The 230,686-nt window shown below is 65.2% G+C and carries 215 protein-coding genes, 1 tRNA gene and 5 pseudogenes (2 of these 221 running past the window's edge); 129 read left to right on the top strand and 92 right to left on the bottom strand.

Going from position 1 to position 230,686, the window contains the following annotated elements:
* The 3 genes from J8F10_RS22755 to J8F10_RS22745 form a co-directional block, all read right to left on the bottom strand.
* A protein-coding gene (locus J8F10_RS22755; protein ID WP_210657745.1) for a hypothetical protein crosses the window boundary here: on the bottom strand, positions 1-684 show its 5' end (the start). 762 nt of this gene lie to the left of the window's left edge; 684 of the gene's 1,446 nt are visible here — the first part of the coding sequence; it begins with the start codon at positions 682-684; its stop codon lies beyond the left edge, outside the window.
* A gap of 296 nt (positions 685-980) precedes the next feature.
* A complete protein-coding gene (locus tag J8F10_RS22750) occupies positions 981-2,390 on the bottom strand; it encodes a homoserine dehydrogenase (RefSeq protein WP_210657743.1) in 1,410 nt (469 codons plus the stop codon).
* Positions 2,391-2,558: 168 nt separating this feature from the next.
* Positions 2,559-3,344, bottom strand: a complete 786-nt coding sequence (locus J8F10_RS22745) for a hypothetical protein (protein ID WP_210657741.1) — start codon at positions 3,342-3,344, stop codon at positions 2,559-2,561.
* A gap of 432 nt (positions 3,345-3,776) precedes the next feature.
* Here J8F10_RS22745 and J8F10_RS22740 point away from each other — a divergent pair, with 432 nt between their 5' ends.
* The 8 genes from J8F10_RS22740 (at position 3,777) to J8F10_RS22700 (ending at position 11,231) form a co-directional block, all read left to right on the top strand.
* Entirely contained in the window at positions 3,777-6,545 is a 2,769-nt protein-coding gene (locus tag J8F10_RS22740; protein WP_246523515.1) for a polynucleotide kinase-phosphatase, read from the top strand.
* Positions 6,546-6,710: 165 nt separating this feature from the next.
* Positions 6,711-8,327 carry a serine/threonine-protein kinase gene (locus J8F10_RS22730; protein WP_210657739.1) on the top strand — a complete coding sequence of 539 codons (1,617 nt, stop codon included), beginning with the start codon at positions 6,711-6,713 and terminating at the stop codon, positions 8,325-8,327.
* Between the two features lie 74 nt (positions 8,328-8,401).
* Positions 8,402-9,265: a hypothetical protein gene (locus J8F10_RS22725; protein ID WP_210657737.1), complete on the top strand. Its 864-nt coding sequence runs from the start codon at positions 8,402-8,404 to the stop codon at positions 9,263-9,265.
* A 181-nt stretch (positions 9,266-9,446) separates the two neighbouring features.
* Complete coding sequence (locus tag J8F10_RS22720) at positions 9,447-9,623, top strand: hypothetical protein (protein WP_210657734.1); 177 nt, start codon at positions 9,447-9,449, stop codon at positions 9,621-9,623.
* Entirely contained in the window at positions 9,583-9,885 is a 303-nt protein-coding gene (locus tag J8F10_RS40925; protein ID WP_390891117.1) for an RNA polymerase sigma factor, read from the top strand. The genes J8F10_RS22720 and J8F10_RS40925 overlap by 41 nt, the downstream gene beginning before the upstream one ends.
* Entirely contained in the window at positions 9,867-10,082 is a 216-nt protein-coding gene (locus J8F10_RS40920) for a hypothetical protein (protein ID WP_210657730.1), read from the top strand. The genes J8F10_RS40925 and J8F10_RS40920 overlap by 19 nt, the downstream gene beginning before the upstream one ends.
* Positions 10,083-10,199: 117 nt before the next feature.
* Positions 10,200-10,943: a hypothetical protein gene (locus J8F10_RS22705; protein WP_210657728.1), complete on the top strand. Its 744-nt coding sequence runs from the start codon at positions 10,200-10,202 to the stop codon at positions 10,941-10,943.
* Between the two features lie 66 nt (positions 10,944-11,009).
* Positions 11,010-11,231, top strand: a complete 222-nt coding sequence (locus J8F10_RS22700) for a hypothetical protein (RefSeq protein WP_210657726.1) — start codon at positions 11,010-11,012, stop codon at positions 11,229-11,231.
* 269 nt (positions 11,232-11,500) lie between these two features.
* Here J8F10_RS22700 and J8F10_RS22695 read toward each other — a convergent pair whose 3' ends face one another.
* The 3 genes from J8F10_RS22695 to J8F10_RS22685 all read right to left on the bottom strand — a co-directional run bounded on the left by J8F10_RS22695 (position 11,501) and on the right by J8F10_RS22685 (position 13,613).
* Entirely contained in the window at positions 11,501-12,277 is a 777-nt protein-coding gene (locus J8F10_RS22695; protein WP_210657724.1) for a hypothetical protein, read from the bottom strand.
* 261 nt (positions 12,278-12,538) lie between these two features.
* Positions 12,539-12,778 (bottom strand): putative sugar nucleotidyl transferase, encoded by a 240-nt coding sequence (locus J8F10_RS22690; protein WP_210657722.1) that lies wholly within the window; start codon positions 12,776-12,778, stop codon positions 12,539-12,541.
* 64 nt (positions 12,779-12,842) lie between these two features.
* Positions 12,843-13,613 carry an acyltransferase family protein gene (locus J8F10_RS22685; RefSeq protein WP_210657720.1) on the bottom strand — a complete coding sequence of 257 codons (771 nt, stop codon included), beginning with the start codon at positions 13,611-13,613 and terminating at the stop codon, positions 12,843-12,845.
* Here J8F10_RS22685 and J8F10_RS22680 point away from each other — a divergent pair, their 5' ends adjacent.
* Entirely contained in the window at positions 13,614-13,871 is a 258-nt protein-coding gene (locus J8F10_RS22680; RefSeq protein WP_210657717.1) for a hypothetical protein, read from the top strand. It abuts the gene before it with no gap.
* 530 nt (positions 13,872-14,401) lie between these two features.
* Here the strand turns inward: J8F10_RS22680 and J8F10_RS40915 are convergent.
* The 8 genes and pseudogenes from J8F10_RS40915 to J8F10_RS40390 all read right to left on the bottom strand — a co-directional run bounded on the left by J8F10_RS40915 (position 14,402) and on the right by J8F10_RS40390 (position 18,379).
* Positions 14,402-14,479, bottom strand: a complete 78-nt coding sequence (locus J8F10_RS40915; RefSeq protein WP_390891147.1) for a WD40 repeat domain-containing protein — start codon at positions 14,477-14,479, stop codon at positions 14,402-14,404.
* Between the two features lie 251 nt (positions 14,480-14,730).
* The gene (locus tag J8F10_RS22675) at positions 14,731-15,459 is read right to left on the bottom strand and encodes a WD40 repeat domain-containing protein (RefSeq protein ID WP_210657716.1); all 729 of its coding nucleotides are present in this window, start codon (positions 15,457-15,459) and stop codon (positions 14,731-14,733) included.
* 45 nt (positions 15,460-15,504) lie between these two features.
* A complete protein-coding gene (locus J8F10_RS22670; protein WP_210657714.1) occupies positions 15,505-15,789 on the bottom strand; it encodes a hypothetical protein in 285 nt (94 codons plus the stop codon).
* A 404-nt stretch (positions 15,790-16,193) separates the two neighbouring features.
* Positions 16,194-16,427 (bottom strand): hypothetical protein, encoded by a 234-nt coding sequence (locus J8F10_RS22665; protein WP_210662355.1) that lies wholly within the window; start codon positions 16,425-16,427, stop codon positions 16,194-16,196.
* Between the two features lie 49 nt (positions 16,428-16,476).
* Positions 16,477-16,731 (bottom strand): hypothetical protein, encoded by a 255-nt coding sequence (locus J8F10_RS39195; protein WP_246524626.1) that lies wholly within the window; start codon positions 16,729-16,731, stop codon positions 16,477-16,479.
* 25 nt (positions 16,732-16,756) lie between these two features.
* Positions 16,757-16,825: pseudogene (locus J8F10_RS40910) on the bottom strand (hypothetical protein); the annotation flags it as partial.
* A gap of 35 nt (positions 16,826-16,860) precedes the next feature.
* Positions 16,861-17,415, bottom strand: coding sequence for a protein kinase domain-containing protein (locus J8F10_RS22655; protein WP_210657710.1), 555 nt, complete (start codon positions 17,413-17,415; stop codon positions 16,861-16,863).
* 694 nt (positions 17,416-18,109) lie between these two features.
* Positions 18,110-18,379: an RNA polymerase sigma factor gene (locus J8F10_RS40390; protein WP_210657708.1), complete on the bottom strand. Its 270-nt coding sequence runs from the start codon at positions 18,377-18,379 to the stop codon at positions 18,110-18,112.
* 426 nt (positions 18,380-18,805) lie between these two features.
* On the opposite strand from J8F10_RS40390, the pseudogene tssH reads away from it, so the two are divergent.
* Positions 18,806-21,421, top strand: a pseudogene (gene tssH, locus J8F10_RS40905) (type VI secretion system ATPase TssH).
* A gap of 155 nt (positions 21,422-21,576) precedes the next feature.
* Here the strand turns inward: tssH and J8F10_RS40385 are convergent.
* Positions 21,577-21,869, bottom strand: a pseudogene (locus J8F10_RS40385) (PAAR domain-containing protein).
* 489 nt (positions 21,870-22,358) lie between these two features.
* On the opposite strand from J8F10_RS40385, the gene J8F10_RS22625 reads away from it, so the two are divergent.
* The gene (locus J8F10_RS22625) at positions 22,359-23,369 is read left to right on the top strand and encodes a hypothetical protein (protein WP_210657702.1); all 1,011 of its coding nucleotides are present in this window, start codon (positions 22,359-22,361) and stop codon (positions 23,367-23,369) included.
* Here the strand turns inward: J8F10_RS22625 and J8F10_RS22620 are convergent.
* Positions 23,326-24,480, bottom strand: coding sequence for a hypothetical protein (locus J8F10_RS22620; protein WP_210657699.1), 1,155 nt, complete (start codon positions 24,478-24,480; stop codon positions 23,326-23,328). The genes J8F10_RS22625 and J8F10_RS22620 overlap by 44 nt on opposite strands.
* 746 nt (positions 24,481-25,226) lie before the next feature.
* Between J8F10_RS22620 and J8F10_RS22615 the strand changes: the two genes are divergently transcribed.
* From J8F10_RS22615 to J8F10_RS22605, 3 genes are read left to right on the top strand one after another with little or no spacing between them, the layout of a single operon-like run.
* The gene (locus J8F10_RS22615) at positions 25,227-25,436 is read left to right on the top strand and encodes a hypothetical protein (RefSeq protein ID WP_210657697.1); all 210 of its coding nucleotides are present in this window, start codon (positions 25,227-25,229) and stop codon (positions 25,434-25,436) included.
* Between the two features lie 19 nt (positions 25,437-25,455).
* Positions 25,456-25,734 carry a hypothetical protein gene (locus tag J8F10_RS22610; RefSeq protein WP_210657695.1) on the top strand — a complete coding sequence of 93 codons (279 nt, stop codon included), beginning with the start codon at positions 25,456-25,458 and terminating at the stop codon, positions 25,732-25,734.
* Positions 25,671-26,009: a HEAT repeat domain-containing protein gene (locus tag J8F10_RS22605; protein ID WP_210657693.1), complete on the top strand. Its 339-nt coding sequence runs from the start codon at positions 25,671-25,673 to the stop codon at positions 26,007-26,009. Before J8F10_RS22610 ends, J8F10_RS22605 begins: the two co-directional genes overlap by 64 nt.
* A 1,404-nt stretch (positions 26,010-27,413) precedes the next feature.
* On the opposite strand, the gene J8F10_RS39180 is transcribed toward J8F10_RS22605, so the two are convergent.
* Positions 27,414-27,581: a hypothetical protein gene (locus J8F10_RS39180; protein WP_246523504.1), complete on the bottom strand. Its 168-nt coding sequence runs from the start codon at positions 27,579-27,581 to the stop codon at positions 27,414-27,416.
* A 3-nt stretch (positions 27,582-27,584) separates the two neighbouring features.
* On the opposite strand from J8F10_RS39180, the gene J8F10_RS39175 reads away from it, so the two are divergent.
* The 9 genes from J8F10_RS39175 to J8F10_RS22565 all read left to right on the top strand — a co-directional run bounded on the left by J8F10_RS39175 (position 27,585) and on the right by J8F10_RS22565 (position 31,022).
* On the top strand, positions 27,585-27,947 hold the full coding sequence (locus J8F10_RS39175) for a 4Fe-4S binding protein (protein WP_315854146.1): 363 nt from the start codon (positions 27,585-27,587) through the stop codon (positions 27,945-27,947).
* A gap of 76 nt (positions 27,948-28,023) precedes the next feature.
* Complete coding sequence (locus tag J8F10_RS39965) at positions 28,024-28,338, top strand: NADH-quinone oxidoreductase subunit A (protein ID WP_210657691.1); 315 nt, start codon at positions 28,024-28,026, stop codon at positions 28,336-28,338.
* Positions 28,335-28,562, top strand: a complete 228-nt coding sequence (locus J8F10_RS22590; protein WP_210657689.1) for an NADH-quinone oxidoreductase subunit A — start codon at positions 28,335-28,337, stop codon at positions 28,560-28,562. The genes J8F10_RS39965 and J8F10_RS22590 overlap by 4 nt, the downstream gene beginning before the upstream one ends.
* Positions 28,563-28,636: 74 nt before the next feature.
* Positions 28,637-29,215, top strand: a complete 579-nt coding sequence (locus tag J8F10_RS22585) for an NADH-quinone oxidoreductase subunit B (protein WP_210657687.1) — start codon at positions 28,637-28,639, stop codon at positions 29,213-29,215.
* Between the two features lie 15 nt (positions 29,216-29,230).
* A complete protein-coding gene (locus tag J8F10_RS40380) occupies positions 29,231-29,521 on the top strand; it encodes an NADH-quinone oxidoreductase subunit C (RefSeq protein ID WP_315854145.1) in 291 nt (96 codons plus the stop codon).
* A 58-nt stretch (positions 29,522-29,579) separates the two neighbouring features.
* Positions 29,580-29,759 carry an NADH-quinone oxidoreductase subunit C gene (locus J8F10_RS40375; protein ID WP_315854144.1) on the top strand — a complete coding sequence of 60 codons (180 nt, stop codon included), beginning with the start codon at positions 29,580-29,582 and terminating at the stop codon, positions 29,757-29,759.
* 218 nt (positions 29,760-29,977) lie between these two features.
* Positions 29,978-30,265, top strand: coding sequence for a hypothetical protein (locus J8F10_RS22575; RefSeq protein WP_210657685.1), 288 nt, complete (start codon positions 29,978-29,980; stop codon positions 30,263-30,265).
* 105 nt (positions 30,266-30,370) lie between these two features.
* Positions 30,371-30,649, top strand: coding sequence for a hypothetical protein (locus tag J8F10_RS22570; protein WP_210657683.1), 279 nt, complete (start codon positions 30,371-30,373; stop codon positions 30,647-30,649).
* A gap of 79 nt (positions 30,650-30,728) precedes the next feature.
* The gene (locus J8F10_RS22565; protein WP_210657681.1) at positions 30,729-31,022 is read left to right on the top strand and encodes a hypothetical protein; all 294 of its coding nucleotides are present in this window, start codon (positions 30,729-30,731) and stop codon (positions 31,020-31,022) included.
* A 399-nt stretch (positions 31,023-31,421) separates the two neighbouring features.
* Here the strand turns inward: J8F10_RS22565 and J8F10_RS39165 are convergent, their stop codons facing one another.
* On the bottom strand, positions 31,422-31,604 hold the full coding sequence (locus J8F10_RS39165; RefSeq protein ID WP_246523502.1) for a hypothetical protein: 183 nt from the start codon (positions 31,602-31,604) through the stop codon (positions 31,422-31,424).
* Positions 31,605-31,689: 85 nt separating this feature from the next.
* Complete coding sequence (locus J8F10_RS22555; protein ID WP_210657677.1) at positions 31,690-31,881, bottom strand: hypothetical protein; 192 nt, start codon at positions 31,879-31,881, stop codon at positions 31,690-31,692.
* A 1,358-nt stretch (positions 31,882-33,239) separates the two neighbouring features.
* On the opposite strand from J8F10_RS22555, the gene J8F10_RS22550 reads away from it, so the two are divergent.
* The 5 genes and pseudogenes from J8F10_RS22550 (at position 33,240) to J8F10_RS41135 (ending at position 36,250) form a co-directional block, all read left to right on the top strand.
* Positions 33,240-33,506: a hypothetical protein gene (locus J8F10_RS22550; RefSeq protein ID WP_210657675.1), complete on the top strand. Its 267-nt coding sequence runs from the start codon at positions 33,240-33,242 to the stop codon at positions 33,504-33,506.
* An 8-nt stretch (positions 33,507-33,514) separates the two neighbouring features.
* On the top strand, positions 33,515-33,973 hold the full coding sequence (locus J8F10_RS22545) for a hypothetical protein (RefSeq protein ID WP_210657673.1): 459 nt from the start codon (positions 33,515-33,517) through the stop codon (positions 33,971-33,973).
* Between the two features lie 313 nt (positions 33,974-34,286).
* Positions 34,287-34,592, top strand: a complete 306-nt coding sequence (locus tag J8F10_RS22540; RefSeq protein WP_210657671.1) for a hypothetical protein — start codon at positions 34,287-34,289, stop codon at positions 34,590-34,592.
* A 347-nt stretch (positions 34,593-34,939) separates the two neighbouring features.
* Entirely contained in the window at positions 34,940-35,731 is a 792-nt protein-coding gene (locus J8F10_RS22535; RefSeq protein ID WP_210657669.1) for a sugar phosphate nucleotidyltransferase, read from the top strand.
* 85 nt (positions 35,732-35,816) lie between these two features.
* Positions 35,817-36,250, top strand: a pseudogene (locus J8F10_RS41135) (hypothetical protein).
* 109 nt (positions 36,251-36,359) lie between these two features.
* On the opposite strand, the gene J8F10_RS22525 reads toward J8F10_RS41135, so the two are convergent.
* The 7 genes from J8F10_RS22525 to J8F10_RS22495 form a co-directional block, all read right to left on the bottom strand.
* On the bottom strand, positions 36,360-36,737 hold the full coding sequence (locus J8F10_RS22525; protein WP_210657665.1) for a hypothetical protein: 378 nt from the start codon (positions 36,735-36,737) through the stop codon (positions 36,360-36,362).
* A gap of 131 nt (positions 36,738-36,868) precedes the next feature.
* Positions 36,869-37,957, bottom strand: coding sequence for an ArnT family glycosyltransferase (locus J8F10_RS22520; RefSeq protein ID WP_210657662.1), 1,089 nt, complete (start codon positions 37,955-37,957; stop codon positions 36,869-36,871).
* Positions 37,909-38,100 (bottom strand): hypothetical protein, encoded by a 192-nt coding sequence (locus J8F10_RS22515; RefSeq protein ID WP_210657660.1) that lies wholly within the window; start codon positions 38,098-38,100, stop codon positions 37,909-37,911. Before J8F10_RS22515 ends, J8F10_RS22520 begins: the two co-directional genes overlap by 49 nt.
* A 189-nt stretch (positions 38,101-38,289) precedes the next feature.
* Complete coding sequence (locus tag J8F10_RS22510; protein ID WP_210657658.1) at positions 38,290-38,490, bottom strand: hypothetical protein; 201 nt, start codon at positions 38,488-38,490, stop codon at positions 38,290-38,292.
* A 25-nt stretch (positions 38,491-38,515) separates the two neighbouring features.
* Entirely contained in the window at positions 38,516-38,971 is a 456-nt protein-coding gene (locus J8F10_RS22505) for a hypothetical protein (protein WP_210657656.1), read from the bottom strand.
* Positions 38,972-39,338: 367 nt separating this feature from the next.
* Positions 39,339-39,704, bottom strand: coding sequence for a hypothetical protein (locus tag J8F10_RS22500; RefSeq protein ID WP_210657654.1), 366 nt, complete (start codon positions 39,702-39,704; stop codon positions 39,339-39,341).
* Positions 39,705-40,099: 395 nt separating this feature from the next.
* The gene (locus tag J8F10_RS22495) at positions 40,100-40,273 is read right to left on the bottom strand and encodes a hypothetical protein (RefSeq protein WP_210657652.1); all 174 of its coding nucleotides are present in this window, start codon (positions 40,271-40,273) and stop codon (positions 40,100-40,102) included.
* A 45-nt stretch (positions 40,274-40,318) separates the two neighbouring features.
* Between J8F10_RS22495 and J8F10_RS22490 the strand changes: the two genes are divergently transcribed.
* Positions 40,319-40,657 carry a hypothetical protein gene (locus J8F10_RS22490; protein WP_210657650.1) on the top strand — a complete coding sequence of 113 codons (339 nt, stop codon included), beginning with the start codon at positions 40,319-40,321 and terminating at the stop codon, positions 40,655-40,657.
* Positions 40,658-40,869: 212 nt separating this feature from the next.
* Here J8F10_RS22490 and J8F10_RS22485 read toward each other — a convergent pair whose 3' ends face one another.
* The 6 genes from J8F10_RS22485 to pilM (J8F10_RS22465) all read right to left on the bottom strand — a co-directional run bounded on the left by J8F10_RS22485 (position 40,870) and on the right by pilM (J8F10_RS22465) (position 45,429).
* Complete coding sequence (locus J8F10_RS22485; RefSeq protein WP_210657648.1) at positions 40,870-41,298, bottom strand: hypothetical protein; 429 nt, start codon at positions 41,296-41,298, stop codon at positions 40,870-40,872.
* Positions 41,299-42,033: 735 nt separating this feature from the next.
* A complete protein-coding gene (locus J8F10_RS22480; RefSeq protein WP_210657646.1) occupies positions 42,034-42,261 on the bottom strand; it encodes a hypothetical protein in 228 nt (75 codons plus the stop codon).
* A gap of 28 nt (positions 42,262-42,289) precedes the next feature.
* Positions 42,290-42,424: a hypothetical protein gene (locus J8F10_RS39960; RefSeq protein WP_261363077.1), complete on the bottom strand. Its 135-nt coding sequence runs from the start codon at positions 42,422-42,424 to the stop codon at positions 42,290-42,292.
* A 699-nt stretch (positions 42,425-43,123) separates the two neighbouring features.
* Complete coding sequence (locus J8F10_RS22475; RefSeq protein ID WP_210657644.1) at positions 43,124-43,978, bottom strand: hypothetical protein; 855 nt, start codon at positions 43,976-43,978, stop codon at positions 43,124-43,126.
* Positions 43,979-44,038: 60 nt separating this feature from the next.
* A complete protein-coding gene (gene pilM / locus J8F10_RS22470) occupies positions 44,039-44,674 on the bottom strand; it encodes a pilus assembly protein PilM (RefSeq protein WP_246524416.1) in 636 nt (211 codons plus the stop codon).
* A gap of 26 nt (positions 44,675-44,700) precedes the next feature.
* Positions 44,701-45,429: a type IV pilus biogenesis protein PilM gene (pilM, locus tag J8F10_RS22465; RefSeq protein ID WP_210657639.1), complete on the bottom strand. Its 729-nt coding sequence runs from the start codon at positions 45,427-45,429 to the stop codon at positions 44,701-44,703.
* A 793-nt stretch (positions 45,430-46,222) separates the two neighbouring features.
* On the opposite strand from pilM (J8F10_RS22465), the gene J8F10_RS22460 reads away from it, so the two are divergent.
* The 9 genes from J8F10_RS22460 (at position 46,223) to J8F10_RS22425 (ending at position 50,227) form a co-directional block, all read left to right on the top strand.
* Positions 46,223-46,567, top strand: coding sequence for a LamG domain-containing protein (locus J8F10_RS22460; RefSeq protein WP_210657637.1), 345 nt, complete (start codon positions 46,223-46,225; stop codon positions 46,565-46,567).
* A gap of 4 nt (positions 46,568-46,571) precedes the next feature.
* Complete coding sequence (locus J8F10_RS39160) at positions 46,572-47,000, top strand: fibronectin type III domain-containing protein (protein WP_246523500.1); 429 nt, start codon at positions 46,572-46,574, stop codon at positions 46,998-47,000.
* Positions 46,997-47,287, top strand: a complete 291-nt coding sequence (locus tag J8F10_RS40900; protein WP_390891116.1) for a metallophosphoesterase — start codon at positions 46,997-46,999, stop codon at positions 47,285-47,287. Before J8F10_RS39160 ends, J8F10_RS40900 begins: the two co-directional genes overlap by 4 nt.
* Before the next feature lie 195 nt (positions 47,288-47,482).
* Complete coding sequence (locus J8F10_RS22450) at positions 47,483-47,749, top strand: hypothetical protein (protein ID WP_210657632.1); 267 nt, start codon at positions 47,483-47,485, stop codon at positions 47,747-47,749.
* Between the two features lie 479 nt (positions 47,750-48,228).
* On the top strand, positions 48,229-48,573 hold the full coding sequence (locus J8F10_RS39155; RefSeq protein ID WP_246523497.1) for a hypothetical protein: 345 nt from the start codon (positions 48,229-48,231) through the stop codon (positions 48,571-48,573).
* Complete coding sequence (locus J8F10_RS22440; protein ID WP_210657628.1) at positions 48,473-48,931, top strand: substrate-binding domain-containing protein; 459 nt, start codon at positions 48,473-48,475, stop codon at positions 48,929-48,931. The genes J8F10_RS39155 and J8F10_RS22440 overlap by 101 nt, the downstream gene beginning before the upstream one ends.
* A complete protein-coding gene (locus J8F10_RS40895; protein WP_390891115.1) occupies positions 48,858-49,559 on the top strand; it encodes an FAD-dependent oxidoreductase in 702 nt (233 codons plus the stop codon). Before J8F10_RS22440 ends, J8F10_RS40895 begins: the two co-directional genes overlap by 74 nt.
* Positions 49,560-49,602: 43 nt before the next feature.
* On the top strand, positions 49,603-49,893 hold the full coding sequence (locus J8F10_RS22430) for a hypothetical protein (protein WP_210657626.1): 291 nt from the start codon (positions 49,603-49,605) through the stop codon (positions 49,891-49,893).
* Positions 49,835-50,227 (top strand): hypothetical protein, encoded by a 393-nt coding sequence (locus J8F10_RS22425; protein ID WP_210657625.1) that lies wholly within the window; start codon positions 49,835-49,837, stop codon positions 50,225-50,227. The genes J8F10_RS22430 and J8F10_RS22425 overlap by 59 nt, the downstream gene beginning before the upstream one ends.
* 317 nt (positions 50,228-50,544) lie before the next feature.
* Here J8F10_RS22425 and J8F10_RS22420 read toward each other — a convergent pair whose 3' ends face one another.
* The gene (locus J8F10_RS22420) at positions 50,545-50,757 is read right to left on the bottom strand and encodes a hypothetical protein (RefSeq protein WP_210657623.1); all 213 of its coding nucleotides are present in this window, start codon (positions 50,755-50,757) and stop codon (positions 50,545-50,547) included.
* Positions 50,758-51,057: 300 nt separating this feature from the next.
* On the bottom strand, positions 51,058-51,234 hold the full coding sequence (locus J8F10_RS22415) for a hypothetical protein (protein WP_210657621.1): 177 nt from the start codon (positions 51,232-51,234) through the stop codon (positions 51,058-51,060).
* A 790-nt stretch (positions 51,235-52,024) separates the two neighbouring features.
* Here J8F10_RS22415 and J8F10_RS22410 point away from each other — a divergent pair.
* The 7 genes from J8F10_RS22410 (at position 52,025) to hflX (ending at position 57,828) form a co-directional block, all read left to right on the top strand.
* Positions 52,025-52,222 carry a hypothetical protein gene (locus J8F10_RS22410; protein WP_210657619.1) on the top strand — a complete coding sequence of 66 codons (198 nt, stop codon included), beginning with the start codon at positions 52,025-52,027 and terminating at the stop codon, positions 52,220-52,222.
* Positions 52,223-52,481: 259 nt separating this feature from the next.
* Positions 52,482-53,048: a hypothetical protein gene (locus tag J8F10_RS22405; protein WP_210657617.1), complete on the top strand. Its 567-nt coding sequence runs from the start codon at positions 52,482-52,484 to the stop codon at positions 53,046-53,048.
* 106 nt (positions 53,049-53,154) lie between these two features.
* Complete coding sequence (locus J8F10_RS22400) at positions 53,155-54,258, top strand: hypothetical protein (RefSeq protein WP_210657615.1); 1,104 nt, start codon at positions 53,155-53,157, stop codon at positions 54,256-54,258.
* The gene (locus tag J8F10_RS22395; protein WP_210657613.1) at positions 54,203-54,418 is read left to right on the top strand and encodes a hypothetical protein; all 216 of its coding nucleotides are present in this window, start codon (positions 54,203-54,205) and stop codon (positions 54,416-54,418) included. Before J8F10_RS22400 ends, J8F10_RS22395 begins: the two co-directional genes overlap by 56 nt.
* Positions 54,415-54,729: a hypothetical protein gene (locus J8F10_RS22390; protein ID WP_210657611.1), complete on the top strand. Its 315-nt coding sequence runs from the start codon at positions 54,415-54,417 to the stop codon at positions 54,727-54,729. The genes J8F10_RS22395 and J8F10_RS22390 overlap by 4 nt, the downstream gene beginning before the upstream one ends.
* Before the next feature lie 624 nt (positions 54,730-55,353).
* Positions 55,354-56,208 carry a hypothetical protein gene (locus tag J8F10_RS22385; protein WP_210657609.1) on the top strand — a complete coding sequence of 285 codons (855 nt, stop codon included), beginning with the start codon at positions 55,354-55,356 and terminating at the stop codon, positions 56,206-56,208.
* 261 nt (positions 56,209-56,469) lie between these two features.
* Positions 56,470-57,828, top strand: coding sequence for a GTPase HflX (gene hflX / locus J8F10_RS22380; protein ID WP_210657607.1), 1,359 nt, complete (start codon positions 56,470-56,472; stop codon positions 57,826-57,828).
* Between the two features lie 173 nt (positions 57,829-58,001).
* On the opposite strand, the gene J8F10_RS22375 is transcribed toward hflX, so the two are convergent.
* The 5 genes from J8F10_RS22375 to gyrA all read right to left on the bottom strand — a co-directional run bounded on the left by J8F10_RS22375 (position 58,002) and on the right by gyrA (position 65,758).
* The gene (locus tag J8F10_RS22375) at positions 58,002-59,564 is read right to left on the bottom strand and encodes an isopeptide-forming domain-containing fimbrial protein (protein WP_210657605.1); all 1,563 of its coding nucleotides are present in this window, start codon (positions 59,562-59,564) and stop codon (positions 58,002-58,004) included.
* Positions 59,565-59,712: 148 nt separating this feature from the next.
* On the bottom strand, positions 59,713-60,996 hold the full coding sequence (locus J8F10_RS22370) for a hypothetical protein (RefSeq protein ID WP_210657603.1): 1,284 nt from the start codon (positions 60,994-60,996) through the stop codon (positions 59,713-59,715).
* 301 nt (positions 60,997-61,297) lie between these two features.
* On the bottom strand, positions 61,298-61,483 hold the full coding sequence (locus J8F10_RS22365) for a hypothetical protein (protein ID WP_210657600.1): 186 nt from the start codon (positions 61,481-61,483) through the stop codon (positions 61,298-61,300).
* A 365-nt stretch (positions 61,484-61,848) separates the two neighbouring features.
* Positions 61,849-62,862 carry an NAD-dependent epimerase/dehydratase family protein gene (locus tag J8F10_RS22360; RefSeq protein ID WP_210657598.1) on the bottom strand — a complete coding sequence of 338 codons (1,014 nt, stop codon included), beginning with the start codon at positions 62,860-62,862 and terminating at the stop codon, positions 61,849-61,851.
* Positions 62,863-63,040: 178 nt separating this feature from the next.
* Positions 63,041-65,758: a DNA gyrase subunit A gene (gyrA, locus tag J8F10_RS22355; RefSeq protein WP_246523493.1), complete on the bottom strand. Its 2,718-nt coding sequence runs from the start codon at positions 65,756-65,758 to the stop codon at positions 63,041-63,043.
* Between the two features lie 224 nt (positions 65,759-65,982).
* Here gyrA and J8F10_RS22350 point away from each other — a divergent pair, with 224 nt between their 5' ends.
* Both J8F10_RS22350 and aat read left to right on the top strand, forming a co-directional pair.
* Positions 65,983-66,594, top strand: a complete 612-nt coding sequence (locus J8F10_RS22350; RefSeq protein WP_210657596.1) for a hypothetical protein — start codon at positions 65,983-65,985, stop codon at positions 66,592-66,594.
* Between the two features lie 32 nt (positions 66,595-66,626).
* Positions 66,627-67,355 (top strand): leucyl/phenylalanyl-tRNA--protein transferase, encoded by a 729-nt coding sequence (gene aat, locus J8F10_RS22345; RefSeq protein WP_210657594.1) that lies wholly within the window; start codon positions 66,627-66,629, stop codon positions 67,353-67,355.
* A 14-nt stretch (positions 67,356-67,369) separates the two neighbouring features.
* On the opposite strand, the gene J8F10_RS22340 is transcribed toward aat, so the two are convergent.
* The 4 genes from J8F10_RS22340 to J8F10_RS22325 all read right to left on the bottom strand — a co-directional run bounded on the left by J8F10_RS22340 (position 67,370) and on the right by J8F10_RS22325 (position 73,408).
* On the bottom strand, positions 67,370-68,218 hold the full coding sequence (locus J8F10_RS22340; protein ID WP_210657592.1) for an alpha/beta hydrolase family esterase: 849 nt from the start codon (positions 68,216-68,218) through the stop codon (positions 67,370-67,372).
* A 203-nt stretch (positions 68,219-68,421) separates the two neighbouring features.
* Complete coding sequence (locus J8F10_RS22335) at positions 68,422-68,820, bottom strand: virulence factor (RefSeq protein ID WP_246523492.1); 399 nt, start codon at positions 68,818-68,820, stop codon at positions 68,422-68,424.
* Between the two features lie 32 nt (positions 68,821-68,852).
* Entirely contained in the window at positions 68,853-69,305 is a 453-nt protein-coding gene (locus J8F10_RS22330) for a hypothetical protein (RefSeq protein ID WP_210657590.1), read from the bottom strand.
* A gap of 173 nt (positions 69,306-69,478) precedes the next feature.
* Positions 69,479-73,408: a hypothetical protein gene (locus J8F10_RS22325; RefSeq protein ID WP_210657588.1), complete on the bottom strand. Its 3,930-nt coding sequence runs from the start codon at positions 73,406-73,408 to the stop codon at positions 69,479-69,481.
* Between the two features lie 279 nt (positions 73,409-73,687).
* On the opposite strand from J8F10_RS22325, the gene J8F10_RS22320 reads away from it, so the two are divergent.
* The 8 genes from J8F10_RS22320 (at position 73,688) to J8F10_RS22285 (ending at position 86,489) form a co-directional block, all read left to right on the top strand.
* Positions 73,688-75,049: a sensor histidine kinase gene (locus tag J8F10_RS22320; protein ID WP_210657587.1), complete on the top strand. Its 1,362-nt coding sequence runs from the start codon at positions 73,688-73,690 to the stop codon at positions 75,047-75,049.
* Positions 75,050-75,658: 609 nt separating this feature from the next.
* Positions 75,659-76,825: an ROK family transcriptional regulator gene (locus J8F10_RS22315; RefSeq protein WP_210657585.1), complete on the top strand. Its 1,167-nt coding sequence runs from the start codon at positions 75,659-75,661 to the stop codon at positions 76,823-76,825.
* A 206-nt stretch (positions 76,826-77,031) separates the two neighbouring features.
* Positions 77,032-81,432 carry a PVC-type heme-binding CxxCH protein gene (locus tag J8F10_RS22310; RefSeq protein ID WP_210657583.1) on the top strand — a complete coding sequence of 1,467 codons (4,401 nt, stop codon included), beginning with the start codon at positions 77,032-77,034 and terminating at the stop codon, positions 81,430-81,432.
* Between the two features lie 34 nt (positions 81,433-81,466).
* Positions 81,467-81,757: an antitoxin family protein gene (locus tag J8F10_RS22305; protein ID WP_210657581.1), complete on the top strand. Its 291-nt coding sequence runs from the start codon at positions 81,467-81,469 to the stop codon at positions 81,755-81,757.
* A complete protein-coding gene (locus J8F10_RS22300) occupies positions 81,751-82,221 on the top strand; it encodes a hypothetical protein (RefSeq protein WP_210657579.1) in 471 nt (156 codons plus the stop codon). Before J8F10_RS22305 ends, J8F10_RS22300 begins: the two co-directional genes overlap by 7 nt.
* A complete protein-coding gene (locus J8F10_RS22295) occupies positions 82,218-84,761 on the top strand; it encodes a PSD1 and planctomycete cytochrome C domain-containing protein (RefSeq protein ID WP_210657577.1) in 2,544 nt (847 codons plus the stop codon). The genes J8F10_RS22300 and J8F10_RS22295 overlap by 4 nt, the downstream gene beginning before the upstream one ends.
* Positions 84,762-84,768: 7 nt before the next feature.
* Positions 84,769-85,023, top strand: a complete 255-nt coding sequence (locus J8F10_RS22290) for a hypothetical protein (protein WP_210657575.1) — start codon at positions 84,769-84,771, stop codon at positions 85,021-85,023.
* 11 nt (positions 85,024-85,034) lie between these two features.
* Positions 85,035-86,489 carry a DUF1501 domain-containing protein gene (locus J8F10_RS22285; RefSeq protein ID WP_210657574.1) on the top strand — a complete coding sequence of 485 codons (1,455 nt, stop codon included), beginning with the start codon at positions 85,035-85,037 and terminating at the stop codon, positions 86,487-86,489.
* 132 nt (positions 86,490-86,621) lie between these two features.
* On the opposite strand, the gene J8F10_RS22280 is transcribed toward J8F10_RS22285, so the two are convergent.
* Together J8F10_RS22280 and J8F10_RS22275 are read right to left on the bottom strand one after the other, a co-directional pair.
* On the bottom strand, positions 86,622-86,849 hold the full coding sequence (locus J8F10_RS22280; protein ID WP_210657572.1) for a hypothetical protein: 228 nt from the start codon (positions 86,847-86,849) through the stop codon (positions 86,622-86,624).
* Positions 86,850-87,376: 527 nt separating this feature from the next.
* The gene (locus tag J8F10_RS22275; protein WP_210657570.1) at positions 87,377-88,300 is read right to left on the bottom strand and encodes an HDOD domain-containing protein; all 924 of its coding nucleotides are present in this window, start codon (positions 88,298-88,300) and stop codon (positions 87,377-87,379) included.
* 590 nt (positions 88,301-88,890) lie between these two features.
* Here J8F10_RS22275 and J8F10_RS22270 point away from each other — a divergent pair.
* The gene (locus J8F10_RS22270; RefSeq protein ID WP_210657568.1) at positions 88,891-91,398 is read left to right on the top strand and encodes a S8 family serine peptidase; all 2,508 of its coding nucleotides are present in this window, start codon (positions 88,891-88,893) and stop codon (positions 91,396-91,398) included.
* Between the two features lie 160 nt (positions 91,399-91,558).
* Entirely contained in the window at positions 91,559-91,825 is a 267-nt protein-coding gene (locus tag J8F10_RS22265; RefSeq protein WP_246523491.1) for a hypothetical protein, read from the top strand.
* Positions 91,826-91,976: 151 nt separating this feature from the next.
* Here J8F10_RS22265 and J8F10_RS22260 read toward each other — a convergent pair whose 3' ends face one another.
* The 7 genes from J8F10_RS22260 to J8F10_RS22230 form a co-directional block, all read right to left on the bottom strand.
* Positions 91,977-92,522, bottom strand: coding sequence for a TIGR03067 domain-containing protein (locus tag J8F10_RS22260; protein ID WP_210657566.1), 546 nt, complete (start codon positions 92,520-92,522; stop codon positions 91,977-91,979).
* 119 nt (positions 92,523-92,641) lie between these two features.
* Positions 92,642-93,178: a hypothetical protein gene (locus J8F10_RS22255; RefSeq protein ID WP_210657564.1), complete on the bottom strand. Its 537-nt coding sequence runs from the start codon at positions 93,176-93,178 to the stop codon at positions 92,642-92,644.
* A 1-nt stretch (position 93,179) separates the two neighbouring features.
* Positions 93,180-93,992, bottom strand: a complete 813-nt coding sequence (locus tag J8F10_RS22250; RefSeq protein ID WP_210657561.1) for a hypothetical protein — start codon at positions 93,990-93,992, stop codon at positions 93,180-93,182.
* A 22-nt stretch (positions 93,993-94,014) separates the two neighbouring features.
* Complete coding sequence (locus J8F10_RS22245) at positions 94,015-94,611, bottom strand: RNA polymerase sigma factor (protein ID WP_315854143.1); 597 nt, start codon at positions 94,609-94,611, stop codon at positions 94,015-94,017.
* Between the two features lie 178 nt (positions 94,612-94,789).
* Entirely contained in the window at positions 94,790-95,755 is a 966-nt protein-coding gene (locus J8F10_RS22240; protein ID WP_246523489.1) for a DUF1559 domain-containing protein, read from the bottom strand.
* A 123-nt stretch (positions 95,756-95,878) separates the two neighbouring features.
* Entirely contained in the window at positions 95,879-96,511 is a 633-nt protein-coding gene (locus tag J8F10_RS22235) for a hypothetical protein (RefSeq protein ID WP_210657555.1), read from the bottom strand.
* A gap of 1 nt (position 96,512) precedes the next feature.
* A complete protein-coding gene (locus J8F10_RS22230; RefSeq protein ID WP_210657553.1) occupies positions 96,513-96,776 on the bottom strand; it encodes a hypothetical protein in 264 nt (87 codons plus the stop codon).
* Positions 96,777-97,004: 228 nt separating this feature from the next.
* Between J8F10_RS22230 and J8F10_RS22225 the strand changes: the two genes are divergently transcribed.
* From J8F10_RS22225 to J8F10_RS22170, 12 genes are all read left to right on the top strand, one after another.
* On the top strand, positions 97,005-97,760 hold the full coding sequence (locus J8F10_RS22225) for a class I SAM-dependent methyltransferase (protein WP_210657551.1): 756 nt from the start codon (positions 97,005-97,007) through the stop codon (positions 97,758-97,760).
* A 123-nt stretch (positions 97,761-97,883) separates the two neighbouring features.
* Complete coding sequence (locus tag J8F10_RS22220) at positions 97,884-98,447, top strand: hypothetical protein (protein WP_210657549.1); 564 nt, start codon at positions 97,884-97,886, stop codon at positions 98,445-98,447.
* Complete coding sequence (locus J8F10_RS22215) at positions 98,444-98,941, top strand: hypothetical protein (RefSeq protein ID WP_210657547.1); 498 nt, start codon at positions 98,444-98,446, stop codon at positions 98,939-98,941. The genes J8F10_RS22220 and J8F10_RS22215 overlap by 4 nt, the downstream gene beginning before the upstream one ends.
* 59 nt (positions 98,942-99,000) lie before the next feature.
* Complete coding sequence (locus J8F10_RS22210) at positions 99,001-100,092, top strand: DUF4185 domain-containing protein (RefSeq protein ID WP_210657545.1); 1,092 nt, start codon at positions 99,001-99,003, stop codon at positions 100,090-100,092.
* Between the two features lie 48 nt (positions 100,093-100,140).
* A complete protein-coding gene (locus J8F10_RS22205) occupies positions 100,141-100,698 on the top strand; it encodes a hypothetical protein (RefSeq protein WP_210657543.1) in 558 nt (185 codons plus the stop codon).
* The gene (locus J8F10_RS22200; RefSeq protein ID WP_210657541.1) at positions 100,695-101,186 is read left to right on the top strand and encodes a hypothetical protein; all 492 of its coding nucleotides are present in this window, start codon (positions 100,695-100,697) and stop codon (positions 101,184-101,186) included. The genes J8F10_RS22205 and J8F10_RS22200 overlap by 4 nt, the downstream gene beginning before the upstream one ends.
* Positions 101,187-101,237: 51 nt before the next feature.
* Complete coding sequence (locus J8F10_RS22195) at positions 101,238-101,762, top strand: type 1 glutamine amidotransferase domain-containing protein (RefSeq protein ID WP_210657539.1); 525 nt, start codon at positions 101,238-101,240, stop codon at positions 101,760-101,762.
* A gap of 134 nt (positions 101,763-101,896) precedes the next feature.
* Positions 101,897-102,196 carry a hypothetical protein gene (locus J8F10_RS22190; RefSeq protein WP_210657537.1) on the top strand — a complete coding sequence of 100 codons (300 nt, stop codon included), beginning with the start codon at positions 101,897-101,899 and terminating at the stop codon, positions 102,194-102,196.
* Between the two features lie 40 nt (positions 102,197-102,236).
* On the top strand, positions 102,237-102,686 hold the full coding sequence (locus tag J8F10_RS22185) for a GIY-YIG nuclease family protein (RefSeq protein ID WP_210657535.1): 450 nt from the start codon (positions 102,237-102,239) through the stop codon (positions 102,684-102,686).
* Positions 102,687-103,173: 487 nt separating this feature from the next.
* Positions 103,174-104,508 carry an IS701 family transposase gene (locus J8F10_RS22180; protein WP_210652997.1) on the top strand — a complete coding sequence of 445 codons (1,335 nt, stop codon included), beginning with the start codon at positions 103,174-103,176 and terminating at the stop codon, positions 104,506-104,508.
* 339 nt (positions 104,509-104,847) lie between these two features.
* Positions 104,848-106,161 (top strand): xylose isomerase, encoded by a 1,314-nt coding sequence (gene xylA, locus J8F10_RS22175; protein ID WP_210662074.1) that lies wholly within the window; start codon positions 104,848-104,850, stop codon positions 106,159-106,161.
* Between the two features lie 252 nt (positions 106,162-106,413).
* A complete protein-coding gene (locus tag J8F10_RS22170) occupies positions 106,414-109,932 on the top strand; it encodes a VPS10 domain-containing protein (RefSeq protein WP_210657532.1) in 3,519 nt (1,172 codons plus the stop codon).
* A 213-nt stretch (positions 109,933-110,145) separates the two neighbouring features.
* Here J8F10_RS22170 and J8F10_RS22165 read toward each other — a convergent pair whose 3' ends face one another.
* A complete protein-coding gene (locus J8F10_RS22165; RefSeq protein ID WP_210657530.1) occupies positions 110,146-110,370 on the bottom strand; it encodes a hypothetical protein in 225 nt (74 codons plus the stop codon).
* 230 nt (positions 110,371-110,600) lie between these two features.
* On the opposite strand from J8F10_RS22165, the gene J8F10_RS22160 reads away from it, so the two are divergent.
* The 3 genes from J8F10_RS22160 to J8F10_RS22150 all read left to right on the top strand — a co-directional run bounded on the left by J8F10_RS22160 (position 110,601) and on the right by J8F10_RS22150 (position 113,089).
* Positions 110,601-111,599, top strand: a complete 999-nt coding sequence (locus tag J8F10_RS22160) for an NAD(P)H-dependent glycerol-3-phosphate dehydrogenase (RefSeq protein WP_210657528.1) — start codon at positions 110,601-110,603, stop codon at positions 111,597-111,599.
* 216 nt (positions 111,600-111,815) lie between these two features.
* Positions 111,816-112,328: a DUF1802 family protein gene (locus J8F10_RS22155; protein WP_210657526.1), complete on the top strand. Its 513-nt coding sequence runs from the start codon at positions 111,816-111,818 to the stop codon at positions 112,326-112,328.
* A gap of 2 nt (positions 112,329-112,330) precedes the next feature.
* A complete protein-coding gene (locus tag J8F10_RS22150) occupies positions 112,331-113,089 on the top strand; it encodes an SDR family NAD(P)-dependent oxidoreductase (protein ID WP_210657524.1) in 759 nt (252 codons plus the stop codon).
* An 18-nt stretch (positions 113,090-113,107) separates the two neighbouring features.
* On the opposite strand, the gene J8F10_RS22145 is transcribed toward J8F10_RS22150, so the two are convergent.
* On the bottom strand, positions 113,108-114,307 hold the full coding sequence (locus J8F10_RS22145; protein ID WP_210657522.1) for a lactate racemase domain-containing protein: 1,200 nt from the start codon (positions 114,305-114,307) through the stop codon (positions 113,108-113,110).
* A gap of 351 nt (positions 114,308-114,658) precedes the next feature.
* On the opposite strand from J8F10_RS22145, the gene J8F10_RS22140 reads away from it, so the two are divergent.
* The 7 genes from J8F10_RS22140 to J8F10_RS22110 all read left to right on the top strand — a co-directional run bounded on the left by J8F10_RS22140 (position 114,659) and on the right by J8F10_RS22110 (position 123,749).
* The gene (locus J8F10_RS22140) at positions 114,659-116,161 is read left to right on the top strand and encodes an aldehyde dehydrogenase family protein (RefSeq protein WP_210657520.1); all 1,503 of its coding nucleotides are present in this window, start codon (positions 114,659-114,661) and stop codon (positions 116,159-116,161) included.
* A 221-nt stretch (positions 116,162-116,382) separates the two neighbouring features.
* The gene (locus J8F10_RS22135) at positions 116,383-117,741 is read left to right on the top strand and encodes an acetyl ornithine aminotransferase family protein (RefSeq protein ID WP_210657518.1); all 1,359 of its coding nucleotides are present in this window, start codon (positions 116,383-116,385) and stop codon (positions 117,739-117,741) included.
* A gap of 98 nt (positions 117,742-117,839) precedes the next feature.
* Positions 117,840-119,093 carry a hypothetical protein gene (locus tag J8F10_RS22130; protein WP_210657516.1) on the top strand — a complete coding sequence of 418 codons (1,254 nt, stop codon included), beginning with the start codon at positions 117,840-117,842 and terminating at the stop codon, positions 119,091-119,093.
* 625 nt (positions 119,094-119,718) lie between these two features.
* Complete coding sequence (locus J8F10_RS22125) at positions 119,719-120,750, top strand: methyltransferase (RefSeq protein ID WP_210657514.1); 1,032 nt, start codon at positions 119,719-119,721, stop codon at positions 120,748-120,750.
* A 60-nt stretch (positions 120,751-120,810) separates the two neighbouring features.
* Positions 120,811-121,824 (top strand): dTDP-glucose 4,6-dehydratase, encoded by a 1,014-nt coding sequence (rfbB, locus tag J8F10_RS22120; RefSeq protein WP_210657512.1) that lies wholly within the window; start codon positions 120,811-120,813, stop codon positions 121,822-121,824.
* Positions 121,825-121,922: 98 nt separating this feature from the next.
* On the top strand, positions 121,923-122,648 hold the full coding sequence (locus J8F10_RS22115) for a sugar phosphate nucleotidyltransferase (RefSeq protein WP_210657510.1): 726 nt from the start codon (positions 121,923-121,925) through the stop codon (positions 122,646-122,648).
* 291 nt (positions 122,649-122,939) lie between these two features.
* Positions 122,940-123,749, top strand: coding sequence for a hypothetical protein (locus J8F10_RS22110; RefSeq protein WP_210657508.1), 810 nt, complete (start codon positions 122,940-122,942; stop codon positions 123,747-123,749).
* 318 nt (positions 123,750-124,067) lie between these two features.
* Here J8F10_RS22110 and J8F10_RS22105 read toward each other — a convergent pair whose 3' ends face one another.
* Positions 124,068-125,132 (bottom strand): NAD(P)/FAD-dependent oxidoreductase, encoded by a 1,065-nt coding sequence (locus tag J8F10_RS22105; RefSeq protein ID WP_210657506.1) that lies wholly within the window; start codon positions 125,130-125,132, stop codon positions 124,068-124,070.
* 179 nt (positions 125,133-125,311) lie between these two features.
* On the opposite strand from J8F10_RS22105, the gene argA reads away from it, so the two are divergent.
* Entirely contained in the window at positions 125,312-126,598 is a 1,287-nt protein-coding gene (gene argA / locus J8F10_RS22100; protein ID WP_210657504.1) for an amino-acid N-acetyltransferase, read from the top strand.
* A 118-nt stretch (positions 126,599-126,716) separates the two neighbouring features.
* On the opposite strand, the gene J8F10_RS22095 is transcribed toward argA, so the two are convergent.
* Positions 126,717-127,712, bottom strand: coding sequence for an AAA family ATPase (locus J8F10_RS22095; protein ID WP_210657502.1), 996 nt, complete (start codon positions 127,710-127,712; stop codon positions 126,717-126,719).
* A gap of 400 nt (positions 127,713-128,112) precedes the next feature.
* Here J8F10_RS22095 and J8F10_RS22090 point away from each other — a divergent pair, with 400 nt between their 5' ends.
* Genes J8F10_RS22090 through J8F10_RS22080 form a run of 3 tightly spaced genes read left to right on the top strand, consistent with a single transcriptional unit; the run spans position 128,113 to position 132,454 of the window.
* Positions 128,113-129,855, top strand: coding sequence for an Hsp70 family protein (locus J8F10_RS22090; RefSeq protein ID WP_210657500.1), 1,743 nt, complete (start codon positions 128,113-128,115; stop codon positions 129,853-129,855).
* Positions 129,852-131,024 (top strand): hypothetical protein, encoded by a 1,173-nt coding sequence (locus J8F10_RS22085; RefSeq protein ID WP_210657498.1) that lies wholly within the window; start codon positions 129,852-129,854, stop codon positions 131,022-131,024. Before J8F10_RS22090 ends, J8F10_RS22085 begins: the two co-directional genes overlap by 4 nt.
* Positions 131,024-132,454, top strand: coding sequence for a J domain-containing protein (locus J8F10_RS22080; RefSeq protein ID WP_210657496.1), 1,431 nt, complete (start codon positions 131,024-131,026; stop codon positions 132,452-132,454). The genes J8F10_RS22085 and J8F10_RS22080 overlap by 1 nt, the downstream gene beginning before the upstream one ends.
* A gap of 59 nt (positions 132,455-132,513) precedes the next feature.
* On the opposite strand, the gene J8F10_RS22075 is transcribed toward J8F10_RS22080, so the two are convergent.
* Entirely contained in the window at positions 132,514-133,374 is an 861-nt protein-coding gene (locus J8F10_RS22075; protein WP_210657494.1) for a tetratricopeptide repeat protein, read from the bottom strand.
* A 239-nt stretch (positions 133,375-133,613) separates the two neighbouring features.
* Between J8F10_RS22075 and J8F10_RS22070 the strand changes: the two genes are divergently transcribed.
* The 3 genes from J8F10_RS22070 to J8F10_RS22060 all read left to right on the top strand — a co-directional run bounded on the left by J8F10_RS22070 (position 133,614) and on the right by J8F10_RS22060 (position 137,435).
* Positions 133,614-134,903 (top strand): NADH-quinone oxidoreductase subunit D, encoded by a 1,290-nt coding sequence (locus J8F10_RS22070; protein ID WP_210657492.1) that lies wholly within the window; start codon positions 133,614-133,616, stop codon positions 134,901-134,903.
* Between the two features lie 248 nt (positions 134,904-135,151).
* Positions 135,152-135,802, top strand: coding sequence for a TIGR03067 domain-containing protein (locus tag J8F10_RS22065; protein WP_210657490.1), 651 nt, complete (start codon positions 135,152-135,154; stop codon positions 135,800-135,802).
* Positions 135,803-135,947: 145 nt separating this feature from the next.
* Positions 135,948-137,435, top strand: coding sequence for a DUF4339 domain-containing protein (locus tag J8F10_RS22060; protein WP_210657488.1), 1,488 nt, complete (start codon positions 135,948-135,950; stop codon positions 137,433-137,435).
* An 86-nt stretch (positions 137,436-137,521) separates the two neighbouring features.
* Here the strand turns inward: J8F10_RS22060 and J8F10_RS22055 are convergent, their stop codons facing one another.
* Positions 137,522-138,946, bottom strand: a complete 1,425-nt coding sequence (locus J8F10_RS22055) for a trypsin-like peptidase domain-containing protein (protein WP_210657487.1) — start codon at positions 138,944-138,946, stop codon at positions 137,522-137,524.
* A gap of 322 nt (positions 138,947-139,268) precedes the next feature.
* Here J8F10_RS22055 and J8F10_RS22050 point away from each other — a divergent pair, with 322 nt between their 5' ends.
* A complete protein-coding gene (locus J8F10_RS22050) occupies positions 139,269-139,574 on the top strand; it encodes a hypothetical protein (protein ID WP_246523485.1) in 306 nt (101 codons plus the stop codon).
* Positions 139,575-139,742: 168 nt separating this feature from the next.
* Complete coding sequence (locus tag J8F10_RS22045) at positions 139,743-140,900, top strand: serine hydrolase domain-containing protein (protein ID WP_210657483.1); 1,158 nt, start codon at positions 139,743-139,745, stop codon at positions 140,898-140,900.
* A 25-nt stretch (positions 140,901-140,925) separates the two neighbouring features.
* On the opposite strand, the gene J8F10_RS22040 is transcribed toward J8F10_RS22045, so the two are convergent.
* On the bottom strand, positions 140,926-142,227 hold the full coding sequence (locus tag J8F10_RS22040) for an acyltransferase family protein (protein WP_210657481.1): 1,302 nt from the start codon (positions 142,225-142,227) through the stop codon (positions 140,926-140,928).
* 16 nt (positions 142,228-142,243) lie between these two features.
* The gene (locus J8F10_RS22035; RefSeq protein ID WP_210657479.1) at positions 142,244-142,423 is read right to left on the bottom strand and encodes a hypothetical protein; all 180 of its coding nucleotides are present in this window, start codon (positions 142,421-142,423) and stop codon (positions 142,244-142,246) included.
* An 87-nt stretch (positions 142,424-142,510) separates the two neighbouring features.
* On the opposite strand from J8F10_RS22035, the gene rdgB reads away from it, so the two are divergent.
* Positions 142,511-143,125, top strand: a complete 615-nt coding sequence (gene rdgB / locus J8F10_RS22030) for an RdgB/HAM1 family non-canonical purine NTP pyrophosphatase (protein WP_210657477.1) — start codon at positions 142,511-142,513, stop codon at positions 143,123-143,125.
* Between the two features lie 42 nt (positions 143,126-143,167).
* Here the strand turns inward: rdgB and J8F10_RS22025 are convergent, their stop codons facing one another.
* Entirely contained in the window at positions 143,168-144,061 is an 894-nt protein-coding gene (locus J8F10_RS22025; protein ID WP_210657475.1) for a hypothetical protein, read from the bottom strand.
* A gap of 302 nt (positions 144,062-144,363) precedes the next feature.
* Between J8F10_RS22025 and J8F10_RS22020 the strand changes: the two genes are divergently transcribed.
* The 4 genes from J8F10_RS22020 (at position 144,364) to J8F10_RS22005 (ending at position 150,362) form a co-directional block, all read left to right on the top strand.
* Positions 144,364-144,858 carry a Clp protease N-terminal domain-containing protein gene (locus J8F10_RS22020; protein ID WP_210657473.1) on the top strand — a complete coding sequence of 165 codons (495 nt, stop codon included), beginning with the start codon at positions 144,364-144,366 and terminating at the stop codon, positions 144,856-144,858.
* Positions 144,859-145,483: 625 nt separating this feature from the next.
* Positions 145,484-148,420 carry a pilus assembly protein TadG-related protein gene (locus J8F10_RS22015; protein ID WP_210657471.1) on the top strand — a complete coding sequence of 979 codons (2,937 nt, stop codon included), beginning with the start codon at positions 145,484-145,486 and terminating at the stop codon, positions 148,418-148,420.
* A gap of 206 nt (positions 148,421-148,626) precedes the next feature.
* On the top strand, positions 148,627-149,385 hold the full coding sequence (locus tag J8F10_RS22010; RefSeq protein WP_210657469.1) for an ABC transporter ATP-binding protein: 759 nt from the start codon (positions 148,627-148,629) through the stop codon (positions 149,383-149,385).
* Complete coding sequence (locus J8F10_RS22005) at positions 149,382-150,362, top strand: ABC transporter permease (protein WP_210657466.1); 981 nt, start codon at positions 149,382-149,384, stop codon at positions 150,360-150,362. Before J8F10_RS22010 ends, J8F10_RS22005 begins: the two co-directional genes overlap by 4 nt.
* Before the next feature lie 131 nt (positions 150,363-150,493).
* Here the strand turns inward: J8F10_RS22005 and J8F10_RS22000 are convergent, their stop codons facing one another.
* Both J8F10_RS22000 and J8F10_RS41130 read right to left on the bottom strand, forming a co-directional pair.
* Entirely contained in the window at positions 150,494-153,232 is a 2,739-nt protein-coding gene (locus tag J8F10_RS22000; protein WP_449267462.1) for a phosphopantetheine-binding protein, read from the bottom strand.
* Positions 153,212-154,516: pseudogene (locus tag J8F10_RS41130) on the bottom strand (amino acid adenylation domain-containing protein); the annotation flags it as partial. The gene J8F10_RS22000 and the pseudogene J8F10_RS41130, both read right to left, overlap by 21 nt.
* A 393-nt stretch (positions 154,517-154,909) precedes the next feature.
* On the opposite strand from J8F10_RS41130, the gene nfi reads away from it, so the two are divergent.
* The 3 genes from nfi (at position 154,910) to J8F10_RS21985 (ending at position 157,062) form a co-directional block, all read left to right on the top strand.
* A complete protein-coding gene (nfi, locus tag J8F10_RS21995; RefSeq protein ID WP_210657462.1) occupies positions 154,910-155,590 on the top strand; it encodes a deoxyribonuclease V in 681 nt (226 codons plus the stop codon).
* Between the two features lie 522 nt (positions 155,591-156,112).
* Entirely contained in the window at positions 156,113-156,391 is a 279-nt protein-coding gene (locus J8F10_RS21990; RefSeq protein WP_210657460.1) for a flagellar biosynthesis anti-sigma factor FlgM, read from the top strand.
* A 185-nt stretch (positions 156,392-156,576) separates the two neighbouring features.
* On the top strand, positions 156,577-157,062 hold the full coding sequence (locus J8F10_RS21985; RefSeq protein WP_210657459.1) for a Fur family transcriptional regulator: 486 nt from the start codon (positions 156,577-156,579) through the stop codon (positions 157,060-157,062).
* An 89-nt stretch (positions 157,063-157,151) separates the two neighbouring features.
* Here J8F10_RS21985 and J8F10_RS21980 read toward each other — a convergent pair whose 3' ends face one another.
* The gene (locus tag J8F10_RS21980) at positions 157,152-158,012 is read right to left on the bottom strand and encodes a DUF1559 family PulG-like putative transporter (protein ID WP_210657457.1); all 861 of its coding nucleotides are present in this window, start codon (positions 158,010-158,012) and stop codon (positions 157,152-157,154) included.
* 281 nt (positions 158,013-158,293) lie between these two features.
* Between J8F10_RS21980 and J8F10_RS21975 the strand changes: the two genes are divergently transcribed.
* Positions 158,294-158,509, top strand: coding sequence for a hypothetical protein (locus J8F10_RS21975; protein WP_210657455.1), 216 nt, complete (start codon positions 158,294-158,296; stop codon positions 158,507-158,509).
* A 6-nt stretch (positions 158,510-158,515) separates the two neighbouring features.
* Here J8F10_RS21975 and J8F10_RS21970 read toward each other — a convergent pair whose 3' ends face one another.
* The 4 genes from J8F10_RS21970 to J8F10_RS21960 form a co-directional block, all read right to left on the bottom strand.
* Positions 158,516-159,868, bottom strand: a complete 1,353-nt coding sequence (locus J8F10_RS21970; protein ID WP_210657452.1) for a TIGR02996 domain-containing protein — start codon at positions 159,866-159,868, stop codon at positions 158,516-158,518.
* A gap of 28 nt (positions 159,869-159,896) precedes the next feature.
* Complete coding sequence (locus J8F10_RS39955; RefSeq protein WP_261363076.1) at positions 159,897-160,025, bottom strand: hypothetical protein; 129 nt, start codon at positions 160,023-160,025, stop codon at positions 159,897-159,899.
* Positions 160,026-160,122: 97 nt separating this feature from the next.
* Entirely contained in the window at positions 160,123-161,226 is a 1,104-nt protein-coding gene (locus J8F10_RS21965) for a formylglycine-generating enzyme family protein (protein WP_210657450.1), read from the bottom strand.
* 309 nt (positions 161,227-161,535) lie between these two features.
* Positions 161,536-162,099, bottom strand: a complete 564-nt coding sequence (locus J8F10_RS21960) for a response regulator (protein WP_210657448.1) — start codon at positions 162,097-162,099, stop codon at positions 161,536-161,538.
* A 318-nt stretch (positions 162,100-162,417) separates the two neighbouring features.
* On the opposite strand from J8F10_RS21960, the gene J8F10_RS21955 reads away from it, so the two are divergent.
* Both J8F10_RS21955 and J8F10_RS21950 read left to right on the top strand, forming a co-directional pair.
* On the top strand, positions 162,418-162,624 hold the full coding sequence (locus J8F10_RS21955; RefSeq protein WP_210657446.1) for a hypothetical protein: 207 nt from the start codon (positions 162,418-162,420) through the stop codon (positions 162,622-162,624).
* A gap of 19 nt (positions 162,625-162,643) precedes the next feature.
* Entirely contained in the window at positions 162,644-162,961 is a 318-nt protein-coding gene (locus J8F10_RS21950) for a hypothetical protein (RefSeq protein WP_210657444.1), read from the top strand.
* A gap of 5 nt (positions 162,962-162,966) precedes the next feature.
* On the opposite strand, the gene J8F10_RS21945 is transcribed toward J8F10_RS21950, so the two are convergent.
* Positions 162,967-163,263, bottom strand: coding sequence for a hypothetical protein (locus J8F10_RS21945; RefSeq protein ID WP_210657442.1), 297 nt, complete (start codon positions 163,261-163,263; stop codon positions 162,967-162,969).
* A gap of 413 nt (positions 163,264-163,676) precedes the next feature.
* Between J8F10_RS21945 and J8F10_RS21940 the strand changes: the two genes are divergently transcribed.
* From J8F10_RS21940 to J8F10_RS21925, 4 genes are read left to right on the top strand one after another with little or no spacing between them, the layout of a single operon-like run.
* Entirely contained in the window at positions 163,677-165,008 is a 1,332-nt protein-coding gene (locus J8F10_RS21940) for an MFS transporter (RefSeq protein WP_210657440.1), read from the top strand.
* On the top strand, positions 165,001-166,980 hold the full coding sequence (locus J8F10_RS21935; RefSeq protein ID WP_210657437.1) for an alpha-ketoacid dehydrogenase subunit alpha/beta: 1,980 nt from the start codon (positions 165,001-165,003) through the stop codon (positions 166,978-166,980). Before J8F10_RS21940 ends, J8F10_RS21935 begins: the two co-directional genes overlap by 8 nt.
* 6 nt (positions 166,981-166,986) lie before the next feature.
* Entirely contained in the window at positions 166,987-168,195 is a 1,209-nt protein-coding gene (locus J8F10_RS21930; RefSeq protein ID WP_210657435.1) for a dihydrolipoamide acetyltransferase family protein, read from the top strand.
* Between the two features lie 10 nt (positions 168,196-168,205).
* Positions 168,206-168,988, top strand: a complete 783-nt coding sequence (locus J8F10_RS21925) for an SDR family NAD(P)-dependent oxidoreductase (RefSeq protein ID WP_210657432.1) — start codon at positions 168,206-168,208, stop codon at positions 168,986-168,988.
* 17 nt (positions 168,989-169,005) lie between these two features.
* On the opposite strand, the gene J8F10_RS21920 is transcribed toward J8F10_RS21925, so the two are convergent.
* From J8F10_RS21920 to J8F10_RS21905, 4 genes are all read right to left on the bottom strand, one after another.
* Positions 169,006-171,138, bottom strand: a complete 2,133-nt coding sequence (locus tag J8F10_RS21920) for a PPC domain-containing protein (protein ID WP_210657430.1) — start codon at positions 171,136-171,138, stop codon at positions 169,006-169,008.
* Between the two features lie 491 nt (positions 171,139-171,629).
* Positions 171,630-171,713 (bottom strand) — tRNA-Leu (locus J8F10_RS21915).
* A gap of 68 nt (positions 171,714-171,781) precedes the next feature.
* Positions 171,782-172,642: an alpha/beta fold hydrolase gene (locus tag J8F10_RS21910; protein ID WP_210657428.1), complete on the bottom strand. Its 861-nt coding sequence runs from the start codon at positions 172,640-172,642 to the stop codon at positions 171,782-171,784.
* Positions 172,643-172,689: 47 nt separating this feature from the next.
* Positions 172,690-173,172 (bottom strand): RICIN domain-containing protein, encoded by a 483-nt coding sequence (locus J8F10_RS21905; RefSeq protein WP_210657426.1) that lies wholly within the window; start codon positions 173,170-173,172, stop codon positions 172,690-172,692.
* Between the two features lie 403 nt (positions 173,173-173,575).
* Between J8F10_RS21905 and J8F10_RS39950 the strand changes: the two genes are divergently transcribed.
* On the top strand, positions 173,576-174,274 hold the full coding sequence (locus J8F10_RS39950; RefSeq protein ID WP_210653680.1) for an ISAs1 family transposase: 699 nt from the start codon (positions 173,576-173,578) through the stop codon (positions 174,272-174,274).
* A 1-nt stretch (position 174,275) separates the two neighbouring features.
* A complete protein-coding gene (locus J8F10_RS39945; RefSeq protein WP_210653679.1) occupies positions 174,276-174,722 on the top strand; it encodes an ISAs1 family transposase in 447 nt (148 codons plus the stop codon).
* 115 nt (positions 174,723-174,837) lie between these two features.
* On the opposite strand, the gene J8F10_RS21890 is transcribed toward J8F10_RS39945, so the two are convergent.
* Together J8F10_RS21890 and J8F10_RS21885 are read right to left on the bottom strand one after the other, a co-directional pair.
* Entirely contained in the window at positions 174,838-175,386 is a 549-nt protein-coding gene (locus tag J8F10_RS21890) for a HesB/IscA family protein (protein WP_210657424.1), read from the bottom strand.
* 61 nt (positions 175,387-175,447) lie between these two features.
* Entirely contained in the window at positions 175,448-176,959 is a 1,512-nt protein-coding gene (locus J8F10_RS21885; RefSeq protein WP_210657422.1) for a c-type cytochrome domain-containing protein, read from the bottom strand.
* Between the two features lie 526 nt (positions 176,960-177,485).
* Here J8F10_RS21885 and J8F10_RS21880 point away from each other — a divergent pair.
* Positions 177,486-179,096, top strand: a complete 1,611-nt coding sequence (locus J8F10_RS21880; RefSeq protein ID WP_210657420.1) for an alpha,alpha-trehalose-phosphate synthase (UDP-forming) — start codon at positions 177,486-177,488, stop codon at positions 179,094-179,096.
* Between the two features lie 247 nt (positions 179,097-179,343).
* Here J8F10_RS21880 and J8F10_RS21875 read toward each other — a convergent pair whose 3' ends face one another.
* Positions 179,344-180,399: a hypothetical protein gene (locus J8F10_RS21875; protein WP_210662353.1), complete on the bottom strand. Its 1,056-nt coding sequence runs from the start codon at positions 180,397-180,399 to the stop codon at positions 179,344-179,346.
* Between the two features lie 171 nt (positions 180,400-180,570).
* On the opposite strand from J8F10_RS21875, the gene J8F10_RS21870 reads away from it, so the two are divergent.
* The 4 genes from J8F10_RS21870 (at position 180,571) to J8F10_RS21855 (ending at position 186,590) form a co-directional block, all read left to right on the top strand.
* A complete protein-coding gene (locus J8F10_RS21870; protein WP_210657418.1) occupies positions 180,571-182,205 on the top strand; it encodes a DUF1549 domain-containing protein in 1,635 nt (544 codons plus the stop codon).
* A 161-nt stretch (positions 182,206-182,366) separates the two neighbouring features.
* Complete coding sequence (locus J8F10_RS21865; RefSeq protein ID WP_210657416.1) at positions 182,367-183,656, top strand: DUF1501 domain-containing protein; 1,290 nt, start codon at positions 182,367-182,369, stop codon at positions 183,654-183,656.
* Between the two features lie 395 nt (positions 183,657-184,051).
* Positions 184,052-185,161, top strand: coding sequence for a WD40 repeat domain-containing protein (locus J8F10_RS21860; protein ID WP_210657413.1), 1,110 nt, complete (start codon positions 184,052-184,054; stop codon positions 185,159-185,161).
* A 115-nt stretch (positions 185,162-185,276) separates the two neighbouring features.
* Positions 185,277-186,590 (top strand): 3-keto-disaccharide hydrolase, encoded by a 1,314-nt coding sequence (locus J8F10_RS21855; protein ID WP_210657411.1) that lies wholly within the window; start codon positions 185,277-185,279, stop codon positions 186,588-186,590.
* A 472-nt stretch (positions 186,591-187,062) separates the two neighbouring features.
* On the opposite strand, the gene der is transcribed toward J8F10_RS21855, so the two are convergent.
* Together der and J8F10_RS21845 are read right to left on the bottom strand one after the other, a co-directional pair.
* Positions 187,063-188,550, bottom strand: a complete 1,488-nt coding sequence (der, locus tag J8F10_RS21850) for a ribosome biogenesis GTPase Der (RefSeq protein WP_210657409.1) — start codon at positions 188,548-188,550, stop codon at positions 187,063-187,065.
* A 174-nt stretch (positions 188,551-188,724) separates the two neighbouring features.
* Entirely contained in the window at positions 188,725-189,504 is a 780-nt protein-coding gene (locus J8F10_RS21845; protein ID WP_210657407.1) for an SDR family NAD(P)-dependent oxidoreductase, read from the bottom strand.
* An 81-nt stretch (positions 189,505-189,585) separates the two neighbouring features.
* Here J8F10_RS21845 and J8F10_RS21840 point away from each other — a divergent pair, with 81 nt between their 5' ends.
* From J8F10_RS21840 to J8F10_RS21830, 3 genes are all read left to right on the top strand, one after another.
* Positions 189,586-189,945: a hypothetical protein gene (locus tag J8F10_RS21840; protein WP_210657405.1), complete on the top strand. Its 360-nt coding sequence runs from the start codon at positions 189,586-189,588 to the stop codon at positions 189,943-189,945.
* 104 nt (positions 189,946-190,049) lie between these two features.
* Positions 190,050-190,616, top strand: coding sequence for a hypothetical protein (locus J8F10_RS21835; protein ID WP_210657403.1), 567 nt, complete (start codon positions 190,050-190,052; stop codon positions 190,614-190,616).
* A 151-nt stretch (positions 190,617-190,767) separates the two neighbouring features.
* On the top strand, positions 190,768-191,733 hold the full coding sequence (locus J8F10_RS21830; RefSeq protein WP_210657401.1) for a hypothetical protein: 966 nt from the start codon (positions 190,768-190,770) through the stop codon (positions 191,731-191,733).
* A gap of 177 nt (positions 191,734-191,910) precedes the next feature.
* Here J8F10_RS21830 and J8F10_RS21825 read toward each other — a convergent pair whose 3' ends face one another.
* From J8F10_RS21825 to J8F10_RS21800, 6 genes are all read right to left on the bottom strand, one after another.
* Positions 191,911-192,111, bottom strand: a complete 201-nt coding sequence (locus J8F10_RS21825) for a hypothetical protein (protein ID WP_210657398.1) — start codon at positions 192,109-192,111, stop codon at positions 191,911-191,913.
* Positions 192,112-192,679: 568 nt separating this feature from the next.
* Complete coding sequence (locus J8F10_RS21820) at positions 192,680-193,951, bottom strand: metal-dependent hydrolase family protein (RefSeq protein WP_210657395.1); 1,272 nt, start codon at positions 193,949-193,951, stop codon at positions 192,680-192,682.
* 20 nt (positions 193,952-193,971) lie between these two features.
* The gene (locus tag J8F10_RS21815; RefSeq protein WP_210657393.1) at positions 193,972-194,844 is read right to left on the bottom strand and encodes an alpha/beta fold hydrolase; all 873 of its coding nucleotides are present in this window, start codon (positions 194,842-194,844) and stop codon (positions 193,972-193,974) included.
* A 177-nt stretch (positions 194,845-195,021) separates the two neighbouring features.
* Entirely contained in the window at positions 195,022-196,359 is a 1,338-nt protein-coding gene (locus tag J8F10_RS21810) for a Gfo/Idh/MocA family protein (protein WP_210657391.1), read from the bottom strand.
* Between the two features lie 83 nt (positions 196,360-196,442).
* Positions 196,443-196,829 carry an HNH endonuclease gene (locus J8F10_RS21805; RefSeq protein ID WP_315854238.1) on the bottom strand — a complete coding sequence of 129 codons (387 nt, stop codon included), beginning with the start codon at positions 196,827-196,829 and terminating at the stop codon, positions 196,443-196,445.
* A gap of 29 nt (positions 196,830-196,858) precedes the next feature.
* Positions 196,859-197,083, bottom strand: coding sequence for a hypothetical protein (locus J8F10_RS21800; RefSeq protein ID WP_210657387.1), 225 nt, complete (start codon positions 197,081-197,083; stop codon positions 196,859-196,861).
* A gap of 296 nt (positions 197,084-197,379) precedes the next feature.
* Here J8F10_RS21800 and J8F10_RS21795 point away from each other — a divergent pair, with 296 nt between their 5' ends.
* From J8F10_RS21795 to J8F10_RS21770, 6 genes are all read left to right on the top strand, one after another.
* Complete coding sequence (locus J8F10_RS21795) at positions 197,380-200,067, top strand: DUF1549 and DUF1553 domain-containing protein (protein ID WP_210657385.1); 2,688 nt, start codon at positions 197,380-197,382, stop codon at positions 200,065-200,067.
* A 291-nt stretch (positions 200,068-200,358) separates the two neighbouring features.
* Complete coding sequence (locus J8F10_RS21790) at positions 200,359-202,089, top strand: tetratricopeptide repeat protein (protein WP_246523484.1); 1,731 nt, start codon at positions 200,359-200,361, stop codon at positions 202,087-202,089.
* 212 nt (positions 202,090-202,301) lie between these two features.
* A complete protein-coding gene (locus J8F10_RS21785; RefSeq protein ID WP_210657384.1) occupies positions 202,302-202,892 on the top strand; it encodes a hypothetical protein in 591 nt (196 codons plus the stop codon).
* A gap of 63 nt (positions 202,893-202,955) precedes the next feature.
* Positions 202,956-205,442, top strand: a complete 2,487-nt coding sequence (locus tag J8F10_RS21780; protein WP_210657381.1) for a penicillin acylase family protein — start codon at positions 202,956-202,958, stop codon at positions 205,440-205,442.
* A gap of 208 nt (positions 205,443-205,650) precedes the next feature.
* Positions 205,651-208,044, top strand: a complete 2,394-nt coding sequence (locus tag J8F10_RS21775; RefSeq protein ID WP_210657379.1) for a DUF1549 and DUF1553 domain-containing protein — start codon at positions 205,651-205,653, stop codon at positions 208,042-208,044.
* Positions 208,045-208,130: 86 nt separating this feature from the next.
* Positions 208,131-209,477, top strand: coding sequence for a DUF1501 domain-containing protein (locus J8F10_RS21770; RefSeq protein ID WP_210657378.1), 1,347 nt, complete (start codon positions 208,131-208,133; stop codon positions 209,475-209,477).
* 50 nt (positions 209,478-209,527) lie between these two features.
* On the opposite strand, the gene J8F10_RS21765 is transcribed toward J8F10_RS21770, so the two are convergent.
* Both J8F10_RS21765 and J8F10_RS21760 read right to left on the bottom strand, forming a co-directional pair.
* Positions 209,528-211,141 carry an aldehyde dehydrogenase family protein gene (locus J8F10_RS21765; protein ID WP_210657376.1) on the bottom strand — a complete coding sequence of 538 codons (1,614 nt, stop codon included), beginning with the start codon at positions 211,139-211,141 and terminating at the stop codon, positions 209,528-209,530.
* A gap of 109 nt (positions 211,142-211,250) precedes the next feature.
* Complete coding sequence (locus J8F10_RS21760; protein ID WP_210657374.1) at positions 211,251-213,143, bottom strand: thioredoxin-like domain-containing protein; 1,893 nt, start codon at positions 213,141-213,143, stop codon at positions 211,251-211,253.
* A 389-nt stretch (positions 213,144-213,532) separates the two neighbouring features.
* On the opposite strand from J8F10_RS21760, the gene htpG reads away from it, so the two are divergent.
* Positions 213,533-215,422, top strand: coding sequence for a molecular chaperone HtpG (htpG, locus tag J8F10_RS21755; RefSeq protein WP_210657372.1), 1,890 nt, complete (start codon positions 213,533-213,535; stop codon positions 215,420-215,422).
* Positions 215,423-215,919: 497 nt separating this feature from the next.
* The gene (locus J8F10_RS21750; RefSeq protein ID WP_210657370.1) at positions 215,920-216,228 is read left to right on the top strand and encodes a hypothetical protein; all 309 of its coding nucleotides are present in this window, start codon (positions 215,920-215,922) and stop codon (positions 216,226-216,228) included.
* 221 nt (positions 216,229-216,449) lie between these two features.
* Here the strand turns inward: J8F10_RS21750 and J8F10_RS21745 are convergent, their stop codons facing one another.
* The 4 genes from J8F10_RS21745 to J8F10_RS21730 form a co-directional block, all read right to left on the bottom strand.
* Positions 216,450-219,128, bottom strand: coding sequence for an OPT family oligopeptide transporter (locus tag J8F10_RS21745; protein ID WP_210657368.1), 2,679 nt, complete (start codon positions 219,126-219,128; stop codon positions 216,450-216,452).
* A gap of 154 nt (positions 219,129-219,282) precedes the next feature.
* On the bottom strand, positions 219,283-219,498 hold the full coding sequence (locus J8F10_RS21740; protein ID WP_210657366.1) for a hypothetical protein: 216 nt from the start codon (positions 219,496-219,498) through the stop codon (positions 219,283-219,285).
* Positions 219,499-219,790: 292 nt separating this feature from the next.
* Positions 219,791-220,483 (bottom strand): hypothetical protein, encoded by a 693-nt coding sequence (locus tag J8F10_RS21735; protein ID WP_210657364.1) that lies wholly within the window; start codon positions 220,481-220,483, stop codon positions 219,791-219,793.
* A gap of 120 nt (positions 220,484-220,603) precedes the next feature.
* Entirely contained in the window at positions 220,604-220,762 is a 159-nt protein-coding gene (locus J8F10_RS21730; RefSeq protein ID WP_210662351.1) for a hypothetical protein, read from the bottom strand.
* 88 nt (positions 220,763-220,850) lie between these two features.
* Between J8F10_RS21730 and J8F10_RS21725 the strand changes: the two genes are divergently transcribed.
* The 7 genes from J8F10_RS21725 (at position 220,851) to J8F10_RS21695 (ending at position 227,601) form a co-directional block, all read left to right on the top strand.
* Positions 220,851-221,180 (top strand): FG-GAP repeat domain-containing protein, encoded by a 330-nt coding sequence (locus J8F10_RS21725; protein ID WP_210657362.1) that lies wholly within the window; start codon positions 220,851-220,853, stop codon positions 221,178-221,180.
* A 51-nt stretch (positions 221,181-221,231) separates the two neighbouring features.
* The gene (locus J8F10_RS21720) at positions 221,232-221,879 is read left to right on the top strand and encodes an FG-GAP repeat domain-containing protein (RefSeq protein ID WP_210657359.1); all 648 of its coding nucleotides are present in this window, start codon (positions 221,232-221,234) and stop codon (positions 221,877-221,879) included.
* 122 nt (positions 221,880-222,001) lie between these two features.
* A complete protein-coding gene (locus J8F10_RS21715; protein WP_210657357.1) occupies positions 222,002-223,726 on the top strand; it encodes an ATP-binding protein in 1,725 nt (574 codons plus the stop codon).
* Positions 223,727-224,107: 381 nt separating this feature from the next.
* A complete protein-coding gene (locus J8F10_RS21710; RefSeq protein ID WP_210657355.1) occupies positions 224,108-225,013 on the top strand; it encodes a BON domain-containing protein in 906 nt (301 codons plus the stop codon).
* Positions 225,014-225,323: 310 nt separating this feature from the next.
* On the top strand, positions 225,324-226,103 hold the full coding sequence (locus J8F10_RS21705; RefSeq protein ID WP_210657354.1) for a metallophosphoesterase family protein: 780 nt from the start codon (positions 225,324-225,326) through the stop codon (positions 226,101-226,103).
* 157 nt (positions 226,104-226,260) lie between these two features.
* Positions 226,261-226,488, top strand: a complete 228-nt coding sequence (locus tag J8F10_RS21700; protein ID WP_210657352.1) for a hypothetical protein — start codon at positions 226,261-226,263, stop codon at positions 226,486-226,488.
* Between the two features lie 213 nt (positions 226,489-226,701).
* Positions 226,702-227,601 (top strand): HEAT repeat domain-containing protein, encoded by a 900-nt coding sequence (locus tag J8F10_RS21695; RefSeq protein WP_210657350.1) that lies wholly within the window; start codon positions 226,702-226,704, stop codon positions 227,599-227,601.
* A 64-nt stretch (positions 227,602-227,665) separates the two neighbouring features.
* Here J8F10_RS21695 and J8F10_RS21690 read toward each other — a convergent pair whose 3' ends face one another.
* Both J8F10_RS21690 and J8F10_RS21685 read right to left on the bottom strand, forming a co-directional pair.
* Positions 227,666-228,580: a HEAT repeat domain-containing protein gene (locus J8F10_RS21690; protein WP_210657348.1), complete on the bottom strand. Its 915-nt coding sequence runs from the start codon at positions 228,578-228,580 to the stop codon at positions 227,666-227,668.
* Between the two features lie 180 nt (positions 228,581-228,760).
* Positions 228,761-229,396: a hypothetical protein gene (locus tag J8F10_RS21685; protein ID WP_210657346.1), complete on the bottom strand. Its 636-nt coding sequence runs from the start codon at positions 229,394-229,396 to the stop codon at positions 228,761-228,763.
* Between the two features lie 60 nt (positions 229,397-229,456).
* Between J8F10_RS21685 and pyk the strand changes: the two genes are divergently transcribed.
* Positions 229,457-230,686, top strand: partial view of a pyruvate kinase gene (pyk, locus tag J8F10_RS21680; RefSeq protein ID WP_210657345.1) — the 5' portion only. Its footprint extends 210 nt past the window's final position; only the first 1,230 of its 1,440 coding nucleotides appear in the window; the start codon lies at positions 229,457-229,459; the stop codon falls past the right edge of the window.

Genomic DNA, 230,686 nt, shown 5'->3' with positions numbered 1-230,686 from the left:
CAGGTTGTAAGCGAACCCCGTAATGAACCCCGCGGCCACGAGCGACACCCATGCCGTTCGCACCTCCGCGGCCCGATCCGCAATCCGACACAGCAGCACACAGATTGCCGCCACTGCCCCGAGTTGGGCGATGTGGTTGTTCGCGCTCCGCGTGTATGTGGGCAGCACGGTCGCCAGTGCGAACGCGGCCAGCCACGCGACGCGCCAACCGGGTGAAAGTCCGATCCGGGTGCCGAGGCTCCACATGCACCCCACCGCGACCGCGAAGCCGGCCCCGCTCAGCAGCGCGCACACCACTTGTGCGAACACGTCGGGCCGTTCGCTCGGTGCGGGCAGCCCGAGCTGCATCAGCCCGCGGTACGCGGCCGCGAGGGGAAGACTCACGAGCGGCGGCTTATCGGAGTAGTAACGGCCGTCAATGAGGAGTTTGTCGAGCGTCCCGCGCCGCGTGAGGGCGTCGTCGGGATCGTAGGGCGGGGTGCCGCGCGTGAAGAGTTCTTCGGGCGGTGTGAGAAACACGCTGCCATCAATGCAGAACGTGTTGCGCTCGACGAGTGATTCCACTGATGCGAGTCGGCTGCCATCGTTCCACGATGATGCGAACGGGCGCGCGCTGACGGCCGCGCCCGCGAACGCGATTCCCGCCAGCACCCACGCCACCAGTCCGTGATCGGCCCACTTCATTCCGCTACCTCAATCCCGGCGACGCGGGAAGATAGCGAAGGGCGCAAAGCGACGCAACCGCGACCGGTTCGAGTGTGAAGTCTCAACGAGCGGGTGGAACTTCCCCCGGTTAGTGCTGCGTTGAAATCAAAGGTATTTGCGAACGGCCGATGTGAGCGGTGTGTAAGCACTACCGGCGGGCTTGCGCCGCCCCGTTCGCGAGAACACAGCAACCGGCCGGCTCACACCGGCCGTTCGCCCGGAGGCTTGAGCGAACCGCGAGTGCCAACGAGCGGGTGGTATCTATCGGAGTGACCTCAATCCCCCATGCTGAAGAACACGGCGGGGGCGGCGATCGTGCCGAGTTTGTTGATGCGCTCCAGGGCGCGCCGGAACCGGCCGGTCGCGGCGTAGTGGGTCACGATCACCAGCGGGACCGGGCTGCTCGCGCCGTCCTCTTGAGCTTCGTGCTGCACCAAGCTCGAAATGCTGATTTCTTCGTCCGCCAGGATGCGCGTGATGTCGGCCAGTACGCCGGGTTTGTCCGCGACCTGCAACCGCAGGTAGAACCGGCTCCGCACCCGTTCCGGCGGTTCCACCGTGAACCCGCGCCCCTCGCGGCTCCATAACTTCGCCGCCGCGAACGTCCGCTGCGCCCGGCCCACGCCCAAATCAATCAAATCCGCGACCACCGAACTCGCGGTCGGCATCTGGCCCGCGCCCGGTCCCTGGTACAGCGTCTCGCCCACCACGTCACCGTACACCAGCACCGCGTTGTACGCCCCGCGGACCTGCGCCAACAAATCCGTGTGACGCAGCAGCACGGGAGCGACGTGGAGCGCGACCGCCTTCTCGACCGTCTGCCGGGGGCCGGGGGCCGGGTGGATGCCGGACCCGGATAGGGTCGTGTCGATCCCGCCGCTGTTCCGCGCCCCGCGATCGCCGGTGCGCGTTTCTTCGCTGGTCCATGCTTCCGCGAGGAGTTTGATCGTGTAACCGAGCTCGTTCGCGAACCGGATGTCCATCGCGTCGATGGTGTCGATGCCCTGGCGGGCGATCTCGTGCGGCTTCGCGGCCACCCCGAACGAAATTTGCGCCAGGATCGCGAGCTTGTGCGCCGCGTCGCTGCCGTCCACGTCGAGCGTCGGGTCGGCCTCCGCGTAGCCGAGCCGCTGCGCTTCGGCGAGGGCCGCAGCGTAGCTCATGTTGTGCTCGGTCATGGACGTCAGAATGAAGTTCGACGTGCCGTTCAGAATCGCCTGGATCGCGGTCACCTGATTGGCAGCGAGGCTCTCGGCCAGCGCGCGAATGACCGGCACCCCGCCGGCCACAGCCGCTTCAAAGCACACGGTGCGGTCGGCCCGGCGCGCGGCCTCGAACACTTCCGCGCCCGCGTCGGCCAGGAGCGCCTTGTTCGCGGTGACGACGTGTTTGCCGGCCGCAAGTGAATCGAGAACGACCTTCTTGGCGAGCCCCGTCCCACCGATCAATTCGACGATAATGTGAATATTCGGGTCGTGAATCGCCGCGTCGATATCCGTGGAAATGATCGCGCGCGGGATGAGCGGGTCGCGCGCCTTCGCCAGATCGCGCACGACCACCCGGCGCAGTGCGAGCGGCCGGCCCGCCCGCTGGGTCACGCGGTCCGCGTGCGCGAGCAGCACGCGCGCCACGCCCCCACCGACGGTACCACAGCCGATGAGGGCAATGTTGATCGTGTCGCTCATGAGTGCCGAACTCCCCGGTTCTTTGGGGCTATTATTAGCGCCGGGTGCGCGGACGGCCACGCGAACAGTTGAAGGGCATAAAAACAAGAAGACCCCGCGACACGATCCGTGCGTCGCAGGGTTTCGGGCGCAGGGCGACGGGCGCCGAGTTCTAAATAGCTTCGCGGCTTACGCTTGCGCCGGCTTCCGGCGGAGGCGGCCCAGCATCATGCAGCCGAAGCCCATGCCCGCGAGCACCAGACCCGGAGGGGCCGGCACGCCGTTCGGCGGCGTGGGCGGCGTCGTGACCGAGCCGAACGGCACCTTGTCACCGTCGCCGCCGTAGGGCAGCTTCGGGGTGTTGTACCCGCGGAACCGGACCACGAACGGCGTGTTCTGGCTCCCGCCCGTGCTGAGTTCCGACAGCAGGTTCGCGGCCGTCAGGTTGGTCAGGTTGGTCCCGCTCACCACGAACGTGAACGTACCGGTCTCGCCGACCGACAGGCCGTTCGACGCGGTCCCGCTGGTGTGCAGCGTCGAACCGACCGAGGCCGCGACGTCGAACTTCCCGAAGAGGCCGCCGAGGTCCAGGTTCGAGGACGGCGTTGCGCTGACCAGTTGGAACGACTGGCCCGTGGACGGGTTGTACGAGGCCGCCAGCGAGGTCACGCCGGTGATGTTCCCCTTCGCCGCGGTGCCCGGGTTGTTGAACGCGAACCCGGTGATGAACCCGCTCGCGGCGCTGGAATTGAAGGCGTTCGTGCTGGTGTTCGTGAGCTTCACTTCGATGACGGCCGAGGTGGTCGTCTGGTTCTTGACTTCGATCGAGCCCGAGTAAGAACTGGGGTGCGTGGCGGAGCCCCCGCCGGTGAAGCTGATGAGATCGGCACGGGCGGACCCGGCCGAAGCGAGCAGAACCAGCCCCGCAACCGCTACTGCGAGCGATCGGACGGGGCGAACGGGACGGGACAACATTAGAGTGAAACTCCTGGTGCGTCGGTGGCCGGTGTCGAGGGGACCGGTTGGCACCGATAATTGGGCCTGAGCCGATTCTTTGCGTTGTGATGATTAGCACACGTGATGCCGTCGCCCTTGCGAGCACGGCCTACACACTGGATTGCGACATAACACACTCGGAATAAAGGATTTGCGCGAATGTGAGGTGGGAGTTGAGAGTACCGCTTTATGAACAAACCGTTCTGGCCATTTGCGCGGTGTTTAGTGGCGTTAACGATCGCGGAAGAAATGTATTCATGTGGTCGGAGCGAACTCTCGCTTGCGCTTTTGCGCTACGCCTGAATTGCGTCCGCGAACCCGCGCAACTGGTGCCGGGTCCATCTGTCTTCCCCTCGCCTTGAATTGGGGAGGGCCGCCGGCGCGGGCCGGACCGAGGAGATTTCTTCGCTCATGACGATTCACATCCCGGAGTTCGCGCTCGTGCTAATGGTCGGCCCATCGGGTTCCGGCAAGTCCACGTTCGCGCGCAAGCACTTCAAGCCGACGGAGATCCTCTCCTCCGACTTCTTCCGCGGGTTGCTCAGCGACGACGAGATGAACCAGGCCGCGTCGGACGATGCGTTCGAGGTGCTGCACCTGATCTGCGCGAAGCGGCTCGCGCGCGGCAAGTTCACCGTGATCGATGCGACCAACGTTCGACCGGAAGCGCGCAAGCCGTTCCTCGAAATGGCGCGGAAGTACCACGTTCAGCCGGTCGCGGTGGCGTTCAACTTCACCGCGGACGTGTGCCACGCGCGGAACCAGCAGCGCGCGGCCGAGCGCCCGTTCGGGCCGCACGTCACCCAGCGCCACGCGGAAGACCTCCGGCGCTCGCTGGCGCGGCTCGAAGACGAGGGGTTCCGCCGCGTTCACGTGCTGAACAGCGAAGAAGAGGTCGCCGCGGTCACGTTCGAGCGCTACCGACTGCCCGTGAACAGGCGCGACGAGCGCGGACCGTTCGACATCATCGGCGACGTTCACGGCTGCTTGAACGAGCTGCTCGTGCTGCTCGCCAAACTCGGTTACACGCTCACCCCGAGCGAAGACGGTTGGCGCGTCTCGCCCCCGGAGGGGCGCAAGCTCGTCTTCGTGGGCGATCTGTGTGACCGCGGGCCGGACACGCCGGGGGTGTACCGCCTCGTCATGGACGCGGTCCAGCGCGGGGTCGCGTTCTGCGTGCTCGGGAACCACGAAGACAAGCTGCTCCGGTGGATGAAGACGCCCGACAAGGTGAAGCTGAACCACGGCCTCGCGCAGTCGGTGGAGCAGTTCGAGAAGGAGCTGCCGGAACTGCGCGCCCGCGTGCAGGAGTTCATCGTGAAACTCCCCTCGCACTTGGTGCTCGATGGCGGGCGGCTCGTCGTTGCGCACGCGGGGCTCACCGCGGACATGCACGGGCGCCTCTCGGGGAAGGCGCGGGCGTTCGCGATCTACGGTGACACGACCGGCGAGAGCGATGAATTCGGGCTGCCCGTGCGCCTGAACTGGGCCGCGAACTACCGTGCCCGTGCGAACGTCGTGTACGGCCACACGCCGGTGCTCACACCCGCGTGGGAGAACCGGTGCATTTGCATCGATACGGGGTGCGTGTTCGGCGGCGCGCTGACCGCGTTGCGCTACCCGGAACAAGAGTTAGTGAACGTGCCCGCGGAGAAAGAGTACGCGGAGCCGAAGCGCCCGCTGGCTGGACCTACCCCCCCGGCCCCCCTCCCTGAAGGGAAGGGGGGGAAAGAAAGCTCTGGGGTAGGTAGTGTGTCCTCAAGCACAGCGCGCGCCTGCTCCCCCTTCCCTTCAGGGAGGGGGGATGGGGGGGTAGGTTCCTCCGATCTCGACCTCGCTGACGTGATCGGTCGGCGCACCATCGAAACGCGGTTCGCAGGGAAGGTCACGATCCGCGAGGAGAACGCGGCCGCCGCGCTGGAAGTGATGTCCCGGTTTGCGGCCGATCCGCGCTGGCTGATTTACCTCCCGCCGACGATGTCACCGTGCGAAGCATCAGCGCTGCCCGATTTTCTGGAGCACCCGGCGGAAGCCTTCCGGTACTACAAGCAGGAGGGCGTGGACCGCGTGGTGTGCGAGCAGAAGCACATGGGTTCGCGCGCCGTCGTCATCGTGTGCAAGGACGAAGCCGCGGCCGCCCGGCGCTTTGGTGCGAGCAACGAGAGCGGTATCGTCTATACGCGAACCGGTCGGCGGTTCTTCGACGACCCCGCGACCGAGGGCGCGTTTCTCGCGCTGGTACGCGACGCACTCACGGCCGCCGATTGGTGGACGAAGTTCGGTACGGATTGGGTGGCGCTCGACGGCGAATTGATGCCGTGGTCCGCGAAGGCGCAGGAACTTTTAAAGCGCCAGTACGCGGCCACCGGCAGCGCGGCGACCGCGGCGCTTGCTGAGGTTAACAAGCTCCTGGCAACCTCGACTGCGCGACCAGAACTCGCCGACCTGCGCGCACGTTTCTCGGCGAAGGCGGAAGCCGTGGAGCGGTTCGCCACCGCGTACCAACAGTATTGTTGGCCGGTGAACTCGGTCGCGGACCTGAAATTCGCCCCGTTCTTCCTGCTCGCCACCGAGGGCAAACTCTACTTCGACCGCACCCACGATTGGCACATGCGCACTCTCGCGGAGTTGGGGCAACCGACCCCCCCATCCCCCCTCCCTGAAGGGAAGGGGGAGCCGGCGCGCGAAACCTCTGCACCTGATGCGATGTCTGTCGATTGCGAATTGTCTCCCTCCCCCTTCCCTTCAGCGAGGGGGGCCGGGGGGGGCGGTATCCTCCTGGCGACGCCGTTCCGCGTGGTCGATCTCGCGGACGCGGCCCAAGTCGAATCCGCGACCCAGTGGTGGCTCGATCTCACGAACGCGGGCGGCGAGGGGATGGTGGTAAAGCCGCTCGAAGTGCTTACGCAGGGGCGGCGATTCTTCGTGCAACCGGCGCTGAAAGTCCGTGGGCGCGAGTATTTGCGCATCATCTACGGGCCAGACTACCTCGCCGCGGAACACCTCTCGCGACTGAAGCACCGGGCGGTCGGCGCGAAACGCGGACTCGCCGCGCGCGAATTCGGACTCGGACTCGAAGGCTTGGAGCGCTTCGCCCGCAGCGCGCCTCTGCGCGAAGCTCACGAGTGCGTGTTCGCGGTGCTGGCGCTGGAGAGCGAACCAATCGACCCGCGGCTGTGAAGCCGAGCACGAACCGTGGGGCCGTGAAACGTTACCCCGCCCGCTCGCGAACTCGTTATAATGGCTCTACTTCGGTCGGAGTCGGTTTTTCCCTCAAGATCCGCCCACGCCGGGCGAATCAAACTAGATGAGAGGGGCCGTGCGCCCGATCCGCAGGGGTTCGCGATGGCGATGAAGTTCACATACCGGTCCGGGCAGCGCCCGCTCGACGGGTTCACCCTCAAGCGGGGCGTCGGCCAGGGCGCGTTCGGCGAAGTGTATTTCGCCGTGAGTGACGGCGGTAAAGAGGTCGCGCTCAAGCTCCTCATGCGCGGCCACACCGACGCCGAACTCCGCGGCGTCGCGCACTGCATCAACCTCAAGCACCCCAACCTCGTTCACCTGTTCGACCTCCGGGTCGATGCTCGGGGCGACCAGTGGGTCGTGATGGAGTACGTGTTCGGCGAGTCGCTCGCCCACGTCATCAACAAGCACCCCACCGGGCTGCCCACGCAGGTCATCCGCGAGTGGTTCGCGGCGCTGTGCCGCGGGGTCGGGTACCTGCACAACCAGGGCGTCGTCCACCGCGACCTGAAGCCCGGCAACATCTTCATCGAGCACGGGCACCTGAAGATCGGCGACTACGGGCTGTCCCGGCGCATCAGCGGTAGCGAGGGCAGCGACCTGAGCCGCGGGGTGGGTACGCCGTACTACATGGCGCCGGAAATCAAGAACGGGAACTACACCGCGTCCATCGACATCTATGCGTGCGGCATCATCCTCTACGAGATGATTACCGGCCTCCGGCCGTTCAACGGCGAGACGCCTTACGAAGTGCTCATCAAGCACATCACCGAGACGCCGGACCTCTCCAAACTGCCGGTCCCGTACCGCGAGGTGATCGGGCGGGCGCTCGAAAAAGACCCGGCGAAGCGGTTCGCGACCGCGGCCGAACTCGCGCGGGCGGTCGAAGAGATGTTCGCCGGCGGCCGGCGCGCCCCGGACATGTCCACGGCGGCGTCGATGACTCCCACGCTGCCGCGTGCGCGCCCGGTTCCCCCTCCGCTTCCGGTACCAGCGCCCCCACTGGACGTCCCGTCGGACGCGGTGCGCCCGGTCGCGTTCCCCGCTCCGCGCGACACCCGCACGAAAGAAAAGCCGATCCCCGCGGGGCCGCTCACGCAGACCGCGCGCGACCGGCTCACCGAACTGGCCGGCGGGTTCGCGCTCGCGCCGCTGATTACGGCCGCGTGTACCGCGCCGTGGGCCGTGTTCCAGGGTTCGGTGCCGTGGTCGCTGCTCGGGCGCGTGTTCCTGCTCTCGACCGTGCTCGCGTGGTCGGTCATGGCCATCGGGCGGTTGCCGAAGCGGAGCGAAAACAACCCGTGGGGCCGGCGCGCGATTCAGCTCGTGGTCGGGCTGTGCATCGGGGCACTGGCGTTCTGGCTCGACGGCTGGGCGCTCCCGACCGGTAACGCGAACGCCTCGAGTCGCGACATCGTGGTGTTCAACCACCGGTTGAGTCAGGACACGTTCGGGACCGGGATGAAATATTTGGTCTACTTCGGGGTCACTGTTGCGGTGTCCCGGTGGTGGACCACGACGAACCGCAACCGGCGCGAGCGCGTGCGGTTCATCCCGATCCTGGCCATCGCGTTTTGGGGCGGGATCTTCCTGTTCCTGTGGCCGACGAGCGAGTCCACGCCCGCGATGCTCGGCATCTCCGTGCTGGTGATCGCGACCATTGCGGCCCAGGTCGCGAGCCCGTGGGCCGGTCCCCCGTTGAAGTCGGCGCGCGCGTAGTTTCGGCCCGTGTTTCGTCGGTCCCAGCGAAACACACGGGATCGGTAGCGGGTATCAGAACCGAGGAGAGTGGCATGAAAAGCGCGGCGCGGAACATCCTTCGACTGTCGGTGGTCGGGCTGTGCTTCGCGCTGGGCGCGTGCGCCAGATCCGGTCCGGTCCCCGGCGGTGCGACCGGGAGCAAAGCGGAGAAGGCCCGCAAGGAAGCCGAAGCGCTCGCGCTCAGCGGTGTGAACGGTGGCGCGACTTCGCAAGCGAAAGAGATGCCCGAACTCGCAGCGAAGCGCGACCGATCGATTTTCGGGGGCTGGGTGGCGTTCGAGGATTCCAAGCGCATCGCGGTCGGCCCGCCCAAGCCCGTACCTCCGAAGGGGGGCACTCCCCCGTCGCCGCCGGAACCACCGGTCGTGAAAGGGCCGCCCGCGCCGAAATCGCCGCCGCACCCCGGCGGCCCGCCGCTCGTGATCCGCGAGCGCGTCGTGAGCATCGTGGCGTACTCGACCGAGGCGGAAGCGGAAGAAGACGCACTTACCCAGGCCCGCGAAATAATCGAGAAGAAGCTCAGCGAACTCGACCCGCCCGTGCGCCACAAGGTTTCCGTCAACGAAGTGCGAACCGAGTTCCTCCGCAAGGACAGCCGCACGGCGCGCAAGCCCGACCCGGAGGAAGCCGAGTTGCTCGTTCGAGAGGGCATATCCGGGAACCTCGTGTACGTCGAGTACGACGTCGAAGTCACCGCGGAGCAGGTGCGGGAACTGCGCGCCCAGGAGCGCGTCGGCGCCGGGGTGCGCATCATCGGCGCGCTAATGGCGGTCGCGCTCGCGGGCTTCATGTTCCTCCGCGCGGACGAGTGGACCCGCGGGTACCTCACGAGCTGGCTGGCACTGGGCGCCGCGATCCTCGCTGGCGGCGCGGCCGCGGCGCTGATCTTCGTCTAGTCCGGTTTCAGGCTCGCAGTCGCGAGCCGCGACCGCAAGGGAGCGGGAGGCCGTTCCGTTTGTGGTCACGGTTCAACACACGGGAAGCCCTGCTCCCTTGCGGTCGCGGCTCGTTCGGTCGCTACACGGATCTCGAAACGAGACTAACGCGCCCACACACCACCTTACCCGTCCGGACACCATGACCACCGAATCCGATCGGCTGCTCATCAACCGCGTGCGGAAGAACGACCAGTCCGCGTGGGCGGAACTGGACAAGCGGTACCGCGGCCGGCTCACGGCTTACGTGCGCCGCCGGCTCCAAGGACCACGCCTCCGTGGAGGACGTGGTGCAGGAGACGTTCATCGGGTTCAGTAACAGTCTCGTGAACTACGACGACAAGCGCGACCTCCAGACGTGGCTGTTCACCATCGCGGCACAAGGTCACGGACCAGTTGCGGAAGATGGGCCGGCTCCGCTACCAGAGCGGCACCGACACCGAAGACGAGGCGATGGGCCAGGCGCCCGACGACCGGCAGCGCGCGCGCGTCCACCCTCGCCCGCAGCGCCGAACAGCGCGAGCGCGAGGAGGACGCACTCGGACAGGCGCTCTGCGACCTCGTGCGCGACTTCCAACTGAAGGGCGAGTGGGCGAAGGTGATGGCGCTCGAACTCTTGTACGTGAAAGGGTGGGGCAACGCCGAAGTCGCTGCCCGGCTCAAGCGGACCGAACAAGACATTGCGAACCTCAAGTTCCAGGCGAAAAAGCGCCTGCACGATCACCTCGTCGCCGCCAAACTCTCCCCCGCGGTCTTCCCGGAATTGCAAGCAGAGTGAAGAGCAGGGTGGCAGGACGGGAACACGTTCGTGCTTCTGTCTTATCGTCCCTTCACCCGCTCACACTCTCCCCCTGCTCTCGGATTTGACCCACCCCCCGCGTGCTACCGATTACGGGTGGGGATCATTCGCGATCCCGTTCGTACACCCGGTTCCCCGCTCCATGCGCGCTGCGAACGCGATCACGCTCGACACGACCCTCCCGGGCTCCTCGCGCGCCGCGTGTGGGTCCACCCGGAAGTGAAGTCGCACTCGCTGGTCGTCCTCACGTTCGATCGGCTCCACGTGGCCCCGCTCGCCGGGGGGGCCGAAGGCGGAACTGCTCGCCGCGGTCGGGGCCGGGGCGACCTCGAAGACCTGCTCGGCCCGCTCGCGGTGGTCGTGGAACTGATCTCGGTCCAGCACTTGAAGCTCGACCTGCTCTCGAACGCGCTCGTCGTCGAGTACGCGAACGGCCTGGGCACGAGCCGGCTCACGGTCGTGTTCGCCGGCCCCGAGGCCGCGGACCTGTGCTTCACGAAGCTCTGGCGCCGGCTCGGCGACGGGTACAAGCTCCGGCCGTACCAGCGCGACCCCTGGACCCTGGCCCGCGGCCCGCTCGTGATGCTGGTCGGCGTGCTCGTCGCCACGGCCGCCCTCGCGCTCACGCTGAGCGCGTTCGAGGACATGGCCTCGGCCCGCGCCGTTGCGCGCCTGGCCGCGGACGGTAAGGCGCTCCCGAAGACCCCGCTCGAGTACCTGCTCGGCTGGATGAGCTGGCGCGTGTGCGCCGCCGGTGGCGTCGCCGCCGGCGCGTCCCAGGTGTGGCTCTACCGCAAGCTCACGCGCCCGCCGGTGAGCCTCGAAGTCACGAAAAACTGATCCGTTCCGGCCGGTGCCCACCGGCCGGTCGCCCGAACCCGAGAGCGCAAATGCGTCGCGAAGATTGTGGGAGCTGTTCAAGCGAATCCCGGAACAATCGCACCCCAGATCAACCTCGTCCTCCGCAACCAGTTCGTGCTGTCGGTGGACTCGGTCGTCCGGTTCGAGCCGACGTACATCGTGTTCCGCGGGCGCGGGGCGGCACCACGGACGAGGGGCGCGTTCTTCGTGCCCTACGACGAGATCGGCTACGTCCGGCTCGAGCGCGTCGTGGGATCGGCGAGCTGAAGCAGATGTACGGTGAGACCGGCCACGTGGACGCCGAGGACCGGCTCTCGAAGGGCGAGACCCAAGAGGACAAGGCGGAAGCGGCGAAACTCGCGCTGGACGCGCAAACGCCCCAGCCCGCGAGCGGCGTCCCGCCTCGATCCGGCCAGCATCGCCAAGCAGAACCTCCTCGACCGCATCCGCGCCACCCGCGCCTCGGTCGCGGGCATGACCAAGGCGGACAAGAAGTAGGTCCGTCTCGGGTCGAATTACCGCTACCCGCACGGGCGTTACGCGCTCTTGCGGAGCGTGAGCGTGACCGGCGCGGGCAGGGGCGTTTCGGTCACCGCTTCCGGCGCCCCGCGAGCGCGGTACAGAGCCGCAAGTTGTGGCCCCGGTTCGTCCCCGCCGCGCACCACCGCGTCGGCCGCCGCGAGCACCCGGGCCGCGTCGAGCGGTTGCACCCCGCCCGGACCCGCCCGGTGGAACGCCGGCACCGCCCGCGGTGCGAGGGCTCCGGTCGCCGTCACGTGGGCGAACGCGCCGATCGACGAGCCGCAGTCGAGTAACGCGCCCGCGCCGATCTTCGCGTGGTCGCCGATGACGCTCCCCACCTTCGTGCGACCCGTGGGCACGTCCGCCCCGTTCACCAGCACGCCAATCGGACCACAGTCACACCGCTGATCGACGGCACTCGTACCGGCCGCGAGGGTCACCCACTCCCCAACGACACTGTGCCCCAAAAAGCCCTCGTGCGGCTTGTCCGTGTATCCCAACACGATACTCGCCTCGACCTCGCCCCCGATGCGGCAGTGCGGGCCGATGCTCGTCCCGCGCGGGATTTGCGCGTTGCGCAGGTGCGCGTGCGGGCCGATCCCGCACGGCCCCTCGAGGCGCGTGAACGCGGTTACCACGGCCCCTTCGCCGATCACGACCGGCCCGCCGGTGGTGTCCGCAACGACGTGCGGGTCGATGCGCGCGGTGGGGTGAATGAACAACCGGTCGCTGGGGCCGACGAGCGCCACACCGGTGGGGTGGAACCCGGCCGCGGCCGGGTCGCACGTCACTTCAAAGTCGTGCGAGTTCCGCGCCGTTGTGATCGATCAGTTCCCAGGGCCGGGAGATCAGTGCCCCGCCGACTTCGCGGCGCGGGAGCGCCTGTGCCCAGTCCCGCAAGCAGTCGTCCACAGTGGCGGGCGAAACCGCTTGTAACCGGCGCGCGTCGAGAACCGCGAACGCGACCGCGCGTTCACAGTCCCGAGAAAAGGCCCTTCGGCGAGCAGATTTTGGCGCGCGTTGAGTGCCGCGTGCGCGCGAGCCAGCGCCCGTTAACGAGGACGGTGGGCGCGGCCCGGAGCCAGGCCGGATCGTTGACCGGCGCGCGATCGCGTGCGGAGCCATTCGGTGAGCACGGGCCGGCACAGGTGCCCGACGACGTTCGCGCCAAAATAGCGGGCCTGTTTCGCGCCGAGGGTCGTTAATCCACAGAGCAAATGGGCCGCGGGCCGCGTCAACGTGAGTGGGTGCAGGTCCGCGGCGCGGCGATCCTCGAAGAGGCAGATGCGCATTTGGGCGTCCTGTAGCGGACCGACAGCGTAAGATGCGTAGTTTCGGCTGCCGGGCCGAGCCGTGTCAAGGCCGACCGCGCCGCGCCTCCGGAATGCTACGACGAGTGCTGACCATAAACGGCCGCTCGATATATCGGTAAAACGGGTAGACCAGAACGCACACGGTCGTCACCGTTGCGGCCAAGAAGCCAGAACTTCCTGGCAGAAAGGCGATCGCCACCGCGTGCCCGGCGAGTAGCATCAGCGGGATGTGCAGGAGGTACACGCTGTATGACACAGCGCCGAGGTAGACTAATACAGCGGCCCCCCAGGCCAACTGGAGCGCCCCTTCGGTCGAACGCCAGATACCCCACAGTACGGTCGTCAATCCGACCGCGAACGCGAACTCGCTCGCGATCATCTCTTGGCTCCCGTCTGGCATCAGTGGGGCTGTGGCCAACCGACGAACAGCAACCCGGCTCTGGTGAGCCAAGAACAGCACGGATGGATGCGGAACGGATAGCGCCCCGCACTCCAGTGCCGCGTATAGCCCGATCCCCAGCGCGAAGAATGGCCAGAAGGGAAGAAACCACCCGCTCGAAAACGCGGTTTCGCTCGCCGCGAACGGCAGCGATGCGACCGTGACCGCGCCGAGCAGTGGATAGAACCACCGACCGGCCCGAACTGCGACCCACACCACCGCGTAGAACTGAACCTCTATCGCCAGCGTCCAGAAGGCGAGATTCACCGCGCGGAACTTGTCCCACGGCAACTCCCCTGTGGGGCGAAAGCCGGCGGTGAGAGTGAGCACCCCCGCGCACTCGCCCGATGCGACTGGCCGCCACGCAGACCGCATGTGTTCCTCGAACGCGGTGAGCGGTGGGCCGACCAGTGGGAGGGCGGCGTACACGGCCACCGCGACCCCGACCGCGGCCCAGAACGGCGGGTAGATTCGGCTCGCTCGCCGGAGCAGGAACCATTCGGGCGCGGTCCGTTCCTGACCGCGCGCCTCCCGGCCGCGGTCAGGCAGTACCCGGAGATGACGAAGAACATTGGTACGCCGAAGTACCCGATTCGCAAGAGAGGCAACGTGGCCGAATCGTCGAACGTGTAGACGAGGTGGTGCAAAACACCCAGACTGCGGCCACCCCGCGAAGAGGATCGAGAAGTGGATATCGCATCATTCCTCTCGTGGGAACTTCGGGCTGCCGAACACGGGCTGTCCGCAAATCTAGAACACAGAACGTCCTCAAGGTTGACAGCAACACGGTGCGCGGTTCGTTGCGTTCGCGGACGCATCGCACGGCCTGCCGATTCAGCACGCGGACCGCGTGAACGCGATGCTGGCGGAGCACTTCGACCGCGCCTGAACCTCGAACCGGTACGTTCCGCTGCCCACTGCGATTCGATCGGACCAGGGCGTCGCGACCGGTTGCGAAGAGGTGCGAGCCGGGGCCATTTCGTTTGCGTTATTCTTTCTTGCCGAATCGCGCGCAGTTCTTCGAGCGTCCCCTTGAGTGGGCGGGGGGCGTCCCAGAGCGTGACGTGACCGGTGCCGGTCCCGGTCGCGATGTGCTCGCCGTTGGGGGCGAACGCGACGTGCGTGACCGGCCCCCGTGGCGCAACGGCGTGCCCAGCGGGAGATTAGTCCCCGTCCCAGAACCGCGCGGTCCCGTCGCGGCTGGCGGTCACCAGGACCGCACCGTTCGGACTGACCGCCACCCCGCGACCGCCCGCGCGTGGGGCATTTGTGGCCCCACGCGCGCCCGGTCTTCGCGTCGCGCAGTTCGGCCACGCTCGCCCTCATTCCGATCAAAATTCGTTCCCCGTTCGGGGTGTATCGCGCATCAAGGATTTCGTCGCCAATCGCCCACTCGCGCAGCGGTTCCAGTGTGTCGCCCGCCATCACAACGGCGCGCTGTCGCCGAACGCCACGAACACCTCGCCGCCGTCCGGCCGAACGGCGATCGTGCTCAGGTCCACGCCCGCGGGGAGGTTCGGGGGGGCGGCTGATAATGGGGCGCTGAGTAGAGAACTGGAATCGTAGCGCGCGACGACCGTGGACCCCATGACCACGACCCCGTGCCGTCGCGCAGCGGTTCCAGTCGGTGGACCCGGCCCAAACCGAGCGACGCAGTGGGCTCGGTCTTTGTCCCGTCGGGCACGGTGAACCAGTCGAACCCGTTGCGGGTGCCGCGGAGCACGCGCGAGCGGGCCGCGTTCGTATCGAACCGGATCGTGAGCGCGTCGCTACCGTGGTTGAGCGCGAGCGGACGCTTGCTGGTGCGCGTCGAACAGGTCGAGGGTCCGGTCGTCGGCAACCGCGAGCCGGTCGCCCGCGGGCGAGAGTCCAGCCCGCGGACGCGCACGCCGCGGCCCGCGGAGATCAGGTCGGCGGGCGGGTCCGGCGCGGTACACAGGTAAACGGAGTCGCCCGCGGGGACCGCGAACTCGTCCGAACCCGGGCGGAACCGCATCCGCGTCACTTCGCCGTGGAACCGGAGCGGGATGCCGATCGGTTGCCCGGTGTCGCGGTGCCAGAACCGCACGTTCCCGTCGCCGTCGGACGCGACCAGGAACGGCTGCTTCAGGGCGAACGCGACCCCGTTCCCGTAGGCCCCCATGAGGCTGAGTTCGAGGACTTCTCTATTGGTCACGAGGTCGATGACGCGCACGAACCCCTCGGGGCCGGTCGCGGCCACGCGCTTACCGTCGGGCGCGCCAGGGCGATGTCCGTGATCCACCCTTTAATGGGCCAACTGCGCAGCTCGACACCCGTGGTGGCGTCCCACCGCGCACCCGCCCGGCGCGGTCCCCGGTGTACAACCGCCGGCCGTCGGGGACGCGGTCATGATTTGCAGCGTCGCTTCGGACGGCCCCGTTTTCGGAACGATCCGCTTGGTCACGGGCTTCCGCGGGTCGGTCAGGTCCCAGCGCCGCAACCCGTTCGCGCCGTCGCCGGTCCAGAGCACCTGGTCGGTGGAGAACGCCATCGTCCACAGGCTGACGTTGTTGTCCTGCAGTTTGCGCACGTCCGCGTCGTCCGCGGCAAACGTGTCAATCGGGGCACCTCTTCGACCGGGCGGTCCAGGCTCGTTTCCCAGAGCGTGAGGGCCGCGTCGGTCCCGCCGGCCGCGATCGTGCGCCCGTCGGGGCTGATGGCCACGGTCCAGTACGTGATGAGCCGGGGCGCGATGCCGAACAAATTCCGCCCGAGCAGGAACGCCGGCTTGTAGGGTGCACCCGCTTCCGCGTGGCGATGTCCCAGAGGTACAACTCGCGCCCGCGCCCGGCGGTCACGATGTGCTTGCCGTCCGGGTGGTACGCGGCCAGCGCGGTTGCTCGGTGTGCTTGAGGCGCGCGGGCAGCGGGAGGTCCCGCGCCCATGCCGCCAGGTTAATCCGAACGACCCGTTCGAGGTTTTCGTCCCCGAGTTCTACTGCCAGTTCCGCGGCCTGCACGAACAGTTCCAGCCCTTCGTCCAGCGCCCCTCCTCGCACCAGTCCACGGCCCGCCGGAAGACGAGTTGGGCTTCCCGCCGTTGGGTCTCCACCATCGCGTCCTTCGCGCGCTTGGTCGCGCCCTCGGCCAACTGCTTCAGCCCTTTCTCGTCGTCGGCCTTTTTTCCGCCCGCACCCACATCACGCCGAACGTGACGAACGCGGTACACAGCACGAGCGCGAGCACGGCCAACAGCCCCGCGACGGACGGGTTCCGCTTCACGGAGAGCCAGAGGCGCTCGAAATTGGTGACCGGGCGCGCCTTGGTGGGCCGGTCGTCGAGGAACGGCGCAGGTCGTCCGCCAACGCCTCGGCACTCACGTACCGCCGGGCCGGGTCTTTCCCCAAACATTTCATCGTGACCGCGGCGAGGTCGCGGGGCACCTCGGGGCGGAACGAGCGCACGTCGGGCGGGAGCTCGTTCACCACTTTCAGCATCACGCTCATCGGCTCGGTGCCGATGAACGGGGGCATGCCCGGCGAGGCACTCGAACAGGATCGCCCCCAGCGCGTACACGTCCACCGCGGGGCCGATTTGCCGCGCCCCGGCCGCCTGCTCCGGGGCCATGTAGTGCGGGGTGCCGACGATTTGTCCGGTCTGCGTCAGGTCCGCCCCGAGTCCTGGGTGAACTTCGCGAGGCCGAAGTCGGTGACCTTGGGCAGCGCGAAGTTCGGGGTGCAGCGTGGGGCGCGGGCGCCGGAGGCGGCGACGGTGTGCTTGTCCCCGGTCCCCGTTTTCAGGTCCGGGTTCGGCGTCCCGAAATCCGCGCTCGCGAAGAGAATGTTGCCCGGCTTGAGGTCGCGGTGGACGACGCCCTGGATGTGCGCGGCGTGAACGGCCCGCGCGATGCCCTCGAGCAGTTCGGCGGCTTCCCGCGGCGTGAGGCGCGGGCGGTCCCCTCGTTCGCCGCCCGGAGCTTGCGGCTGAGCGACCCGCCCTCCAGCAGTTCCATCGCGAGGTACGGGATCGGTACGCGGTTCGGCCCCTCGTAGGTGTCCACCTCGAACACCTGAACGACTTGCGGGTGCTGGACCCGCGCGAGCACCTCGCCCTCGAACAGGAAGCGGCTGAACGACGCGCGGGTCGGCCGACGCCCCGGCCAGGATCATTTTGAGCGCGACGAGCCGGTTCAGCCGGCGGTGCCGCGCCTTGTACACGACCCCATTCCGCCCGGCCGATCTCCCCGGCCACCTCGAACCCGGGCACCCGCGGTACCCCGATGAACCCCGAGGGGCCGGCTTCCCCCACGATCAGCGTGGCGTCCTCCGGGGCCGAGGCGACGCCGCCCGAGCGCGCGTCCGGGAGCACACCGGACGAGAGCTCCTTGTACCGGGCCACGGCCCCGCTCGCCTGTTCGGTCAGGCGGTCGAGCCGGGCCTGGCACAGCGGGCACCCGTCCACGTGCCCGGAGACGAGCGCGAGGCGGTCGGCCCCGAGCGAGTCGTTCAGGAACCCGGCCAGGTCGGTGTCTTCTGGGCAATCAGGCATCGTGACGGTGGGCAAGGGGAGGGCACTGCGAGGAGAGTAGTCGAACCGCGGGCGGAACTCGAGGGGCGGCGCGGCCGTGAGGCGGCAAGGGGAACGGTTCGACCGACTTGCGCTCGCCCGGTCCGTGCCCCTGCGCCGGAGTTCTCACCCCCGTCGCCTGCTCCCGGGTCTCAATCGCCTTGATCTCTTCTTGCACGAGCTTCTGGACGCGGTGCTTGGCGAGGTACACCTGCGACACGCACCCCGAGCTGGTCGGCTATCGTTTGCGCGCCACGCCGTCGAGCGCCGCGAGCTTGAACGCCATCCAGGTACTATCCGCGACCCGCTCCCGCGCGCAGCAGGGCCATTTCGAGCAGTTCCTTGTCAAATGTCGCTTCGACGCGGGCCGCGAGATCCTCGCGCTTCGATCGACTGGAGCTGGTCGAACACGCTGGTGTCGCCGCTCCCGCGGACGCGGTTCCCGGCCTCGGTCACGAAATCGTGCCAGGCGTGGTGCGTGAGCGTCTTCAGCCACCCGCGGAAGCTCCGGCTCGGGTCGTACTTGAACTGCGGCAGCTTCTGCGTGAGCCGCATGAGTACGTTCTGCGCCACGTCCTGGGCGTCCGCCTCTTGCAGCCCCAGTGCATGAGCCACCCGCGGATCGCCGGGCTGTAGAGGCGGAAGAACTCGCCCCAGGAAATCTGGTCGGCCGGGTCCTGGTTGAGCCGGTGGAGAAGCGTCACGCGCGTGGTGTCGGCGGAGTCGGCACCCATCCCTACGCTCCGGGGCGAAAGTTTCACGGTGACCAGCGGTTCGGTTAGCAGCGTTAAGCAACTGACCGACCGCGGAACAGAAAGGGGCCGCGTGCCACGAACTCGTGTCGTTCCGAAACGACCCGCGACCCAATAATTACCGCCTTCACGATTGAATTAGCGGAGCGGGTGGGCCATCAGTGGGCCGGGGCCACGACTCCGCCGCCGAGTCATTCGTTGTTCCGCGCCAGAAAGATTCGGCCACTCGTTCCGTAACCCTCATACTCCCACCCGTATCCGGAGCCGCTGATGGCCGTTTCCCCGCGCGCTGATCGAGAAACTGAGCCCGACGTGTCGCACCACGCTCGTGGACGAAGCCATTCGGCTGTGCATGACGCGCACGCACTTCTACGTCGAACTGGAGCACTGGCTCACGGCGCCCTATCGAACCCGAACAATGATGTGGGCTTCCTGCTCCGCCAGTACGCGATCGACGCGAACAAAGTCAAGCGCGAGCTCGACGCCGCCCTCAACCGGCTCAAAACGGGTAACACCAGCGCGCCGGGCCTTTCCACCAACATTCTCAGCGCCGTCCGCGAAGCCTGGGTGTTCGGCTCGCTCGAGCTCGGCGCCTCACAGGTCCGCTCGGCCCATTTGCTGTACGCGATGCTCGCCGACGACAACATGGGCGAGCAACTGAAACGCGTCGGCGGAATTCGGCCGCATCTCGAAGGAGAAACTCGCCTCCGACATCCGCGACCTGCTCCCGAGTATGCAGAGCGAGGAGGCCGCACAGGAAGCCAGCGCCACCGCAGTGGCCTCGGCCGCTGGGGGCGGTATGAGTAGTGGCGGCGCTCCCCGCACCGGCGGGAAGACGCCCGCCCTCGATCAGTTTACGGTAAATCTCACGGCGAAGGCCAAGTCGGGTATGGACCCGGTGATCGGGCGCGACGCCGAGATCCGGCAAGTGATCGATATTTTGACGCGGCGCCGGCAAAATAACCCGATCCTCACGGGCGAAGCCGGGGTCGGTAAAACGGCCGTCGTCGAAGGGCTCGCGCATGCATCGCGGCGGATGATGTGCCGGAACCGCTCCGCAACGTGCAACTCCACACGCTCGACCTCGGCTTGCTGCAAGCCGGTGCGGGGGTCAAAGGCGAGTTCGAGAACCGGCTGAAGTCGGTCATCGACGAAGTGAAGCGCTCGCCCGTTCCGATCATCCTGTTCATTGATGAAGCCCACACGCTCATCGGTGCCGGCGGGCAGGCCGGGCAAAATGACGCGGCGAATCTGCTCAAACCGGCGCGCGCGCGGGGGAGCTCCGCGATCGCGGCCACCACGTTCGCGGAGTACAAGAAGTATTTCGAGACCGATGCGGCCCTCAAGCGCCGGTTCCAGCAGGTGAAGGTGGACGAGCCCGACGAGCAGAAGGCGATTCGGATGCTCCGGGGCTGGTGCCGATGCTCGAAAAGCACCACAAGGTCCGCATTCTCGACGAAGCCATTGTTGACGCCGTGCGGCTCGGTGCGGTACATGCCGGACCGCCAGCTTCCCGACAAAGCGGTCAGCCTGATCGACACCGTGTGCGCCCGCGTCGCGCTGAGCCAGTCCGCGACCCCGCCCGCACTCGACGACACCAACCGCGAGCTCCAGCACCTCAAGACGGAAATCGACTTCCTCGAACGCGAGGGCCGCGTATCGACCGGGAACCCGGAGCGCGTCGCGGACCTCACGAGCCGCAAGGAAGTGGCCGAAAGCCGCAAGGCGGTACTCGAAGAGCAGTTGAAGAAAGAGAAGGAACTGGTTACGCAGATCCGCGACAAGCGCCGCCATCGAGAAGACCGGGGCTGATGCGCCCGAATCGGAGAAACTCGCGCTCGCGGAACTCAATGCGGCTCTGACAAAGGTGCAGGGCGAGAACCCGCTCGTGTACCCGGTGGTTCACGGCGGCGCGGTGGCCCAGGTCGTCTCCGGGCTGACCGGCATCCCGATGGGCAAAATGGTCCTCGACGCGGTCCAGACCGTTCTCAAACTGGCCGACAAACTCGAAGAGCGCGTCGTCGGTCAGAAGCACGCGCTCGAAGCGATCGCCCAGCGCATTCACCGCCCGCGCCGACCTCGCGGACCCGCGGCGCCCGCAGGGGTGTTCCTGCTCGCCGGTCCGAGCGGCGTCGGCAAAACCGAGACCGCGATGGCGCTCGCTGACCTGCTCTACGGCGGCGACCGGAACATGGTCGTCGTGAACATGAGCGAGTACAAGGAATCGCACAAGGTCTCGCGGCTGGTCGGTACGTCCAAGGGTTATGTCGGCTACGGCGAGGGCGGCGTGCTCACGAACGCGGTCAAGAACCGGCCGTACAGCGTGGTGCTTCTCGACGAAGTGGAGAAGGCCCACGAGAGCGTGCAGGAAATCTTCTACCAGGTGTTCGATAAGGGCGTACTGCAGAACGACGACGGCGAGGACGTGAACTTCAAGAACACGATCATCCTGCTCACGTCCAACGCCGGTACCGACACGATCATGAAGGCGTGTGCCGACCCCGACACCGCGCCTTCACCCGAAGGGCTCGCCGAAATGCTGAAGCCCGATCTCCTGAAGGCGTTCAAGCCGGCGCTGCTCGGCCGCATGACGGTGGTGCCGTACTACCCGCTCGGCGACTCGGTGCTGAAGAAGATCATCGAGCTGAAACTGAAGCAGATCGGGGACCGCCTCAAAACGAACTACAAGGCCGCGTTCAACTGCACGCCGGCGGTGGTGGACACGATCGCGGCGCGGTGCAAGGACGTGGACAGCGGCGCCCGCAACGCGGACCACATCATCACCGGTACCGTGCTCACGATGATCTCGGCCGAAGTGCTCACCCGCATCGCCGAAGGCAAACCCGTCACAAAGGTGAGTGTCGATGTGGACGCCAAGTCGCAGTTCACGGTGACAGTGGAGTGAATCGGGCGAACTGCCGGTGTGAGCCGGCCGGTGGAAGCAGACACCCGCTCGTTAACACTCGCGGTTCGCCAAGCGTCCGGGCGAACCGCGAGTGTTAACGAGCGGCGGGTGTGTTGTGTGAGGCAATTACCGGCCGGCTCACACCGGCCGTTCGCCTATCCCCCGATCAACACGGTCGGACACCCCAGTATCACGACGCCCCCGTGCGCGGTGCTGTCACCGAGGCGCACGGCCGGGGTGCCGCCGATTAGCACCGTAGCGGAGCCTTTCACCAGACTGTCCGGCGGGCCGACGCACACGGCCATGTCACCGACGTGTGCGGCCGGTAACGAGGCGATGAGGACCGTGGGCGCCCCGGCCCGCTGATCGGCCCGCCGACGTGCGGGACGATGCCCGTAACCATCGGGCAGGTGTGCATGTCCGTGAGGCGTGCGGCCGGCATTCCCATGACGAAACTCCCGTGAGCAGTTCCGAGATGATACTCCAGAACCGCCAGCGAAGTTGCACCGTTCCCCAATACCCCAGCCATACGGCCCGCGACGCTCGCGCGCGGCAGTGCTACACTGAGGGCATCCCACCCCAGAGCATTTGCCGGAGCACCTCCGATGTACGATCCCGCTGAACCGCAGACGCCCGCGATCAGCGATGCCGCGTTCGACCGGTTGAAGGGGGCGCTCGCGGAGCGCGGACCGGCGGCCGCCGTGGACGAACTCATTGCCGAATTGCGCCGGACCGAGGACTTTCAGGGGCTGTTCTACGCGCTCCTCATGAAGAAGCGGATCGAACTCGGTGTTTCCCCTTCCCCACGGGGCCGGCCAACGAACTGCCGGCGCACACGCACGAGCCCTACGAAGAGGCGATCCGCACCGCCGGTCGGCACGTCGGTGAACTGCTCCTCGCACGCGGCGAGTACGCGAAGGCGTGGGCCTTCTACCGGATGCTTGGTGAACCCGAGCCGGTCCGTGAGGCGCTCGAAAAGTTCACGCCCGGTCCCGACGACGACGTGTACCCGATCATCGAAATCGCGTGGCAGAGCGGCGTGCTGCCGAAAAAGGGCTTCGATCTCGTACTCGACCGGCACGGCATCTGTTCGGCCATCACGATGGTTAGCGGTTCGGACCTCGGGTCCAACCCGGAGTTGCGCGAGTATTGTGTCGGCCGACTCGCGGCCGCGCTCCACGCGCAGCAGCTCACCGAACGGCTGAAGGGCGATCTCGCCGGGCGCGATCTCCCGGTGCCCGACAGCGCGAGCGTTTCGCAACTCGTAAACGCGCACCCGGAACTGTTCGCGGACGATGCGTACCACATAGACACGTCGCACCTGTCGAGCGTGGTGCAGATGAGCACCTATTTACCCGCCGGCCCCGCACTCAATCATGCCCGCGAGCTTTGCGTCTACGGGCGCAAGCTCGCGCCGAACCTTCAGGGCAACAATGATGCGCCCTTTGAAGAGAACTACGACGACTATTTGGCCTATTTGAACGTGCTCGGGGAGAAGGTCGAAGAGGGACTGGCGCGGTTCGCGGCGAAGGCCGAGCGCGAGGCGGCCGAAGGCGCGACCTACGCGGCACAAGTGTACGTGAACCTGCTCCTGCGTGCGAACCGGGTCGATGAGGCGCTCCAGGGCCGCCAAGAAGTTCCTGCTCGCGGAAGACGACCGCAACTTGATCTGCCCCGGTGTGAGCGAACTGGCGCGGCGCCGGCGACTTCACCGCACTGGCCGAAGCCGCCAAAGCCCGTAATGACGCCGTCGGCTTCCTCGCGGGGCTCATCGCCGCCAAGGGTAGTTACCCCGGTCCCGGGCCTCACGATCAGTCGGGCTCGACCGGGCGCGGGGCCAGCGCCACCGGGGCGCCTTTCGCCCGGCCAGTCTCGCGACTTCGCGCCGGGCATCACGCGGGCGATCACCAAGCACTCGTCCACGGCCCCGCGGACGTGCCCCACGTAAGGTTTGGCGGGCTTGCCATCAACGCCCGGCGGACCGGGCCAGTCGGGGTCGGCGTAGCGCAGCCAACCGCAGGTAATGCCGACGGAGGCGGGGGCGGTGGGGCCTGTGTCGCTGGACGCAACGGGGCGCCGTCGAAGTACAGTTGTGCCCCGGTCTGACTCCGGGTCAGTGCAACGTGGTGCCACTTCTCGTCGTGAACCCAGGCGTGTTTGAACTCGACCGTCCCGTTCGAGCCAGCAATTCGAGCCGTAACGTGGGTGCGGTTTACGGTGACCTCGGCGAGCGGCGCTGCGCCCCATACGCCTCGTGAACCGAGATGGGTGTGACCGGGACGTACCGCACGCGAGCCCAACCGGCGACGGAGAACCCGTTCGGATTGACCGAGACCGTCCAGGGGTTCCCGTTCCAGCGATCGGGGTTCGACACCCCAGAGGCGGGAACCCGGGGTCCGTTCCGTCCGTCGGATACCAGGCTGGCCCGCGCACACCGGGGCCGGCAAAGGGCGTCCCGTGACGGAATTCGATCCCACCGTTCCGGTCGAGCCACTCGAACCCCTGCTCGGCCCGTTCGTCCGCGATGCCGATCGGGCGCCCTGGCTCCGGCCCGTCGTGCTCGTAGTGCAGGAACGCGGCGTCCGCGTCCCGCTGCTTTTGCACGTGTACCCGCTCCCGCTCCGCGCCGCTCCTCCTCTTCCCGTTTGGCCCGCTCCGCGGCCAGTTTGCGCTCCTCCTCTTCCCGTTTCTGCGCGACGGTCTTCAACTTCGGGTCGGTGATCTCGAACGAGTCGAGGAACCGCCCGCGCGTTCTCGTTCCCGCTCCGGGCGAACCGCCCGCCCGCGACGAGCACGTACACGCGCCCGTCGGCGATGATGACCCGGGCCACGAACCACCCGCCGCTCTTGGCGCTGAACTCGACTTCGCGGGCCGGGAACCCGCCCACGATGATGTCCTTCTGGCCGAGCACCGCCCGCACCTCGCCGTCGGTCTTCATCGCGTTCACCGCTTCGTCCATCCGCGCCTTGTCGTTACCGAACTGCTGATCGGCGACCGGGATGTCGCCGTAAACGACCGCGAACTCCTCGGCGCGGCTGATCAGGATCGTGCCCTCCATGTGCATGTCGGGGTCGGGCGTCCCCCGCGAGTTTCGACAGGTCGTTCCGCGGCGGGGCCGGCAGGTCCACCTTGAAGCCGCCCTTCGCGGACTCGTGCGTCTGCCACTTGGGGCCGGGAATCAGCAGGTACAACCCGCCACAACAGCCGAACACCAGGAGCACCATGAGCCCGCCGATCACCGTCACCCAGAAGAGTGCGCGCGGCCCGGGGGCGGGGCGGTGGTCGCGCCGCCGGCGCGGGCGGTTCTCGTCGCGGTCCCGGTCGCGGGGCGATCGTAAGGGTCGTCCTGATCGCGCTCCCGCGCGGGCCGCCAGGTTCCGGGTCGCGGAACCGGCCCGCGGGCCGGGCGGAGTCAAGTCGTGTAACAGGTAGTCGTTCGGATTGGGGGTTTCGTCGCGCGGGTCCGGCTCGGAAGTGTTTGCGGGCGGAGCGACCGGCACGACGCGCCTCGGGGGCGGGTGGGGCGGGCGCCGCGTCCGGAACCCGCAGGGTGGTCAGGCACGAGCCGCACCGGATCACCCGCCCCGCGGACCCGTCGTCCACGCGGAGCGTACCGTTGCACGTGGGGCAGACGAACTCGATGGCCATTTCCGGTTCCCTGGGCGCGCGAATGGTTGATATGTTACCGGACCGCGGGCGCCCCGGGCCACCGAAATGGATCGGTCATGTGGCGTTGCCGCCGCGCCAACGCAGCGGGTATGCTTAACGTTAGCTCGTATCGGGAAGAGTCACCGAGGTACCGACATGCAACCCGCCTCGCCGTCCGTCACCCCTCCCAGCCGCGGGGCCGGGAGCGCTGCGCTCCGCGGCACGTTCGCGCTCCTGCTCGCTTTCTTGGTCGCGGCCGTGGTGGGCGCGCAACCGGCCGTGCCGGGCCGCACAGCCGGAGAAGAAGGAACCGGAGAAGAAGGAACCGACCAAACCGCCGGAACCGAAGTGGCCGACCGACATTAACGGCAAGGACATCAAGGCCGTGATGAAGGACATGGAGGACCCGGACCCGACCATCCGCGAGTTCGCGGCCCGCACGCTGTCGAGCTTCGGCCCGCCCGCCCAGAAGGGCGACGTGAGCAAACTGCTGCTCCGGCGCATGGCCGCCGAGCGCGACCCCAGTGTGAGGTTCGCCGTGTTCGGCGCGGTCGGGGCGATCGCGTTCGACGCCGAGGCCGACAACAAGGAAGCGCCCGCATGTTGGCCGAGGTCGTGGACACGGGCATCACCGGCGGCAGTTCCCGGTACCAGGCCGTTCTGACGATCACCATGTTCGGGCCGAAGGCCTACGACACGATCACCAAACTCACCGGCGTCGCGATGTCGGACGTCTCTTACGAGACGCGCCGGGCCATCGCGAGCGCGCTGGGCCGGGTCGGGTTCAGCGAGACGACCGGCCCGAATATGAAGGCTCTGACCGCCCTGGCCGACGTGCTGGCGAAGGACGTGAGCGCCTCCGTTCGCATGGAGGCACTCCAGTCGCTTACGCTCCTCGGTCCGCCGTGGGACGGGGTGAGGAAAGCGGGGCCAAAGTGAACCCGCCCATTGATGTGAAGTCGGCCGCGATCATCATCACGCGCATGAAGCACCGGGTCGGCGATCTGAAAGCCAAGATCCCCGCCCTGGAGAAAGACAAGCAGGTCGAAATTTGGGCGCGCCTCGTTCTGATGCAGTTCGACCCGCGGGAAATCAACGAAGAAAACCCTGGACGCCTTCGCCCGCCACCTGACCGGGGTCGAAGTGGGCGTGAAGGCCCAGGCACTTCAGGCGATCAGCGTCATGGGCGAAATGGGGCGAAGAAACTGGACGCCGTCGTCCGGTTGCTCGGCGAGAGGACCAACCGCTCCAACTCACCGTCACCACGGTCAACACCATCGCCGCGATGGGCGCGGGGGCGAAGCCCGCGATCCCGGACCTGAAAAAGCTCGCGACGGAGATGGGGAAGCTCGTTAACACGCTGAAGGACCAGGAGCGGAAGGCCGCGGAGGGATGCTCAAACTGAAGGACAGGGAATTGAGGGTCGCCGAGGAGATGCAGAAGGACGGGAGCACGAGAGAAAGACCGTCGAGGAGGTCGTCAGGCTGATCGAGGCCGCGATCAAACACATTGACAGCGCGAAGCCCGTCAGCCCCGCGGTCGCTCAGCCGGACCCGAAAGACCCGAAGAAACCGTAGAAACTGCGATCCTGCCCGTTCGCGGGCACAGCACAGCACGAACGTGGTCACAACGAGCAACGGCCCGGGGTAAAACCCCTCGGGCCGTTGCTCGTTGAGGAGGGGAGCTATTTAAGCAGCGAATTCCTCCAACGCGGCGGGCTCGGAATCGAAAAGGACACCTCCGTCGGCGCCGACTGTGATATAATGTACGAATGGTCAATGTCTGGCTTCCGGCTCAGGGCGCTGAGAGTGTGAAGCCGTGCATTGGATGGTGCTATCTACTGCTTGGCGAGCCGCGCAGGTGCAAGAAGCTGAAGCCGGTTGAGGACCACTGTCGGGGGCCGATTTTTGTTAGCCAATGTTACCATTTGGCGCGGGTGCCTCGAGAGGCGAAATGACGCTGAATATCTTGAAATATCAGCGATTGGTGTAGTGACGCCAGTGTTCGCAGGGCGCCCAACCCGAAAATGTTAGCAAATGTTAGTCGAGCATCTGGAGTGAGGGAGATTGGGCGTTTCTGAGACTAATTCCGAGGGTTCCAAAGATCCAAAATCGTCGTCCCAACAGCTCTACCGCCAGTACAGGCGGTTCAACGCTTGAAACTCCGCACCCCACATTGACCGCGGTCGTTCGCACGGCGGCACCAGCGATCCGATTCGGTGCCCGACGCCCGGAGCGGCTCGCGAAGTCCGCGCCTTGCGATTTCTGGTCCACCTTCCTTACAATCACCTCCTCGAACCCCTCCCCCGCACGGTCATCCCATGCGTGCCTGGTTCCGCAACGTTTACCTCGCGACGACCACGCTCGCCTCGGGCATGTACGTCACGCTCTGGTACTTCGTGCAGTCGTTCCGGCGCGGCACGTTCACGAGCCACTTCGCGTACCCGGAGCAGCCGGTGCCCATCCGCCCGCGGTACCGCGGGTTCCACCGGTTCGACCTGACGACGTGCATCGGGTGCGACAAGTGCCCGCGTGCCCGGTCGATTGCATCTACATCGACAAGGAGAAGGCCGCGCCGCCCGCGAAGGGGTTCGTCGTCACCGGGTTCAAGATCGACTACACGAAGTGCATGTTCTGTGCGCTGTGCGTGGACCCGTGCCCGGTCGATTGCATCTTCATGGGCTCGAATCACGACATCAGCACGTACACCCGCGACGGCTGCGTGGTCGATTACGCAAAACTGCCGCTGGACGTCGCGTGGGGGCAAGCGACGCTGAACCCGACCGCCGTGCAGGAATCGAAGCGGGTCAGTTTGCCGGTGTGGACGAAGACCGCGGACCTGCCGAAACCCGCGGTTGATGGGAAGCAAACGACGTGATGGCGAACCCGGCCTCACAGCCGGGATTGATGGCAACACCCGCTGGCCTTGCGGCCAGGGTTCGCCCGGAGCTTCCATGACAACGCTCGTTCTCTTCATCCTGATCTTCCTCGCGGCGGGTTTAACCCTGCTCGCGGCGAATCTCGTTTTGGGTCGGCTGATTCGGCCCGATCTCCCGAGCGCGGAGAAAGCGGAAGTCTACGAGTGCGGCGAGCAGCCGGTCGGCGATGCGTGGATTCAGTTCGACTTGCGGTTCTACGTCGTCGCGCTCCTGTTCGTGATCTTCGACGTGGAACTCGCGTTCTTCTTCCCGTGGGCCGTCGTGTTCGGCAGTGCGGTGCGTGCGGGGATGAATCGCGCCCGGCGGAAGTGCGTGTTGAATCGGCGATGAACTTGCAACCGCGTGGTGCCGCGTCGGACGCGGGCGCGCCGGAACCGGCCGCCGCGAAGTCGCTCGCGTGGATCGCGTTCGCGGACATCCTCGTGTTCTTCGGTGTGCTGCTGGTCGGGTTCGCGTACTTGTGGCGCCGCGGGGGACTTGGAATGGGTACGGAGTGTTGCGGCCCAGGAACCGGTCGGCGGAACCGGCCCTCCGCTCGAAGCCGTTGCGTCTAATCAACCGGCTCACGTGGGCCACTCGTCCGGAGGGGTGTGATGGGTCTGCTCGAAGGGCGCTCGAAGACGGGTTCATGGTCACGAGCCTGGAGCACGCGATCAACTGGGCGCGCGAGTCGTCGCTGTGGCCGATGACGTTCGGCCTGGCGTGCTGCGCCATCGAGATGATGGCCACCGGCGCGCGCGCGTACGACATCGACCGGTTCGGGGCCGGAGCGTTTCGCGCGACCCCGCGTCAGGCGGATCTCATGATCGTCGCCGGCACGGTGAACCTGAAAATGGCCGACCGCGTGCGCCGGCTCTACAACCAGATGCCCGACCCGAAGTTCGTGATCGCGATGGGCGCCTGTACGTGCGGCGGCGGGCCGTATTACAAGTACGGCTACAACGTCGCGAAGGGCGTCGATCTGGTGGTACCCGTCGATGTGTACGTGCCCGGCTGCCCGCCGCGCCCCGAAGCGCTGCTGGAAGGCTTGATGCGGGTGCAGGACAAGATCCACAAGATGCGCGAACTCACGAAGGGGAAGCCGGCGGAACTGCCCGTGCCCGCACGCACCGGGCGCGTGCAGTTGCCCGAAGAACTGGCCGATCCCGCGAAGGCGGTCGCGTTCCTGGCGGAGAACAAGGAACGCGCCAAGCCCGTCAAAGCGTGACGTTTAGGAACCATCATGACAGCCACCGAAATCGCCGCGCTCGAAGAACGGTTCGGCCCCGCGATCACGGGCAAGAAGCTCGACGCGCTCGATCCGTTCGTGACCGTCGAGCCGGCGCAGTTGGTCGAGGTGTGTCGGTTCCTGCGCGACGAACCCCGACTGAAGTTCGCGCTCCTGAACGACATCACCGGCGTCGATTACCTCGAAATTGACGCGAAGAAGGTCGCGAAGGCCGGGTTCGAGCCGCACCTCGAAGTGCTCTACCACCTGTCGAGCTTCGCGTTCCCCGGTCGCGCTTCACGCTGAAACTGGTGCTCCCGCTGGAAGGCGACGCGGTCGGCGCGCGCTCCCCGAGGTGCCGAGTGTGTCCGGCGTGTGGAGAACGGCCGACTGGCACGAGCGCGAGGTGTACGACCTCGTGGGCGTGTTCTTCACCGGGCACCCGAACCTCGTCCGCATCCTGCTCAACGACGACTGGGTGGGGCACCCGCTTCGCAAGGACTACGAGTTCCCGCTCGAGTACCACGGCATCCGCTGCCGCTGAATCGCGAATATCCGGGGCGGGCAACGAAGAAACTGGCATCCCGTTCCCGGTGAAGGTCACCCGATGTCAGACGCGCCGACACAAACCGTGCGTATTGCGATCAGGCGGAGCGACGTTGCCCCCAGCTTCGTGGAAGAGGAGCGCGAAGTCACCGTCTCTCGAGCACGACGCTCAGGCAACTTCTCCAGGTGATGGCGCTTCACGACCGTTACCCGCACGTGTGGAATTGGACTTTCACAGCCAACGGTCAACCGGTCGGACCGGCCGAGCGGATCGGCGACCTGTGCGAAACGCTCCGTGCGACCAACTACCGCGACGGCATCCTGTGGCTCGATCTGCTCTACGTCGCGGCTCCCGAGTCGCCAGCGGACGAGGGGACGGTAGCGCGATCCGCGGCCCCGGGCTCGGTCGCACCCCGGCTCCCTTTCCGGCCCCTGCTCCAGCGGTGGCACCCCGGACCGTGGTGCTTTTCGCTCCACCCGTCCGCTGGGGAAGACAGTAATTGAGGTCAAAAAGGGTTTGAAAGGCATTGAGGACGAGCGCGTTACCGGCACGCGAAAGCAAAACGCAGCTCCGAGACAGCAAAACGCAGTTCCGAGCGCCGGGCCACCGTGCGCTACTACACGCGGATGAACCCCGACCGCATGTTTCCGCTGCTCGTCATCCTCTCCGAAGAGGAGATCGCGGAAATCGTGAAGGAGAAAGTAAAACAGGCGGTGAGCGAGACGTTCAGCGTGGAAGAGGGGTCGGTGGTCGAGGTGGAACCCGTGCTGCCGGGGTGTGACTGCTACCCCCGCGACACGCGATCACCGTTGACGCCGCGGGCACACCCAGCGCGACCATCTGGGTCGTCCCTCGGGTACTGGGTCGCATCCAGGCGCGTGTGGTGATCCGGCAGGGCACGAAGGTGCTGGCCGAGGTCCCGCTGGACATCAAAGGGCGAAGCAGACGCTCGCGGTCGCGTGCGGGTTGCTGAGCCTCGCGGCCCCGTACATGACGATGGGGCTGAAGTCGCTCAAGCTCGACTACGAATCGCAGAAGGCCGACGGCTTCCCGCTGTACCAGCAGGCGGGAAGTTGGGTCGCGGAGAACCTCCGCCCGGAGTGGCTCGGGCTGGGGTTCCTCGGGCTCGCGTTCGTGCTCTACCTGTGGATGCGCCCGCGCGCCGCGACGTGTTCTGGGACATTCATTCGGCGAAGTCGTAAGGTCCGAACGTCCCAAGTCGTAAAGTCGAAGCTCCTTGTATTTCACTGCATCTCATAGGCGAGCGGCGGGTCCACGGCCCGCGCCGCAAGTCCGGGGCGGGCACGGTCACTTCGTCGCCACGTTGTAACACCAGAGTGTGTCGAGTTCGCGGACGTAGAACTTGCCGCCGACCACGACCGGTGCGCCCACGTGTTGTTCTTCCCATTGGGCACCTTGAACGCGCTGATCTCGGTGTACTTGTCCGCGGTCGCGTCCACGAGCGCGACCCAGCCGTCGGAGTAGCGGATGTAGAGCTTCCGTCGGCGTAGGTCAGCGACGCGGACCCTCGCCCCTCGCCGCCCTTGCGGGTCCAGAGCACCTTGCCCGTTTTGAAGTCCGCACAGAACGGGTTGCCGCTGTCGTCGCGGTCGCCGAACAACTTGTCCCCGACCAGGATCACGCCGCCGTGTTTGTTGGTCAGCGCGCCTTGTTCCAGTACACCTCTTCCACCGCGAACTGGGCGCCGTCTTTGGTGACCTTCAGGAGCGCGGCCCCGCGCCCGTACCCGGCCGCCGCGAACACGAATTCGCCGCTAATGATCGGGGTCGGATGTTCGCGGTGTTCCCGCCGAACCGGTCGTTCTTCGTGCCGTACCGCCACAGCATTTTGCCCGTCTTCGCATCAAACGATACGAGACCGTTGGCCATGAGTTGGACGTACTGCTTCACCCCGCCCAGGTTCGCGATCACCACGGACGAGTACCCGGCCGTGTCGCCCCGTCGATCGTGCCGGCCCACACCTCTTTGCCGGTCTTCTTGTCCAGCGCGACCATTGTGGCCGTCGAACCGCCGGGCGTAACGATGAGATTGTCGCCATCGAGCAGCGGCGATTCGGTGAAGTTCCAGATGCCGGACTGCCCGCCGAAGTCCTTCGACAAGCTCTTGCGCCACTTCTTTGCCGCCCTTCGCGGCGGCGCACGAGGTCGCCGTGCTGTCCGAGCGCGAAGACCCGTTCGCCGTCGGTCGAGGGGGTGCAGCGCGGCCCCTGGTAGTTCCCGCCGGTCTTGCCCACCTTCAGTTCCCACAACTTCTTGCCGGTCTTGCGGTCGATCCCGAACAGGAAGCAGTCCTTGTCCGCGTCGCCCATCGTGAACACCTTGTCGCCGCTCACGGACACGCTGGAGTACCCGACGCCGAGCCCGGTCGCCTTCCACGCGAGCGGCGGACCGTCCGCGGGCCACTCCTTGAGCAGCCCCTTGTCCTTGGAAACGCCGGTGCGGTCGGCCCCGCGGAAGATGGGCCAATCGTCGGCACCAGTCGCGGGCGCGGCGAGCGCGAGGCCACCGAGGAACAACAACGCAACGAGAACGCGGGGCATAGTCGAACTCCCAGAACGGGGATCGGGGCGGGGAAACCGGGCGGGTCGAACTTCGCGTGTGCGATTCGCGCCATCATTCTACGTCACACACTCGGGCAACAGAATGCCCTTCTTGACCGGAGCCGCGCTCGCGCCCGGCTCCGTTGCGTCGGCTCTTTCGGTGCAACGGGAAACGTGTGTTCTATGGTAGAGTGCGTATCGTGCCGCAGCGGGTCGGGTTACGCCCGCGTCGCGGTTTTTCAGATCCAACACGAACGAATCTAGCGCCGGTTGCCATGTCCGCTTCCCTCGTCGCGAATTCCGTGGACGCCGCGGCCCTCGCCGACGAGTTGGCCCGCCACGGATCGTTGACGCGGGGCGGCTGGGAGAACTGCTATCAGAATTCCCGGGCGGCTCCGCGGGGGCGATGGCGGACTTCCTCGTCCGGCACGGGGCACTAAGTACATTCCAGGCCCAACGCGCTGGCGGGTGAGGCGTCTCAGCTCGTACTCGGTCCGTACCGGCTCACCGGGATCGCGGGGCGCGGGACGTTTGGTCCGCTGTTCTCCGCGATACACGTAACCAAGTCCGGCGCGTTCGCGGTCCGGGTGATGCCGCTCCGAAGTTTGTGGCAGGCGCGGCAAGCGAAGCAACTCGCGCGTGCGCTCGCGGCCGGGGACACGCATCCCTCGGTCGCTCCGCTCATCGAGGTCGATACGGCGGGCGGGTTCCATTACCTCGTGTGGCCGCAGAGCGAGGGCGAGACTGGCGGACCGCGTGGACGCCAGCGGCCCGCTAGCGCCGAGCGAAGCAATCGCGCTGTTGGGCCATTTGGCCAACGCGCTCGCGCGCACCACGCACGCGGCGTGGCACACGGCGCGCTGACGCCGAGTTGCGTGAGCGTCGGGGCGGACGGGCTTCCTCGCGTGCTCGAACTCGGTGCGGGCGCTGCTCGCGCAGAACCTGGACGCGGACGAGTCACTGTTCGATTCCATGTCCGCAGCGTTCGCTTCGGCCAGTGTGTTGACCTTCGCGGCCCCGGAACTGGCGGTCTCGCCGCTCGATCCGACGCCCGCGGGCGACCAGTACGCCCTCGGCGCGGTCTGCTACTTCGCGCTCACCGGGCTGCCCCGTACCCGCACCCGGCACTCGCGGAGCAACTCCGCGCGAAGCGGAACGGCCCGCCGCCATCGGTCGCGATCGTGAGCCCCGATGTGCCGCGCGAACTCGCGGCCGTCCTGGATCAAATGATGGCTCCGGCTCCGGCCGACCGGTTCCCATCGCTATATGAATTAGAAGACGCGCTCGCGGCGCTGGCGGTTGCCGGCCCGCAATCACAGGTGGAACGGCCCCCGCTGGAGTCGCTGCTCCTGTCGCGCCTTCAGAAATGGGGCGGCCGGAGCGGAGCGGTTTCACGGCACACAACCGAGTTCGGCGATTCGCGCCCCGTTGCGCGCGACGACTCGGACGGGTCGGTCACGTTCGATTTGCCGGAAGTGTCCGAGACCGTGCCCGATGCGACCCCGGGGCCGCACTGTGCCCTCGAACAGACGGAGACGCGGCCCAACGTCCCGACCCGTTCCGACCACGCGCCCTCGCCCGCTTTCGCTCCGTCACCACCGCCCGCTCATTCGGGGAACAGGACATGGCGAATCGGCTACTCGGAGCGCTGAACGGCCCCGTGGACCGCCCGGCCCCGCCGCCCGATCCGAGCGTTTCAGCACCAAATCCAGATCAGTGGCACGCGGCCAACGTGCCGCAGGATCAACCGTCCGGTATTCGGAAGGACTGGCCCCTGTACCGAGGAGCAGCACCCACCCGAGAACTCGTTCGTCTGGAAAAAGTTGCGCCGGAACCTGCTGTTCTGGCAGGCCCCGCGCGACGCCGTCCAGGTGAGTGTGTTCGGCCCGGCCGCTGCGCCCCCGGCCAAACGGTACGGCTCACCACGTTCCTGCACCCAACGGACGCGGTCGCGAACGTGCACTTTTGTCGCGCGTGTTTCAGCACGACGCGGAACTCATCGCGACCGGGTACTTGTCGCGCGAGGTCGCGGGGGCGGCGGAACTAGCGGTCCACGTTTCGGTCGCCAACGCCGGGGTCTCGAAGACACTGGTGACGTTCCAGTGGCGTGGCCAACCGCACCGGCTCGGGTTCGATCTGCACATTCCCTGGGAAAGTGCTGAAGGCTGGTTGCCGGGACTGGTGTCCATCGGGCTTGACGACGTTCGCGTGGGGAAGGTCGAATTCTGGCTGAATATTCCCCACGCAAAGCGTGACAAAGATAGTGAATAAGCCGAAAACAAAGGGCAGTGAGTCCGGTGGGCGCCCGCCTCTGCCGGACTCGTCCTGTTTCTGGAGCCGCGCCGGGGGGCGCTCGCGTTGCCCATTTCACCTCCGGCTCCCACCGAATGCCCCGTCCGAGCAGAAACAAGAACGCTTCTCTTACCGTGCCCTGAACTCTTATCCCCGTTCTCTGTTCTCTAAGTTGTTCGGGTTGTGTTGGTGCTGCTTTCACTTCATCCGTGTTTCTTCTGCCTGTGCGCTTTCCCATGCTGGCACCCTGTTAGCATCCTGACATGCGGCCGGCTCTCCAGTTCGCCCCGGCCCGTCTCGTTTTAGGCCCGTTTCGAGGCTCTTCCATGCGTTCCGTCCTGGCGCTCATTCTGGGCGGGGGCCGCGGCACCCGGCTGTTCCCGCTCACAAAAGCCCGTTCCAAACCCGCGGTCCCGGTCGCGGGCAAGTACCGGCTCATTGACATCCCAATTTCCAACTGCATTAACAGCGAACTGCACAGTATTTACGTCCTCACGCAGTTCCTCAGCGTCAGCTTGCACCGGCACATCGCCAACACGTACAAGTTCGACATGTTCAGCAAGGGGTTCGTCGAGGTGCTGGCCGCCCAGCAGACGAACGAGAGCCGCCGACTGGTATCAGGGCACGGCCGACGCGGTGCGACAGAACATCTCGTACATCGAGCGCGAGGCCCCGACGAGGTGCTCATCCTCTCCGGCGACCAACTCTACCGCATGGACTTCCGCCACCTGTTCGAGACGCACCGCGCGACCCGCGCCGACATCACCATCGCAGCGATTCCTGTACCGGAGAAGGACACGGCCGGGTTCGGCCTCCTGAGCATGGACGCGCAGAGCCGCGTAACGGGGTTCGTGGAGAAGCCCAAAACACCGGAGGAGCGGGAGCCGTATTACACCTCCGCCGATTGGATCGAGCGCCGCGGGATCGCGTGCAACGGTCGCCACTACCTCGCGAACATGGGTATCTACCTGTTCAAAACGAACGTGCTCCTAGACCTGCTGACCGCCAAACCGCTCGCGACCGACTTCGGCAAAGAAGTGTTCCCGCGGAACTATAAAAGCAAGCATCATCAGCGCCCACCTGTTCGACGGGTACTGGGAAGACCTGGGCACCATTAAGAGCTACCACGAAGCGAGCCTGGTGCTCGCCGGGCCGAACCCGCCGTTCGACTTCTTCGCCCCCGATGGTGTGATCTACACCCGGATGCGGAACCTGCCGGCCAGCCGGATCAACGGGGCCGCGCTGGAGGAGAGCGTGGTGGCCGACGGGTGCGTGATCGGCTCGGACACGCGCATCGAGCGGAGCCTGATTGGGGTTCGGGCCGCATCGGGGTGAGCTGCACCATCCGGGATACGATCATCATCGGGTCGGACAAGTTCGAGACGGACGCGCGCGCCCGCCAATCGCAAGGTCGGGCGCCCGGACCTGAACATCGGCGACGGGGCGTGATCGAGCGCGCGATCCTCGACAAGGACTGCCGCGTCGGGCGCGGCGCGCGCGGCTCTGCAACCGGGACAACAAAATGGAAGCGGACGGGCCGAACGGGTCGTACCACATTCGCGACGGATCATCTGCGTGCCGCGCGCGGCGGTCATCCCCGAAGGCGCAGTGGTATAGGCGGAGTCACAAAGTCGTAAGGTCGCAAGTCGCAATGTCGAAGACCTCAATCATAGGGGTCTTCGACATTGCGACTTGCGACCTTACGACTTTGTGACCCATGCGTTTCTCACCGCTCGGCGGTCGCGGTCACTTCATTGGTAACAACGATGATCTCGCTGTTCCGGTAAAGTCGTAGTGTCGGGCGACAATTCGCGTGGGGACCGCGACCTTCGGTTCCACGAACTGCTCCCACGTCTTTGCAGGCACGAACAGAAAACCGGGCGTGGGTACCGCGAGGAACTCCGCCGCCTGTTCGACCGACTTCAGATCCGTCACTTCGCGGTGCGCGTAGAACACAACACTCGGTTGGAACCAGTCGAGGTGCGCGAGTCGCATCTCGCGCGCCGGGTCATCGACCCCGCGCGCACCAGCTCTCGTGGCGCCCTTATACACATCGACCTTAAGTGCCGGGAACGCGGCGGTCAACCCCGTGAACGCGATCGCGCCGAGCACCATCGCACGCACGAACCGCTGCCGATCGTTCGCTCAGAGTGCCCATGCCATCGCACCCGCCGCAACCAGCGGCACGAGGCCGACCACCGCCCACGGCCCCAAACCGGGAAACGCGCGCCCCGTTCGGGAGGGCTTTCACCGCATCACCTGCAACGAGCAATCCGCCGCCAACCACAAGCGCCGTGAGCACCAGCGCCCCGACCGCCAGCGGCATCAGCCACTTGGGGAGCACGAGTTCGCCGCTCTGCCAGCGCACCAAGAACCGGGCCGTGAGGATCGCCAGCGCCGGGTACACCGGAAGCACGTAGTTCGGCAACTTGGTCGCCGCCGCCGAGAAGAACACGAGGTACGCGGCGAACCAACAGATCAGAAACCGGAACGCGCGGGTGGAGGAAGAACCTACCCCCCGTCCGCCCTGCCTGAAGGGAAGGGGGGCAGGCGCGAACCCTGAGGCTGAAGCAGCGCCCGCAGACCGCGAAGGAGCAAACTCCCCTTCCCAGGCAGGGCGGACGGAGGGTAGCTCTGGCTGCGCGGACGCTGTACCAGAGCGCGCCGAGTAGGAACACGCTCCACGGGGTGAAGAGCACCAGGAGCGCGGCCGCGTGGTAGAAGAACGGCCCGCGGTGGTTCTCCATCGGCGTCGAGAGCGGCTGAAGGTTCTCACGCCCGAAGAACGCTTGCCCACGCGCCGCGCGCGTTCGGCCGTGACGAGCCCGTACCACGGTCCGGCGACCAACAGAAACACCCAGCGCGGCCCAAAAGAACTTGCGGTCGAGTAGCCGGCCGAGTTCGCGGTTCCAGGCGAAATAGAGCAGGATCACCAGTCCCGGCAGCGCGACCCCGACCGGCCCCTTCGTGAGCACCGCCAACCCGCACGCGGCGGCCGTTGCGGTCCACCACCTGCGCGAGTTCCCTTCGTGCCGCGTCCAGAACAGGTAGTAGGTGAGGACGGTGAACAGGAGCAGCGTCGCGTCGGGCGTGGCGGCGTGTGCGAGAACGCAGACTTCCAGTGCGGAAACCAACACGATCCCCGCGAGCAAACCCGTGGACCGGTCGAACATGCGGCGCGCCAGTTCGTACACGAGCAGCGCGGTGAGCCACATTGCTAGCACCGACGGGAGCCGCGCGGACCACTCACTTACCCCGAGGACGGAGAAGCTGGCGCGCTGGAGCCAGTACAGCATCACCGGCTTGGCAGTGCGCACTGGTAGTTGAACGTCGGGATCACCCACGTGTCGTTCTCGCGCATCTCGCGGGCGGCTTCGGCGTTCACTCCCTCGTCCACGTCCCACAGGCTCGTGGCGCCGAGGTTCGGCAGTGTCAGCGCCGCGGCCACGGCCACGAGGACGGCGTAATCTCGGTATCGCCCGGACATCGATTCTCCTCCCAGGGGCGGGATAGTAGCCCGACCGGGTGAATCGCGGAGGCCAATCCGGGGTGGCAACGTGTTCCTCTATGAGGACGTCATTTTGGGCACGAACGCACGACAGCGTGGCAAAGAACACCGCCGGGAATCACCCGGCGGCGTGCGTTTTAAAGAAACGCTTACTTCTTGTCGAACGGTTCAGCTCCCCGGTGCCCCGGTGCCGCCCGGCCCCTTGTGGGACTCGACGATCTTCAGCCACTCGGACCACTTCGAGGCCACGTCCTTGCGTCGCTCGTCCCCTTCGTCCACCTGACTGCTACGGACCACGAGCTTACCGTCCGGGCGGACGATGAGCATTTCGGTCGCGACCTCTTCCTCGAAGGTCCGCGTCCTCGGCACCACGTTCCCCTTTTTTCGTCGAAGCTCACCGCGGACCGCCCCTTGATCTTGCCGCCCTCAAAGTCCACCAGGATCGACTTGGTGGAGAAATCCACGAGCCACCCCTTCGGTTGCGGTTGCTCCTTCCCGCCCTTCGGGGCACGACCTTGTCGGCCACTTCTCGGAACTGGTACAGGTTGGTCTCCGAGGACCACAGCGGGAGCTTGACGTACTGCTTGCGGCCGACGTATTCGCCGCGCCCGACGGGGATCTCGGTAACCACCCACGACCCGACCGGTTCGTGTTTGGTGCCGGAATCAGTGCGCACCTGTTCCATCCAACTGGCCATCTGCACCACCGCTTGGTTGTCCTTGATCTGGAGCCGGTTCAGCAGTTCCTTTTGACCCTCGTGGGCCGCGGTGGTTTGCTCGCGGTACGCCTTCGTGTCGTAGGCGTAGAGGTACGATTCGGCCGGCACGGAGATCGACGTCGGCAGGTACATCCACTTGCTGTAAAGAATTTTGTATTTTCTTTAGCGAACTCCGGGTTGCTCACGAGCTTGTCCTGGCCGTAGTTCGGGTTCAGCATGCAGCCGGATACGGTACTCGTAAGTGTGACCGGGCTTCACGTCGCAGTCCACGAACCGGAGCAGGTAGTTGTCGACCTCGTCCGACGTTGCGCTTGCCCGTGGGGCTCATAACCGTCGGGCAGCCGCGGTTGCCCGGCACCGGGGCGCCCGGTTTCGGACCAATTGGTCCGACACCGGGGATCGCGCCGGGGCCGATCGATCCCGGCTTACCGCCGCCAGGGATCTGGAGTTTCGGCCCGCCGCCGAAACTCGCGTTCGTAGCCGAAGCCGGCCCCTGTGTTCACTTTCGGCGTGTAGATACCCTTCGCATCCTTTCGGCCGGCGAGTTTTGGGCCAGATCCGACGCACTGACCGGCTGGTTGTTCCTCTCTTCGAGCTTCTTGATGTTGTCGAGAATCGGCTTGAGCGTGATCTTCGGGTACTCGACGTTAAGATCCTTGGCCAGCAGCGGCAGCGGCATCGAGAGCATCATCTCCGGCTTGAGGAAGTACGGGAAGTACCCCTCGTCGATGTGGTCATCGAGCTTGCGGGTGTCGATCACTTCGATGTACTTTTGCTCGAAATCGTAGTTGCCTTCGGTGCTCGTCACGTCCTTCGGCAGCTCGACCCACTCCTGGATCACGTCTTCCTTGCCGCTCGCGAGCATCCGCGATTCGCGGCGCTGGATCTCGAACCCGTGGTAGTTCGGGCCCCACGTTCTGGCCTCCGCGTCGGTCGTGAGGCGCGCGCCCGCTTGATCTCCTCGAGCTGTGCCTTGTAAGGTACGACAGCGTGGACGGTGACCATGCGGATCGGGACGACGGTGAGGGCGGGCTGGTTGCCCTTGGCGACGGCGTCGTCGATGTCCTTCAGCGACACGTACTTGATGACCTTGCCCTCGTCCAGGCGCGCCGGGCGTTGAGGTTGTACCCGGACCCGTACCCGGCCATTCCGCGGGCCGCTCATGTTGCCGCCGCCCTTTCCGCCCATGCCCGGCGGTAGCATCAGGGCGCCCGGACCACCTGGGGCCGCCCGGCGGTCCGGCACCCGGTTGCGGGGGCTTCAGCTGCGCCCCTTGTTCTTGTTCAAGTTGTCCTGGCCCACCTTGCCCTGTCTCTTGAGCGACGCGACGGCTAACTTCAACTTGTCTTTATCGAGGTCACTCTTGACCGTTGTCGTGAGGACCGCGATTTGCGGATCGCCCTCGTTATCGAGAATGATGTCGTAGGCGGGCATCGCGCGCGCAGGAGGTCGATCTGGTAGTCCCGGACGTTGAGCACGATGGGGTTCTCGCGCTTCGTGTTCGGTTGCGCGACCGGGTCGAAGACCGGTCCCGAACTGGGGAAGTCACTGGTCCGGGCCGGCGTATTGATCTGGGGCTTGATGACGAATTCGGCCGGCTTGATCGCCTCCAGGTCGGCTTCACTTGCCTTACCGGTAGCGATGTTCGTTTTGACCTGGTTTGATTTGGTCGCCAGCTCGCTCGCGATCTTGCTCGGGTCTTCGGCGCTGGCCCACTTGGTCACACCCCAGAAGAGCAACACGACCAAACAGAACCCGGCCGCGCCCATCACCAGGATTTCCCCTTACGGAGCAGGAAATCTTTCGCGTCGAATTTGATCTTGGCTTTTTTGCCACAGCACGTCCCTCGATTCGAGTGCCTGTCGGGGTCGCCACGCTACTTGTAAAACGGCGCGCGGCCCGCGATGTTGGTGTTCGGTCTCCGGCCCAGCGCGGCCGTTACAGTTACCGCCGCTACCGCGGCGCGGCTCCTCTATCATTGGAGCCGCGCTGTAAGGAACAACATCGGATCATCTCGGTCGGAACCCGGCTCAGGCCCGAAGGCGCCGGGCGCATCTTCGGGGCGCCGGGTTCGTCGGTGGTGCCGGGTCCATCGGCACCGGCGTGGTCGGAACGTTCGGTGCCGATGGGGGTGTTGATGGTGCCCCGGCCGCGTCGGTCGGCTTCGGCGCTTCGTACTTCTCGTAGAGCGAAACAATGCCGTACACGCTCAGTTCGACCAGGCCCGAGGTGATCTGCGACTCGGATACGACCGACGACCCTCCGCCCGGGTAGCCGCTACCTGGGTAGCCACCGCTACTGCTACCCGGGAAGCTACCGGAACCAGGGAAGCCCGGCGGCAACCCCGTTCCGCCCGTGCCGGGCAGTCGCGGTGGGCCGCCGCTGGAACCCATGTTAACTGGCGGGCGCGGGCCGCGCTCGTCGGGATCTCCGCCGCCGAAGTTAAGCTTGCCTGCCATGCCGGGCTCGATGTCGTTGCCGGAGCCACCGGCCGAACTGCCGCCCCGATGCCGTCGAGCGGCTTGCGGAACCGGGTCCACGTGACCTGGGTGATTTGGAACCGCAGGGGCGAGTTCGAGAGCGCGAGTAGCACGTCCTGCATATACGATTGGTCGACGACGACCACGAGTCCGACTGGCATCCGGCGAACCTGCTCGGTCGCCGCGATGTACCGCTTCTTGTTCCCGTCGATCACCGTGACGAGTGTGCCCCGCCTGCCTTCTGCCCGGCCGCGCCCCTCCCCCCGGAAATCCGGGGTGCCCGGAATCCCCTGGTCCTTCGATGCCGATGGCGCCCCCCGGAGGGCCACTACCCGGTCCTGGTCTATCTCCGCCCAGAGAGCCCTTCGATCCCGATCCCAATCCCGATCCGTCGGCCGGAGTTTCGGCTGAAGGATCACCCACGTACTCCTTAGTAAACGGGGGCGTTCGTGGTGGGAGCAGGGTCGGCGTTACAGCGTTGCGGCTGTCGAGTTGGCCGAGAACGAGGGCGTCGATCCGCTTGATCGGTACGGTGCGGACGTCGAACACCTGCTCGGCGCGCAGTTCCAGTTTCTCCAGGTCGGTGCCCGGCGGCAATGCGTGATCCGCGAGCGGCTCGATGGGCAGCACGTTCGCGGGAACTACTTGTATTGCCGTCCTTGTCTTTGAGGGTTTTCGTCGCGCCCCCTCCCGGGTAGGTATACGCCGCCGATTTTAAACAGCATCGGCTGGGCGCGGGGCCGACGAGAGCCACACGTTGAGCGTCATCATGTTACCGATGCCCATGATCTGCAGGCGATCGGAAATGTTCGTGAGCGTGCCGGTGAGTTTGTAACTAGTGCCCTCGGGTACAATCTCCAGCGCCAGTTCCCAATTGCGGCTTCGGAACAAACGCTTCGTTTTGTTCTGCACCGCGGCCCCCTTCGCGGGGTCGTCGATCACTTTGCCGTTCTGTTCGTATTTAACCCGCTCAAAGTTGCGAGGTCCGTGTTGACCGAGCGGAGCCCTCCAGCAGCGACCGCTGGATCCACATGTCTTCGAGGATCAGCCAGATTTGGTCCTTGCTCGCGGCCATCTGACCGAAATCGTTGACGTAGCGGAGCACGCGCTGCCATCCCCGGCGAATTGGGTCGGGGCCAGTAGGTCGGCCATCCCGGTGCCGGGGCCGCTGGTGCCCTTCTTAATCGTTGAGAACTCGTACTGGTAAGTTTCGGGCTGTTGGAAGGCCCGAAGACCGCTGTAAGGTCCGGGATCGGGTCGCCGAACTTCAGCCCCTTATCTTCGAGGGCCTTGAACACTCCGGGTTACGGGGCCATGTGAAGAGGTTCTTCTGGCGTTCCCAGTTCTCTTTGTGTAAATCCTCCTGCTTCTTACCAACCAAAGTCCCGACCTTGTCTAACTGGGCAATTAGTTGGTCTGGTTTCGGGTTCGTCTTGGCCGAGATGTCTTTTTTGCCTTGTCAATGTCGGCCTGGCGCTCGTCAATTTTGCCACCGACTTTGCGCTCACCATGAGCACGCCGATCAATGTGAGCAACGGAACGAGGCCGAGCAATATCCAGAAGTGGTGTTTTTCGCGGGACTTTCGCTCTTCATGGTTGGAACCCGGTTCGCGTGTACGTATTGAGCGGAAGGGCCGCGGTCGGGACCGCGGCATCACAGTGTACGTCGGCTGACCCTTGTTGCCGGGTCGGGATGAAAGAAGCGCCCGATCAGGGCGTGGTCGGTACCGCCGCGGGCGGCGTGGACGGGGTCGGTTCGCGCCACAGGAACATGACGACGAACTCGTACCGCGTCCGGGTGACGTCATCGGGTTTCCCCTGCTCTGAGTCGCGCCGGCGGCGCCGCCGGTGCTCCCCAGGCCGCTCCACGCGGGCGCGAGGGCCGCTGCGTCGGGGCGGTACCACCCACTCCCGAGGGCGGTCCCCGCTCCCTGGGAGGCCGGGAGGCGTTCCGGAACCGGGCAAAGGCCGCTCGGCACGGGGCCTGCCGACCCGCCGTCGCTACCGGAACCGGGCTGCGCGCCGACGCCGGTGCCACCGAGCAGGCCATCGAGGTACGATTTGGCGATGTTCTGGGGTTGGCTCGATTGCGGGTCGAAAACCGCCCACGTGTGTAAACGAACGGGTGGCTCACCTTCCCCTTCACGGGGTCCGGGACACCGACGATGTACCGCCCCACTTTGGCGTCGTCTTTGGCGAATGTATCGGTCCGCTGGAGGTTGCGGAGGAGCGACTGCTCGATGAACCGGCGTCCGCCCTTGTGGTCGGTGTACCCGCGGATCTCGACGACCCACGCGCCCCCCTCCGGTGCCTTGGGCTTCCACCGGTTCTTGGCCTCGTCCCGTTCGCGCTCGTCGTCCTTCATCCAGTCCGCGATCGGGACACTGAACCGGGTCTGCACCTGTTCGTCAGCGGCCGTGAGGAACGCACTGGTATTGTTTACCCACCGCGTGTGAACGGTTTCGATGTTCACGAACGCGAGTGATTTGGGCTTGTCCGAGTTGGCGTCCGCGATCGCCTGTTCGACCAGTACGCCCTCGCTCATGCGACGGAGGAACCAGTCGTAAGCCTCCTGTCCTGCCCGGCCTTCGCCCTTCCAGAGCTTGTTCTGGTCGAACACTTCCACGCTGGAGTTCACTTTCGCCTGGGCCTCGTTCAAATTGCCGCTGTCCCCGGCGCGGGAGGCTGGCGGTGAACACTTCCGTCAACCGGGGCCAGTTCAGCCGCTCTTCCGCTCCGGCGATGATGAGCTTGGTCTCGTCCTGCTTCTTTTGGAATCGGCCAACTTGGTGGTGTACTTGCTCTCCTGACCCGAGTACGCGGTGCCCGCGGACTTGGTCATCTCGATACCCTTGTCGATGTCCTTGTCAGTGATCGCGGCATAGGGGCCGGAGAAGCCCATCGCCATCCCCCAGGCCGACAAGCAGGGCTGCCGCCGCTGCTGCCGCATAGGGCTTCTTGGACCGGATGATCCGGTCCATACGGATGCCCTGTGGGAGCAGGTTGGTCGTGAGCCGCGCTGTCCCAGCCCCTGGAGGGCCAACCCGTAGGCGATCGGGAACGTCAGCAGGTTCTCCTGGAAGAGCGGGTCGTTCAATACCGCGTCGCCGCTCAGTTTCTCGAACTTCGTGGGCTTCTTCACCTCGAGCGAGAGCTTGTCCGCGAGGTACTTCTGGAGACCGGGGAGCTTGAACGCGCTTCCCAGACCCACCATGTGTGCGACGTGTGCGTCGCGGTGGGTGTTGGTGAAGTACCCGAGGGACCGCTGGACCTCGCCCACGAAGTCGGTGAGGACCGGCTTGATGGCCTTGAGGATGCTGGCCATGTCCGGGCTCTTGGCCGCGTTCCGCTTCAGGTGTTCGGCCTTCGCGAGCGTGAGTTTCAGTTCCTTCGTGAGCGCGGGGTGAAGTTCATCCCGCCTAGCGGGATCGGGCGCTGCCAGATGATCTTCGCGCCGTCGGTGATGATGAGGTTCGAGGCGTCGGTGCCCACGTCCATCACGACGGTGCAGCGCTTCTTGCCGCGCGGGGTCGGGTCTTCTTCCGCGTCCGCACCCTCCTCGGCCTTCGGCTTGAGCAACTCGTAGGTGGCGAAGTTGACCAGCGCCAGCGGCGACATTTGGATGAGGTGGACCTCGATCTTGCTCCCCGTGAAGTAGCCGAGGTAGCGGGAGATGACGTCCCGCTTCATGGCGAACAGGCCGATCTCGGTCTCGAGGGCGAACCCGTCGATGGCCTCACCGCCGCCAATCTTCTGGAAGTCCCATTCGACCTCGTCGAGTGGGAACGGATCTGCTGCTTCGCCTCGAATTTTACGATCTCGGCGATCTTCTTTTCTTCGACCGGCGGCAGCTTGACGAACCGTGCCAGGCCCGACTGCCCGGCGATGCCGATGGCCACGTCGTCGGTCTTGACACTGTTGCGGGAGAGGAACTTTTCGAGCGCCTCGCGGATCAGGGTGTCCTGGTCCGCGTCGGGTTGCGAAAGGATCTTCGTGCTCGACGTAATCGAACGCGGTCGCCGTGGGCTTCCCGTCGATCATCTCCAGGCGCAAGGCCTTAAGAGCACACTGACCGATGTCGATGCCCCAGTAGCCTTTCGTGACGGCCATAATTGCGGTTCTCCGGGTGCGGCGGAATCGCCTGCGGACTCCAGGTTCGACGGCCAACGGGCGCGGCAAAATCAGACGAAACGCTCACGGGAACCCGAAGCAGAAGTGAGCGTGAAGAGCCGCGCCGCGGTGACACACCCTCGTTTCCAGGCCCCGAGCGATTCAGGGTTGGTGCCCCATCTGATCCCTCCCGAGCAGAACGTCTTCATTTTGAGGGCGCGAGAACCCGTGAGATTCACGGTATCACCCTCACACTACTACTGTCAACGAACTCAACGACTGGCCGGGCGAAATGTTGGCGCAGTTGTGCGGTTGGGCACGTTCGTTAATTTCACCCGAACTACACAGACACCTCGCTATACTGCCGCGGTAGCACAAAACGAGCTGCGGATCTCATTTTGTGCAGCACAGATCCCTCAACATCGGGTGACTTGTGGCCAAAACGTGGGCGAAGGTGGGCGGGGCCAGCGGGTGCGTCCTCGCCGTGCTCGCGGTCGCGTTCCTGCGAAACGAAGTAACATCGGCGGCGCCGAAGCCGGACCTGAAGGCATCGGCGTGGGTGTTCGATGCCGACGCAGTGGCCGCAAAACTGTCGCAGACCGGGCCGGCAAGTTGCCGGGCACCCTCCTCGGTGCGCGAAGGTCGTGGCGGAGGGTGCGGCGGGGCCGCACCTCCATCTTACCGGCCCGGACGACGGTGTGATGCTCGTGGCCCGCGCAACGCCCGATACCGCGCCCCTTCCGAAAGAGGCGCTCTCGGTGGTCGCGTGGGTGCGGGTGGACGAGCCGACCGAATGGACCGGCATTCTGGGGTGCTTCAAGACAACGGTCCTGCCGAAACCGGCTTCATTGTTGGCACGAACAAAAAGAAATTCTTCTTCGGCCTGTCGACGAAGGGCGCCGACGACGGGGACGGCAAGATGACCTACCTGGAGTCGAAGACCGAATTCGCGCGCGGGAAGTGGCACCACGTCGCGGCCGTGTACGACGGTAAACAAATGCAGTTGTTCGTGAACGGACAGTTGGATTCGACGAGCGCCGAGCAGTCCGGCCCGGTCCTGTACTCGAAAGTCGCACCGTTTGTAATCGGGCGCTTACAAGGACGACAACGAGGACTACCCGCTCCACGGCGCTCTTAAGGAAGTGCTGCTCTGCCCGCACGCGATCACCACAGAACAAGTGACGGCACACTTCGAGGCGGACAAGGCGCTCGCCGCCGTGCCATCGGTCATTCCCGAAGGGCCACGGTTCGTGGTCGAACCGTACCTGCAATACGTCACGCGCACCGGCATCACTGTCATGTGGGAAACGGAAGGGCCGTGCTCCGCGGTGCTCGAGTACGGCTCCACGTTCCCGCCGAAACAACTGGTAAAGGTCGAGAAGTCCGACACGATGGGCGAGGTCGTCCTCACGGGCCTCGAACCGAACACGAAATACTTCTACCGCGTCGTGTGCCAGGACGAACAGGGCCGCAAACTCGAGGGCAAGCCACTGACCTTCATGACCGCGCCGGGGCGAACGATGCCTTCAGCTTCGCCGTTATCGGTGACACGCAGCGGAACCCGGTCGTGACCGGTAAGGTCGCGAAGTTGATGTGGGAGCGCCGACCGAACTTCGTCGTCCACTGTGGCGACGTGGTGGACGACGGCGCATCAAAGGCCCAGTGGACCGGCGACCTGTTCAAACCGTGTAGCGAACTGTTCAGCCGGGTCACGGTGTTCCCGTGCATCGGGAACCACGAAAAGGACCACCCCACTACTACAAATACTTCTCGCTCCCGAAGCCGGAATACTACTACTCGTACACGTATGGCAACGCGGAATTCTTCGTGCTTGACACCAACTCCAAGCGGAACCTGAAAACGGACGGTGAGCAGTACAAGTGGCTGGAGAAGGCGCTGGCCGCGTCCACCGCGAAGTGGAAGGTGTGTTACCACCACCACCCGGCGTACTGCTCGGACGACGACGACTACGGCAACACCTGGAAGGGTCGAGCACTTACGGCGACGTGCGGGGAACTTCGTCACGCTGTACGAGAAGCACAAGGTCGATTTGGTGTTCAACGGCCACGTCCATGTCTACGAGCGCACCTGGCCGATCCGCGAGGGCAAAGTGGATCAGAAGAACGGCATCGTATACGTTACCAGCGGCGGCGGCGGCGGCGGGCTCGAAAATTTCGCCCCGACCCCGGCGTTCTTCAAGCAAGAGTTCCGCTCCGATTTCCACTTCTGCTACGCGACCGTTCATCTGGGCACGTTTAACCTCAAAGCGTTCGACCAGGAGGGGCGGCTGTTCGACCAGTTCACAATCAAGAAAGATTGAGGAAGCAACGATCCGTACCGCGTGAGCCGGACACCCAGTTCATACGGAGAAATTCTGGGGCATCAGTGCCATTTTCACGGAAGTGACGGCTCGCGTTTAGTAGCGCAGTCCGTAATACTGTGCTATACGCTGCCAAGCGCTGGAGATTGCCCATGAGCGCATCGAACGGATTGCCCAAATATGTCGAGGTTGCTACGGCACTGGAGTTGCAAATTCGCACAGGGAGGTGGGACGGGGAGAATGCCCAGCGTCCGCGGGATCGCGGAGACGCACCAGGTAAGCGTCGTGACTGCTTCACGCGCGTTGCAAATATTGCGCGACAAGGGGCTGATTCAGACCGTCGAACGCTCGGGGAGTCGGCGGGTCGCGCCCCATCGGCCGAGCGGTGGGGCTCGTGCTGCGCTCACCCCGGGCCGTGGCAGCGGGCCACGATCTCCCTCTCGCGGATCGGTTTTGAAGCTGTCTCGCGCCGGGAGCCGATGCACATTGAGTCCGACGCAGTCCCGCTCGCGGCGCGCATGTCCGAGGGCGAGATCCGGGTCAACGTCCGGAAGGCCAAGGACGCGGGTGTCGGCGGTGTGTTCTTCATCCCGTCGCGTTACAGTGTCGAGGAGATGCACCTGGACGAGCGGTTCCTCGGTGCGTGCCGCGCCGAGGGCATGCCGATCGTTTTGGTCGAACGGAACCTGCGCGGCTACAGCCGCGAACTGACACACGACCTCGTTGCGGTGGACGACGTGGACGGGGCCGCGCGCCTCACGCGACACCTCCTCAACCTGGGGCGCCGGCGCGCGTCGCGCAATTGTCGTCGCGTCCCCGACTAGCAGCCACAACGACAAAATCGCCGGCTACCTCTACGCGCTCCACGCGGCGACCGTCGACCCCGACTTGGGTATTGCGTCGAAACCGGTCGTGCTCTACCAGGGCCACGACCTGTCGTCGCGCGAGGCGTATGCCAACCTCGCCGACCAGGTGCGGGATCTGAACCTCGACGGCGTGGTGTGCTTCCAGGACTATACCGCAATGGGGCTCATTTTCGAGCTCCTCAACCGCGGCATCCGGGTCCCCGACGAGGTGGCCGTGGTCGGGTCCGACGACCTGCCGATGGGTGACCAGTTCGCCATCGGAATTACGACCTACGCGTACCCGTCCGAGGGCTGGCGGAGCAAGCGATTCGCCTGATGCGGGAGCGGAAGAACAACCCGGACCGCCGCCCGTTGAAAGTCGTCGTTCCGGGGCGCTTGATTGTGCGCGAGCTCGGTCCGTGCGACCGCTCTGCGCGCGGACGGGGGTGAGCGTGGGTACCGAGCGCCGAGCGAACGTTGCGGTAGTGGGCGGGGGCATCGTGGGACTCGCGTTCGCGTGGGAAGCCGCGCGCGCGGGCATTCCGTTGTCGTATTCGATCGCACGAACCGGCCGCAGGGCGCGTCCGTGCAACTCGGCATGGTGTGGCCCATCGGCCAGCTACCGGGGAATCCTACGAGCGCGCGCGCAGCCGCGCCCGTGGCTGGAGTTGAAGGCCCGAGCCGGGTTGTGGGTTTCCGAGTGTGGCTCGCTGCACCGCGCACGAGGACGACGAAGACGATCTGCTGCGCGAGTTCGCGGAAACCGCTCCGCCGCGCGGGGTGAAGTGCGTGTACCTTTCTCGCGCCGAGGTGCTGAACCGGTTCCCCGTCGCGAACCCGGCCGGTCTGCGGGGGGGCTGCACAGCCCGACGGAACTGGCAGTGAACCCGCCGGAAGCCGTCGCCCGGCTCCCGCGCTCCTGGCGGACGCGCACGGAGTGCAGTTCCGGCTCGGCGAAACGGTGACCAGCGTTACCATGCCGCGCATCACCACGGCGAGCGGTGACTCGTGGCGCGGGACCGCGTGTTCGTGTGCTCCGGGGCGGACTTCGAGACGCTCTTCCCGGACGTCTTCGCGGCGAGCGGCATCCGCCGGTGCAAGCTCCAGATGATGAAGACGCGCCCGCAACCGAACGGCTGGCGGATCGGCACGCACCTCGCCGGCGGGTTGACGCTCTGCCACTATCGGGCGTTTGAAATGTGCTCCGCGCCCCAAACTGAAGCGCCGGATCGCCGAAACGATGCCGGACTACGTGAAGTACGGCATCCACGTTATGGCGTCGCAGAACGACCGCGGTGAAGTGGTGATCGGCGACTCGCACGAGTACGACGCCGACATCAGCTTGTTCGACAAGGTCGAGATCGACGATCTCATCCTGAAGCAGTTACGGGCGATGGCCGACCTGCCCGATTGGACGATCTCAGCGCGCTGGCACGGTATCTACGCAAAGCACCCGGAGAAGCACTTCGTAACGGCCGAACCGCAACCGGGCTGCGTGATCGGCGTCGCCCGGCGGGCTGGGTATGACCATGTCGTTCGCGATCGCCGAAGATTGGTGGAACGTGAACGGGTAAAGCCGACTCTTATGGAGTTGGCCGCACAACGCCGGCGGGCGCCGGCCTTGTATCAGTAGTCGCGGGTTTCAACGGCGGCTGTTGGGCGGCGGACCGTTGCCGCCCGGCTTGACCAGAACTTCCTGTGCCCGGCGCGGAACTTCGACATCTGCTCCCGCAACCCGGCGTCGCCGCGCTGCAGGATGTCGAGTTCGTGCTGGATCTCCGCGCTCAGGCGCTCAGTTCGGTCTCCTGGCGGGCGAGCATCGCGCGCTCGCGGGCCATCGACACTTCCATTTGCCGCATCTGCTGTTCGAGTGCCTCTTCGTCTTCACGCAACTGCCGGCGCTCGTCTTCCAGTTTCTTCTTGTCCTGGGTGAGTTTGGCGCTTTCCCGCTCAAGCTCGTCGCCCCACTCTTCCAGTTCGTTCCGGGTCTTCGGGGCCGGCGGGGGCCAGTTCGCCCTTCGCGATCTGTTCTTCGATGGCGCCCAGTTGCGCGCTCAGCTCGTCGATCTGTGCGTCCTTCTCGGCCACAACTGTCTCGAACTCCTTCTCCTTCGAGACGAGCTGCTGTTCGTTGTTGCTCGCCTCTTGGAGCAGGTGCTTCATTTCGTCGAGGAGCGTGCGCAGCTTTTTTTCCCCAGGCGCTGGGTCTCGTTCATCGAGGCATCGTCGTATCGGCCGGGCGCCGGGGACAGATCGGCGAGCTGGTTCAGTGCGCCGGCAATGGCGCTCGACGGGTCGTTGAATCGGCTCCCAGAGCCGCCCGGACCGGTACGCCTGCTGATCGGATTGCGGGGCGGTTCCGGGGTGGGGTGAGGGGGCCGAGCGCGCGGTGGGGACTTGAACCGATCCGGACTTGCCCGGCATCCGCAATCGCGAGGAGGTCGTTGGTACCGCCGCCCCAGTTCAGTGCAGTCGGTAGGTCGGAATATCATCTTCTTCGGCTTCGACCAGTTCCGCGATCGGGTCGGTCGTAGCCGAGATCGCGGCGATGGGTGGCGGGGTCGAAGCGAGCAATCGGCGGCGCAGTTCGGCGGCCGAAAGGGATGCTTGTTGGTCGTTGGGCGTGTTCGGGTTCGCCATAGTGTTAAGTCCGAGTTCCGAGTTCTCGGTTCCAAGTCGTGAAACCAGAACGAGTTACTTGGATCGTATTTCGGATGGGATCGGCCCGGAACCTGGAACCGAGAGCTTGAACCCTCCCACTGTCCCGGCGGAATTATCCTTCTGTCTGGCCTCAAGGAGCCTAGGCCGCGGAACAGGCAAGTCAAATCAAAATCCCCGGGCCGGTGGTGCCGGTTTTAGGGGCGAAACGGCCGTTAACTTCGTTTTCGGCACTGGGATCGAGCGAAGTTACCAACGGCGCAGTGGGAGTCCCGTTACACCGGCTAGACTGTCCCAATTGGCAGTGCCTTGCGGTCGCAAGTTTTACCACCAGTACGCAGCCCCAACCCTCACGGGTTGCACGATTTCGGCCGTTTTCGCATGGCGGAACTGCTGAGGCGTGGCGTAAAATTGGGCTTAGTTCGTACTTGTCCGGGGCGTCCGGCTGCTTCACCGAACCCCTCACCTGTAGGAGCGACGGGCAATGACCTTACTGAAACGGTTGCGTGTGGTGCCGGTGCTGCTGGGGTGACCGCGACCCTCGCGGCTCTGGGGAGCACGGTGTTCGGGGACCTGCGGACGAGCCGGTCGGGTCCGGCCGGGGTGCCCGGGCCGGGGCGCCCCGACGGGGGCGGGTCACCGACGAGCTGGTCGCCACCGCGTTCGGCCGGACCCCGGTGCTCACGTACCAGCCGCGACGGGGAGCTCCTGTTCGCGTGGCAGATCCAGCCGGTCGTGTCCCCCCGCCCCGCGCCCGCGCGACGTGCTGGTGATGGTGGACACGTCCGCGAGCCAGGCCGGGCGCCCGTTGCAGCAGGCGCGCCAGGTGGTCACCGCGCTGGCCGCGGCCCTCGGGGCCGGGGACCGGGTGAGCGTGTGGTCCCTGAGCACCCCGGGCGCGACCCGGGCCCTGACCCAGGGTTCGTGCCCGCGCCCGCCGAGGGTGGCCGAGGCCGCGCGCGGGCCCTGACCGAGGTCGAGTACGGGGCCGGGGCCACGGACCTCAAGGGGGCCTCGAGAAGGGGCTCAGGACCCTGGCCCCGGACCGCGGGCGGCACCAGGTGGTGGTGTACCTGGGGACGGGAGGCGCGTTCGAGCGTCACCGAGGCCCAGCGCCTGGCCCTGGGGAACCGCATGGACCGGGACGGGGTGTCGTTCTTCGCCGTGCCCCTGGGCCTGCGCTCGACGCCCCGAACCTGCACGGGCTCGCGGCCCTCACGGGCGGGGCCGTGGTCCGGGTCCAGGAGGACCTGGCCCAGCCCGCGGGCCAGAAGGCGTTCGCGGCCCGGCTCACGGGGGCCCTCGACGTGCCCGTGGTGAAGCCCGTGGACTGGGCGTTCGGGCCCGAGGTGGGCGAGTCGTACCCGACCAAGTTGCCCCCGCTCCGGGGCGACCGGGCGACCCTCGTGATGGGCAAACTGGCCCGGCCCGGGGCGAGCGCGGTGACCGCGACCGTGAACGGGCTCGTCAACGGTAAGCCCGTGGTGCTGACCCTGTCCCAGGGGCTCCCGGCCCCGCGCGTGGAGCACTTCTTCCTGAACCTGATGGTGGCCCAGTGGAAGAACGCGCCCCACAAGGACGCGCCGGCCATGTTGCAGTCGGACCGGGCGTTGGCCCTGGCGAGCACCCAGGTGAAGCTGTACCGGGACGAGTTCCTGACCCAGGCCGCGTGGGCCGTGAGCGTGGACCGGTTCGACGAGGCCGAGAAGCTGTACGCCGCGGCCATTAACGTGGACCCGACCGGCAAGGAGGCGGCCCAGGGGCCGCGCTCGTGGCCCGGATGCGCGGCAAGGTGACCAAGGCCCAACTCTTCGATCGCGTCAACGAGAAGGTGCGGGCCAAGCAGATCACCCCGAACGAGGCGATCCGGGACGTCCTGCAGGAGCCCAGGGGAGCGACACCGTGCCCCAGGCGCGGCGGGAGGCGCCCGGGGCCGCGGGCGACGTGCTCAAGGAGGCCGCGGCCCGGCGCCAGATCGAGGAGCAGCGGTACCGGGTGCTCGCGGACGCGACGGTCCGGCGCGCGCGCCAGGTGCTGCGCACGGACCCCGAGGGCGCGTACCAGGACCTGAAGCGCCAGCGCGACGAGATCCTCGGGTACGACGGGCTCGGGGCCGAGGCCCGACCCGGCTGGTCGCGGACCTCGGGGGGTCATGCGCGAGGTGTTCGTGAAGGGGCCGAGATCAAGCGCCAGGCCGACGCCGAGCGCCAGGCCCTGGCCAAGACCAAGCAGCGCCTCAACGAGTTCGACCGGGCCGCGGACGCGCAGGCGAGCGACAAGAACCGGATCGACCAGTTCCGCCAGCTCATGCAGCACGCGCGGTACGAGTTGGCGTACCAGGAGGCCCAGCTCATGGTGCAGGAGAAGACGAGCAAGGGCCTGGCCGTGCCCCCGACCGCGACCGCGAGCTACATCATCGGGCAGCAGGCGACCCAGTTGCGCGAGTGGAAGGAGCTCACGCGGATCCGCGAGGACCGGTTCCTGCAGGCCATGATGCAGACCGAGAAGTCGCACATCCCGTACCCGGACGAGCCCCGGTGCACTTCCCCCGGCCGCGGTGTGGCGCGAGTTGACCGGGCTCCGGCGCGAGGCGTACCTGAACTCGAACCTGGGCCCGAACGCGAGCGAGACCCAGAAGAAGCTCAAGAGCGTGATCGAGAACGTGAGCGTGGACCTCGGGGACAAGAACATCAACGAGATCCCGCTGTTCGAGCTCCCTCTCGGAGCTGTCAAGCGGTACAGCGTGTCGTTCGTGGTCATGGAGGAGTACTTCAAGGCCGAGCAGCAGCCCACGATCAGGAGGAGAAGCCCAAGATCGCGGCCACCCAGTTGCGCGGGCTCAAGCTCGGGAACTTCCTGGACATCGTGCTCCTGTCCATGAACGCCACGTTCATCGTGCGCCCCGGACTACATCGAGGTCACCACGTTCCAGCGGCGCCTCGAGGAGAAGGTGACCCAGGTGTTCCCGGTCGCCGACCTCGCGATCCCCATCCCACAATCCGTTAACCAACAGGTGCTGTTCCAGAACCAGAGCTTCCAGAACCAGAGTCTGGCGATCTTCGGTCAGGCGAGCCTGTTCGGGGGCGGGCTGCAGAACATCGGGGCCAGTTCGGGAACCCGTTCGGCGGGGTCGCGGGCGGGGCCGGCGGGAACCCGCTCAACGTGATGGGGGCGGGGGGGCCGTTCGGGGCGCGGGCCAGCAGCTCGGGAACCAGGGGAACCTGGGGAGCGGGGCGGGATCACCGGGATCACCGGGGCCAGCTCGGGCAGTTCAGGAACCTCGGGGGCCAGTTCGGGCTCCAGGGCGGGGACCAGAGCCAGCTCCTCATGAAGCTGATCTTCGAGACCGTGGCCAAGGGCGAGTGGGCCAACATCCCCAACACCCAGCCCATGCCCGGGATGGGCGAGGACGACGTCCCGACGGTGCGCGCCGAGCTGCTGAACTCGCTCGGGTACTACCCCCGGCCCGGGCCCTGATCGTGCGGGACCACGCGGTACCACTCGGCGGCCACGATCAAGCTCAAGAGTCGGGCGGCGACGGCAACGCCCAGGGGCCGGGGTGGGGGGGCGCCCTGGGGCGGGGCCGTGGTGATCGGACCGGGGCAATAATGCCGCCCCGGGGAACGCGGTCGCGGCGGTGCAACCGCAGTTGGTGAACCCGAAGGTGGACCCGGTCGGGGACCGCCCGAAGCTCGGGACCGACCCGCGCACCATGTGGAGCCACGCGATCGACCGGACCGTGACGGACCCGGGTCTGATCGTGGCGTGCGCCGAGTTCCTCATGGAGTTCCACGAGTACGCGCACGCGGCCGAGGTGCTCAAGGGAACCTGCGCAGGGGCTCGCGACCGAGGACTGGGCCCACGAGGCCCTGGCCGTGGCCTGCGGGCGGCCGGGGCGAGCCCGACCGAGGTCGAGCGCGCCTCGGTGTCCCCGATCGACCTGGACCCGGCCAGTGCCAAGGCGTACCTGCGGGCCGCGAAGTCCGAGGCGGACCTGAAGAACCACGCGCGGGCGATGGCGTTCTGCAAGCGCGAGCGAGTGCAGCCCCGAGGACCCGGCCCCATGCGCCAACGCGATGGCGCGCGGAGTTCGCCACGGACGTGCGGAGCGACGCGGTCCTGTGGGCCGCGAACGGGCTGCTCCGCGCGACTGGAACGCGAGCGACGGGATCGATTACCACGCGCAGGCACGAGCGCCTGCCCAAGCTCGAGGCCCGGCTCCGGGGCGCGGGCCAGGACACCGCGATCCTGCGCGAGGCGCTGGCCGAGCGCCCAGCGGGACCTGGTGATCGAGCTGTTGTGGCAGGGGACCGCGGACCTGGACCTGGTGGTGGGCGAGCCCACCGGGTCGGTGTGCTCGGCGACCCACACGCGCGACGGGCGGGGGCGTGCTCAAGGGGACGTGCTCGGGGGCCGGGGAACAACCGGTCCGAGGTGTACACGTCTGCGCGCGCGTTCACCGGTGCGTACACGGTGTCCGTGAAGCAGGCGTTCGGGCGCCCGCTGGGGGAGCGCGCGTCTCAAGGTGACCCGGTTCCAGGGGACCGCGCGGAGTCCGTGGACCTGTTGGACGTGCCCGTGGGGGCCGGGGTCGAGGTGAAGCTGGCCGGGGGCTCGCGGCCCTGGTGCCCCTGGCCGAGGAGGTGGGCACCGGGAGCGACCTGCGCGGGACCCGGCGGGTTCGGGCCAATCGGGCCTGGGTGGCGGGTTCGGGACCGCGGGGAGCGCACTTTCGGCCCCGGTGACGAGCTCGGGCGGGGTCGCGGCGCCCCTGGTGTCGGCCCCGGCCGAGACGCGCGGGCCGGGATCTCGTCGGGGGCCGCGGACATCCGGGCCACGTACCAGCTGAACCCGGACCGCAAGTCGTTCCGGGTCTCCGTCACGCCCGTGTTCGCCGCCGGCACGCGCGCCATCGCGCTCCCCACCGTACCACTCCTCCCCGGAGGAGAAAAATAATCCGTTCACTCACCCCGAGCAGAGAAGCGCTGTTCGGGTGAGGAAAAGTGAACCCACGGCCCGGTCGGGATGTCTAGTCCCGGCCGGGCCGTGGCGTTGACAGCGGCAAACACTCCGCCCCCCAAAAGCACAAGAGGCACGAAACGAATACAGTAGGTAGCCGATGCCCCGGCTCTCTACCCTCGATTTGTGACATTGCGCCCTTTTTGTGGACAATCGGCTTCGCTTACAATGTGTGCGGCGCATCCCGCGCCGGAGGACGTGACCATCAGCAAGGCATTCGACACCCAACGGGAAGAGTTCTCGGTCGCGAGCGAAAAGGCAGTTCTGGTCAGCGTGTCGCTGCCGGAGCGCCCGTGGCCCAACGAGGCCGACCCGTGCGACGAGATTCGCGGCTTGGCAGAATCGGCCGGGGCGACCGTGGTGGGCCAACTTACCCAGAAGCGCCACGACGTGCAGCTCGCGACCTATCTCGGTAGCGGAAAAGTCGGTGAGTTGCACGAACTCGTCGAGGGCGCGGACGCGGACGTGGTCATTTTCGACAACGATCTCTTTCCCGGTCAAGCGCGGAACCTGGAGCAGGCGCTGGGCGTGAAGGTACTCGATCGCAGTGAGCTGATCCTCGACATCTTCGCGAGCCGGGCGCGCACGGCCGAGTCGAAGCTCCAGGTCGAACTCGCTCAACTCGAATACTCGCTCCCGCGGCTCAAGCAGATGTGGAGCCACTTGTCGCGTCAGAAGGGTGGCGGGATCGGGCTACGCGGCCCTGGCGAAACGCAGCTCGAGAGCGACCGCCGGCTCGTGCAGCACCGCATCCGTGACCTCAAACACAAGCTCAACGAGGTGCTCGCGCGCAAGGAGCGCGAGGTGAAGAGCCGCTCGGCGGAGCACACCATTTCGCTCGTGGGTTATACCAACGCGGGCAAGTCGCAGTTGATGAACACGCTGACGAAGGCGGGCGTGTACGTGAAGAACCAACTATTCTCCACACTCGACACGCGCACGCGCCAGTGGCACATCCGCGATTGGGGCCGCGTGCTGCTCTCCGACACGGTCGGGTTCATCCGCGACCTGCCCCACCACTTGGTCGCGTCGTTCAAGGCGACGCTCTCCGAAGCGCGGCACGCGAAACTGCTGCTGCACGTCGTTGACGCGAGCAGCCCGCAAGCGGAGGACCACATTCGCGCGGTGACCGCGGTGCTGAAGGAACTGGACTGCGACCAAAAACCGACACTGCTGGTGTTGAATAAGATCGACAAACTCGCAGACCGTTCGCTGCTCACGGTGCTAGAAGCCCACCACCCGCGGGCGGTCGCGGTGAGCGGGCTAACGGGTGAGGGCATTGAGCGCCTGGAGGATGCGGTGATGGAGGCACTGGCGGAAGATTTCGCGGAAGCCGAGGTCGTCACCGATTCCGGGAACGGCCGGGTGCTCGCGTTCCTGAACGCGCACGCGGAAATCTACCGCCAGGAATTCCGCGACGACGCGAACGAAGTGGTGATCCGCTGCCACCTGCCGAAGCACTTGCTCCACCACATAGCCGGGCCAACGGTGAAGGTGCGCTTCGTAGAACGCGAGAAATCAATCGCGACGGAGGTCGCCGAACGCGAAAGCGCGTGAACTTGCGATGAGTAGAAACGCATGCGGCCGGGTTCATCCCGGCCGCATGCGTTTCTACTACCGTTTACCTTCACTATCACAGCGAAACGGCTCGTTTGAGTCGTCCGTTGCATCCTCCAAGCGAGCGAATCAGGCTGCTCCACAAACGGATTCCATCCAGCTCGCAACGAACGTTACCGCACCTTCGCTTTGAACCGCACCGTTCCGCTCTGGCCGGGGAGGATCGTGCCGGGAAGTTCCCAGCGCACCACCGTCGAGCCGACTTCGTTCTCCGCAACGGTGAAGTTCGAGGGCCGGTCGGACTGTGACGAACCCTGCACGTACTCCAACCGCCCGCTCAGGCTGTCGCTAATCACGATGTCGCTCACCGCTTTCGCGCCGGTGTTCGCGTACTTGATCGTAATCGTTACTATCTCGCCTGCTTCCTTCGGTCCCGGCGGGTCCACGCTCTTGGTCACCGTCAGCGGGGCGAGCATCGGGAACGCGGTGAGCTGTTCCGGTTCGACCACCACACCAACGACCTTCACACCTGCGACCTGACCGAACGCGGCCGGCCGGCTCGTGTTGATAAAGAACGCAGTGCCCACCTTGCCCACGAACGCGGACGGCCGCACCTTGCCTTCAAATTCGCTCGGCTTGGTCAGCGCGATATCGACCATCGCCGCGCGCCGGTCTTTGAAAGAGCCGGGGCTCAGCGCCCCCACGTGCGCCGCGGCGCGCACCTGGTGATCGAAGCCGTTCGGCAGCAGTTCTGTGCGGCGAATCATGAACCGCGGGGAGCAAATGCAGACCACGTTGGAGGTCGTCACCTTTCGGCGCCCGCCGATAGTGTACTCCACACCCACATCGGTCGGGTTCAGCCCACCGAGTCGCCCGCCCGGGCCGATCCCCAATGGATCGCCCTTGTCGCCGCCGTCGATGAAGCACTCTTCCTTCGGCCCCTTCGGACCCAAGAGCGGGTCGTACATCGGGCACGCGAGGTACGGGAAGTGCGGGGGCGCGATCGGGGCCTTCAACAGCTTCTCGCCCGGAAGCAGGATCGTGCCATCGATCACATAGGATTTCAGTTGATCGGCGGTCGGTTTCAGGTTGCCCAGGCGCACGATCGCCATGAGCCGGCCGTTGGCGAGCGCGGCTTTAATGGCCGCAGCGTCGGTCTCGTCGGGCATTTCGACCGGGGCGTTCGGTGCCACTTCCGCGGGCAGCGCCTTCTCCGGGTCTTCCAGATAAATGACCTTCGTGACCACCGCGCCCTTGAGCACGCGCTCGATGTCGGGTTGCGAGAACACGAGCGGGATCGGGTGATCCATGTACTTCATGCCGGGGCGCGGGACCAGCGTTCCGCGCACTTCCACTTCCGGGTACAGCACCTTACCCGGACTGTACGGCAGGTTGCTCAGCTCGAAGCGGTACACGTAGCCGGGGCGTAGGCCCATCACGACGGGCGCGTCGTACATTCGGCTCTGCGCCGAACCGGGGAACGCGGTGACGCGCACGTCCTTCGGCACGAGGAACTTGGCCGCGACGAGCGGCGCCGGCACCGGAGCACCCGTACCGGGTTGCAGCACGTCCTGCCCGGGTACCGCGCGCGGCGGACCGAGCGGCCCCGGGGGCGCTGCGCCGAACCCCGCGACCCCGCCGGGCGGCCCCTGCGTCGGAACCGGTCCCGGTTGAGCCGGGGCGAGCCCCTGACCAACGACCAGGGCACCGAGCAGTGTGAGCGTCTTCGCTTTCATGGCGAAACCTCGCGAAGTCCTGTTCAACAAAAAGCCCGTGTGTCGGAGTCCCAAGTTTCAGAGTTCCAAGCCCCGAGTTGAAGACACAAGCTGTTCGCCCGCGGTCTTCGACTCGGAACTTGGAACTCTGGAACTTCAAACTTGAAAACTACTTGGTCGGCGGCTTCGGCCCGGGACCGACCGGGGCCACGGGACCGCTCGGCACGAGCGGAAGCTCGGCCGGAGGAACCGACGGCAGCGCGGGCAGAGAGACCAGGGGGCGGACGCTCGCGGTGCCCGGCGGGTTGAGCGGCAGTTCCACAGAGCTCTTCGGCTTCGGCGGCATCGCACCCGGGGGCGGGGTCGGAACCGGGCCGCCCGGCGGGAGCATCAGGCCCGGGGGCGGGGCGGTCATCGCGGGCGAGACGCGGTTCTCCAGGTCAATGTTACCCATGCGGATGATGGCCAGGATCGCTCCGCGGCGCTGGGCTTCCGCGACCGGGTCGGCACCCGGTTCGAGCCGCGTGGAGACCACTTCTTCCGCGCCGAGGACCGTGCTAAAGTCCTGGTTGATCGGGTCCGGCAGGTACACCACCTTCACCACGAGGTTGCCCGCCTTCGCCTGGGCGAAGTCGTCCGCCGTGAACGTGAGCGGCACATTGGAGTGGCTCAGGAACACCAGCGTCTTCGGGTTCGCGGGGGCCACTTCGAGCGTCGGGTAGAACGACTTGCCCGGGTGGTCCGGCAGGATGCTCGTGAGCCGCAGCCGGTACACTGACCCTTGCAGGAAGTTGTAGTCCTTCGGCGCGGTCAGCGCGCTGGCCTCGTCGTTGAAGGTGCCGTCCGGCAGTTGCCAGGTTACCTTCATCCCGGCCGGGCCGGTGAAGTTGATCGACGATCGGCCGTTCGGCAGGCCCGGGCGCCCCATCATTCCACCGCCACCCGCCCCGATGGCCCCGAACGCGGCCACGGCTCCGGGAGGCCCCATCGTGGGCACCGGAACGATGCCGTGCCGCAGCGAGTCCTGCGGGCCGTAAGGACCGGCGGCCCCGTACCCCGGGGGCGGACCGTAACTCGAACCGGCGTCACGAATGACGCTACCGCCGACGCCCGGCACGGAGCAGTTCGTGCAGCCCTCGTTCGAGGTGACGCGCGTCGGGTTGAATCCCGACACGGGCCGAATCATGCCGGTGTCGCCGACGAGTGCGGTCGGTCCGCCGGCCTGCTTCACGCCGCTCGGCCCGCCCCACGGGGTGGACCCGCGAACGGCCATCACCGGCTCGCCGCTCGGCCCCATCACCCCCCCGACTTCCTTGCCCCGGGTGACCGTGCCGAACCCGCCGGTGCGCTGCGGCGCCGGCTGCATCTGTTGTTGTTGGGTTTGTGCTTCGGGGCTGACGCACCCGCCGCCGAACCCGGCTAATAGCACCAACGTGGTCGCGGTACGCTTCATTTCCCCCCCCCGATGATCCAACGAACCATTCGCTTCAGAAAACTTTTCGGCCACGGCGCTCCGCGAACTTTGCACAAATCCGGATTCGTTCGCACGATTGGAACAATCCGATGCCTCGTACCGAGGTAAGATCGGGGGATAAGGGGAATGGGGTAGACGAGAAGTGAGGGGTGGCCGACAAACGAAAGAAGCGGGCGGGGGTCCGAACGGCGGGAGTTAAGCCGTTGGGACCCTCGCCCGCTTCGCTTGTTCCTCCTGTTTTCATAGGGGACAAGGGAGCGGCATGGGGGATGGGTCGGTCTTATGCGACCAGGGCCCGTTCGGGATTCGTGACCGGGGCCTGGGCCTGAGCGCGATCGGCACACATTTCCTCTTTCACACGGCGGGTCAGTTTGAGGATGTAGGCCATGTCGCGGAGGAGCTTTTCGGCGTCGGTGGTGGTCGAGGCGGTCGTGGTAATGCGGGCGGTGCTGGTGATCGGGGTCATCTTTATGCTTCCTTGCGGTTGGGTTTCGTTTCGATGAGATAATGCAATGCAGAGAGCGTGCCACAGCGAATCGAATTTCGGCAGAAAGTGGCCAAGTGCTGGATTTTTCAGGCGTTTGTGCGATCCAGGAACCGAGTGCCAGCCGCCGCAACTTCTTCGCGACCGTTGTAACCGTTGCGACTTCACAGAAAGTCTACATTCCGCAAATGGCGGAATTACAACCGCGCGTGAAGGTAGAGATGTGGCGAAATGTGGAGGAGTGTTTGAAGTGTTTCGGCCTGTACTTTTGGGATACTCGGCGCGTAGTCCGCTCGTTCCGTGAGCGGACCACATTACCGATAACCCGCCCGGGCGCGAATCGCCTCTTACGGCTCGTCGGCGACCGTGACCGGTGCCATTTTGGGCGCTTCGAGGTCCGCGGTGTCGAGTCGCCCTTCGCTCTGGAGTTGCTTGAAGATCGCGACCGTCTCACGAATGCCGGTTTCGAGCGCTGTTTTCGGCATCGGCCCGAGGTCGCGCTGGAGGCCGTCGTCGGAGAGGTCGTAGGCGATGGCGATCTGCGTGGTGCCGAACGTGACCAATTTCGCCGCTTCTGGCAGCACGGCGGTGAGCGCGGCGTGGAACTCCTTCATCGCGATCACGGCGCCGCGCAGGTTGTAGCTTTTCGCTCCCGAGTACGGCCGGTCCATCGAGTAGATGAAGGTCTTCGCCACGTCGTCGACGTATTGGAAGTCGCTCGACCCACCGAAATTGATGTGGTACGGGCGCCCGAGCAGCACCGCTTTGATCGCCTTCGTCGGTTCGCTGGTCATACCGAGATCGCGCCCCACGCCGTACACGGTCCACGGCCGCAGGCCGACGCTGGAGATACCCGAGTCCTGGAAGTAGATGCGGGCGTTGCCCTCGTTGCAGCACTTGAACACGCCGTAGTGCGTGCTAGGTACGAGCGGCGCTTCGTCCGGTTGCGCACCGGCCGGGTACTTGTCCGGTCCGCCGAAGACCGCGGCGGAACTCGCGTACACGAGGCGCTTCACCTGGTCGCCCGCGGCTTTCACGGCCTCGAACACGGCGAGCGTGCCGAGCACGTTCACCTTCGCGCCCAACATCGGGTCGGTGCGGCACGTCGGCACTTGCAGCCCGGCGAGGTGGATGATGTGCGAAATCTGGTGGGCCGCGATCGCGGTGGAGAGTGCCTTGAGGTCGGTCACGTCGCCCTGCACGAACGTGACCTTCGCGACCTCGCTCTCGGGCAGGACGAGCCGCAATCGGCGGGCGTCTTCGCGGAGGTCGAAAACCCACACCTGATCGCCGCGCGATAACAGGTTGCGAATGATCCACGCCCCGATGAACCCGTACCCGCCGGTAATCAGCACGCGCATTGAATCAGGCTCCAAATCAATGAAGGAGAAGAACGGAGCCGCGGATGAACGCAGATAGCGCGGATAAAACCCAGGAATTAGGCACAAACCACGAAAGTCGGCCCGTGCGATTCTGAACGGAATCTCTCTGGGTTTTATCCGCGCTATCTGCGTTCATCCGCGGCTCCGTTCTTCTGTCTTATTCCTTCACCTCTCCCACGTCGCCGACGTTCTCCTGGGCGACCTTTGCGATCGACACGATCTTGTCGCCGTCGCTCAGGTTCATGACCTTCACGCCCTGCGTGTTCCGGCCGACGATGCGGATCGCGTCCACCTTGCTCCGCGTCACCATGCCGTCCTTCGTGATGAGCATGATTTCGTCGCCGTCGCGCACGCTCGTGATGCCGATCACCTTGCCGTTCTTGGCGGTCACCTTGACGTCCTTCACGCCCTTACCGCCGCGGCGCTGGAGCCGGTACCGCATGTTCGACGGGTCGGTCTCGTTCTCGCCGTCGCCGTTCTCGTTCTCCGCCTCAATGATTTCCGGCTCGGCGCCCGACATCTCGTCGTCGCCCTCGCCGGTGCCCTCCGGGGCGGGGGTGTTCGCGCCGAACGGCGTGCGCTTGCCGTAACCGTTCTCGCAGACCGTGAGGAGCAACCCGTCTGGGTCCGCGACCACCATGCCGACGATAATGTCGTCCTTGCCGAGCTTGATGCCCTTGACCCCGCGGGCCGTGCGCCCGATCGCGCGGGCGTTGGACTCGCGGAACCGGATCGCCATGCCCTTCTGCGTGCTGAGAATGATCTCGTCGCCGGGTCTCGTGAGCGCGACGTTAATGAGGTCGTCGCCCGCGTCGAGCGTGATGCCGATGATGCCGCCGGCCCGCACGTTGCTGTACGCCATCAGGTCGGTCTTTTTCACCGTGCCCTGGCGCGTGGCCATGAGCAGGTGGCACCCCTCGGCGAACTCGCGCACCGGCACGATGCTCGTGATCTTCTCTTCGGGCTTGAGCGACAGCACGTTGGCGATACTTCGGCCCGCGCTCGTGCGCGCCGCCTGCGGGATCTTGTACACCTTCAGCCAGTACATCTGGCCGGTGTTCGCGAAGCACAAGAGGTAGGCTTTGGTGCTCGCGACGAAGAAGTGTTCCACGAAGTCCTTGTCGCGCAGCCCGCCCTGGACGCCCTTCCCCCCTCGGCCCTGCACGCGGTACTCGGTCAGCGGCATGCGCTTGATGAAACCCTCGTGCGAGATCGTGACGACGTTCGGTTCGTCCACGATCAGGTCTTCGATTTCCAGGTCGCCACCGTCATCGGTGATCTCGGTCCGGCGGCTGTCCCCGTACTTCGAGGCCATCTTGTCCAGGTCTTCGCGAATGACGGCGTGAATGTTCGCGTCGGCGGAGAGGAGCGTCTCGTACCCGCGGATCAGGTCGCGGAGCTGCAGGTACTCTTTCAGGATCTCGTCGCTCTCGAGCGCCGCGAGCTGACCGAGCTGGAGTCGGACGACGGCTTCCGCTTGCTGCTCCGTCATGCGGTACTCGGTTACGGTGCCGAGCTCGCGCTGTAGTGCGGTGAAGGCCGCGGCGCCGATCGCCCGCTCCATGAGGCTGGACGGGACCGCCAGCCCCTGCAGCCGCGTTTTCGCTTCCCCGCGGTTGGCCGACGTGCGGCAAATCTTGATGACGTTCTCGATGTCCGCAATGGCGATGAGCTGCCCCTCGAGGACGTGCCCGCGGCGCTTCGCCTCGCGCAGCAGGTACTCCGTGCGCCGCCGGATGACGTGCACGCGGTGGTCCAGGAACTTCTGGAGCATCTCCTTGAGCGTGAGCTCGCGCGGGCGGCCGTCCACCAGTGCGAGCATGATGATGCTGACCGTTTTCTGGAGCTTCGTGAACTGGTAGAGTTGGTTCAGGACGAGGTGCGGGTCGGTCCCGCGCTTGAGCTCGACGATGAGGCGGACGGGCTCGCCGTTGCGCGCGGATGATTCGTCGCGGATGCCGCCGATCCCGGCGATGCGCTCGTCCTTCACCAGTTGCCCGATTTCCTCGGTGAGCGCGTTGCGCGTCACCTGGAACGGTACCTCCGTGATGAGGATGCTCGGCGACTTCCCTTTGACCTCTTCCATCACCTGGGCGCGGGCGCGGAGCGTGATTTTCCCCGCGCCCCGCGAGTACGCATCAAGAATTCCCTGCCGACCCATCACGATACCGCCGGTCGGGAAGTCCGGCCCCGGGACGATCTGAATGAGGTCGGCGAGCGTGGCGTCGGGCTCGTCGATGAGCCTGACGAGGGCGGTACACACCTCGCGCAAGTTGTGCGGCGGGATGTGCGTCGCCATGCCTACCGCGATGCCGTCCGAGCCGTTGACCAGGAGGTTCGGAAACTTCCCGGGAAGCACGAGCGGTTCGCGGTACTTGCCGTCGTAATTGTCGATGAAGTCAACGGTGTCGCGCTCGAGGTCTTCGAGGAGCTCGCCCGCGGCCGGCGTGAGGCGCGCTTCGGTGTACCGGTGGGCGGCGGGCGGCAGACCGGCGATCGAGCCGAAGTTCCCCTGGCCGTGGACGAGCCGGTACCGCAAGTTCCAGTCTTGCGCCATTCGCACGAGCGAGTCGTAAATCGAGGCGTCGCCGTGCGGGTGGTACCGCTTCATCGTTTCGCCGATGATACCGGCGCACTTGCTGGTGGACGAGGCCGGCCCGAGGCCGAGGTCGTTCATCGCGACGAGGATGCGGCGCTGCGAGGGCTTCAGCCCGTCGCGCACGTCCGGTAGCGCGCGGCTGATGATAACCGACTGAGCATAAGTGAGGTAACTGTCCCGTAGTTCGTCTACGATGTCGAGCGGGTGAATAATTGCGAGGCCGCCGGTGGGCGGCGCGGCGTCCGGATCGGTCGGAGGTGTGTTTTCGTCGGCCAAAGAAGGCTCCTTCAAATACGCTCCGCGCGGCCGAAATGACGGCGTTTCCGTGGCGACTGATGTTCCGCGAAGAACTATGTTATTTTAGAAGAATTCGCTCCGCCGAACCAGCACCGTAGCCCCCGGCGCGGTCCTTTTTCCCGTGCCCGAAGTTGAATCTGGGTAGGCTGTTCGGACGGCCCTCTCACTTTGATCCGCAGAACCTCGTAGCGACAGGATGTGTCATGCGTTCAATCGTGCTATTTGCCGCCTCTGCCGCGCTCGTGCTGGGCGGTCCCGCGTGGTCCCGATCGGCCCCCAAAGAGGGTGAAAAGGACGCGAAACAGACCGCTGCAGCGGAGTTGACCCGCACGAAGGCGCTCAAGGTGAAGGTGAGCATCGACGCCAAGAACGGGCGGCTCGGCGACGTCCTGAAGGAGTTCGCAGCGCAGGCCGACATGCGGTCGGATATGCTGGTGATGTGGGCCTACGGCACCGGGTTCCCGTATTCGCAAAAGGTGACGTACACGTGCAAAGACAAGCCGCTTGAGACCGCACTCGACGAGCTGCTCACGAAGGCCGGCGGCGGGTTGGGGTACGTCATCGTCTCGAAAGAGGGCGACAAGCACGACGGCTGGGTGCTGCTCAACACGACCGGCGAACGCGGGTCCGAGACCCTGACCGGCGCCGCGGCCGAAGAAGCGGCCGCGGCCGAGAGGCTGGCGCTGGCGAAAAAGCTCCTGGATGACAAGAAACCGGACGACGCCAAGACGGTACTCACGCTCATCACCAAGAAGTACGCGAACACGAAAGTCGCGGCCGAAGCGAAGCAGTTGCTGATGAAATTGGAAAAGTAAACCGACCGCGCCGGCTCGATGAGGGACGTTCTGTGAGCGGCATTTGGGGGAACCGTGACGTGCCGTGGATTCCGCCCGAGTTGGCGGAACCGGACGGCTTCGTGGGCGTGGGCGGCGACCTGCGCCCGCCCACACTGCTGCGCGCCTACGCCGACGGCGTGTTCCCGTGGTTCAACGAGGGCGACCCGATCCTGTGGTGGTCGCCGGACCCGCGCGGCGTCATCGATCTTCACGTCGATTCCCGCACGCACCCGGACGCCACGCCCGGGTACGGCGGGCTCCACGTCTCGCGCCGGCTCGCGCGGACCATTCGTTCGGGGAAGTTCCGCGTCACGGTGAACCAGTGCTTCGAGACGGTGATGCGGGCGTGCGGCGAGTGCCGACCCGAGGGCACCTGGGTGACGAGCGACATGCTCGCGGGCTACGCGGAACTGCACCGCTTGGGTCACGCTCACAGCCTGGAAACGTGGGTGAAGGCCGAGAGCGAGGGGCCGGACGTGTGGGAGCTCGCCGGCGGGACTTACGGCGTGAGCATCGGCGGGCTGTTCGCGGCGGAATCGATGTTCTACCGCGTCACCGACGGGTCGAAAGTCGCGCTCGCGGCCCTTGTGTCGCGTTTGCGCGAGCGCGGGTTCACGCTACTCGATGTGCAGATGAAGACGGATCACACGAGCACGATGGGCGCGAGCGAGATCTCGCGGAGCGAGTACCTGAAACGCCTACGCCAAGCCATTGGCATGAGCGGCGTGCGCTTTGTGTGAGCCAACAACGCCGTTCACTTCCGTGCGTGATCCTTGAAGAACTGAACGATCCGTTCGGGGGCGCCCTCTGGAATCCCGTGATTGCCCGGGTGAATGAAGGTCACGACGGGCGGTCCCTTCGAGGAACTGTACTCGGTACACCACTTGCCAGCGGGCTTCCCCTCCGCGTCACAGCCGTTCAACTTGCGCACCTGCTCCATCGTCTTTTCCTGAGACGCGAACGAAACGATTCGGTCCTTCTCTCCGGCGACGTGCAACACGGGTAGCGGTTTCTGATTCTTGAAATCGCGTGGCGACACCGTGGCCGCGACGGGCGCGACCGCGGCCAGTTTATCGGGCCGCGCCGCACACAGTACGTAGGTGAAGAACCCGCCGTTCGAGTGCCCGGCGACGTAAACGCGATTCTCGTCGATCTGGTACTCTGCGATGAGCGTTTTGAGCATCACGTCAAAGAACTCGAGGTCGCGGTCCTTCTGATCGCCGATGTACTTTTGCCACCCGGAGAACTTGCCATCGGGGTCCAGAGCCGGAACCGGCGTTGGCAATCCCTGGGGATAAATGGATATGGCCTCGGGCCAGTGTTTGTGGAACGCGAAGTTTCGGGACGACAGCTCGGCCTTCCCGCCGTGCCCGTGGAACGCGAACACGAGGGGGTGCTTCTTGTCGGTTGTCGGCGGAGCGTAAACCAGCGCTTCGCGGGTGACGTCGCCGACCTTCCAGGTCACTCTCTTCAGCTTGGACGCATCGGCCTTATCGTCACTGGCTTTGTTCTTGCCAATGACGCCGATCGGCGGCTGCGCCGCAACCGTTCCGGCAACGAGTCCACCGACGACGAGCAATAGACCGATGCCACGAACGGTCATAAGGAACCCCTCAGATTGCCGAAGAATCCGCGCGGAGTGGCGGATCGTGGGCACCACTACAACCCGCCAGTGGCCGAGGAGTTACAAGGTAAATTGCGAACCCGAAAACAGGCGCCGTGTATTAAGGACTACCGGACAAAACCCTGGCCATCATCGAAAATCGCTGGAAGACAGCAGGTAGGCAGGGGTTTTGTCCGGTAGTCCTAAGCCTCTTGCTCGCCGCCGGTCATGCCCGCGACCCGTTGAACCACGGGCATGAGATCATTCAATTCCTCGATTCGCAGCATTCGGATGTCACGAACGGACGCAGCGAACCACGGTAGTTGCGTCGCCAAGTCGATCACCGCGACCATGACCGTTGCTGCCGAAACCGCAGGGCCGCCGAAGTACATGCTGCCCTGTTGCCACTGGAACTGGTGCCGCTCCAGCACTCTGCGAATTTCGAGATAGGCGTTGTTGTACGGGTCGCCGAAATGAATCCGCAGTTGCTCGATATCCATGTCGAAGGCGATCGCGTACACAGTGCCCTCCCGCTTGAACGAGGCCGGAAGACCGTGCCGGAGTGAACCAGCGCGGGCATTTCTGACTGCGGCAATCGTCATGACGAATCTCGAATGGGTTTGCTGTTGTTATTTTATTTGAACCGCAACAGGAGCGCGACGATGCCGCTGACAAGGGTCACCACAACGACGCCAGTTTCGAGCATGAGCTTGATTCGTTGAACCCGCTCGGTTCGGTCGGTTGAGGTTGTTGATGCCGGGCTTGATGGAGCTGGCGGCGAAGCAGGCGTTGATGGATTCTGCGGTTCGCCAAAAGTGGCCCGTGTTGCGGGCGCCGTTTTTAATTGTCCATCCGAAGCCATCGAAGTTCGACACCAACCGCTTGGCGTATTAACAATGTGGCCCCGCTTTTTGAGTGTATTCAAGTGGGAACTCACCGCGCCGCGCTCTGGAAGTCCGCGCCGGCGAATTTCTTCTTCAATCTCGCGTATGGACATCGGGCGGCTTGCATCTATAAGCACGATGTCTATGGAGGAGGCTCCGGTATTGGAGACGGTGCCCCAAACCGTATAAGCGCGGGTGTCCATGGAGCCCCCAACATGCCACTCGTATCAATGGCGTCGCACTTGCATTAAATAATCGTGCCAGCCGCGCTTGGCGTACCTGAACTATCAGGCCAAAAAATTAAGCAGCTAGTCGGTTCCAAGAAACTCGCCACCAAAACGCTAGCGCGAAGCCTAAACTTTCCCGACGTCCTTCCTTACTCCCCCAATCCCTTGTCCCATTCGTCCATTTGGCGCTCGAGTTCCTCGAACGTTAGGCCGCTCGGGGGGGCGGTCGGCGAATCCGTGGTGCGGTCGCGCGTTTGACGCAGAGCGTCCTCCAACCGCCGTACCCAGGTGGGCACATCGAGGCCCACGCCGCTCACGATCGCTTCGAGCGGTTCGAGCGCGGTTTGCAGCCGAACGAATGCGGGGTTGCCTTCTGACAGACCGCTCCGTGCGGCTTCGGCCGCGGCCGCAACTTGCGCTGCGGCGCGGTCGATCTCCAGGGGGCGCGTGAAGCGCTCTTCGAGGCGGTCCCGCACGGTGCGCAGTTTCACACCGTACCGTGCTTCGCGCTCGTTCAGTTCGTTCAGTAGCTCGTCGGCTAGCTCCACAGTCTTCTCGGCAATGAAGGTGCGCCAGCGGGCCGCGAGCGCCTCGTACCCGCGCTGACACAAAGCTTCGTGTGCGAGCGCGAGGGGGCGCATCCGCCACGCGAAACGATCGTACCGCACTTTGAGGCGCAGAATGTCCAGCAGGATGTGGATGTTCTCGCCGTAGTCGGATTGTGTCGTCGTCGTATTGTAGTCGCGGTACTCGTCGTAATGCTCGATGAGCGCCTGGAGCACCACTTCCGCACTGCGGGCGATCCGGGTGCGGTCGAGCGTGCCGGCGTCCCAATCGGAGACGAGCTTCGGGCGCTTGGTGCCGTTCTCGCCGTTTTCGATCTCGTGATCGAGCCACGCCGACACGCCGCGGGCCAGGATGCCGCGCATGTTCGACAGCCCGAGGAACGGCACCGTGAACAGGTCGCTGCCGTACTTGGTCACGAAGCCCTTCACGGGTTCCCAGTCGTCGTCGTCACTGACGGTTTCCAGCACCGAGAGTCGCAACGATTGACTGTGCTGGTGCCACAAGTTCTGGAACTCGGTGGCGATCTTGAAGAGCGCGTCCGCGAGCGGGCCTTCTTCGCCGGTCGCGTTTTCGTCCCACATCGAAGCGGCAGCCAGAAGCGTTTCGACGACCCCCGTGAGCGCGGTGCGGAACAGTTGGTCGAAGCTGCTCACGCGCCGGCCTTCGGGCGGGTTGTTCCACTCCATTTGCCGCGCGAGTTTCGTGAGCTGGAACGTCTCGCGCAACAATCCGAGGCGCGGGAGCCGCGTTACGAGGTCTTCGAGCACCCCCAGGGCGGTTTGCGCGGTCAGGACTTCGCGCGGCTTCCCACCATCCGACGGCGGGCAATACAGGAGCGGTTCGCGCCGGAAGTGCGTGATGAATCCGGGGAGCAGCGTGCGCACGCCCGGGCCGTCGCCGCGCCCGATCGCGCGCTCAATGCGCACGAGGAGCGACTCCCACGCGGGCGGGCGGTTCTGCTCGTCCCCGGAGGACGAGGGGCGCGGGCCGCTCGGTAACTCCGGCCCCGGCGAGCGTACCGCGGCGAGCGCGAACGTCGCCCGGCGCACGTCCACACACGCCGCCACGCCGAGATCGAGTAAATGGCCCTTGATCGCGCGCCGGCGGTCGAACTCGATCATCCCCTCGTGCCCGCCGGACGGGTCGGGAACCGAGATTTCGGTGAGGCGGTCGAGGAACAGGCCGAGTGAATCGTTCGCGCGCCGGGCGGCGGTGAGCCACACGGCCAGGGTCGTGTCGCGGGTTGAGTCGTTGGGCGCCCACACGTCCGGGCGCGCGGCGAGGCGCCACAATTTCGCGATCGCGTGCAGGAACCCGAGCCGGTCTTCGATCGCGTCCGCCTGCGCTTCCAGTTGGAACTCGCCGATCGGCGCGGGCGGGTCGCCCGCGATCGAACCCTCCACGCCGTCGTCGGTCGAATCCTTGTACGTCATCCCCTCGTATGCGGACGCGAACTCACCGTCTTCCTCGTTTTCGTTGCGCTCGCGCGGTTCGCTCAGCCACTCGTGCGGCGTGTGCCAGTCCTCGCTCGCGTTGGCCTCGAGCATCTCGAAGAACCGGCGCAGGAGCGGCGCGCGTTCGCTGACCGGTTCGGACGCGCTCGTTCCGCGGAGCCAGCGCTCGGCCAGCGCCTCGAACGACGCCCCGGGCTCGTCGAGTGGGACCGTGTCGCTCTCGGAGAGCCACGTCATGAGCAGGCCCATCGCGGCCCGCCATTCGCGGCGCTCGATGAGCGGTTCGATCACCTGTGCGAACGCGGCCGGGCTGGTGAACCCCTCGCGGTGCTGCCGCCAGAACGCGATGTCGTTCGAGTTCGGTTGCCTCAGTGCCCACGCCGCAAGCGCGTCGGCCACGTGCTCGGCCGCGTCCGTGCGCTCGCCGCCGACGATGCGCGGCATGTCGTTCACGGTCGAGGTCGCGAACTTGTCCCACCACGCCGCGAAGTCCCGCATGTGCGCGGTGAGGCGCTCGCGCGTGGCGCCGTCACTGGCTACGGCCGCGGACGCACTGCTGCGGGCGTACAGATCGAGTTGCCGGCCCGCAATGTGGATGAGTTCCTCCGCACGCGGGTCGCGCACGGTGTCTTCCCGACCGGGGAAGATCGGGAACAAACCCTGATAGCCGAGGATGTTCCACGGGTCGATGAGCGCGCCGCAATCGATTCCGCGGCGCAGCAGGTCTTCGACTTCCGCCAGGAGCGGTGCGGCATCGGCCGGGCGCCCGCGATCGGCCGCGAAGCCCGCTTCCGTTTGCCGAATGCGGATCTCGGTCCCGAACCGTACCGCGGGCGCATCGATCTTGGCCGATTGGTCGCGTGCGGCCGTGGGGTACCCCATTGCGGCGTAGAACTGCGCGAGCCTGCGGTCCTGAAGGTGCGAGGCGCGCTGCGTCGAGATCGCTTGGTTGAGGAATTGCCGCACGCCCGCGAACGGCTGTTTCCGCTTCTCGGCCTCGGCGCGCAATCGCTCGCCGTGCGCCCCTGGTAATTGCTTCAAGAGGCGCTGGTAGAAGGCATCGCGGTACCGGGCGATGCGCGGAACGAGTTTCGAGAGCGTGACGGTGGAGTCGTGGAAGTTCGGCCCAGCTCCGCTCACCCCGGCGCCCATCAGAATGGTACCCGCGAGCACCGCGGCGGCTTCAAAGAGGCGCTCGCTCTTCTCCGATCCCCCGGGCGCTGGGGCGCCGGACTCGCCGGGCAGCACCCACGTCAGGAGCGTGTCGAGCGTCATTTGCCGCAGCACGAACCGGCGGAAGTAGCCGGCGTTGTCGATGGTGTGCGGGTCCCACTCTCCGAACAGCACGTTCGGGCGCTTGTTCACCGGGTGGAAGTGGTCGTGTGCCCGCGGATCGAACGCGAGTTCGTCGAGCTTCCCCGGCTCGAAACTGGCTTCTTCCAGAAGCGCGGACTCGGTCTCTTCGAGTAACTTGAGCGCGGGCCGGACGATGTCGGCGTAGATCCCGGGCGAAACCCCAGCGCCGGCGATCGCGAGTGGCACCGGCCGAACTTTCTCGTGTGTGTAGAACTCGGTGTTGGGGCGCGTTTCGAGCACCGCGATCGGCCGGTAGCCGACGTAATCGTTCAGCAGGTTCAGCCCGCCGGTTACGAGCCGAACCGCGTCCCACGGTTGGCCGACTCTCAGCACCGCTTCGCAACAGCGCGCGAGGAAGAACGGGCCGAAGAGTGCGGAATCGGGCTGGTGCGCGAGCTGGTCGGAGTGGTGCGCGCGGTACGCGCCCGGGAGCCGCACGAGGGCCGCGTCGAGCACCGCGCGAACTTGGGTCGTGTCGCGGAACGCACCCGCGCCGGCCGCCACCAGGCCACTTAACTCGTGCTGGAGCCACAACGAGAGCGTGCGCCAGGGGAGCGGGTCGCCGCTTTCGAGCAGGTGCGCGCAGGCGTCCGCCAACCCCTTCTGGAACCGCGGGTCCGGCCGCCCGTCCGAGAAATTGAGGTAACCGAGCAGTTTGGCCGGGTCGGTTTTGCGGGACAGTTCGTGGAAGATGCCGTCCATCCGCCGTCCGTTCCTTACTCGTTCGCGCCGGGTAACCGTTTCAGCGCCTCTACCAGCATAAAACAACATCGCCGGGTGAGAAAGCCCCGATGCGCCAATGCGGTCGCGTTTATGGAGATCGCAGCTCATTCTACACACTGCGCGAACTGCGAAAGAAGAACAGTATTCGCGCGGGCGCACGGGGCGAACGGATTCCGAAGAATGACCGTGTTTGGCTCAGGTTTCGTTCCGTTCATCCGCGCGAATACCCATTAAGTGTCTTCGTAGCTGACCACACTCATGCGATTGTCCCTCCGATACCGGTTGCTCCTTCCGTTCGTGCTCCTCTTATTGGGGGACGCGGTGGTGACCGGGTGGGCCGCGTCCATCGCGGCACGCGGAGCGGAACAGCGCCTCGCGACGCAACAGTGGGCTGTCGCGCACACGCTCACCGAACCGCCGTTCTTTCCGCTCACGGAACCCGTTCTCAAGAAGATGCAAAAGCTGTCGGGGGCGGAATTTCTCTTCGTTCACCCGACCGTACCGTCCGAATCGACGTTCGCCGACCCGAAGCCGAAGCCGCCCACCGACGTGCCCACCGCGACTCTGCCCGAAGTGGGCGAACCGCACACACTCGGCCCACCGGTCGTGATCGCGGGGCAGGAGTACCGATGCTTGCGCCTGCCGTTGTCGCCCAAGCACCCGAACCAGGGCGGGAGCCTGTACATCTTCTACCCCGAATCGCTGCGCCGAACGGCCGTGGCCGATGCGGTTCGGCCGCTCATCATCCTCGGCGGCGCGGGCGTGTTCGCGGTGATCCTGGCGTTCGCGTTCGGCTCGGGGCTCGTGCGCCGCGTGCGCGATCTCGATGCTCGCACGCGACTCATCGCGGCCGGCGATTTTCGACCCATGCCCGTGACCGGCGGCGACGACGAATTCCGCGACCTGTGCGAAGCCGTCAACGAGATGGCTCGGCGCCTCGCCGCGTTCCAGGACGAACTCCAGCGCACCGAGCGGCTCCAAGTGCTCGGGCAGTTCTCCGGCGGCTTGGCGCACCAGCTTCGCAACGCGGCCGCCGGTGCGAAACTCGCGGTGGAACTGTTCCTTGCAGAGAATCCGTCGGCGGACCCCGAGCCACTGCAAGTGGCGCTGCGACAACTCGCGCGCATTGAATCGAATTTGCGCCAGTTCCTTGCACTCGGTAAGCCGCCAATCGGCGTGCATGAACCGTGCGATCTCGCGAAGCTCATCGGCCAATCCGTCAGTTTGCTGAAGCCGCAGTGCCAGCACGCGGGGACACCCGTGATCTGGGCGCCGCCGGTCGAAAGCACGGTGATCGTCGGCGACTCGACGCAACTCTCGCACCTCCTCGGCAACGTGATCGGTAATGCGGTCGAAGCGGCCGGCCCCGGGGGGGAGGTTCGCGTTCGGTTGACCGCGACGCAAATCGGCGCTTCGGTCGAAGTCAGCGACACCGGTCCCGGCCCCCCTCCGGCAATCGCAGACAAGCTGTTCGACCCGTTCGTGACCGGTAAGGATCAGGGCATCGGGTTGGGACTTGCGGTCGCGAAGCAAGCGGTCGATGCCCACGCCGGGCGCATCGCTTGGGAGCGACGAGAAGGCCGCACCGTGTTCACGATCGAACTACCACGAGGAGCGTAAATCGGCGATCGTTCCGAGCGGTGCAGGGGCGCGGCTAACATTTGCTAACATTTTCGCCCCTCGGACCCGAATCGTTCATTTCCCAGGCGAAACGCAACAGGTGCGGCTAACATCCGCTAACAATTGGGGGCGCCAATCGGCTCCGCGTACCCATTTCTGCGACCTCTCAATCGCTAGCGCAAGGGCGTTCACACCGAATGGTACCACACCGCTAAATTTATACAATAGAACACTGGTATGATTTCGGTCGGGCGTGTTGGTACTCAATGGCCCGGTGGGGTGAAACGCATTTGGCGAACGGCCGGTGTAAGCCGGCCGGTGAGGGGCGGGGTGAGTGCCGCAGCGATAGCGATGGGTGAGCCGGATTTGGTGCTGCTCTCACCGGCCGGCTTACACCGGCCGTTCGCCCAGGAAGTGCCAGTCGGCTCGCACCAGCCATTCGCAAATGCCGGCGATTTCAACAGAGATTCTCGGTCCAAACCAGCGCGCAAACAACACCCACCAATGAGCGCATCTCGAGTTTCTAAATTCGATTTACTAAAACTGCTTTACAAAACGGATCGCGCCGCTTATTCTGTCATTTCACACCGCCAAGACAGGATGCGCTTGATGTCCGCGATCACCACCATTCGGCCGGCGCTGGTCGGGAAACTGAACGAGCGACAGGTGCTGCGGGTGATTCAGTCGCGCGGCGCACTTTCGCGCGCGGAAGTGGCGCGCGAAAGTGGTCTGAGTGCGCCTACCGTATCGAAGGCGGTTGCATCTTTAATAAAGGCCGGGTTGCTCGAAGAGGCCGACGCGACCGAACTCGCCCGTGGGCGCCCCGCCCCCAAGCTCCGGCTCGCAACCACGTCCGCACAAGTGCTCGGCGTGACGATTGATGTGGGGCACTGCGAGGTCGCTTCTGCCGGCCTGGACGGTTCGCTCCACGACGATGCCCTGACCGTTCCCACCCCCGCAACGTATCCCGAACTTCTCCGTGCATTAGAGAGTGCAGCGAAAAAACTCATCGCGCGCCCCGGCATCACCACGCTCGGCCTGGGCGTGAGCCTGCCCGGGCTGGTGGACTACCGCAAAGGGTGCGGGGTGCTGTCGCCGAACGTGCCGATCACGAACGGCCACTGCCCGGCCACGGACCTCGCCAAACGGCTCGGCGTCGAGTGCGCGCTGCTCCAGGAATCGCACGCGCTGTGCCTCGCGGAGCGGCACTACGGGCTGGCGAAGGGCATGGACGATTTCGCGCTTTTGGACGTTGGCGCGGGCGTCGGATTGGGCATCATGAGTGGTGGGCGCTTGCTGAAGGGGCGCTCGGGGCTGGCCGGCGAAATCGGGCACTTCACGGCGGTGTCCGAGGGCGGTCGGCGCTGCGGGTGCGGCAACACCGGGTGCCTCGAAACGGTCGCCAGTGACTCCGCACTCGCGTGGCTCGCCAGCAAGAAACTCGGGCGCACGATCGCCGTGGACGAAGTGGTCGAACTCGCGAAATCCGGCTCGGTTGATCTGCGTGCGGAACTGCGTGAGGTCGCGGGGTTCGTTGCGGTCGGCGTCGCCGCCGTGATTAACCTGTTCAACCCCGCGACCGTATTCATTCACACGCCGCTGTTCGAGATCGACGCGGCACTGTTCGACTTGGTCGTGTCGAAGGCCCGCGAGCGGGCGCTCCCGCCGTCGTTCGCGGATTGCAATATCGTGCGAGCGAAGGGCAGCAAACAACAGGGTGCCGTCGCGGGCATCATCCAGCACTTAACGGACGCCGTGGCCCCAGAACTGGTGTGAAGACGGAAGATCAAGAGTAGCCGCAGATAAACGCAGATAAACGCAGATCAAACAGAAGACGAATCAGGAGAAGAGGTTTTGGACCGAACCGCGGGGTGATTGGGTGTGCTCCTGTCTCATCCCGGTATTCAGTTAAACTAATCGTTTTCTGATCCTGTTTTCATCTGCGTTTTCTGCGGCTGATTTCTCACCGCTTGGAGCAGCCCATGCGATTCCTACTCTCCCTGATCGCGCTTGCCTTTGGCGCGACCGCGTTCGCGCAACCGGACAAGGCGCCACCGAAACTCAAGGTGCTGTTCCTCGGCGATGCGGCCGGGCACCGGCCCGCGGACCGCTTCAAACAATTGCAGCCGGTGCTCGCGAAGCGCGGCATCGACCTGACGTACACCGACAAACTCGACGACCTCAACGCGAAGACGCTCGCGGGTTACGACGCGCTGATGATTTACGCCAACCACACCAAGATCAGCGCGGATCAGGAGACGGCACTGCTGGAGTTCGTGGAGAGCGGGAAGGGGTTCGTGCCGGTCCACTGCGCGAGCTACTGCTTCCTCAACTCGCCGAAGTACATCGATCTGGTCGGCGCGCAGTTCCGCAGCCACGGCACGGGCACGTTCCGCACGGAAACCGTGAAGGCCGATCACGCGATCATGAAGGGTTTCAAGAGCTTTTCGAGTTGGGACGAGACCTACGTCCACACCAAGCACAACGAAAAGGGCCGCACGGTCTTGGAAGTCCGCGCGGAGGGCGAGTTGAAGGAGCCGTGGACGTGGGTCCGCGAGCAGGGCAAGGCGCGCGTGTTCTACACCGCGTGGGGGCACGACCAGCGCACCTGGAGCCACCCCGGGTTCCACAACCTGCTCGAGCGCGGCGTCCGCTGGTCCGTGGGACAAGACCCGGCGCTCGCGGGCACTTACGTCGAGCCGCTCAGTTTCGATAAGCCCGAGATGACGAAGATCGCGAAGGACGTGAAGCCGTTCGAGTACGTTGACGCAAAAGTACCGTTCTACCCGGCCCGCGGTGGGAACCGCGAACCGCTGACGAAGATGCAGAAGCCGCTCTCCGTGGATGAGAGCATGAAGCACATCAGCACGCCTGTGGACTTCCAGTTAAAGGTGTTCGTCACGGAGAAGGAACTCGGCGGCAAGCCGATCGCGATGGCCTGGGACGAACAGGGGCGGCTGTTCGTGTCGATTACCGTGGACTACCCGAACGAAATGCAGCCCGCGGGCCAGGGCCGCGACAAGATCGTGATGTGCGAAGACACGGACGGCGACGGCACGTGCGACAAGGTCACGACGTTCGCGGACAAGATCAGCATCGCGTCGAGCGTGCTGCCCTACGCGGGCGGGCTGATCGTTCACCAGGCGCCGGTCACGCTGTTCCTGAAGGACACCGACGGCGACGGCAAGGCCGATATCCGCCAGGAACTGTTCCGCGGGTGGAGCACCGGCGACACGCACGCGGGGCCGAGCAACCTGCACTATGGTTTTGATAACTGGGTGTACGGCTCGGTCGGCTACGCCGGCTTCGTGGGCACGGTTGGCGGGGAGCGCCAGAACTTCCGCCAGGGGTTCTACCGCTTCAAGGTCGAAGCGAACCCCGACGGCAAAGCGACCGAACCGCTGAAGGTCACGAAGCTCGAATTCCTCCGTAGCACGAGCAACAACACCTGGGGGCTGTGCTTCGACGAGAACGGCGAACTGTTCGGCAGCACCGCGAACGGGTGCCCGTTCGTTCACATGCCGATCCCGAACCGCTACTACGAGAAAGTGAAGGGCCTCGCGCCGACGGTGCTGCAAAACATCGCCGCCGACAACCACATCGAGCCGATCACCGATAAGGTCCGGCAGGTGGACTTCCACGGCGGGTTCACGGCCGCGTCGAACATCTCGATCTACACGGCCCGCACGTACCCGCGCGAATACTGGAACCGCACCGCGTTCATCTCGGAACCGACGGGGCACCTCACGGCGACTATGACTGTCGAGCCGACCGGCACGAGTTTCCGGTCGAAGTACGGCTGGAACCTCGTCGCCAGTGACGACGAGTGGTGCGCGCCGATTGATGCGCAGGTCGGCCCGGACGGTCATATGTGGGTGATCGACTGGTACGCCTTCATCGTGCAGCACAACCCGACGCCCGCCGGCTTCAAGAACGGTAGGGGTAACGCCTACGAAACAGAACTGCGAGACAAAACGCACGGCCGCATCTACCGCGTCGTCTACACGAAGGCGAAAGAGGAGAAACCGTTCACGCTGAAGGGCGCCACGCCCGAAAAACTGGTCGAAGCGCTGAAGCACCCGAACATGACGTGGCGCCTGCACGCCCAGCGGTTGTTGGTGGAGCGAGGGAAGGATGATGTAGTCCCGGCGCTGACGAAGTTGATCGAGGACAAGACCGTTGACGAAACTGGTCTGAACGCGGGCGCGGTTCATGCGTTGTGGACGCTCGGCAATCTCCCGCTGAAGGAGGAAATCGCCCCGTTACTTCTCGGAGTTAATCACAAGTCGTCTGCGGCTCGTCGCGCCGCGCTCAACGTGTTGCCTCGAAAGATGTTCGATACGGAACGTGCAATCGCAAAACAATTAAGCTGGCTGGAGGAGCGTAACCCGTCCGTTCGACTTGCCGCTGCGATGGCCGCGGCGGAGTTACCCGCGGCCGTCCTACCCCTACCCCACGACGCGCTCGGCTGGGCCCTCGCACACGAGTTGGTTACCGGTCGTGAAAATGACCCGGCCATTACCCAGGCTTTGCTCGCGGCTGCGGCCGGCCGGCCAGGTCGGGTTCTCGCTGTGGCCGTCACCATCGAGAGCAAGCCGCTCGCTCCGACCCCTGCCGGGCTGACCGCGATTGAATTCCTCGCCAAACATTACGCGCTGAGCGGTGGGGATGACGATCTGGCTCAGTTCCTTGTCGCGATCGTTGAATCACCACGCGGTTCGCCAAACATCGTAACTGCCATCTTCACAGGTTTGGCCGCCGGTTGGCCGAATGGTAAAGCCCCGAAACTCTCCGCGGCAACGCTGAAAGCAGTTCCCACGCTTCTGCCGCGGTTGCCCGCCGAGGCGCGAGGGAAGTTTCTTAAACTCGCTTCGACGTGGGGCGTAAAGGGTATCGAGGCCCAACTCGCAGAGGTTACTAAGGCCGCGTTCGCCACACTCGCCGACGCGAACGCGAAGGACGGTGACCGCATCAGCGCCGCGCAGCAGGTCATCGAGTTCCAGCCCACGAGTGACGACGCGGCCAATCAGGTGCTCGCGGCCGTCACGCCGGATGTGTCGCCGGCACTCGCGAGCGGAATCTTTGAAGCGCTTTCGCAATCTAAGGCGAAGGGCATCGGCTCCGCGATCGTCGCGAAGCTGAAGGACCTGCCGCCCGCAGCGCGCCCCGTCGCGCTGCAACTCGTGCTCGCGAAGGCCGATTCCACCAAGACGTTCCTCGACGCGGTCGAGAAGGGGGCACTGCGGTTCGACGCGCTCGCGCTCGACCAGCGCACGGCCCTCGCCTCGCACCCGGACAAGGAGATCGGCGAGCGTGCCCGCAAGTTGCTCGCGCTCGGAGGTGGGTTGCCCAGCCCGGACCGGCAGAAGGTGATCGAGGAACTGAAGTCCGTTCTCGCGAAGACCGGCAACGTGGAGAACGGGAAGAAGATGTTCATCGCCCATTGCTCGAAGTGCCACAAGCACGGCGCCGAGGGGACCGCGATCGGACCCGACCTCACCGGGTTCGGCGTTCACCCGAAGGAAGAACTCGCCATCGCGATCCTCGACCCGTCGCGCAGCGTGGAGGGGAACTTCAAACTGTACCGCGTGACGACGAGCGACGACCGGACCGTTCTCGGCATCCTCGGAGCACAAACCGGCACGACCACCGAAATCATCGACGCCGAGGCCAAGCGCCACGCGCTCGCGAAGGCCGACATCGTGAGCATCAAGGAAACGGACAAGTCGCTCATGCCCGAGGGCTTTGAGAAGATCATGAAGCCGGAGGAACTCACGGACCTGCTGGAGTTCCTGGGGCAGAAGGGGAAATACGTCCCGCTTCCGTTGGACCGGGTGGCGACGATCGTTTCTACGAAGGGGATGTTCTTCGACGAAGAGGACACCACCGGGCGCCTCATCTTCCCGGACTGGAAGCCGAAGACCGTGGGCGAGGTGCCGTTCGTGCTGGTGGACCCGCAAAAGGACAAGGTCAAGAACGTGGTGATGCTCCGCAGTCCCAACGGGGGGCTCCCGCCGAAGATGCCGAAGAGCGTGAGCCTGCCGTTCAACGGTAAGGCGAAGGCGATTCACATCCTCGGTGGGATCGGCGGGTGGGCGGCCCCCTACGACAACGAGAAGACGGTGAGCATGATCGTCCGGCTCACCTACGAGGACGGCAAAACCGAGGACCACGAGCTGAAGAACGCGGTCCACATCGCGGACTACATCCGCAAGGTGGACGTGCCGGAATCCAAGTTCGCGTTCGCCCTCCGGCAACAGCAGGTGCGCTACCTCACGGTGACGACGAAGCGCCCGGACGCGGTCGTGAAGACGATCGAGCTGGTGAAGGGACCGGACCGCACGGCGCCCATCGTGATGGCGATTACCGTGGAAACGCCGTAAGTGCTAAAATGCCGGTATCCGCACCGGGGGTACTATGGTGCTCAAGACGATCGAAGTCGTTTTCGATGGCAAAACGTTCGTGCCGAGCGTTCCGGTCGATTTGCCGACCGGAACGAAGGTGACCGTGGAACTGCCCGACCACGGGTACCCCGGCCCGCGCGCGGGCGCGCCGACCCCGGCGCGCCCGCTCACGGCCGAAGAGGAAGAAGTTTGGGTCGAGTTCATGCGCGCGAACCGCTCGACCCCGCCGGACCCGCCGACGTTCGACGACTACTTGCGCCAGCGCCGAGGTGAGGGGCGATCGTTCTGGACGCGGACGTGTTGATCGTCGATCTGGCGTACCCCAACGATCCGAACTATGCAGTAAACCGCCGGTTCTTGGATTACCTCGCGGCGAACGGAATCGACTGCCGAATTACGACGCAGGGGCTCCTCGAAGTTGTCGGTAAGCGGAGCTACAACACGCCCGTTGCGGCGATCGCGAAGTTACCAACGATTCTGCTGGTTCGGTACTGCCTGAAACTGGTACCTGATCCCGCGACCACACCGGAGTACGCCGGTTGTTCGTTCGACGAAGTAGTCGCCCAAATCGCCCAGCAGATGTCGTTGGGCGACGCAGTGATGGCGGTCCAGGTCGCCAAGTTCGCGCCGGCCGCGACCGCGCTCGTGACCTGGAACGCGAAACACTTCCGGGGCAAGTTAACGGCCCCGGTACTAACCCCGGACGAATGGCTTCAACAGCAGTCCCCGCCCACCGTACAATCCCCGCCGCCCGGACCCACGCCATGACCCCGATCCGTTTCCCGCACGTTCTGGCCCTCGTCGCTCTCGCGGCGGGCGTTGTGGCGCTCGGCGCGCTGGCGCCGAACCGGTCGCCGGCGGCCGACGAGAAAGGCGACCCGCCGAAGTTCACCGCGGCGCAGGTCACCTTCTACGAGAAAGAGGTGCTTCCGGTGCTTCAACAGCACTGCCTGAAGTGCCACGGCGCGGACCCGGAGAAGATCAAGGGCGAGTTCAACCTCGCGACGCGCAAGGGCGTCCTCACGGGCGGCGAGAGCGGCCCGGCCGTGGACCTCGCGAAACCGGCCGAGAGCCTGTTCGTCAAGATGATCCACTACAAGGACGACCAACACCGGATGCCCCCGAAGGGCAAGATGCCGGACAAGGACATCGCGACGCTCGAAAAATGGGTGAAGGACGGGCTGCCGGTCCCGGCCGACCGCTTGGGCGCCGAGGTCGTCAAAAAGAGCGTTATCACCGAGGAATCGAAGAAGTACTGGGCGTACCAGCCGGTCAAGCGCCCGGCCGTTCCGAACGTCAAGGACGGGGCGTGGGCGAAGACGCCGATCGATGCGTTCGTGCTCGCCAAACTGGAAGCGAAGGGCCTCAAACCCGTCAAGCCCGCGGAGCGCGCCGCACTGATTCGCCGCGCGTACTACGACCTCACCGGCCTTCCTCCAACCCCCGAGGAAGTTGATGCGTTCGTGAACGACAAGTCCGCGGACGCCTACGAAAAGCTCATCGACAAGTTGCTCGCATCCCCGCACTACGGCGAGAAGTGGGGCCGGCACTGGCTCGACGTAGTCCGGTTCGCGGAGACGAACGGTTACGAGCGCGACGGCCCCAAACCCTACGCCTGGCGCTACCGCGACTACGTCATCAAGAGCTTCAACGACGACAAGCCCTACGACCAGTTCGTGAAGGAGCAGCTCGCGGGGGACGAGATCCCGGGCTACAACCCGGACGCGGTCGTCGCCACCGGGTTCTACCGGCTCGGGATCTGGGACGACGAACCGGCCGACCCGCTGCAAGCCGTCTTCGACGGGTACGACGACCTCGTCGCCACCGCGGGGCAGGCGTTCCTCGGCACCACGTTCAACTGCGCCCGGTGCCACGACCACAAGGCCGACCCGATCCCGCAAACGGATTATTACAAGTTCGTCGCGTTCTTCCGGGACATCAAGCCGTACTCCGAGAACCGCGACGTGCGGTCCGCGTTCAACCTCACCGACATCACCCCGCCGGACCAGCGCCAGAAGTACGAAGAAGACCTGAAGAAGCGCGAGGCCCGCGTCGCTGCGATCCGAAAGGCGATGGAGGCGATCGAGGACGAGTTCATCAAGACGCTCCCGGCCGAGGACCAGCGCGCCTCGGAGGGGCTCGACCGGCCGACCGTGATCGCGACGAAGGTGATCCCGGCGCTCAAGGGCAAGGTGAAGGAAGATTACACCGCGCTCCGGAGCGAGCGCATCGGGCTGGAACGGCGCACCTCGCCGGCCGGTCAGCAGCTCGCGCTGTCGGTCAACAACTGCGACCGCAAGCCGCCGGTCACGCACCTGCTCGTGCGCGGGTCGCCGCACGCCCCGGGCAAGGAAGTGCAGCCCGGGTTCCCGGAGGTGCTCGGGCTGCCCGAACCGACCATCCCGGCACCGCGTGCGGGCATGAAATCGAGCGGTCGGCGCACCGTGCTCGCGGACTGGATCGCGAACAAGGACAACCCGTTCACCGCTCGCGTGTTCGTGAACCGCGTGTGGCAGTACCACTTCGGGCGCGGGATCGTGCCCTCTGCGAACGATTTCGGCAAGCTCGGAGAAGTCTCGACGCACCCGGAACTGCTCGACTGGCTGTCGGCCGAGTTCATGGCGGGTAACTGGAAGCTGAAGAGCCTGCACAAACTCATCATGACGTCGAGTGCGTACCAGCTCTCCGCCACCGCGGACGCCGACAACCTCAAGGCCGACCCGTCGAACGCGCTCCTGTGGCGGTTCAACATGCGGCGCCTCTCGGGTGAGGAAGTGCGCGACTCGATCCTCACCGTCAGTGGCTCGCTGAACCTGAAGCAGTACGGGCCGAGCACGTACCCGAAGATCCCGAAAGAGGTGCTCGCGGGGCAGTCGGTGCCCGGCCAGGGCTGGCCGACCTCGGCTCCGGCGGAGGCGAACCGGCGCAGCGTGTACGCGCACATCAAGCGCTCGCTCCGCGTGCCGGTGTTGGTCGGCTTCGACCAGCCGGACCCGGACTCGAGTTGCCCGGTGCGGTACGTGACCACCGTGCCCACGCAGTCGCTCGGGCTGCTCAACGGCGAGTTCGCCAACGAACAGGCCGAACTCTTCGCGAAGCGCCTCCAGAAGGACGCCGCCGACGCGCCGGCCCAGGTCGCGCGGGCCATCCGCCTCACGACCGGCCGCGTGCCGACCCCGGACGAGATCAAGACCGACGTGGCGTTCATCCAGAACCTGAAGGATAAGCACAAACTCGATGACTTCAAGGCCCTTACGCAATACTGCCTGCTGTGCCTGAACGCCAACGAGTTCGTGTACCTGGACTGAGGGGAAGATGATCGAATCACCCGTGCTTGAGAAGTGGTTCCGGCAGCGCGACATTGCTGCGTACCACCGCGCGATATTGGAAGGACTGGAGGTCCGATTCGGCCCCGTTCCCGACGACGTCTCGGCCGCCGTTCGCGTCATCGCGGACGAGGCCCGTGTCGTTGAACTTCATAAGGCGTCTTACGTCTGCACCTCGCTCGATGACTTCCGCGCCCGTCTCGCTCAATCGCTCCCGCCCCAGGCCCCTGCTAACGCCAACTGAGGCTTCTCGCCATGCACGATAACGCGAACCAGTTCTGCCGCCGCACCCGGCGCGAGTTCCTGTGGGAGACCGGGGCCGGGTTCGGCGCGCTCGGGCTCACGGGGCTGATGGGCGCCGACCCGCTCCTCGCGAACGACGTAAAGGGGGGCATCAAGTTCGCCAACCCGATGGCCCCGCGGAAGCCGATGGTTCCGGCCAAGGCCAAGGCCGTAATCTTCCTGTTCATGTACGGCGGGCCGAGCCAGGTCGACACGTTCGACGAGAAGCCCGAACTCGCGAAGCTCGACGGGAAGACGATCCCGGTCAAGACGTTCGGGCGCGGCGGGCACAAGAGCACGGGCCGCGTCGTCGGGCCGAAGTTCGCGTTCAAGTCCTACGGCAAGTGCGGCAAGCGCGTGTCCGACCTGTTCCCCAACGTCGGCACGTGCGTGGACGACATCGCGTTCCTGCACTCGATGTACGCGGAGTCCCCGATCCACGGGTCCGGGCTGATGATGATGAACAGCGGGCGCCTGCTCTCGGGCAGCCCGTGCCTCGGCTCCTGGGTGACCTACGGCCTGGGCAGCGAGAACGAGAACCTGCCCGGGTTCGTGGTGATGCTCGACCACAGCGGCGGGCCGATCAACGGGCCGAAGAACTGGTCCAGCGGGTACATGCCGGCCGCGTACCAGGGCGTGCAGATCCGCGCCGACAAGACCCCGATCCACGACCTCGCGCTCCCGGAGGGCACCACGCGCGCCCAGCAGCGCGACCTGCTCGACCGGCTCAAGGAGAAGAACGAGCAGCACCTCACCGCGCGCGCCGACAACTCGGAACTGATGGCCCGCATTGCAAGCTACGAACTGGCGTTCAAGATGCAGGAGCACGCGCCAGAAGCCGTCGATTTCTCGAAGGAGACCGCGGAGACGAAGGCGCTCTACGGCATCGACGAGAAGCGGACCGAGGATTTCGGCCGGAAGTGCCTGCTCGCCCGCCGGCTCGTGGAGCGCGGCGTGCGCTTCATCCAGATCTATAGCGGCGGGAACCACAACGACCACAACTGGGACGCCCACGGCGACCTGGTGAAGAACCACTCGCTGCACGCGGGCAACACGGACAAGCCGATCGCCGGGTTGCTCAAGGACCTGAAGCGCCGCGGGCTGCTCGACAGTACGATCGTGATCTGGAGCGGCGAGTTCGGGCGCCAACCCACGGCGGAGTACGCCCAGGGCACCGGGCGCGACCACAACGCTTACGGGTTCACTTCCTGGATGGCCGGCGGCGGGATCAAGGGGGGAATCAGCGTCGGCACGACGGACGAACTGGGGAACTTCGCGGTGGACGACCGGTTCCACGTGAAGAACCTGCACGCGACCGTGCTCCAGCAGATGGGGCTCGATCCGAACAAACTGACGTACTTCTACGGCGGGCTGGACCAGAAGCTCGTCGGCGTCGAGGGGGCCGAGCCGATCAAGCAACTCATTTAGTCACGCGCGTGTTCTGTTGAACAGGCGCTTTGGGCCTTTGTGTTCGTGGTACAGGCCTCTGGCCTGTGGGGGGCGCTCCAACAGGCCAGAGGTCTGTACCACGAACACAAAGGCGAATCCCTCAACACCGCGTCACGCGCGTTCTTCTGCCGCACAGCGCCCCGCTTCCGAGAGCCGGTAGCGGGTGCGCCGGCCCGGGGCCTCGGGCTCGAACAACGGGAGCGCGAGGCACCGGGTAACGGCGTCGCGGGTGGTGCGGAGTTCGCAGGCGATGCGCCCGGCACTCAGCGGCCCCTTTGCGGCCAGCAGGACGAGGACGGCCCGGACCCGGGCCTCGCGCGAAGTAAACTGATCGGGCATGAACGGACGCTACCGGCGGAAAGATGGGGCGGGGCCTTTGGTAGAGATGCTGCCCCGACCGCACCGTAGCGCTGAATCGCGAAACGATCTGCCATTTTAATCTGCCGCCAAATGCACCATTCAAGACGAGCAAATTAGTATTACGGTTGCATATCAAATATTTTGCAATTTGTTGAAGTGTGAGTTGAGCCGCGTTTCTCGCACCTCGTGGGTGCGGGACCGCGGCACAGCCTTCGACTGCTTTTGTGAAACAACTCGCAATGGGCTCGCGCCACGCTCCGAAACACGAGCTACGGCGAGAAGAAATAATGAGCCGCTATCGGCGATTTAACAATATGTGATCTGCCGCGAACTACGCCGACGGACGCTCCTCACCGCGCCCGAGTGAACCCCGCCCGCAAGGGCGGTGGGTAGCCAACAGGGATCAGTGCGCCGAGCGCGCCGTTGCTCAAGCGGGTGCCTCTCGTGGGCCACCCGCCGCCCTTGCGGGCGGGGTTCACCTACAGGGAGGTCGAAGTGCGCCGGCACTACCCGCACGACTTCAGCATGGCGCGGGTGTCGCGGATGGCCTGGACAACGGTGCCCGGAAGCGCTTTGTGGAACGCCGCGGCGCGGACGGGGGTCCAGCCGTGGGCCAGCACCGGGAAGTGCGGGCACGCGACCAGGTTGTACCCGACGATGTTGTGCTTCCGCTGAACGTGGGCCGCGAGCCGCTCGGCGACCGCGACCAGCGCGACCAGTTCGCGGTGGGCGGTCTCCCCGGCCGGGCGGTGGTGGTGAAGGATGGCGCGGGCGATGGTTTCTGGGAGCTTGTTGCGGACCGCGAAGGCGTGGCCGATCGAGCAGTGGTCGCTCCCCAGGTGCTCGCGCTCGAGCCGGGGCGTGTCCTCGCTCTCGTCGGCGGTCAGCACGCTCACCGCGGTCGCGTCGTCCGGGCACTTCACGCACGCCACCAGGCGCCCGATGTCGTGGAGCAGGCCCGCGGTGAACGCCGACCCGGGGTGCCCGATGCCCGCGTCCTTGCTGATCCCGGCCGCGAGCCGGGCGACGAAGAGCGAGTGCTTGAGGATCGCGTCGCACCGCTCCTGAACGGCCGCCGAGCAGCGGTTGTACACGTTCTTCACGCCCATCGTGCGGAGCAAGTTGCAGCACTCGTGCAGCCCCATTCGCAGAACGGCCTGGTGTACGTCCTCGATGGCGCGGCCCCCCCGCAGCGCGCAACTGTTCGCGGCCCGCAGCACGCCGGCCGCGAGCACCGCGTCGCAGCGCACGATCCCGGCGACCTCGGCGACCGACACGTCGTCGCGGGCGGCCATCCCCATCACCCGGACCGTGGTGTCCGAGAGCGTCGGGTAGGTGTCCGGCCGGTCGAGACCGGTGACGACGATCTTGCGCGGGGCGGCCTGGAACGGGCGCTCGGTTCGCGGCGCTCGGAGCAGGAGGACCGACATCGTGAAGGTTCCGTGTTGGGCACCGACGGGACACGAGTGATTAGGATGGAAATAGATTTGAGGCAACCGCGCACCGAACGGATACGCCCCGGTGCCGAAAAGTGTTTCTGCCGCGCGAACGGTTCGGTCGCACTTTCTCGCGCGGCCGCAATTCGGCTCCCCGGGCTCGCGCCTGGCCCGCGAACTACGTGGGAACCCACAGGACCGGTAGTCGGCGCGGGCGCGCGTCGGTTACCGGCCCGCACGAAGATCGAGGCGGGCGGGGAACGCGGGCGGCGCGGGTGAGAAGTGTAAAGTTCGGAGCGCGCGTCACCGGAGCGAAACACACGAAATCCCGGCCCGCGCTGTGCTGGGCACAATCTTACGCTCTCCCGGAAAGTCGCGTTCCGAGCGCTGTCTCGTTTGCGGACACGGTGTCGGACCGGCCCCGACACCAACCCCCGTGCGTGCGAAATATTTGCATCTACAAGCTAGTCACAGACGAATCCCTGGGGTAAGAATGTCCGACGGCAGGAGGCGCCCCTTCAACTCGCACCCGCCGTCCTGCCCCTCGTCAATTCAACACATCCAGTCTCTCGAAAGGGTCCGACATGGGATTCCCTGACCGGTCGCGCTTCGGCCGCACGCGCCTCGCCGTGGAACTGCTCGAAGACCGCACCACGCCCACCAAGTTCGCCGAACTCACGCTGCCGGAACTCGTCGCGACCGGGGCCGTCGCCGGGGACCGCGTGAACGTGGTCATGAGCGCCACGACCAACAACGCCTCCGATGCCGCGGCCCTCGCCGCGGCGCCGTTCGCATCGAGTGTGAAGGCACTCGGGTTCGGCATCTACAGTGTTACGCTGACGACCGGGACCAGCCTCGGGACCGCGGCCGCCTACTACTCGGCGCGCCCCGGCGTCGCCACGGTCACGCCCGACGTGGTGATCCAGGTCCAGCGGACGCCCAACGACCCGTCGTACTCGTCGCTCTACGGGATGACGAAGATCGGCGCCCCGGCCGCGTGGGACTCCAGCACGGGGAACCGGAACTTCGTCGTCGCGGTCATCGACACCGGCGTGGACTACAACCACCCGGACCTCGCCGCGAACATGTGGAAGAACGCCGGCGAGATCGCGGGCAACGGCGTCGACGACGACCGCAACGGGTACATCGACGACATTTACGGGTGGGACTTCGCCAACAACGACAACAACCCGATGGACGACAACGGGCACGGCACGCACGTGGCCGGCACCATCGGTGCGGTGGGGAACAACGGGGTCGGCGTCGCGGGGGTGAACTGGTCGACCCAGATCATGGCGCTGAAGTTCCTCAGCGCCAGCGGGAGCGGGTACACGAGTAACGCCGTCGCCGCCCTCAACTACGCGGTGGCACGGGGGGTGAAGCTCTCGAACAACAGTTGGGGCGGGGGCGGGTACGACAGCTCGCTGGCCGCGGCCATCGGGCGCGCGCAGACCGCGGGGCACATCTTCGTCGCCGCGGCCGGGAACAGCGGGCAGAACATCGACGCCATCGCGAGCTACCCGGCGAGCTACATCCAGAGCTACAACAACGTCGTCACGGTCGCGGCGACCGGCAGCAACGACGCCCTCGCGAGCTTCTCGAACTACGGGGCCAGTTCCGTCACGCTCGCCGCGCCCGGCGTGGGCATCCTCAGCACGACACCGAACAACACGTACAGCAGCTTCAGCGGCACCTCGATGGCGGCGCCGCACGTGACCGGGGCCATCGCGCTGTACTGGAGCGCGAACCCGACGCTCGCCTACTCGCAGGTCATCGCCAAGCTGAAGAGCTCCGTGGACCCGGTCTCCGGCCTGAGCGGGAAGGTCTCCACCGGGGGCCGGCTGAACGTCGGGAAGATGTTCGCGTCCACCAGCCCGCCGGTCGTCTCGCCCGGCCCCAAGGTAACCGCCGCGACCTTCAGCGGCGCCACGGCCACGCAACTCAGCAAGGTGCGCGTCACCTTCGACCGGGCCATCAACGCGAGCACCTTCACCGCGGCCGACGTCGCCAGCTTCACGGGGCCGAACGGCGCGATCACCACGAGCTACAGCATCGTGCCGGTGGCCGGTACGAACAACACGCAGTTCGACATCACCTTCGGCGCGCAAACGGTCGGCGGGAACTACTCGCTGACGTTCGGGCCGAACATCGCCGACGCGACCGGCAAGCTGATGGACCAGAACGGCAACGGCACCGCGGGCGAGGCGACCGCGGACCGGTACACCGCGGCCGGCACGCTGGTCCTGAACGTGACCAAGACGTACTCCGCGACCGGGTTGCCGCTGGCGATCCGCGACTACCTGACGACGACCTCGACCATCACCATTACCGACGCGATCCAGATCAGCGACCTGAACGTGAAGGTGAACCTCACGCACACGTATGACAGCGACCTGGTCATCACGCTAACGGCCCCGACCGTGAACGGCGTGGCGGGCAAGACGGTCACGCTGTTCAACCGGCGCGGCGGGAGCGGCGACAACCTCACCAACACCACGTTCGACGACGAAGCGGCGGTTGCGCTGGCGAGCGCCGCGGCGCCGTTCAACGGCACGTTCCGGGCCGACGCGCTGCTCTCCGCGTTCGACGGCTCGAACGTTCAGGGCGTGTGGACGCTGAAGGTGACCGACATGGCCGCCTACGACACCGGCAGCCTGACCGGGTGGTCGCTGGTCGTGAGCGGTACCACCGGCACCGGACCCAGCGGGAAGTCGATGGCCCTCGGGTTCCACGACGAGCCGACGTTCGCGCACGAGGGCGCTGCGCCGCTCGCGTTCGACGCGGCCCCGATCGCGGTCGAGGTGAGCGCGCCGGCCCGCAGCGCATCGGCCCCGTCGTTCGCCGTTGACTACGGCACGTCGCGCGCCAGCGCTCCGGTGTCGTGGATGGCACCGGAAGCCGAGCGCCGGGCGTCCGCGTGGGCGGACAACGCACGGGGCGAAGCGGACACGAGCTTCACGCCGCGCGAATCCCGGTTCGCCGCGCACGACGACTTTGATGCGCCGCACGCCGCGGCGGTCGCAACGCTCTACTTCGCCCCGGAATCCTCCGACTCCGGCGCCGCGAGCGACTTCTTCTTCGACGCGGAGTAATCGAAATTCCCCGGGCGCGCGGGCACCCCGCCCGCGTTCTCGATCGATAGAATCGCGCAAGGCGCCCGCGCTCCCGGGACCGCGCTCGGCTACTCGGCTTGACGTTCCGGCACCAGTCGTGTGTGCTAAGGGAGGTTCACAACTTACGGAGTGGCACGCGATGGGAATGGAGAACTACAGCCCGCACCAACAGAAAATCATCAAGCGGTACTACGATAATATCGATCAGGTTTCGTGGCAGCGGCTCGCGGAGTTAGTGGCCGACCTGTACCTCGCCGAGGGGAAGAAGCGCGACAAGATGTGGACCTCCGCGGCGAGCTTCATGGAGAAGCTAAAGGTGCCCCAAAGCCGGATCGACGTGATCGTTACGAAAAAGGACGTGGAGGCGCTCGCGAAGCTCGTCAAGGAACTGATGGGCAAGGAGTGACAGCCGCCCTCCGCAAACACACTTCGAGGGTGCCCGCGTATCGTGTGGGCGCCCTCGAAGCGTGACGGGAGTACAGATCATTTTCGCGGGAGCCTTCGCGCTCCTCAAAATCCGGGGTAAATCCCGAGAACGTCCGCACAATTCCACTCGTTTACGGCTGCGCGCGTTTGAAAGTGAGGAGCGTGTAGGGCGAGCCCTTGGGCGCATCTAACTTGGTCGGGCGCTTCCGCATCGGCGGACCGTCGGGACTGGGCGTGAAGTCAGCGCAGAGCGTGAGTTCATCGGCCTTCAGTTCGTAGATACCGGGGTAGTTTGATGTGCGGGCGCCGTAGTTGCGCGCGAAGTCGATTTCGCGGGGCGATGTGCCCGGGGTGACGCCCCAGCTAATGTTCGCCGCGTTTACCGAGCCCTCGGGAAGGTACCCGGCCAGCGAAGTCGTATTGCCGATGAACTGCTTCGCTTTCGGGCCGACGAGGGTGATCGACAGTTTCGCGAGATCGTCTTTCGCCAGCGGTTTGCCGTCGCGCGTCCCGGCCGTTGCGGTCCACGTCCCCTCGATCTTTTCCGCCTCGATCCTTGCTGCTTCCGCTTTCGCTGCAATCCCTTTGATTTTGTCATCCTTCTCGTCTGCCGGTGCGGGACCGGTAACCACGCACACGGCCAGAACGACCGCACCCGAGAAGGTTCGGAGTTTCATCGCGGGTCTCCGCGTTGGGTTACCGGGGCTCGGTTGAGCGGAGTAAGGCGTTGTGCGGGCTCAGTGTGAAGAGTTACGAGGAGGCACGGAAGGCGGGATTCGCACCGAATTCGGCTTCATTAGCGTTGCGCGCGTAACTCGTAGAGAACTTCAGCGACCTCGTCGAGTTGCTTGAACGCATCCTTTACGCGGGAGCTTTCGGCTACTTTACCTGTTACGGGGAGCGCGGTCTTCAGTTCGGCGATGTCCTGAACGGAGGCCTCGCGCACGTCGCGCAACTTCATTGCGGCGGGGGACCCGGGCGGAACGGTTCGCTTGCCGTCCTTGAGGGTCGGCAGCAGGCCGTCTCGCATAACTTCGCGGAACAGGTCGGTCAGAACCGCCACGCGCTCGGCTTCTTGCTTGTCCGCGGCGTCGTGAATCGCGTTCGCCAGCGCTTTGGAAGCGTTGCGGCACTGCTCGGCCCGCTTGTCCACGGAGTCCGCAGCGGAGAGCGCGACGCCGTGATCGACGAGGTTATCGATCAGCGTTGCGTTCGTCTTGAGCAACCGCAATTGGTCCGCCGCGGTGAGCACCGGTGCCGGCGGGGGGCCCTGCGCGCCGACCCAGGCGGCGAGTGCGAAGAACGCGGTCGGGATGTAAACCCAGCGGGCCATGTCATTTTCCCTCGCGGGCGGGCGCGAGTTCGCGCGCGCCTTGGCGGGCCGTATCAGCGATCCGCTTGAGTGTGGGTTGGGCGTCCTGCGGGGCCTCGCGCGACAGTTTCTCCGCTTCGGTCGCGTCCGCTTCGAGCTTCGCCGCGAGCGGGTCCAACAGCTTTCGCTTTTCGGGTGCGGACACGAGCGGTGCCTGGGACAGTTCCCGCGCCTGGCGCACGATCCCGTCTTTTACGACCTTATCGTACTGGCGGGCGAGTTCTTTCAGTTCGGCGGCGGAAGCCACACGAGCCATTCCGCGGGTTTCGCTCGCCAGATCGTCGGCCATGCCGCTCAGGGCTTCGAGGCGCTTCGCGGGCGTTTCGGCACGAGCGAGGGCGATGTCGCGGGCGACCAGTTTCTCCACGAGCGGGTGCCGTTCCTCGGGCGTGGCGGTTGTCGTAATCGGACCCGGTCTATTCGCGTACCACACCCCACCAACGACGACCAGCACCGCAGCGGCCAACCCGCCCACGTAAGTCGCGTTCCGCTGGAGGAAACGGCCCGCACTCGTGGCAAGACCGGGGCGCGCCGCGAGCACCGCCATCGGCCGGATGACCGGGTCGGCCGCCAGCAGTTCGCCGATCAGTGCCTCTTTCTTCTCGGCCGGCGCGGGCGGCACGGGCAGTTGTTCGATCAGCGATTCCAGGCGCGCGGCCCTTTGCGACCACGCCTGGCACGCGGCGCACTCCGCGACGTGCGCGAGCATCACCGCGGGCAACTCCCGCGGGTTCGGCAAATCGAGGATCTGGTTTTGAACAACCTGGCAGTTCATGTCATCACCACACGAGCGAGCGTCACTCTTTTGCCTCTTCTGAAACCGCCCCGGGCGGGAGCAGTTCCGGCGAAAGTACCTTCATCAGTTTCTGTCGGGCCTTGAACACGCGCCACCGGGCCGTCTCTTCCGTGGTGTTGAGCACCTTCGCGATCTCGCGGAAGGACAGTCCCTCGTGGACGCGGAGCAGGATCGCCGAGCGGAAGTCGGAGGGCAGGTCGGCGACGGCCTGGTTAACCACTTCCAGAGTCTCGCGGTTCTCCGCATTGGCCTCGACGCTCCCTTCTCCCGGCGCCGGGGCGTCGTCCGGGAGCTGGTGCTTGGTTCGCCGATCGGCACGCTTCTGGTTCACGAAGTTGTTGTGCCCGATGCGGAACACCCACGCCCGGAAGTTACTACCCGGCCGGAACGACTTCACCGCCGCGAGCGCCCGCAGGAACGTTTCCTGGGTCAGGTCTTCGGCCGTGTGCCGGTCCCGCGTCAGGTGGTAGAGCCAGCGGTACAGGCGGTCCCAGTAGCAATCGATCAACTGCGCGAACGCGGACCGGTCGCCGGCTTGGGCGGCCCGTATCCATTCGGCCTCCTCGTCGGGGAGGGGTGGCTCTGGTTCACGGGTCACGCGGCGCGTCCGGCAGTTCTGGGGTGGTGGGGCGACGGGTGAATCCACCATAGTCGCCCGTGCCGCCGGTTGTCCAGCACCAGAAGCACGTTACGCCACTCCGTTCAGGGAATATAACGCCGCCGCCCGCGACCCGTTGGCGGGCGCGGGCGGAATTCGTGTTCGCGTCGGATAATTCTTAGAAATCGCCCGGAACGACCTCGCCGCCGCTCCGCGTCGCGAGCGCGCGCCACGTGTCAATTGCCACGGAATCACGGACGAATCGCACCGATCCGTCGGAGAGAAGGGTACTTACGCCCCCTGTGTGGTTGCTGCGGGCCGCGGCCAAACCCTTGTTGTGGCTGCCGTTACCGCAATCCCACTTCCCGACCGGGTTGGGCGGGTAGTAGTGATTGTAGAGCGTGTTGCCGTAGTGCCCGTTGATCCACTGCTCGCTGCGGCGCGGGTTCCACACGCCGTTGCCGCTGCCACAATCGGCCGGAGTCGGGTCGTTTCCGCCGGACACTTCCAGTACCACCGATCGGATCGTCTGCGGGTCGGTCGGGGGGCCGCTCACGGTCGAAGCACTACCGAGCAGGCTCTCGCTGAACGCGACCGTGTTCGAGGTGCCGTCGGTGATGTCCGCGATCCGCGTGGGCTTTTGGGCGAAGACGCCGTTCCCGTCCCCGATTTTCAGATACCCCGTGATGTTCCCGGCCGTGTCGAACGTCACCCCGGTGCCGTTGCACGCGACGTAGTTGGTACCGAAGTACGTGCTACCGGGGACTTGGCCGTTCTGCGAATCGCTCGGGCACACGAGCAGCCCGACGCGGTTCTTTCCTGCGAGGTCGTTCTGACTGCCGGCCGCGAGCGTGCCGTTCGGGTCGATGAGCCGCTGCAGGTTCTCTTGCTCGACGTAAGCGAGCAGGCGGGCCGGGGCCGATACGACCTGGGGATAAGCGTTACGCCCTTGCGGGAACACCCCCATCGCGCTCTCGTGATTGTGCATCGCGAGTCCGAGTTGTTTGAGGTTGTTCGAGCACTTCATGCGGGCCGCGGCCTCGCGTACCTTTTGCACCGCGGGGAGCAGCAGGCCGATCAGAATCGCGATGATCGCGATCACAACGAGCAGTTCAATTAGAGTAAAAGCGTGGCGCTTGGTCATTGGTGTCTCGCACAGCATGTGAGTGGATCTGCACCGGCTCGGGCCAGCGCGGAAAACGGTGGTTAGGTGGGTGCGCGCCTGCGACTCCGGTAGCCCGGATCGCGGTCGGCAAGTCAAAGGTGGTTAGACCAGTCGCGGGGGAGGCGTTGGCGGGCAGAGGGAAATGGTTATCACGCGCGCGTTCGATTCCCGGACGGAATCGGTGGGGTCAAAGGCGGGTCGGGTGGCGGCGTTTTGCTCCGGCACGACGACCAGTTCGAGTTTGAGCAGGCCGCCCGGTCCTTCCCCGCGGCACTTCTGAGCGAACACACCCGCGACCCACTGAACGCTGGCTTTTGCGGGCGGTGCGTGTTCGTGGCACGCACTCTTAGTCGTGTCTGCACGATCGCAGCACGAGTCGGCCGTCGTTTTCGTGCAGCACGCCTTATCGACTTTCTGGCGCGCCTCGACCATCGGGCGAACGTGTACCGGAGGAACGATCGCGTGCGTGTCGGCCCAGGCGAGCTTCTGTTCGAGTGTGAAGCAGCAGCAATCGCCGGCCCAGCACTGTTCGCTGGTCGCGCACCCGCAGGGGTGATCCTGACAGGGGAACGGAACGCCGCGGTTGTTGCGCGCCCGGGACGTCGGGACCGGTGCGCCGGCGGCGGCAACGACTTGCGCCAATAGAGCCACGACCGCCACGCAGTGGCGGAACGAGCCTGGCGAAAATCGGCGAAGCAACCGCATGGAGATCGCGTGGGTGGAAGGTAGCCGCATTCTACGTCGTACTTCCGACAACGCCAGCGCGTCCCGCGCTTTCGCCGCCCTTCGCCGGGAGCGGCTGTTCGATCGGCACCGCGTCCGCGACCTTGCGGTAGCCCAGGCACCGCGCGATGTAGAGGATCTCGAGCCACGTGGGGTACCGGCGCCCGAAGCGCTTCTGAAACGCCGCGATCGCGAGCAGGAATTCCGTATCGTCCTCGGTCATGTCGGCCGCGTCGAAGTACAGTGAGTACGAGGTGTAGCTCAACCAGTGGGGCATGGCGTTTCACCTTTCGGGGCGTCCCGCGCCAAGAACGGGCGCAGGACTCGGGGCTCGTGGGCGACTTCTCACCGGCGCGGGAACCGTTTCTGGCGCCTTTGAGGGTATGATTATTTGTTCAGTATTGATAATGCGTTTACTATTCGAGTTGTCAATACCCCGCGCGAATTTTTCGCCCGGCGGGTACGATGTGTTCGAGGGTCCGTGAACTTCACCGGAGGCGCAGACATGAGGCGCGTGCTGGCGGTCGGGGTCGTGGTGGCGCTCGCGTGCGGGGCCGCGGCCCGCGCTGAAGATCCGGTCAAGCCCACCCCGAAGCGGGAGAAGCCGAAGTACGAGTACCGCGAGGAGCACGACAAGGACGGGATCGGGAAGTTCTACATGGGGCGCGAGATCGCGCACGTCATGGGGTACGGCGCTGCGGGGTGGCTCGAGCGCAAGGAGCGCATCAAGGAAGAAGACCCGGAAAAACTCATCAAGGCACTCGAGATCAAGGAGGGGATGGTGGTCGCGGACGTGGGCGCGGGGAGCGGGTACCACACGTTCATGATCGCCCCGCTCGTCGGCGAAAAGGGAAAAGTGATCGCGTCGGACATTCAGCAGGAGATGCTCGACCTGGTGACCGCGAAGGCCAAGAAACAGAAGGTCACGAACGTCGAGACGGTGAAGGGAACCGTAACGGACCCGAAGCTGCCCGCGGGGAAGGTCGATCTCATCCTGATGGTGGACGTGTACCACGAGTTCGAGCACCCGTTCGAGATGGCGGAGAAATTGGTCGAGGCCCTGAAGCCGGGCGGCCGACTCGTGTTCGTCGAGTTCCGGCTGGAAGACGACAAGGTCGCGATCAAGCTCGTTCACAAAATGAGCGAGCGCCAGGTGCTAAAAGAGGTGACCCCGTTCCCGGAGATGGGGCACACGAAGACGGTGGGCACGCTGCCGTGGCAGCACGTCGTGATCTTCACCAAGAAGGAACCGAAGAAGTAGGAGCGAGAAGGCGGGCGGGGTATGATACGTCCGGAGGGTAATCCCGTGGCACTCACTGAGTTTCTTCGCAACGTCCAAACTGCTCGAAACGTCGTATTCCCTCGTCTATCGCAGGCGGCCCCGGTGCCCCCTGATCGGGACGAGTTGGAGTACACGTGGCTCAAACGATCGGCACCGATCTGGCTCTCCCCCCGGACCGTTGCGGGCTACGACGCCGGTGACTTCAGCTCCTTCTCCCCCGCAGATCGGGACCAACTCACGGCACAAGTCAATGCGTTCCGGGGAGTCGCTGAAGCAATCGCGGACCGCGAGCCCACCGCAGCCGAACTGAAGAGCGGGCTCGCGTATCTGATGAACTTTATCAACCTGCTCGATCACCTTGCCCTGGATGCCGAGGGACGGGCGCTGTTGCTCGCGCTCTACCGATCAAGGATAACGTTTCCCGACTTCGTGCTCGGTATCGACTACACGCTCGACACTGATGCGACCGGCGATCCGGGCATTTGGATTTGGGTTATCGTGCCCGACGACGTTGATCCAGATTCGAGCGAGTTCCGACAGTTCTCGACGCAGTTCCGTAAGGAAGTGCGTCGAGCGCTGGCCGAGGTCAAGAGCGATCGCTTGCCCTACATCCATTATCGGCTGCTCTCCGAAGCGGTCGGGTTGATGAGCGAGGGCGTCGTGTGAGCTTGGACGAAGACCTGTTGGAACAGGCCGAGCACCTCGCCCGGCGGGATTCGCGGCGCCCGAAGCAAGCCAGTTTGCGCCGCGCGATTTCGGCCGGGTACTACGCCCTGTTCCACCTCCTCGTGCGCGAAGCGACGGCCGTGGTCGTGTCGGACCCCGGGCTGCGCCAACTCGTGCCGCGAGCGTTCGATCATTCCGAGATGAAACAAGCCTGCCGACCGTTCGCGGCCGGGGCGCTGCCCGATCACTTGAAGGCGGTCACCACAACCGGTGTACCGGACGACTTAAAAACCGTTGCCGATACGTTCATCCAACTCCAACAGAGCCGACACGAGGCGGATTACAACGTGTCACGCACGTTCAACCGACAGGACACGTTGACTCTCGTGCAACAAGTTCGCGCAGCGTTCGAGGCCTGGCAGCGCGTTCGCGATCAGCAAATCACGACGGTGTTCCTCGTAAATCTCCTGCTCGGTTCCAAATGGAAGCGCTGAGCACAGCGGTCCGTCGCCGCAAAATCGTCTGTGATCTTCACCAAGAAGGAACCGAAGAAGTGAACGCGACCGCATTCGTGCTACTCACCTGTCTCGCGGCCCCGCCGGAACCGCCGGCCGTTGTGAAAGCGGAGCCGGCCGCGGACCTCAACGCCCGGTTCCGGCTCAAAGACGGTTGGGTCGGCGGCGACGGCGCGTTCTCGGTGTCGCTCTCGGACAAGCGGGCGCTGTGGCTGTTCAGCGATACGTGGGTTGGTACCGTGCGCGACGGCAAGCGCAAAGACGTGGCGATGGTGAACAACACGATCGGCATTCAGGACGGTACGGGGGCTGATGCGAAGTTCGCGTTCGCGATTCAAAAGGGGGCCGATGGTAAGCCCACTGCGATCTTCGCCCCACCGGACGGGAAGGGCTGGTTCTGGCAGTTCGCGGGTCATTTTGCAGACGACAAGTTACACGTGTTCTTACCGCGCTTCGAGAAGACGAACGAACCTGGCGCGTTCGGCTTCAAGGCGGTCGATGTGTGGCTCGGCACGGTCGAGAAGCCGGATGCGGACCCGCTGAAGTGGAAGCCCAAGTACGCGAAAGTGCCGTTCGCCGCACTCGGTGGCGAGCGCAAGGTTTCGTTCGGCTCCTCGGTGCTGACGGTCGGCGAGCACGCTTACGTGTACGGCTACGAAGAGAAGCCGGGCAAGCCGTTCCCGACGCGGAAGGTGCTCACGGCCCGCGTTCCGGTGGACAAGCTCGCGGACTTCGACTCGTGGCGCTTCCTCACGGACGGCGCGTGGAAGGCCGATTTCAAGGACGCGACCGGTCAGGTCGATGGGCTCGCGGTCGAGTTCTCCGTGAGCTACCTGCCCGGTTTAAAACAGTACGCGCTCGTCTACACCGAAAGCGGCTTGTCGGACCGCGTCGTGGGGCGGTTCGCGCTCGCGCCCGAAGGCCCGTGGTCGGCCCCCGTGCTGCTCTACACGTGCCCGGAGATGAAGAAAGACAAGAAGGTGTTCTCCTACGCGGCCAAGGCCCACGCGCACCTCGCGACCGGCAACGAACTCGTGATCTCCTACGTCGTCAACTCGTTCGATCTGGCGCCGGTCATTAACAACGCGGACCTGTATTGGCCCACGTTCGTCCGCGTGCGGTTGAAGTAGTGTTGCACCCGGCGGTAGGATGCAGGAACCGAATTGTGGAGGTGCCTCGTGCCGCTGGACTTTATTCATTACGTCGAGTCGGGCGTTAATCACCTCGGCTCGGATGATTGGTTAACCCCCGCGTCCGTTCACGGCTTGGCCGACGCCGACTTCGTTACCCTTCCTCCGGTGCAGCGCGAAGAACTGTTCCGCGCCGTTGATCGGTTCCGCACGATCGCGACCACGGCTCCTCCCGTTAGCCCCGCTCAAGAAGAGATTGCGCGTGCCGCGCTCGTCACCGTCTGGAACCTGTTGCGGCCGTACCGCACGCCGGAAAGCACGGCGATCCGCGAGGCCATTTGGCGCGTCTGGGATGGCGAGAAAGATCGGATACCCACATTCGATTACGAACTCGCGGAGAGTTGGACCGGCAGCCCGATCGTATGGGTCTGGCTCGTTCTCCGCGACGACACAGAGATCGAGGCGCCCGAAACGCGCGAGCTCTTGGGGCGCGTTCGGATGGCGATCCGTCTCGAGTTCGAGCGCGCGGGTATCGAGCGCTGGCCGAACATTGGCGTCCGCACGGAATCGGATGTGCGGGATCTTGCCGCGAGGGCGCCCGCATGAGTGCCGCGGACGAATTGCTTGCGGTCGCCCACTACCTCCTTCGGCAGAACAACAAGCAGCCCACGGACGCCGCTATTAGGCGAGCCGTCTCGACCGCTTATTACGCCCTGTTCCACCGGCTGATCGAAGCCGCAACCTCGTCGCTCGTTCTGGACCCGCGCCAGCGCCCGCTGATCGCGCGCTCGTTCGATCACGGGAGAATGAGAAAGGTTTGCGAGGGGATGAAAGCCCCGCCGGTGCTGGTCGCCGCACTCCTCGGTGCCCCGGTTCCCGATGAGCTGAAGAGACTAGCGGCAACGTTCGTTGACCTTCAAGACCGCCGACACGATGCGGACTACAACCTCGGTAAGGTGCTCGCGAAGAGCGAGGCGCGAGATTCTGTGGCACAGGCTCAGGAAGCGTTCGCGCACTGGAACACCGTGCAACCGATGCCAATTTCTGGTCCGTTCCTTTCACTCCTTCTGCACGGCGAGCCGAAATCCCGGTAGCCCGGCCTGCCAATACATTCCTCCTCGCCCGCCTCTTCACGGAGCGTCACCATGAGTTTGCAAGGTAAGCGCGTCGCGGTGCTGGTCGAGCAGCAGTACCAGGAAATGGAAGTGTGGTACCCGGTGTACCGGCTGCGCGAGGCCGGGTGCGAAGTGGTACTCGTCGGCCCCGAAGCCGGGAAGACGTACCCGAGCAAACTCGGCTACCCCGCGAAGGCCGACGTGTCCGCGAAGGACGCGAGCGCGGACCGGTTCCACGCGGTCGTGATCCCCGGCGGCTTCGCGCCCGACTACATTCGCCGGAGCGAGCCCATGCTGAAACTCGTGCGCGACATCTTCGCGCAGGGCAAGCCGGTCGCGGCCATCTGTCACGGTCCGTGGGTACTGTGCAGTACGACCGCGCTCAAGGGCAAAAAGGTGACGTGCTTCCATTCCATCAAGGACGACGTGACCAACGCGGGCGGCACCTACGTCGATCAGGAAGTGGTGGTTGACGGGAACCTGATAACCAGCCGCACGCCGGAGGATTTACCCGCGTTCGTCGTCGCAATCATCGAGCAGATGCGCAAGGGGTGAAGTGGGTGACCGGCTCAGATTTCTGCGGCCGCTCGGTTGATGCCGGGCGGCTCTCTCGTTGAATCGCGGATGGTGCGTACCGTCACGTGGGTATAATGCGGCATCGAGATTCACCCACATGAAAGGCCACACGCATGACACGCGAAGAGATCGCGGAAACCCTTCTCGGAACCATGATGCCGGAAACCCGGAAACTGTGGAGCTACTCTTTCGGCTCGGCAACCGCGCTCGTTGAGATCATCTTCCGCCCGAAGTCGTTCGTGATGATTCTCGACGTCGGGAAGATTGCAGCTTGTTTCCAAGAGCCGTTCCGAAAAATCTCGTGGCAACAAGAGGTAGGCGACGGACCCGACTCGCCGAGCATTGTGATTGAAGGTGGTGTCGGCGGGAAGCTTGTACAAGCCGTGTTCATTCTGCGAGATGCCGAAGGCTGATGCAGTCGCCAAGCTACTTCCGTGTCTGTGAGAGAATCCAATGAAGACGAAAATACCCGGCATTTACACCATCACATGCCAAGTTACCGGTGAAGTCTATGTCGGGCAGTCGATTAACCTAATCAGCCGACGTGCCGCTCATTTCCGCGAGTTGCTCAAAGGGACGCATCCCAACAAGAGACTACAAGCTGATTTTTCCAAGTATGGGAGTCAAGCGTTCGTCTGGCGTTCCATCCCAACCGCATCCGTCGAACTGCTGTGTCAGTGGGAGACACATTACATCAAGGTTTTGGGCGCGAGCTACAATCAGTCTGACCCGCCGAAGCGCATCCGTCGAGATGGCGACCGGTTCAACCCGTTTCTGCAAGAACTCCGTCGAGCCATCCGCAGCAGACAGCGAAGGCGAGCTATCCACGAACAGCGCGACAACCATCCAGTAACCATCCCACGTCGCCTGGGCGACACTTCGACCGTCACAGGCGAGAATTGAGCAGCCTTACTTGCCGCGCCGGATCGTCGGTACCAGGTCGCCCGCCAATGCAGAGCCAGGCACCAATCGTCACGGCGACTGAGCAAAGGCACAAGCCGCAAACGAACGCGGGCCGCTGATTGTCAGCGGCCCGTTGGGTCACACCCGGAGGCGGTTGAGTAACGTTGTTGCGGGCAAAGATCGAAGAAATAGGACCCGTCGAACGTCTCGCGGCAAAATCAGTCGGGCGCGCCAGCGCCGACCGTCAAGCTCCGGTCGGCACGTCAAGAAATAGATGAGTTCGAGTGAAATCAACGTCGCCGCGAATGCCATACACACAACCGCTGTTATCCAGTGTGGCTCCTGTCGTTTCTGGGCGGGCTTCGGAAGGGCTGTACTTTGCGCGACTTCCTGTATTCGAGCGGCTGAGGCTTAGCGTGTAGACAGGCGCCGGCCCGTCCGAGACGATGGGGTTACCACACCACCCTCGCCCCGGACGGACGCGGCCATGCCATCATCGCATCCGCTACCCTCGTCGTGCCACTGGTTTTCGGTTCTCGCGGCGGCGTTAGACCCACGATCGGCTCCGCGGCTGGCATGGTTGCTGGTCGGAGCCGTTCTGGCTCGGGGCCGGCGCACCGTTACGACCTGGATTCGGTCCGCCGGGCTGAGCGATGAGTATCGCCCGTGCTACACCACGGTGGCCGCGCTTGGGGGCCGGACCGACCGCGCGGCGTCACACCTGCTGCGGGAGGTCGTGAGGCCCCTGGCGGCGGAGGCCAGACGGCTCACGTTGGCCCTGGATGACACCCCAACGGAACGATACGGGGCAACGGTACAAGGGGCCGGGGTGCACCACAACCCGACGCCCGGGCCGGCCGGCGGACCGTTCGTGTACGGGCACGTGTGGGTGGTCCTCGGGCTCCTGGCCCGGCACCCCTCTTGGGGCATCGTTGCGCTCCCGCTGCTGGCCCGGTTGTACGTGCGCCGCAAGGACCTTCCGGGGATCCCGGCGAGGACCCGGCCCGGGTTCCGGACCAAGCTGGAACTGGCCGTCGAGTTGGTGCGGTGGGCCGCCTCGTGGCTCGGGCACCTGGGCAAGCCCCTCTGGGTGGTGGCCGACGGGGCGTACGCCAAGGCCCCGGTACTCAAGCCCCTGCGGGAGCTCGGGGTGACGGTGGTGAGCCGACTGAGGAAGGACTCGGCCCTGTGGTCCGTGCCCGGCCCGCGGGCGCCCCACCAGCGCGGACCGAACCGGACCTATGGGGACCAGCGAATCGAGTTGGCCAAGCGAGCCGGACAGACCCGCGGGTGGGCCACCGGGACGTTCGACTTGTACGGGAAACCGACGGAGAAGAAGTACAAGACGTTCGTGGCCACCTGGCGCCCGGCCGGTGGGGCGATTCGCGTCGTTCTGGTGGACGAGCCCACCGGGTGGGTGGCGTTCTTCTGCACCGACACCGCCGCGCCGGTGGGCGACATCCTCGGAAGTGTCGCGAGTCGCTTCAGCCTGGAGATCGCGTTCCGCGATCTGAAAGAAGTTGTCGGGGCGGGTCAGCAGCAGGTGCGCCTCGTGCGGGCCAACGTCGGGGCGTTCCACGTGTGCCTGTGGGCGCTCACGATGACCGAAGCTTGGGCCTGGAATCGGGATGCCAAGGCGTTGGCCGGGCACCGGGCCGCAAGTCCATGGGACGACGGGGAACGGCGACCGAGTCACGCGGATAAGCGCCGCGCCTGGCGCCGTGAGCTACTGCGGAACGAAATTCAGGCGGTTCTGCGGCCCGGGATCAACGAGGCCGAATTACAAGTCGCCGCCGAACGACTACTCGACTTGGCCGCTTAATGGTGATGAAGTTGCGCAAAGAGCAGGAAGGGGAGACCGGGTGAAACCGTTTCGCATGTACCCGCGGAGCAACAGACCGGCCGCGATACTCGCCCGCGTGCGCTCCGGTGGGTCGCGCGATTGGGGGCGCGGGGGCGGTGGCGACCGGCTGCGCTCGGCGCGTGCGAGGAACCGACGATCATCAGGCGGTACGGGGAACCCCAGGGGCTCGGACACGGCATTTCCCTCAATGAAATAAAACGATAACCGGGAAGCCGCCGCACCAATCCTACCCGCTCCCGCTGCGAACCGCTACGCTCTCATCACGACCCCGACTCTTTCCACTCCCGAGGCGTAATGATGTCGTTCTTCCCAGACGTCCCGAAGATCAAGTACGAGGGACCGGACAGCACGAACCCGCTCGCGTACCGGCACTACAACCCGGACGAGATCGTCGAAGGCAAGTCGATGCGCGACCACCTGCGGTTCGCGGTGAGTTATTGGCACACGTTCCGCGGGACCGGCAGCGACCCGTTCGGCCCGGGCTGTGCGGTCCGGCCCTGGGAGGACGGCAGCGACTCGCCCGAGATGGCCCTCAAGCGCGTGGACGTCGCGTTCGAGTTCATGGAAAAGCTCGGCGTGCCGTACTACTGCTTCCACGACCGCGACATCGCCCCCGAGGGCGCGAACCTCACAGAAACAAACAAGATCCTCGATTCCGTGGTGAAGAAGCTCAAGGAGGCCCAGGGCCGCACCGGGATCAAGCTCCTGTGGGGCACCGCGAACCTGTTCAGCAACAAGCGGTTCGTTCACGGGGCCAGCACGAGCAGCAACGCGGACGTGTTCGCGTACTCCGCGGCGCAGGTGAAGAAGGCGCTCGAGGTGACCAAGGAACTCGGCGGCGAGAACTACGTGTTCTGGGGCGGGCGCGAGGGGTACATGACCCTCTGGAACACCGACCTGAAGCGCGAACTCGACCACCTCGCGAAGTTCTTCCACATGGCGGTGGAGTACAAGAAGAAGATCGGGTTCACCGGGCCGTTCCTGATCGAGCCGAAGCCGCACGAGCCGACCAGCCACCAGTACGATTTCGACTGTGCCCACTCGCTCGCGTTCTTGCGCGCGAACGGGCTGGAGAAGGAGTTCAAGTTCAACGTCGAGACGAACCACGCGACGCTCGCGCGCCACACGATGGGCCACGAACTCGAGTACGCGAGCATCAACGGGATGCTCGGCTCGATCGACGCCAACCGCGGCGACCTGCTGCTCGGCTGGGACACGGACCAGTTCCCGACGGACCTGTACCTGACCGCGCAGGTGATGCTCATCGTGCTGAACCAGGGCGGCATCGGGGCCGGCGGGATGAACTTCGACGCGAAGGTGCGCCGCGACAGCTTCGAGCCGGTGGACCTGTTCCACGCCCACATCGGCGGCATGGATGCGTTCGCTCACGGGCTGAAAATCGCCGCGGCCATTCGCCGGGACGGGGTGCTGAAGGACATGGTGAAGCAGCGCTACTCGTCGTGGGACGCCGGCATCGGCGCGGACATCGAAGGCGGTAAGGTGAAGTTCGAGGAACTCGAAGCCTACATGTTGAAGAAGGGCGACGCGGACAAGAACGTCTCCGGGCGCCAGGAACTGATCGAGAACGTGCTGAACCGCTACCTGCGGTAAGCGCCTTATCTCGTCCGCAAAGCCAAAAGGCTCCCGGGTCGACCCGGGAGCCTTTTGGCTTTTTACTCGTGGGATCGCTCATTCCACGAGTGAGACTGCCCGCCGAATCATTGCTATCTGCATTTTCCGTACAAAACGCCCACTCTTCCCGCGATCACATCAACTTCGGTAACTAGCAGCAGTATTTGTGAATGCGTAAAATCGGCGCTTTAGGCAATCGCTGCCGATTCCTCATCCACAAGAGCAACACCCGTGACCCCCGCACCCCGCACCGGGCGCCGCGCCGCGTTCGCCCTCCTCGCTGCACTGGTATTCGCGCTGCCCGGTATCGCGCAACCCGACAAGGAAGACCCGCTCAAAAAGGAGATCGCGGACGTCGAGCGACAGATTCTCGAGCTCCAAAAGAAGCTCGACGAGTTGCGGAAAGGTCCGGCGCCCGCACCCGCGCCGAACAGCGTGCCCGAGGCCGCCATCGCCAAGATGAGCTGGCGCAACATCGGTCCGGCCAACATGGGCGGGCGCGTCACCGCGCTCGCGGTCGTGGAGAGCGACCCGAGCACGTACTACATCGCCACAGCGAGCGGCGGGCTGTTGAAGACCGTCAACAACGGCACCACGTTTAACTTCGCGTTCGAGAAAGAAGCGACCATCTCCATCGGTGACGTGGCCGTTGCCCCGAGCGACCCGAACGTGGTGTGGGTCGGCACGGGCGAGAACAACCCGCGGAACTCCGCGTCCTATGGCGACGGCGTTTACAAGAGCACGGACGCGGGCAAGTCGTGGCGGAACATGGGGCTGAAGAAGACGTTCAGCATCGGCAAGATCGTCATTCACCCGAAAGACCCGAACACGGTCTACGTCGCGGCGCTCGGGCGGTTGTGGGGGGCGAACGAGGAGCGTGGCGTCTTCAAGACCGAGGACGGTGGGGCGACCTGGAAGAAGGTGCTGTTTGTCGATGACAAGACCGGCGCGATCGAGCTGCGGATGGACCCGTTCGACCCCAACGTGGTGTTCGCGGGATTGTGGGAGCGCAAGCGCGACGAGTTCGACGGGTTCTTCGGCACGAGTTGGCCGGGGCCAGACCAGTACGGCCCGATCGTCGCGCACGGGGCCGGTGGGGGACTGTTCAAGACCGCCGACGGCGGCAAAAACTGGAAGAAGCTCACAGGTGAGAACGCCGCTAGCGGGCTGCCTTCCGTCAAGACCGGGCGCATCGGGATCGATTACTCCCGGAAGACGAAGGGGCTGCTGTACGCGATCATCGATACGGAAAAGATCGGCGTGGGGCGGCCCGTTCTGACGGTGCAGCTCGGAGTTTCCGGCGAGGGCGAGAAGGACGGGGCGAAGATCACGGCCGTGGTCGAGGACGGCCCGGCGACGAAAGCCGGACTGAAGGTGGACGACCTCATCACCGCTGTCGACGGCAAGAAGATCGCCAGCTACGACGATCTGCTCGACTTCATGGCGACCAAGAAGCCCGATGACGTGGTGAAGTTCACGGTCGTTCGCGCGAAGGGCAAGGACAAGGACAAAGAAACGCTCACCATCGAAATGAAGCTCGCGCCGCGCCCGGCGACACCGGCCCCGAAACCCAAGAGCGGGCCAACGAGTTTGCTACCGGGCGGGCTCATCGTTTCGTTCGCTGATAACGACGCTCCCGTGAAAGTGGTCGAGGTACCGAAGGGCGGCGCGGCCGAGAAAGCCGGCGTGAAGGCCGGGATGACGATCACCGGAGTCGAGGGCAAGGACGTCGCGAACTGGCGCGAGTTCCGCACCGAACTGCGCGTTTCGCCCAAATCCGAGAACCCGCGTGCGGCCGGTGACAAAGTGAAAATCACTTTCCGGGAGGGCGACAAGAAGCCCCTCGACGTCACACTCGCGCTGGAGACGGGCGAGATCCGCCCCCCAGCGGGCGCGCCGGCCGCACCCAACCCCCGGCCGTTCCTGATGAGCCCGGTTGTGGGCGGGCAGCAACAGAACGTTCAGAACAATCAGGGCAAAGACGGCTACCAGACCGGCGGCCTGTACATGTCGAAGGACAACGGCGATTCGTGGACCCGCGTCAACAGTTTGAACCCGCGGCCCTTCTACTTCTCGAACGTCCGCGTCGATCCCACGGACGACAACTCCATTTACGTTCTCGGCGACACGGTGCTGTGGAGGAGCACGGACGGCGGGAAGCGGTTCGTCAGCGCGCAGGCGGGCACCGTTCACCCGGACCACCACGCGCTGTGGATCGACCCGAAGGACGGGCGGCACATGATCCTCGGCTGCGACGGCGGGTTCTACTCGACCTACGACCGCGGCACGAACTGGGACCACCTGAATGTGTTGGCTCTGGGCCAGTTCTACCACGTCGCAGTGGACACCCGGAAGCCGTACCGCGTGTACGGCGGGTTGCAAGACAACGGCAGTTGGGGCGGCCCGTCGCGCACGCTCCGCGGTAACGGGCCGGCCAACGAGGACTGGGTGTACCTCAACGGTGGCGACGGGTTCGTATGCCGCGTCGATCAGAACGACCCCGACTGGGTGTATGCCGAGAGCCAAAATGGGGGGATGAATCGGCGGAACCTGAAGACCGGCGAGAGCGCCGGGATTCGCGCACGCCCCGTGAAAGCCGGGGAGGAACTGCGGTTCAACTGGAACACGCCGTTCATTCTCTCGAACCACAACTCCCACATCTTCTATTGCGGGGCGCAGTACGTGTTCCGCTCGGTGGCTCGAGGTGACAACCTCAAAGTCATCAGCCCCGAACTGACGCGAACCAAGCAGGGTTCGATGACCGCGCTCGCGGAAAGCCCGAAGAACGCGGACGTGCTGTGGGCCGGTACCGACGACGGCTTTTTGTGGGTGACCAAGGACGGCGGCGCGAACTGGGTGAACGTGACCGAGAACATGAAGAAGGCCGGGCTGCCGGCGCCGCGGTGCGTGAGCACCATTGAACCGGGCCGCACCGTTGAGGGGCGCTGTTACGTCTGCCTTGATGGGCACCGTTCTGACGACGACCGCCCGTATCTGTACGTCACCGAGGACTTCGGCCAAACGTGGAAGAGCGTGACGGGCAACTTGCCCGCGTTCGGCTCCACGCGCGTGCTGCGCGAGGACATCACGGCGCCGGACCTTTTGTACTGCGGCACCGAGTTCGGGATCTGGGTATCGATCAACCGCGGCGAAGCGTGGGCGAAGTTGAGTAACAACCTCCCCACGGTCGCGGTCCACGAAGTCGTGCAACCGACGACCGCGAGCGAGATCGTGATCGCCACGCACGGGCGCAGCGTGTGGGTGCTGGATGTGGCGAGTTTGCGGCAAATGAAGGCCGAGGCGCTCGCGGCCCCGGCCACGCTGTTCGCGCCGGCCCCGGTCACGCGCTGGCAGTTCGCGCCGGGCAGCTTCCCGTATTCGCGCGACGTGCGCAAGTTCTACGGCACCAACCCGGCGCCCGGCGGCACCATCGATTACATGCTCACGAAGCCCGCAAAGGAAGTATCGGTGAAGGTGCTGGACGTGACCGGCAAGGCGGTGCGCGAGTTCCGCGCGCCCGCGACAACGGTGGGGTTCCACCGGCTCCAGTGGTCGCCACCCAAGGCCGGCGGGTACCGCGTCGCGCTCACGGTTGATGGCAAGGAATTCACACAGATGGTCGTTGTCGAAAACGACCCGAACGCGGACCCGAAGGCAATCATCACTGACGCGCCGTTGCCGGTACCCGGTGGCGAGGACGAAGACGATGACGACCTGGTGAAGCCGTTCATCCCGAAGGCGGTGGATTAGTAACGCGCGACACGACCCAGGCGAACGGCCGGTGTGAGCCGGCCGGTGGATCACTCACCGCGCATTAGCGGGGTGGGCCTGGAAATTCACCGGCCGGTTCACACCGGCCGTTCGCCGTGAATCGGAGGTCCGAACCAAAAACAACCCGCCGGGCGGGATGGCTCAAGAGAACCATCCCGCCCGGCGGGTTGCGATTCAATCGTTTTTGGCAAATCAGGCGGATGTCGGTCGGCTGCTGCGGAACGCCTGCATCACTTCGTAGAGATCGTTGCTGACGACGACTTCGTCGTCGAGGAAGTCTTTCAACCAGATGAAGTTCATCCGCTGGGCCATTGCCACGAGCGGGAGCAGGTCACCGAGGCGCACGCGGACGTCCGGTTCGGTGCTGGGTTCGGTTTCTTCGGGCGCAGGAGTGAAGAGTTTCAGTCGTGTGGCCATGTCATCCTCCTTGGCGAGAGCTTTCTGACACCGGTTTCCCCGAGGCCGCGTGCGGAATCCCCAACCCGCACGCGCCGCGCCGGCAACACAGAACGACTCACACCAGTTAATCGGCTAGTAAAGAGGCGTACTTCAACCTGAGCCGGGAACCTCGGCAGATCGAGCACACGACTAGATAAGATGTACCAGGGCGCGAATCGGCGCCATCTCCGTAGGTGGAAATTTGTACCATGCCGACCAGATTCGCGGTGCTCGGTAGCGGTGGGTGGGGCACGGCCGTCGCGGTCCTACTCGCCCAGAACGCGGAACACCGTGTTAAGTTGTGGAGCGCGCATTCCGACAACGCGGCACAACTGAGCGTTGCGCGAGAAAACGCGCGGCTGCTCCCCGGCGTAAAACTGCACGATTCGCTTCAGATCACGGGCGATCCGGCCGAAGCGGTGGCCGGCGCCGATTGCTGGGTGAGCGCAATCCCCACAGCCTATTTGCGCGCAACACTCGCCCGATTCGCTTCTCTCCGAACGACCGATGCGCCCGTCGTCAGCCTGACAAAAGGGCTGGAGACCGCGACCTTTCGCCGGCCGTCGGAAATCATCAGTGAAACCCTCAAGACCGAAAACATCGCGGTACTCAGCGGCCCGAGTCACGCGGAAGAGGTCGCCCGCGGGATGCCCACGTCGCTCGTGGTCGCGGCGAGCGACGGGGGGCTCGCGTCGTGGGTGCAACACCGGTTCGTCACCGACCGGTTCCGCGTGTACACGAACGGCGACTTGGTGGGCGTTGAGCTGGCCGGCGCGCTGAAGAACGTGATCGGCATCGCCGCTGGCGTGTGCGATGGACTGGGTTTCGGCGACAACGCGAAGGCCGCTCTGCTCACCCGCGGATTAGTCGAGGTGACGCGGTTCGGTGTCGCCCACGGCGCGGAACCCTCGACTTTCACCGGCCTCGCGGGGACCGGCGATCTGATTACGACTTGCTTCAGTCCGCACGGGCGGAACCGGCGCGTCGGCTACCGGCTCGGTCGGGGCGAACCGCTCGCGGACGTGCTCACGGGTCCGCAAGTCGTGGAAGGCGTACTCACGAGCAAGAGCGTGTTCGAGCGCACGTCGCGGAGCGGAATCGAAGCCCCCATTATGACTGGCGTGTACGAAGTGCTGCACAACGGTAAACCGCCGCTCGCGGCCGTCCAGGATCTCATGACTCGAAGCCCGAAGCACGAGCGCGTATAGCCAGCCACCGCAATCAGGCTCTTGAGTGTAGTCCGCTCGCTCCGCGAGCGGTTGGCCCCTGTGCCGAATCATTACACTCACCGACTCAGGGAGCCCCGCTCGCGGAGCGAGCGGACTACACTCAAGAGCCTGATTGAGCGGCCTCAAGTAAATCAACGAGTCTCACCGCGGGTGCCACCGAACAGGCGCGACGTCCGCAGCCCCAGGAGAAGAACGATGCTATCGATCGCATTTAAAGAGTGGGCCGTGATTTGCGAGGCGCTCGCGGCGGGCCGGCAATCGCTCATTCTCCGCAAGGGAGGCATCGCCGAAGAGGGCGGTGTGTTCCGGCCCGAGCACAGTGAATTCCTGCTGTACCCGACGCACTTCCACGAACACAAAGCCGGCATCAAGCCGGAGTTCCTACCGTTACTCGAACACGCGGAAGCAACAAAGTCCCCGATGGGTACGATTCGCTTCACGCATTTCGTGCGCGTTGAATCCGTCGCGCACCTCACGAGCCTCGACGACGCGCTGGCACTGGATTCGCAACATGCGTGGACGTCGGATGTCGTGAAACAGCGGTTCCATTACCGCGCACCGGGACTGTTCGTGTTGAACGTTAGCGTGTTCCGACTTCCCGAATCGCGCGTCGTGACCGAGCGCCCGGAATTCGCCGGGTGCAAAACGTGGGTCACGCTCGATGCGCCCATTAACACAACAGGCGCCACCCCCGTTCCGAAGGAGTGACCGTGAGCGAACGGAAAGTCGCACTTGTTACCGGTAGCGGCAAACGGCGCGTCGGTTCGCACGTCGCGGAGGCGCTCGCCCAGCGCGGGTTTGCAGTTGCGGTGCATTACCGCACGTCCGAAACCGAAGCGAAGGAAACTACTGCGAAGCTCGAAGCGCAATACGGTATCGAGACGCTCTTGGTTCAAGCCGACCTCGCCGACGAAGCCGCCGTGAAGCGTCTGGTGAGCACGACACGCGACCGGTTCGGCCGCATTGACGCGCTGGTGAATTGCGCCGCGATCTGGAACCGCAAGGCTCTCGAAGACGTCACCGCGGCGGACGTCCGCGAACACTTCGACGCGAACCTGCTCGGCACTTTTCTGATGTGTCAGCACGTCGGGTTGGCAATGGTGAAGCAGCCGACGGGTGGGTGTATCGTGAACGTCGGCGATTGGGCCGACGTGCGCCCGTACAAAGATTTCGCCGCGTACTTTCCCAGTAAGGCCGCGATCCCGGGTCTCACGCGGGTGTTCGCGGTGGAACTAGGCACGCGCAACCCGAACGTGCGCGTGAACGCCGTACTCCCCGGTCCTGTCATGCTCCCGCCTGAAGTGGGGGCCGCGGAGCGCGACGAGGTGATCGCGGGTACGCTCGTGAAGCGCGAGGGCAGCCCGGCTCACATCGCGGCGGCCGTGCTGCACTTCCTCGACAACGACTTCGTGACCGGAACGTGCCTGCCGGTCGACGGCGGGCGGAGCGTGTTCGCGAACGGGTACTGACCCCCGGAGCGAACACGCTTACCCCACCGTAATCATCGCTTTGTGCGCGTCCGGGATGAGGAGTACGGTGCCGCCCGTGTCAATGAGCCGCTGCGCTTCTGATTGGGTACGAATCGGCGTAGCGAACAGTTCCTCTGCCACCGCGTCGGGGTAGCCACTCGCGAGAAACAAGCTCGCGGATTTGGCCGCGTACACCCACAGGCTGGCCGCGGCCCAATCCTCGGGCTTCTCCCGGGCGAGGAACTTTTTCGCCCCGGCCGGGCCGTCGAGTTTGCGGAGCAGTTCGGCCCCCGGTCCCAGGTCTGGCGCGGCAGTTGTTAGCAGCGCGATACGCCCGCCCTTCTTCACCGCGCGGGCCGCGGTCGCAGCGGCTTTCGCAAGGTCCGAGAAGGTCACGTTACCGGGTTCACCGCTGACGGAAGCGATCACTGTATCGACTTCTTCTTCGATCGCGCCGCGCCAGCGGGCATCCTGTCGGCGGATGCCTTCTACCCCGCTATCAAACAGCCCCGCAACGACGTCCTGAATCGTATCGCCCGCTCCCTCAATCACTTGAATCAAGAACGGTGTGCCGAGCAGCCATACGACTTCGGCGGCTTCCGTTTCGCGGTTCCCGGTCGGCGCGGATGACGTGAATTCGCCCAGGAACGCGGCCCGCGTTTCTTCGTTCGAGAGGGCCGGGAAAAGAGCCGTTTCCGCGCCCGCGTAGCCGACATGCGGGTCGTACCGGCGCCCCGCGAGCACGATGGTGAAGTCCGCTTCCGCCACCGAGCGGTTCAGGTACACGCGGCGCCCGCTGTTCGTGGTCGCCACGTACATGAGCTTCGGCTCGGTGGCCGGGTCGTGCGTCTCGGCCGTCACGTCCGCGAACTCGTCCGGCAACTCATCGATCCACGTTTGCGGCGCGTTCGGCGGCGAAACGACCGTGATCGCGGCCGGGGCGATGCCCGCACTGCCAACGTGCCGAAGCACTTCGGCGAGCATCTCTGTCAGGTGCGGTAATCGCGGATCAATGACAATCACGACGCGATCGTCCGGCGTGAGCGCCCGGCGGAGCGGCTCGAAGTTAAACGGTTTTTCGAGTGCGTGCTGAACGAGTTGCTGCGGCGAACCCGCGGGCGCGGTAACGTCTGCGCGTCGAACGGTAACGGCGCGATCGCCCGGCACCGTTAGTGTCCACGATTGAGAACCAACGATCAATTCGGTCGTTTCCGGCATGAAGTCCCCTCAGCGATGTCTCGCATTTATGAATTATACGCGCGGCGCGGGAACACGGGCATTCGTCCCGTTGCTGTGTTGGAAGCGGGTGGTTTGTGTTCGTGGCACAGGCCTCTGGCCTGTGTAAGCGCCTCCACAGGCCAGAGGCCTGTGCCACAAAACCAAAGGCCAAACGCATCAATTCCACAGAGCACCGCCTGCCCCAACGTAAAGGCACTCTTCACGAGGGCTAAAGAAACGCCCGAATCATTCGCTCCGAAGGAAGAATGCCCTTTCGTTCGCAGCACAGGGTGGAAACCGCGTACCGGGTTGGCGTAGAATGCAGCGTCACGTCGTTAGGGAGTGAGTGCCATGACCAGTCCCGTTTCCGGCCGATTGTTCGTCGGCGGCGAGTGGCTCGCGCCGCGAGACGACTTCGCGGACCTGAACCCGGCGAACCTCAGCGAAGTGGTCGGCTCGTTCCCGCACGCGACGCCGGAAGAGGTCGCGTCCGCGGTGAGTGCGGCGCGCGCCTCCTTTCCGGGTTGGCGCCGAACGTCGCGCATCCTCCGCGCCGAGTGCTTCGACCGGTTGGCGCAACTCATCAAGCGCGACACCGACGCCTTGGCCACGCTGATGGCCCGCGAGTGCGGCAAAAACGTCACCGAGTGCCGGGCCGAGGTGGTCGAAGGGCTGCACATGGTGCAGTGGGTGTTCGGCTCGGGTCGCACCGGCGTGTACGGCGAAGTGGTGGCATCCGAGATCGCGGAGAAAGATGCCTTCACGCGCCGGAAACCGTGGGGCGTCGTTGCGGTGGTGACGCCGTGGAACTTCCCGTTCGCGGTGCCGTTGTGGATGCTCGGGCCGAGCTTGCTGGAAGGCAACACGTGCGTGTTCAAGCCGAGCGAGGAGACCCCGGGGATCGCACAACGACTGGTCGAACTGTTCGCGGAAGCCGGGTTCCCCGGTGGAACCGTGAACTTGATCCAGGGGAGTGGACCGGTCGGCGAAGCGCTCGTGAAGAACCCCGACGTGAACGTGGTGTGCTTCACGGGCAGCTACGCGGTGGGCCGGCGCATTCAGGAACTCTCGGCGGCCCTCCCGGACCGCATCGTCGCGGCCGAAATGGGCGGGAAGAACGCGGTCATCGTGTGTGACGATGCGCGGTTCGATCTGGCCGTGAATGCGGGCATCCTCAGCGCGTTCAAAACCACCGGTCAGCGGTGCGTCTCCGCGAGCCGCATCATCGTCCACGAGTCGCTCATGGACCGCTACGCGAAAGCGTTCGTGGACACCGCGAAACGACTGCGCTTCGGCGACCCGCTCGACCCGAAGAACTTTGCGGGGCCGCTCGTGAACCGCAAGGGCGTCGAAAAGGTCTTGAGTTACAACGCGCTCGCGAAGTCCGAGGGCGTAGAGGTGCTGCTCGCGCCCGACAAACCGGAGAGCGTGAACGGGTGCTTCCTGGCGCCGTTCGTGTACCGCACCGATGCGAGGCCGAACCTCCGCGTCACGCACGAGGAGGTGTTCGGCCCGCACGTCGCTCTGATCCCGTTCAAAACCGACGAGGACGCGGCGCGGATTTACAACGACACGGAATACGGCCTCTCGATGGCGGTCATCACCGAGAGTTACCGGCGAATGCGGTTCTTCCGCGACGAGTGCGAGTACGGCATGGGCTACGTGAACCTGCCGTCGATCGGCGCGGAAGTTCACCTGCCGTTCGGCGGCGTGAAAAAGAGCGGCAATGGCCACCCGTCGGCCTCAGCGCTCATCGAAGCCGTCACGCACAAAACCGCGTGGACCGTGAACCACGGCACCGACATCAAGATGGCCCAGGGACTAACGACTGCGATCGACAGCGGCCCGGCGTGAAATTGAAAACGAAGTACAGCCGCGGATCAACGCAGATGAACGCGGATCAGAGAATAACGTTTCGGCAGGATTAACAGAATCAACGGGATTAAAAGAAATTGGTCCACTCGTTCCGTTATCCTGTCAAAGTTCTTCTGAATCGTTTTTGTCCGATCGTGCCTTCATCCGCGTTATCTGCGGCTCTTCTGTCTTTTTCCGTGCGGCTTTCTGGAGACTTCTCCATGTTCCAGTTCGACCACCTTCCGGTGCCCGATATTCGCACGCCGCTCCCGGGACCGAACGGCTCGGAGATGCTCGCGCGCGACAAGTTGTACGTGTCGCCGTCGTACACGCCGATGTACCCGCTGTTCGTCGACGCGGGGAGCGGGGCGGTGATCCGGGACGTGGACGGCAACCTGTTCCTCGATTTCACCGCGGGCATCGCGGTCACGAACACCGGGCACTGTCACCCGGAGGTCGTGGCGGCCATTCAGGACCAGGCCGCGAAACTGCTCCACATGAGCGGCACGGATTTTTACTACCGCCCACAAATCGACCTCGCCGAGAAGCTCGCGAAGATCGCCCCCGGCCCCAGCCCCAAAAAAGTGTTCTTCGCGAACAGCGGCGCGGAAGCGATTGAGGGCGCGCTGAAGCTCGCCCGCTGGCACACGGAGCGGAACCGCGTGGTCGCGTTCTTCGGGGCGTTCCACGGCCGCACTTACGGGGCGATGTCGCTCTCCGGCTCGAAACTCGTTCACCGACGCGGCTTCTCGCCGCTCGTGCCGGACATCCACCACGTCGATTTCCCGCGCACCTGTCCCGAGGGTGGAACCTGTGCCAGCAAGTGCCGGCTCATCGCGAACATCGAAGACACGATCTTCAAACGGACCTGCCCGCCGGAAGAAGTCGCGGCGATCTTCGTCGAGCCGATCCAGGGCGAAGGCGGCTACCACCCCATCCCGCAGGGGTGCCTCCCCGCGTTGCGTGAGCTGTGCGACAAGCACGGCATTTTGCTCGTGGTTGATGAGGTGCAATCGGGGATGGGCCGCACCGGGAAGATGTTCGCGGTGGAGCATTACGGCGTGGAACCGGACATCATCTGCTCCGCGAAGGGCATCGCGTCCGGGATGCCGCTGGGGGCGATCATTGCGAAGGCCGAGGTCATGGACTGGCCCCCGGGCAGTCACGCGAGCACGTTCGGCGGGAACCCCGTGAGCTGCCGGGCCGCGCTCGCGAGCATCGAGCTACTCGAACGCGAATACATGGCGAACGCGACCGTCCGTGGAGAGCAACTCCGGGCCGGACTGCGCGAACTTTCCAAAAAACACGCCGGTCTAACCAACGTGCGCGGGCTGGGCCTCATGACTGCGGCCGACCTCCCGTCGGGTACCACGCGCGAGAAGGTGATCCAGACCGCGTTCGAGCGCGGGCTGCTCCTCCTCGGGTGCGGCGAAACGGCGCTCCGCTTCTGCCCGCCGCTGTGCATCTCCGCCGCCCAGGTGGATACGGCACTCACGATTCTCGACGGCGTCCTCGGTACGATCGAGCCCGCAAAAGCGCCGGTGCCGGTATCCGCCGGTGGGCCACTGCCGGTCGTTTAGCGCATCACACTCAAGCGCACTGGCGGTTGTGTCCCCGGCGCCGACCGCGCACAATGGGAGAAGATGGCGTCGCTCCCTTGCTGCCACACGGATGAGCCATGCGCTGCTTCGGACTCGCGTTCGCGTGTGCGTTCCTCGCTGTCGGGTTCGCGGGTGCGGCCTCGCCGAACCCGGCCGACCTCGCCGTTGTGCCCGAGATTCAGGTGAAAGCCCGGGCGCTCGTGCGCCAGTTGGGGAGCGAAGACTTCGACGAGCGCGAGGACGCCGAACAGCAACTCGCGGACCTCGGCCGGCTCGCCCGCGCGGCGCTATTTGCTGGTGCGACGACCAATCCCGACGCAGAAATTCGGTTCCGGTGCAGGCAACTCCTTCCCCACGCCGTCACGCTGGACACTAGGGCGCAACTCGACACGTTTCTGGCCGATACGAAGGGCGAATACGAACACGACCTGCCCGCATGGAAGACGTTTCGCGCGGTCGTCGGGAGCGAATGGGCGTTCTTCGGGCTCAGCGTGTGGTCGGACCGGGAACTCGACGCAGCCGCGCGCCGCGTGTTCACCGAACTCGTTTCCACTGCGGCCAATCGGCGCCTGCTGCTCGCGGTGGACGGTTCGCGCACCGAACTCGCCGACCTCGTCGTGTGGCGCCGGCAAGATCTATTCAACATGCGATCCGTGCGGACCGACGGGGAGGCTCGGGAACCGACGCTCGAAGACGTCACCGCGCTGCTATTCGCCGAGAGCTGTGTGGGGTCGCAGTACATGCTGCTGCGAAGGGGCTCTGTTAGCTCGCTGATGTCCGAATCGGGGTTCACCCGCGCGGCCCGGGGAGCGGACCCGAAGGGCCGCGTGTACCGGGCGGTCGTGGTCGCGTGGCTCGATTCGCGGGACGAATCGCGCGAAATGTCTCAGGCCCTGAACATCGCCCAGAACCTCGACCTCACCGACCAGGCGTGCGGCCTCGCGGCCCGGCTGCTCACCACGTCCGCCATCAACCCCAGTTCCCGCGGGCGCGGGGCGACCAGTTTCGCCGCGCTCGGCACCCGGAAGCACATTCCACTGTTAAACAAGGCGATGAGCGACACGTTGACGGTGTACACCGTTCGCACGGCTACATCGGTCGACGGTCTCGAATCCGTGACTTACGAAGTTCAGGTCCGCGATCTCGCGCTGGCCGTCTCGATTCTTCTCACCGAACAGAGACTCAGCGACTACGGCTTCGTTGACCGCTTTGGCACCTCCTCGTCGGCCGACAAGCTCTCCTTCTCGTACACGCGGCACTACTTCCCGGACGACGCGGCCCGAAAAGCCGCGTTCGTGAAGTGGGAAAAGTGGCGTAAGGCGAACGAGTGACGTAAACGGGTCAGGGATTTTCTGGCAAAAGGCAGCCCTCACGGGCACCCAACCACAGGCCGGTGCGGGCGAGCCGACGAAATTGTCGCGAATCAGTCGCAAAAACGCACAGCAATCATTGCAACAATTCGCGGCGGGAGATATTTTTGATCTTACGCGCGTAAAGGGGACGTGCGACACAGCGCCGGTGCGTGGACCCCGCCGGCGCTGTTCTTTTTTTCTCACGCCCTGCTATTCCTTGCCGAACGCCAGATCAACAACCCAGCACCCGTGCGTCGCGGTAAGAAGATTTCACCGCAGAGAGCACGAGGGCGCGGGGCCGAACCAATCACAGCCACTCGGCTACTTCTCTGCGCTCTCCGCGCCCTCTGCGGTGAAATCCTCCTAACACGCAGTGACGCTCTGAAACTCAAGAACAAATAGCAGCAACTCTCGCACTGTCCGATGTTCAACTCGACACATCGAAGTGATGCGAATTACCCGCTTTTCCAAGGCATTTCACAGCGATTTCAAAAGCACCATGATTCCGTTTTGTGGCGTGAGTAGAATCCGGGGCGGTTCGCCCACCGAATGGACTCTCGCCGGGTCGATTGCCCGGCATTTTCTCCAACAGGAACGTATTTCGATGACGTCACCGGCTCCCCAAGCGGAACCGCTTCCGCCGCAGATGGTGTTGATGCAAATGGTGTTCGGTAAAGCGGTCACGCAAGCCGTATCCGTCGTAGCGCGGTTCAATCTCGCCGACCAAATGGCCACCGGGCCGAAAACTGCCGCCGAACTCGCGAATGCTGCCGGTTTGAACGCGAAGCACCTTTACCGCGTACTCCGCGCGCTGGCCGGGTTGGGCGTGCTCAAAGGTGACGACGGCGGACGGTTCGCGCTCACGCCCGTGGGCGAACTGCTGCGGTCCGACGTTCCCGGTTCGATGCGGGCCATCGCGACCTATGTGTGCGATCCGTGGAGCTGGAAACCGTGGGGCGATCTCGCGGGGAGCGTGCGGAGCGGCGAACCCGCGTTCGATCGCGTGTTCGGCGAGGGCGTCTTCGATTACTTCGGTAAGCACCCGGACGAAGCCGCGACGTTCAACGCGGGCATGACCGGGTTTTCGCAGCAAGCGGCCGCCGCGATGTTGAAGGCATATGACTTCGCCCCGTTCAACACGATCGTCGATGTCGGCGGCGGGCACGGGGCGATTCTGTGCGCCATTTTGGGCGCGAACGCGAAGGCCCGCGGGATCGTGTTCGATGCGCCCCAAGTGGTAGCGGGCGCGCACGAGCCGATCAAGGCGGCGGGGTTGGCCGACCGGTGCCGCGCGGAGGGCGGGGACTTTTTCAAGGCGGTGCCCGCGGGCGGTGACCTCTACGTTTTGAAGCACATTATCCACGACTGGAACGACGCGAAAGCGACGCAGATCCTCACGTGCGTTCGCGCCGCGATCCCCGCAACGGGCAAACTGCTCCTCATGGAACTCGTGGTGCCGCCGGGCTTCCCGCCGCACTTCGCGCACGTCCTCGATCTGGAAATGATGGTGGTGTGCGACGGCAAAGAGCGCACCGAGCCGGAGTACCGCGAACTGCTCGCGGGGGCGGGCTTCAAGCTCGCGCACGTCGCCCCCACCGAGGGGCCGCACAGCTTGATCGAGGCCGTCCCGGTTTGACGCGAGCCGCGGAATGACTTACAACCCCTTCAGGCGGATGTGTCGCCTGAAGGGGGTTTCATGCCAACAGTTTTGGTCACCGGCGGGGCGGGGTTCATCGGCTCGAACTTCGTGCGCCACTTGCTCGCGACGGACCCGACCGTTGCGGTCGTCAACTTCGATGCGCTCACCTACGCCGGCAACTTGGCCAACCTCGCCGACCTCGCCGGCCACCCGCGGTACACGTTCATCAAGGGCGACGTCACCGACCGCGACCACGTGCGCGCGGCGCTGCAGCGCGGGGTGACGGACATCATTCACTTCGCGGCGGAAAGTCACGTCGATCGCAGCATTCAGGACAGCGGGCCGTTCGTGCGCACGAACGTGATCGGCACCCAGATCCTTCTCGACGCGGCCCGCGAATTTAAGGTGAACAAGTACGTTCAGGTTTCCACGGACGAAGTGTACGGGAGCCTCGGCGCAACGGGCTTCTTCACGGAAGAAACGCCGCTGCACCCGAACAGCCCGTACTCCGCGAGTAAGGCCGGCGCCGACCTCCTGGTGCAAGCGTACCAGCACACGTTCGGGCTGCCGGCGGTCATCACCCGGTGCTCGAACAACTACGGCCCGTACCAGTTCCCCGAAAAACTCATTCCGCTGTTCGTGACGAACCTGCTCAACGACATCCCGGTACCGGTGTACGGCGACGGCCAGCAGGTCCGCGACTGGATTCACGTGCTCGACCACTGCCGCGGGGTCGAAGCCGCGTGGCGGAACGGAAGACCCGGCGAGGTGTACAACTTCGGCGGCCGGTGCGAGATGCCGAACCTCGAACTGACGAAATTACTGATCCGTTTGCTCGGCAAGCCCGAGTCGCTCATCCGGTACGTGGAAGACCGCCTCGGTCACGATCGGCGCTACGCGATCGACTGCGCGAAGGCCGAGCGCGAACTCGGCTGGGCCCCCCAAGTGAGCTTCGACGCGGGCCTGGCGGAAACAATCGCGTGGTACCAGACGAACGCGGCCTGGGTCGCGACGATCAAGAACAAAGACTACATGAGCTACTACGAGAAACAGTACGGCAGCAAACTCTAACGGGCGAACGGCCGGTGTAAACCGGCCGGTGAACGGGCAGCGCGGAGCGCGTGTTCGTTTCACCGGCCGGCTTACACCGGCCGTTCGCCGGAGGCCCCATGTCCATTCGCGTAATTCTGGCGGGCGGCAAAGGCACCCGCATGGGCGAGCTGACGCGCGTAACGAACAAGCACTTGCTCCCGGTCGGCGCGTGGCCGATGGTGTACCACCCACTGAAGAAGCTCACCGGGGCCGGGGTGCAGGAGATCCTGCTCGTGTCGGGCACCGAGCACATGGGCGACTTCGTGGAACTGCTCGGGTCCGGGCGCGACCACAATTGCCGGCTCACGTACCGCGTTCAGGACGAGGCCGGTGGCATCGCACAAGCTCTGGGCTTGGCGGAGCACTTCTGCATGGGCAGCCGGTCGCTCGTGCTGCTCGGCGACAACATCTTCCGCGACTCGCTCATTCCGCTCTTGGAGAAGGCGAACAGCCGCCCGGACTGGGCGTGGATCGGCCTGAAGCAGGTGCCGGACCCCGGCCGTTACGGTGTGGCCGAACTGAAGGGCGATCAGGTGATGGGGATCGAAGAGAAGCCGGAGAACCCCAAGAGCGATTTCGCGGTGGTGGGCATCTACATTTACCCGCCGGACGTGTTCAACCTCATCAAGACGCTCAAACCGAGCCGGCGTAACGAGTTGGAAATCACGGACGTCAACAACCACTACATCAAACAGGGCCGCATGGGGTGCTTTAGTTTGGACGGATATTGGACCGACGCCGGTACACTCGATAGCCTCGATTATTCCAACGAGCTGGTGCGAAAAGAGCCGCCCCGATTCTGATCCGACCGAAGAACGCTCAATAGTTCCCGCCTGACAGTAAACGCTTGACAGAAAATTGCCGGTGCTCTGGGGCCGGCACACCTCTTGCGACCTCGACCCGTTATAGTGGGGCCGTCCCGCCTTCTAAACCCGTTTGTATTCGGGTTTATTTTGGGGTCCGCGTCTGGCTCTCAGTCGCGGACTTGCTGCGGTTTACGCACGTTACTGCCCTTCGTGGCCGGGGCGTTAGCCCGGGCTACGGAAGTGCGATCGCGTGCCGGATTTGAGCAAAAACCTCCGAGGTGCGGGTCAATGACCCGCGCCCCTGGAACGCTGTTCCCCGACCTCTCTGTCAACCCGGAGAGCACCACAATGACGAATATGCATTATCTCAAAAATCTCAGCGTTTTCCTGGCCGCTTCGTGCGTGGTTCTTTTGACTCACACGGGAGCCGAAGCCGCGTTCATGATTACGATCAACGGTTCGGTTGTTGCGATCGACGGCGGTGCAGGGGATATGAACCCGACTGGTCACGAAGTGACGTTCGCTGGCACCGTGAGCGGTTACCAGATCCAGCTTCAAGCTCGTTCCAAGTCTGGGAGCGGGAGTGGTGGTGGAAGCGGGAGCGGGGGGCACCGATCCGGGATCGACCTCTCGGATCTTCAGGTCATTGGAGATAACCCCAGTGGTCCGCTGACGATCACGCTCTCGGACACGTATAGCCTGCCGGGTAGCGGACTTGGGACTTACGACGTGTACAGCCAGTTGAACCGGGATTTAATCCCCGGCTACTCCACTTCGGGCACGGTATCACTTGTTACATCTACCACCAGCGGGAGCGGTTCGGGTGGAGGATCAACGCCCGAAATTTCCCTGCCCCCGGGCCAAAGTTCAGGAACGTCGAGCGGATCGTTCCCGTCAACATCGAGCGGTTACAACCTCGACCAAACAGTTGTGGTTAACGGGCTGGGCAACGGCGATGGTGTGCAGGTGAGTGGCGGAAGTGTGGTTCATGCGCCCGCACCTGCGGGCGCCGCCTTGCTGCTAAGCGGGGCACCATTTCTACTTATGCTCAGAAAATTCGGACGTGGGCGAAATCACCCGGTTCAGCCAATTGTCTGACTGAGAAGCAGTTTGCACAAGTCTGCGCGGGCTGGCTCTCAGCTCGTTCGTGATGACGGAACTCTTTGGGTCCGCTCGTTCCGCGAGCGGAGTTTTGGCTCGGGTATTTGTGTTCGCACAGGCCTCTGGCCTGTGTGAGTGACTTCACAGGCCAGAGGCCTGTGCCACGAAAGCTGGGAAATGCCGCGCCTTCGTTTCAGTGCTCGGGCTTGACTAGGACCAACCACTCGCGGGTCACACGCCTGATGTTTGGGAAGCCGCTACCCGCTCCCTGGCGGTCGCGGCTCGTCAAAAAGGCCACGCAACTCGACCGCGCTCTTAAATCAGCCCGTGGTGGCCCAGGTAGCGCTCGGCGTCGAGTGCGGCCATGCACCCGGTGCCGGCGGCACTGACCGCTTGGCGGTAGTAGTCATCGGCCACGTCCCCGGCCGCGAACACGCCTTCCACGCTCGTGTAGGTGCGGGCCAGCGTCGTCCACTGAATGTAACCGCCCGCGTTCAGTTCCAACTGGCCGTCCAGGAACCCGATGTTCGGCGTGTGGCCGATCGCCAGGAACAGGCCGCTCGCGGAAAGTTCTTCCTTTTCCCCGGTCTTGTTGTTCTTCACCCGCACAGCGGTCACGCCCTTTTTGTCGTCGCCGATCACTTCTTCCACTTCCGTGTGCCACTTGATCCCGATCTTCGAGTTCGACTCGGCACGGTCGGCCATGATCTTGCTCGCGCGGAGCACGTCGCGCCGAACGAGCAGGTGAACGCTGCTGGCGAACTTCGTGAGGTACCCGGCCTCTTCCACGGCGGTGTCACCACCACCAACGACCACGATCGGCTGGTTCTTGAACCGCGGGAGCGCGCCGTCGCACACCGCGCACGCGGACACGCCCCGGTTCTTGTACTTGTCCTCGCTCGGCAGCCCGAGGTAGTTCGCCCGTGCCCCGGTCGCGATGATGAGCGTGTGTGCCTGGGCCGTTTTCCCATCGTGTAGCGTGACCGTGAACGGCTTGTTCTTCAGATCGACCTTCACCACGTCCTTCGATTCGACGCGGGTGCCGACGTTCCGCGCTTGTTGCCGGGCCAGGGCGACCAGTTCCGGCCCGTTGATGCCGTGCGTCGGTTGCTCCTTGTTGGCCGTCACCCAGTACGGCTGATCGTCTTCCTTCAGGGCGGTTTTCAGGTATTGCCGCGTATCGCCCGCGGGCCACGTGGGGAAGTTCTCCACTTCCGTCGTAAGTGCGAGTTGCCCGAGCGGAAGCGTCCCGTTTTCCTGGTTCTTCTTGTCGTAAGGGTTCCCCTCGAACACGAGCGGGTTGAGGTTCGCGCGGGCGGCGTAAATGGCCGCCGTCCACGCGGCCGGGCCGGAGCCGATGATGATGACGTTTTCGGGCATGACGTTCTCGGGTATGACGAGTATTTCGGGTATTGGCCGCGCACCTGGGTTTGTACCCACACACTCGGCGGTCTTGCTATTCTAGATGGCTGCGACGCATCGGCCCGATAGGTGTCGCATCGACCTAACATTGGCGGTTCCTTTTCCGATACCTCCGACACCCGACAATCCCGAGCGCAATGCACGAACGCCTGACCCATTTCCGCGAAATTCTCCGCTACGTGCCCCGGTTCCGCGACCGGGTGTTTGTCATCGCGATCGACGGCGCCGTCGTCGAAGACGATAACTTCCCGAACCTGTTGCTCGATATCGCGCTGTTGCGCAGTTTGAGCATCCGCGTCGCGCTCGTTCACGGCGCGGCGCACCAGGTGAGGCGGTACGCGGACCTCATCAAGATGACCCCGTCGGACGTGGACGGCACCGGGATCACGAACCGCGAAACGCTGAACGTCGCCATTAGCGCGGCCAACCGCGTCACGCACGAGATTCTGGAGGGGCTGTCCGCGAACGACCTGCGGGCCGCGTGCCCCAACGCCGTGGTCGCGCACCCGGCCGGCATCCTCGGTGGGGTCGATCACCTGTTCACCGGGCGCGTCGAGCGCGTCGATACGGAACTGCTCCAAACGCTCCTCGAGCGCGACATCGTTCCCGTGATCCCGCCCATCGGCATCGACGGCGCCGGGGCCTCGTATCGGCTGAATTCCGACGCGGTCGCTGTGGAAATCGCGAAATCCCTGCGCGCGGTGAAACTCGTGTACCTCAACACCGAGGGCGGCGTGTCCGACGCGAAGGGCGTGATCCGTCAGATGACCGTGCAGGAAGCGGACACGTTCCTCAAGCGGAGCCGCACCGAACTCCAACCGGGAGCCGTCACCAAACTGACGCACGCGCTCCGGGCCTGCAAGGAGGGCGTCGAGCGCGTTCACATCATCGACGGCCGCGAGCAGGAGGGGTTGCTCGGCGAAGTGTTCTCGAACGAGGGCATCGGCACGCTGATCTACGCGAACGAGTACCAAGCGATCCGCGCGGCCCAGAAAAAGGACGTGCGCGCGGTGTACTCGCTGATTCAACAGGGCACGCAGAACGATGAACTCGTGAAGCGCACGCGGGGCGAACTCGAAAAGGTCATCGGCGATTACTTCGTCTTCGAGGTGGACCGGAACGCGGTCGCGTGCGCGGCCCTGCACGTGTACCCCGAACAGAACATGGCGGAACTGGCGAGCGTCTTCGTCGACGCCCGGTACGAGAACAAGGGTATCGGGGCGAAACTGATTCACTTCACCGAGGGCGTGGCCCGTTCGCGGGGGATCGCGAACCTGTTCTGCCTCTCGACACAGGCGATCAATTATTTCATCCAGAAGGGCGGCTACAAGCTCGGCACGCCCGACGACCTCCCACCCGCGCGCCGGGAGAAGTACGACCAGAACCGGCGCAACTCGCAGGTGCTCATCAAGTCGCTGGGATAAAGTCGAGATCTCCCGTACAGGGGAGCCCAAAAAACAGATAAGCGGGAGCGCCCGGAGCCCGGTTCGTTCGGCGCACCGCACACACCCGCAGAAATTCATCATTCAACCCGGTCGGCAATCAGTCCGGCATCCCGGAGCGCGATCCGGTCGGGAACAACACGTCGTCATCGTCCGGTAACCCCGGCAGCGCCTTCGCGCCCACCGTCGCGGTCGCTGTAGTTGCACCGCCGGCCTTCATCTTTGTCATTAGCACGGCTTTGCGCCGATCCTTGTCGTCCGCGAGCCGGGCTTGAAGTCCCTTGGGAATCGCGCCCCACACCGTTGCCAGGTCCGTGAGCGTCTTGGCCGCGTTGAGCCGCTGGCGTTGCTGGTCCTCGGGCGAAATCGCGTCGACCGGTTCGGCCGAGAGCCACCAGTCGAACAGCGGCTTCCAGAACGTCGGGCCGGGGTGGTCGCACGTCTTGCCGTCCATCGCGGTACACCCGCGGACCTTCTCGACTCGTGCCGCGTGGTTCTCGACTTCCAAGCGAATCACTGCGTCGAATTCGTACTCGGTATTCTCGCGCTGGTCGGTCTTCATCCCGACCTTCTTGATTTTGGCCTTCCCGTTGTCATCGACGCGCTCGTACTCGCTCTTCACGCGCATGGTCGCGATACAGTGCGCGCGCGGGTCGGTGAGTGTGGTGAGCATCTTCCGCTGCTCGGGGGTGATCTTCGCCCACCCGCCGAACTTGTCGCCCTTGTTGGCGCGGGCGAATGCGTCCACTTGTTCCATCGCGCCGTGCCAGGCGTGCGAGAGCGAGTCGAAGATGACGATATCGAACCCGGCGCCGACGAGGTACTCGTAGCACTCCGCGTAGCCGGCCGGGTGCTGTTTCTCGTGCGGGATGGGGCACACCTCGTACTCCCACTTCTCGCCGTCCATCTGCACGCCGTCGTAGAGGCCGGCGGACTCGTTCTCCGAATCGGCGATGACGATCTTCTTGCCGATCCCCGCGCGCTTGAGCGCGAACGCGAGCCGGAGGGCCGTGAACGTCTTCCCCGAGCCGCTCAGCCCTTCGAGTGAGATTTTCAGCGGCCGGCGCTGCCGCTTCGCTTTGCGAACTTCAAACATGGTGTGCTTCCCCCTCGGAATCGCGAACCAGGAACAGGAACAATGGTACGCTCCCATCGTCGCGGCCCGGGTAGCGGCGAAGTATGTCCGCAGGTGCAGTAGTGGACGAAAAGATATGCGATGTGCCCGCAAAATCGGAACTCGGAGTTCTCCCTGGGACCGCGGGCATCCCGCCGACTTCGCGGAGAGCACGTCTGAGAGCATGCAAATTACCAGTGTGATGGGTGCCTCCGAAGCGGACGAGACGTCCGCGGTCCCAGGGAAGAAGTGAAAAGGCACTCAAACGATTCACTGCTTGGCAGATCATTTCCCGTCCGCGATAATACACGCGGTCGAACCTCCGACCGGAGCCGGCGGTCCCTTCTCGGGTCACGCCGCCAGATCACACTCGGACGCCCGCATGGACCCGGTCATCGGCATCGACCTCGGTACGACGAACTCGGCCGCCGCGTTTCTCGGTTCGGACGGTCCGCAAATCATCCCGAACGCGATCGGCGGCCGGCTCACGCCCTCGGTCGTCGGAGTGGACGAATCCAACAGGGTACTCGTCGGTGCGGCGGCGAAGGAGCTGCAAGTTCTCCACCCGGAGCGGTGCGCTAACCTGTTCAAGCGGTACATGGGCACCGACCACAAGCTCACCGCGGCGGGGCGCGAATTTACACCGGAGGAACTCTCCGGGCTCGTGCTCCGCGCGCTAAAAGCCGATGCGGAAGCGTTCTTCGGTCACCCCGTCTCCCGCGCGGTCATTACGGTCCCCGCGTACTTCAACGACCGCCAGCGGAAGGCGACCATCGCGGCCGGCAAGATCGCGGGCTGGACGGTCGAGCGCATCCTGAACGAGCCGACCGCGGCGGCCATCGCCTACGGGTTCCACGACGCGGGCGCGGACAAGAAGCTCCTCGTGTTCGACCTCGGCGGCGGCACGTTCGACGTGTCCGTGGTGGAACTGTTCGAGGGCACACTCGAAGTGAAAGCGTCGAGCGGCGAGAGCGCGCTGGGCGGCGAGGACTTCACCCGCGCGTTCGCCTCGCGGCTCCTCGGCACCGTCGGCGTGTCCTACGAGCAGGCGGAAGCCCGCACGCCCAATCGCGTGTCGCGGCTCGTTCAACAGTGCGAGCGCGCCAAGTGCGTCCTGAGCCGCGAAGAAACGGTGACTGTCCGCATTCCCGATACGAAGGGCGAGTTCCCGGCGGACGCGCCCGAAGTGGTCGTCACCCGCGAGCAACTGGAATCGTGGGTGTCCCCCACCCTGGCGCGCGCCGAATTGCCGATCCGCCGCGTGCTCGGCGACGCGAAGTTCACCCGCGACCAGATCGACGAGGTGATTCTCGTGGGCGGCGCGACCCGGATGCCGCTCGTCGTCAAGCGCGTGACCGAACTACTCGGCAAAGAGCCGCGGCACCGGCTGAACCCGGACGAGGTCGTTGCGCTGGGCGCCGCGGTGCAGGCGGCGCTCGTCGGCCGCGCCGCCGCGGTCGAAGAACTGGTCGTCACCGACGTGGCCCCGTTCACGCTCGGGGTCGCGATCTCCAAGCACCTCGGTGGCGACCTGCGCGACGGGTACTTCGACCCCGTGATCGACCGCAACACGACCATCCCGGTCAGCCGGGTGAAGCGCTACTCCACCACGCACCCGAACCAGACGATACTCCTCGTTCGCGTGTACCAGGGCGAGTCGCGCCGGGTTGACGATAACCTGGCCCTCGGCGAGTTCGAGGTCCGCGGCATCCCGCTCGGACCGGCGAACCAGCCCGTGGATATCCGCTTCACCTACGACCTCAACGGCGTGCTCGAAGTCGAAGCAACGATCGTGGCCACGAAGCAGAAGGTGTCGCACGTGATCGCGCGCCACGCGCAGGGCATGAGTGACGCGCAGGTTCGTGCAGCGGTCGCGGCGATGGAGAAGCTCAAGGCGCACCCCCGCGACGAGGAAGCCAATCGGTTCGTCCTGCTCCGGGCCGAGCGCGTGTTCAAAGAACTCCCGGCCGAACAGCGCGACGTGCTCGGCGGGCTACTCGACGGGTTCGAGGCCGCGATGGAGAAACAGGACGCGGCCGTGATCGCCTCGCACCGCGAAGAGCTGGAGCGATTCCTGACCCTCTACGACCCGCACGGCGACGACCCGAACGGGGGTGAACGATGACCGCCGACCCGCGCTCACGGTGGGCCGAGCACCTGTCCGTACCGGTCGGCGCACCCACCGACGTGGCGCTCGCGCACTTCCTCCGCGCGCTGCCCGGCGACGACTTCCTGCCACCGCCGGAGCGGGCCGCGGCTGTCAACGCGCTGACCGGGTCCGCGCTCCCGGTCGGTCCCGATTCTACCGTGGAACAGATGCTCCGCGACGAGATAGAATTGCTCGCAGACAATTACTGGAGACTGGAGCCGGCCGAGCGGTTAACGACGTGGGCGGAGCTGTCGCGCCGCGGGGCGCCTCCGGCCCGCTTGCGCGACCTGGAACCCGGTCTCGACGTACCCACGCCGTCGTTGACGGACCCGCTCGCGGTCGAGTTGGCCGCACTGTTTCGCGTACTGTTCCTGATGCCCCCGCGCGACCGCGCGATTCGCCGCAACACGTGGTTGATCGAAAACGCAACCAATATGGGACAATGGCGCGCCGCTCTGAAAGTAGTGTTGCGCGACGCACCTAGTCTGGTCCCCCTCGACGCACAACTCTACGCGGCACTCGGGCGCGCCGGTGATCTGACCGAGCTGGTCGAGGGGGTAACGGCCGCCCCGCGGCCACGATCCTCGGCCTCGGTCGATGTCGCCGACTTCGCCGCGCGCGTGCGAAAGCGCGGACAGTGGAAACCGGACCCGAGGGGTGAACTGTCGGTACTACCGCTCCTCTTTTTAGGCATCCTGTTTAGCTTGTTCGTGGTCTGTGTGGTCACTGGCCGGTCCGATCGGAAACCGGACAGCGAGGGCGTCAAACTCAAGGTGCCACCAATCAGAATTCCAATGTACACTCCGCCGACGAATCTTTCGCTGCCTCTCAAGCCGGCTCCCTCGTTTACCCCCTTTGAAATTGCAGACTGCGAGCGGTACGAGCGCGAGAAAGCGGCCGGGCGCGACACGCGCCCCCCGGCCATCTACAGTGTGTGGGAGTCCATCGGGCGCCCGGGCGCGTCTGGTACGAAACCGCCGCCGCCGTTTCGTCCGATCTTTTCGTTCGATTCCGCACTCATTCGGGTGTGTCAGGAATACGACCAAACGATGACCGGCTCGAAACCGGTTTTCTACGAGTTCTGGGTCAAAGCCGGAAAACCGACCAAACCCGGTGACTACCCCATCACAACCGACCCGAACTGATGGACGCCCCGCCCCTACCCGACGACCCGCGCGACTGGCCGACCGACCCGTTCGCCCTGCTGGGCGTCCCGCGGTCGGTGAGTGAGACCGATCTAAAACGCGCGTACACGCGACTCATTCGGAAGTACAAACCGGAGCACGCGCCGGAAGAATTTCGGCGCATCCGGGAGGCCTACGAAGCGGCCATCGAAATGAGCCGCTGGTACCGCGACGCGCCCCCGGTGCGCGACACGTTTCGCGACTTCCCGCTCGATCCCGTCAGCCCGCCTCCCGCGCCGCTCGAGCCGCCCGCGAGCGTGCCGCACGAGGCGCCCGTCGATTCGCCCAAGCGCGCCCCGCACGAAACGCACATCGACCCGCCGGTGTACCCGGCGCACCGCGACCCGGTGGAAGCGGCGTGGGGCGACGCGGTGGCCGGGGCATGGGCCGATGCCTACGCCGCACTGCTAGCACTCGCGGACGCGCACCCGGATCGGGCCGACCTCCCGTTACGACTGTACTGGCTGCTCGCGCTCCGCCCGACACTGGACGACAACCGCACGCGACACGACTGGCTCGCGGCCGCATTGACCCGCGCCCGGTTGCGCGGGCCGGCGGTCGAGCTGTACCGGCGCGAACTCGCCGCCGACCCGGGTGCCGCGCTCGGCGGCCCGTATGGGCAGTTACTCGAAGTTCCCGGCGCGAGTGGTACGAACGTGCTCACGATCGCCACCGCGCGGCTCGCGGCGTCCCGGGACGCGAGTTGGGCCGCCGTTCACAGCGACCTGACGACTCTCGCGCGTCGCGCGCCCAATCTCGACGAGAGCGCGTGGTTGTCTTACCTGGTGGATTTATGCGCCCGTGCGATGAGTGACCGGAGCTTGCTGGCGCGGGGGCGCGAATTGTTGGCGGACTTGAAGCACCTGGAATTGAGCCACAGTTGGGCGTTCGATCAGCTCGACGAGCGCCAGTTGATTTTCACCGACCTGCGAGCGGCCCGCATCCCGGAGCCGATTCGCTTGGTGTTGGCCGCGACCCGGATCGGTCCCGAAGCCGAGCGGAAGGCACTGACGGACGCGATCGCGTGGGCGGCTGGCGACCCGGCTCGGGCACTACGGGCGTGCGACATCGAAGTGGGCGCGAACTACGAGCGAACGTTGCTCACGGCCTTCGAGCGGCTCCTGAACGCGCGCAGCGGGCACCGGGACGCCTACCCGCCAGCGCTCGTGCGCGGGTTGGTTCGCACGCATTTGTCGCGAACACCGGTGCTTGAGTACTATCGCACCCGCGAACCGCTCCTGCGGTTCCTGTTGGCCGAGCGAATCGACCCGGAAGAGTTGACGACGGCGTGCCTGGTCGATCCGCACCCCGCGACCCGTGCCCTCGTCCGACACGTTCAGGCCGACGACACGCTGCGGTTGGTGTACAGAACCGTTGTTGCCCTCGGCTGAATGAGCGCTTCGCGTCGTGTTACCAGTCGAGTGGCAAAGCCACCCGCCGAGTCCCGGGGTTAGCGCGGGACGTCGGCTTCGTTGATGGGGACTTCGAGCGACATGCCCTTCGCGTAGGTCATCGTGTACTGCCGCGACTTTTCGTTCGCCATGATGGTGAACCGGATCGAGCGCGCGGTGACCGGCTTCCCCTGGTACGTCAGGTACACCGACGTGTTGCCGGAAACCTGGAACTGGTACCCCTTCGGGAGCACGCATTCGGCCCCGTCTGGCGCCTCGTATTGCTCGACCTTGAGCGCGAACGACGACCCGCTGTTGTTGACCACCAGCACGTCCCCGCCCTTCACCTTCGCGGCGAAGTCGGGCTCGAGTTTCATCGCCTGTTCGCGGTCGAAACGGTAGTCCGTGCGTTTGCCGAGTCGGTCGGCCAGGTCGCTGCGGAGCCAGTACGCTTTCGCGGTCAAGCCGGGTTCCAGTTCCTGGCCGATCAGTTGCGTGTACTCGGTCCGCGCGGCTTCGAGCCGCCCGGCGCGTTCGAGGAGCACGGCGCGTTCGAGGTAAGTTTCGCTCGCCCGCGGGTTCGCGGCCTGGGCCACACCGTAAGTCTTGATCGCCTTCTCGTCGTTCTTCTTGGCCGCATACGCCCGGCCGAGAGCCAGTTGCGCCTCGAACCCCTTTTCTTTCGCGGCTACGGCCTTCTCGAAGTGCGCGATTGCGGCGTCGGTGTTTTTGGCGTCGAGCGCCTTCTGTCCCGCTTCCACCTGTTCGCGGTACTCGTTTTCCTTCGCGACCTGGGCCGGGTCCAGTGGCGGCTCCGAAACGGCCTGCGACGGCGTGGAGCTCTCGACGGACCCCGAACACGCGGCGATGGGAAGGATCAGCGCGGCTCCGAGAGCCGCGCGCAGAAACTGCCGGAGCATAGTTCACCTCAGAATGGGCGCCCCAAATGAAGCACCCGTTCCGGCCGGTGTCAAATCCTCGGTGCCGGTAGCGCGGACGTTCTCGGTCGAACAGTCGGGGGGAGGTGACGCCGAAATCGCGCACCACGCGCGACGAAGGGGCACACGGCAATATGGGAACACTCCTGATTTCTGATCGAGCCAATGATACCATCACTCTCATACGCGCGTCGCCGCTCAACAGGCCGAGTCTCTCCACTATGCCCCCCGAAGATCCCACCGTTATCGAGTTCGACGTCCGCACCGACGAAATGCTCGTCAACATGGGGCCGCAGCACCCGAGCACGCACGGGGTGCTCCGGCTCGTGTTGCGCACCGACGGCGAGGTCATTTCAGAGGTGACCCCGCACCTCGGCTACCTGCACCGGTGCGCGGAGAAGATCGGCGAGAACGTGACGCCGATCCAGTTCATCCCGTACACGGACCGGATGGATTATCTCGCCGGGATGAACATGAATCTCGGGTACTCGCTCGCCGTCGAGAAACTGTGCGGGTTGAAGATCCCCGAAAAGGCGCAAGTCATTCGCGTGCTGATTTGTGAATTGAACCGGATCGCGTCGCACCTCGTGGGGATGGGCGCCTACGGCCTCGATCTCGGCACGTTCTCGCCGTTCCTCTACGCCTTCCGCGAGCGCGAGCACATCCTCGACCTTTTTGAAGACGTGTGCGGCGCCCGGCTCACTTACAGCTACCTCACCATCGGTGGCGCGCACGACGACCTCCCCGCGGGGTTCACCACGCGGGTGAAAACGTTTCTCGAATACTTCAAACCGCGCATCCCCGAGTACCACGCGCTCCTCACGGACAATCACATTTTCGTGAAGCGCACGGCGGGCATCGGCGTGCTCTCGAAAGAGATGGCCCTCGACTACGGCTGCACCGGCCCGATGCTGCGGGCGTCGCTCGACCGCACGAAGGGCGACCCGGACTGGGATCTCCGCAAGACGGAGCCGTATTCGGGTTACGAGCAGTACCAGTTCGATGTGCCGCTCCCGCCCTACGATCGCGCGCCGGCCGGCGCGGTGATCGGCGACTGCTGGCACCGGTTCTACGTGCGAATGCTCGAAGTGCTGGAGGCTATCAAGATCGTGGAACAAGCAATCGTGAAGTACGACGCGCTCCACGCCGAGGGCGAGCGGGTGAAAGCCGAGTTCGCGACGCGCAAGCCCACGCTCTCGGCCGACGACGCCAAGAAGGACGATGCGAAGTTAGCCGACCTGCTCAAGACGAAATACGCACACCGCGTCGAGCCGCCGCGTCAACTCAACCCGGGCGAGTGTTACGTGGAGACGGAGTGCCCGCGCGGGCAGATGGGCTTCCACGTCGTCGGGCGCCCGGCCAAGGAGAACGTGCCGCTCCGCGTGCGGGCGCGGTCGAGTTGCTTCGCGAACCTGAGTGTCACGGGCGAACTGTGCCGCGGGTGCCTCATCGCCGACGTGCCGGCGATCGTGGGGAGCATTGATGTGGTGATGGGCGAAATCGATCGGTAAGTCACAGAACGCGCTGCGGGAAACAAAACCCCGCGCACCTTCACACTCGAATCGGTCCGGGTCGGCCCAGCGGCGCCCGGACATCACGTCGCGTTTGAACCAATCTCGGAACACGTCCCGGGTCGGAAATCATTAGCCGCTGCGGAGCCGCGCCCGCGGCAGCGCGCACCAATTTTCCCCGCCTCGTCCTGTAACGCCCACGGCCAGTTCTCGCTTCGCTCGGTGGTTACACCGCCGAGTCCGACTGTGTGCGCGGTCGGCTGAAGCGATCAGAAGGGCGTGCCCCGTTCTTCGAGAAGCCCGCGCTGGTGCGGGCTTCAGCGCCGGACACTCCGGCCCGGTGCCTAACTCCTTGTGGTGATGTGATGTTGAAGTATTTGTTCGTTGTTGCGCTGTGCGCAGTGCCCCTAGCTCTCACCGGGTGCAAGTCCAAGCAGCAGACCGAGGCGGAACAAGCCGCGCTCAAGGCCGAACAGGACAAGCTCCAGGGCAAATGGAAGCTCGCGTCCCGGAGTGGCGACGACGATGAGGACGCCCCCGAACCGAACAGCTACTACGTGATCGAGGGCGACGTCATGCGTTTCGTGTACATCAACAAGGACGGGAAGGAAGAAGTGTTCCTCCGCCAGAAGATGGCCGTCACGTTGGACAAAGAGCCGAAACAGTTGGACCTGACCTACGTGGACGACGCCGGCAAGCCGATCACCTCGACCGACAAGATCCGGTCCCGTGGTAAGACGAAAACCAAGACGACCGCCCTCAAGAATGCCGCGATCTACCAGCTCGATGGCGATAAACTCAGAATCTGCATCAGCTATGACGACAAGAAGCGGCCGACCGACTTCACCGCCCCCAAAGGCTCGGCCCGGTACGTGCTGAACCTCGAAAAGATGAAGTAAACCGTCCCCGAATTCACGCGCGGCGCGGGCCTCCCCGGTGGGAGGCCCGCGCCGCCGTTATTGGTATCCCTTGCCGCGCACAACCGCGCGCCGGTATATTCAGCCCCTCGATTTCCTCTCGTCACCATTCCACTTGTAGGGATACATGGAATCCGTCTGGTATTACGTCGTCAACGGGGACCGGGTCGGCCCGGTGACCTTCGCGGAGCTGAAGGCCGTAGCGGGAGCCGGGAAACTGGGGCCGGCCGACCTGGTGTGGCAGGAGGGCGCCCCGGACTGGGTTGCCGCGCGGACCGTCGCCGGGCTGTTATCCGCGGCGCTGGAACCCGTTCCGAGCCCGCCCGAAGAGAACACTTACGCGCTCGTCCCGCTGGCCCCGCGGCCGAGCGCTTCCGCGACGACGCGGGCCATCGTCCCCGTCGCGGAAGTGCTTTCGCTCGATGACGACTCGCCCCCATCCCCGCGGAAGCGCTCGGCCGGGCCGGGTGGGGGCGATCGGGTCACCGAACTGGTCGCGCTGGCGCAGGTCTTCGTCCGGCGCGCGATCGAGCCGGACCCGTCCGCGATCGCCCCGACGACAGAAGAGGGCGCGAAGCTGACCGCGGCCGGGGTCATGGACGCGACCGCGCGCAAGTTGGCCGTGTGGCGCCGATCGGTGCTGTTCGTCGCGGCCGTACCGTGTACGTTCGCCGCACTGTTCGGCCTCATCAACGCGCTCGCCATGAGCAAAGAGGACCGCGAGGTCCTGAGCGCGTTCGGGATTCTGTTGCAGTACGTTCTGGCGCTGGCGCTGTTCGCGCTGCCGGTCGCCGCGGTACTCGGCGCGCTCACCTACGACCGCCTCGCGCTCTCCACGAAGTGGGTTCTGGGCGGCGGGCTGGTATCGTTCGCGGTGCCGCTGGTAATCGCATTCACCCCCACCGAGTGGCTCCTCGACTTGAAGATCGACAAGAGCGAGAGCGTGGGCGCGGCGGAAGTCCAGCGCACGATCTTCGGCATCGTCATGGGTGTCACGTTCTACATCGCGCTCATGCCCGCGGTCCTGTCGCTGCTGCCCGCGGTGGCCCGTGCGTGCGTGCGGACGAAGCTGTTCCTGCCCGAGTCACTGGTCCCCGGCTGGGGGCTGGTCACGAGCGTGCCGTTGTGCGTGCTGCTCACGCTGGCGACGTTCGTGGTGCTCTACCACGTCGCGAGTAACGTGCTGCTCGTTATGGGGCTGGTGTTGTGGATCGGCGCGCCGCTGGTGTACTTCACCAAGTTCGACCTGTTCACGCGGCCGCTCACGTCGGCGGCGGAGCGAACCGCGATCGCCCGCACGTCCTTCATCGTCTTCGCCCTCATCGCGACGGGCGCGGGGCTGATGCTCATTTACCTGTTCACGGCCAACTTCATGGGTCGAGCGGTCCTCGGCTTCAGCAAGGACGCGATCGCCCGCCCCTGGACGCTCGACCTGCACAAGATCTGGATCGACTACATCGGGCGCTCGCTGTTCCTCACGGTATTCTTCTCCGACCTCCTGTTGCGGATCGCCCTATCGGTATGGCGCGAGGAACGGGCGTTTGCCGCGTCCCCGGAGGCGGCCGGGTTCGACCGCACCATGACCGGCCTCGGCTCGGCCGTTCTGCCGCGCTGAAAGTGTGCAGCACCAAAAAACGCCACCGCCCCGGGCGGCGAGACCCGAGGCGGCGCGAGGAGGGTGCTTCCCTGATAGTTCGGTCCTTACGGGACGTTCGTGATTAAGCCGTCCTTTAGTTTGCCCTCGCGGGCGACGAAGTATTTCAGCGGCAGGAACGTGGGCAAGTCTTTGTGGTTCAGAACGAAGGTGACGTTGTCGAGGTTGAGCGTTTCCCACAAGTGGAGGCCGACCAGTACGTCACCTTTTTGCATGCCGGCCGTGGCCGCGACGCTCCCGACCGCGACGTCCGTAATTTGCAACCCGCCGCGGAGCTGCGGGTTCGCCTTGGCGACCGCGTCCGCCCCGACCGGGGCCACCTTCACGCCCAATTTCTTCCACACCGCGTCGTTCGCGATCACCGGTACCCTTGGCCCGGCCTGGAGCGTGATGTCCAGGTCGGTCGCGGCGCCCGCGCGGACCACCTTCACCGGGATCTTGGCCCCGGCCGCCCGATCGATCAGCCCGCGCTCGAAGTCGATGGACGTCACGACGGTCACGTCGTCCACCCGGTCGAGCACGTCGCCCACCTTGAAGCCCGCGGTAGCGGCGGGCGAGTTCGCCTCCACCTGCTCCACGCTCACGGTGCGCTTCGAGACACTCTCGGTTTCTTCGCGTGCGACCTGGTCGCGGAGCAGCAGCCCGTGACGAATTCCGAGCTTGCGTCGGACCCCGATCAGGTCCGCGGCGCGGGGGATGACCGCATCGACCGGCAGCGCGAACCCGATGTTCTGTGCCCCGGCGCGGATCGCGACGTTCACCCCGACCACTTCACCGAGCACGTTCAGGAGCGGCCCGCCGGAGTTACCCGGGTTGATCGGCGCACTCGTCTGGATCAGCCCCTTGTAGCCCATGTCCTTGTTCAGCGACACGTCACGGCCCTTGAACGACACGCGCCCGTCGGTCACCGAGTGCTCGTAGCCGAAGGCGTTGCCGATCGCGATGACCGATTCGCCCACCATCAGGTCGGACGACGTGCCGAGGCCGATGACCGGGAGCGCCTTCGGCACGTCGATCTTGATGAGCGCGAGGTCCGCTTCCTTGTCGGTCGAGATGATGCGGGCGGTGTAACTGCCCCCGTCGTGCAGCCGAACGCGGAGGGTGCTCACGTCGTCGACGACGTGGAAGTTGGTAAGGATGTACCCGCGCCCGTCGAGCACGATGCCCGTGCCCATGCCGTTGACGCGCTGGGGCTGCCCGGCGGGGCGGAACGGGTCGTCGCCCGGGGCCGCGACCGTGCGCTCGCTGTGAATGTTCACAACGGCCGGCTTGAGCCGCTCGTACACATCAACGACCTGATCGCGCCGCTTACCGGGCGTGATACTGCGCTCGCCGGCGTGAACCGTCGGGGGCGGGTCGGAGAACACGGGCGTGAGCGCGGCCAGTCCCGCGGCCCCGGCCAGGAGTGCGGCCGGCACCAAGAGCCGGTGGCGCGTGAACCGTAATAACGAGGTGATTGTCACCGAACGCATGTGGCCCCCGTGCCAGCGGCGGAATCCTTCCTTCGACTGCACCCTTCTGTTCGGAATCCCGGCGCGAGCGGCTACACGCTGCGGGCACAAGGAACTCGCACCGCGGCCCGTCCGTGACATATTTGCGCCGCGCATACCCGGTGGCGCGAACGGAACGGTTAGCCGGATTCGCAAGCCGTGCGGACTGGACCGGTCGTACCGCGCGTTGTCGCCCGGAGCCGGAGCAAGTAGGGTGAACGTGCGCCGGCGACTTGAGGCATTCTCTCGCGGCCGGCCGCAATCCAATTCCGGAGCGCACGCGCACATGGCCCGAACCGCACGTATGGCACAGATCGAGGCACTCTTGGCCGAAGACCCGAACGATGCGTTCCTGCGGTACGGCCTGGCAATGGAACACTCCAGCGCCGGCGACGACGCGGAGTGCGTGACCGTGCTCCGCGACCTCATCGCCCGCACCGCGGCGGAGCCCTACGTCCCGGCGTTCCTCCAGTGCGGGCAGGCGCTCGCGCGGCTCGATCGCACCGAGGAAGCGTGTGCGGTTCTCGCGCAGGGCGTTGATGTGGCCCGCAAAGCCGGGGACACGCACGCACAGGGCGAAATGCAGGGATTGTTATCCAGTCTGGAATGAGACGAGTTGCTGCCAATTTCAGAACATTCCCCAGGGCTTCCGCCCGGTGCTTAAAGCTGCCAGCCGCTCCGCGGTAGAGGATTCTCTGCCTTCGCCTCGGAGGGGTCACCTTTCGTAGCACAGTGCGGAAGCCCCGTGCTCCTTGTGTTCCCACGGAGAACGTCTTTCATGTTTCGTGTCGCTTCTACGTTTCTTGCACTATTCGCGTTGCCCCTCGTTACGCGCGCCGCGGACATCGACAAAGATCAGCTCGCGAAGATCGACACCGCGGTCGAATCCGCGATCAGTCGCGGCGAGTGCCCCGGTGCCGTGGTGGTCGTAGTTCACGCGGATACGGTCGCGTACCGCAAAGCGTTCGGTAAGCGCGCGGTGAAGCCCGATGAGGTCGCGATGACGACCGATACCGTTTTCGACATGGCCTCCCTTACCAAGCCCGTGGCGACGGGCACTTCGGTCATGCTGCTGATTCAACAAGGAAAACTGAAGCCCGAAGACCTCGTGAGCAAGCACTGGCCGGAGTTCGCGGCCAACGGCAAGGAGAAGGTCACCGTTGAGCACCTGCTGCTGCACACCTCGGGGTTGACCGCGGACAACGACCTCAAGGACTTCGCGAATGGCCGCGCCAAGGCGCTCGAACACATCGCGGGGCTGAAGCTCGAAGCGCCCGCCGGGACGCGGTTCAAGTACAGCGACGTGGGGTTCATCGTGCTCGGCGAACTGGTCGAGAGGATCGGTGGAACGCCGTTGGATCAGTTCGCGAAGAAGCACGTGTTCGATCCGCTGAAGATGACCGACACGACTTTCACCCCCGCCGAGGCACTCAAAAAGCGCGTCGCACCCACCGGCCTTCGCGACGGCAAAATCATTCTCGGCGAGGTCCACGACCCCCGCGCGTTCAAAATGAACGGGGTGGCCGGGCACGCGGGGCTGTTCTCCACGGTCGACGACATGGTCCGCTATTGTCGCATGCTGCTCCGGGACGGGGAGCTCGATGGCACCCGCGTTCTCGACGCGAAGACCGTGAAGTTGTTCACCGAACCGCACGCGCTGGGCGTACCTGTGACGAAGGGCGGCGAAACGAAGGGCTCGCGCTCGTTCGGGTGGGACGTCGACACGGCGTACTCGGCCCCGCGCGGCAACCTGTTCAAAAAGGGCGAGGGGTACGGCCACACCGGGTTCACCGGAACGAGCGCGTGGGTCGATCCGGGCACGAAAACGGCTGTCATCGTTCTGGCGAACCGCGTTCACCCGGACGATAAGGGCAACGCCACTCCCCTGCGCCGCGAAGTCGGAACGATCGTCGCCGCGGCCCTCGGGAAGAAGTGACCCTCCGGCCGCGTGAAACAGCGATTCACCCGCGAGTCTCGGCAATCGCAGCCGGCGCGGGTGCCGCCACTTCTGTTCGCACCCGTGTTTTGCGCCCGTTCAGAATTGCGCCAATGAAGGTGTACCGCACGAACCAGTCGTAGCTCAGGAGCAGGCCACCCATCGCCCCCGCGCTCACGAGCGCCCACTTCACCAGTCCCGGCAGCGGCCAGTCCTTCACCCAGAACTGGAGCAGCACGATGGGCGTGATGCTCGCGAGATAGCACCAGTACGAGGCGTCCGCGAGGTACCGCGCCCACGCCCGTTCGCGCGAGAAGTAGTGCAGGAACGCGCCCCACAACCCCACGATCATGAGCCACGTGTACGCGGCCTGCGACGCGAACGCTGCGAGCTTCCACACGAACACGCCGTCGGCACCGGCTTCCGCGGCTTTCAACCCGGTGAACAGCGTTCCCAAACCGACCGGCAGTACGAGCACGTTCGCGATACCGAGGTTGGATCGCCACCCGCGCCCGAACGCGGACACGAGTGCACGGTGCCGGTACAGCATCCAGCCGAACGCGAAGAACCCGAAATAGTAGGCCAGGATCTGCGCTTCTGGCCTCCACTTGAGCGGCGTGTCACCGACCCACGTCTTCATGGTGAGGAGGGCCGGTACCGTCGCGAGTGCGGGGACCAACACGCGCCAGCGCCCCTCAATCAAGCGGCCGAACGCCCCATCGATAGCCGCGAGTGCCCGCGTCCCGGTGAGCCTACCGAGGACGGGCGCGAGCAGAACCACCGCGGCGTAGAAGTAGAGCAGGTAGTAGAGGAACCACAGGTGCCCGAGCGGTACCAGCGACAAGTACGTCCCGGAGAGGAACTGTTCCGCGAGGATCGCAACGCTACCACTCTCCGGGTTCGCTGCGATCAGATCGCTCGCGAACCGGCGCGGCGCAGAAGCGCCTTCGGGAACTCCCTGGGTGCGGGTGTTCTCCAGTTCGGTGTAAAGAAACGCGCCCATGACGGTGGGGGTAATCAGCGCCACCGAGAGGGCGAACGGGATCGCCACCCGTTTGACGCGGTGCCGCACCATTCCGCCGAGCCCGTACCGCTTGTAGAGCAGGCAGCCGAAGAACCCCGCGAGCAGGAAGAACGCCTGCATGCGGAACGTGTGGACCGCGAACAGGAACACGTCCCCGAGCGCGCTCGGGTCGTTGTCGCGCACGGGCCAGAAGGCCGGCGGGTGCGTCGCGAACGAGAGCGCGGCGTGCAGCACCACGCCGAGGAACATGGCGAACCCGCGGAGGCTGTCCAGTGCGTGGTACCGGTCGTGCTGCGCGGGCATCGCGTGCGGCTCGCTGTCAGAACAAATTGGGGAGCACCAGGAGCGCGAACACGACCAACCCGGCGGCGAGGAGCAGGCACACGATCGCGACCGCCGGACTCGTCTTCTTGCCGTTGGAATCCGGCACCCCGCGGAGCCCCTGGACGCCAACGAAAAGCATTCCCACGGCCACAGCGAGAAGGGCGATCTGTGCCACGTGCCACCCTGGTTCTGTTGGTCTTCGGCCGGTGCAGTTGGGACAATATAGTGCGTTGTGTGAACGCTCTCCACACGGAAGGCCGCAATGATCCGCGTCGTAATCGGCAGTCGCAACAAGAAGAAGCTCAAGGAAATGGTCGCACTGCTCGGCGACCTGAATTTGGACCTCACGGACCTCACCCCGTACCCCGACGCACCGGAAGTTGAGGAAACCGCCGACACCTTCGTCGGGAACGCGGCGCTCAAGGCGACGCAGCTCGCGCCGGTACTGGGCGCGTGGGTGATCGGCGAAGACAGCGGGTTGTGCGTACCCGCTCTCGGCGGCGCGCCCGGCGTGTACTCGGCCCGGTACGCGGGGACGCACGGCGACGATCAGGCCAATAACGACAAGCTCCTGCGCGAGATGGCCGCTCTCACCGATGCGGACCGGTCCGCGTACTACGTCAGCACCGCGGTACTCTCCGACCCGACGGGTAAGGTCGTCGCATCGGCCGAGGGGCGGTGCCACGGGACGATCGTGGCCGAGCGCCGCGGGGCCGGCGGCTTCGGGTACGACCCGCTGTTTCTCGTACCGGAACACGGGAAGACGTTCGGTGAACTCGCCCCCGAGGTCAAGCAGCAGATGAGCCACCGCGCGAAGGCGTTCGCCGAACTGCGTCCGGTGCTGGAGCGCCTGGCGCGGGGCGAATCGCTCGCGTGAGTCGCGTAGCTTCTCGCGCGTGCTCGGTTCGCGGGCACCTTATCAGTCCCTCCTGGGGCGCTTCATGCCTTTAATGGAGTGCAGCGGAAACAGTTTCCACCCGGCGTCCACCTCACCAACGAGCCCCATGAGTACGCCGGCCTTGCCGTCTTTCTCGACCTGCTGCGGGACCACCACAACCTTTTCCGTGTCGCCGATCTGAACTTCGATCGCCGCCATGTGGGTGTTCTGATCCACCGCGAGCGGCACGAACGTTTTCATCGCGTCGTCGAGTTTGAGCGGATCGCCCTTGCGCACGGTGGCGGCATCCGTCAGCACCTCGACACCGCCCGGGTACTGGTAGAGGAACTTGAAGTTACCCGCCTTGAGGGTCGGGTTCTCGGCCTTCGGCTGATCGATCTGGACCAGCCAGGAGCCCGTTCCCTTCTTCGCCGCAAACGGTGTCGCACCCGCGAACGCGACCGCCTTGATGTTTCCCTTTGTGAACGCGCCGCCGCTGAACCGGGTCACCTTGTCGTCCACCGAGCCCTCGAAGCCGAGCACGTTGATGCCCCGGTACTGGAGGGTGCCCGCGAGCGGTTCCGGTAACCCCTTCACCGCCACCGACGCGACCTGCTTGTCGTAGTCGTACTTGATCGATTCGATCGAGTTGACGGGGACGTAAGTGATGATCCCTTTTAGGAGTGTGGTGGAGTGCGGCTCGCGGAGCTCGATTACGAGCGGGCCTTTCTTCGCCTCCTCGGTGGCGCCGGCCGGGTCGCCCGCCCACGCGAGCCGGCGGGTACCGGTGCCGAATTTCAGCCCGGATACTTTCACGTCCCGGCCCTCGGCGTCGGTGACTGTGGCCTCGGTCGGCGCATCGGCCGCTCGCACGAACGCCCCGGCCAGCCCGGAGGCCAGCACCAATCCGACCACCACCCGCACCCGGCGCTGCATGGGAAACTCCTCTTAAAGTTCCAGAGTTCCAAGGGATTCGGTGCCAAGTCCTGATTTTGCCTTCAACTCGGACCTTTGAAACCTGGACCCCTGAAACTTAAGTTTTCGCGTGGCGCGATTCATGGTCGGCCGGAACATACGGGCGGGCAAGGAAAAAGTATCGCGTGTCTGAACAGCCCGTCTTGCGGGTTGGAGAGCGGCGCGACATAATCACCTCACACTTCGGGCGGTTCGCTACACCCGAAACGTTGCCCTACGGGCACACGCCCAGCCACAGTCCGAGATGGGAACGGGTCCAAAACGTGGACGACATTTTCCTGCCAAGCGGTCGGCTCCGCCCGGACATTCTGGACGAAGCCACGACGCGCGTTTTGCGCGAGGCCCTCGGGCACACCCGCGCCACGAACTGGGACAGCGTGCGGACCCCGCACCTGTTCATGGGCCTACTGGCCGCCCCGGACTCCGGGGTGTTCAAGTGGGCCGGGAAGCTCGGGGCCGATCTGCCCGGGCTCCTCGACCAGTTCCGCGACCTGTTTCACCAAGCCCACGCCGAACCCGTTCCGCCCCTGCTGCTCAATCGCGAATTCCTCTCCGATAACGTGATCCGCTTGGTCCGCGACGCCCACGGTCGGGCCTGCGACTGCGGGCGCGGGGTCGTGACCCCGATGGACCTGCTCATCACCCTGTTCACCACTCCCAACAGCATCGTCGCCGAGTGCTTCGAGCGGATCGGCGTCACCGCCGCGAAGTTGACCGAACTCGCGGTGCTGGCCGAACGAGACGCACCGATCAAATAGTGCGAGCACCCCCGGATCTGCGAAGTAACGGTTCCCCTCTCGGCGCCCGCACCGACTGGGCTAACAATTGCTAACATTTGAGGCCTGCTCGGGCTGATTGCCGGGTAAGGAAGTCATCAGCCACTGACATTTCAAGCGTTTCGGCACTACACGCCCGCCTTGTACCCTCGCGCCAAACACTAACTTGTGCTAACAATCGCTAACACCGCCACCATTTCCACACCCATTTAGTCTCATTTCGGGGTCGTCGTAGCGGGTTGGGCGAGCCGCAGCCGCAAGAGCTGCGCCCCGCTCCCTTGCGGCTGCGGCTCGCTACAGGGGTCTCACAAAAACTCAAATTCCACCTATCCCAATTATATGCGATAGTATACGTAATTCCAAATCAATGCTTCGAGCGGCGGTCATTCTCGGCTCCGGTCTTCGACCGTTCCACTCACACTCCGACCTCAACACGCGCCTTCGCCCCTGACGAGGGTTGTCCGAATCCCCCTCATGCCCCGGCCTAATCCTCAGAATCCGCATTTTTCGCCCACAGCATCCCGGCGCCGCACCCGCGCGTGAACTAGGTTGCCCACATCTGATAATGCCTCGATGGGCCGCGCCTGCGGTCGGGAGCGCCACGCTTATGAGAATCGCGAATTCCGGGTACCGGGCGGACCGGCGCGGGTCCATTCTGCCACTGCTGGGGGTGTGTCTGATCGGTCTGTTCGGGTTCGTCGCGCTGGCGGTGGACCTCGGCATGCTGGCGGTGGCGCGGACCCAGAGCCAGAACGCGGCCGACGTCGCCGCGCTGGTGGGCACGCGGACGCTGAACAACAAGGACGGGGTGCTCTACAGCAACCTCCCGGCGGCGGTGACGGCGGCCAAGGGGTCGACGACGAGTAACCCGCTCCTGAGCGGGAACTTCACCAGCGCCCAGGTGAGCAAAATCGAAGCGGGCCAGTACCTGTACAACCCGACGAGTCAGACGTTCCAGGTGAGCAATTGGGCGACCGTGACCTCCGGCGCGGGTTCGGCCCCGGCCAGCGGCTCGTGGACCGCCCTGCGCATCACCATTACCGTGGCGCAGCCCACGTACTTCATGCGCGTGTTCGGCGTGAACTCGATGCCCAGCGGGGCCACGGCCACCGCGGTCTACCGCCCGCGCGACATCGCGTTCGTGCTCGACATGACCGGGTCGATGGCGTACAGCAGCACGTTCAATAACAACAGCCAGTCGATGAACCCGGACCCGATGGTGCCGGTCGCGGGCCACTACGTGTCCCGGCAGAGTGTGCTCATCGCCTCGGCGAACCTCGCGAACGGCAACGGCGAAGCGATCCCGCGGAACAACTACAGCATCGCCACCCCCGGCGGCCCGCCGATCATCCGCAACTTCTACTTCGACCCGAGCAACATCAACTCCCCGGCAACGGTGGCTTACCCGCTCACCACGAAGGCCGACGGCAGCCCGAACCTGCTGAACGCGTTTCACCGCTGGTCCCCGTCGGAGAGCGGTGCCGACTCGACCAACTACACCGCCCCGACGTACACCTGGACCGGGTACGACCCGACGCACAAGGGCAACGAGGCGAACCCGAAGGGGCCGGTGCCGGCCCCGGCCTTCTACGCATCAATGACGGATTCCGCCGGGATCACTTACGCCGGCGACCGGTGGCGCCGGGGCGACGGCAAAATCGACAAGACGGAAACGACGTGGTCCACGAGCGGCGCTGCGACGCGGGCCGCGTACCACGCCGCGGACCTCCTGGGGTACACCGGGTCGAACCCGCCGACGAGCGGCGTCAGCCCGGCGTTCTCGACCGACTGGCTCAACTTCCGTGACCCGCTCTGGGAAACCTACGGGTACGACCTCGACATCAGCAAATACCGCACGTACCGCGGATCGAACGGCCCGACGAACCCGGCGACCTACCTGCTCGCGAACCTCAGTACGTTGAACAACATTCTGGTGCCCGCGGCCGACCGGTTCGTGGGGTACTCGATGGGGCCGGGGTACTGGGGTAAGACGTTCTACGTCTGGCCGCCCGACCCGCGGGCGCCGGACATGGCTCAAGCGGCCGGGGGCGATTGGCGCCGGCGGTTCTTCTACAACAAATCTGGTGGCGCACTCGATCCGCAAGTGGACAATAACACCACGAACACGGCGGGTAGTGTCGACCACATCAATGAGACCATCCTGAACACCGGCTCGTCGGGCCAGACGGTCACCGCGACGAGCGGAACCCAGGTCAACTACGCGGCCGTCCTGAAGTGGATCAAGAGCGGTCCGCAGGTGCTGCCGCCGAATCTGCGGGCCGGGCGGGTACTGTACTACTCGTCCATCCCGAACGACGTGGACACCGGCACCGGCACCACCCAGGAGAAGTTCGACAAAGGGTTTTGGAAGAGCTACATCGATTTCGTTCTCGGGATCGGCAGTTATAGCGGGACCGGGAACCTGTACGGCGGGGCCGACAGTTGGAGTTCCAGCACGGCGACGATCACCGGCAGCGACCTGACCAACTACAAGTTTTCGTGGCAAACGATCCTCGAGTCGGCGACCCGCCCGTACATGCGGTACACCGACAGCCCGCGGCGCCCGCGCCTGAACATGTGGTTCGGGCCGCTGAGCATGGTCAATTTCCTCACAATGGGGGACACGGCCTCGTCCATCGGGAACTGGCTCCCCGGGACGTGCAACGAGGCCCACTGCTGGCAGCTCAAGGCCGGGATGAACTCGGTGCTCGACGACGTGAAGAACAACCACCCGAACGACTTCGCCGGGCTCGTGTTCTTCGCGGCCTCGCAGCACAACAGCGTCCGCTGGCCGCTCGGTCAGAACTTCCAGGCTCTCAAGAACGCCCTGTTCTACCCGAAGCAACTGCTCACGACGATCAACGGCGGAAACGTTACGACCGAGGTCCGCCCGTACACGACGTCCTCGCTGACCGGCCACGACGACGCCGACATCCCGAACGCGGGCGGCAGCACCGACCCGCAGACCGGGTTGGCCTACGCCTTCAACGTGTTGTCCCCGTCCACCATCTCGGCCGCACAGTCGGTGGGGACCGGGAACGGGCGCCGTGGGGCACAGAAGATCATTATCTTCGAGACGGACGGGGTACCGAACAGTTACCGCACCCCGACGTTCGTCCAGCGCGGGTACAACTCGTACTACACGCTCGGCGGTGTTACGAGCGGCAGCAACGGCAACACGACCGGGATCAATCACGCCTACAACGTGATTAAGCAGACGGTGAAGCAAATGGCCGCAACCGCGACCACCTCCGGCGCCGGAGCGGACAGCGGGTTGAGCCTGCCCAACGCCCAGGCCCGCGTGTACCCGATCGCGTTCGGGGACCTGTTCGATGCGGAACTCGCCCCGAGCGCCACTTACCGAGACGATGCCCAGGCGTTCCTCGCGAAGTGCGCGGAGTACGGCGGCACCGGCACGGTGGGGGCCACCACACTCCCGGACGCGCAGACCATCACCGGCCCCTACGACCAGCGCATCACCCGTATGCGGGACTGCCTCGAGCGCATCTTCCAGAGCGGCGTGTCCGTTGTGCTGATCGAGTAAATGTCCCTGAATACACAGGGCGGGCGCCCTGTGCTACGAACGACGGCCCCTCCGGGGCGAAGGCAAAACCATGATTGGTTTGGTCTTCGCCCCGGAGGGGCCGTCGTTCGTAGCACAGGGCGCCCGCCCTGTGTTCTTGGTTTCTTCCAATCGTAAGCTATGTTTCCAGACGGCAACACGTGTAAACCTCGGGCATGGAGTTCACCGTGACCGCAGCCGCGGTATTCGATCAGGTGGTAAAGACGTACCCCACGGGGCTCCTGGGGCGCGGGGGCGTGCCCGCGGTGCGGGGCGTGTCGCTCACCGTGCCCGCCGGGCGCGTGTTCGGGCTGCTCGGCCCGAACCGGGCCGGCAAAACGACCCTCGTGAAGTTGCTCCTGTCGCTCGTGCGCCCCACCTCGGGCACGATCGCCCGGCTCGGCGCGCCGATCGCCGACCGGGGCACGCTCGGGCGCATCGGGTACATGCACGAGAACCACGCGTTCCCGCGCTACCTCTCCGCGTCCGAGTTGCTCACGTTCTACGGCGGGCTGTCCGGCGTACCGTCCGAGGCACTACCCGCCCGAACCACAGCGCTACTTGAGCGGGTGGGCCTCGCGGACCGCAAGAGCGAGCCGATCGCGCGATTCAGCAAGGGCATGGTTCAGCGCCTGGGCCTCGCGCAAGCTCTGTTTAACGACCCGGACCTGCTCATCCTCGACGAACCCACCGAGGGCCTGGACCTGTCCGGCCGGCAACTGCTCCGACAAGTGGTGCGCGAGCGGAAGAGCGCGGGGAAGACGGTGCTGATGGTGTCGCACGTGCTCCCCGAAGTGCAAGAGCTGTGCGATTCCGCCGCGGTACTGGTCGCCGGGCAGATCGTGTTCGACGGAACGCTCCCGGACCTGTTGCGCGACCCGAAGTCCGGCGCGCCGCGGAACCTCGAAACCGCCCTCCAACGCCTGTACCAGTCGGAGGCCGCATGAACGCGCTGCCCGCGACCATTCGCACCGTCCGCTGGATGGTGCGCGACACGTTCCGCCAGTCCCTCGCGTCCCGGCTGTTCTGGGTGATGCTCGGGCTCACCGTGCTCTGCACGTTCTTCGCGATGAGTGTGACGGTGACCGGCGCCGAGGAGCGCGAGCGCCACCCCGCCGAACTGCCACTGCGCATGCCGAAGGGGGAGGGCGCGGAGGGCATTGATGAGCCGCACGGGACCGTGTCCGTCGGGTTCGGGATGGTGGAGTACCCGGTCGCCAAGAGCAAATCGGACTCGGTGCGCGAACTTCAGTTGTGGCTCGCGGGGATTCTAGCCGATACCGCGGGCGTGCTGCTCGCGCTCCTGTGGACGGCCGGGTTCCTGCCGACGTTCCTCGAACCGCACGCGGTGACGGTGTTACTCGCGAAACCGGCGCCGCGGTGGGCACTGTTGGCCGGGAAATACTTCGGTGTGGTGCTGTTCGTGGCGCTGCACGCCACTTTCTTCGTCGGTGGGACGTGGCTCGGGCTGGGCTTCGCGACCGGCGTGTGGGACGTGCGGTACTGGCTGGCGGTGCCTCTACTCGTGACGAACTTCGCGGTGTTCTATGCGTTCAGCGCGTTCCTCGCGGTGTGTACGCGGAGCACGGTCGTGAGCGTGTTCGGCACGCTGCTGTTCTGGATTCTGTGCTGGGCGATGAACTTCACGTACCTGCGCCTGACCGCGGCCCCGATTCAGGGAATCACCCCGATGGCGGCGTTCCTGGTGGACGCGGGGTACTGGGTGCTGCCGAAGCCGATGGACCTGAGCGGCATCTTCTTTGACTTAATGGATGCGGGCACGTATTCGACGCCGGTACCGGAACTGGACGCGGTGAAGCAAAAGGGCGCGTTCCGGCCCGAGTTGTCGGTACTCGCGTCGCTCGCGTTCGCGTTCGGCGTACTGTCGATCGCGGCCTACGAGTTCCGCAACATGGATTATTGATGCCGTAACCAACAGTTGCGGCTCGCTGACTTGGCGAACGGCCGGCGTGAGCCGGCTGGTGAGCGCGACCGCTCATTACGGGCAAGCTCTTATCAGCCGGCTCACGCCGGCCGTTCGCCTCATCCCGGTTCTCAGCCCACCAAGTGAGTCGGGCACCCGGCGTAAGTGTGGTTGGGCTGCAAGCGCTCGCGCTTCATCACCACGCTGTGGCCCGCCACGCGGGTGCCGTCACCGATGTGGCACCCGTAGAGCAGCACCGCCCCAATCCCCACCGACGAGTTCTTCCCGATCACGACTCGGTCGATCTTGAGCACGCGGTCCTCGAACGTATGGGCCTGGAACAAGCAACTCACGGTCGCGCCGTCCTGAAGTTCCAGCATGTCGGGGTCCACGACGAGCGCGAACACGTCCCCCACGACGACGTTCTTACCGATCTTCACTCCCAGAGCACGCAGGTAGCCGTTCAGCAGGACGGTGCCTTCAAGTGCCTGCATGGGAGCCAGCGCGAGGTAGTGCCACGCGATGTAGTTGAAGTCCCACCGGCTGCACCAGCACGACCAGAGCGTGCGCGTGCCCGGGCGCACGCGACCGAGTAAGAACCACTTCAAAGCTAGCCCGAACAGGCACAGCCCCACGAGGAAGCCCAGGTCGAGCGCCGGTACGACGCCGAACGCGAGGACCGCGAGCGAAACTTCGGGCTGAACCGCTTCCAGCACTGCGAACCACGTCGCGACGAGCAGCAGCGGCACTAAGGGAAGGGCGAACCGCAGCAGCTCCCAGAACACGCGGTTCGCGTAACGAATCCACGAAGGCTTGTGCGTCAGGCGCGCGTCGGCCTCGACGATCTCCCGCTTCGGCAACTCGAACGGCGGTTCCCCGAACCACGACGTCCCGCGCGTGATGATGCGATCGTCCGCAACGGTGCAGACCCCGAGGAGCACGCCGTCCGGGATCGTCTGACCGATCGGGATGACGGCGTAGTTACCCAGGAACACGCTGGCGCCGAGCTTCGTGCGCGCCAGGGTGACCGTCCCGCGGTGAACGTGCGGGGCGCCGAGGTAAATGCCGTCGGCGAAGAAGGTGCCCGGTCCGAGTTCGACCAACTCCGGTACGGTGTCGAAAATCGTGCTCAGTTCGGTGTCGCGTGCGATCTTCATACCCGCGCCGCGCAGCCACACGCGCCACAGCAACGTGCCGTTGAGCCAGTCGTTCGCCCAGTCCAGAATGTCCCGCTTCAGCAGCACGCGGATGTAGGTGTAGCTCCACCGGCTGACCACGCCCTCGGGGATCTTCCCGAGCGTGCGCATCGAAACACAACGCGACACGAGCAGCGCCGGAACGATGAGCACGGCCACGAGCGCGGAGAGCAAGAACTGATCGGTGTTAATCGTGGGATGCAATAACCATGCGGTCGCCGCGGCGGTATCGATCCCCTGCACCTGAGCGTACAGCAACACCGCGAGCGCAACAGGAAGGACCGCGAGCGCTGTGAACAGCAACTTCGCGCCGAGTAGTACGACGCCGTGCATTACCGGCGAAAGCTCGTGGCTCCCCTCTGTTAACTGTGCGGCCGGCGGAGCTTCGCCCGCAGGCGCGGCCGGGATCCCGGCCCAGCGCGCTCCTCGGGAAAGCACCGCTCCGGAGAGCGCGTATCCCTGAGCCGCGAGGTAACTATCCGGCTCCATGCGCGTGTTCGGCCCGAGGCCCGAGCGAATATCGAGGGTGCAGTCAGCACCGATCGAAATCGGCCCGACGATAATCTGCCCGTCTTCGAGATCAACGAGACGCAGCGTCGCGTCACGACTGATGCTCACGTTGTCGCCGATTTCGAGCAGATCCCACCCGCCGTGAACGAGCCCGACCCCGCGGCCAATGTGAACACCCCTCCCAACCTTTGCGCCGAGTGCCCGCAAGATCACGCTCACGAAAACAGTGCCGTCGAAGAACCGCCAGGGGATGAGCCGCGCGGTTTGTTGCACGATCCAGTTGCGAACGTAGAAGCTCCCCCAAATCGGTGCCCGAACCGGCTGGTACCGACCGATCAGCACTTTCTTCACCATCACTGCGAAGATCACCGAGCCGACCGCGTACAGGCAGATGCCGGCCGCGTAGAGCAGCGGCGTCGTGAGCAGGAACGGCGCCAGGCCCAAACTCGCTGTGGCATCCGGGACGATGTGGAACGCCAGCAGGTAGAGCGCGGGGCCAGTAACCATCAGTCCGAGCAACAACCACGCGGATTGCACGATCGTCGCGAACAGCGGGTTCAGCCGCTTGGCCGGTTCGGTCGGTTTGTGGGAGTTCGCGTGACCGCTTGTGTTCCGAACGCGCTGGGCCAGTCCTTCAATGGTGCGCGTCTGGTACAGATCGCGGACGGCGAGTGCGGCCGTTACCGGATCGTCGCGCAGGGCGGAAATCAGCATCGCGGCGCGGAGTGAATCGCCCCCGAAGTCGTTGAAGAAGTCGTGATCGACTGAAACGCGCTCCTTCAAATTGAACACGCGGCGAACCGCGGTCGTGATGCGCTCTTCGATCTCGTCGCGTGGGTCGGTGATGCGACCGTGCGGCTCCGGCGCATGGACTTCCAGTATCGGCAGCGCGCGCCGGTCCAATTTCCCACTCACCGCGGTCGGCAGCGCGGCCAGTAGCCCGAAGTGAGCCGGCACCATGTACTCCGGGAGCTGTTCGCGTATCGCAGCCTTCAGAGCGTCGAATGATGGCGGTGACGCGGGGTTCGTGGGGACTACGAACGCGACGATTTGCTGCTGCGGTCCCTCGCCCTGCACGCGACACGCCGCTTCGCGCACATCGGCGCGCGCAGAAAGCCGCGATTCGATCGCTTCCAATTCGATTCGGAACCCGCGGATCTTCACCTGCGTGTCGATCCGGCCGTGGCAGAAGTACGTGCCGTCGGCGGCCCGATGAACGAGGTCACCGGTGCGGTAAATGCGCCCGAGCCGCGAGTGTGTCGGGAACTTGCGGGCCGTTAGCTCGGCATCATTCAGGTACCCGCGGGCCAAACCCACACCGCTGAGACAGAGTTCGCCCGATTCGCCGGGCGCCACTTCTTCGAGGCGCTCGTTCAGCACCCACGCCTGAATGCCCGGTACGGGGCGACCAATGGTGATCGCGTCGCCGGACCGGATGATGCCGCGAAGCGCCACGACCGCGCACTCGGTCGGGCCGTAATCGTTCACGAGGCAGCGCCCGGGCGCCCACTTGTCGGCGACGTCACGCGGCAACGGCTCGCCGCCAACGTGAATGCGCTTCAGGTCCGGCAGAGCGCGTTCGGGATCTTCGCACCCGATCGTGCGCAGGAGCGTCGGCGGCGGGCTGAAGACCGTCACGCCCTCCGTTCGGAGCCAGAGGGCGAGGTCCGGCCCGAGGTGCGTCGCGTCGTCGTCCATCACAACGAGCGTGGCGCCGGCCGCGAGCGCCATCCAAATTTCTTCGACAGACGAATCGTAAGCGCACGACGAGTTCTGGGCGACGCGGTCCTCGGGTGATGCGGGGTACGTGGCGAGGTCACCGCGAACGAGGTTCACGATGGCCGCGTGCTCGATCATCACTCCCTTCGGCTTACCGGTGGTGCCCGAAGTGTAGATGAGGTACGCCAGGTTGCGGGGCGTGAGCCACGGGGCCGCGGCCAACGGCGGAACGGGATTTTCAGGTTGAGCGGCCCACGCCATCACATCGAACGCGCACCCGAGTGCGGGGGCGCACCGGCGCACCCGGCCGAGTCCGGCGGCATCCGTTAATACGGCGACGGGTTTCGCGTCACCGAGGATGGTGCCGACTTGCGCGTCCGGGAACGTGGGGTCGATGCACACGTAAGCGGCGCCGGCCTTCATCACCGCGAGTTGCGCCAAGTAAACGTGCTCTGCGTTCCGCGCCAGCAGGATCGCGACCACGCATTCGCCGGTCACGAATTCGCGTAAATACGCCGCCAGCGCGTCCGTTCGGCGGTCGAGTTCGGCGTAGGTGATGGTGCGGCGGTTCGGGCGCGCGGCGCAGGGCGGGGCGTCGATGGCGACGTTGTCCGGCCACTTGCGAGCCGCGCGCGTGAAAAACTCGTGCAGCAAACGCGGTTCGGGGCCGGTACCATCGTGTTGAGCAAATAAACCCGACTTCCGCGGTGCGGTCACACTGTGGAGCATCAAAACTTCACCATGCAAGGAATCGATCTGGGGCATCCTGTCCTGGAATCCGGTGAGTCCGTACCGCGGCCGCTGTTCCGGGGCGGGAACTTCATGGGGCGAAAATCACGAGTGCGTCAGCGGTGCGGGCGGGCATCCTTTAGGGCATGGCAGCGGGCTTGAGGTGGCGGGCGGGCTACAGCGGGAGATCTTCTTACTTAGTACATTCGTTTCACGTTGTGAAGCACGGTGGTGCGCTTCGCTGAGGTCCGAACACAAGCGCGGGGCGATTCCCAACTAACCCCACGGATACTGAAGGGTTTCGCATCGGAACGAACCGCGCGGCCCGCCATCGCGTCCGTACAACCGGAGCAATCGGTCCCTTTCAGCAAAATTGTGTTACCCACAAATATTATGCAATTTCCCCCATTGCACGAGTGGCCGACAACAGAAGAAGCCGCGGTCGCGCTCCAGAACGAACTCGCCGCCCGCGTGGACACGTCCGCGCCGGTCGGCGCCATCGAGTTGATCGCGGGGTGCGACATCGCTTACCATCTGACAGAGCCGCGATTGTTCGCCGCGGTCGTGGTGCTGAAGGCCTCCGATCTGTCGGTGGTCGAAGAATGCACGGTGACGCGCGAAGTGACTTTCCCGTATGTTCCGGGGTTGTTGTCGTTTCGTGAAATTCCTGCACTGCTTGCCGCATTCGGCGAATTGCTCCGGGCGCCTGGCGCGGTTATGCTCGATGGGCAGGGAATTGCGCACCCGCGCCGGTTCGGTCTGGCCTGCCACCTCGGATTGTGGCTCGACTTGCCGTGCGTGGGGTGTGCGAAGAGCTGGCTCGTGGGGGACCACACCGAACCCGGCCCGAACGCGGGCGAGGCCACACCACTCTCGCTCAACGGCGAAACGGTGGGCGCGGTGGTGCGGTCCGCGACCGGGGTGAAACCCGTGTTCGTGTCGCCGGGGCACAAGATCGATGTGGGCTCCGCGACCCAGTTGGTCCGCGCCACCCTGAGCGGGTACCGGCACCCCGCTCCGACGCGCGCAGCACACATGGCCGCGAACCGGCTCAGAATGGAATTTGGTGTTTAGTGTCCGGTGACCGCGGCCGACGCGCCGGGCCAGAAAACCGGACACAAAAACTAAACCCCGGCCCCCGAATCGGGGCTTGAGTCGATTCCGGCAAAGTAAGGTGAGAGCCGGGGTTGGGGCGACCGCGTGAACCGTTCGCCGGGCATCATCCGAGTAACGGGCGCGCCGGGCCGGGAACCGACCAAAGCCGTGCAACCGGGTGCGCATTTTCTTGCGAGAGGTTGCGCGCGAACGACGATACACCTGCGTAGAATGGAACGCGGCTCACTGAACGGGTGAACCGTGTCCCGGGGCTGAGGAGTCTGCCCCTACCCAGGACAAAGACCAACGGGAGCGCGGTCAGGATTCGACGGCGCGGCTCGGGGGTTTGGGCCGGCGAGGATTTGGGCGCTCCGGCGTTCCATGTGCTGCCGGCCCGGGAGAGGGTGAACCGCGTGCTGGCGCTCCGGCTCGACCGGAAGGCCGCACACCGACCGACTGCCGAACGAGCTACGCTCGCGGCGGCAGGGAGACGATATTCCAATGCGCGAGACCTCACCACGTGGCTGGCACCGCTGGCGCGTCGCCGTCGTCAAATCCGCCCCATCGGGTGCCCCCTTCGACCGGATGATGCGCCTCACGGGCGCGCCGGTCGTGGACCCCGAACCGGCTCGGAACCCCGAACCCCGGGGGCAGGACGGCATTCGCCACGACCTCGTGGCCCGCGTGCGCCAGCAGATCGCCGACGGCACCTACGACACTGAGGAGAAGTGGCTCCTCGCGGAAGAGGCACTCCTGCGCCGGATCTCGGGCTGCGCATGAACGCGCGGCGCCGACCGCGCACACGCGACGATGAAAGGCGACTCGAAACCGTTCTGGACAAGTACAAGTGCTCAAGGCCGATCTAATTCGTAGATCGGCTTTTCTTGTCGTCTTCACCTTGCCGCCCGGCGCCCGCCTATAATTACGGGTGATCGCGTGTATTGAACTATTTGGAGAGCCGTATCGTGCCACTGCCCGCTGTTGAGGTGTCGCAGACCCCCGAGAGCAAGTTTCGGGAGTACCTCGCGAGTCGGAAGAGCCCGCAGCGGTTCACCGACCAGAAGCGGGTGCTGGTCGAGCACATCTTCGCGCAGCACGAGCACTTCGACGCGGAGCAGTTAATTGAGAACCTGAAGAACGCGAAGAAGCGCGTGAGCCGGGCGACCGTGTACCGCACCCTTTCTTCGCTCGTGGACGCGGGGCTCTTGCGCCGGATCGAACTCGGCTCGCGCACCGTGTTCGACCACGACTACGGCTACCCCGCACACGATCACCTCGTGTGTGAGAAGTGCGGCTCGATGACCGAATTCCAGAGCGAAGAGCTGGAATCGCTGCTCGAGAAGGTTTCCGCGCTGAACCAGTTCCGGGCGGAGGGCCACACCCTCGTGGTCCGCGGCGTCTGCGGCGCGTGCAACGCAGCGCGTGCCGCCCGCCCCCGGTTGGTGATGTAAGTCGCTTCACGCCGCCCGGACTAACAGCAGGGACGCGACCGCGTGGCGATCCCTGTCGCTGGCATCATTTCTTCCCGCGCGTTCAACACTCACAGATCGTTCGGGTTCACGGCCTGATTATCGTTGCGCACGCACGCACGGATCCAGGTCGTGAGGTTGACCGAGTAGCGAATGGACCGCACGGACCCGTCGCAGAAGGCGACGTTGAAGCCGTTGACGTGTGCCGACCCGAACGCCTGCGCCGCGGTGCTCGTATCGGCCGCGTTCCTGAAGTCCGGCGCCGGCGCTGTTGCGCCCCACCGGTACACCTCCCAGTCCCCGTTCCAGCCGGGCGTGCAGTACGATTCGTTATCGTCCCGACTCAGGCCGAACGCGGCCGCGTTCATCTGCTTCTCGCCGACCAGCACCGTACAACCGGTGCCGTCGGTGATTTCGTTCAAGCGGATCGCGCCGAGCGGGGTCTGCATCACCACGCCGTTGCCCCCGCTGTCCATACTGCCCGCGCTCCCGGCGTAGTCGATCTTGGCGCTCCCGCCGATTGCCACCGGCGCCCGGCGCGACGGGCAGTGGTACGTCTTCACCGGGGTGCCGCGCACGAGCGCCGGGTCCGTGTTTTTGTGAAGGGCGTCCTGTTCGATGTACGGCAGGATGTGGTACGCCCAGCTCCAACTCGCCGCGCGCGATTGGTGCGTGGTCGCATACGGGTCGGCGCTGTCCGGGGCGGTCGCGGGGTGAACGTGCCACCCGCCGTGGGGGAACCGCCCGGCCGAACAGTGGTGACTGTGGAACGCCAGTCCGATCTGCTTGAGGTTGTTTTGGCACTTTGTCCGGGCGGCGGCCTCACGGATCTTCTGCACCGCGGGCAGCAGCAGTCCGATCAGGACCGCGATAATCATGATGACAACGAGGAGTTCGACCAGTGTGAACCCGCGTTTGTTGGGCAGGGACATCGGAACGGTTCCCGAGTCGCCAACGGGCCTGCGACTCCGGTCGCGTGGCGGTGCGTGAACCGGATGGGTGCAATCGGTGATCGGGCGGCTTGCAGCGAGTAATTGAGAAGTAAGCCCATTGGTAACAGACGTGGAATGGGCGAGTCAAGGAGAAAATGAGTAAAGCGTGAGACAAGGCCGAACTCTATCCGAAATTGTGGCCCGAGAAATTGGGCTTGAATCGTGATACCGGCGGGTCGCATAATTCAGAATGTGCCAAACGAACAAGGAGGTTCCCGGCCATGATCATTTCCGACCCGTCCGTTCTGATCCCCGAGGCCGCGACCATCGACATCTCGGAAGCCCGCTGGGCGGCCGAGTACCTCTCCCTGATGATCGAACAACTCGGCCCCGAATCGTCGGTCAGTCTCGTCCTGATGCAAGCGCGGCGCGAACTCGCGAGCCTCGCGAAAAGCCCCAGCGCCACCGTCATCGGCCCGCTGCGCATCGCGGCCTAATCGTTGTCAGAAGGGGAAATGCAGCCGATCGCCGAATTTCTCGCGGAGGATTGCTGCGAGGTGCGGAGGTAGGTCGATATCGTTCCCTTCGATGGAGAATGTCTCAATTTTGATGGGATCAACCACTTCGCTTAACCGAATGATGCTACCAAAATCATCGGTATAAGTGCCTCGATGGGCGTAGTGCTTGACACGTTTGAGTAGTGGGGACCGGACCAAAATGTTGATCTGGTCCGGTGTCAGATGTACCCCCATCAACCGGAACTCTTCCAGTTCGGGCAGGTTATCCGGTCCAGAAAACGGGGTGAGGTCGTTTAGTTCGGACTCACTCCTCAACGCGACGAGGACCAACTTCCGTAAACCGGTCCAAGTCGCGTATCGAATAGTGGACTCGATCCCGTTAGCCTCGAATGGGCCAGTTATTGTCAGCGAGCGGAGGCCCGCGAGGTGCGGCGAACGAGAAAGGGTAAGCAATCGGCGAGCAGCGCCGACCCCGCTAGACAGATCCTTCGCGAGAGATACTTCGAGTTCGACTAACCCCGCAAGGTGCGCGCAACTGGCGACGGCCCTGGCCGCTTGATCCGTCCACACTTGCAGTGCCAGCCGCTTCAATCTTGCGAGTCGCGCGTACCGCATGACCATCGCTGTGTGATCGACGAACTGGTACACAACTTCGTCATCATCTTCGCCGTCGTTGATCCACCAGCTCAGATCTTCGAGTGCCGCCAGATGTGGCGATCGAAGAACCGCGTCCAACACGGTTTGGTCGCAATCGTACAGGCTCAACGAACGGACCCCGGTGAGATAGGGGCCATCGTTCCAAAAAGTTCGGACAGGGACACGGGCACCAAGAGTTTTCACAGGAGAAACAGAAGACCAGCGCGGCAATGCACGGTGAGCAAGCCAACCACTCGACAACGCAATCGAGGGTGAATCCGGAAACCCACGGCGGAAGCCAGTTCGGAACCAACCCGCGAGTTTGGACGAGGGATCGCTCCCGAGCTGTGTTCGCACGTCGCACCCCAATGCGAAACTCCCGAAGTCGTAGGGAGCACCTGTCATCCCTCGAAGACCGGCGCGCAGAGCGAATCGGCTAAAGCGTCCGGCCGGTTCGCGTGCCGGGCGTGGGAGGCCCACCGCGGTACACACTTCGCCCCACCATTCGATCCAATGCGCCGCAAACAGCGCATATGCTCGCTGGTCCAGGTCGGCTCGCGTGTTGGAGTGCGGGTGGTGGCGCTCGGCTTCGATCTGGAGGCGGATGAACTCCGCACGCGCGGCGTTCCCGTGTTCCTGCAAGCAGTCCGCGTAGATGAGACGCGCGACGTCGTCCGAGGGATCGGCGACGATCGCGGCCAACAGTGCTTGGAGGTCGGACGTCACGCGGTCACTTCCCGTTCTCGACCTTCGCCGAACTCTGCTCGACCCGCGCCGATTCCTTCGACTCGTTGTTGTCCTTGAGGTATGCGAGTGCCTGTTCGTGCAGTTCCACGCAGTATTTGCGGATCTGGTACACATTGGTGGCCGGGACGAGGAGAGCCAGGAGGCTCTACTCGTGCTCCAGTTCCGCCAATTCGACTTCAAGAAGTAGGAGATCGGGCGGCCCACTAACCTCACTTCTTGTCTTTCACACAGCGGAACCCGAGGTGCGACATGCCGGTATCGGTGGCGGTTCCGCGGCGCGCGGCCGGGCGGTAGCTCTCGCAATAGGTGACGTGACACAGGAACGAGCCGCCGCGGGTGACGCGCTTGGGCACGAGCGGCTCGTTCGGGTCCCAGAACGTGTCGGGGCCGGTCGGGTTCGCGGTCACGCCCTTGCGCCCGGAGTAGGCGTCGGCCCGGTACCAGTCCGAGCACCACTCCCACACGTTGCCGGCCGCGTCGTACAGCCCGTACCCGTTCGCCGGGTACGATTTCACCGGCGCGGTCCGTTCCCACCCGTCGGTCTTCGTGTTCTCGTGCGGGAACGTCCCCTGCCAGATGTTCGCCCTCTTGCCGTCGGTCTCGGTGGGAGCCTCGTCGCCCCAAGCGAACCGCTTGCCGACCAACCCGCCGCGGGCGGCGTACTCCCATTCGGCCTCGGTCGGGAGGCGCTTCCCGGCCCACTTCGCGTAGGCGGTCGCGTCGTCCCACGAAACGTGAACCACGGGGTGATCGTCCTTCCCCTTAATGTCGCTCTTCGGCCCCTCCGGGTGCTCCCAGCACGCGCCGGGAACCCACTTCCACCAGCGCGCCGCGTCGGTGGTCGGAACTTTCTCGGTCGGCGGTGTGAACACCAGCGACCCCGGAACGAGTTGATCGTCCGGCGGTTTCGGCGTGCCCGGCGGGAGCTGCTTCTTCATCTCCTCCCAGTCCGGCTTCTTCTCGGCGGTGGTGACGTACTTCGCGTCCTCGACGAACGTTCGGAACTGGGCGTTGGTGACTTCCGTTTCGTCCATGTAGAACGCGGCCACCCGGACCTTGTGGGCCGGCTGCTCGTTCTTGTTCGGCGTGTCGCCCGCGGTCCCCATCTCGAACTCGCCGGCGGGGATCAGCACCATGCCCGCCGGCGCGCCGGGGCGGGTCAGTACCGTGGCCGCATACGCGCCCCCGAACGCGCCTCCCGCCAGCGCGAGGTAGAACAGCACGCGCGGCCACCGGCGCGCCGGTGCGGGCGGTGTGGTCGTTGCGGGAACTTGTTTCGCCGCGGAGCGGCGCTGACGGCTGCGCACAGACATGATGTGAACTCGTGACCAAAAGAGGCGGCCGGGGCGTGCTCCCGGCCGGCTTTATCGATCATTCTACCGTCACTTCCTACCGGTCGCGACTTCGATCTGCTTCTGGATTTCATCCGGCTTGAACGAACCGCGGCTAGACGGGTAGTTCTATCATGGCCACAGGAACTTCCCGGCTAACGGTTGCATCGGCCGCGGCTTGTAGCCCTGGAAGTGGGTCCGACCCCCACCGGACCCACCGACCGGAATTGAGGGGGCGAATCGAGTGGCGGGGATTGATTAGACGGGAAGCGAATTGCACGGGCGCAGTGTTTATTGGGCCGTCGGGTCGCCGCGGTCTTCTTTGAGTTCCTTGACTTCTTTCTTCAACTCTTGGACCTCCTGCTTGACCTCCTTCACCTCCTGCTTGACTTCCTTCAGCAGTTCCTTCGTCTGCCCGGCCAGTTCCACGTTCTGCCCGGCGAGCTCTTGTGTGCGGGTCGCGAGTTCCTTGATCTGTTCGATCATCTTCAGTACCTCCAGCAGTTCCTGAGCGTCGGCGGCCTTGGTAATGCGGTAATCGAACCCGGCTTCGGCGGCCCGCTGCACGTGCCTCGCGTCCGAAAACGCGGACAGGGCCACCAACTTTACCCCAGCCAGTGCCGGATCAGTGCGGGCCTCGCGCGCGAGCGCGTACCCGTCCATACCGGGCATTCGGATGTCCGAGATCAGGCAGTCGGGAACCCACGCGCGGGCACTGCGAAGCGCGGCACGGCCGTCGTAAGCGACCCGCACGTCGTACCGACGCAACTCCAGCAACATGGCAAGGGTGTCGGCCGCGTCGCGGTTGTCATCGACGACCAGGACGCGAACGGCGACCGGGGGTGGCAGCTCCAACTGCGGCCTCGGTGGGCGATGAGTGAGAACGGAGATCGTATCGGAACTTCGTGTTCCGCATAACCCCGACGGGCGCGAACGTGAATACGAAAATGGCGGGGTGTACCGCAGCGGGCCGTCGCCCATTCAACACGCTGCGTTCACCCCGCCGTCGCTACAATATGCGAACCGCGTGCCGAACGAGCGCGAGGTGGGGGGATCGTTTTCTCCCGAAGATGCTGCCTCATGCACTCAATTTCTCTGCTCGCTCCCGAGATCGGCTGTGTCGATTCCTTCGCCAGCCAGCATTGTGATAGAGCAAAGGGGAGGGCACAGAATATGGGTGACCGAGTTTGGCTGGTGCCGTTGGATCAGTTCGTTGCCGCGTGGAACGACGCGCAGACACTGGACGAGGCGGCGGCGCGGGTCAAGGAACTCGCACGCGGAAACGTGCCGCGGTGGGCGGTGATGGCTCGGGTGCTGGCGCTTCGGAAGGACGGCATCGCCTTGAAAGAACTCGTTCGTTCGGCCCCGTTACACACGTGAATGCCGCAGGGAATGGACAATGGACGTCTTCCGATTCATCAAACTGACGCAGAAAGCCAATGACCCGGCGCGGCGGTACACGATTGTGACGGGGCAGGGGATACGGGTCGGGGACGTGGAAGTAACTCCGCCGGCGCGCGACGCGGTCGTGCTCGATCTGGTTCTGTACCCGACGCTGTCCGACGCCGCGCGGGAGGACGCTCTAAACACCACCCGGCGGTTCTTGGACGAGTTGGCCCTCGGGTGGGGCGTTCACCTGAACGAAGGGGCCGGCGCGCGCGAAGAAGAGCAACCGGATGGGAAGTTCCGGGTCCGGCTCGAGTACCGCGCCACCTGACCGGGTCAGTACAGCTTCTGGATCGGCGGTTCGGACCGGAGAATGCTCCCGCCCTCGTCGGCCGTCACGAAGTAGCTGTTGGGGATCGCGACCTTGGTCGCGTCCTCACCAGTTACCACGTTCACCCGGTAGTGGTCGCCCCACAGCGGCAGGACGAGCACGCGCAGCAATTCGGCCGGGCGCCCGAGGGCCTTGAGCACCCCCGCCCGGATGACCTCCTCGCGCTTCCGAACTGCCGTCGTCGTCTCGGTCTGCACCGGCTCATCTTCAGGTGGCATTTGGGGCTTCGGTGTTTTGGGCATATTGTGGCTCCCGTTCGGGTGAGGGCCGTGCGCCCCGACCCGACGTTAGAATCATAGACGTTCAACGACACTCCTGGGTCCGAATAGGCAGATTCTTTGCTCGAGAACCGAGATTATGAGACGCGCGGGCGCGAGGCGGGCTCACCCGGCCGGGCGCTGGCTCGAAGGTAAACCGGGGCCGTTTCGGGAAGCGGGCGGACCGTTTTGAGGTAAAAGAGCTTGGGTAGTAGGCTCGCCGCGATTACCACGCAGGCGCCGATCCCAACTTCACAGCGCCTCGCAAGCGTGTTCGACTCCCACCGAACCCATTTATCCCCACTCAGATTCACAAACTGCAAAAGGGATGATTTTTCCGCGTGCGGTCGGGCGCGGGCCGTGGTACGCTGCGACACCTCCCCCGGATCGCCGTGCCGATGCCCTCTCCCGACCCCACTCCCGACGCCCCCCACGCGGTCGCGCGCGGCACCCGAATCAAGGTCGCCTTGCGCCTCCTCCCGCTGCTGTTCCTCCTCTACATCATCGCGTACCTCGATCGCGCCAACGTCGGCTTCGCCAAGCTCAAGATGAAGGACGACCTCGGCTTCTCCGACACCGTGTTCGGCGTCGGCGTCGCGCTGTTCTTCATCGGGTACCTGTTCCTCGAGATCCCCGGGGCGCTGCTGGTCGAGCACTGGAGCGCGCGGAAGTGGTTCGCGCGCATCCTCGTCACCTGGGGCTTCTGTTCGATGGCGATGGCGCTGGTCGAAACGCCCACGCAGTTCTACGTCGCCCGCTTCTTCCTCGGGCTCGCGGAAGCCGGGTTCTTCCCGGGCGTGATCGTCTACTTCACCCACTGGTTCCCGCGGAAGGACCGCGCGCGGGCGATGTCCGTGATGCTGCTGGGCGTGCCACTCAGCCTCGCGCTCGGGGCGCGCGTGTCCGCGGTGCTGCTCGAACAGAACTGGTTCGACATCAAGGGCTGGCAGTGGGTGTTCCTGGTCGAGGGCGCGCCGGCCGTGCTCTTGGGAGCCGTGGTGCCGTTCCTGCTCACGGACCGCCCGCGGAACGCGAAGTGGCTCACGCCGGAAGAGCGCGACTGGCTCGAAAGCACCCTGGAAGCGGAGCGCCAAGCGGCCAGTTCGACCGGGACCGTTTCGCTCAAACAGGCACTCGGGGCGCGAAACGTCTGGCTGCTCGCGCTGGCGATCCTCGCCACGAACATTGCCGGGTACGTGTTCGTTTTCTGGCTCGCGACAATGGTCGAAGGGCTGCTCGCGGCGACGGGGCGCGGGTCGGGCGCGACCAACGTGCTGAACTGGACCGGGTGCGTTTACCTGTGCGGGTTCGTCGCGGTGCTCGTGTCGGGCTGGTCTTCGGACCGCACCGGGGACCGCAAGTGGCACTGCGTCACGGGGCAGGTCGGAGCGGGCGTGACCTTCGCGCTCGCGCTCGTCCCGGGGCAACCGTGGGGCGCGGTGTTCGCGTGGCTGTGCCTGGCCGGGTTCTTCTCGATGTTCTGGTTCACGCCGTTTTGGGTGCTCCCGACCCTGACGCTCACCTCGTCGGCCGCGGCGGTGGCGATCGGTGTCATCAATATGTGTGGGAATCTCGCGGGCGCGATCGGCTCGCCCCTTTTGGGCGCGCTGCGGGACGCGGGGTTCAGCGATCAGGCTTCGATGGCGTTCGTGACGGTGTGCTTTGTCCTCGGCGCCGTGTTCGTAGCACTGGTACGGGTCGCGCCGCCCGTGGAGGAACTGGATGACTGACCAGCAGACGCAACCACCCACCGGGGAGCTGCTCCGCCTCTACCGGCAAATGCTCCTCATCCGCCGGTGCGAAGAGCAACTGGCGAAATCCCACCAGCGCGGTTTGGTTCACGGCGCGTGCCACACTTACGTCGGCCAGGAGGCGATCGCGGTCGGCGTGTGCGCGCATTTGCGGCCCGACGACGTGGTGTTCAGCACGCACCGCGGGCACGGGCACGCGCTCGCGAAGGGCGTGCCGCCGGTCCAGCTCATCGCCGAACTGTACGGGCGCGCGACGGGGTGCTCGCACGGGCGCGGCGGGAGCATGCACCTGTTCTCGCCCGAAGTGGGCATGATGGGCACAAGCGGGATCGTCGGCCCGTGCATCCTGCAGGCCGCCGGCGCCGGGTACAGTTTCCACCTGCTGAAGCGGGACACCGTCGCGGTCGCGTTCTTCGGCGACGGCGCGGTGAACAACGCGGCGTTCCACGAGGGGCTGAACCTCGCGGCCATCTGGAAACTGCCCGTCCTGTTCGTGTGCGAGAACAACCAGTTCGCGACCGAGGTGCCGTTCGCCTACGCTGCGGGGAACCCGAGCGTGGCCTCGCGCGGCGCGGCCTACGGCATCCCCGGGATCGAACTCGATGGCAACGACGTGGTCGCGATCCGCGCGGCCGCGGGCGAAGCGGTCGCCCGAGCGCGGAGCGGCGGCGGGCCGACGCTGTTCGAGTGCAAAACGTACCGCACCCGCCCGCACGCGGAGGGTATGGGCGACTACACCTATCGCACCCGCGAGGATGTGGAGAACTGGAAAGCCAAGTGCCCCATCGACCGGCTCCGCGGGGTGATTCCCGGGAGTAGCGCGGCGCTCGATGCCATCGACGCAGAGGTCCAGCGCGAAGTCGAAGTCTCCCAGCGCGAGGCCGAAGCGAGCGCGTGGCCGGACGCTTCAACGGCGACCGCGCACATCTACGCCGAAGCGCGCCGCCCGGCCCCACCTCCACCCGCGGATTCGGGGCGCGTCATCAGTTACTCGCAGGCCACGCTCGAAGCGCTCGGGTCGGAGATGGCGGCGAATCCCGGAATCTTCGTTCTGGGGGAGGGCATCGGTATTCGCGGCGGGAACTTCAAAACGACCGCGGGGCTGTACGACAAGTTCGGCCCGGAGCGCCTGCGCGACACGCCCATCTGTGAACGCGGGTTCGTCGGTTTGGGGTGCGGCGCGGCGATGACCGGCACGCGGCCGGTAATCGACTTCATGTTCGCCGACTTCGTTCTCGACGGCGTGGGCGAGATCGTGAACCAGATCGCGAAGATGCAGTACATGAGTAGCGGGCGGCTCAAGATGCCGATCCTGCTGCGCGGCTGCATCGGCATCGGGCACTCCGCCGCGACGCACCACTCCGGCAACTACTACCCGATGTACGCGCACTTCCCCGGGCTGCGCGTGGTGATCCCGTCCACGCCCTACGACGCGAAGGGGTTGCTGCACCACGCGCTCCGGTGTGACGACCCGGTGATGTTCCTCGAACCGCGCGAAATTCTGTCGCTCACGGGGCCGGTACCGGAAGCGGCTTACGAAATTCCGTTCGGCCAAGCCGCGGTCGTGAGCGCGGGGACCGATGTGACCGTGGTTGCGATCGGGCAAATGGTCCGCAAGGTGCTCAATGTGGTGGCCGATCTCGGCCGCGAAGGGATTTCGGTCGAGCTGATCGACCCGCGAACGGTCGCGCCGCTCGATACGGAGACCATCGGCGCATCGGTCGCGAAGACCGGCCGACTACTCATCGTGGACGAAGCGTTCGGGTTGTACGGCATCGGCGCGGAGATCGCCGCACAAATCGCGGACCAGTTCTTCGACGAACTCGATGCGCCCATCAAGCGCCTGAACAGTCTGCACACACCCACCCCCTACAGCCCGCCGCTCGAAGCCGCGGTGGTGCCGAACACGGACGCCATTGCGAAGGCGATTCGCGACCTCCTTGCCGAGTAACCGCTCATGCCGATTCCCGTTTCGATCCCGCGCCTCGGCTGGAACATGGAAGAGGGCGTCTTCGTCGAGTGGCTCAAGGCCGACGGCGACGCCGTCAAGTCCGGCGATGCGGTGTTCCGGCTCGAAGGCGAAAAAGCGACCGAAGACGTTGAGAGCCTCGATGTAGGCACCCTTCACATCCCCGCGACCGGCCCGAAACTCGGCGACCGGCTCGCGGTCGGCGCGGTGATCGGCTATTTACTGCAAGCGGGCGAAGCGCCGCCAACGGGAGCCCCGCCGACGAACGGCGAAAGCACGCACGCACCGCCGACCGCGGAGGCTGCTGAGAGTCCGCCCACGGCGAGCGAAAACGCGCAACCGCTCGCGGAGCGAGCGGGCCACGCGGAAGAGGCACCCACACTCACCGCGATCACGCCCCGCGCGCGTCGGCTTGCGGCACGCACGGGCACAGATGTGTCGCACGTGCGAGGCACCGGGCGCAACGGCCGCGTGCGCGAACGCGACATCGCCGCGCTTGCGCCTCCAGCCCCCTCGCAAGGCACGGTTCCGCTTACGGCGACGCGCCGGGCGATTGCTGCCAAGATGGTGGAGAGCCGGCAGACAACGGCGCCCGTCACACTGACCGCACAGGTGGACGCGACCAACCTCGTGAACCTCCGCGAGCAGTTCAAAGCGGCCGGGAGCGAACGGGTTCCGTCATACACCGATTTCCTCGTGAAGTTCGTTGCGGTCGCGCTTCAGAAGCACCCCGCACTTGCAGCACAATGGACCGATACGGGAATCGTGCCCGCCAAGAGTCTCGATATCGGGATCGCGGTCGATACCGAAACGGGATTGCTCGTGCCCGTTGTTCGCAACGTACCCGCCCTCGGGTTACGGCAACTCGCGGAGCAAACGAGCCAGTTGATCGACCGTACCCGGCGCGGCGCGCTTTCCGCACGCGACATGCAGGGCGGGTGCTTCACGGTCACGAACCTCGGCGCGTTCGGGATCGATGCGTTCACGCCGATCATCAACGCGCCGGAGTGCGCGATTCTCGGTGTGGGCCGCATCGAGCGCCGACCGGTGATGGACGGCGACCGCGTCGTCGGGCGCGATCTGCTCGTGCTGAGTCTCACGTTCGACCACCGAATCGTCGACGGCGCGCCGGCCGCTCGTTTCCTGCAAACGCTCACGCAGTGCGTCGAGAACCCGGCCCCGTGGGTATCGAGTTGAGGGCGAATTGATGAAGTGTGACCTGAACGGGACGGTGAGCCTCGTGACCGGATCGGCCCGCGGAATCGGGCAGGGTATCGCGGACCGGCTCGCGCACAACGGCAGTGTCGTTTACTACACCGACCTCGTGCTAGCCGAAGCGCAAGCCGCAGCCTCAGTGACCCCCAACGGGCGCGCGCTCAAACTCGATGTGACGAAGCCGGCCGAGATCGCGTCGGTGGTTCAGCAGATCACGGCCGAGTGCGGGCGGCTCGATGTCCTCGTGAATAACGCGGGCGTGAACACGATGGCCCACCGCGTTACCATCGACTCGTTCCCGCGCGAGGAGTGGGATCGCATTCTCGCGGTGGACCTGACCGGTCTTTACGAGATGAGCAAAGCGGCGGCAGCAGTGATGCGCGAGCACAAGCGCGGGCGCATTATCAACATCGCGTCCATCGCGGGACTGGTGCCGCTGCGGTTGCAGTGCGCGTTCGTTGCGGCGAAGGCGGGCGTGGTGAACCTCACGCGCGCAATGGCACTGGAATTGGGGTCGCACGGAGTTCTGGTGAACGGAATCGCCCCCGGCTCGACGCTCACCGAGGGCACGCGGAAACTCTTCTACGGCGACGACGGGTTGTTCAAAGAGTCCGTTCAGCGGATGCTCGACCACGTCCCGCTCGGGCGCCCCGGCACCGTGGACGAGATCGCGGTCGCGGCGCTGTTCCTCGCCGACCCAGAAAACAGCTACATGAACGGCCACATCCTCACCGTGGACGGCGGGTGGACGGCCGGTTATACCCGCGACTTCTGATTTCACGCGCGGCCGGGTCACTTCTTCTTCGGCGCGCCCTCCACGACTATCGTGATGGGTACCGCGGCGTAGGTCGGGGCCGCGCGCGGCACGACGTTACCCGGTTGCTTCGGTTGGGGTGCTGCGCTTTGCCCGCGAAGCACCAGCGTGTGCGTGCCTGGAGGTAGGGCGGGCGGCACGTCCACGCTGATTTTAATTTCGGTACTCGCGGGTTGAGCGGTGCCGACCGCCGGGAGCGGCTGATTCCCCTGCTGACGCGGACCAAAATTCGGCGTGGCCGCGAAGATCTGGATGGCGTCTTTGAATTTGGCGTCGCGGTTCACCTTCAGCGTTACTTCGATTTTACCCGCCTTCGGAATCACCTGCGGTTCGACCGGCGTGAGCGTGAACGGCGCGTCCCCGCGGATCGCAAGTGCCAACCCGTCTCCGCGGTCCATGCGCGTAATCATCGGGCTGTTCGGAACTTGGTTCGGTTGCAACCCGGTCGCGGGCCATGTCACGGTGAACGGCCGGGCGGTGCGGGTCCGCTCGCCGCTCGTGGCGTAAATCGTGACGAACCCCTCCCATTCGTCGGCGTCCTTATCGCACACTAGCGCGAGCGTACCTCGAATTTGCCCCGGGCCGATCACCTGCTTCGGGCACTTCACGCCTTTCGGCAGCATACCCGCACTCAGCTCGATCGCGTCGTTAAAGCCGTCGAAGCGGAACACGAACACCGCGTACACCGTGCCGCCGCCCTTTGTGAGCGTGCCGGCGTCCGGAAGGTGTGTCGAGAACGGCATCACCGCGATTCGGAAGTCGGGTTTCTCCTTCGCGATGCGCAGGACGTACTGATCGCGCACCCCGAACTGCACGCCGGCCTCGCGCGTGGACACCATCACCTTGTAGGTGCCGTCCGCGGGCACGGCGAAGCGGTAGCGCGCGGGGTCGTCGCCCTTCGTGTGGAACTGGTTCGGGCTGAGCGTGTCCGCGCCGTCGTCCTGTTCGGTAATCACTTTCCCTTTGGCATCGGTGAGGACGAAGTACGCGTCCACCGGCGAACCGATGCGCTCCGCGAACACTTCGAGCGTCCACACCTCTCCCCTCTTCGCCGCGAAACTGTACCAGTGCCGCTCGTTCTTCTTCGCGATGCGCCCCGCGACGTCGCACGGCGCCTTCACCTCTTGCGCGTCGGCCGCCGTGCCGTTTTTCGCGTTGTCGAGAACAACCGGTGTTTGGGGCGCGAGGAGCAGGTTCCCACCGGGTGCGGAACGCGGGTGATCGACGGCGTCGATCATGGCCGTGGTCGGGGAGGTGAGCCGGCTCGATTGCAGTTTGCCTTCGAGGTCACGCCCTTTGATGTCGATCTTGCTCGCCGGCCCGTTTCGGGTGAACGGCGTGACCGCGTCGGTTTCGAGCGGCGGGACCAGCGCGTCGACCCACCCGCCGGCGGTCACCGTCAGCCGGTAGAAGTGGTCCGGGCCGCCGGTGGTGTACGCGAACTGCGACACGCGAACGAGATATTCCCCGTCGGTCGGTGCCTTGAAGTCGAGAACCGCGTCGCCGCCGCGGTAGCCGCGGTTCGAGGCGAGCGGCTTGCCGTCCGGTCCGCTCACCATCAGGTCGGCCTGCATCTTGCTATCGATGCTCGTTGTCAGGCAGTACACGACGATGTTCTGCCCCGCTTTCGCCTTGAACGCTGTGTAATCGACATCGGTTGGCGCACTAATGATGCCATTCACCGTCGTCTCGATTTCGATCTTCTGCGCCTGGCCCACGTCATTATTTGGTTCTACCTCGGTCACGTCCGTCCCGCGGCCCACAACGAACGCGCGGGGGTTACTCAGCCCGCTCTTGCTCACGACGCGGACGTCGTACATACCGCTCGCGTCCTTCGGAGCGGTGACTTTGAACTTCACCGCGGTTGAGGGCGGACCGGGTTGCGGTTGCTTCGGAGCCGGCGCGGTGCCGACCCGTTCGGCGGTGAATCCCTTCGCACTGAAGAGCAGTTTCTCGTTGCCGTCGAACCCGTTGCCCGAGAACGTGACTTCCACCGTAGCGCCGGCCTTTGCACCGGGCGGGAACACCGTGAGCACCTGCGGGCCGGATTGTGCGCTGGCGTATCCCGCAAAGAGCAACCCGACGAGCGCGGCAACCGTGCGACGGAACATGGCAGCTCCTCTCAGAGGTGCTTGCAGCGTACCCGGGATAGGAACTGCGGACAAGTTGCTGCGCGACGAGACGGCAAGACAAAAACGGCACGGGACGGCCGCGATTCTGTGAGGGGTACTCGGTGACCGAGAACTTCTTGGGCGGGGTGCGCGTGCGGCTCGGGGCAGGTGAACAAACTGTGGCGCTGGCGGATTGATCGCCACAACCGGCGGACGCGGAAGAATGATGGGTGTGTAGCCTAACGGTCAAGAAGCCGTGGACCCGACCGGATCAAGAGTGAAGTTGTGAGGTTGTTTGCGGAAGAAGAGTGGAGTGAAATCAGCAGCTCTCGCCTCACTTTTGCAGAGATGCCATTGATCGGCTCCCCGCAATATCGACACAACTTCTGGCAAGTGTTATTGCCAGAAGTTGTGTCGATATTGCGGGGAGCTTTCTGAGATCCAGAGGGTTGAGGTTCGGCCTTTGCCGCAAACCCTCTACTAACTTCAAGTGCCGGAGACAGGACTTGAACCTGCACGGGATTGCTCCCGCCAGCCCCTCAAGCTGGTGCGTCTGCCAATTCCGCCACTCCGGCATGGAATCGCTCTTCGGAAATTATTGCGGGTACAAGTCAGTTTTCAAGAGGAAGGCGCGAATCTCCTGTCATTCGTTGAGGAAGTTCGCCACCGCGTCCGCGGTCGCACGGGGGTGCGTGTACTGCGGGTAGTGGCCACAATCGGCGAATTCGACCCGGCGCACGTTCGGTAAGTGGGTCGCCAGAACCGCTTCGCGTGCGTGGGGAACGATGCGGTCCCGGTCGCCGCTTATCAGGAGAGCGGGCGTGCGGATCGTTGGTAACAACGCCCGCAGATCGAGCGTATCGAGGGCAACGGCCCGGCGACACGCGGCGCGGATCGGCGTGTGCCCGTTGCAGTGGAGGAACAGCGCGCGCGAAAGCGGCGAGCACCCGCTCCACGTCGCGGGATCGGCCCGCCGCATCGCGAACTCCCGGAACGGCAACTCACACAACCGACCGGTCCAGTACCGCCCCTGACGCGCGCCGAGCCGCTCGTACCACTTCAGTGGACGGTACGCGAACCCGCCCTTCAGCACGCATTTCGTGAATCGCTGCGGAGCCGCCGCAAGAGCCGCGAGCGCGACCGTTGTTCCGAACGACGAGCCGAGCAGCGCGACGCGATCAAGTTCCAGGTGATCGAGGAGCGAAAAGAGATCGGAAGCGAAGTCGCGGTGGTGGTAAGCGCCGAGTTTCGCGCCGTCGTCGAGACCGTTGGGGAGTTCGTAGGCGATGCAGGTGAAGTGAGCCGCGAGCCGGTGCATCACCATCGCGAACCCGCGGACCGCGTCCGAGAGGCCGTGAATGATGACGAGTGGCGGGCCGTGCCCCCACGTCGCGAACCGCATGGCGTAGCGGCCGGTGTCGAACGTGGCGCGCGTCGCGTGCTGGTCGAACGCCGCAATCGCAGCGCGACAGGAATCGTCGGTCACGTCGGGGAGCGCGGACATTGGGAAAACCGCCCGGTGCGACCCGCTCACCGGGCGGAGCGGGCAGGTTACTTGACTTCTTCGACCCGCCAGAGCTGCTTCTTCGACTTCTCGTCGGCCTTCTTCTGAATTAGCTGCCCCTCGCCGTCAACGTCCAGCACCAGCCCGCTCGACTTGCTCTTGATCTGGCGCTCCTTGCCGTCGCCGACCCACGCCCACCGCTGGTTGTCGGTACCCTCGGTCTTATCGTCCCAAATGATGATGTCCCCGCCCTCTTCTTTCGAGTCGTCGTTCACGTCCAGCACCTTGCCGCTCTTGCGGTTCACCAGTTTGAGGTGCGTACCGTCCTTCTCCAGTTTCCACTGTTGGGCCTTGTTGTCGTCTTCGAGCTTGGCGAGCACGGCACGGGCACTGGCCTCTTCTTTCGAGTCGTCGTTCACGTCCAGCACTTTGCCGCTCTCCACGTTTACGATCCGCACGAATTTGTCGTCGGCCGCAACGGGCGCGGTGAACAGGGCACAGGCCGCCAGAGTAGCGAGCGCGCGGAACATGGAGATCCTCCTGATTGGCGCGTGAGAGGTGCGGGAGAGCAACTTGGGGACAACGGACCAAAGACGTGCAGCGTGGCCCCAAGTCGCGGTGATTCTATGCCAAAGTCGGTACGAAGGGCAATGCGCTGTGCAACTCCGACGTGAGATTCACCGAATCGTCACAGTGTGCCCTGAAGTGCCCGAGGCAGCCGGTTCCGACTTCTATCGTGGACCCGAGTCGTTCACGAACGCCGCCCGGAGGTTATCTCGGGGCGGAACGCAGGTTGATTCAGACCGCCCCGAGATAACTCCGGGCGGCGAAAAGAACAACGACACGGGGGACGCAATCAGGGCTCCGCACGGATTGGCCTTGGGTAAGGTGTAGCGTTTGGGTATGCGTGCAGCTCCAAGCGAGGAACTGTATATGTCCCGTTCACTGGTCGAGCGGTTGGCCGAGTTGCCGGATCCGCGGAGCCGTCACGGGCGCCAGTACCCGCTGGTGGGGCTGTTGACCCTGTGCCTCGTGGCGGTGATGGCCGGGCATACCACGCCCGAGGCGATTGCGCAGTTCGGTCGGCTGCGGCAGAAGCGACTGGGGCACGCGCTGGGGTTCAGGAACGGGAACATGCCGTGCCCCAACACCATCGCCGGGTTGCTGCGGAACCTGGACCCGGACCACCTGGACCGGATCATCGGCGCGTGGCTGGGGGAGCGGCATCCCGAGGGGTGGGAACACATCGCGTTGGACGGCAAGCGGTTGCGGGGCTCCCGGGACGGCGAGGTACCGGGCGCGCACCTGCTGGCCGCGTATGCCCCGGGCGCCGCGGCCGTGGTCGCCCAGATGACGGTCGAGGCCACCACCAACGAGCACAAGGCGGCGCTGCGGTTGTTGGGCGTGTTGCCCCCGCTGGGCGGAGCCGTGGTCACCGGGGGCGCCATCTTTACCCAGCCGGACGTGTGCACCGCAGTCCAAGACCGGGGCGGGGACTACATCCTGTACGCCAAGAGCAACCAAGGTACGCTGCACGCGGACCTGGAAGCCACGTTCGCCACCGGCGCCGGGGGCGACTTTTCCCCCCGGGTTACAGCGCCTGTGGGACCGGGATGCCGGTACCGCGTGTGAGTTGAGCAAGGGGCACGGGCGGATCGAGCGGCGGACCATTACCACCACCACGTGGCTCAACGAGTACCTGACCCGGTGGCCCGGGGTGCAACAGGTATTCCGGCTCGAGCGCACCCGCCGGGTCGGTGGGAAAGCAACCGTGGAGATGGTGTATGGGATCTCCAGCCTGAGCCCGGTGGCTGCGCCACCGGATGCGTTGCTCGGGTACACCCGCACCCACTGGGGGATCGAGAGCTTGCACCACATCCGCGACGTGACCCTGGGCGAGGACCGGTGCCGGGTCCGCCGGGGCGCGGCACCGCGGGTACTGGCGTCACTGCGGAACGTCGCCGTGTACCTGCTACGGCGCCTCGGTGCCGGCACCATTGCAGCGGCCGTTCGGACCATCGTTGCCACACCCGAACGGGCACTGGCGGCGCTTAATCAGCCAGTTTCAATCTCTGAGTAGCCCTGGGGACGCAATCGCTAGCAGTTTCACCCGCGGCGGAGCGCCGCAGAGAAGGTCTCGGAACCGACCGCCTGTGGCTCTTCGACCGCCAAATGTTCGTGCGGTCGCTTTTGGCTTACTTCGACCCGACAGAGCTGATATCCGGGATACCCTTGAAAATCTCCTCATTGACCCACTTCGAGACCGCCTCTTTTGTCCGCGCGCTCGCGTGCGGGGCGGTGACGATGAAACCGCTCTGGCCGTCTTTCTGGCCGAAATCAATGCGCGCCCCCTGCGCCAAGTGGCGCTGGCTCTTCAATATGAGGCACGGCACCCCATTGGCGACGAACTCGAAATCCCGATCGGTCGGCGGTCCCGTGTCGATGTCCAGTTTATTCTGGAAACCGGTACACCCGCCCGGCGCGAGCGTGTATCGGAGCCACCAGCGTTTGAGTTCCAAGTCGTCGATGTGCCGTTTCACCGTCCGAGCCGCGTCCGGCGTAATTTCCAAGTAGATCAGTTCTCGTGGGGGCGGCGCCAGTTCCAGAGTCGCGCCCGCGAGTACGGGTGAGGCACTTGCGGGCGCGGGGGCCGGTGCGGGAGTCGCGTCGCCGACGATCTCAGAGCACCCCGCGAACAACGCGAGAAGAGGGACGAAGCAGATCCCGATTCGGGCGCGAATCATGGGCACGATCTCATTCAGGAGTGAATCGACCCAATGATACCGAGTGTGATCGGCACTGCAATTACTTCTTCTTTGGTTCCGGCTCCTTGGTCGCGAAGCCGGGGCTGGCGTTGAACGCCTTCACCAGCGCGCCGTCCTTCACCTTCCACACCGCGATCCCGCCGTCGTAGCTCCCGCCCGCGACGAGTTCCCCGTCCGGGCTGAACGCCACCGTGTAAACGTAGTCGGTCAGCCCGGCCAGCGACTTACCGGCCGCGAGCGTGTCCATGTTCCACAAGCGGACCGTTTTGTCGGCGCTCGAGGTCGCGAGCAGCGGCTGCTTCGGGTTGGCGACGATCTTGAACACGTCGTCGCCGTGCCCGCCCGCGTTCTTCACCTGCTTGCCCTCGCCGTTCGGCTTCCACGTGCGGAGCTGCTTATCCGCCCCCACCGAGAACCCGGCGCTGCCGTCCGCCTTCACCGCGACCCCGTACACAATGTTCTGGTGCTCGGGGAACGTGACGACGGACTCCTTCCCCTTCACGTCCCACACCTTCGCGGTCTTGTCGCGCCCGGCCGTTAGCAGGAACTTGCCGTCGGCGGACAGGGCGCACCCGAGCACCCAGTCCGCGTGGTTCTCGACCGTTTGGGTCAATTTCGCCTTGTCCAAGCCTTCCGAGAGATCGAAGACGCGAACGGCGCGGTCGCACCCGCCGGCCGCGAGCGTCTTGCCGTCCGGCGTGACCGCGAGGCACAGTACCGAGTCTTCCACATCGAAGAGGTGCTTGATGAGCACGGCCTTGTCGTTCACGCCGTCGAGAATCGTGACGCCGTCCTCGGACTTGCCCTTCGCGTTGATGTCGTACACGCGAACGTCGCCCTCCTGACCCGGGCGCCCGCCGGCCACGGCGAGCTTGCCGTCTGGGAAAAATGCCAGCCCGTAGGCGCGCTCGGCCCGCGTGTAGATGCGCGTCGCGAGCTTGCCGGTTGCGATGTCCCAAACGGTCAGCTCGTGGTGCCCGCCGACGACGAGGTGCTTGTTATCGGGCGTGAACGTGATCGCGTTCACGATGATCGCGAACGGGTACGCCTTCGGCGGCACGGGCGGCTTCCACCGCACCCGCAGTTCCTTCACCAGGTCCGCTTTCGGATCGAGTCCCGCGTCGAGTTTGGCCCCTTCCTTGATCCACTGGGCCACGATCGCGGCCTTGTCCTTCGGTACCGCTTCGCCCTTGTCGCGGGGCGGCATCCGGCGCTGTTCGGTCGTCACGATGAGCGCGTGGAACTCGCTCAGGTCCGGTTTCCCCGGCACCACCGGATCGCCGTTCACGCCCCCGGCGCGGATCTTCTCGTAGGTGGTCATGTCGTACTTGCCGGACTTCTTCTTCGCGTCGTGACACGCGAAACAATTTTCCTTCAGTACGGGCGCAACATCGATGATGAAACTCACTCCCTTGGCGGGCGCTTCCGCCGCGCTTTCGGTCTTGTTTCCCTGTGGCTTCTTCTCGGGTTGCGCGGAAGCCGTCTGGGAAGCGGAAAACAGCAGCGCGCACGCCACGGCGCGGGCGGTACGCGAACGGAACCAGCGCGGCATTGGGAGGGTCTCGTGGAAAGTGAGAGTGGGGCAGGATGAAAAGAGTGTACCGGACGCGGGACGAGGGATCAACGAGCGAAATCGCGTGTACCGGAGAGGTGCGGTGAACGCGAGTGTGCGCACCCACGCGCATTTCTACTCGGACCGGTAACTCTGACAGAGCGATGAACGCCCACCAGCGCATTTCGACAAAATGCCGCTACGGACTCGCACGCGCATTTTCTCCCCGTTTCGCCTATATTGCCATTCGCAGTCGGGAGTTCGGACATTCGAGTTCCCGTTCGCGACCCGTCCGCCGACTCGTCAGAAAAAATTTCCGATCCGAGTGAACGGACACTTGGTCGGCATTAGTTTTGCAACTTACATCGCTATCCAATGCGGGTTCCCCGCATGATTGGCTGGTTGACTCGTGACGGATCGCGTGGAACGGTGCTGCCACCGTTTCGAGCCACTGTCCCTATCGCCTGAACAACGATCCGTTCGTTGCCACCCCGTCGCCCCATCTAGACCTGCGAGGTCCAATCACATGGGCTGGAGCAAGGAACGTTTGGAAGAAGTCGCACGCACACGCCTGGGCGGCGCCAAGTTGATCGTGGTCGCGAACCGCGAGCCGTACATCCACCGGTACAAGGACGGCGAGGTCGAATGGATTCGGCCCGCGGGGGGCCTGACCACGGCCCTCGATCCGGTGATGCAAGCGTGCGGGGGCGTGTGGGTCGCGCACGGGTCGGGCGACGCCGATCGCGCGGTGACCGACGCGAACGGGCGCGTGGGCGTTCCCCCGGACGACCCGAACTACGTGCTGCGCCGCGTGTGGCTCACCAAGGACGAGGAGGAGGGCTACTACTATGGCACCGCCAACAGCATGTTGTGGCCCCTGTGTCACCAGGTTTTCGCGCGCCCCGCGTTCGATCCCAAGCACTGGGAAACGTACCGCAAGGTGAATGAAACGTTCGCGCGGGCGGTTCTCGAAGAGGCCGAGGGCGGCCCGGCGCTCGTCTTCGTGCAGGACTACCACTTTGCACTACTGCCGCGGTTACTGAAGGCCGCGCGCCCGGACCTGGTGACCGCGCAGTTCTGGCACATCCCGTGGCCCGGACCGGAAAAGTTCCTCGTGTGCCCGTGGGCCAAGGAACTGCTCGACGGGATGCTCGGTAACGATCTGCTCGGGTTCCACACCCAACACGACTGTAACAACTTCTTTGACACCGTGGACCGGGCGCTAGAATGCCGCATCGACCGCGAACGGTTCGCGGTCCAACGCGGGGGGCAGGCCACGACCGTCCGCCCGTTCCCCATCAGCGTCGATCCGGCACTGGCGGATGAGTACCTGGGCGACGACTGGGAGAGCCGGGCCACAGCGCTGCGCAAGAAGCACCGCCTCGGGGACCGCGCCCTGATCGTGGGCGTGGACCGCGTGGACTACACGAAGGGCATCCCCGAACGGCTCCAGGCCGTGGACCGGTTGCTGCACAAGCACCCGGAGTTGAAGGGGCAGTTCCACTTCGTGCAGGTCGGTGCGCCTTCGCGCACGCACATCCCCGCGTACCGGGACTTGACCGAAGAGGTGAACGCGCTGGCCGAGCGCATCAACTGGGAGCACGGGACCGATGAGTGGCAGCCGGTGGTGTTCCTGAACGAGCACCACGGCCCGGACGACATCTTCGTGCTGTACCGCACGGCCGCGGGGTGCATCGTCAGTTCCTTGCACGACGGCATGAACCTCGTTGCGAAGGAGTTCGTGACCGCGCGCGGGGACGATCGCGGGGTGCTGGTTTTGTCTCAATTTACGGGGGCCGCACGCGAACTACCGGACGCGGTGCTCGTGAACCCCTTCGATGTGGAGGAGATGGCTGACGGGTTATATGCGTCGCTCACAATGTCCGGATCGGAGCAAGAGCGCCGGATGCGCCGGATGCGCGCCCAGGTGGACGACCACAACATCTACCGTTGGGCCGGGATGCTGTTATCGGAAGTGGGCAAGCGCGTCCCGGACCCCGTTCCCGTTCCGGCCGTCGAGCCGGAAGTCGAAGAGGAGTCGGAACCTGCGCCGACCGCACGAGAGCGGCGCCAAGAACAACGAATCGCCCGCGAAACGTATCTGACCGCGATGCACCTCGCGAGCGCGGGCGTGTAACGGTACAGGAACAAACAGTCGTCGCCTTGTGATTAGTTAGACAAAGTTTCTCACAGCTTGTTAATAGATAGCGAGAGCCGGCCTCGTGCCGGTTCTTTTTGTTCGCGTTTGTATCGATTCGTGTAAGGCGGCAAAAAAGCGATGGTATAATTCCGTGTGGCAGTGCGCACCTGTAACTGCTTATCCCTCCCGCTTGGTGAGCACCCCGTAACACCGCGGGTCGGACCTTCCGTGACGAGCACTTTTTCTAGTAGGTGTTACCATGTTTCATTTTCTCCAACGTCGGATGGCGTGGGGCGCGCTTGTGCTGGGCGCGCTGGCTCTTCTCCCGCTCACCGGTGTGCTGAAGGCGCAACCGCCTAACGGCCGTTACCGCGCCCCAGCGAGTTTCTCCTACGTGCCGCAGGGCGCGTGGCGCCCGCAGGGCGCCATCCAGGGGAACAACTTGGGCAACATTGGAAACAACAACGGTATCCAGGGCGGCGTCCAGGGCGGTATCCAGGGAATTCAGGGCGGCGTCCAGGGCGGCATCCAGGGTGGTTTCGGTGGCGGCGGTATCCAGGGTGGTTTCGGTGGCGGTATCCAGGGTGGTTTCGGTGGCGGTGGTATCCAGGGCGGTTTCGGTGGTGGTATCCAGGGTGGCTTCGGTGGTGGCGGTATTCAGGGCGGCTTTGGTGGCGGTGGTTTCGGTGGCGGCGGCATTCAGGGCGGCTTCGGCGGCGGTGGTTTCGGTGGCGGTGGTATTCAGGGCGGCTTTGGTGGCGGCGGCATTCAGGGCGGCTTCGGTGGCGGTGGTTTTGGTGGCGGCATCGGCGGGTTCGGTACCGGCGGGATCGGCGGTAACATTTCGCAGTTCCCGACGATCGGGAGCTACCTCGGTGGTAGCGGCGGTTTTGGTGGTGGCGGTATCGGTGGTTTCGGCGGCGGTGGATTTGGTGGTGGTGGTATCCAGGGCGGCTTCGGCGGCGGTATTCAGGGCGGCTTCGGTGGTGGTATCCAGGGTGGCTTCGGTGGTGGTATCCAGGGTGGCTTCGGTGGCGGTATCCAGGGCGGTTTCGGTGGTGGTATCCAGGGCGGTTTCGGTGGCGGTATCCAGGGCGGTTTCGGTGGCGGTATTCAGGGCGGCTTCGGTGGTGGCATCGGTGGGTTTGGTGGCGGTATCCAGGGCGGTTTCGGTGGTGGCATCGGCGGCTTCGGCGGCGGTGGCATTGTCGGAGTCGGCGGTGGCGGATTTGGTGCTGGTGGCAAACAGTTCGGTTTCAGCGGCGGAACGGGTTACTAACCTGTAGCGCCAACAGTTCAAAAAACGAACCCCGGTCGCAAGCGACCGGGGTTCTTCATTTTTGGTGCGCGGTTCGCGCTTGACTTGCTCACTCTCAGGGGCGACTATGGCCTCAATCCTGCCTCCGCACCGGTTGCGCGGTCCCGCACACCGGTCAGTATTCGCCCATCCCACCTGGAAGGACCGCCCGCGATGCTCATTCACGCCCGGTCGTTTGCGCTCGTTGCAATTCTGATTCTCCCGGCCCTCGGACGGGCCGAAGAGCCCCTCCGCGTGCGCATTGATAAGCACATCACGAACGGGGCTTCCGACTACAAGAAAAGGGCCGCGCCGCTCTCGAACGACGAAGAGTTCCTCCGCCGCGTGACGCTCGATCTCGCGGGGACCACGCCGACCGTCGCGGAGCTGAACGACTTCCTCGCCGATTCCGCGAAAGACAAGCGCGCGAAGCTCATCGACAAGCTCCTCGCCGGCGCGGGGTACGCCCGGCGCATGGCCTGGCACTTCGACGTGATGCTGATGGAGCGCCGGCCCGACGCGAAGGTGCCGCGGGCCGAATGGGAGCTGTACCTGCGGACGGTATTTTCGGCGAACAAGCCTTACGACGCCTTCGTGCGCGAGCTCCTTTCGACCGACGGCGGCGACGCCAAAACTCGCGCGGCCGCGAAGTTCGTGCTCGACCGCGACCTCGAACCGCACCTCGTCACGAAGGACATCGGGCGCGTGTTCCTCGGGCGCAACATGCAGTGCGCCCAGTGCCACGACCACCCCACCGTCGATGATTACCACCAGGCCGATTACTACGGCATTCAGGCCTTCCTGAACCGCTCGTTCCTGTTCCCCAACGCCCAGGCACCAACGGCCGTGATCGCCGAGCGCGCCGAGGGCGACGTGAACTTCATGAGCGTGTTCGACAAGGCCAAGAAGCAACACACCACCGTGCCGAAGATGCCCGGCGGGAAGGCCGTTGAGGAACCGAAGACCGAAAAGGGGAAGGAGTACAGGGTCGCGCCCGCACCGAACGTGAAGCCGGTGCCGACCTACAGCCGGCGCGAGTTGCTCGCCGCGGCCATTACGAGTGCGGACAACTCGTCCTTCGCGCGGAACATCGTGAACCGCATGTGGGCGATGATGATGGGGCGCGGCATCGTTCACCCGGTGGACTGGGACCACAGCAAGAACCCGCCGTCGCACCCGGAACTGCTGGACGAGCTCACGCGCGAGTTCGTGGCGCACAAGTACGACCTGAAGTGGCTGGTCCGCGAGATCGCTCTTACGGACGCCTACCAGCGGTCGAGCGAGATCCCGGCCGGTCTCGACGACGCGCCCGCGGACCGCTACCTGGTCGCGGTTCTGAAGCCGCTCTCGCCGGAACAGTTCGGCTACGCGCTCATGCAGGCGACTGGATACGCGGACGCCGAACGCGACGCCCTGAAGAAACTCGGCCCGAAGGCAACCGAAGAGATGCTCGACGGCAAACTCGCGCCGCGGCTCGGGCCGTTCCGCAGCATTTTGGGCGGCAAAGCGGGCGACGCGGGCGAGAATTTCTCCGCCACGCTCGATCAGACGCTGTTCCTGAAGTACGGCGGTGCAGTGCGTGGGCTGCTCCCTCCGCGAGCCGGTAACCTCGCCGACCGCCTGAGCAAGATCACCAACCCCGACGCGGTCGCGGACGAGCTCTTCGCCGCGGTGCTCTCGCGCCGGCCCACGGCCGACGAAATGAGAGACGTGGGCGACGTACTGAGAAGCACCAAGGACCGCCAAGCGACGATCAACGAACTGGTGTGGGCGCTCGTGGCGTCCGCGGAGTTCCGGTTCAACCACTGAGAGCAAAGCGACCTACCCCCCAGCCCCCTCCCTGAAGGGAAGGGGAGCAGGCGCGCGAAATCGTTGATAATTAGCCCCACTCTAGCTGACTCCGAAGGGTCTGCTCCCCTTCCCTTCAGGGAGGGGGCTGGGGGGTAGGTTCTTTACCCGCAGGAGTTCCCATGCTGCCATGCAACTACGCCTGCCGATCCACCGGTCACACCGTTTCGCGCCGCGGGTTCCTCGGCTCGGCGCTCGGTGCCACCGCGGCGCTCGGGCTCGGCGGGTTCGCGAACCCCGTGTCCGCGGCCGAGTTGAATAAGTCACAAAAGCGCGTGCTGGTCATCTTCCTGGCCGGCGGAGTGAGTCAGCTCGAGACGTGGGACCCGAAGCCGAACACCGATACCGGCGGGCCGTTCAAGGCGATTCAGACGTCCGTAACCGGTACGCGCATTTCCGAGCTCCTTCCTCACACCGCGAAGCACGCGCACCGGCTCGCGCTCGTGCGCAGCCTCAATTCGGTCTCCGACGACCACGGTATCGGCGAGAGCATCATGCTCACCGGGCGCAAACCGGAAGCCGGGATCAACTACCCGCACATCGGGGCGGTATCGGCGAAGCTGCTCGCGTCGCGCGAGTCCGCGCTCCCGGGGCACATCCAGATTCTGCCCAAGGGCGGGAGCGGCTTTAACGGCGGCGACGCCACGTTCCTCGGACCCAAGTTCGCCTCGGTGTCACTCGGTGACGGCAAGCCGCCCGCGGACCTGTTCCGGCCGGCCAACCTCGCCTCGAGCGCGGACGAAGAGCGCGAAGCGTTCCGCCGGAAACTCAACGACCGGTTCGCGAAGTCGCGCAAGTCGGCCGCGACCGAAGCCTACACCGAGTCGTACACGCAGGCCGAGCGCGTCGTGAAGCAGGCCGAGGTGTTCGACGTGGAGAAAGAGAACCCCAAACTCGCGGACCGCTACGGCCGGCACGACTTCGGCCGCCACCTGCTCCTCGCGCGCCGACTGCTCGAAGCGGGTGTGACCTACGTGAAGGTGTCGCACTCGAACTACGACACGCACCACGAGAACTTCGACTTCCACATCGAGCAGCTCGGCGAGTTCGACCGCCCCTTCGCGGCCCTGCTCGAAGACCTCGCGGACCGCGGGATGCTGGAAAGCACACTCGTGGTGGTGATGAGCGAGATGGGCCGCACCCCGCGCATCAACGCCCAGTACGGCCGCGACCACTGGTCGAAGGCGTGGTCCGTGGCGATGGCGGGCGCCGGGATCAAGGGCGGCGTGGTGGTCGGCAAGACGAACGCGAACGGCACCGCCGTGGCCGACCGCGAAGTGTACAGCGGGCACCTGTTCCACACGTACCTGCGGGCCGTCGGCCTCGATTCGACGAAGAACTTCTACCCGAACGAGCGCCCCGTGCCTGTCGCCGACCCCAAAGCGGCCGCGATCGAAGAAGCCCTGGCGTAACACCGCACGAACCCTGACCGCACCCGCGTGCCCGTGCCCCAGGCGTTGCCCCAGATGCGGTCGCCGCGCCCAAACATTGCCCCACCCGTATCCGATGTCAGCGCCCGGGTGTATTGCCCCCACCCGTACCGATCCGATCCCAGGCGTCGTCCGCGTCCCCGCCCGTATCCCAGGGCGTTGCCCTGGGCTGGGGAATCTCACCCCGTTGGGGTGATTAACGGGCAGGCCGAAGGCCTGCGATTCCTCAGCCCAGGGCAACGCCCTGGGATATGGGGACGCGGACGCCGTCTGGGATGCGGCCACCGACGTGGGCCGCGAACGCCCCGGATACAAACGGCCGCCGGAACACGGACCTCGGAACACACCAGGCACCCGACCATTGCAGTGGAGCACCCATGTCCATCCCGCCCCCGCGCCCCGTCTTCGACCCGACCGCCGCCCGCGTCGAGCGCGAGTTCAAGCACGCGCGGCCGCTCGTCGGGTGCCGGTTCGACCCGTCGGGCCGGTTCCTCTTTGCCTCATCAGAGGACGACAGCGTTCAGCGATTCGACCTGCTCACCGGGGCGAAAACCGCGTTTGCGGGTCACGAGAGCTGGGCACGCGGAATGGCGTTCGTTGCACCGGCGCCGGTTGTGCCCGCCGACTTCGTCGCGTGGCCGAAGCAGCAAAGCGCGATTCAGGGGGCCGGCGGATTCGGTGCGGTGGGTGTGCCCGCACCGAGATCAGCGCCGTTCGCGATCGTTTCCGCCGACTACCACGGCAAACTCATCTGGTGGCAAGGAGAAGCGGGCGCACCCAAGCCCGTGAGAACCGTGCAGGCCCACGACGGCTGGGCGCGGGCGATCGCCATTAGCCCCGACGGGCTCACGATCGCGAGTTGCGGGAACGACAACACGGTGAAGCTGTGGAGCGCCGTCAACGGTGCCGCGGGTCGCGTGCTCGAGGGCCACACGTCGCACGTCTACAACGTCGCGTTCCACCCGGACGGCTCGCGGCTCGTGTCGTGTGACCTCAAGGGCGTCGTGAAAGATTGGGACGTGAAGACCGGCAAGTGCGCGCGCGACATCGATGCGAAAGTGCTCTACAAGTACGATTCCGGTTTCATGGCCGACATCGGCGGGGCGCGCGGGATCGCGTTCAAGTCGGACGGGTCCGCGGTCGCACTGTGCGGCATCACCAACGTGAGTAATGCGTTCGCGGGCGTCGGCAACCCGGCGGTGGTACTGATCGACTGGAAGGGCGGTAAATCGAAGGTGCTCAAGACGAAGGAAGCGTTCCAGGGAACGGCGTGGGGTGTCGCGTTCCACCCGTCGGGCGCAGTGATCGCGGCCGGAGGGGGCGGACAGGGCCGCATCTGGATCTGGAAGGGCGAAGATCCCACGAGCGCCCACACGATCAACGTTCCCGCGAACGCGCGCGACCTCACTATCAGCCCCACGGGTGATCGGTTCGCCATCGCCGGCTCGAATGGTACCGCCTACGTGTACACGTTCGCCCCGAAATAACGAGAATACTCGGCGGTGCGAACGGGATAAACGGGATTCGTTTCACGCTGCCTCCGGCCCCGTATATCCTGTCCACTCCGCCGCGCTCTGCCGTTTCGTTCCACACGGATTTCCCATGCGTTACCTCCTGTCCTGCATTGCACTGTACGCTGCCGTCCCGCTCCTCGCTGCCGAACCGCCGAAGGGGTTCACGCCGCTGTTTAACGGCAAGAACCTCGACGGCTGGCACGGGTGGGCCATCCACGCGAAGGGCGGCTCACCGGCCGAACTCGCGAAACTGGCGCCCGAAGAGCGCGCGAAGAAGGTCGCCGAGTGGACGACCGACGCGAAGAAGCACTGGTCCGTCTCCGGTGACGAACTGGTCAACGACGGCAACGGCGCGTACCTCACGACCGACAAGGACTACGGGGACATCGAACTGCTCGTCGAGTACAAGACCGTTGCGAAGGCCGACAGCGGCATCTACCTGCGCGACACGCCGCAGGTCCAAATCTGGGACACGACGAAAGAGGGCGGGAAGTGGAACTTGAGCGCGGACAAAGGGTCCGGCGGGTTGTTCAACAACTCGAAGGGCGCTGCGGGTCAACTGCCGCTGGCCCACGCGGACAAGGCGTTCGGCGAGTGGAACACGTTCCGCATCGTCCAGGTGGGCGAGCGCACCACGGTTTACCTCAACGGCAAACTCGTGGTCGATCACGCCCGTATGGAGAACTTCTGGGACCGCAAAGCGCCGCTGCCGAAGGCGGGCAAGATCCTGCTCCAAACGCACGGCGGAGAGATCCGCTGGCGCAACGTGTTCGTGCGCGAGATCCCCGCGGCCGAAGCGAACGAGATCCTGCGCAAGCACGACGCCAAGGGCTTCGACAGCTCCTTCGACGGCAAGACCCTCGACGGGTGGACCGGGGCGGTGAACAACTACGAGGTGGTTGACGGCGCGATCGTGTGCAAGAAGGGCAAGGGCGGGAACCTCATCACGAAGGCGGAGTACGCTGATTTCACGGCGCGCCTGGAGTACAAGCTCCCGGCCGGCGGGAACAACGGCCTCGCGATCCGCACGCCCAACGGCAACGCGCACGTCGCCACGGACGCCATGTGCGAGCTGCAGATCCTCGACGACACCCACCCGATGTACGCGAAGCTCGACCCGCGCCAGTACAACCTCTCCGCTTACGGCATGGTCCCGGCGCACCGCGGGTTCCTGCGGCCGGTGGGCGAATGGAACTTCGTGGAAGTGACCGTGAAGGGGCCGACGATCGTGGCCGAACTGAACGGCACGCGCGTCCTCGACGCGGACCTGAGTAAGGTCACCGAGTTCAAGGACAAGACCCCGCACATTGGCAAAGACCGCACCGCGGGGCACTTCGGCTTCGCCGGGCACGACGACCCGGTCGTGTTCCGCAAGATCGAGATCCGGAAGATCGAGAAGTAAAACTTCGCCGCAGATCAGAGATCAGAGATCAGAGATCAGAGATCAGAGATCAGAGATCAGAGATCAGAGATCAGAGATCAGAAGACAGAGGTGTATGTATTGGCATTTGTAGCCCCGGACGGGGCGACCGATCGTAGCCAGGGGTGGAGCGAGCGACGCGAGCGAAACCCCTGGTAGACCGATGCGAAAATGAACGAGCCCCGTAGGGGCGGCAGGGCCAACGAGAAGGCTCTGCCGCCCCTACGGGACTCGTTTTATTTCGTTCACGAGCGCCCCGGATTTGCGTGGGAGCCCGCCAGGGGTTGCGCTTCGCCTTCGGCTGCGCTCCACCCCTGGCTACGATCGGTCGCCCCGTCCGGGGCTGCAAATGCCAATACATCTCTGCTCTCTGTCTTCTGATCTCTGTCCTCTGTTTTTTGATCCGTGTTCTCTGCGTTTATCCGCGGCGGCTTTCGCCTTGCCCGGTCTCGGATCAAAAGTCCCACGTTTCGGAACCGCGGGGCTTCTTGCGTGAGCGCTGGTCGGGTTCGCTCTCCTCGACCGGTTCGGGCGCGGGGGCGCGCCGCGGGGCGCGCACGATCGGGGCCTCTTCGTCCGCGTCGGGGATCTCCTCGACCGGTTCGTCGCCGGGGCCGCGCCGCATCCCCTCGCCCTTCGCGCGCAGGACGATCTTGATGGCCACTTCCGAGAACGGGAACGTGTCGCGCAGGATTTTCGTGAGGTAGCGCACGTAGGTCTGGTCGAACAGCTCCGGGCCGTTGGTGAACAGCACGATGGTCGGCGGGTGGACGCCGATCTGCGTCGCGTAGAACACCTTCGGCGTCTTGCTGCCGGACATCGGCGGGTGGTTCGCTTCGATCGCGGCGCGGATCGTGCGGTTCAGGTCGCCCGTCCCCACGCGCAGCCCGGCCTGCTTGTGCAGTTGCACCGCGAGCTGCAACAACCGGATGACGTTCTTCCCCTCCTTCGCCGTGATGAACGCGATGGGGACGTGGTCGAGCATCGGGAACATGAGCCGCATGTACTCGGCCATCTTGTCGGTGCCCATTGACTCCTTCACCAGGTCCCACTTGTTGACGACGAAGATCGCGGGCTTGTTCTCCTCGACGATGTATTCGGCGAGCTGCTTGTCCACGCGGCTGACGCGGTGGCGCGCGTCGAAGAAGTGCAGCACGACGTCGGCCCGGCGAATGGACCGCTGGGCGCGGTGGGTGCTGTAGAACTCGATGTTCGTGCCCATCTTGGCCGTTTTTCGCACGCCGGCCGTGTCGATGGCGATGTACGATTTGCCGTCCCGCTCGATGCGCACGTCCACGCTGTCGCGCGTGGTGCCGGGCACCTCGGACACGATGACCCGCTCGGCCCCGGCTAGGCTGTTAATGAACGTGCTCTTCCCGGCGTTGCGGCGGCCCACGGTCGCGATCATCAGCGCCGCCTCACCGGGCGCGGCCTCGCCCGTGTCCGGCGGCAACTTCTCGACGACGGCATCGAACAGTTCGTCCTTACCGAGCTTCTGGTCGGCGCTCACGCACAGCGGTTCGCCGTACCCCAGCTTGCAGAACTCCCCGGCCTGTTGGCCGAGTTTCTCCGTGTCCGCCTTGTTCGCGACCAGGATCACGGGCTTGTTGATCGTCCGCAACCGGGCCGCGACGTCCTGGTCGAGGGGCACGATGCCCTCGCGCACGTCGACCATGAACACGACGAGCGCCGCGGACTCGATCGCGAGCTGGATCTGCCGATCCACGTCGGCGCTGAGATCGTCCACGTCCACGATCCCGATGCCGCCCGTGTCCATGATCTCCCACACCCGCCCGCCGTGCTCGACGACGGTGGACACGCGGTCGCGCGTGACGCCCGCGGTGGGATCGACGATGCTGATCCGGCGCCCGGCGAGCCAGTTAAACAGCGACGACTTGCCGACGTTCGGCCGGCCGACGATCGCAACAATGGGAAGGGCCACGACAAAACCTCAGATAAAGCTGCATGGCCACAAAGAAGTACAAAGGGCCAATCTTGTTTGGGCGAACCCCGCACACAAGTGCGGGGGTAAGCACCCACGACCTCGCGGTCGGGGTTCACCTGCACCGAGCGACGGTGCGAGCGGTAGGCACGGCACCCGACCTCGCGGTCGGGTTCACCAAAGCGTATACCCGCCGTCCACGACGATCGTGGCGCCGGTGACGTAACTCGACGCATCGCTCGCGAGGAAGACCGCAGTGGGGCCGAGTTCCCCCGGTTCGCCCATGCGGTTCATCGGAATGTGCGACACGAACCCGGCCTGGAAGTCCGGCTTCTCACCGAACCACCGCCGGTTGGGGTCCGTGAGGAACACGCCCGGCGCGATCGCGTTCACCCGCACGCCGCGCGGCGCCCAGTCCGCGGCGAGCGCCCGCGTGAGGGCCGTCAGAGCCGATTTCGCGGTCTCGTAGTGCCGCCCGCGGATCCCCTTGATCGCGATCGGCCCCGCGACGCTCGTCACGTTCACCACCGACCCGCGGCCCCGCTCCAGCATCCCCCGGCACAGGTGCTGCGAGCACACCAGGGCGCTCGTCAGGTTCAGGTCCATCAGTTCCTGCCACTGTGCAACGGGGATCTCTTCCGTCGCCACATCAACGCGGCGCCCGCCGACGTTATTAATCAAGATATCCACCGGGCGGTTCAGGTTCAGAACCTGCCGACAGGCGGCTTCTGCGCCCACGGGCGTGGACACGTCTCCCGGGACGACCGCGACCCGGCGCCCGAGTTCGACCAACTCCAACCGGGCAGCTTCGAGCGCCTCTTCTTCGCGCCCGACCAGAATGAGATTAGCTCCGGCCTCGGCCAGTGCTTGGGCCATCGCGCGCCCCAATCCGCGGCTGCCACCGGTGATGACCGCCGTGCGTCCGTCGAGCCGAAACCGGTCCAACACGCCCATTAACGTTTCTCGCTTTCACGAGCCGGAACGCGCCCCTACCGCTTAACATATAACGGACGGCCCACAAGCGTTGGTTAAACAATGGCGAAGTGCGACGAAGGGTACCGGTGCGAAGTGTGCGGCAGCGACGTGGAGGTCGTCACCGAATCCGATTTGTACCTCCGATTTGTACTCGGCGAGGTACCACTAGAACTGCTTCACCGCTTACCCGAGCGGCACCTGCGATGTAACCCGGCGCTGGCACAATACATTGTAGACCCGACGTTCGCCCCGGTCGCGTGCGAGGGACCGTTCTCGAAGACGGAAATGGCCCCGGAGTTCGTCGCGGCGGAAGAGAGTCGCGTGTCACGTGGGTACCGCCGGCTCCTCGCGATCCCGACAATGGGGCTCGCGGTACCCGAGTACCCGCTCAGTGTGACGCCCGACGGCGATGTGTTGTAGCCGGGCACCGCTCGCCCGAAGCGGAATGCCCATTTTTGGGGAAGCCCGCCCCAGTTCGGAAGCTCTACTCGGTTGGCCATTTCGTCATCAAATCAGGAGATAGCATGAAAGCGATGCTATTCGCGGTGTGTGCGGCAGTTGCGTTCATCCCCACCGCACGCGGAGCGGACGAGTCCGGCCCGAAGGCCGGCGAGAAGGCCCCGGCACTGAAAGTGTTCGGTGTCGTCGGGAAGGTGGAGGGGAAGGAAGCGGACTTCGCGGCCGACCGCAAGGACGAGCCGACGATCTACGTCTTCGTGCAGGCCGCCGAAGGCGGGATTCCGGTCGGCGGGCGCCCCGCGGCGCGGTTCATGAAGGTGCTGGACGACAAGATCGGGGACACGTCCGACAAGGCCGAGATCGTGGCCGTGTGGCTCGGCGAAAAGGCGTTCGACAAGCACAAGGAGTACCTGCCGAAAATCAGCATGTCGCTGACGTTCACGAAGACGGCGCTGACCGCGTTCGACGGCGAGAAGAGCGGCCCGAACAACTGGGGCGTGAACGCCGACGTTCACCTCACGGTTGTGGTCGTGAACAAGGGGAAAGTCGCGAAGTCGTTCGCGTTCACCTCGGTGAACGAAACGGACGTGAAGCCCGTGCTCGAAGAACTGAAGAAGGCCATCGGGAAGTAGGAAACGCAAGCAATTCCCGCGAAACACTAAGGTGCCCGGGGCGTTTGAACCCCGGGTAACACGGTCCTCTTCTTGTGGTTCAGCGTTACGGGGTTTATCTTGTTTTGTTAGACGGACCCGTTGGCATCCGTCCCTGTCCCGGAGTTCGGCGATGATTCGCGGCGTCGTAATGCTGACCGGTCTGGTCGGGGCGGTTTGCCCGGCGGTAGCCCGCGACGAGGATCCGGTAAAAGAGAAACTGCTCGCGGCGAAGGTGGCATACGACGGCGAGATGCGCGAGTACCGGAAGCAGGCCGGCGAGTGGTTCGACAAGCGCGAGGACGCCGCCCGCAAGGACGGGAACAAGAAGGCGCTCGACCAGATTAAGGACGAGCGGAAGACGTTCGACGCGACCGGGGAGGTGCCGAAGGGCGCCCCGCCCGCGGTCTGGCAGAAGCCGGTGCTCGCGCGGAAGGCGCTGGAGGCCGCGCACACCGAGGCGGTCAAGGAGTACGTCCGGGTCAAGAAGGACGACGACGCCGTGGCGGTGGAGGCCGCGTGGAAGACGTTCGTGAAGGAGCGCGCACTCGACCTCCTTGCTCTCGTGGACCCGAAGGTTCACGCGGCCGCCGGTAAGTGGAAGAAAGAGGGGAAAGCGCTTTTCGGGGAGAACTCGGCGCAGCTCCAACTCCCATACGAACCGGGCGAGGAATACGATCTCGAGGTGACCTGCCGACGCCTCGCGGGAAACAACGCCATTAACGTCGGGTTGATGGTAGGCGGGCGCCAGGTCGCGGCCGTGGTGGACGGGTGGCCCAACGAGGGGCACCGGAGCGGCTTATATTTCGTGGACAGAAAATCGGGCCTCGACAACGTGACGACGGTCAAAGGGCAGTTGATTAAGGGCGACCAGGATCACACACTGGTCTATGCCGTCCGGAGTGGGAAAATTGACCTGTCGATAAACGGAAAAATCGCAACTTCGTTCAAAGGTAACTTCGCCCGCCTCTCGCTCGGTGAGGGATGGGGCGTGCCGAACAAAAAGGCACTATTTCTGGATATTGGAGCCGGCAACTCCGTTCAGTTCAGCCGCATCGCGGTGACACCGGTGACCGGGAAGGGCAATATCACCAAGTGACGACCTGGGGCGAACTTCGTCGGCTCTCACTTCCTGGAGCCAGCCCTGAGATCAGACCCTAAGTCGTTACAAAGGCAACGCAGCCGAACGAGCGGGGCCGAGAAAATCAATGGGGCGCCGTGCCCGGCACGGCGCCAGAACCTGTGTGGGTCGGGGTGATCCGGTCGCACCCACCGGCTACAGACTTTTCATTTCCATAACGGTTGCGGCGTCGTAAGGGAACCCGTCCTCGGGCACGTCGCCGAGGCTCTCGGCATTGCACCCCACGCACGCGGGCACGTACCCGAGCGCGCAGCGGGGTTCGGGCCACCAGATGCGTCCGCCGCGGCACAGCGGACACGGGGACGGGTTCACTTGGGGCTTGGGCGGACGCGGCATCACGGCACCTGGGCGGTGGAGGGATATGAAACCGGCTCAGCAACTTAGTTGCGTTCGGGGACCGTTGGTGGACACGGGCGCCTCCGATTTCGATCGCTCCCCCCGATGAGGCCGGGCACGCACTCGGTCCGGGCCGAAGGCGCTGCTACCAGTAAGCCCGCAATGGCGCACAACACCGCTCTCGACACGAGCACTTCTCTTTGTCAGAGGTTTCGTAACCAGTCCTCAGCGTGATCGATCCGTCACCCGGTGCAAGTGGTATCGAAATCACCCGCGACGAGGCGGGTGTGGAGAAGTGGGAAGAACTCTGACATCCGCGAGTCTTCAATCGCCCCGGCTCTGAGTTCGGGTCGGGTGCCGTTTACGGGAGAGATGTTGACAGCGCTGGAACTGGGTAACTCCGGCGCTGTGCTTGTTCTCCCGCTACTCTTTGCGGAGCACCAGATCGACGACCCAGCATCCGCGCACGTGCGGACCGAGACCGCGGCAGTGATCGAGCGCGTCCACGTTGTCGCAACCAGATCGAGAAGCAAGTCTGGAGCTTCGCACGCCAGCCATTCCGCTTCGGTCATCGGTCGCCCCTTGCTTGCCCCGCCTTCACCACCCCGCCCTGTATGACCGCGATGAACCGCGTGCGGTCTTCCAAGATGCTGATGTCCGCGAGCACGTCGCCGGCCACCACCAACACGTCCCCGAGTTTGCCCACTTCGAGGGTGCCGAACTCGGACGCGCGGCCCATGATCTCCGCGCCCGTGCGCGTCGCACACGTGATGACTTCCAACGGCGAGAACCCGACGTACTTCACGAAGAAACTCAACTCGCGCGCGTAGTCGCCGTGCGGATTCCATCCAAAGCCGTAGTCTCCACCCATGCCGAGGCGCCCGCCGGCCTTCAGGATCTTGCGGGCGCTCTCGGCCCCGCCCTCGAGCGTCTCCTTGTGCCCGTCGATCACGCGCGGCGGTAACCGGAACTCCGGCCCGCGCTCGACGCTCGCCAGTTCGAAGTACAGCGCCGGCACGCACGGCACGTCGCGCTTCAGGAGCAACTCAAGCCCCTCGTCGTCGATGAACGTGCCGTGCTCGATCGCGTCGTACCCGGCCCGCAGCGCGTTCTTGATGCCCTCGGTCGCGCGACAGTGCCCGGTCACCTTCAGCTTGTGGTTGTGGGCCGTGGCGACGACCGCGTGCATCTCCTCGAACGTCATGCAGAGCGTGTGGTGGTCGTTCGTGTCGGGCGCGGCCGCGTCGCCCGTGGGGTACGTCTTCACCCACTCCACCCCGTCCTTCACCAACTTGCGCACCGCGGCCCGGGCCTCGTCCGCGCCGTTGACGAGCAGCACGAGCCCGTCCATCCCGATCTTGCGGAAGTCCGGGTTCCAGTCCATTAACCCGCCGACCCCGCAGATCTCGCGCCCGCTCGCCGCGAGGCGCGGCCCCGGGCACAGGTCGCTCTCGATGGCCTTCTTCAGCCACACGTCGATGTTGAACAGGCTTCCGCCACTGCGAGCGGCGGTGTAGCCGCATTCGAGGGCCAGTTTCGCGTTCGCCGCGGCGAGCAGCGTGACGTACTCGACCGGGTACTTGATGTCGAGGTCTTCGAGCGCGGAGACGTTGAAGTACGTCGGGTGGAAGTGGGCCTCCACCAGTCCCGGCATGATCGTCCCGCCGCGTGCGTCAATGCGTGCGGCCTCGGGTTCGACCGTCGGCGCATCACGCACTGGTCCCACGAAGTGAATGCGGCCGTCGCGAATCACGAGCGCGGCGTCGCGCACGGGCGGGCCACCGTTGCCATCAATGAGGGTGCCGTTCGTGATAACGGTCGTGCCGGTAGCAAGTTTCATGGGAGAGGTTCGCGTTGGGGCTAAAGCGAGTTCAAGAACGAGTGCAGTAACCGCAGCGTGCTCGGTGTGTCCTGCCAGTGAACCAGGTGGCCCACAGCGGGCAAATCCACCCGCGTGCAGTCGGGGAGCGCGGCGGCGAGCGGGTTCGCGTCTTCGGGCGGGAGCATCCCGCCGTACAGTGGGTCCGCGACGATGAGTAGCGCCGGGCACTTGATGTGTTTGGCGATCGCGAACATGTCGTAGCCGTCGAGCCAGCGCTTTTTCAGCGGCGGGTCGAACACTTCCGGGTCGAGGTCGCGCAGGCAGCGCGCGACGAATCGCAGCGAAGCCGCGTCGCGGAAGTCGCCCAGGCGAATGGTTTCGTCCGGCTGCGCCCCGGGAACGCGCACGTCCGCGAACTCTCGCGCAACGGCGCTTGTGTCCTTGCGCCCCGCGAGTTTCTGCATCGCGCGCCAAATGGTTCCGTAGGGCGAGGTATCGAGCCCCGACAGGAACCGCGGTCCCGGCGGGTCGATCAGCACCACGGCCGTGACGAGATCGGGAACTTGTGCCGCGACGCCCATCGACACGAGCGCCCCGAGCGAGTGCCCGACCAGCACGCATTTCTTGTGTGCGGCCCTCACCGCCGCGACGAGATCGGGAACGTAGTCCGCGACGCGGTACGCGCCCGGGGTGCGTGTGGATTCGCCGTGCCCGCGGTGCGAGTATGCGTGAACGTGCCACCACGCCGTGAGGTCGCACAGAATGTGGCTGAAGTCTTCCCACCGGCGCGAGAGGCCGTGGACGAGCCACAGCGATTGCTTCGCGACCGGTCCCGCGACACCCCACAGCGCGGAATACTCTTCGTCGCTGCCCGTGGGGTTGATGATCGGAATACTGTCGGTGGTGAACATGGAGAGGTTCTTTCCGTATGAACCGCTCGCGATGAGCGGTGAATGCGCGATTTTGCTCGTGGCACAGGCCTCTGGCCTGTGGAAGTCTTCCACAGGCCAGAGGCCTGTGCCACCAAACCAAAGGCCACGCGCATCAATTCAACGGGTAACTGCAGGCACACAGAGCAAGCCGCATGGTTACGCCAGCTTCCACCCCTTGCGGTACTCGCGGTGGATGAACGCATCGGCTTCGGGGCAGTTGGTCGCCTTCATCTTCGCGGCGTCCCATTCCAGGCGCTTACCGGCGCGGAACGCGACGTTCCCCAGGTGGTTCGACTCGGTGAGCCAGCCCGCGTACTCGAAGTTGCACGTCGTGGGGGCACCGGTCTTGCAGGCGTGAACCCATTCCGCGTAGTGCCCGCGCGATTTCTCGATGAACGGCTTCGGCCGCACGAATTCCGCAAACTGCTTCTCCGGCAACAGCACGTGCTTGAAGTATTCGGAGAGCAGCATTCCCTTATCGCCGACGAAGAGCACGCCACTACCCCACTGCGGGATCTTCTTTTCGGTCCATTGGGGCGGGCGGTAACTGCCCTGGTGCCACGTCATCTTCACCGCCGGCATTTCGCCGCGTGCGGGGAACTCGTAGGTGGCCTGCATCGACGCGGGCGCGATCTCCGGGTGCGGCTTCGGACCGGACGCTTCCACCGCGGTCGGCGCCTTCAACTTGAGAGCCCAGAACGGCAGGTCGTTCCAGTGCGAACCGAGGTCGGACATGGTGCCGTTGCCGAACTCCCACCAGCGGTACCACTTCGGCCCCGGCACGTAGATCGGACTGAACGGCCGATCGGCCACCGGCCCGAGCCACAAGTTCCAGTCCAGATCGGCCGGTGGTTTCACATCGTCCTTGGGGCGCTCGGTCACGTACACGATGTCCTTGTTGGCCTTCGCGTCTTCGGCCGACTGAAGACCCCACGCGCGGCTCACCCACACGTGAACCTCGCGCACGGGACCGATCGCGCCCGTCTGGATCAGTTCGACCACGCGGCGGTAGTTGTCTTCGGCGTGAATCTGCGTGCCCATCTGGGTGGCGAGCTTGGTCTTCGCCGCAGCTTCGCGGATGATGCGGGCTTCCGCGATGTTGTGTGTCAGTGGCTTCTCGCAGTAGACGTGCTTGCCGTGTTGGAGCGCGAGCAGCGTGGCGAAGGCGTGCGTGTGCTCGCACGTGCTCACTACGACCGCGTCGAAGTCCTTCGCGTGGTCGAAGACCTTGCGGAAGTCCGTGAACTTGCGGGCGCTCTTGTGCTTCTCGGCCGCCTTTTCGACCGCGGCCGTGCTCACGTCGCACAGCGCAACGATGTTCTCGCCGGCAACGCCGTTGAGGTTAGCGGCCCCGCGTCCGCCGGAACCGATGATTGCGATGTTGAGCTTCTCGTTCGCATTTCGGGCTCGCAGAAATCCGGGTGCGGCGAGCGCGGCCCCGGCAGCGGCAGAAGTTTTCAGGAACGTGCGGCGTGAAGGAGAGGGACGCGGCATGTGCGCCTCCGGTGTGGGTGGGGATGGCCCGATTATCGCGCGAGACGCGGGCGATACAAGGAGAAAGGCAGAGTGATCGACCGTCATTCGTCCGGCGGGAACAGGTCGAACCACTCTTCGGCCTCGCGAATGCGGAGGCGCCGAGGGTGGTTCAGGTTGAGAGCCGCGACGGTCGCACGTCCCGTCGACGTAAGGCCGACGATCCGCCAGTCTTCATCCCACCCGAAATGGTCGGACCAACGATCGGTACGCGGGTTGAAAAGTGGAGCCACTTGCTGCGTTGCAGGGTCCGGCACGCGCACGCGATCCGACTTACCCAGATTGCAACTCGGGCACGCCAGAGCCAAGTTGTCGGCCGAATCCGATCCCCCGGCCGCTTGCGGGACGATGTGTTCGATGTGAAACGTGGCACCCTGAAGTGACTGGTGCATGCGGCAGTATTCGCACCGGTTTCCGGCGCGAGCCGTCACGCGCCGAACGATTTCAGCCCACGGCTCGCTCACACCGGGGGCCGTCCGAGGAGCTTGAGAGCTTGCGCGCGGACAAGCGCAATCGATTCACTCAACTCGGCGAGTGCTTCCAACTCCTCCCGCTCGCCCGGGGTAATTTGTCCGTTTGTATTGCGGTCCATGAGCGATTGCAGGCGCGCGTCGGTCTTGTTCGGGAACCGCATCGCCGCAACGGTCTCGACCAGCGTTCGCGGGGCTTCAATAACGGCAGACATGCTGTACCTCCGCGTTCCAGTGTAACGTCACCTTCGTCTCAAAACCAGCGGCGCTCGCGCTTGCAGCAGTGCGAAATTCAGAGTATCGTCTCAATTAAGCGCTTCACGCCTCCCGCCAACGAATGCCCACCCGCAATTGCTCCGGTAAGCTCGTTCCTGAGTCTCTCGGCTCTCCAAATGCGTGCCTCGTCCCAGTGGATTGCGGAACTCGGGTAACGTGTGCGAAAGGCCTTCGGTTCTTGATTTTCCTCCTCTCCTCAATGGCGGGGATCAGATAATTCTCCTGGAGTGTCGCGATGCGGACCCGGCTGCTCTCCACTGCCGCGCTGCTTGCTCTCTCTGCCGTCGCGTTCGGCGCGGAGCCGGGGAACGTGTGGTGGGCGTTCCAACCTTTGAACCGGCCCACTACCCCGGAAGCGCCAAACACAAAAACTCCGCCCACGAACCCCATCGACCGTTTCGTTCTCGCGAAACTCAAAGATAAAGGGCTCTCACTGGCGCCCGAAGCGGACCGGCGCACGCTGATCCGGCGCGTCACGTTCGGCCTGACCGGGCTCCCGCCCGCGCCGGAGGAGGTCGAAGCGTTCGTCAACGATAAGGACGTGAACGCTTACGAAAAACTCGTGGACCGGCTGCTCGCGTCCCCCGCTTACGGCGAGCGCTTCGCGCGGTTGTGGATGGACGCGGTTCACTTCGCCGAGACACACGGACACGACCAGGACCGCGTGCGCCCGAACGCCTGGCGCTACCGCGACTACCTCATTCATGCGTTCAACGCGGACACGCCCTACTCGCGCTTCGTGAAGGAACAGGTCGCGGCGGACGTGTTGTTCCCCAACGAGCCGAAGCTGATCCCGGCGCTCGGGTTCCTCGCCGCCGGGCCGTGGGACGAGAGTTCGTTGCGCGATATCCGCGAGGACAGTATCGACCGCGAAGCCGGCCGGTACCTCGACCGCGACGACATCGTTACCACGGTGTTTAACACGTTCTCGGGGCTGACGGTCCAGTGCGCCCGGTGCCACGACCACAAGTTCGATCCGATCACGCAGGAAGAGTATTACCGGCTCCAGGCCGTGTTCGCGGGAGTGGGGCGCGGAGAAGTCGCGTTCGAGTCGAACCCGGCCACCGCCAAGAAACGAAACGAACTCCAGGCGCTGCTCGCGGCCACCGCGAAGAACGCCCCGGGGCTGGACCTTACGTCTGTGCGAGTGAAAAAAGCAGTCACGGGATGGGAGCAGAAGAACGCTGGGGCAAGTGTGACGTGGACGGTCCCCGATTTCACCAAGATCACTTCGGACGCGGGATCGAAGCTCGTCATGCGCGGCGACGATTCGATTCGGGCTGAAGGCACGCGCCCGGAACGCGACACGTACACGCTCACCACGCGCGTGAAGGCCCGGCGCGTTACGGCCGTGCGGCTGGAACTACTCACGGACGACGCACTACCGATGCGCGGGCCGGGTCGGTGTGACAACGGCAACTTGCACCTCAGCGAGTTCAAGGTCACCGCGTCCGACGGGACGAAGCCGAAGGCGCTGAAGGTCCGCAATGCGACCGCGGACTTCGACCAATCCGGCTGGACCGCAGCGCACGCCATCGACGGCAACCGGGGCACCGCGTGGGGCATTTATCCACAAGTCGGCAAATCACACGAGGCCGTGTTCGAGTTGGCAGAACCTGTTACCGCCGAAGGCGAAACGGAGCTGACCTTTGCGCTCGAACAAATCCACGGCGGTGGGCACCTGATCGGCCGGTTCCGGCTCTCGATCACAGATGCCCCTCCGCCCGTGAAAGCGACCGCACTGCCGACCAACCTTCAGGCCATACTCGCGACCGCGCCGGCCAATCGCACGGAAGCGCAGGTGAGAGAACTGGCGCTGCATGTGCTCAAAGAACAAGCGAGTGCCGAACTCACAGCGCTGCCCGCGCCCGCGATGGTCTATGCCGCCGCGCCGAACTTCACGGCGGATGGCAGCCACCGACCCACACCCGCTCCGCGCGAAGTGCGGATGCTCAAGCGCGGCGATATTCGTAAACCGGGCGAGGAAGTCGAGCCGGGCGCGTTGTCGCTCGTACCGAAGTTACCGGGCGAATTCGATCTGCTCAAAAACCACACCGAAGGCGACCGCCGCGCAGCACTCGCGAAGTGGCTAACCGACACGAATAACCCGCTCACTTGGCGCGTGATGGCGAACCGCGTGTGGCAGTGGCACTTCGGTACCGGGCTAGCCGCAACGCCGAACGACTTCGGCCGAATGGGGCAGAAGCCCACACACCCGGAACTGCTCGATTTCCTCGCGTCCGAACTGGCGAGCCCCGACCGCAAGGCCGGAGGCGGTTCGCTCAAGCACCTGCACTGGCTCATCGTTACGAGCGCGGTTTACAAGCAGGCGTCACTGTCGCGTGCCGAGGGCCTGAAGGCGGACGAAGACAACAAACTCCTCTGGCGCCAGAACCGCGCGCGCCTGGACGCGGAGCAAGTCCGCGACGCGGTGCTCGCCATCAGCGGCCGACTCGACCGCACGGCCGGCGGACCGTCGGACCAGCAGTTCGACATGAAGCCCGGCATCCACGTGACGCCGGTGGTGGATTACAACAAGTTCGATTGGGAGAAGAAGGAAGGGCACCGGCGCAGCGTGTACCGGTTCGTGTTCCGCACACTGCCCGACCCGCTTGTCGAGTGTCTGGACGGTGCCGATGCGTCCGCGCTCACGCCGAAACGGAGCGAGTCCGTCACCGCGCCGCAAGCCCTCGCATTGTTGAACAACGAGTTCGTGCTCGTTCACGCACGGGCGATGGCCGCGCGGCTGGAAAAGCACTCCGCGGAGCGCGCGAAGCAGATCGAGTTCGGATGCCGGTTGGTGTGGGGCCGGCCGCCGTCGGCCGAGGAGGGGAAGCTGTTCACCGCCTACGCCGATAAGCACGGCCTCGCGAACCTCTGTCGCGTGCTGTTCAACACCAACGAATTCCTCTTTGCGGATTGATGTGCGTAGCTGAGCGGAATGGCCACAAAAAAGCACAAAGGGCACAAAAGAAGACCGATCAGGAGACAGAGGACAGAATCGGTATTCGTCTTCGGTCCTCTGCTCTCCACTCTTTGCTTTTTTTGTGCCCTTTGTGCTTTTTTGTGGCCATTCTGCTCAGCTATCTTGGGACTGTCCGCTCTCATCTTTCGCCCACCGCCGATGAGAATCCGCACTCGCCCCTTTCGCCATGTTCACCGGACTGGTAAACTTTGCTACGATCGGCCCTCCTGCCTCTTGAGCGAACCTGCCATGATGCGCTCGTTCGGTTGTTTGCTGCTCGCCACCGCGCTGTTCCTCGTACCACAAACGGCCTCGTCTGCCCCGCGCGAAGGCGTGGGGGCCGCACTCGCGCCGCCCCCGCGTGCGAAGGCACCGGCCGCGGGCGAGTCCACCCCGAAGATGCCGCTGACCGGACTCGCACCCGCGAAGCCGATGTTCGATGCGTGCGTCTACAAGTACCCCGTGGGCACCACGAACCCGCAGTGCCAAGCGTTCGTGGATCAGGGGTTGGGGATGTACTACTCCTACGTCTGGATGGAAGCGGCCCGTGCGTTTGAAACGGCGCTCCAACACGACCCCGATTGTGCCTATGCGTGGCTGATGCTGTCGCGCTCGCTGGAGAAGTGGGGCAAGCCCGGAGTCACCCCGCCCGTTGCCCCCTATGTGGGACTGCTCGGCGGACTGGTGTACGGCAAGTTGCCGGACCGCGTGGGCAAGAACGCGATCGACTACTCGCTCGATACCGCCCGCCGGCTGATGCCGAAGGCCAGCCCGCGCGAGCGCCTGCTGGTCCAGTCGCGGTTGCAGGAAAAGGGGATGTGGCCCAACGTCGGCCCGGACGAGCGCCGGAAGAAGGCCGCGCAGTCGCTCGACGAACTGCTGATGCTCCACGAGGACGACGAGGAGGGCTGGTTCTGGCGCGCCCAACTCGCGGGCGCGGACGGTCCGAACGCGACCGCGGTGTTCTACAAAGCGCTCCTCCGGGTGAACCCGCTGCACCCCGGGGCCAACCACGAGTTCGTCCACTTCTACGAGAACGTCCAGCGCCCGGCGCTCGGGTGGCCGTATGCGGAGAACTACATCAAGTCGTCGCCCGGTATCCCGCACGCGCACCACATGCAGGCGCACCTCGGCACGCGGATCGGGAAGTGGGGCGAAACGACGGACTGGTCCGCGAAAGCGGTCGAACTTCAGGTCGCGTACCACAAGCTCCAGGACGTTAAGCCCAGCGAGGACCACCAGTTCAATCACCACATGGACATCTTCTCGCGGAGCCTCATCCACGACGGCCGCTTCGCCGAAGCGCGGGCGCACCGCACCCTCGCGGAAAGCTACAAGTACACCTTCCGCACCGACTGGTTGCGCATGGCGATGGGCCAACACGATTGGGACGAGGCGCAACGACTGGTGGAGCAATTCCGGCGCTCGGACAAGTCGTCGGGGGCGTACTATGCCGCACTTGTTTCGCTTGAAAAGTTCGACACCGAACAGGCCGGACGCGAGGTCGATACCCTGCGCCAACTTTCGCAGTCGAAGAAGTTCGACAAGCAACTCGAGCGCCGGTTGTGGGAGGTCCAGGGCCGGCACCTGTGCCAGAAGGGTGACGGCGAGGCCGGGTTGAAACTGCTCAAGAAGATCGTGGACGCGACCAAGAACGAGTTCGGGCACCACTCCTGGGGAAACGGCGCGGTGTACATGGAATCGTGGGGCATCGGCGCGCTGGAAGCCGGGAGCGCAACGGACGCGGAAGAAGCCTTCCAGGAAGCGCTCGCCCACGACGCCGGCAGCGTCCGCGGCGCGCTGGGCTTGTGGGCGCTGTGCGACCGCTTGGGGCGCAGCGAGGAAGCCGCCCGGTACCTGAAGATCGCGCACCGCGTGTGGGCGAAGGCCGATTCGCGGGACTTCACCGCGCTCCAGAACGACATGGCCCGGCGCGCCACCAAGCTCTCCCGGTCCACCGCGACCGCTGCCGGGGAATGAGGTACGAACCTCGCCAGGGCCGTTTAATGTGGAAGCAGGCAGGCACGGGGTGCCCACCCGCTCGTTAGCACTCGCGGTTCGCCCAGAACGCTCCAGGCGAACCGCGAGTGTTAACGAGCGGGTGTAGTTACACAACCGCGAGCCAAACGGCCCTGCACGCTCTCCACACCGCACCCGAACAACGAACCCAACACACTCAATAACAACTCACGATGACGCGACTACTCCTTTGCCTTTCACTGACATGCGCGCTCGCACTCCCGCTCCGGGCCGCCGACCCGTGCGTATCGGGCACGCCGGTCGGCAAGCGCCCGGGTCCGTACAGCTTCCTCGTCGCGACCGGGCCGCAGCGCGGCCAGCAGACGTGTTACATCTGCGAGCAGCACGAGGGTAACAAGCCCGCGGTCGTTGTGTTTGCCCGCACGACGAGCGACCCGCTGGGCAAGTTAATTGCGAAGCTCGATTCCGAGGCGCTCGGGAAGAAAGACAGCGGCTGCAAAGTGTGGATGACGCTCCTCGCGGACAAGGCCGATCTCGATACGCTCGCGAAGTGGGCACAGAAGCAGGGCGTGAAGAGCGCCCCCGTCGGCGTGTACGAGGACGAAGACGGTCCGCCGTCGTACAAGCTCCACAAGGACGCCGACGTCACAGTACTGCTCTTCGTAAAGCAGAAGGTCGTCGCCAATTTCGCCTTCCGTGAGGGCGAACTCGATGACAAGGCGATCGAATCCGTGCTGAAGGCAATGCCCCCTCTGTTCGAGGGCAAGCAAGCTGAGCGCACCGCGCCGGTTCCCCAGCCGTAATGACCGGAACGCAACCGAGCGGGGAGTTGGTCCCCGCTCGCTTTTTCGTCATATCTTGTCTCGATGAGCTTTTCCCGCCTGCTACTCCGACTCGCGCTCGGGCGCCGACTGCCCGTTACTTCCGGCGAACTCCGGGTGCGAGGGGTTTCCGCGCCCGTCACGATCCGGCGCGACAAATGGGGCGTTCCGCACATTGATGCGGAAACCGACACGGACGCACACTTCGCGCTCGGGTTCTGTCAGGGGCAGGACCGCGCCGGGCAACTGGAAGTGATGCTGCGCCTCGTGCGCGGAACGATGGCCGAGTGGGTCGGCGCGGTCGCACTGCCCGCGGACCGCATGAGCCGGCACATCGGGTTCCGCCGCGCCGCTGAAGCACAACTCAAAGCGCTCACCCCCGATGCGCGGGCCGCGTTCGAGGCGTTCGCCGGAGGGGTGAACGCGGGCGCGACAGCGGGACTACCACAGAAGCCGCACGAGTTCGCCATTGTCGGCGGCACCCCGAGTGCCTGGGATGCGGCCGACGTGCTCGGTCTCCTTAAACTGCAATCGTTCCTCCTGCCATCCAACTGGGACGTCGAACTCGCGCGCCTGCGCATTCTGCTCGCGGACGGCCCGGACGCGATGCGCGCCCTCGACCCGACTGCGCTGGGAGAAGAGAAAAAGGGACCGGCCGAGCCGACTGCCACCGGTGCCGGATCACTCGCGCCCGTGTTCGACAAACTCGCGGCCGATCTCAGCGCCCTCCAAACCTACCTCCCGCGCGGTGGCGGGTCGAACAACTGGGCCATTTCGGGCGCGCGAACGGCGTCCGGTAAGCCGCTGCTCGCGAGCGACCCGCACCTCGCACCGACGTGCCCCGCGCCGTGGTACCTCGCGCACGTTCGCACACCTCAGTGGGAAGCCGCGGGTGCAACGCTCGCCGGCACACCCGGGTTCGCGATCGGGCACAACGGGTTCGCGGCGTGGGGCGTGACGGCGGGCCTCACCGACAACAGCGACCTCTTCCTCGAAACGCTCGGCCCCGACGGGCGCTCCGTGCGCCAGGCCGACGGTACCTTCGTCGCGTGCGACGTGGTGAAGGACGTCATTCGCGTTAAGGGCGCGGCGGACGTCGTTGAAGACGTGCTCGTCACCCCGCGTGGGCCGATCCTCACGCCGATCATCCCGGGCGTAAAGCTCGCCCTCTCGCTCGCAGCAACCTGGCTCGAACCGCGACCGCTCATCGGCTTCCTCCACGCACCGACTGCCCGTTCCTTCGATGAATTCCGCCGCCCGTTCGCCGCGTGGCCGGCGCTCCCGCTGAATCTGCTTTATGCGGACGCCGAAGGCGCCATCGGCTGGCAACTCGTGGGTGAAATCCCCACGCGACGCGGAGGTAACGGGTTACTGCCTCAACCGGCCGACGTTCCCGACTCGGGGTGGACCGGCACCGTCCCGTTCGACGACATGCCGTTCCGGGTGAACCCGGAGTGCGGCTACTTGGCCACCGCCAACGACCCACCGACGTGGGGAGAGGATCAAAGGCAACCTACCCCCCTAGCCCCCCTCCCTGAAGGGAAGGGGGAGAAAGAACTGTTGGCAAACGTTGTCTCAGGCACCGCGGGCTCGCGTACCTGTTCCCCCTTCCCTTCAGGGAGGGGGGCTGGGGGGGGAGGCTCTGCCGACCAACTCGGGCACGACTTCATCGACCCGTACCGCGCGCAGCGCATCCGGGAGTTGCTCGCCGCACGCGACACCGGCTGGACGCTCGCCGAGTGCGCGGCGATTCAGTTGGACGTGAAATCGCTCCCGTGGGTCGAAGTGAAGGAAGCAGTCCTGGCACTCACCCCGACCGACGAATACGCCCGAGACGGGCTGAACCTCCTGCGCGAGTGGGACGGGCAAGTCGATACCGAATCGCCGGCGGCTGCGGTGTTCGAGTTGTTCGTCGCGGAGATGTGCGTTCGCGTGGCGAAAGCGAAGGCGCCGAACAGTTGGGACGTCGCGCTCGGCGAAGGCGCGCTGGGAATCCTACCGTACAACCTGTTCTCCGATCGGCGCGTTTCGCACCTCACAAGGCTCCTGCGAGAACAGCCCTCGGGCTGGTTCGCGTCGTGGGCCAAAGAAATGGAGGCAGTGCTCGCCGGGGTCGTGCGCCGGTTGCGCCGCGAAGCGGGACCGAGCGCGAAGTTCTGGGCGTGGGGCCACCTCCGGCGCCTCCTGTTGGAGCACCCGCTTTTCGGCAAGCACCGGTGGCTCGGACCGGCGTTTAACCGCGGACCGTTCCCGTGGGGCGGCGACGGCAACACGGTGAGTCAGGCCGGCGCTCGCCCCGCCGAACCAACCGCGTTCACGCACAACATGGCGAACCTGCGAACCGCATTCGATCTCGCCGACTTGCCGAAGAGCACCTTCGTGCTGTGCGGCGGGCAGTCGGGTAACCCGCTCTCGCCGCACCACGCGGACCAACTCTCGCTGTGGCTCCAGGGAGAATCATTCACGCTGGCCTGGGAACAGGCCGATGTGATCCGCGCCGCGGTCGATACGCTACGGCTGCTCCCGCAATAACGGGCCGTAAGCGATTACCAGAACTCGCCTTCCGATCGAGACACAATTCGCGAGAAAAAATCGCCCGCGGTGTCTGCCGCACCGTTCCGCGGGTTTCCATTTCAGAAGAGTTCGCGGCGCCACACAACGCGCCGCAGAACGACTCCACACCAACCGCTCGCCAACCGTTTTTCGCCCCGTTCCGGACGATCCCCGCCGAGACGCTGTCATGTTCTCTCGCCGCTTCGTCTACGCCCTCGCCGCTTGTTTCACCGCGACCGGTGTGAGCCGCGCCGATGTTGACCTGCCCACGGGCGGCAAAGTCAAGAACGTCGACTTCGAGCGGCACATCATGGGCCTCGTCTCGAAGGCCGGCTGCAACGCGGGGGGGTGCCACGGCTCGTTCCAGGGCAAGAACGGGTTCCGGCTCTCGCTGTTCGGCTACGAACCTTCGGCGGACTTCGCGAACCTCACGCGCGACAATCTCGGGCGCCGCGTCAATGTGGTACGCCCGGACGAGAGCCTGCTGTTGTTGAAAGCAACCGGGCAGACGCAACACGATGGCGGAATGCGGTTCGGCAAAGACAGTTGGGTGTACAATGTGTTCCGCGAGTGGATTCGCGCGGGAGCCAAGTGGGAACGCGGGAGCGGAGAAATCAAAGAAATCACGGTCGCGCCGGCCGATTTCGCGCTGCTCGCGGACGCGAAGACCAAACAACTGACGGTCACCGCTACCTTCGTCGATGGCTCCCGGGAAGACATCACACCGTTCTGCGACTTCAAAATCACCGACGACGCCATCGCCGCCGTCTCGCCCTTTGGGTTGCTCACCCCCCGTCAACCCGGTGATGCGGGTCTCACAGTGCTGTACCGCGGAAGCGTGAAGGCGATCCGCGTACTCGTTCCGTCGCCGGCGCGCACCGAGGCGTACCCCAGCGTGCCCGAAGTGAACTTCGTTGACACGGAAGTGTTCGCCAAGCTCAAGATGATGAACGTGGTTCCGTCGGGCCTCGCTTCGGACGAAACGTTCCTCCGCCGGCTCTACATTGACGCCCTCGCGCAGCTCCCGCCCCCCGACGTGATCCGGGCCTTCGTCGCGGACAAAGACCCGCAGAAGCGCGCGAAGATGATCGACAAGGTGCTCGCCGATCCGCTCCACGCGGCGGTGTGGGCGACGAAGCTCTCGGACGTCACCGGTAACAACACCCAGGCGCTCGAAGTTCCTCAGCAGACCCAGCCGAAGCGGTCGCAGATGTGGCACGACTGGCTCCGCAAGCGCGTCGCCGAGAACGCGCCCTACGACCAGATCGTGCGCGACATCCTCACGGCCAACAGCCGGGACGGGCAAGCCCCGGACGCATGGATCGCGTTCGTCAAAAAGGTCGATGAGCAGTCCGCGAAGGGGTTTAAGACCGACTACCCCGACAAGAAGACGCTCGACCTGTTCTGGCGCCGGCAGCAAGCTGTCCCCGCGGAGCAATGGGGCGAAAAGGTGGCCGCGGCGTTCCTCGGTGTGCGGCTCGAATGCGCCCAGTGCCACAAGCACCCCACCGACCGCTGGACGCAAGACGAATACTGGGCGTTCGCCAACGTGTTCGCCCAGGTCACGTTCCAAAACAACCAGTTCAGCAATCCTGATTTGAAGAAGCTGGTTGATGCGGAGAACGCCGCCCGGCGCGACGCGGCCCCGAAGGGAAACAACAACCAGATCCTGCTCGTGCGCGAAATGTTCGGCGGCGGCCCCGGGCGCGCGAAGCCGAACCCCGCAACCAACAAGCCCCCCGCGCCCAAAGTTCTCGGCGGCGCGGTCCTCAGTGTGAAACCAGGCGAGGACGCCCGCGTGAAACTCGCCGACTGGCTCACTGCTCCTGAGAACCCGTTCTTCGCGAAGAGTTTTGTGAACCGCGTGTGGGCGCACTACTTCGGCGTCGGGCTCGTGAACCCCGTGGACGACTTCTCGCTCGCGAACCCACCGATCAACGCGCGGCTCCTCGACGCACTCACCAAGGACTTCATCGAGAGCAAGTTCGACATTCGCAAACTGGAACGCACGGTCCTGCTGAGCCGGACGTACCAACTGAGCTACGCCACCAACGAGAGCAACAAGTTCGACAAGAACAACTTCTCGCACGCCTTCATCCGCCCGCTCATGGCCGAGCAAGTGGTGGACGTGCTCAACGCCGCGATGGGTGTGGAAGAGAAATTTACAGGTCAGGAAGAAGCCCCGCTCGGCACGAAGATGGTCGAACTCGGTTCGAGCCGGCTGAACGGGAGCGTGGCTTACGCGCTGCGGATCTTCGGGCGCCCGCCGCGCACGACCGCCTGCGATTGCGAGCGCGCAACGGAACCCGCACTGCCCCAAACGCTGTTCCGCATGACCGACACGGTGGTACTCGCAAAATTTGCGGCTGCCGAAGGCCGAGTAACGGCCCTCGCCAAGAGCAAACTCACGAACGAAGAACTGGCCGAGGAACTGTTCCTCGCGACGCTCTCGCGCCTTCCCAAAGCGACCGAGAAAGCCGACGCGGTGCAGCACCTGAAGGATGCCAAGAACCGCGCGGCGGGCGTCACGGACCTCATGTGGGCACTCGTGAACACGCGCGAGTTCATTCTGAATCACTGATGCCGATGTCGTGCGCCCGGGTTCTCCGGGCGAGCGACGCCCCAAACCACCCACCCTTATCCCCTACCCTTTCGGAGACCGCTGCCATGTCCGCGACGCGCCGAACCGACTGCGAAGGCTTCCACCGCCGGGACGTGCTGACCATCGGGTCGGCGGGTATCCTCGGTCTCACGCTGCCGGGCCTTCTCGCTTCCGAAGCGAAGGCGAAAGCCGCGAACAGCAAGGAGCGCGGGAGCGGTCAGCCGAAAGCCAAGAGCGTCATCCTGCTGTGGCTCGCGGGCGGTCCGGCCACCATCGACATGTGGGACAACAAGCCGGACGCCCCCGAGGGCATCCGCGGTGAGTTCAAGTCGGTCGATACGAATGTGACGGGGGTGCAGGTCGCCGAGACCTTCCCGAAGATGGCGCAAGTGAGCGACAAACTCACCATCGTCCGCTCGCTGTACCACACGATCCCGAGCCACGGCCCGGCCGCCGTGTTCATGACCACCGGGAACAAGCCGACCGCGGCGCTCCAGTACCCGGCGCTCGGCTCGGTCGCGTCGAAACTCATGAAGACGGAAGTCGGCGTGCCGCCCTACGTTACCTTCGGCGACATCCGCAACGGGTCGGCCGGACAAGCCGGGTACCTCGGCACGGGTTACAACCCGTTCATCATTGAGGGCAACGGCGGAGGCGGGAAGAATGCCGGGGGATTCAGCGTTCGCGGATTGACCCTCAAGGGCACCTTCACACTCGAAGACCTGGAAAAGCGCGACTCGCTGCTCCGCAAACTCGACACGGGGTTGGCCGGCCTCGATCAGTCGAACGACCTCGTGGACGGCCTCGATACCTTCCACCAACAGGCGCTCGAAATCCTCAAGAGCGACAAGACGCGCAAGGCACTGGACCTGAGCGCGGAGAAGCCGGCGACGCGCGAGATGTACGGCACCACGCCGTTCGGCCAGGGGGCACTCGCGGCCCGGCGCCTCGTGGAAGCCGGGGTCCGGTTCTCCACCGTGAGCTTCGGTGGCTGGGACACCCACAGCCAGACGTTCAACGCCCACAAGACGCGGCTCGCCCCGACGACTGATATGGTGCTCGCGGCGCTCATCAAAGACCTGGACGACCGCGGACTGCTGGACAGTACGATCGTGATGTGCGCGGGCGAGTTCGGGCGCACGCCGAAGGTCAACAAGAACAGCGGGCGCGACCACTGGGCGCGGTCGATGGCGTGCGTGCTGGCCGGCGGCGGCTTCAAACGCGGATACGTTCACGGCAGCACCGACGCGAGCGGCATGGCCCCCGCAACGGAACCGGTCACGCCAGACGACGTTGCGGGGACGATCTTCCACAACCTCGGCATCGCGCCGAACACGGAGATCCAGACCCCGACCGGGCGCCCCGTCCAGCTTTTCCGCGAGGGCAAGGTGATCGAGAAGATCCTCGCGTAAATGGACAGTGCAACCCATTAACGAAACGAGGGGACAATTGCTCCCTCGTTTCATTTTCGTTTCTTCCGCACGCCTTTCACCATTTGCCAGAAGCCACCGAGCCGCGCCCGGAGCCCGCGTGCGTGCGTCAGCCGGATGAGCCCGTGAAGGATGTCGATGGTCGCAGGGTCGGGGTTCACCGCGTCGTCGAAGTGCGGGCGGAACGTGCCCTTATGCACCGTCACCACTTGCGAGACGGTCATCGCGAGTAACCCTTCCGGGCCTTGCGTGACGCCCCATCCGCTCGCCCCGCGCCCACCGAATGGTGTGCCCGGGTGCGCCGTCGGTGCGAGCACATCGTTAATTACGACACTCCCCGATGGCACGCGCGCTGCGAACTCTTGCGCTGCAACAACATCCGCCGAGAAGATGGACGCGGACAGACCGAATGGCGATTGGTTCGCCAGCATGAGCGCCTCTTCGGGCGTGTCGAACGGAATCACGGCCGCGACCGGTGCGAAGCACGCTTCGCGACAAATCGCAGCGTCGGCGGGGGTGTTGAGGAGGAGCGTGGGGGGAAGTGAAGAACCTACCCCCCCGTCCCCTCTCCCTGAAGGGAAGGGGGAGCCGACGCGCGAAACCTCTGATATTGGCGCCATGATACTCGCGGGCGCCGGTGCTTTCTCCCCCTTCCCTTCAGGGAGGGGGGACGGGGGGGTAGGTTGTGTTTGTTCTGCCCCCTTCCCTTCAGGGAGGGGGGACGGGGGAGGAGATTCGGCCCTCGCCCCGCGCTTCACCGCATCCTGAATCAGACGCTCCGCCTGCGCGTGTTGCGGCTCCGTCACCAGTCCCATCGGCGACGCGCGATCGATCATCGGCTTGAGCGCTGATACGAACGACTCGTACTTCGCGCGCTGGACGAAGATCCGGCGCACGGCAACGCACGTCTGTCCGCGGTTGAGCGTCAGGCCGAACCACGCGCCCCGCGCGGCCAGTTCGATGTCGGCGTCCGCGAACACGAACATCGCGTCGCAGCCCGAAAGTTCGAGCGTGGAGGGGACGAGCCGCTCGCCGAGCCGGGCCGCGAGCTTCCGCCCGACCACATCGGAACCGGTGAAGACGATGTGATCGACGTCGGCCTCGGCCAGTTGCGGCCCCGCCTCGCGCGTGGCGGGTAGCGTTTGCAGCAAGTCCGACGGGAAGCCCGCGTCGCAGAAGAGTTGGTGAATCACGTTCGCCGTCCGAGGCGTGTTCTCGCTCGGTTTCCACAACACCGCGTTGCCCGCGACGAGCGCCGGCGCGATCTGCCCGACGTTCAGGTGGACCGGGTAGTTCCACGTACCGATGATGCCGACCACGCCCCACGGTCGGTAATGCACCGCGTCGCGGTTGCCCATCAACCACGCCGGTCGATCCCATCCCGATACGCGCCGCGGTGCGAGAATCCGGGCCGCGCGCTTCTCCAGAAACTTCAGCGCGGAGGTACAGGGGAGGATCTCGCTCCCGACGATCTCGATGGCCGATCGGCCCACATCGGCGTGAATCGCAGTGCGGATTTCGTCCAGGCGCTCGACGAGCAGTGCTCGCAGGTTGCGGACGTGTCGCAATCGGTCTCGCACGCTGCGTTTGGCCCACGCCTCTTGGGAGTGTCGGGCCAGAGCCAGTTCCGTCGTGAAGGGTGTCATGCCGACAGAATACAGCGCAACAAACGACCGGGGCGAGTGGGGCGGCCCCTCCAGCGCTAAAGGCTGAAGTCCGCCAACCTACTCGCCCCGGTCAGTCAGAAGTTACTGCTTACGGCATCAGCTTCTTGAGGTCTTCTTCCAGCGTGCTGATGTACCCGTTGCGCTTGACCACCTTGCCGTCCTTGCCCGCGACGAAGATGTACGGCGGGGCCAGGATGCCGTAGGTCGCGGCCAGCGGGCTGCGGTCCAGCCCACCCTCCGCAAAGAGGTGCGTACCGGGCAGGCCCGCGGTCTTGGCCGCCTCCTCCGCCTGCTTCGCGTCCTGGTCCAAGCAGACCGTGACCACCGCCAAACCCTTCTTCTCGTAATCCTTCACGAGCACCTGGAGCTTCTTGGCGTCGTCGGTGAGCGACTGGCTCCAGCTCGCCCAGTAGTAAACCACCACGACCTTCCCGGGCTGGGCGGCGTTGAACGTCTGGTTCGTCCCGAGCACCTGGCCCGTGAGTTCGAGCGGCTTGCCCTCGCTATCGAGGCGCTTCAGCGCGCCGGTCCCCTTCGCGCCCTGCGGGGTGCTCGCGTAGTCCTTCGCGAGCGTCTCGTAGGTGCCCCGGGCCTTCGTCTCGGCGTCCTTCGCGCCGGAGTGCTCGTAAGCCATCGCCAGGCGCCAGTACGCCTCGGGCGCGTCCGCGCTCTGCGGGAACGCTTTCACGAACTCTTCGAGCGAGGCGCGCCACTTGTCCTGGATCGGGCCGAGGTCGCTCCCGTCCGGCTTCATGGTCGCCATTGCCACGCTGTTCTCGGCGTAGAGGAGGCGGTACGCGGCGTAAGGCGCGATCGCGGGGTTCGCGCCCGCCGGCGAATAGGCCTTCTTGAACTGCTCCAGGCGCGCGAGGTGCTTGTTCCCCGGTTTGTCGGTCTCGGCCGCCGCTGCGAGGCTGTCGAGCAGCATCTTGACCCACGTTTCCTTCTTGTCCTCGGGCAGCCGTGCGTTGATCTGCTCGAGGAGGTCGACGCGCTTCGCGTTGAACTCGTGCAGCGCCGCAGCGGTCGGCGGGTTCGGCGACTTCTGATCGTGTTCGTTGAGCTTCTCGACGAGCTCTTTGATTTCGGGCGGCACGACCGCACCGTCGGGCGTGCTCCCGCCCTGCGGTGCAGCGCCCGCCGAGGGGCCGTCCACGAGCTTCCACGCTTTCCCGATCTGGACCAGTTCGCCGGTCTGGAGCGCCTGCCCCTTCCCGCCGTCTTCGACCAGGACGGTGCCGTTCTTGTACGCGGTGTAGTCCTCGCGCCCGCCGAACGAATCGGACGGGCGCGTGCTCGGGATGCCGTACTCGACGTGGACCCACTTCGCCTTATCGGTCAGTTTCAGCGCGGCGGCCGTGTCGCTCACGCGCTTGGCGGCGCCGGCGGTCCGGGCCACGATCTTGTCCGCGTCCGCGGCCGGGAGCCCGAATGTGGTCAGATTCGCCTTCGTTACCAACAGTGCTTCGATCCGCTTCGGGTCGCGGGTGATGACCGCCTGCGCGAGTTCCTGACTCGCTTCTTCGGGCGAGATCACCACCCAATCATCGATCACCCCGTCGCGGTTGCGGTCCAGGCCCCACTTGGTTCCGTTCGGCCCGAGCCAGCGGAACTGGAATGGCTCCTTCGGGTCCGGCGGGTAGACTTCGCGATAGGCCTCGGCCCCGTCCACGAAGTAGACGACGATGTTGAAGGTCTTGTCGTCGTAGCTGAGGAACTGGCGCACCGGTTTGCCGTCCGGCCCGTTCACGATCGAGCCCATCGACTTGCCGGCCCCCTTGTCGCTGGGGATCGGCGCCACCCGGCACTGGGCCGCTTGAGCGGCGGGCGGCGTGGTCACGTTCACGCCCGGTTGCCGCGGGGTCTGCTTGAGCGCCCAATCGACCGTCACCGGCGCCGGGTCCGCGCGGCCGGTGGTGCCGAACCCGACCAACAACGTGAGTGCGGCGAGTGTCTTCACCGTCACCTGCGAAGTCGTCATCCTTGACTCCTATGGAAAAGGCGCGCCCGGCGCGACCCGCGGCGCATCCGTCACAACTGGTTTCGGCAGATTGCGGTAGCCGGGTTGACACTTGAGCCCAAAAGAATGGGTAAAAAGACGCAAGTCCGCGAGCCGTATGAAAGTGCGCGACCCGCATCGCTTGCGACCGGCACACGCCCCCGAACAGGTGAACGGCCGGTGCGAGCCAGCCGGTGCTGCACAGAATCCGTGAACCGCGAGCACCATCGGCGGCGGGATCACCGGCCATTTGGGTGTGAACCGGTGCCGCACGGAATCCATGAACGGCCGGTGCGAGCCGGTCGGCGTACAACAACAGGAACGTTTACCGGCCGGCTCGCACCGGCCGTTCGCCTTTTGGAGGTTCCGATATGTCCGCTGAAACGCTCGAATTCAAAGCCGAACTCAAGCAGCTCCTGCACCTCATCACGCACTCGCTGTACTCGGACCGCGAGATCTTCCTGCGCGAACTCATCTCGAACGCCTCCGACGCGATCAACAAGGTGCGGTTCGATGCGCTCGCCAACGCGGACAAACTGGAGGGCAACACGGACTGGAAGATCAAGCTCACCCCGGACGCGACCGCCAAGACGCTCACCCTCTCCGATAACGGCATCGGGATGTCGCGCCAGGACGTGATCGACAACCTGGGTACCGTTGCGCAGTCGGGGACGAAAGCGTTCCTCGAAGCCGCGAAGCGCGCGGGCAAGACCGGCGAAACGCCGGGGCTCATCGGTCAGTTCGGGGTCGGCTTCTACTCCGCGTTCATGGTCGCCGACAAGGTGACCGTTGTGACGCGCGCGGCCGGTTCCCCGGCAGACGGCACGCGGTGGGAGTCCGACGGCCAGGGGAGCTACACGCTCGAAGCGTGCGAAAAGCCCACCCGCGGCACCGACGTGGTCCTGCACCTCAAGGACGACACCCAGGACTACCTCGATACCTGGCGGCTCCGCCAGCTCGTGCGGAAGTTCTCCGACTTCCTCGAACACCCCGTCGTGATGGACGTGGAGAAGGAGGTCGAGGAGGGGAAGAAGGAGACGACCGAGGAGACGCTCAACTCGCGCAAAGCAATTTGGCTACGCGGTAAAAGTGAGGTGAAGCCCGAAGAGTACGAGGAGTTTTACAAGTCGCTCGCACACGACACCGAAGCCCCGGCGGACGTGATTCACTACGCGGCCGAGGGCAAAACCGAGTTCAAAGTGCTGTGCTTCGTTCCGGCGCGCAAGCCGTTCGGCTTCGACTACGAGGAGCCGGTCGCGGGCCTGCGGTTGTACGTGCAGCGCGTGCTCATCATGGACCGGTGCGAACAGGTGCTCCCGGTCTACCTGCGGTTCGTGAAGGGCGTGGTCGATTCCGCCGACCTGCCGCTCAACGTTTCGCGCGAGCTGCTCCAACAGAACCCGCTGCTCGACGTGATCCAGAAGAGTGTGGTGAAGAACGTCCTCGAATCACTGGCCGGCACGAAGAACATTGAGCCGGACAAGTACCTCGATTTCTACAAGAGCTTCGGCACCGTCCTGAAAGAAGGGCTCACGCGCGACTGGAGCAACCGCGAGAAGATCGCGGACCTGCTCCTGTTCGAGAGCGCGAACACCGAGGCGGGCAAGTTCACCACGTTCGCCGAGTACGCCGAGAAGATGCCCACGGACCAGACAGAAATTGCGTATTTGATTGGCGAATCGGCCGAACAGCTGCGCCACTCGCCGTACCTCGAAGCGTTCCGCGCGAAGGGGCAGGACGTGCTACTGCTCACGGACCCGATCGACGAGTTCGCGATTCCGCAATTGGGTGAATACAAGGGCAAGAAGCTCGTTGCCGCCGACCGCGGAGAGGCCGCCGGTGTGGGCGAAGTCCCGGCCGGCGACAAGGAGCGGTTCGCGGCGCTGTTGACAGTGCTCAAGGAAAAGGTGCCGGATGTGGCCGACGTCCGGCTCACCAACCGACTCACGGAAAGTGCGGCGTGCCTCGTGGCCGAGGCCCACGGCGTGTCCGCTCACATGGAGCGCCTGATGGAGCGCATGGGGCGCGATTCGGGAACGCCGAAGCGCGTTTTGGAACTGAATCCCAAACACCCCACCCTGGAAGCGCTCCGCGCGTTACACGAGAAAGACGCCGCCGACCCGCGCCTGGACGGGTACGCGCGCCTGCTCTACGAACAGGCGGTGATCGCGGAGGGGTCCAAAGTGACCGATCCGGTGGCGTTCGCGAAGCGGGTGAATGACCTGATCGTGCGCGACGCGCAAGTATCTGGGGCGCCTTGATTTGTTTTTCAGTAGCTGCCCGGAGTTCGTAACATGGCACCGGCCGAATGTTCGCTCAACCACCAGTTCGGCTCCGAGGTCGAGCACCCGTATTGAGTGGACACTTGGTCGGTCCGACCGATACCCGGAGCCGTCTTGTACTCCGGGATCGCGCCAGGGCGAACTTTCGGCACCGTTTTCGCAACCCTTCAAATTGAAGAGTCCGTTACCCGGTCTGATTGCGGCCGTGATATAATGGACGAAAGCGAATCAGGCCGGCTTCGCCCGCCGATCAATTGCCACATGGCCGGATGCCCGTCCCTCCGACGTTTTCGCGTGCGGAGTGACATTTGAGAATGACGCCCACGTCTGTTGATTCGCGCCCAACTTCACATTTTTCGCCCGACGCGGAACGCCCCGAGGATCCCAAGTTTTCGGCCCATTTTTGGGCATTTCGGGGACTTCCTGTTCTACGGTTCCGCTACATCGGAGTTCAGCACCTACTGCGGGGCAAGGACATGACGCTCACCCTCCTAACGCTCACCGGTATCTCGTTCGGCCTCACGGCCGTGTACGTTCTTACCGCGAAGTCCAAAGAAGCCGTGCTCGCTGGCGAAAACACGGTCGTCGGCCTCTCGGACCCGGCCGCCGACACGCTGGCCACCGGCCGCCACTCGGAATCGATCACCCGTACCGACTGGCAACTCACCACCGTCGGCGCGCTGAGCGAGGCGGAGGAACTCCTCGACGTGCTCGAGTGCCAGGGGTACTCGGAGCGCGAACTGGTCGTGCTCGGCAACTCGTGCTTCGCGGTCCGCTGGCGCTAAGTTGCCAACCTGAAACAGTTCACAACACGACGGGCCGCGAGTACCAACTCGCGGCCCGTACTTTTTTGTTGTGCGATGCGCCGACCGACTCCTCACGGTAGTGTGGTCCGCTCGCTCCGCGAGCGGTTGGCTTCCTGAGTGGGGCATTCACCGGGTATTTTGAAGCCGAACACCGCTCGCGGAGCGAGCGGACTACACTACCGGACCGCGAATTCGCGTTCTCATGCGGTGGGCCGTGCGGGTGGGGCGGACTCCTCCGGCTCACCCTTCAACAGATACCCGGTCCCGACCGCGAGCAGCAATAGCACCAGGAGCCCGAACGGAATCAGCGTCGCCCATTGCGGCTGAGGAACAAATAGTTCCGCCCGGGGAGGAAGTTTCTTGGGTGCCTCCAAAACGTTCTTGTTCGAGTCGAGGATCTGCCCGGCCCGCCACGAGCGGCCGAGTTTCTCCTTGGCGATCTCGCCCAAGGTCACGTCGTTCACCGCCTCGTATTCGCCCCCACCGGGCAGGTTGATCTTCATCCCCTTCGGCACTTTCACCCATTGCGGCGGCACGTCGTCCTCATTCAGCCCGACGATTTCGCCCGCCAGTTTCTCTTTCTCCTCGGGGGTACCGTTCGGCCGTTCGCGCGCGGCGATCTCGGCGGCGGCGTCTTTGAGAGGTAGCTCCGACCCGACCACGACCGTTCGGTACTGGAACGCGGAGAGATCGCGCGGGAGCGTGTCACTGAACGCCAAGAACGCGATCAGCACGCCCGCGATGGAGCCGCCCGCAATGTACCCCGACGCGAGCAGCACGCCGGGGCTGGTCTCGACCTTTCGGATCGCCTCGATTTCGGCCTGCGCGACCTTCTCCGGGTCGTTGCCGGCGGCCCGAATCGACTCCGCGGCTTCGGCCGCGTACTTCTTATCGACGCCCCAGCGGACGATGCCGCCGATGAAGATCGGCACCGAGAACTGGATGGGAACGTACAACCCGACCGCGAATGCGAGTGCCGAGACGCCGCACAGTTCGAGCATGATGGCGATCATGGCACCGATGGCGACCATCGTCCAGTTTAGGTCGCGCTTCAGCACGCCGTTAATGACGATGCCGAGCACCTGCGTCTTGGGCGCATCGAACTTGCGTTCGACGGGCGTACCGTCGTCGCGCACCTTGAGTTGGCCCATGATGGTGTCGTCCTTGAGGAGCGCCACCTTCCCGGTATCGGGATCAACGAGGTAGCGCCCGGCCTTGTATTTCAGAACCTCCTCGCGCGGCGCGTACCCGGCATCCTTGTCCTCTTTAGTCAACTCTTCGTTCCGGGCGTCGAGGATTTTGTAAGTCTTCCCCTCGTGCGTTTCGGCCTGCTTCAACCGGCCCAGTTCCGTTGGAGTGAGCGTAAGCGCGGGAACGTTCTCCGGTTTGGCGCTGTAGACCGTACCGGGCTTGTTCAGGAGGAAGATGAGCGTTCCACCGATCACCAGGGCCGAAACGAACGCCCCGACCATGATCGCGTACTGCATGTACCGCGGCGTACCGCCGACGAGGTAACCGGTTTTGAGCGATTGCGCGACCGTGCCGCCGTTCGAGGAGGCGATGCACACCACCGCGGCCACCGAGAGCGCCAGTACGCGATCAACCGACGTGGTCATCCCCAGTGCGAGGAAGATGAGACAGGTAATCATCAGGGTCGCGGTCGTCATGCCGGAGATCGGGTTGGACGATGAGCCGATTTCGCCCGTGAGCCGCGCGGACACCGTGACAAACAGGAACCCGAACAGCACCACCAAGAGGGCACCAAGCAACCCGGTCACGATCCCGACTTCGCCGGCCAAGAACGCGGCCAGCAGCCCGATCAGCACCACGGTTCCCCCGAGTACCCACGACATCGGCATGTCGCGGTCGGTGCGCTTCACGTCACCGCCGTCCCCTCCACCACCCACACCGGCGATACTGGAGCGGAAGCTCCGGACGATCAGCGGTAGTGTCTTCAACATGCTGATGATGCCGGCCGACGCGACGCACCCGGCCCCGATGTAAAGCAGGTAGGCGTTGCGGATCTGCGACAGACTCATGTTCTTGATCGGCTTCACCCCCGGTGCAATGACGTTCGGGTTGTTTTCGCCGATGAAGTAGATGATCGGCAGGATGACGAGGTACCCGAGGACGGCCCCGCCCATCATCATCGCGGCCGTGCGCAGCCCGATGATGTAGCCGACGCCGAGTAGCTCGGACGCCATCTCCGTCGAGAACACCGCGGCCTTATTGATGAACGAGATCGGCAACTTGGCCGTGGCGATGAACAGGTTCATGCCTTCGGTCAGGAACTTGTGCAGGAACGCCAGCCCGAACCCGATGAACACCGTCTTACCCGTCGTCCCGCCCTTCTCACCGCTGATGAGCACCTGCGCGCACGCGGTCCCTTCGGGGTAGAGCAGCGTCTCTTTTTGGTCCTTCCGCCCGGGCTGGAAGTGCATCTTCACGATGAACGCGCGCCGGAGCGGGATCATCGCGAGGATGCCGAGCAGCCCGCCGAGGATCGATACCACCATCACCCGGCCGAGGTCCAACCCGAACCCGAGTAACAACAGCGCCGGCATCGACACGCCGACACCGAACGCGATGCTCTCCCCCGCGCTCCCGGCCGTTTGGACGATGTTGTTTTCGAGGATCGTCGCCCGCCGAATGCCGAACGCCTTGGAGAGTGCCCGAAACACGGTGATAGCCAGCACCGCCACGGGAATAGAGGCCGACACCGTCATGCCCACCTTGAGCACGAGGTACAGCGACGACGCGGCAAATATCAGCCCCAACCCGGCCCCGGCCGCGACCGCTGCGAGCGTGAACTCTTTTGGCGCTTCGGTTGCGGGCACGAACGGTTGGAACTCCGGTTCCGACTTGACTTCGGACGACATAAATTGGCCCGTGCGAGTACGGTTCTGTGGCGGAGAGTTGAGCCACAGCTTACGGGCGGGGGTGCGCGAAGTGAAGAAGTCAAGAAGCCAAAACGCGCGCGGCGCGGGTTCGCTCACTGCGAACCCGCGCCGCGCTGTTTATCAATAAACGAACTCACATTTCCGCGTGTGCGCCGAGCAGTTTACGGTTCAAACCGCCAGTAACGGGTACTGTGTCCCGTGCGGGGTTCGTACTGGGCTGCGCGAGTGCCAAGGCGTCACCGTCGTGAGTGATCGCGTTCTGGATCGCCCGGCGCATCAGCTCCTGAATAAACGACGCGGTGACGCGGTCGGTTCGGTCTGTGGTGTTGCGCAGCACACTATCGGTCATGGGTCCGCCCTGAGAGTACAGTCGGACGAGCTTAGAGCGCCCTTCGGCGTTTGGGGCGGAAATTCGATCGCTTGGTCGACGCGCCTCGCGCCCGGGGCGAGCGCGTTTCCGGTCGGGTGGTCGTCCCTCACGTCTTCGAGGGAACCGTGCCGCTGAACGAGAATGTCGCCCGGTGGGAGTCCCGTGTGACTGTGGTAGCCGTGTGTGCCGGAAACACAAACGATGCGCACGCAAGGCTCCGCGTGAAGTCGGCTGGGGTGCCCTTTGTGCGCGGCAGGCAGCGGGGAACAAACTATACGGTCGGGGGAAGCGCCGCGCTTGGTTCGGCCGTTCCGTCAACCACACCCTCGACGGCCGCATACAGCCCGCGGCGACCATACTGTGAGAATGACCACAGTGCGATGCCCTTCTTGCTCGGTAACGGCGGTGCCGGGTGTGGTACGACTTGGCCGAGTACGTGACTGCGGAGCAGGAAGTCCACCTGCCGAACCGCCATCGCGTCGTCACCCGGCACGTTACCGGGCCACGCCTCGACTTCCACTACCTGCAATTCCGAAGGTGACGGAGCGAGTGTGGCAGTGTACTGCAGGTGGCCGGTCCAACTCCGAGCAAAATACAGGACGCCAGCGAAGTGGTAGATGTTCCACTTCTCCTCCATCGTCCCGGCCAGGAACACCGGCCCCTCGGGGAAGGGTGTTGCGCGCGGGTACGCTAACCCGCACGCAACCCGGACCGGCTCTTCGGGGCGTTGCCCCCGGAATTGCTCACCGGAGCGTGCCTCGAGCGAGCCGAAGAAGCGGATCGAAGCCGCGTCCTGCGAGGCGCTCAGGAACGTTTCGGCGATCGGCCGGCAGTCGAGTACTCGGACGCCGAACGGGTTCTCGTGCGGCTCCAACCAGACCAGTCGCTCGAACGTCGCATCAGGATCCCGCGGCGGTGAGGGCGTCCCACGGAGCTTCCCGACCAACTTCGCTAGCCACCCCATCGCCTTAGCCCTCTGTGGCCGAGCATTGGAGCTCGCCGGCCGTAGTGTGCGTAGACCCGGTCTACCGAGTACGTACTTTCTTTAACAGCAGCCCGGTGCGGTGCCGGTTGTCGCCCGATGCTACTCCTTACCGAGCACCAGATCAACGACCCAGCACCCGCGGACGTGTGGCTCGGGGCCGCGGCAGTGGTCGAGCACATCGGTGCGGTCGCACCCGGCGTCCTGGAGCGCGTCGGCCAGGATCGGCATCGCGGTCAGCGCAATGTAACATGCGATCAACCGCAGCGAGCCGGGTGACGTAATGATTCCGGGATGCAGAACGGCCCGGCGGCTCCTGGTGAGGCCGTCGCCCTCGGAGGGTCTCGGAATGCGAATCCGCTCGCGTGTAGCGCTGAGTGCCATCGGGCTGGTGCTGGTGGCGGTCGGAGCGCCTCGACAGTCTCATGCCGACCCACGGCCCGCCGAACGCCTGACCGAGTTCGGTCCGCCCACAGCGATTCTGGACGGCGCGGAGTTCGCTGCGCGGCTAAAACCCCGTTACGCGGATCACGACGGCGACGGGAAGATCGATCTGTTGGTCGGTGCCTGGGACCGGTTGCTCGTCTACCGGAACCAAGAGACCAACGCGGAGCCCAAGTACGCCAAGCCGACGTGGTTCGACGAAGCCGTACCGTCGGGCCGCATCCCGGCCGGGTGAAGCTGCGGACTGTTCACTCCCCAGTTTGGGGATTTCGACGGCGACGGACGGGTGGACCTGGTCTCCGGGTCCAACTGCTGTGACCCCTGGACGGTTCACCTGTTCCTGCGGAAGGCGGACGGCACTTTTGCTGCCCGTCAAGAGATCACGTTCATCCGGTCCGACATGACGCCAAAGGAGCGAGATTGGGTCATGCGCGGCCACTCCCAGCCGCACCTGCTCGACTGGGACCGCGACGGCCGTACCGATCTGGTGCTTGCCGACCCACAGAGCTGGAAGCTCCTGGTGGGTGTTGGCCCACTTAAGGGTAGGTCCGAGGTGACCGTGAAGCCGTTCGACCTGCCGGAGGTGGCCGACCGGAAGCCCTACGACTTCCAGTTCGCCGATTGGGACGGCGATGGGGTGTTCGACGTGCTATTCGCCGGCGGGTACCTGAGTGCAGATAAGACGCGGTGGCTTTGTGACCTCTACTGGTGCCGGAACGCGTCCCGTGAGGGGCAACCGCGGTTCGAGAAGCCCGTCCGGTTGCTCACGGCCCCGGCACAGTCCGACGGGTGGGAGTACGAGGGGTTCGCGGTGGCGGACCGGGGCCGGGCCGGGCACCAGGATCTGGTCGTAAGTGTCAGCAAGGATTGGAAACGGAAGCCGGAGAAGGGGTGGACGAACAAGAGCCAACTCGTGCATTTCCGGCGGAAGTAAGCGCATCAGCAAGGACCGGCGCCTTGCCCGATCCGCCCGCGGCGCCCTAACGGTGGTTGCCTCATCTCCGCTCCCGGGGTACGGTATCCCCTGTCGCTCAGAATCAAAGCGCGGAGGAGCGCGTGCCACGACTGATCGTCACTCGCGGCGTCGACGAAGGGAAGCAGTTCGAGCTGACCGGGTCCACCGTCACCGTCGGCCGGCACTCCGCGAACGCCGTGTCGCTCCACGACACCCAGGTGTCGCGCCGGCACCTCGAAGTGCGGGCGGTGGCGCACGGGTACGAACTCTTCGACCTCGGCAGCGGGAACGGTACGCTCCTGAACGGTCAGCCCGTCCAGGTCGCCCCGCTGCGGAGCGGCGACGCGATCACCGTCGGCCAGTCGGTGCTGATGTTCACCGTCGGGCGCAACGAGCTCCCCGCGCTCGGGAACGAGCTCACCGAGCGCGTGCGGCTCCGGGCGCAGCCGGACCAGGACCTTAACTCGGCCATCGTGCGGACCGTCGCGGTCGACGCGGGCAGCCAGATCCTCTCGCGCCCGTCCGTCGCGACCGACTGGGTCCGCGCCCGGCTCGCGAGCCTCGCGGCCCTCTACGAGACCGCCGAGGTCGTCAGCCACATCCTCGACGTCGATCAACTCCTCGGCACCGTGATGGACCTCGTGTTCAAGTCCGTGGACGCGGACCACGGGTGCTTCATGGTGCGCGACGAGGACGGGCGCCTCGTCCCCAAAGCCGTGCGGTACCGCGAGGGCACGAACCGGCAGGAAGAACTCGCCGTCAGCCGCACGATCGTCGAGCACGTCATCAAAGAGAAGCAGGGCGTTCTCGTATCGGACGTCCACACCGACGACCGGTTCAGCGGCGTCGAGAGCCTGCACCGGCACAACATCCGCGAGGCCATCTGCGTGCCCATGAAGGGCCGGCGCGAGGTGGTCGGGGTGCTGTTCCTCGACACGCAGTCCACGCTCAAACAGGTCGTGGCCCGCGGGCTCGATACGGGCAAGTTCACCGAGGACCACCTGCACCTCGCCAGCGCGATCGCGCACCAGGCCGCGATCGCGGTGGAGGAGAGCCGGTACCACGAAGCGCTCGTGAACGCGGAGCGCCTCGCGGCCGTGGGCCAGACGATCGCGGCCCTCTCGCACCACATCAAGAACATCATGCAGGGCGTCCGGTTCGGGGCCGACATGGTCCGCACCGCGATCAAGGAGTCCGATACCGACCTGCTCGGCAAGGGCTGGAAACTCGTCGAGCGGAACCAGGGGCGCATCGACGAACTCATGCTCGACATGCTCAGCTACTCGAAGGAGCGCGAGCCGGCGGTCGAGCCCACGGACCTCAACACGCTCTGCGAAGACGTGCTGGAAATGGTCCGCGGGCGCGCGACGGACCGCAACGTCGCGATCGAGTGGCGCGCGGGGGCCGGCGTTGCCGTCGTCCCGTGCGACACCGAGGGCATTCACCGCGCGGTGCTGAACCTCGTGAGCAACGCCATTGATGCACTCGAGGACCGCCCGAACGCAAAACTCTCGGTGCAAGCGCTCCTCGAACCAGACGGCACTTGGGCGAAGATCATCGTGATGGACAACGGCCCCGGCATCCCGGCGGAGAAGTTCGAGGACATCTTCCGCCCGTTCGTGAGCACGAAGGGGAGCCGCGGAACCGGGCTGGGCCTCCCCGTCAGCCGCAAGATCGTCCGCGAGCACGGCGGCGACATCCTCGTTCAGAGCGTCCTCGAAAAGGGCAGCAAGTTCACCATCCGCTTGCCGATGAAGTCCGCGTTCACCGGCGACGCGAACGCCGGCACCGGCTTGTTCCCGGTCCTCCCTCCACTCGAAGAATGACGCACCTCCCGACGCACTGGTGAACCCCGCCCGCAAGGGCGGTGGGTGGCGCACATCAACCGGCAGCCAGTTGCTCAGTGCCCTTGCGAGAAAGGTGCTGGTGCCCGGTACCACACATCACCCGCCGCCCTTGCGGGCGGGGTTCACCGAGGACAGAGGTGAGGGGAGCGCGACCGCACATCTTGCCCAGCCCGAACCCTTTCGCTGACCGGGCACCGTTCGCCACATGGTCCTTGCGGAACGATTCGCCACGTCAGTTTTGTAAAAATGACACTCGCGCAATTTCATCGCAACTGACCGTGACAAAGAATAGAAGCACGCCCCCGCGGCGCTGCGAGTCGTAACGATCGTTACGCACCTCGCCCGCCGGTGAGGTTCACCATGTTTTCGCACCTACCGACATCGAAAACTCTTCGCACGCTTGCCGCGCTTACCTGCGTGGCGGGTGCGGTCGGCGCCGGAGCACTGTTCGCCGCCGATCCATTCCCCCCAGCCGCGCCGGTCCTGCCGCCGCTGCCGCCGGGCGCACCGGTCTCGAAGCCGGTCGCGATCTCGGACGTGGCGCTCGCACGCACCGCTCTCGCGGTGTTCGATGCGGACCCGGTTCTGAAGGACGTGAACATCCTCGTGAGTGTGGTGGACCGCGGCGCCGTGATCGGCGGGCCGGTCAGCAGCGAGGCGGTGAAGAAGCGCGCGGAGGCCGTGGTGCGAGCGGTGCCCGGCATCGAGTCCGTGAAGAACACGTGCTTCATCGAAGCGGACCCGGACCCGCTCATGCGGGCCGTGGCCGATCGGATGAAACCCGGCACGAAGCCGACCGGTAGCACCGCGCTGCCCGGTATCGTGATCCCGCCGGGGGCCGCGGAGGGGTACATCCCACCGGTCCCGCCGCCCCTGCCGACGGACCTCGTCGCGGCCGCGCCGAAAACGGTCGTCGTTCAGCACCCGACCTCGCTCGGCCCGCCGGTCGTCGGTTTGCTCGGCGCGCCGGTGGCTCCGCACAGCGTTGCGAAAGTGCCGTCGACCGCACCGACCGTGCCCTCAACGGCCCCGGGCGCACTGACCGGTTCCACGAGCGGGATGCCGACCGACGTGCTCGCCGCGGTTGCCGCAATCCGAGCTGCCGACGCCCGCTTCGCGAGACTCGCGGTGGAACTGAAGCCCGACGGCGGGCTGTTCGTTACCGGGTTCGCGGCCAATATCGTGGACGTGCGCGACTTCGCTACCGAAGCCCGCAAAGTGCCCGGTGTGGTCCGCGTCGCGGTGGACCCGAGTCTGGTGAAGTAGCGAAAGCCCAAACCGCACAGGGCTCCCGCCCTGTGCTTATCGTGAATCGGTCGCATCTGTACACAATGTTACTACACGCCAGTTTTGAACGCAAGTATACATATCGCGAATTTTCGGTCCGCCACCGTGTGCGGACCTCGGAGTCAACGACGCACCCGAGCCGTTGCGAGACAAAATCCGAGAATGCTCAAATTTGATCTTTGGTCTCGATCCGTGTTGCCTATCCTGTCCTACGGCTCGCCTTCTCTCTCACCCCGCTGCCCCCACCGACCCGTTCGCGTTCTAGAATTCGCGACAGGAGGCTGTTTGCATGCGCGTGCTGGTGGTCGCGGACATCCACGGTAACAGGGCCGCGCTCGAGGCGATCCGCGAGTCGTTCGATGTGTGCCTTTGTGTCGGCGATATCGTCGATTACGGCCCGGAACCGGCGTGGTGCGTCGATTGGGTGCGCCGAAACGCGACCCACTGCGTGCGCGGGAACCACGACCACGGCGTCGCACAGAACGTCGATATTCAGGGCGCCGGCGGGTTCCGCTTTCTCACCTCGGTCACGCGCCCGATCACGGTGGCGGCCCTTTCGAGCGACCAACGGCGCTACTTGGCCGCGCTGCCCACGTCGCGCATGTTCACACTCAACGGCAAGCGGTTCCTGCTCGTTCACGCCACGCCGCGCGACCCGATGGACGAATACGCGCCGCCCGACCCCGCGTTCTGGTACCCGCGGCTCGCGGGCCTGAAGGTCGATTACGTGCTCACGGGTCACACGCACGTGCCCTACACGCTGCGGGTGCGCAACACGCTCATCGTGAACCCCGGCAGCGTCGGGATCGGGCGCGACGGCAACCCGCACGCCTCCTACGCGATCATCGACGGCGACGAGGTCCAGTTGAAGCGCACCGAGTACGCGATCGAAGAAACGGTGGGCGCGATGGAAGCGACCGTTCGCGACGCGACCGCCCGGCTCATGCTCACCGACGTGTTCCGTACCGGCGGCCTCCCGACCAAGTGGCTGCTCCGCAACGGCACTTCGACCAAGGGTAACGGTAACGGTAACGGTAACGGTAACGGTAACGGTAACGGCGCTCACTGATTCTTGCCCTGGGACCGCGGGCATCTTGCCCGCTCGTCTCGCTATTCGCTGTGGGCAAGATGCCCGCGGTCCCAGGAATCGTTCCCGCGCACTTCGCCTTGCGTCCCGGGCGCGCCCGGCTATACCCGGCCGAAACACGAACGCGGGAGTAGCGGACATGCGGGCGTTGCTTGCCCTGGTCGTCGCGTGCGCGGCAACCGGGTGCTACCAGGACAAGTACAACGTGAACGGCCCGAAGGTGGAGGAGTACCGGCTCCCACCGGACGAGTCGCGTTACAACGAACCCGACAAGGCCACGTACCGCGCGCCGCCCGCGCCCAAGAAAGAAGAGAACCTCCGGGACCGGAACAAGCAAGGTCCGGGCGGTGGGCTCGGCGGGTTCTAGCGATTTCGCCAATCACCTGATTTGTGCCGATTAACGGATCGGGCGGACCGGTCGATTACGACCGGCCTGCCGGCCGTAGCGGTCCGGCAAATCCCCGCGCCCTCCCATTTTCACAAAACCTCCGCAACGAAACCGCGACCCGGACGATCTCCTATTTGAGACCTTCCCTCGAAGCCCGCGCCCACGGGGAAGTCCACTTGTGGAGTCCCCCTCGTGTCGCGCACCCGGTTCGCACTCACATTTTTGTTCGCCCTTTCCGCGATCAGTTCGGCAGACGCCAGGGCCGACGCGCTGTTTGCTCGCAAGACGAAGGTGGACGAGGCGAAGGCCCGCACCTTGGTCGAAACGTTAAAGAGCGATCCCGACGAAAAGAAGCGGAAGATCGCGGCCGATGAACTCGGTGGGGCCGATCCGCGGATCTGCCCGGAGGTGGCACCCGCCTTGGTAGTCGCACTGCGGAAGGACACGTCCGCCGCGGTCCGCGTCGAAGCGGCGGAAGCGCTCCGCCAGTTGGGTGAAGTGTCCCCGCAAGCGGGCGCGGCACTGGAAGCGGCCGTGGACAGTGACCCGTCGCCACTGGTGCGCATCGCCGCGAAGCGGGCACTGTGGGCGTACCACTTAAGCGGGTACCGCACCGCGAAGAACGGAGACAACACCGTTAATCAGACGATCGAACCACCTATCGCCAGCCCCTCCGGTCCGCGCCAGGTGGTGGCGCTCATCCCGGCTCCGCCCGTGCCGGTGGTTGTGCTCAAAGTGCAACCGATTGCGGCACCGGTACCTCAGTTGCCCCCGGTCGCGGTCCAGCCGATGCCACAACCCGGTCCGCGGGTGCTCTTACCGAACGTCCTGCCCGGTCCGCGGAACGCGATCCGCTCCGCTCTGAACCTCGGGCCGCTGCCCGCGCCTTCGACGGACGAACCGCCGATGGCGAAGACGCCGGCGATTACGATGAGCACGCAGCCGAAGCACTCGCCGGAACCGCCGCTCAGTCAGCGCGTGTTGGTGCCCGCGGTGCCGGAGTTCGTGCCGACGCTCCCGCCCTTCCAGCCGGACCTTCCATCCGTGGTCTCTCCGCCGCTTCCCATCAGTAAGTTGAAGCAAACGAAGTAGATGTGAAGAGAAGAGCGCACAGGGAGTCATGAAGCACAGGGCGGGAGCCCTGTGTTTTCTTCTTCTACGCGCCCTGGATTTGTCGGACGGCTTGTTGGGCGGCCTGGCGCAGCGGCTCCGGTGAGAGGCGCGCGGCTTCCCGCAGATCCCCCAGCGCCGCCGCCGCGGGCGCCCCGATGCGCCCCAGCGCTTGCGCCGCGTACACGCGACAGGTCATTTCCGACGAGGCCGCTTCGGGCACGGGCAGTTGCGCGGGGGTGAGCGCCTGGCTCCCGTCCTCCGCCGCAATCGATGTGGGTGTCAGTGACGAGATCGGTGTGCGCGTGAGGGGGCATTCCGGCCCGCGAAGCACGCGGGCGAGGAACGGCACCGCGGACCGCGCCGCGACCCCCATCCAGCCGATCGCGAGCGCCGATTCGCCGCGCACGAACGGGTCCGCGTGTTGCAGGTGGGCGATGAGCGTGGCGAGCGCGGGCGACCCGATCTGACTGAGCGCCTTGGACGCGAGTCGGCACAGCACGATGTTCGTCCCGCGCATCGCTTCCGCGAGCTGCGGAACGCTCTCGGCACCGTCCGCGCCCATGTTGCCGAGCGCCTGGGCCGCGCCGGACGCGGTTCTCGGGTCGTTGTCTTTGAGTGACTTGCACAGGTCGTCGAGGGCCGGGCGCGCGAGCGGGCCGAGTTTCCCCAGCGCCCAAACCGCGTTACGGCGCACGTACTTGTCGCCGTGGCCGAGCATCATCACGAGCGTCGCGAGGGCTTCCGGCCCCATTCCACCGATCGCATGTGCGGCGGTTTCGCGCACCTTCGCTTCTTGATCGTCCAGGGCGCTGACGAGGGCGGGCATCGCGTCCCGCGCGAGCCACCCCAGGCGCCCCAGATCCTTGGCCGCGCGCTGCCGCTCCACCGGGTTCGCGCTCCGCAGCGCACGAATGAGCGCGGGCAGCGGGTCGTCGGCTGTCGCACTTGGTTGTTGCACGCTTGTCCGTCGCTTGCCACAGAAACCGGCGGTTGACTCCGAGCAACCACCGACAACCTTAGCTCACCCCCACCACGCGGCAACCGACTCACCACGTTTTGACCGTGCGCGAATCGCGAATTGAGCGCCCGCCCGAAAAATCAACCTGGGCGCGATGTCGGCAGGTCGCGCGGTGAAGGGTCAAGGGATTTGAGAATGAGTCGGGTTCAAAGGTTCCGTCCCTTTCCGCCATTCCTTCCAAACCTGCACCACAACGGCAATAAAGAGGAGCGTGCAAACGGCGCGTGAAAACCCGGTGTTGAACACGACTCCGGCATTGAACACCACGAACCCTGTGAACCCGTAAACGGCGCGCCCGATCCACCGCGCCCGACTCAGGTACGAGTCGAACGCGACCCACGCCCACACCACGTCCGCGAACCACACCAGCGCGAAAGCGTAGTTCACGAAAATCCCGTTGCCGTAACCTCCGACCTCCCGCGTGTGTTCCCACGCGACTTCGTGCGACCACCCGTGGGCCAGGTGAAACGCGACCGCGATGTGAAGCACGCACATCGCGCAGCCCCACGTGTAAATGACGCGCACGAAACTCGTTGCCGGCTCCCCGCGGCGCCGGGCGAGCGCGAGCGGGAAGCCCGTCGCCCACCCGAGAACCGTTCCAATCGCCGTTTCCTGAATCGCCGAGTTCTGGGGGCTCATTTGTACGGGGCCGAACAGCGAAAGAACCCCGTTGGTGGCGGTCAGGGCGCTGAACATCACAACGATCGCACCCGTTTCACGGGCCGAGCGCGATTGAACCCGTTCCGCCTCAACCATACATCACCTCTCCTCTCCTTCGCACGCTGCGCCACAGTCTACCCGATGGAGCATTGCATAATGACTCGCCGAACGAAGATCGTCGCCACGCTCGGGCCGGCGACCGATTCGCCGGACGCGCTGGACGCGATTCTGCGAGCCGGCGTTGATGTGGCCCGCGTGAACTTCTCGCACGGCGCACCGGAAGAGCACATCGGGCGCGTCGCGAACTTCCGCGCGGCCGCGCTGCGCGTGGGCAAGTTCGCCGCGGTCCTGGCCGACCTCCCCGGGCCGAAGCTCCGCGTGAAGATATCTTCACTGCGCTTTCTGAACGCGGGAGACGCGGTCCACTTCTCGCTCACGAACGCGCCCGTCGACGTGTCCGATCTGGTCATCACCGAACCGGAGATGCTCGCCGACGTGCGCCCCGGGCACCGGATGCTCCTCGACGACGGGCGGCTCCAACTGGAAGCGGGCGAAACCAACAACGGGCGCGTCACGGCCCGCGTCGTTGTGGGAGGCACGCTCCACCCGAACAAGGGTCTGAACCTGCCGGACACGCCCCTCACGATGGGCGCTCTCACCGAGCGCGATCACACCGCCCTGGCCGTCGCCGCGCGAGCCGGAGTGGACTGGGTCGCGGTGTCGTTCGTGCGCGGGCCGGAAGCCGCGGACGAAGTGCGCGCGGCGTGCGCCGCGCTGGGAATGAACGTCCCGGTGCTCGCGAAGATCGAGCGCCCGGAAGCGGTCGGTCGGGCCGGGGCGATTGTGGCCGCGTTCGACGCGATCATGGTGGCGCGCGGCGACCTGGGCGTCGAACTGCCCCTGGAGCGCGTCCCGACCGTACAGAAGGCGCTGATTGCAGAGGCGCGCGCCGCGGGGAAGCCGGTCATCACCGCGACCGACATGCTCGACTCGATGCGGAACAACCCGCGCCCGACGCGGGCCGAGGCGAGCGACGTGGCGAACGCGATCTTCGACGGCACCGACGCCGTGATGCTCTCGGGCGAAACGGCGGTCGGGTCGTACCCGGTCGATGCGGTCGCGTGCATGCACCGCATCGCGGTGGAAACGGAATCGCATTTGCGCTACTCGCGCTCGATCCACGGGGCCGTGTACGACGCGGTCGGCGACGACATCGATGACCCCATCACGCTGGCCGCGTGCTCGCTCGCGGACGAGGTGAACGCGGCCGCGATCGTGACGCCGACGCTCTCGGGGCGCACGGCGCGGCTGGCCGCGCGGAACCGTCCGTGGGCGAGTGTCGTGGCGGTCGCGCCCACGGACGCGGTGCTGCAGCGCCTTGCGCTC

This window comes from Gemmata palustris (assembly GCF_017939745.1).
Classification (GTDB): Bacteria; Planctomycetota; Planctomycetia; order Gemmatales; family Gemmataceae; genus Gemmata; species Gemmata palustris.
This window is presented reverse-complemented; position numbering and strand designations above follow the sequence as displayed.

Excerpts from the sequence above, each read along its gene's own strand:
- J8F10_RS22750 (WP_210657743.1), bottom strand. The coding sequence starts at position 2,390 with ATGAGCGACACGATCAACATTGCCCTCATCGGCTGTGGTACCGTCGGT.
- J8F10_RS22745 (WP_210657741.1), bottom strand. The coding sequence starts at position 3,344 with ATGTTGTCCCGTCCCGTTCGCCCCGTCCGATCGCTCGCAGTAGCGGTT.
- J8F10_RS22740 (WP_246523515.1), top strand. The coding sequence starts at position 3,777 with ATGACGATTCACATCCCGGAGTTCGCGCTCGTGCTAATGGTCGGCCCA.
- J8F10_RS22730 (WP_210657739.1), top strand. The coding sequence starts at position 6,711 with ATGGCGATGAAGTTCACATACCGGTCCGGGCAGCGCCCGCTCGACGGG.
- J8F10_RS22725 (WP_210657737.1), top strand. The coding sequence starts at position 8,402 with ATGAAAAGCGCGGCGCGGAACATCCTTCGACTGTCGGTGGTCGGGCTG.
- J8F10_RS22720 (WP_210657734.1), top strand. The coding sequence starts at position 9,447 with ATGACCACCGAATCCGATCGGCTGCTCATCAACCGCGTGCGGAAGAAC.
- J8F10_RS22690 (WP_210657722.1), bottom strand. The coding sequence starts at position 12,778 with ATGCGCATCTGCCTCTTCGAGGATCGCCGCGCCGCGGACCTGCACCCA.
- J8F10_RS22685 (WP_210657720.1), bottom strand. The coding sequence starts at position 13,613 with ATGCGGTCTGCGTGGCGGCCAGTCGCATCGGGCGAGTGCGCGGGGGTG.
- J8F10_RS39195 (WP_246524626.1), bottom strand. The coding sequence starts at position 16,731 with ATGCCCCCGTTCATCGGCACCGAGCCGATGAGCGTGATGCTGAAAGTG.
- J8F10_RS22625 (WP_210657702.1), top strand. The coding sequence starts at position 22,359 with ATGCTTGGTGAACCCGAGCCGGTCCGTGAGGCGCTCGAAAAGTTCACG.
- J8F10_RS22620 (WP_210657699.1), bottom strand. The coding sequence starts at position 24,480 with ATGGAGGGCACGATCCTGATCAGCCGCGCCGAGGAGTTCGCGGTCGTT.
- J8F10_RS22615 (WP_210657697.1), top strand. The coding sequence starts at position 25,227 with ATGCAACCCGCCTCGCCGTCCGTCACCCCTCCCAGCCGCGGGGCCGGG.
- J8F10_RS22605 (WP_210657693.1), top strand. The coding sequence starts at position 25,671 with ATGTTGGCCGAGGTCGTGGACACGGGCATCACCGGCGGCAGTTCCCGG.
- J8F10_RS39180 (WP_246523504.1), bottom strand. The coding sequence starts at position 27,581 with ATGCACGTCGTCAGGTCGAACCGGTGGAACCCGCGGTACCGCGGGCGG.
- J8F10_RS39965 (WP_210657691.1), top strand. The coding sequence starts at position 28,024 with ATGACAACGCTCGTTCTCTTCATCCTGATCTTCCTCGCGGCGGGTTTA.
- J8F10_RS22590 (WP_210657689.1), top strand. The coding sequence starts at position 28,335 with ATGAACTTGCAACCGCGTGGTGCCGCGTCGGACGCGGGCGCGCCGGAA.
- J8F10_RS22585 (WP_210657687.1), top strand. The coding sequence starts at position 28,637 with ATGGTCACGAGCCTGGAGCACGCGATCAACTGGGCGCGCGAGTCGTCG.
- J8F10_RS40380 (WP_315854145.1), top strand. The coding sequence starts at position 29,231 with ATGACAGCCACCGAAATCGCCGCGCTCGAAGAACGGTTCGGCCCCGCG.
- J8F10_RS22535 (WP_210657669.1), top strand. The coding sequence starts at position 34,940 with ATGCGTTCCGTCCTGGCGCTCATTCTGGGCGGGGGCCGCGGCACCCGG.
- J8F10_RS22515 (WP_210657660.1), bottom strand. The coding sequence starts at position 38,100 with ATGTCCGGGCGATACCGAGATTACGCCGTCCTCGTGGCCGTGGCCGCG.
- J8F10_RS22505 (WP_210657656.1), bottom strand. The coding sequence starts at position 38,971 with ATGTACCTGCCGACGTCGATCTCCGTGCCGGCCGAATCGTACCTCTAC.
- J8F10_RS22500 (WP_210657654.1), bottom strand. The coding sequence starts at position 39,704 with ATGCTCGCGAGCGGCAAGGAAGACGTGATCCAGGAGTGGGTCGAGCTG.
- J8F10_RS22495 (WP_210657652.1), bottom strand. The coding sequence starts at position 40,273 with ATGCCCGCCTACGACATCATTCTCGATAACGAGGGCGATCCGCAAATC.
- J8F10_RS22490 (WP_210657650.1), top strand. The coding sequence starts at position 40,319 with ATGGGGTTCTCGCGCTTCGTGTTCGGTTGCGCGACCGGGTCGAAGACC.
- J8F10_RS22485 (WP_210657648.1), bottom strand. The coding sequence starts at position 41,298 with ATGGCAGGCAAGCTTAACTTCGGCGGCGGAGATCCCGACGAGCGCGGC.
- pilM (WP_210657639.1), bottom strand. The coding sequence starts at position 45,429 with ATGGCCGTCACGAAAGGCTACTGGGGCATCGACATCGGTCAGTGTGCT.
- J8F10_RS22460 (WP_210657637.1), top strand. The coding sequence starts at position 46,223 with ATGGACCGGCATTCTGGGGTGCTTCAAGACAACGGTCCTGCCGAAACC.
- J8F10_RS39155 (WP_246523497.1), top strand. The coding sequence starts at position 48,229 with ATGCACATTGAGTCCGACGCAGTCCCGCTCGCGGCGCGCATGTCCGAG.
- J8F10_RS22425 (WP_210657625.1), top strand. The coding sequence starts at position 49,835 with ATGCCGGACTACGTGAAGTACGGCATCCACGTTATGGCGTCGCAGAAC.
- J8F10_RS22420 (WP_210657623.1), bottom strand. The coding sequence starts at position 50,757 with ATGAAGCACCTGCTCCAAGAGGCGAGCAACAACGAACAGCAGCTCGTC.
- J8F10_RS22415 (WP_210657621.1), bottom strand. The coding sequence starts at position 51,234 with ATGGCGAACCCGAACACGCCCAACGACCAACAAGCATCCCTTTCGGCC.
- J8F10_RS22410 (WP_210657619.1), top strand. The coding sequence starts at position 52,025 with ATGGTGGACACGTCCGCGAGCCAGGCCGGGCGCCCGTTGCAGCAGGCG.
- J8F10_RS22375 (WP_210657605.1), bottom strand. The coding sequence starts at position 59,564 with ATGAAAGCGAAGACGCTCACACTGCTCGGTGCCCTGGTCGTTGGTCAG.
- J8F10_RS22370 (WP_210657603.1), bottom strand. The coding sequence starts at position 60,996 with ATGAAGCGTACCGCGACCACGTTGGTGCTATTAGCCGGGTTCGGCGGC.
- J8F10_RS22365 (WP_210657600.1), bottom strand. The coding sequence starts at position 61,483 with ATGACCCCGATCACCAGCACCGCCCGCATTACCACGACCGCCTCGACC.
- J8F10_RS22360 (WP_210657598.1), bottom strand. The coding sequence starts at position 62,862 with ATGCGCGTGCTGATTACCGGCGGGTACGGGTTCATCGGGGCGTGGATC.
- J8F10_RS22350 (WP_210657596.1), top strand. The coding sequence starts at position 65,983 with ATGCGTTCAATCGTGCTATTTGCCGCCTCTGCCGCGCTCGTGCTGGGC.
- J8F10_RS22340 (WP_210657592.1), bottom strand. The coding sequence starts at position 68,218 with ATGACCGTTCGTGGCATCGGTCTATTGCTCGTCGTCGGTGGACTCGTT.
- J8F10_RS22335 (WP_246523492.1), bottom strand. The coding sequence starts at position 68,820 with ATGACGATTGCCGCAGTCAGAAATGCCCGCGCTGGTTCACTCCGGCAC.
- J8F10_RS22330 (WP_210657590.1), bottom strand. The coding sequence starts at position 69,305 with ATGGACACCCGCGCTTATACGGTTTGGGGCACCGTCTCCAATACCGGA.
- J8F10_RS22325 (WP_210657588.1), bottom strand. The coding sequence starts at position 73,408 with ATGGACGGCATCTTCCACGAACTGTCCCGCAAAACCGACCCGGCCAAA.
- J8F10_RS22320 (WP_210657587.1), top strand. The coding sequence starts at position 73,688 with ATGCGATTGTCCCTCCGATACCGGTTGCTCCTTCCGTTCGTGCTCCTC.
- J8F10_RS22315 (WP_210657585.1), top strand. The coding sequence starts at position 75,659 with ATGTCCGCGATCACCACCATTCGGCCGGCGCTGGTCGGGAAACTGAAC.
- J8F10_RS22310 (WP_210657583.1), top strand. The coding sequence starts at position 77,032 with ATGCGATTCCTACTCTCCCTGATCGCGCTTGCCTTTGGCGCGACCGCG.
- J8F10_RS22305 (WP_210657581.1), top strand. The coding sequence starts at position 81,467 with ATGGTGCTCAAGACGATCGAAGTCGTTTTCGATGGCAAAACGTTCGTG.
- J8F10_RS22295 (WP_210657577.1), top strand. The coding sequence starts at position 82,218 with ATGACCCCGATCCGTTTCCCGCACGTTCTGGCCCTCGTCGCTCTCGCG.
- J8F10_RS22290 (WP_210657575.1), top strand. The coding sequence starts at position 84,769 with ATGATCGAATCACCCGTGCTTGAGAAGTGGTTCCGGCAGCGCGACATT.
- J8F10_RS22285 (WP_210657574.1), top strand. The coding sequence starts at position 85,035 with ATGCACGATAACGCGAACCAGTTCTGCCGCCGCACCCGGCGCGAGTTC.
- J8F10_RS22280 (WP_210657572.1), bottom strand. The coding sequence starts at position 86,849 with ATGCCCGATCAGTTTACTTCGCGCGAGGCCCGGGTCCGGGCCGTCCTC.
- J8F10_RS22275 (WP_210657570.1), bottom strand. The coding sequence starts at position 88,300 with ATGTCGGTCCTCCTGCTCCGAGCGCCGCGAACCGAGCGCCCGTTCCAG.
- J8F10_RS22270 (WP_210657568.1), top strand. The coding sequence starts at position 88,891 with ATGGGATTCCCTGACCGGTCGCGCTTCGGCCGCACGCGCCTCGCCGTG.
- J8F10_RS22265 (WP_246523491.1), top strand. The coding sequence starts at position 91,559 with ATGGGAATGGAGAACTACAGCCCGCACCAACAGAAAATCATCAAGCGG.
- J8F10_RS22260 (WP_210657566.1), bottom strand. The coding sequence starts at position 92,522 with ATGAAACTCCGAACCTTCTCGGGTGCGGTCGTTCTGGCCGTGTGCGTG.
- J8F10_RS22255 (WP_210657564.1), bottom strand. The coding sequence starts at position 93,178 with ATGGCCCGCTGGGTTTACATCCCGACCGCGTTCTTCGCACTCGCCGCC.
- J8F10_RS22250 (WP_210657561.1), bottom strand. The coding sequence starts at position 93,992 with ATGAACTGCCAGGTTGTTCAAAACCAGATCCTCGATTTGCCGAACCCG.
- J8F10_RS22240 (WP_246523489.1), bottom strand. The coding sequence starts at position 95,755 with ATGACCAAGCGCCACGCTTTTACTCTAATTGAACTGCTCGTTGTGATC.
- J8F10_RS22235 (WP_210657555.1), bottom strand. The coding sequence starts at position 96,511 with ATGCGGCTACCTTCCACCCACGCGATCTCCATGCGGTTGCTTCGCCGA.
- J8F10_RS22230 (WP_210657553.1), bottom strand. The coding sequence starts at position 96,776 with ATGCCCCACTGGTTGAGCTACACCTCGTACTCACTGTACTTCGACGCG.
- J8F10_RS22225 (WP_210657551.1), top strand. The coding sequence starts at position 97,005 with ATGAGGCGCGTGCTGGCGGTCGGGGTCGTGGTGGCGCTCGCGTGCGGG.
- J8F10_RS22200 (WP_210657541.1), top strand. The coding sequence starts at position 100,695 with ATGAGTGCCGCGGACGAATTGCTTGCGGTCGCCCACTACCTCCTTCGG.
- J8F10_RS22195 (WP_210657539.1), top strand. The coding sequence starts at position 101,238 with ATGAGTTTGCAAGGTAAGCGCGTCGCGGTGCTGGTCGAGCAGCAGTAC.
- J8F10_RS22190 (WP_210657537.1), top strand. The coding sequence starts at position 101,897 with ATGACACGCGAAGAGATCGCGGAAACCCTTCTCGGAACCATGATGCCG.
- J8F10_RS22185 (WP_210657535.1), top strand. The coding sequence starts at position 102,237 with ATGAAGACGAAAATACCCGGCATTTACACCATCACATGCCAAGTTACC.
- J8F10_RS22180 (WP_210652997.1), top strand. The coding sequence starts at position 103,174 with ATGCCATCATCGCATCCGCTACCCTCGTCGTGCCACTGGTTTTCGGTT.
- xylA (WP_210662074.1), top strand. The coding sequence starts at position 104,848 with ATGTCGTTCTTCCCAGACGTCCCGAAGATCAAGTACGAGGGACCGGAC.
- J8F10_RS22165 (WP_210657530.1), bottom strand. The coding sequence starts at position 110,370 with ATGGCCACACGACTGAAACTCTTCACTCCTGCGCCCGAAGAAACCGAA.
- J8F10_RS22160 (WP_210657528.1), top strand. The coding sequence starts at position 110,601 with ATGCCGACCAGATTCGCGGTGCTCGGTAGCGGTGGGTGGGGCACGGCC.
- J8F10_RS22155 (WP_210657526.1), top strand. The coding sequence starts at position 111,816 with ATGCTATCGATCGCATTTAAAGAGTGGGCCGTGATTTGCGAGGCGCTC.
- J8F10_RS22145 (WP_210657522.1), bottom strand. The coding sequence starts at position 114,307 with ATGCCGGAAACGACCGAATTGATCGTTGGTTCTCAATCGTGGACACTA.
- J8F10_RS22140 (WP_210657520.1), top strand. The coding sequence starts at position 114,659 with ATGACCAGTCCCGTTTCCGGCCGATTGTTCGTCGGCGGCGAGTGGCTC.
- J8F10_RS22135 (WP_210657518.1), top strand. The coding sequence starts at position 116,383 with ATGTTCCAGTTCGACCACCTTCCGGTGCCCGATATTCGCACGCCGCTC.
- J8F10_RS22130 (WP_210657516.1), top strand. The coding sequence starts at position 117,840 with ATGCGCTGCTTCGGACTCGCGTTCGCGTGTGCGTTCCTCGCTGTCGGG.
- J8F10_RS22125 (WP_210657514.1), top strand. The coding sequence starts at position 119,719 with ATGACGTCACCGGCTCCCCAAGCGGAACCGCTTCCGCCGCAGATGGTG.
- rfbB (WP_210657512.1), top strand. The coding sequence starts at position 120,811 with ATGCCAACAGTTTTGGTCACCGGCGGGGCGGGGTTCATCGGCTCGAAC.
- J8F10_RS22115 (WP_210657510.1), top strand. The coding sequence starts at position 121,923 with ATGTCCATTCGCGTAATTCTGGCGGGCGGCAAAGGCACCCGCATGGGC.
- J8F10_RS22110 (WP_210657508.1), top strand. The coding sequence starts at position 122,940 with ATGACCCGCGCCCCTGGAACGCTGTTCCCCGACCTCTCTGTCAACCCG.
- J8F10_RS22105 (WP_210657506.1), bottom strand. The coding sequence starts at position 125,132 with ATGCCCGAAAACGTCATCATCATCGGCTCCGGCCCGGCCGCGTGGACG.
- argA (WP_210657504.1), top strand. The coding sequence starts at position 125,312 with ATGCACGAACGCCTGACCCATTTCCGCGAAATTCTCCGCTACGTGCCC.
- J8F10_RS22095 (WP_210657502.1), bottom strand. The coding sequence starts at position 127,712 with ATGTTTGAAGTTCGCAAAGCGAAGCGGCAGCGCCGGCCGCTGAAAATC.
- J8F10_RS22090 (WP_210657500.1), top strand. The coding sequence starts at position 128,113 with ATGGACCCGGTCATCGGCATCGACCTCGGTACGACGAACTCGGCCGCC.
- J8F10_RS22085 (WP_210657498.1), top strand. The coding sequence starts at position 129,852 with ATGACCGCCGACCCGCGCTCACGGTGGGCCGAGCACCTGTCCGTACCG.
- J8F10_RS22080 (WP_210657496.1), top strand. The coding sequence starts at position 131,024 with ATGGACGCCCCGCCCCTACCCGACGACCCGCGCGACTGGCCGACCGAC.
- J8F10_RS22075 (WP_210657494.1), bottom strand. The coding sequence starts at position 133,374 with ATGCTCCGGCAGTTTCTGCGCGCGGCTCTCGGAGCCGCGCTGATCCTT.
- J8F10_RS22070 (WP_210657492.1), top strand. The coding sequence starts at position 133,614 with ATGCCCCCCGAAGATCCCACCGTTATCGAGTTCGACGTCCGCACCGAC.
- J8F10_RS22060 (WP_210657488.1), top strand. The coding sequence starts at position 135,948 with ATGGAATCCGTCTGGTATTACGTCGTCAACGGGGACCGGGTCGGCCCG.
- J8F10_RS22055 (WP_210657487.1), bottom strand. The coding sequence starts at position 138,946 with ATGCGTTCGGTGACAATCACCTCGTTATTACGGTTCACGCGCCACCGG.
- J8F10_RS22050 (WP_246523485.1), top strand. The coding sequence starts at position 139,269 with ATGGCACAGATCGAGGCACTCTTGGCCGAAGACCCGAACGATGCGTTC.
- J8F10_RS22045 (WP_210657483.1), top strand. The coding sequence starts at position 139,743 with ATGTTTCGTGTCGCTTCTACGTTTCTTGCACTATTCGCGTTGCCCCTC.
- J8F10_RS22040 (WP_210657481.1), bottom strand. The coding sequence starts at position 142,227 with ATGCCCGCGCAGCACGACCGGTACCACGCACTGGACAGCCTCCGCGGG.
- rdgB (WP_210657477.1), top strand. The coding sequence starts at position 142,511 with ATGATCCGCGTCGTAATCGGCAGTCGCAACAAGAAGAAGCTCAAGGAA.
- J8F10_RS22025 (WP_210657475.1), bottom strand. The coding sequence starts at position 144,061 with ATGCAGCGCCGGGTGCGGGTGGTGGTCGGATTGGTGCTGGCCTCCGGG.
- J8F10_RS22015 (WP_210657471.1), top strand. The coding sequence starts at position 145,484 with ATGAGAATCGCGAATTCCGGGTACCGGGCGGACCGGCGCGGGTCCATT.
- J8F10_RS22005 (WP_210657466.1), top strand. The coding sequence starts at position 149,382 with ATGAACGCGCTGCCCGCGACCATTCGCACCGTCCGCTGGATGGTGCGC.
- nfi (WP_210657462.1), top strand. The coding sequence starts at position 154,910 with ATGCAATTTCCCCCATTGCACGAGTGGCCGACAACAGAAGAAGCCGCG.
- J8F10_RS21990 (WP_210657460.1), top strand. The coding sequence starts at position 156,113 with ATGCGCGAGACCTCACCACGTGGCTGGCACCGCTGGCGCGTCGCCGTC.
- J8F10_RS21980 (WP_210657457.1), bottom strand. The coding sequence starts at position 158,012 with ATGTCCCTGCCCAACAAACGCGGGTTCACACTGGTCGAACTCCTCGTT.
- J8F10_RS21975 (WP_210657455.1), top strand. The coding sequence starts at position 158,294 with ATGATCATTTCCGACCCGTCCGTTCTGATCCCCGAGGCCGCGACCATC.
- J8F10_RS21965 (WP_210657450.1), bottom strand. The coding sequence starts at position 161,226 with ATGTCTGTGCGCAGCCGTCAGCGCCGCTCCGCGGCGAAACAAGTTCCC.
- J8F10_RS21955 (WP_210657446.1), top strand. The coding sequence starts at position 162,418 with ATGGGTGACCGAGTTTGGCTGGTGCCGTTGGATCAGTTCGTTGCCGCG.
- J8F10_RS21950 (WP_210657444.1), top strand. The coding sequence starts at position 162,644 with ATGGACGTCTTCCGATTCATCAAACTGACGCAGAAAGCCAATGACCCG.
- J8F10_RS21945 (WP_210657442.1), bottom strand. The coding sequence starts at position 163,263 with ATGCCCAAAACACCGAAGCCCCAAATGCCACCTGAAGATGAGCCGGTG.
- J8F10_RS21940 (WP_210657440.1), top strand. The coding sequence starts at position 163,677 with ATGCCCTCTCCCGACCCCACTCCCGACGCCCCCCACGCGGTCGCGCGC.
- J8F10_RS21935 (WP_210657437.1), top strand. The coding sequence starts at position 165,001 with ATGACTGACCAGCAGACGCAACCACCCACCGGGGAGCTGCTCCGCCTC.
- J8F10_RS21930 (WP_210657435.1), top strand. The coding sequence starts at position 166,987 with ATGCCGATTCCCGTTTCGATCCCGCGCCTCGGCTGGAACATGGAAGAG.
- J8F10_RS21925 (WP_210657432.1), top strand. The coding sequence starts at position 168,206 with ATGAAGTGTGACCTGAACGGGACGGTGAGCCTCGTGACCGGATCGGCC.
- J8F10_RS21920 (WP_210657430.1), bottom strand. The coding sequence starts at position 171,138 with ATGTTCCGTCGCACGGTTGCCGCGCTCGTCGGGTTGCTCTTTGCGGGA.
- J8F10_RS21910 (WP_210657428.1), bottom strand. The coding sequence starts at position 172,642 with ATGTCCGCGCTCCCCGACGTGACCGACGATTCCTGTCGCGCTGCGATT.
- J8F10_RS21905 (WP_210657426.1), bottom strand. The coding sequence starts at position 173,172 with ATGTTCCGCGCGCTCGCTACTCTGGCGGCCTGTGCCCTGTTCACCGCG.
- J8F10_RS39950 (WP_210653680.1), top strand. The coding sequence starts at position 173,576 with ATGTCCCGTTCACTGGTCGAGCGGTTGGCCGAGTTGCCGGATCCGCGG.
- J8F10_RS21890 (WP_210657424.1), bottom strand. The coding sequence starts at position 175,386 with ATGATTCGCGCCCGAATCGGGATCTGCTTCGTCCCTCTTCTCGCGTTG.
- J8F10_RS21885 (WP_210657422.1), bottom strand. The coding sequence starts at position 176,959 with ATGCCGCGCTGGTTCCGTTCGCGTACCGCCCGCGCCGTGGCGTGCGCG.
- J8F10_RS21880 (WP_210657420.1), top strand. The coding sequence starts at position 177,486 with ATGGGCTGGAGCAAGGAACGTTTGGAAGAAGTCGCACGCACACGCCTG.
- J8F10_RS21870 (WP_210657418.1), top strand. The coding sequence starts at position 180,571 with ATGCTCATTCACGCCCGGTCGTTTGCGCTCGTTGCAATTCTGATTCTC.
- J8F10_RS21865 (WP_210657416.1), top strand. The coding sequence starts at position 182,367 with ATGCTGCCATGCAACTACGCCTGCCGATCCACCGGTCACACCGTTTCG.
- J8F10_RS21860 (WP_210657413.1), top strand. The coding sequence starts at position 184,052 with ATGTCCATCCCGCCCCCGCGCCCCGTCTTCGACCCGACCGCCGCCCGC.
- J8F10_RS21855 (WP_210657411.1), top strand. The coding sequence starts at position 185,277 with ATGCGTTACCTCCTGTCCTGCATTGCACTGTACGCTGCCGTCCCGCTC.
- J8F10_RS21845 (WP_210657407.1), bottom strand. The coding sequence starts at position 189,504 with ATGGGCGTGTTGGACCGGTTTCGGCTCGACGGACGCACGGCGGTCATC.
- J8F10_RS21840 (WP_210657405.1), top strand. The coding sequence starts at position 189,586 with ATGGCGAAGTGCGACGAAGGGTACCGGTGCGAAGTGTGCGGCAGCGAC.
- J8F10_RS21835 (WP_210657403.1), top strand. The coding sequence starts at position 190,050 with ATGAAAGCGATGCTATTCGCGGTGTGTGCGGCAGTTGCGTTCATCCCC.
- J8F10_RS21830 (WP_210657401.1), top strand. The coding sequence starts at position 190,768 with ATGATTCGCGGCGTCGTAATGCTGACCGGTCTGGTCGGGGCGGTTTGC.
- J8F10_RS21825 (WP_210657398.1), bottom strand. The coding sequence starts at position 192,111 with ATGCCGCGTCCGCCCAAGCCCCAAGTGAACCCGTCCCCGTGTCCGCTG.
- J8F10_RS21820 (WP_210657395.1), bottom strand. The coding sequence starts at position 193,951 with ATGAAACTTGCTACCGGCACGACCGTTATCACGAACGGCACCCTCATT.
- J8F10_RS21815 (WP_210657393.1), bottom strand. The coding sequence starts at position 194,844 with ATGTTCACCACCGACAGTATTCCGATCATCAACCCCACGGGCAGCGAC.
- J8F10_RS21810 (WP_210657391.1), bottom strand. The coding sequence starts at position 196,359 with ATGCCGCGTCCCTCTCCTTCACGCCGCACGTTCCTGAAAACTTCTGCC.
- J8F10_RS21800 (WP_210657387.1), bottom strand. The coding sequence starts at position 197,083 with ATGTCTGCCGTTATTGAAGCCCCGCGAACGCTGGTCGAGACCGTTGCG.
- J8F10_RS21795 (WP_210657385.1), top strand. The coding sequence starts at position 197,380 with ATGCGGACCCGGCTGCTCTCCACTGCCGCGCTGCTTGCTCTCTCTGCC.
- J8F10_RS21790 (WP_246523484.1), top strand. The coding sequence starts at position 200,359 with ATGATGCGCTCGTTCGGTTGTTTGCTGCTCGCCACCGCGCTGTTCCTC.
- J8F10_RS21785 (WP_210657384.1), top strand. The coding sequence starts at position 202,302 with ATGACGCGACTACTCCTTTGCCTTTCACTGACATGCGCGCTCGCACTC.
- J8F10_RS21780 (WP_210657381.1), top strand. The coding sequence starts at position 202,956 with ATGAGCTTTTCCCGCCTGCTACTCCGACTCGCGCTCGGGCGCCGACTG.
- J8F10_RS21775 (WP_210657379.1), top strand. The coding sequence starts at position 205,651 with ATGTTCTCTCGCCGCTTCGTCTACGCCCTCGCCGCTTGTTTCACCGCG.
- J8F10_RS21770 (WP_210657378.1), top strand. The coding sequence starts at position 208,131 with ATGTCCGCGACGCGCCGAACCGACTGCGAAGGCTTCCACCGCCGGGAC.
- J8F10_RS21765 (WP_210657376.1), bottom strand. The coding sequence starts at position 211,141 with ATGACACCCTTCACGACGGAACTGGCTCTGGCCCGACACTCCCAAGAG.
- J8F10_RS21760 (WP_210657374.1), bottom strand. The coding sequence starts at position 213,143 with ATGACGACTTCGCAGGTGACGGTGAAGACACTCGCCGCACTCACGTTG.
- htpG (WP_210657372.1), top strand. The coding sequence starts at position 213,533 with ATGTCCGCTGAAACGCTCGAATTCAAAGCCGAACTCAAGCAGCTCCTG.
- J8F10_RS21750 (WP_210657370.1), top strand. The coding sequence starts at position 215,920 with ATGACGCTCACCCTCCTAACGCTCACCGGTATCTCGTTCGGCCTCACG.
- J8F10_RS21745 (WP_210657368.1), bottom strand. The coding sequence starts at position 219,128 with ATGTCGTCCGAAGTCAAGTCGGAACCGGAGTTCCAACCGTTCGTGCCC.
- J8F10_RS21740 (WP_210657366.1), bottom strand. The coding sequence starts at position 219,498 with ATGACCGATAGTGTGCTGCGCAACACCACAGACCGAACCGACCGCGTC.
- J8F10_RS21735 (WP_210657364.1), bottom strand. The coding sequence starts at position 220,483 with ATGGGGTGGCTAGCGAAGTTGGTCGGGAAGCTCCGTGGGACGCCCTCA.
- J8F10_RS21725 (WP_210657362.1), top strand. The coding sequence starts at position 220,851 with ATGCGAATCCGCTCGCGTGTAGCGCTGAGTGCCATCGGGCTGGTGCTG.
- J8F10_RS21710 (WP_210657355.1), top strand. The coding sequence starts at position 224,108 with ATGTTTTCGCACCTACCGACATCGAAAACTCTTCGCACGCTTGCCGCG.
- J8F10_RS21705 (WP_210657354.1), top strand. The coding sequence starts at position 225,324 with ATGCGCGTGCTGGTGGTCGCGGACATCCACGGTAACAGGGCCGCGCTC.
- J8F10_RS21700 (WP_210657352.1), top strand. The coding sequence starts at position 226,261 with ATGCGGGCGTTGCTTGCCCTGGTCGTCGCGTGCGCGGCAACCGGGTGC.
- J8F10_RS21685 (WP_210657346.1), bottom strand. The coding sequence starts at position 229,396 with ATGGTTGAGGCGGAACGGGTTCAATCGCGCTCGGCCCGTGAAACGGGT.